A 230,410-nucleotide genomic window follows, 5' to 3' on the forward strand; every position below is an offset into this window, starting at 1 on the left:
GATCGAGGAACCGGTGCGGCGCTGGGACGTGGAGGGCCACGCGGCCACCGGTCGCGGCATCCGCGCCTCGGTCGCCACCGGCGAGAACCTCACCGGCCTCGAACAGCACCGCCCGCTCATCACGGCCGGAGCGGTCGACATCGTCCAGACGGCCGCGGTCTGGGGCGTCACCCACTTCCTCCGGGTCGCCACCCTCGCCCACGCCCACGACCTGCCCGTCAGCCCCGTCGGCAGCACCCCGGTCGGCCTGCTGCACGCCGCCACGTCGGTGCCCAACCACCTGGTCAGCGAACTCCAGGACATCGAGCCCGCGCTGGGCGTCTCGCTCGACCACCACGTCGAGGACGGGGCGTTCGTCCTCGGCGACCGTCCCGGCCTCGGCATCCGCGTCGACGAGGGGACGATCGCCGCGGCGGCCCACCTGCTCCCCCACCCGACGTCCGGCGGGGCGCACATCCGGCCCGAACGCGCGGGGCACCGCCTGCACGCGGCCGACGTCGACCGGGAAGCCGCGGGCGCCGTCCTCGGCGCGTGACCCGGCCGGTCCAGGAGGACGAAGCAGGTCCTCGTCGTCCGGTGGCCGTGCGGGCGAGGACGGTCAGCCCCTCCCCACCCCGTCGACGCACGGATCGCCCGCCGCGCCGCTGAGGAGGTCGGCGACGGTGTGGGCGCGGACCCCGGTGAGCGGGTCGGTGGTGAACCGGCCGACGATGGCCCGGACGTGGTCCTGGGCGGGTGCGGCGAGGCCGTCGTAGACGGCGGCGAACAGGTCGCGGGCGGCGTGGCGCGGCCAGTCCGGCGGGAGCAGCTCCAGGGGCAGCCGCGGGTCGAGGATGGGCAGGCGGCGGTAGGTGTCCATGACCTCGGTGCGGGCGCGGACCGCCTCCACCCCGCTGATCGAGGTCCGGACGTCGGGCAGCAGCGTGCTCCACCGCTGGATGAACGCCTCGTACTGCCGGGCGATGGCCGTGGTGTCCCAGGCGTCCAGCGGATCGCGGCCGGTGGAGGCGCCGAGGTCGACGTGCCGGGCGCGGAAGACGGTCACCGCGCCGAAGGTGAGGTCGGCCAGTTGCGCCTCGGCCTTCGCGGTGAGGTCCTGGGGCGAGACCCACAGGCCGTCGTAGAGCGGCGCGCAGCCGAGCCAGCGCAACCGGCTGCGGAGTTCCCGCCGCCGCGCGACCTCGTCCTGGGGCAGGGAGAACGCGACCAGGGTCCACGTCCGGTCCCACGCGCCGGTGTCGGTGGCGGCGGAGACGATGGCGCGCCCGCCGACGGCCAGGTTGAGGGCCGCGGCCGAGGTGAGCCGGTAGGAGCTGTTGCGCCCGTGCTTGCTGCCCTCCAGCACACCGCGGCGGGACAGGCGGCTGATGGTGGTGCGGGCTCCGGCGTGGCTGACGCCCGCCTCGGCGAGCAGGGCGACGATGGCCGCGGACGGGATCCAGGCGCGGGTGTACAGCGTGAAGTCGGCCAGCAGGGTCACGGCCAGGCCCTGCGGCGAGTTGCCCGACTGCCGCCGCGGGAGCCGAACCGGTCCGGAGTCGTCCGGGAAGATCTCGTCGATGTCGTACGGGCTCGTCACGGCGGCTCCGGCACGGGTCGCGGGCGGGTGCCACGACTGTAATCGGCTCCGAGTGGAGCACGCGCCCGTCGAAATGGTTGATTGACAGTCTTTCGGCCGGCAGGCAGGCTAAGTGTCACACGATGGTCTTCGACTCGACCAGCCGGAGTTCGTGCCTGCCGGGGCACCCCACCCGTGGACCTCCCGTTCGGCCGCACTGGGTTCCCAGGCGGACGTGCGCGGAACGAAGGACAAGCACATGAAGATCAAACTCAGTCTGCTGCTCCTCGCGGTGACCTCGCTGGCCGTCGGCGGTCTCGCCGTCACCGCACCCGCTCCCGCGTCCGCGGCGTCGTTGACCGAGGTCACCAGCTTCGGCGACAACCCCGGCGGGATGCGGATGCACGTCTACGCACCGGATTCCCGACCGGCCAACCCGGCGATCGTGGTGGCCATGCACGGCTGCGGCGGCTCCGGCCCCGGTTTCTACTCCGGCAGCGAGTTCGCCTCGCTGGCCGATCGGCACGGGTTCGTCGTCATCTACCCGAGCGCCCAGCAGGAAGCCGGGTTCGGCAAGTGCTTCGACACCTGGTCCGCCGCCTCGAAGCGCCGCGGCGGCGGCAGCGACCCGGTCTCGATCATCTCGATGGTGACCTACGTCCAGCAGCGCTACGGCGGCGACCCGAACCGGGTCTTCGCCACCGGGTCGTCCTCCGGCGGCATGATGACCAACCACATGCTCGCCGTGTACCCGGACGTCTTCAAGGCCGGGGCGGCGTTCATGGGCGTGCCCTTCGACTGCTTCGCCAACGCCGCCGACTACCCGCCCGGCAGCAGCCGGTGCACCGGTGGCGGGGGCGCGAACCGCACACCCCAGCAGTGGGGCAACTCGGTGCGGCAGGCCAACCCCGGCTACACCGGACCACGCCCGCGCGTGCAGCTGTGGCACGGCACCAACGACACCCTCGTGCCGTACTCGCTGCTCCAGGAAGCGATCGAGCAGTGGACCGACGTGTTCGGCCTGAGCCAGACGCCGACGTCCACCGACACCCCGCAGCCCGGCTGGAACCGGCGCCGCTACGCCAACACCTCCGGCACCACGCAGGTCGAGGCGTACAGCGTCCAGGGCGCCGGGCACAGCCTCCCGTCCACCGGCATGGCGGCGCAGGCCGTCGCCTTCTTCGGTCTCACCGGCTCCGGCGAGCCCACCACCACGACCACCACCACGACGACAACGACCACGACGACCACCACGCAGCCGGGCACCGGTTCGTGCAAGGTCACCAGCAAGGTCAACGCCTGGAACTCCGGCCTGACCGAGAGCATCACCATCGCCAACACCGGCGGCACCGCGATCAACGGCTGGTCGCTGGCGTTCGCCCTGCCCAGCGGGCAGTCCATCACCTCCGGCTGGAACGCGACCTTCTCGCCGACCACCGGGCAGATCACCGCGCGCAACGCCTCCTACAACGCCACGATCCCGGCGGGGGGCTCGGTCGACATCGGCTTCCAGGCGACCCACAACGGAACCACCGCCACGCCCTCCTCCTTCACGCTCAACGGCTCGGCCTGCTCCACGGCCTGATCGGGCGCGGGCCGGGTCTCACCCGAGACCCGGCCCGCGACGACTACCTGATCTGGTCGGCGGTGTAGTAGCCGGAGTCGATCAGGACCTCCTGGTAGTTGGCCTTGTCGACGGTGACCACGGGGAGGGTGAACGTGGGCACGACCTTCTGGCCGTTGTCGTAGTCGGTCGGGTTGTTGATCTCGGGCTTCTCGCCCTTGAGCACGGCGTCGGCCATCTTCGCCGCGACGTCGGCGAGCTGGCGCGTGTCCTTGTAGATGGTGGAGTACTGCTCACCGGACACGATCGACTTCACCGAGGCGACCTCGGCGTCCTGACCGGTCACGATCGGGTAGGGCCGATCACCGCTGCCGTAGCCGTTGCTCCTGAGCGCCGACAGGATGCCGATGGACAGGCCGTCGAACGGCGAGAGCACGCCCTGGACCAGCGCGCCGCCGCCGTAGCTGGAGGTGATGACGTCCTCCATGCGCCGCTGCGCCGTGGCCGGGTCCCAGCGCAGGATCGCGATCGTGGTGAAGTCCTTCTGGCCGCTCTTGACCACCAGCGTGCCGTTGTCGAGGTACGGCTGGAGCACGGACATGGCGCCGTTGAAGAAGAACGTCGCGTTGTTGTCGTCCGGCGACCCCGCGAACAGCTCGACGTTGAACGGCCCCCTGGCGTCGCCGTCCGAGCCGTCGGCCTTCTTCAGCCCCAAGCCGGTCAGCAGGGAAAGGGCTTGCTGGACACCGACCTTGAAGTTGTCGAAGGTGGCGTAGTAGTCGACGTCGGGGCTGTTGAGGATCAGCCGGTCGTAGGAGATCACCGGGATCCCCTTGTCCGCCGCCTGCTGGATCTGCGTGGTGAGCGCCTTGCCGTCGATCGAGGCCACGATGAGCACCTTGGCGCCCTTGGTGATCTGGTTCTCGATCTGGTTGGCCTGCGTCGGGATGTCGTCCTGGGCGTACTGGAGGTCGACCTGGTAGCCCTGCTCCTCCAGCGCCGCCTTGATGTTGTCGCCGTCGTGGATCCACCGCTCGGACGACTTGGTCGGCATGGTCACGCCGACCAGAGACCCGGAACCGGGCCCGGCCTCGACCGTCTGGTCGACCGTCTTGGTCGACGAGCCGCAGGCGCACAGCGCCGCGGTGAGCGCCAGAGCGCCACCCATCGCGGCGGCACGGGTGAACTCCATCGTTCCCTCCAGGGGTTCGGAACGTCCTGTCGTCGGCCTCCAGCACGTGCGCACCGCCGCGGAGCTTTCGAGGAGTCGACCGACGACGTCGCCGACTCGAACCGCGTGCGTGCCAGGGAATCGGTCGTCTTGACGTGACACCGTGGTCCGCACGGGTCGCCACCGCCGATGTTATCGCTAACATCCAGGTCGTCGGAAGGAGTCCGTCTCAACGGCGACCGAACCGGATCGCGCCTCGGGCGACGAGTCGCGCGCGGACCCCCGTGCCCGGTGGTCCGGGGTGGACGCTCCCCCGGAGACGGACCGGCGCTCGCCGGGTGTCCCGGCACCAGGTCGCCCGACAGCGGTTTGCGCCTCCCGTGAGCGGGGAATCCGGGCCTGTCCCGGTCGCGACGAGAGGTGTGGGCCGTGCCGCTGCCCGAGAACGGCGAGTTGCTCGCCGACCGGTACGAACTGGCCGAGGTGATCGGGGCGGGCGGCATGGCCGTGGTGCACCGGGCCTGGGACACCCGGCTGCGGCGACCCGTGGCCGTCAAGCTGTTCACGGCGACCGCCGACCTCGACAACGTCCGCCGGTTCGACAACGAGGTCCGCACCCTGGCGGGCCTGTCCCACCCCGGTCTGGTGTCCGTCTACGACGCAGGCGTGTGGGCGGGGACGTCGTTCGTCGTGCTGCGCCTGGTCGACGGACCCACGCTGCGCAACCGCATGGCCAACGGTCCGCTGCCCGTGGACGAGGTCAGGTCGACGGGGGCCGCCGTGGCCGACGCCCTCGCCCACGTGCACGCCCGCGGTGTGGTCCACCGCGACGTCAAGCCCTCCAACATCCTGCTCGACGACGACGGCACGCCGTACCTCGCCGACTTCGGGCTGGCCCACTCGGTCGGCAGCACGCGGCTCACCCGCACCGGCCTGATCGTCGGCACCGCCGCCTACCTGGCCCCGGAGCAGGTGCGCGGCGCCGAGGTCGACTCCGCCGCCGACGTCTACGCCCTCGGGCTGGTGCTGCTGGAGTGCCTGACCGGCCGGTGCGAGTACACCGGCAGCGACGTCGAGACCATCGTGTCCCGCCTGCACCGGTCCCCGGTGGTCCCGGAGCACCTGCCCGCCGACCTCGTGCGGCTGCTGACGCTGATGACGTCGCGGTCCCCCGACGACCGCCCCACCGCCCGGCACTGCGCGGAAGCCCTCCGCGCCGAACGGCCCACCGCCGTGTCGGCCGTCCCGCCGCTGCCGCGCGGGAGGGCGCTGATCGCGTCCGCCGCGGGTCTGCTGGGAGCCATCGGCGTCGGCTGCGCCCTCGCCTCCGGTCCGACCGCACCAGCGTCCGACTCCCCCGGTGCCGCCGTCGTCCAGCAGGTCCCGTCCACCGTGTCGACGCCTGCGGTGACGGACACCCCGGCACAACTCGTCGCGATCCCCAGCACGCCCCAGCCGACCCACGACGTGGTCGAACCCGCGCAGGCGCCCGCCCAGGCCCCCGCTCAGGCGCCCGTGCGGCAGCAGAGGCCCGAGCAGGCCGCGGGTCCGGGCCCCGGTCAGGGGAACGGACCGGGCAAGGGCGAGAAGCCCGCTCCTCCCGGCGCCGCGCACAAGGGCAAACCCTGACCGGGTCCTCGCCCGCCTACTGGTCGGACACGGCGCGAAGGGCGGGGCCGACACCCTCGCCGACGATCTTCCGCACGTCGGTGCCGGGCAGGTTCGGCCAGTAGGCCCAGTGCGTCACCACCTCGTCGGTCCCCCCGCCGGGCGGGCGGCGGAGCACCCGGTCGGAGTCGACGAAGCAGTTCAGGACGACCTCCCCCGTCTCCTCCACGGGATGGACGTCGCGGAAGTACATCGGGAGCACGATCCAGAACTCCGGACCCGTCACCGGGTCCGCGCCGGGTTCGGCGGGGTAGCGACCGGTGACGGCCGCGACGACGCCCGCGCCGTCGAAGGGCAGTCGCTCGTCCGCCGGGATCCAGTCGATCATCATCTCCACGTGAACCGCGCTCTCTCGTCGGGGGCGTTCGTCAGCGCCAACCGAACCCGATCCGACGGCCCTCCGCATCAGGGATCCCCCTCGGTTCACCCCCGTCTCGTCCGAACGGCGCGCCACGACTGCTCCCTTCGCCGCGGCGGTGACCACAAAACGTTGTTCAGCGCACCGGCGACGAACCTGAACACCCGCTCCGCCGCTTGACTCGGGAACCCCGTGTCGCGTCCACCGTCCTCGGCACGGGTTCCCCGACGACGAGGAGATCCCCGTGGCACGAAGAGCGGTCGCGCTGGTGCTGGCCTCCGCACTGGCGGGGGCGGCGGCCCCCGCGCACGCGGCTCCGGACAGGACCGCACCGGGCACGACGAGCACCGTGCGGGCGAGTGCTCCCAAGACCGTCACGCTCGTCACCGGCGACGAGGTCGTCCTCGACGGCGACCGGCTCGTCTCGGCCACCCCAGGCGCCCACCGGGACGGCATCTCGTTCCAGGTCACCCGGCACGCGGGCCGCGTGCGCGTCGTCCCCTCCGACGTGGCGGGGAAGCTGGCCGGGGGACGGGTGGACCAGCGGCTGTTCGACGTCACCGGGCTGGTCGAGGCCGGGTACGACGACGCGCGGCGCGACACGGTTCCGGTGATCGTCACCGGCGGCGGTCCGCCGTCGGGCGCGGTGGCGGCCGAGGCGCTGCCGACCGTGGACGCGGTGGCGGCCGAGGTGCCGAAGGCGACCGGGTGGCGGGAGCTGCCCGAGGGCACCGGCAAGGTGTGGCTGGACGGGGTCGCCCGCCCGCTGCTGGACCGCAGCACCGCCCAGGTCGGCGCTCCGGCGGCGTGGGCGGCGGGGCTGACGGGCGCGGGCGCGACGGTCGGGGTGGTCGACACCGGCGTGCAGGGAGATCACCCCGACCTGGTCGGGCGCGAGGTCGCCGAGCGCGACTTCACCCACGAGCAGGACGGGGTCGACCACTACGGCCACGGCACGCACGTCGCGGCCACGATCGCGAGCCACCGCGCGCCCTACCGGGGCGTCGCTCCGGACGCCCGGCTGCTCGACGCCAAGGTCTGCGACGCCGAGGGGTCGTGCCCGGAGTCGGTCATCATCGAGGGGATGCGGTGGGCCGCGGAGCAGGGCGCGGACGTGGTCAACGTCAGCCTCGGCCTGACCCCCACCGACGACGTCGACCCGGTCGAGGCGGCCGTGGACGCCCTGTCGGCGAGCCACGGCACGCTGTTCGTCGTCTCGGCGGGCAACTCGGGGCGAGGGGGCGCGGGCACCGTGATGTCCCCCGGCACCGCAGGCTCGGCGCTCACGGTCGGCGCGGTGGACCGCGACGACTCGCTCGCCGAGTTCTCCAGCCGTGGCCCGAGGGTGCCGGACGGCGCGGTCAAACCCGACATCACCGCGCCGGGTGTGGACGTCGTCGCGGCCAGGGCGAGCACCGGCTGGATACCCGGCCTGCCCGCCGACCAGGAGCACACCAGCCTGTCCGGCACGTCGATGTCCTCCCCGCACGTCGCGGGCGCCGCGGCGCTGCTGGCGCAGCGGCACCCGGACTGGAACGGCGCGCGGCTCAAGTCGGCGCTGACCGCCTCCGCGCGGCCGAACCGGGGCCTGGGCGTCTTCGAGCAGGGCTCCGGCAGGCTGGACGTCGCCGCCGCCCTGTCCACGACGATCACCAGCGAACCGGCGTCGGTCGCCCTCGGCCTCCAGGAGTGGCCTCACGACGACGACGTGCCCGTGGTGGCACCCCTGCTCTACCGCAACGACAGCGCCCAACCGGCCGCGCTGGACCTGTCGGTTCGGACGCGTGGTCCGGACGGCGCGGAACACCCGGTGTTCTCGGTGTCCCCGGCCAGGATCACCGTCCCTGCGGGCGGCACGGCCGAGGTCGCCGTGACCGGTGACGCGCGGCGGGGACCCGTGGACGGCGTGTACTCGGGGTCGGTGGTGGCCACCACGGGCGGCGCGGAGGTGCTGCGGACACCGGTCGGGATGAACCGCGAGGTGGAGAGCTACCCCGTCACCTTCGACTTCCCCGGCGCGCCCGGCGGTGGAACGTCCACGGTCGTGACGAACGTGGCCACCGGCGCGTCCACCTACCTGCGGGCCGGCTCCGCGCGGCTGCCGGGGGGCGACTACCTGGCGCAGGTGCTGCTGGGCCCGCAGGAGGGCCCGCACACCATCATCACCAGACCGGACCTGCGGGTGGCCGGACCGACGCACGTGGTCCTGGACGCGCGCTCGGCGGGGCCGCTGGAGGTGGTCGCGCCCGATCCGGCCGCGGTGGCCGGTCCGCACCGCCTGGTGGTCGCGCGCAGGCTCGGCGGGAGCAGCACGGACCTGACCGTCGTGTACCCCGGCCGCTTCCCTGGGGGAACGCGGGTCGGCCACGCCGGACCACCGCTGCCCGCAGGCGAACTGGACGTGTTCGTGACCGCGGAGCTCACCGGTCCGTCCGCGTCCTACGTCCTGGGGTGGACCGAGCAGGGCCGGGTGCCCGACGGGTTCGTGCGCAGGCCGCGCGGATCGGACCTGGCGGAGGTGCGCACCACGATCGCCCTGGAACCGCGGGGGCAGCAGCAGACCGTCATGGACGTCCTGGTGTCCCGGTCCGGGGCGCTCGGTCCCGTCCTCCTGACGGACGTGCCCCCCACCCGCACCGTGACGAGGTACGCGACACCGGGCACCGCCTGGCTCCCGTTGTTCTCCGGAGGAGGGACGTTCATGGTCGGGAAGCAGGAGCGGTACCGCGCGGGCCGGACCCACGAACGCTCCTTCGGCGCGCCCGTCGTCGGACCGGTGATGTACAACGACGGCTCCCCCAGCCTGACCCGCACCGGCGACGAGGTCGAGGTGTCGCTGTCGCCGTTCGGCGACCGCGAGGGCAACCAGGGCTACTCCCCCGTCACCTCCGCGCGGACGGCCCTGTACCGCGACGGGGTGCTGGTGGGTGAGAACGACAGCGCCGGGTTCGGGGTGTTCACCGTTCCACCGGGACCGGGTGTGCTCCGGGCACGCGCCGAGGCGACGCGGTCGACGGAGGTCTCGGACCTCAGCACGCACGTCGCGGTGGACTGGACGTTCCGCTCGACCACGACACCCGGTGAACGGCGGCTGCCGATGTCGGTGGTGCGGTTCACGCCGGTGCTGGACCGCACGGGCGGCGCACCGGCGAACCGTCCGCTGAGCGTGCCGCTCGTGGTGGACCAGCAGCCGGGCGTGGACAACCCGCCGTTGCACGACTTCCGCGTCGAGGTCTCCCACGACGACGGGGCGAGCTGGACGAGCGTCCCGGTCCTGGGGCGCACGGCGCTGGTGGGCAACCGGGCGGGCGCGGGGACGTTCGTCTCGCTGCGGGTGCGCGCGTCCGACGACCGGGGCGGCGAACTGGACCAGACCGTGATCCGGGCGTACCGGCTCGGCTGACGGCCCGCGAAGGGCGCCGGGCGGGGCGAAGGGGCTCCGCCCGGCGCCATGACGGGGACAGCGGTCGCCACGGCCACAACGGTCGCCACGGCCACAACGGTCATCACGGGCACAGCGGTCGTCGCGGCACGCCGGGGAAGTGCGCCTCCCAGTCGACGGCGGCCGGGTCGGCGCACACCTCGCGGATCACCGGGTCGACCTCCACCGCGAGCCGCCACAGCGCCCCGCCGCGCGTGGCCACCAGCAGCAGCTCACCGCTGCCGGGCTCGTGCCGCGCGTAGGCGAACTCCGCTCCCGGCACCCGCAGCGACAGCGGTTCCCGGCCGCCGTCGAGGTCCCACAGCCGCACCGAGTCGCGGTGCACGGCGGTGACGGTCCCGCCGTCGCGGGAGAACTCGACCACCGCCTGCTCCGGAACCCCGTCCGCCTCCACGAGGGTCCTGGGCCCGTCCGCGAGGTCGAGAACGGTGACGTGCCCGCTGTCGCGGTCGGACACGGCGAGCCTGCCCCCTGGCCCGGCTACCACGGCGAGCCGGGCCTCGCGGCTGAGGACCGGGGTCGTCCGCCCGTCCAGGGAACGCACCTCCACCTCGCGGCGGTCGCCGTCGCGGCGCACGACGACCACGCCGGTGCCGTCCTCCAACGGCACGGCGCTCTCCACGCCGCCACCCGGCAGGCGGACCCTGGTGGTGTCGCCGGGCCGCCAGCGCACCGCCGCGCCGTCCTCGACGGCGGCCATGAGGGTGCCCGCCCCGTCGACGCCCAGGGGCAGCGGCCAGCCCGTCATGGTGGCGGTCCGGCGCGGCGCGTCGGGGTCGCCGAGGTCCCAGACCTCGAACTCGTCGGCGCCGATCATCGTGAGCGCGGTGCGCCCGTCGGAGCTGAGCAGGTACAGGTACCCGTCGCGCGGCACCTCGATCCGGCCCGCCCGCCGCCGGTCCGCCCCCTCCCCGACCCAGAGGCGGTAGAAGGCCACCCTCGTGTACTCGGCGTCGGTCTCGTTGGTCACGGCGACCCTGTCGGGCACCCGCGTGTAGCCGTCGCCCAGGGTGGTCGCGGTCCCCGCCGCGCGGGCGAGCAGGAGCGCGTCGCGGGCGCGGGTGGTGGGTGCCACGCGGTACGCGGCCAGCGCGAGCGCGGCGGCCTCACGCGGGCGGGTCAGCTGTCCCAGCGCGGTGTCGGCGGCGCGCGACGACAACGCCTGGTTGCGCTCACGGGTGGCGGCGCGCTGGGCGGTGACCGCGTAGGTGGCGGTGACCGCGAGCAGCAGGACGAGCACGGCGAGGCAGGCGACGAGTCGCCGCAACCCGCGCACGCCCCGCCTGCGCAGCGCCTCCCGGTCGCGCTCGGCGGCCACGCCCGCGTCGACGAACTCGCGCTCGGCCGCGTTGAGCCGGGGTGCCAGGCGGCGCGCCTGGTCGAGGTGGACGCCCCGGTACAGGACGTCGGGATCGCGGTCGTGGGCCCGCCAGGCGTCGGCGGCGCCGGTCAGCACGCGGTGGGCGCGCAGGGCTTCGCGGTCCTCGTCGAGCCAGCCCGCCAGCCTGGGCCACGCCCGCAGCAGCGCCTCGTGGGTCAACTCGACGGTGTCGCGGTCGAGGGTCACCAACCGGGCCGCCGCGAGGCGGTCCAGGAGGGCGTCGTCCGCGTCGAGTTCGGCGCGGACGACGCGGCGACGGGTGTCCTCGGTGCCGTCACCGGGGGCGACCAGCCGCTGGAACACCTGCCGTGCCGCCTGCCTCTCCTGCTCGGACAACGCGTGGTAGACGTCGTCGGCGGTGCGCGCCAGGGCGTGCTCGACACCGCCCGCGTCCTCGTAGGCCGCGAGCGTCAGCACCGCGCCGCGCCGCCGCCGCCACGTCTCCACCAGCACGTGCGAGGCCAGCGGCAGCGCGCCCGGCCCGCCCGCGACGTCGGCGACCAGGCGTGCCACCAACGAGTTCTCCAGGGAGACCCCCCGCAGGGCGGCGGGTTCGACGACCGCGCGGCGGACCTGTTCGGCGCTCATCGGACCGACGAGCACCTGCGAGCGGTGCAGCGCCTCGACCAGCTCGGGGTGGCGCGCGCAGTGGCCGCAGAAGTCGGCGCGCACCCCGATGACGACGCGGGCGGCCCCGGCGCCGTGGGTCAGCGCCCGCACCAGCCACCGCCGGTCGGCCTCCCCGCAGAGCGTGAACACCTCCTCGAACTGGTCGACCACCAGCAGCGGACCGTCCCCGCTCTGCCGCAGCAGCACACGCAGGTGCTCGGGATCGGCGGCGAGTTCGGCGCGCACGTCGACCGCCGACCGACGACCCGCGAGCGCCACCGCCAGCTCGGTGATCGGGTCCGGACCGGGCGTGATCACCACGTGCTCGCCCCACCGCGCGGCCAGGCCCGCCCTCAGCAGGGACGACTTGCCCGCACCGGACGCGCCGAACAGCCCGACGAACGGTCGTTCGCGCACCAGCGCGAGCACCCTGCCCACGTCCGCCTCACGACCGAAGAAGCGTTCGGCGTCACCGACCTGGTAGGCAGCCAACCCCACGTAGGGGGCGTCCCCGTGGTCCGGCTCCTCGACCGCCAGTTCCCGCCACCGGGCCGTCCACCGCTCGACGTCTCCCCCGCACGCGCGGACGAACGCCCGCGTCACCGCCAGACTGGGAAGCCTGCGTCCGGCCACGGCCTCCGACAGCGCGGCGGGCGAGTAGTTGGCCAGACGCCCCAACTCCCGGTAGGACGGCAGCCCCGCGCCCCGCCGCAGCCGCCGCAGGTCCTCGGCGAACCGCAGGACCGGCGTGTCCTCCCCGACCAGCGGACGTTCCAGACGTGGCACCGCTCCTCCCTCCTCCACCTCGATCCTCCCGGAGGGGGATCACGCACGACGGCCGCCGTGCGGACCAGTCGAGCGCGGCACACGGCTCCACCGGCGCGCGGTGGAACGGCCCCTGGCGCACGACCCGCCGCGGCCCGCTACCGCGGCCCCAGCCGGACGGGGAGCGACGTGACGAGGGTGCCGATGTCGCGCTCGGCGAAGACGATCTCGTCCGGTCGCACGGTGAGCCGCAGTCCCGGCGCCCGGTCCAGCAGGGCGTCGAGGGCGACCGCCAGCAGGGCTCGGGCGAGACCGACGCCGGGGCAGTAGTGCCGTCCACCCCCGAACCCGATGTTCTTGCGGGCGGGCCGGTCCACCAGGAACAGGTCGGGATCGTCGTAGGCGGCCGGGTCGTGCAGTGCGGCGATCCACGCCAGCAGCACCGCCTGCCCCCTGGCGACCGTGCCCGAGGGCAGGCGGACCTCGGCGGTCGCCACCCGGAGGGCGGCCACGTTGCCCATGTGCACGTGGCGCAGCAGTTCGTCCACGGCCGCGGGCACGGCCTCCCTGTTCCCGACCAGCGCCGTCCAGTGCGCCGCGTCGTCGCTGAGCAGGGCGAGCACGGACCGGCCCAGCACACCGCTCGGCGCCTCGACCCCGGCGGACACCAGGAGCCGCACGATGCTGACCAGTTCGTCCCGGTCGAGCCGGGCGTCGGTGTCCGGCGGCGTCACGAGGTCGAGCAGCAGCGGAGCGTCGGGGCGCGGTGCGGCGACGACCTCGCGCAGGTACGCGGTGAACTCCGCCACCAGGTCGGCCCGCTGCTCGGGCGGCACCGGGGTGGCCAGGGTGTAGGCGCCCGACCAGCGCCGGACGCGATCCGCGTCGGCCTCGGGGATGCCCAGCAGCGAGCACATCGTGAGCAGCGGGAGCGTGGCGCAGTACTCCTCGACCAGGTCCGCGGTCGGCCCCATCGCGTCGAGCAGCGTGCGGGCCACCCGCTCGGCCACCGGGACGTACCTCGCGACGCGGGTGTTGTTCAGCGCCTGCGTCGCGATCCGGTGCACGCGGTCGTGCGCCTCGTCCGCCTGGTTGATCAGCAGCTCGGGGTCGTAGAGGAAGTTCGGCTCGGCGCTGTTCCTCGGCGCGTCGGGCAGGACGTGGTTGCGCGACAGCCTCGGCTCGGCCGCCGCAGCGGCGACGTCCTCGTGCCGGACCAGCAGGATCGCCTCGTCCCCGCTGGGCAGGGTGACCGTGCCGAACGGGCAGGTCTCCCGGCGCTCGGCGAACTCCGGGGCCGGGGCCAGCCGGTTGCCCGAGGGGAACGGGAAAGCGGGGGCGTTCACCGGGAACTCCTCTCTCGCACGGCGGCCAGGTGCGGCAGCGCGTGCAGGGTGGTGGTCGTGTCGACACCGAAGTCGATCAGGCAGGCGACCTCGTCGACACCGATCCCGGTGAGCCGGTCGAGGAAGGCCGCGCAGGTCGCGGGCCCGCCGAAGAGGCCAGCCCTGGTGAGGTAGCGCTCGAACGCCCGGTCGACCAGGAAGTCGACGTCGTCCTCGGAGAGGTCCCCGCCCACCACCCTGGCCGACAGGTCGAGCGAGCGCCGCAGGTACCGCCGCATCGGCTCGCGCACGACGTCGCGCACGGTGGCGTCGTCCGGGCCTGCGAACGCGTGCAGCATGAGGGTCACCCTGCCCCCGGCGCCGCGAACCGTCCGGTAGCGCTGGATCTTGGCCGCGAGGTCGTCCACCTCCTGGTTGAGCAGGTGCGTCAGCACGTTGGCCCCGAGCCCGCCCGCCAGCTCGAACGTGGCCGGGTCGCCCGCGCTGGTGATCCAGACGGGCGGGTCCGGTCGCACCGGGCGGGGGTAGGCGGCCAGGTCGACCTCGGCTCCGCGCCCGTCGACCCGGCGCACCGTCCCGCCCCGCCACAGCGTGCGCACCTCGTCGAGCAGCCGGACGAAGTCCCGCCGCCGGTGCTCGAACGCCCGCGGCGCCAGGGCGAAGTCGACCGCGTGCCAGCCCGAGGCGAACGCCAGCCCAACCCTGCCGCCGGAGAGCTGGTCCACCACGGCCCACTCCTCGGCCACGCGCAGCGGGTCGTGCAGGGGCAGCACGACGCTCCCCGCGCGAATCCCGATCCGCGTGGTCACCGCGGCGATGGCGGCACTCGTGACGGACGGGTTGGGGTACGGGCCGCCGAACGGGTGGAAGTGCCGCTCCGGTGTCCACACCGCGTCGAACCCGTTGTCGTCGGCGAACTTCGCGCCGTCGAGCAGCAGCCGGTAGGCGTCCGCCGTGGACCGTTCGCCCGCGTCGGCGGTGAAGTAGAACAGGCTCAGGTCCACGGGGGCTCCGCGGGGCTCAGGCCGATCGCGTCGCGCAGCACCTCGGTGAACTCCTCCACGGGTGCGCGGGTCCCGCGGGGGTGCAGCATCGTCACCACCGTCGTGGGACCGTCGACGACGGTCAGGTGCAGGAGGTTGCGGGCCACCCCGGCCGACGTCGTCCAGTCCACGCGCGAGTCCGCGAACGACGGGGGTTCGACCCGGCGCCGGTAGCTCATCGAGATCGCCGTGGGAGACAGCGAGGGCCGCGCACCCGCCGCGCTCAACGGCGTGCCGCGGAACGGGTAGAGCGCGCGCAGGTCCCGGCGCACCGCGCGGACCTGGTCGGTCACGGGCACGTCGTGCGGCACCGTGCACGGCAACGGGAGTTCGTTCACGAACAGTCCTACGTGGTCGGATTCGCCCGGTGTCCTGGTGGACAGGGCGATGGTGAGGTCACCGAGACCGCCCGCGACGAACCGGAACACCGAGAGCAGGAGTTCGAACCGCGTCACCCCCAGGTCCTCCGCCACCGCGTCCAGCCTCGCCGAGGCCTCGCGGGTCAGCACACCCGCCCACCCCTGCCCCGGCGCGGCGGAGAACCGCGCGGCGCGGTGCGGACGCGACCGCCAGAACTCCCGTGCGGCCGCGAGCGGCGGCCGTCGGGGCTCCGGGGCAGGCAGCGGGGCGGGCGGCGCCTTCCGGTAGAACGCGGCCAGGTCCCGCACGAGCACGTCCTTGGAGTGCCCGTCGAACACCGAGTGGTGGGCGGTGAACACGAGCAGCCGTTCAGCGGAGGCGACCGTGAACCGGCACAGCGGTCCGGTGTGGACGGTGAACCCCGCGGCCATCTCCTCCGCCACCGAGACGCGCTCGACGTGCCGCACCTCGGGCTGCTCCCGCGCGGGCACGAGCCACGGCAGTCCGTCGCGGTCCTCGATGGCGCCGCGCAGCACCGGGTGGCGGTCGAGCACCGCTCGACAGGCCGACAGGAGCGCGTCGACGTCGAGGGTGGGCCCGAACGAGACCGTGAGGCCCAGGGTGTAGGCGAGGCCCGCGACACCCGCCTGCTCCACGAACCAGACGCCCGCCTCCGCGGTGGTGGCGGGTCGCCCGATCACCTCCACCGCGCGTCCAGCGGGGAGAGGCGGTCGAGGATCAACCGGGCCTGCGCGGCCAGCACCGGCGTGGCGAAGAGGGCCGCGGCGGAGAGGTCGACGTCGAACTCCGCCGAGCAGAGCCTGGCCAGCCGCAGGGTGAGCAGCGAATCTCCACCCAGGGCGAGGAAGTCGTCGTCGGCGCGCACCTCGCGCAGGCCGAGGAGCGTGCTCCACACCAGTCCCAGGGCGCGTTCCACCGGCGATTCCAGCGGCAGCACCGCCTCCACGGCGAACAGGCCCACCAGGTCGCGCTTGACCACCTTGCCCGCGGTGTTGCGCGGCAGCAGGTCCACCCGCAGCAGCCGCGAAGGCACCTCCGCCGGGGACAGCCGCTCGGCCAGGAACACCCGCAGCCCCTCGACCACGTCCGCCGACGCGGTCACGACCGCGGCGGCGAGCACCGTGCCGGACCTCGGGTGGGGCAGTCCGAGCACCGCGGCGTCCAGCACACCGGGGTGCTCGTGCAGCGCCGCCTCGACCGCGAGCGTGGACACCCGGTGCCCGCCGACCTTCACCACGTCGGACTCGCGGTCGATCAGGTGCAGGTACCCGTCGTCGTCGATCCGCCCCAGGTCCCCGGTGCGGATCCAGCCGTCGACCGGGACGGGGGAACCGTCGTCGTGCAGCGGGGTTCGCGGCGCCACCGGGGCGCGCAACCACACCTCCTCCCCGACCACCCGCACGTCACCCGTGCCCAGCGCGGTCGGCCTGGTCGGGTCGAACGCCATCGCGACGTGGCCGGGAGCCGCCTCGGTGGAGCTGTAGTAGTTCACCAGCGCGGCGTCGGGCAGCGCACGAGCCAGTTCCAGCGCGACCGAGGGCGGCAACGCGGCCCCGGTGGACCCCACCAGCGCCAACGACGTGAGGTCGTACCGCGACCACGCCGCGGAGTTGACCAGCTCGACGGCGGTCGCGGGCACCAGGAACAGCGAGTCCGCGCGGTACCGCTCGACGGCGGCGCACAGCTCCTCCACGTCCGGGTGCCGCGCCACCAGCGCCGTCGCTTCGGCGGTCAGGGCGTTGAGCAGCATCGTCTGGCCCGCGTTCGTGCCGATCGGGAAGGCGTGGGCGAAGTACCGCGGGCGCCCCCGCAGCCGCCGCGGCGCGTAGCCGTGGGTGAGGTTGGCGTGGGTGGCCACCACGCCCTTGGGGCTCCCGTCGGTGCCGGAGGTGAACAGGACCTGGGCGGGCGCCTCGGGCGAGACGACGTCCAACCCCGCGACGGGCCCGTCGGTCGCCTCCGTCGTCGTGCCGCCCGCGAACGCCACCGCCGTCCTGCCGTGGACCAGCGTCCGCGCCTCGCAGCGGGCCAGCAGGTCGTTCCTCAGGGTGTCCGGGAGGCGCGTGGAGAGGGGGACCGCCGTCGCGCCCGCGATCAGCACGGCGCAGAACGCCACCGCGTGGTCGGTCCACTCGTCCTCGCCGAACAGCAGGCCCACCCGGTCCCCCGTGCCGACTCCCGAGGCCCGCAGCCTGCGGGCGAACCCGGTCGCCCTGGCGTGCCACGCGCCGAACGTCAGCGACGTGCCGTCGGTCTGCCGGATCGCCGGGCGTTCCGGCTCGCGGGCGCGCTCCTCCAGCACCTCGGGGACGGTCGCGCCGCTCACGTGGCCCGCGCCCGGTCGATCGCGTCGGCGATGGCGGCGACGGTGCCCCGTCCCAGCACGAGCTTCAGGTCCACCACCCCGCCGAACGCCGCGCGCGAGCGCGCCACGAGCTGGGTGGCGATCAGCGAGTGCCCGCCCAGGTCGAGGATGTGCTCGTGCACGCCGACGCCGTCCACGCCGAGTAGCCCTTCCAGGATCCGGGACACGGCCTGCTCGGTCGTGGTGCGGGCGACGTCGTCGGTCGCGGGAACGGGCAGGCGCGAGCGGTCGACCTTGCCGTTGGCCGTCAGGGGCAGCCGCGGCACGACGTGCACCTCGTCCGGCACCAGGTGGCGCGGGACCTCGCCGACCAGCGCGACCCGGATCGCGGTTCCGGTCACCGGCGGGCCGTCGTCGAGCACGACGTGCGCGACCAGCCGGGTCGTGCCCTCGTCCGTGGCGCGCCCGGACACCACCGCCTCGCGGACCGGGGGCAGCGCGGTCAGCGCGTGCTCCACGGCACCCGGTTCGACCCGGACACCCCGCACCTTGAGCTGGTCGTCACCGCGGCCGAGGAAGGTCAGCACGCCGTCGGGCGAGCGCCTGCCCAGATCCCCGGTCAGGTACAGCCTCCCCGCGCCGAACGGGTTGTCGACGAACCGCCGACCGGTCAGGTCCGGGTCACCGAGGTAGCCGCGGCCCACGTGCGGCCCTCCCAGCACGATCTCCCCCACCTCGCCGTCGACCACGGGTCGCAGGTGCTCGTCGACCACCAGCGCCGTGGTCCCGGCCACGGCACGACCGATGGGCACCTCGGGCGCGGCCGGGTCGGCGGCGGTCACGGTGTGCAGGGTCGCGCACACCGCGGTCTCGGTGGGCCCGTAGCCGTTGACGAAGGTCACCCGGTCCCGCCACCTCGCCGCCGTGGACGGCGAGCACACCTCCCCCACGCTGACGAGGGCCCGCAGGTCCGGGTAGTCCTGCTCGGGCAGCGTCCGGACCACCGCGGCGGGCAGCACGGCGTGGCTCACCCCGCGGTCGAGCAGCGTGGTCGCGAGGTCGTCCCCCGCCACGACCTCCCGCGGCGGCACGTCGAGCCGGGCGCCGTGCCCGAGCGCCATGACCAGGTCGAACACCGCGCCGTCGAACGCCGGGGAGGCGAACTGGAGCACGCGGGCGCCGGGCCCGAGGTCCGGGAAGTGCGCGCGCTGGACGTCGACCAGGTTCCGCACGCCCGCGTGCTCGACCAGGACGAGCTTCGGCTCGGCGGTCGTGCCCGAGGTCGGCATCACGTAGGCGAGGTCCTCCGGCGCGGATCGGGGCAGGTCCCCGGTGCCCGGCGTCGTGCCGAGGCGGGCGAGGTCCAGGTGGGGCGGTCCGGGCAGCCGCCTGACCGCGGTCCCCCCGAGCACCGCCGTGACGCCCGCCCGTTCGACGAGCGCCAACGACCAGGTCTCCGGGTACGAGGTGGAGAGCGGCAGGAACGCCGCTCCCGCCTTCCACACCGCCAGCACGGCTTCGACGTACTCCAGCCCCCGGTCGACCACGAGCGCGACGACGTGACCGGGCAGCACGCCTTCCGCCCGCAGCGCCGCCGCGAGGCCGTCGGTCCTGCGGTCCAACTCGCGGTAGGTCACCGTCGAGGCGGCGTCGGCCACCGCGACGTCATCCGGCGCGCGCCGAGCCAGGCCCGCCACGACGTCGCAGAGCGAACCGCGGGCGGGAAGTGCGTCCAGATCCACCGGTGCTCCTCTCCCCTCGGTTCGATCACCACACCCGGCAGGGACCTTCACCCACGGCCGTGCGAGCGAGCAAGTCCCCGTCTCAGCGGGTCGGCCACCGCCCACCCCGGATCCGCCATCGCGGCCCACCCCAGCCCCGGTGGGGGCGGTGGCGACCGGAGCACGTTCCGGTGCTGCCAGGGCGCGGGTGTCGAGACCAACACCGAGATCGCCGACTCCTCACCGGCACGACGCCTGGTCACCGGTTCGGGAGTTCCCCGGCGGGTCTACCGGCCTGGTCGCGCGAGACGGACGCGGATCGGACCCCGCCACGCCCCGTCCACGTCGAGCACCTCACCGCGCTGCGTGACCTCGACGGCGCCGCGGCGCGCGAGGTCCCTCGCGATCTCCCTGGTCCGCTCCATCAGGCCCCTCCAGTCCGCGCCACCGACCGCGCGCGCCGCGTCGGACGGGCACGTGGTGCGCGGAGCCCGGTGCTCGGCCAGGGCCAGCAAGGCGGCTTCGAGCCGCTCCCCGACGGGCGCGTCGGACAGCGCGACCTCCGCCGACGTCGATCCGATCGAGGTCAACTCGGCGCGCAACCGCCCGTCCGTCATCGTCCGAGCGTAGGTCCGTTCCGGACACCCCACAGCCGAACGCGGGAGCCGTCGGGAGCGGCACCGCGTGCACGGCTCGACGGGTCCCGGCCCCGACCCGGACCTGATCAAGGACCGTTCAACGGCGGCCGGGGACGCGGGCGGCGACCGCGGCGACGGTCGCCAGGTCCGCGCTGGAGAATCCGGTGCGGCTCAGCACCGCCAGGGACTTGTTCGTCGCCAGCGCGGACAACGCCAGTTCTGCCGCCTCCTGCTCCTCGGCCCCCGCCGCCCGCAACGCCCGCTCCAGCACCGCCCGCACGCGGTCGATCATGGCGCGGACCATCGCCTGGCCCTCCGCGTCGATGGCCGGGAACTGCGCTGCCGACATCGTGAGCAGGCAGCCGTCCGGGACCGCCGGGTCGGCGATGCGGTTCAGGGTGACCTCCAGGTAGGCGGCCACCACGGCGCTCGGGCTCGGGTGGGGGCCGGACAAGGCCTGCTCGTACAGCGGGTGGTAGGTCTGCGCGTACCGTTCGAGGCTCTTCCGGAAGAGGGCGCTCTTGTCGCCGAAGGTGCCGTAGAGCGAGCCCCGACCCAGGCCCGTGCCCTCGGTCAGGCGGTCGATCGAGGCCTCCGAATAGCCCCAGCGCCAGAAGACGTGCATCGCACGTCGCAGCGCCTCGTCCACGTCGAACTGCTTGCGACCCGCCATGGTTCGTCAGCCTACACATCTTGTACTGATCGTTCCAAGATGGGTAGGGTCGCCGCCATGACAACCTTGGGATCGCTGCCGCTGCCCGACGGGTTCACCGACGTCTTCACCAGCAGGCTCGTGGAACTGGACGGGCTGCGGCTGCACGCGGTCACCGGCGGGGACGGCCCGCCGCTGCTGCTGGTCGGCGGCTGGCCGCAGACCTGGTACGCCTGGCGGGAGGTGATGCCCGCGCTCGCCCGCGAGCACACCGTCGTCGCCGTCGACCCGCGCGGAGCCGGACTCTCGGACAAGCCCGACGACGGTTACGACGTGGGCACGCTGGCCGCCGACCTGGTCGCGCTGATGACCGCGCTCGGGCACGACCGGTTCGACGTGGTCGGCCACGACATCGGCATGTGGACCGGGTACGCCCTGGCCTCCGACCACCCCGAGCGGGTGGGCAGGCTCGCCGTCGTGGACGCGATCATCCCCGGCCTCACCCCGGCCCCGTCGGTCTTCAGTTCCGCCGCGGTCAACCAGCGGCTCTGGCACTTCGGCTTCAACCGGCTCACCGGCCTCAACGAGGAACTGGTCCGGGGGCGGGAGCGCCTCTACTTCGGCCACCAGTTCGCCACCAAGGGCGCCACGCCGACCGCGATCCCCGCGCACGCCGTCGACGTCTACGTCGACGCGATCGTCGCGGATCCCCGCGGACTGCGGGCGAGCTTCGCGTACTACCGGGCGCTGGACGAGACGATCGCGCAGAACGAGCAGCGCCGGAAGACCCGGCTGACCCTGCCGGTGCTCGCCGTCGGCGGCGCGCGGTACGGCGGCGCGCTCGTCGCCGAGACGATGCGGCTGGCCGCCGACGACGTCACCGAGGTGGTCGTCGAGGACTGCGGCCACTACGTGGCCGAGGAACAGCCCGCGCGGTTCACCGAATTCCTGGAGGACTTCCTCACCGATCCTCGGAACGGTTCTCCGATTCGACGGTGAGACCGACGTCGGCCGCGCCCCGGCGGTGCCCGCGACCACGTGTGGTGGTCCTGCGGTATTACGGCGGTGATACCGGAGGACCACCACCAGGGGCCACCGCGGGTGGATGGTAGGGCCATTCCGTCCCGATAGCGTCGAAACCATGGCCGACACCACCTCCACCTCCGCCACGGCGGATGGCGTCCGACCCGGCGGATTCCGCATCGCCTCCGCGTGGCTCGTGGCGGTCGCAGCGGTGTTCACCTCCGTCCTGCTCTACTTCGCCGTCCTGCTCGTGACCGCGCAGACGACCGAGAACGCGGTGCTGTCCTACGCCGTCGCCACGCTCGTCGCGCTCGCGTGCGCAACCGGCTTGGCGCGGTGGTCGGTTCGACTCCGAGAGGGCCGCGGACGGCTGACCGAGGGCGTCTGCCTCACGATGTCGCTCGTGCTGGCGGCCGGGCTGTCCTGGACCTGGTTCGGAGCGCCCGCAACCTACACACCGCTGCCCGACTCGTCCGCCGTTCAGCACTGGGACCTGCCGACCGGCTCCCGGATCGGCTACGTCCGCACCGCAGGGAAGGTCACGCACGCCGAACCGGTGCTGCTCGTCCACGGCGGCCCAGGAGCCCCGACCCACCCGAACGACGAGTTCGCCGGGCGCCTCGCGGCCGCCGGATTCGCCGTGTACACCTACCAGCAGGTCGGTGCGGGCCAGTCGAGCCGGCTCGATCCGAAGGACTACACGATCGACCGGCACGTCGCCGACCTCGACGCCATCCGACAGGAGTTGGCGGCTCCGAGGATGGTGCTGATCGGTTCGTCCTGGGGCGGGCAGCTCACCGCTCACTACATGGCCGCGCACCCGGACAAGGTCGCACAAGCTGTCGTGGCGAGCCCTGGAGCCATGTCCAGCGACTCCTTCGAGGACGGCAGCCTCACGCCGAACGCAGCCAACGACCAGACCGAGCAGTTCGCGAAGCACACCCGCTTCGCGGCCACGTACTTCCTGGCCCAGGTGGGCGGATTGCGCGCGGCCCGGACACTGATGTCCGCCGACACGGCGGACGGGCTCTACCAGCAATTCGTGCGAAGTCTCACCATGGGTTCCGGCTGCCCCGGTGCCGCCGGGGCCGAACGGCCCGTCGACGCCACCGCCGGGTACAGCCTCTGGGTCAACGTCGCCACCCTCGCCTCGGCGTCGAAGGCCGCCGACCCTCGCCCGGCGCTGCGCCAGAACCACACCCCCGTCCTGGTTCTGCGGGCGCGGTGCGACTACCTCCGCTGGGAGGTGACCCGCGAGTACCGCGACACGTTCCCCCGAGCGACGATGCTGACCATCGACGGCGCGGGCCATTCCGTCCTCGCCGACGAGCCTGCCGACACCGGCAGCGCCGTCACCGCCTTCCTCACCGGAGGGGCCCTGCCCGCCGAGCCGTACACCGCGACGGAAGCACCCTGGTGACGCCGAGCCGCCGGGCTGTCCGTGAACCCGGTCAACGCCCGGCCCGCTCCCCGCATCGCGACGCCACCGCGGGCGAGCCGTCCGCCAACGACCGCAGGACATCGCGCGTCCGAACGATCACGTCCCGGCGCTCCCGCGTCCGCTCGGTCGGCTCCCCCGGTCTGCGGCCCACCCACACGTGCGCCACGCCGCCGGCGAGCCGTCCGCCGTCCGCCGTGGCAGGTCCTCGCGCTCGACATCGGCTCGCACGCTGTTCTGCCGGTCTCCGGTGTGGCCGTCGAGCGGTTGGACGTTGATGCAGGTGCCGTTCTCGCCGGTGGCGCCACCGGCGCCGCACTGCTCGTCCGGACGACGCTCGACCACGCGACACCCTCACCGCCGGTGGGGCTCGGGGAACCGGCGGCGCGCCCGGTCGAGGACCCGGCTGATCGGCGCCTCGTCACGGCGGTCCCGACGCCAGGTCAGGTAGGTCACGATCGAGGGCTGGGGGTCCAGCAGGGGGAGCAGCAGGATCCGTTCGCCGTGGGGTGACGCGAAGTGGCTGTGGTCCTGCCAGCCCGCGGGCACGAAGGAGCAGTGCACCCCGTCGGACAGCAGCATCAGCAGACCGTCCTCGACGGCGGCGTTGATCCGGTCCACCAGCGGGACCATCTCCAGGTAGGGGTGGAGGACCTCGGGGAACGTCCAGGGGTCGATGTTGGTGGCCAGGCGCAGTCCGACGATGTCGGCCGGGCCGATCCGGTCGAGGCGGTGGAACCGCGGCGTGTCCGGAACCGCGATCACGAAGCGCTCCTCCAGCAGGGGGAGCTGGTCGAGTTCCCCGTCGTCGCGGAGTTCGCTCCACAGCAGGCCCAGCTCCAGGTCGCGGGAGCGCAGCAGGTCGAGCTGCTGGTGCGAGTCCAGCGGTCGCAGCGACAGCGACGACCTCCCGACGGCGGGCCGGACGATCCCCTCCACCAACGATGCGCGGAACTCCGCGGGCAGCGAGCGCACGCCCACGCGGACGGGGGGTGATGGCGGGGTGCGGAACATCGTCTCGACGAGGTCGAACTCGGCGACGATGGACCGCGCGCGCGGCAGCAGCGCCTCACCCGCCGCGGTCAGGGTCGCCGGGCGCGTGGTGCGGTCGAAGAGGCCGACACCCAGCTCGGACTCCAGTTCCCGAACGCGTTCGCTGATCCGGGACGGCGCGAGGCGCAGGTCGTGGGCCGCCGCGGTCACGCTGCCCGTCCGCGCCAGGGCGAGGAAGACCTGCATGTGGGCCAGTTGGGGCTTCACGCCGGGCTCCCCGACCGATCGGGGTGGTGCGCTGTCGACACAACTTTCGACAATACCGAAACTGTTGGCCCTGTACCGGCTCTACGGTCGATCTACCGGAAACGAGTCCGAACGAGCCGAGAGGGAACCACGGATGCTGACGAGACGTCCGCGCCGCATTCGCGCGGCGTGGGAAGCGGGAGCGGTCGCCTACGGGGTCGCGGTGCAGCTGCCCAGCCCCGACGTGGTGGAGGTCGCCGGGCAGGCCGGGGTGGACTACGCCTGGATCGACGCCGAGCACGGCTCGTTGTCGCTGGCGGAGGTCCGCGACCTGGTCCGCGGCGCGGACGCCGTCGGGATCGACGCGATCGTGCGCGTGCCCGACCACCACCCGTCGTTCATCCAGCGCGTCCTGGACCTGGGCGCGGCCGGGATCATGGCCGCGCACGTGCGCACGGTGGAGGAGGCGACCGCGCTCGTGGCAGCGGCCCGCTACGCCCCGGCGGGACGGCGCGGCGCGTGCCCGGCGGTGCGCTCGGTCGGGCACGTCACGACCGACTGGGCCGGTGACCGGCGGCGGGCCGACGAGGACGTCCTGGTCTTCGGGCTGATCGAGGACCCCGGAGGGGTGGAGGACGTGGAGGCCATCGCGTCGCGATCGGGCGTTCACGGGCTCGCCTTCGGCCCCTTCGACCTGAGCGTGGCCAGGGGTCTCGACGGCGACCTCGCCCACGCCGACGTCCGCGAGGCGCACGACCGCGTGGTCCGGGCCTGTCACGACGCCGGGATCGAGTACGTGGTCGCGAACGCGGCCTGGGAGCCGCCGGACGTGGTGTCGCGGACGGTCACGCTCGCCGGTGACCGGGGCGTGCTGTTCGACGGGCTGCACCGGTTGCTGGAGGCGCGGCGATGAGCGGGCGGGGCACGGACCTGACCGAGGACGAGGTGCTCGACCTGTTCACCTCGCTGTCCAACTGGGGCCGCTGGGGCGACGACGACCGCCTGGGCACGCTGAACACCATCACCGACGAGGTCCGCGCCGCGGCCGCCGCGTCGATCCGCACCGGGCGCGCCGTCTCGCTGTCCCGCGACGTCGACCCGCGCGACCCGGACCCGTTGGCGTCGGGCAACTCCGCGGTGCAGCGGTTCACCGGCACCCACGAGGTCGAGGAGCACTTCGGGCGGCCGTTGAGGTTCGACGCGGTGACCGAGTTCGTCGGCATCGCCGCGCACGGCTCGAACACCCACGTCGACGGGTTGGCCCACTACTCGTGGGACGGCCTCAACTACAACGGCTTCCCCGCCTCCGAGACCACGTCGCTCGGCGGCGCGCGCCGGCTGTCGGTGCACCACGCCGTCCACGGCTTCCTCACCAGGGGCGTGCTGCTGGACGTCGCGGCGCTGCACGGCGTCGACTGGCTGGAGCGCGGCCACCCGGTGACGCCCGACGAGCTCACCGCGGCGGAGCAGCGCCAGGGCGTGGTGGTGCGCCCCGGTGACGCGCTGCTGGTGCGCACCGGCAACGTGGCCAGGATCCTGCGCGAGGGCCCCGACGCCGTCGGACCGGCCGCCCGGCAGGCCGGGCTGCACGCGAGCTGCCTGCCGTTCCTGCGCGAGCGCGACGTCGCCGTGCTGGGCAACGACGGCGTCCAGGACGTGCAGCCCTCCGGCTACGGCCCGGACCTGACCAGACCCGTGCACGCCGTCGGTCTCGTGGCGCTCGGCCTCTGGCTGATCGACAACGTCGAGCTCACCGAACTCGCCGCCGTGTGCCGGGAGGAGGGCCGGTGGGAGTTCTTCTTCGCCGCGCTGCCGTGGCGGGTGGTCGGCGTGACCTCCAGCGCGAGCAACCCCGTTGCGATCTTCTGACCACCCAGCGGAAAGGACCTCACCCCGTGCCCAGCACAGCGGTTCTGATCGTCGACATGCAGAACGGGTTCCTGCACCCGGACGGATCACTCGCCCGAGCCGGGATGGGGCTCCCGGACGCCGAACCCGCCACCGGCGCGGCCGAGGCGCTGATCGCCTCCGCACGGGCGTCCGGGCTGCCGGTGGTCTACACCCGGCACGTCATCAGCGAGGGCGGGCCGGAGATGTCCCCGGCGTGGCGCGAGGCGGCGGCACCGGTCTTCGCCGTCGAGCCGCGGATGCTCTGCCACGGCAGTTGGGACGCCCAGGTCCTGGACCGGTTGGCGCCCGCGGCGGGCGACGTGGTCGTGGACAAGGACCGCTACGACGCGTTCCTGCACACCGCCCTGGAGGAAACCCTGCGCGGACTGGGGGTCGAGCGCCTGGTGGTCGCCGGGGTGCTGACGAACGTGTGCGTCGAGTCGACGGTGCGGTCGGCGCTGGAGCGCCGCTTCGACGTCGCGGTGGCCTCCGACGCCACCGCCGCCCACGAGCGGTACCAGGAGCCCTCGCTGGCCGCGATGAGCGCGGTGTTCGCGACCGTGGCTCCCTGGGCCGAACTCGTGCCCAGCCCTGGCGAGGAGCGGGTCGCGACCCGCTGGACACGGGTGTGGCACCGGCGGCTTCCTCCCGCCGAGCACACCGTCATCGATACCGGAAGGACAGTGTGATCGAGGACGAGGTCGTGGTCATCACCGGAGCCGGCGGCGGGATCGGGCGGGCGACCGCGGCCAGCCTCGCCGCGCGAGGGGCGGAGGTCGTGCTCGGCGGGCGCACCGCCGCGGCGCTCGACGAGGTGGTCGAGGAGATCCGGTCCGCCGGGGGGCGGGCCGTGGCCGTCGCGACGGACGTGAGCGGACGTGCCTGCCCTCGTCTCGGCGGCGGAAGCCGAGTTCGGGCGGGTGGACGAGGTCGTGAACAACGCGGGCGTCGGGCCGATCTCCGCCCTCGACGAGGTGAAGGTCGAGGAGTGGGACCGGGTGGTCGACGTGAACCGCAAGGGGGTCCTGCACGGCATCGGTGCCGCGCCGCCGGTGTTCCGGCGCCGAGGTGGGGGCCAGTTCGTGGCGGTGGGGTCGGTGGCGGCATGGTTCCGACGCCCACGATGGCCGTCCACGGTGCCACCAGGACCGCGGTCCGCGTGCTGTGCGACGGCCTCCGCGTGGAGTCGGGTCCGGACGTCCGGGTGACGTTGGCCAGTCCTGGTTTCGTGGCCACCGACCTCGTGACCGGCACTTCCGATCCGGACGTCCGTGCCGCGCTGGAGGCCCAGCGCGACGCGGTGGCCATCACGCCCGACGCCATCGCCAGGGCGATCGTGTTCGGCGTCGACCAGCCCGCCGACGTCGACGAGATCGCCGTGCGCCCCACCGCACAGGCCTGACACCGTGGATTCGCCCAGGCGCTCAGGCCACCTTGATGACCACCTTGCCCGAGGTGTGACCGTTCTCGACGGTCGCGAGGGCGGCCGGGGCGTCGGAGAGCGGGTGGACCGCGGTGATCACGGGTGCGAGGACCCCGTCCAGCGCCAGGCGGGCGGCCCGTTCCAGGTTCTCGCGGTCGAGGCGACGTTCGACGAAACGCCCACCGAGATCGGGCACCGACACGTCCCCCGCGGAGATGACGGTGCGGGGGTCGCGGGCCAGCGGTGCGACCGTCCGCAGCGAGGTCCCCCCGGCCAGGTCGACGATCCCGTCGACGCCGTCCGGAACCAGCTCCCGCACCGCGGCGACGACGTCCTCGGCGGTGTAGTCGACGAACCGCACCCCGACGGCTTCGGCGTGCTCGCGCTTGGCGGTGCTCCCGGTGCCGATCACCCGCAGCCCACGGCTGGCGGCCAGCCGGGCGACGGCCGCACCGACCCCGCCGCCGACCCCGTTGACCAGGATCGTGGCACCGGCCGGGAGGCCGAGCTGGTCGAGCGCGTCCACCGCGGTCGTCCCGGCCACCGGCAGCGTCGCCGCCGCGGTCGCCGACAGACCCGCCGGGATGCGCGCGGTGTTCGGCGCCGACAGCACGGTCGTCTCGGCGTAGGTGCCGCCACCGGTCAGCGCGAACCCGAAGACCGCGTCGCCCACCTCAAGCCCGTCGACGTCCTCACCCAGCGCGAGAACGGTTCCCGCCGCCTCCATGCCCAGCACGAGGGGAAACGGACGCCCGCCGTCAAGACCGGGAACCAGCCCCGAGCGCAGGAGGTGGTCGAGGGGGTTCACCCCGGCGACGTCGACCCGGATCAGCACCTCACCGCGACCGGGAACGAGGTCGGGACGATCGAAGAACTCCACCACCCCGGGCCCGCCGTACCTGCTGAATCCCCATGCCTGTCCCATTTCCGCCGCCTCCTGGCTGACCGACCCGGTGGCTCCGGGCGCTGTCGCCATCCTCACCCCTGACATCGATGTAAAGGGCAAGCGGCTGAGGCGCGGGTCACAGCATCAGGCCGACCGGGTCACCGGTTCCGCGGACAGCGCCGCCCGGTGCCTGCTGTTGGCCTTGATCAGCATGTCGAGCGCGTTCCTCGTGTCGACCAGGTGCGCGATGTCGGCGTCGATCCGGTCGCGCTCGCGCGTCATGGCCGCGAACGTCTCCTCGGCGACGTCCAGGTCATCGGGGATGTCCACGCACGGCAGCACGGTCGCGATCACCCGACTGGACATGCCCGCGTCGAACATCTGCCGGATGAGCGACACCCGCTGGACCTGGGCGTCGGAGTAGTGGCGCTGCCCCGCCTCGGAGCGCGAACTGGTCAGCAGACCCTGATCTTCGTAGTAACGCAGGGAACGCGCACTCACGCCCGTGCGCTTGGACAGCTCGCCGATCCGCATCCCTCAAGCGTACGTCCGCGTGCTCCGGGTCCACACCGTTGGACGTCCGAGCGGTTGTCGACACCGGTTGAACCAGCCGTCCTGTGGGCAACCCCAGACGAACTGGCCGTGACGGCGAACGACGGGACGTCGTCGCGAATCCGGAACCTGTTCACCGACATCAGGGAAGGCAATCATGTCCACCGATGCGATCGTTCTGCTCAAAGAGGACCACAAGACGGTCGAGAAGTTGTTCAAGCGGTTCGAACAGGCCGACGACGACGCTCTCCAGGAGAAGAGGGAGCTGGTCGACTCCATCATCGAGGAGCTGACCGTGCACGCCTACATCGAGGAGGAGATCTTCTACCCCACCGCCCGCGAGGCCGTGCCGGAGACCGAGGACCACGTCCTGGAAAGCGTCGAGGAGCACCACGTCGTGGCGTGGATGCTGTCCGAACTGCACGGCATGGATCCGAAGGCGGAGAACTTCGACGCGAAGGTCGCCGTGCTCACGGAGAACGTCCGCCACCACGTCGAGGAAGAGGAGCAGGAGTGGTTTCCCGAGGTCCGCAAGGCCTTGGGGCGCAAACGCCTGCAAGAACTGGGTGCGCGCATGATCACGGCGAAGGCCGACGCCCCGCGCGACCCGCTCGCGCTGCGCAGCGCCGCCTCGAAGTAGTGGAAGGCCCCCGCTCCGTCTCGTCCGGTCCGGACGAGACGGAGCGGGGGCCCGACGTCAACTCCTGGTCATCGCCGACGACGCGTGCTCGGGACCGCGGATGACCGCCGCCCCGAGCACCTGCCTGCCCCGACCGCCACCCGCGCGGATCGGCCTCCGGCCGACGACCGCACGCGACGGGTCCGAGCCGCCGCACCGGTCCTGACCGGCTGTCAGGCGATCGACGCGGGGAAGCGTTCCCACACGCGGTGAGCGCCGAGGAGCGCCGTCACCTCCGTGAGCACCGTCGACGGCTGGTCCCCCACCACGATCCCCGGCCCCGCGGCACAGCCCGCGGTCTCCAGTGCGACGCGCCCGTTGTTCCACGCGCCGATGGCCTTCGCGTGGCGGAAGCACTCCTGGATCATGAGGATCACCCGCGGGTCGACGGTGCCACCCGGCGCCCCCGCCTTGTCGTCCCTGGCGGGCAGGGCGTCGACACCGGGCGGCGGGCTGCCCGCGAGCAGCAGCGCGTCGAACTCGATCGACCGGGCGGTGAGGAACGTGCGCTGGGCGACCAGACCGCTGTCGGCGTCCAGGGGTCCGCCGGTCGGCGCGATCAGCAGCGGCACCATGTCCGCGGCCAGGATCGACTCCCGGACCGCGCGCACGCCGTCGAGGTCGGCGGGGTCGACCACGATGCCGATGATGCGCCCGTCGGTCGGCCAGGTCTGGCCGATCTGGGACAGCGCGGGGCTGGGGGTGACGTCCTTCGGTCGTTCCGCGGCCTTCGGCGCGGGCAGTCCCAACCCTGTGGCCACCTCCTGGCACAGCACGGGGTCCACGTTGGCCAGCACGGCGAGCTGGCGCTCCTTGATCGCTTGTTCGTAGCACTTGCCCAGTTCGAAGGTGAACGCCCGCACGACGTGCTCCTTCTCGACCGGCGAGAGGCTCTGCCAGAACAGCCTCGACTGCGTGTAGTGGTCGGCGAAGGAGGCCGGGGACTGCCGGACCTTCGAGGACTTCGGCAGTGGTTGTGCCACTTCGAGGAACGGCCGGTCTTCGACGCCCGCCTCGAACGGGTTGCCGCCGTCGAGGGTGTTCGGCTTGTACGGTGCGACGCCCGCGTGCACGGCGTGCTGGTGGAAGCCGTCCCGGAGCATGTCGTTGACCGGCACGTGCGGGCGGTTGATGGGGATCTGGTTGAAGTTGGGTCCGGCGAGCCTGGTGAGCTGGGTGTCGAGGTAGGAGAACAGCCGTGCCTGGAGCAGCGGGTCGTCGGTGACGTCGATGCCCGGCACGAGGTTGCCCAGGTGGAAGGCGACCTGTTCGGTTTCGGCGAAGTAGTTCATCGGGTTGCGGTTGAGCGTCAGCATCCCCACCGGCTGCACCGGCGCGAGCTCCTCCGGCACGATCTTCGTCGGGTCGAGCAGGTCGATGCCCTCGAACGTCTGCTCGGGATTGTCCGGGAAGACCTGCAAACCGAGTTCCCACTGCGGGTACGCGCCGGACTCGATGGCGTCGGCGAGGTCGCGGCGGTGGAAGTCCGGGTCGACACCGCTGATCATCTGCGCCTCCTCCCACACCAGGGAGTGCACGCCCAGTTTCGGCTTCCAGTGGAACTTCGCGAGCGCGGTGCCCCCCTCGGCGTTGACGAGGCGGAACGTGTGGACCCCGAAGCCCTCCATGGTCCGGTAGGACCGGGGGATGCCGCGGTCGGACATCTGCCACATCACGTGGTGGGTGGCCTCGGTGTGCAGGGACACGAAGTCCCAGAACGTGTCGTGCGCGCTCTGCGCCTGCGGGATCTCCCGATCCGGGTGCGGCTTCGCCGCGTGGATGATGTCGGGGAACTTGATGCCGTCCTGGATGAAGAACACCGGGATGTTGTTGCCGACCAGGTCGAAGTTGCCTTCCTGGGTGTAGAACTTCGTCGAGAAGCCCCTGGTGTCGCGCACGGTGTCCGCCGACCCGCGCGACCCGACGACCGTCGAGAACCGCACGAACACCGGCGTCTCGACGCCGTCACCCAGGAAGCCCGCCCGGCAGATGTTCTCGGCCGTGCCGTACCCGACGAACACGCCGTGCGCGCCGTAGCCACGGGCGTGGACGACCCGCTCCGGGATCCGCTCGTGGTCGAAGTGCGTGATCTTCTCTCGCAGGTGGTGGTCCTGCAACAGCGTCGGGCCCCGCTCCCCCGCCTTGAGCGAGTGGTCGGTGTCGCGGAGGCGCGCCCCGCCCGAGGTGGTGAGGTACTCGCCCTGCTGGCCCTTCGACAGCTTCGGAGCGCCGGTGGGAGCGCCGGTCGGCGTGACCGTCTCCGGCCCGGTCTGGTCGGGCTTGGGTTTGAGCGGGCCGCGCGGCTCGGTCGGTTCGACGAGGGCGGGCGGTTCGCTGTTGGGGGCGCCGGGAATGGGGGGGTTCACCAGCTCGGCGACCTTTTCAACGGCCTTGGAAAGGGCGGTCTTGACGAGCTTGCCCGGCTTGCTGGGGGCCACTTCGTCCTCCTCGTGGTGGTGGGCACGTCCCGGACGAGTACCCACGTTTTCGTGCCCCACTCCAGATGACCCGGATCAGATGACGAGCCGCGGTGAGCGGGTCCGGGGCACGACCGAACCCGCCTGCGAGCGGGCGTGGGGGCCACGTCGCCGCCACCGGGACCCGCAGGCACCGGCGTCGTCGGTTCTCCCGCGGGAAGGAGCGCACCGGCCGAGGCTCAGCGCCCGCACTCCCCCGGAGGGCGTGCGGCGATCGGGCGTCACGGTGAGGCGACCGAGAACCCGCCGTCCGCGCGCGTCGACTCCGGGACCTGGTTCCTCGTGGTTCCCCCTGGGCCATCAGGCCTCTGCAGCACGAGGGGCCCCGGCGCCGTAGCGCCGGGGCCCCGAGGGTTGTTGGATTCCACTTCCACCTAGTCGACCGTGAGATCGACATCCTCTGTCCGCAAAGCCCGCCCTAGAAGCGGACGCTGCGTGGATCGCGTGTGCGTAACCGAAGACCACCTTCCAATCCGATGGAACCGCGGTACCCGCCAGGCGGAGTTCACCCTGGAACGGGCGATCCGATGGTGTGCAACCCTTCCCTTCTCCTCTGACAACCAACTCGTGCACTCACGCGACGATCGGCCTCCGGACCTGATGCACGTGCCGGAATCACTTCGCCGATCATCCTTGGCCCACTGCCGAGGAGCCCCTTCACCGTCTGGCTCCAGCACGTCCGGCCGTCTCGCACCTAGCTCACGGGTAGTTCGTCATCTCCCGTGCCACTGACTTTCTCTCTTCCAACGAGGAGAAGACTACACACATCCACCAGCGAATGTCTACCCCCGCCACCACAGGTTTACTCGTTCGAGTGATTGAGGGATCCTCGCAGGGGGTCGACGCGAGCGGTGGGACCGGCCTCAACCGGCCCGTTCCTCGATCTCCACGACCGAGCGCGGTCCCCCGTCCCCTGCTCGGCCGGTCGTGCTCAACCAGTCGAGCAGGGTCTGGTGGACGGTCTCGTGGCGCACCAGGTCGAAGTGGGTGAGCCCGCCCAGCCACCGCCGGTCGGCGTTCCGCTCTGGATCGGCGGCGCTGGAGGTGCTCACCACCAGGTCACCGACGACACGGCTCAGCACGCTGTCCTCGGAGCGGGACACCGTCGCGACCACGTACAGCTGCCGCACGCCATCCGGCAGCACCGCGTCCGACGGCCCGCTGTCCTGGCCGCCCGCCCACTGGTGCTCGTGCAGCAGCCCCCCGGCCAGGTCCTTGATGCCGTCGCTGCGCAGCGCGAGCAGCCAGGACAGCGGCGCGGCAGGTCGGACGCGGGCGAGCAGCGCCGCGACGCGGGCGGCTGACCGTTCCAGAGGCGCTCCGGCGTGAGGAGTCCCCAGGCACACCAGCCTGCTCACCGACGAGACCCACCCAGCCGCTCGCGCGTTGCCCTGGTGCACGGCGCTGCGCGCCACCAACCCACCCATCGAATGCCCCACCAGCACGACGTCGGTGACCTCCACCGGCCACCCGTCGACCAACTCGTCGAGCAGGTGGTCCAGCTCACGGCCGTTGTCGGAGACGTGGCGGCCGGAGTTGTAACGCAGGTAGACCGGGGTGCACGCCAGAGCGGTGGCGAGCTTGCTGCCGAAGTCCGTGCCGGGACGTTCCCGTCCGAGTGGATCGGTGTGGAACCAGGAGCGCTCGGTGTCGACCAGGCCGTGCAGGAAGACCACCAGGCGTCCCGTCGCCGAGGGGAACGCCGCCGCGAGCGAGTCCCGGTCCAGGCGGAGCCCGCGGTGGTCGAGTCGAACGGACATCGCCGCGGGCGGGGCGTCACCGCGCGAGGCGGCGTGCTCGCCGAACGCGCCGTTGGCGAACCCGACCACTCGTTGCCCGGTCGTGGACTTGACCAGCGCTCCGGGGATCCGCGCCTTCGAGACGGCCAGGTCCGGCAGCGATCGGACCGTGTCCACCACGGTGTCGACCACCCGGGTCACCAGGTCGGTGCCGAGGCGGCGCCCGTCCGTCGGGACGGGTGTCGCTGGGCCGAGCGCCATGCGGGTGCACCTCGTCCTTCGGTGGGTCTCACCGCGGAGTCAGCGGCCCACGACGGATACCCCCGATCGACGTCGAACACCCGTGTCCCGGCGTGGCACCGGTCATAGGTCGTTCCGGGTCGGTGCGAGCGCTTGCGAACGGGTCCGACAGACGTTCAACCGCTTGTCCAGGCCGCCGAGCTCCAGCACGCGGAGCACCGCTCGTCCGCTCGCCACCACCCTCAGGCGGGTGCGACCCCCGGCCCTGCGGTGGGCGGCGACCAGTTCCGCCAGCCCCGCGCACGCGAGGAAGTTCACGGCGGACAGGTCCACGACCATCAGCGCGGGGCTGGGCACCGCGGCGGATTCGAGTGCGCGGCGCAGGATCGGCGCGGTGTTCAGGTCGATCTCGCCCTCCACCACGAGCACGATCGCCTGGTTGTCGGCCAGTGCCGTCACCGCCAGCGCGGGCGAACCGCCTCGGCCGACCACGACGGGCGGCGGTGGGCCGAGCGACGACCGGGGTGTCGGGACCGCGTTCAGCGGGGTCGAGTTCGCGGTTGGCGTCGCACGGTCGGCCCGAGCCGGAGAAGGACCGGTGTCGGAATTGGTGTTGGACTCAGCGAATGTCATGGCCGGCTCCCGGACGGCCCCCGATCGCCCGACACGCCGAAGCGCGATGCGCGAAAAGCCGCCTGCTCACGTGAGATCTCGTCGTGAGGGCGGGATCAAGGCACTCTCGGCGGAGGACGACGTCATCGTACCGCGCCCACGGCTGGCCGGCTGATCTTGACATAACCGCTGCCGATTTCCGGCCCGTACGAGGACGGGGCCCGCGCGAGTGGCCGGATCGACATCGCCGCCGACGTCCGGGTGACGACTGGTGGGACGACCTCGGCCCGCGGCTGGGCGGGGGTGCGTCCCCGCAGCCTCGTCGACGCCGTCCCGTGTGCGCCCGCACCACGCCCGTGGCGTGCGCGGCCACGTCCCCGCGTCGGTGGCCTCACCGCGCGGCAGCGGGCCGGGCACGTCGCGGTGGAGGTCCGGGCGGCCCCGGTCGTGCCACCCCGACCCGGAGCGGGCCCGAGAAGACCGCCGCGGCGCCGAGCGCGGGCGGAAACCGTTGCGGAGCAGGCCGGTCCGGCGATCATCGCGGGTCTCGGGGCCTCGCGGTCAGCACGAGTGCGGCCTGGTCGTCCTCCCCCTCGTGGCCGTCGGTGAACGCGGTCACCGCCGTGATGAGCGCTTCGAGCACGTCCTGGGCGCGGGGACGAGCAGCACGCCCCAGTGCGACGTCCATTCCCGAGTCGTCGAACTGGGAGCCGTCGGAGGCTCGTGCTTCGGTGATGCCGTCGGTGACCACCACCAGGCTCTCACCGGGGTTCAGGTCGACGCGGTGGGTGCGGAGGTGCGGGTCCGCGACGACGCCGAGGAGCATGCCAGGGGGCTCGACCGCCGTGACGGTGCCGTCGGCGAGCACGAGCCGGGGGGCGACGTGCCCGGCGCGGACGAGGTCGACCGTCAGGTGTCCGCCGTGGTCGTGCAGGTGGCCGTAGACGAGCGTGACGAATCCGGAGCCGTGGCTGCCTGCTCGGTCCAGCAGGGCGGTGTTGACGGCCTTGACGACGGCCTGCGGTTCGGGCAGCACGCGGGCGATGGCGCGGGCGGTGTGGCGGACCAGTGCGGTCGTGGTGGCGGCCCTGGCTCCGCGACCGCAGACGTCCCCGATCATGAAGGCCCACCGCCCGTCGGACAGCGGGAACACGTCGTAGAAGTCGCCGCCGATCTCCAACCCCTCGCCCGCGGGGTGGTGGTAGGTGGCCAACTCGGCACCGGGCAACCGCGGGAGGTCGGGCAGCAGGAGGCCCGCTTGCAGGTCGTGCGACAGCCGTGCCCGCTCGGTGTGCTGGCGGGCGTTGCGCGCCGACAGCGACGCCCGCGAGGCGAGTTCCTCGACGAGGTGGACGACGCGCCCGTCCAGCGGAGGCCCGTCCTCGGTGCTGAACAGGGTCAGGGTGCCGAACACGTCTCCCCGGTCGGTGAGCGGGACGCACAGGTGACCGGTGATGGCGAGGGCGTCCCACGGACCGGAGCCGGTGGGGGGCCTGCGAGCGATCGCGGTGGTCGCCGTGGCCAGCACCCTGGTCACGGCACCGGGTTCGGGGGTGTGCGCGGTCAGCAGGTCCGTCTGCGCGGCGGTGGGCGTCGCCGTGGCGATCCGCCTCACCCGACCCGCGTCGACGACGTCGATCGCGCACAGCGGGGCCAGCGCCGGGACGCACACGTCGGCCAGGCACTGCAAGGTCTGCGCGTACTCCGGGCAGCGGGCCAGCGCGGTTCCCGCCGCGAGCAGGAAGGCCAGGTCGTCGCGAGCAGCCTTCTCCTTGGCCTCGGCGGCGGCGTGCGCCCGTTCGGTGTGGTGGCGCTCGATGGCCAGCGCCGCGGTGTCGGTGAACACCCTGGCGAGGGCCAGGTCCGTTTCCTCGGGGTGCCGCGGGCTGCGGTGGTACATCGCGAAGGTGCCCAGCAGGCGGCCGTCGCGGGCCAGGATCGGAGTGGACCAGCACGCCGCCAGCGAGGCGGCGGCCGCCAGTTCCCCGAAGTCCGCCCAGAACGGGTCGTCCGCGATGTCGCTGACGACGACCGGGCTGCGGCGGTGGGCCGCCGTGCCGCAGGAGCCGATCCCCTCGCCGGTGGCGATCCCGTCGATGGCGTCGTTGTAGAAGTCCGGCAGGCTCGGTGCGGCGCCGTGCCTCAGGTGCTTGCCGTCCTCGTCGGCCAGCAGCACCGAGACCAGGGTGCCGGGGGTGAAGTGCTCGATCACCCGCACCATGCCGTCGAGCACCTCGCGCAGCGGCGCCTGCCGGGCGATCTGCTCCAGCAGCGCCCGGTGCTCGGCGATCAACCGCTGCGCGTGCCTGGTCCGCGTCGTCTCCACCGCCAGCACCACCACACCGATGACGTTGCCGCCCGCGTCGCGCCTCGGTTCGTGGGTGAAGTCGAAGTACGCCTCCCGCGCCGCTCCTGCCTCACCGAGCACGATCCTCGCGTCCCGCGCCGAACAGGGGGTGCCGGTGCGGTAGACGCCGTCGAGCAACGCGATGACGCCCTGTTCGGCCAACTCGGGAACCAGGTGGCCGATCGGCGTTCCGGTGCGCACGCGATCCCCGCCACCGATCGCCTCGACGAACGCGCGGTTGGCCGACTCCACCACGTGCGCGGGTCCCGACAAGGTGGCGAACGCCGCGCTGGACTGCCCGAAGAGGGACCGGATGTCCGCATCGTCCACCGAACGCGCGTCTGGTGACGGATCCGTTCCGCTGGTCGAGTCGTCGTCGTTCCGCATCGTCGTCCCCAACCCGGTAGCGCAGACCGTCCGGGTGGTCCCGCAACGTCCTCTGACCATCACCCTCTTTGCGCCCACGTCACCCGTGGTGCTCGGCGGGCGACCCCAGGGGCCTCCCGTCGCGACAGCGGCGTGAACACCTGCCGCGCCAACGCGAGGGAGCCCCGGCCGCCGTGCGGCGACCGGGGCTCCCTCGTGCAAGTGCGTCGTCAGGCGTGCGCGCGTCGACCGGTGACGAGGCGGTAGATGCCCAGCAGCACCAGCGAGCCGAGGATGGCCAGCAGCCACGTGCTCAGGTCGAAGAAGTTGTTGATGTCGCTGTTGAACAGCGCGCGGCCGATGAAGCCACCGAGGATCGCTCCGACGATGCCGATCAGCATCGTGACGATGATGCCGCCGGGGTCCTTGCCGGGCATGATCGCCTTCGCGATGGCACCCGCGATGAGGCCGAGAACGATCCAACCCAAGATACCCACTGCGCTTCTCCCTCGTCCGACACCCGCGGCTGACTCGACGCCGCTCTCGTCCTGCTCGATGGAGGAATTCCCCGTGAGCGCGAACCTCAAACACGCGCCGGGTCGAACCGTGAGCGGTGCCGCCGCCGGGGGCGCACCGCCGGGACCCGCGGTGGTCGTGGACGGCCTGGTGAGCGGATCCCGGAGCAGCGACGCCCGGTCGTGTCGACGCTGGTGCTCCGCTTCGGCGCTCCACCGTGGACACCGGGCGCGAGGATCGCGCGACCGGCCACGCGGGTACTCGCGACCACGTCGAACAGTCGGCGTCGGCACATCCGGGCGAGTTGCGGGGCGGTCACGACATGGACGCGGACTTCGACCACGAGGTGACGCGGAAGCTGCGCCTCCAGGCGCGGCAGATCAGTGAGGCGCTCGGCCAGCAGGGCGAGAGCTGGTGCGTGGAGGCGGTGCGGCCCGACGCGCTCTACCTCGCGGTGGAGGGTCGTCTCCCGAGCTTCCCCGACGACGACCTGGCGTTGACCTGGCGGGAGAAGCGCGGGTGGTTCGCGGTCGTGGAGCACCGTGGCGACAACCGCCTTCACGAGATCGCTCACTTCGGCGTGCGGGGGAAGCCGTCTCCCCGTGAGGTGGCCGAGTGGGTCGCGGGCCTGCTGCGGGACGATCCGCCGCGCCTGGCCGACACCGCTTGAGCGGGTCCCCCTCCGCCGCCGTCCTACTGGCGGTCGCGGAGGGTCACCTTCGCCGAGCAGGGGACCTCCGCCCACACGGTCTTGCCCTCCGCTCTCGAATCCACGCCCCAGGCTTCGGACACGTGCTCGACGATGACCAGTCCTCGACCGCGACCGTCACCCAGCCGCGACCGGCCGAGAACGGGTCCACCAGGTGACGCGTCATCGACCTCGACCCGGACGACGTGCGGTTCCGACGACCTGCGCAGCCGGATGCGGCGGGGGTCCTGGGCGTGGTCGAACGCGTTGCTCACCAACTCGTTCGCCACCAGCACGCAGTCGTCCCGGACGTCGTCGCCCAGATCGGTCAAGACCTCGTCGACCCAGCGACGCACCACCCTCAAGTTCTGGACCCGCGTGTCGAGGTCGAGGGTGAAGGCCGTCTGCTCCGGTTGCGCAGCATCTCCGCCGGTCATGTGCTCCGCACTCCTTCTGCTGGTGCCTGCTCGTGCGGTGCGTTCACCACTGCTCGTGGGACGAGGTCGATCACGGACCCGGAACCGGCGAAGCGGGGTGCCCCAGGAGCGCGCCCGCGTCGTGGAGGTGCCGCAGGACCTCGCCGCAGGAGGCTCGCACACCCGCCTCCGGCAAGCCCGCTTCCTCGAACTCACCGGTCAGGCACGCGAAATCGCCGCCCCGCGGAGGGACAGGAGCGCGAGCGGTGGAGCCGGGCGACGAGGTCATGGCGTGCCTTCCAGGCGATCGAGCCGTTCTCGGAGTGTTTCCGCCGGTACCCGCTTGAAACCCCGGAACGGACCTCGCACTCGGCACGGCCGCGGTCGGCGTCCCCGCACCACCACCGCCACCCGTCGGCGCGATGGGGCTGCGCATCGAACTGGCGGGCGCGGTGCGGCGGGACGAAGTACGGTTCACGCCAGTGGACGAGTGCCCCGTCCACCCCACCTGGCGAACGAGAACGGAAGACCATGCACCAGGACACGAGCTCGCCGACCGGGCTCGTGCGCGTGCGGGTGGCCGATGACCTCGCGGTCCTGACGCGGGACGGTCGATGGGCCGCGGGCGAGGCCCACTACCTCTACCACGAGATCTTCACCCACGACGACTACCTCAAGGACCTGCCGCGGCTGCCGCCGAACGCCGTCGTCGTGGACGCGGGCGCCAACATCGGCCTGTTCGCGCTGCGAATCGCCAGGGAGTGCCCGGAAGCGCTGGTCGTCGCGGTGGAACCCGTTCCCCCCACGTGCGCGCTGCTGCGCCTCAACCTCGCCGACGTCGCCGTTGACGAGGTGCGCGTCCTGGAGGTCGCGCTCGGGGAGTCGTCCGGGCGAACGGTGCTCACGGCCTACACGCACCTCTCGGCGAACTCGACGGGGCGTCCGCAGGAGAAGCCCGCCTCGTGGGTGGCGGCCATGCGCGGTGCCCAACCCGATCCGGCCGCGGCCGACGAGATGCTGAGCACCAGTTCGGTCGAGGTCGACGTCGTGCGCCTGTCGCAGGTGCTGCCGAGGGACCGGTCGCGGATCGATCTGGTCAAGGTGGACGTCGAGGGCGCGGAACTGGAGGTGCTGCGCGGCATCGACGACCACGACTGGCCGCGCATCGCCGCGGTCGTGATCGAGGTGCACGATGTCGACGGCCGTCTGGCGGAGGTCGAGCGCCTGCTCGCGCGCCGCGGGTTCTCCTGCACCGTGCGGGTGCCCGCCATGATGTCACCGGACCTGCGGCACCACATCGTGACCGCGAGGGCGAACGACACCGCCGATCACCTCGCCGCCGGGTGAGGACGAGGGACGACCGTCACCGCCACGAGGAGAAGAACCCCTCCAGCGTTCGGCCGCGCTCCTCCCTCGCGCCGAGGTCGATCCGGTGGACGCCGAAAGCCCGCCGCAGGACCTCGTGCCGCTCGAAGCGGTGCGCCCACCGACGTGCGCGGCCGACCGCGCGGGTGGACCACGCCACGGCCAGCAACTCCCCCTCCTGGACCAGGTCCACTCGACCGACGTCGGATCCGGTGATCGACTCCACCGCGCGGTGGACTGCGGACACGGGCAGCGGCCCGTGCACGGTGAGGTGGACCCGTGCTCGACGCGCCTGGTCCTCCGTCCACGGTGCCACTCGCACCACCCCCTCGTAGGTCTCCAGCAGGCGCTCGTCGTCGACCGGGAGCCGGATACCGAGGTCCCGGTGGTCTTGGCGCAGGAGCGAGTGCACCGTGCGCACCACGTGGTTGAAAGGCCCGTCGGCGCGCACGGTGGCCAGCACGTCGAACACCACCCCGGCCAACGGGGCACCGCGGGTCGCGGGCTCGGGTATCACGGCGGCCAGCCGTGCGCTCTGCGCGTCCAGGACGTCGGTGCTGTCCCCGCGCCCGCTCCAGTCCGGTCCGTCGTGCCACGCGACGGCCGTGCGCTCGTGCACGAGCACGGCACCCGCGTTCCACGCGCGGTAGGCGAAGTCCCAATCCTCCCCGCCGTAGCCCACGAACCGCTCGTCGAAACCGTCGAGGTCGAGGAACAGCTCCTTCCTGCACGCCATCACCGCTCCGATCACGAAGCGGAAGCTGCGGCCGTCGGCGTTCAGCAGGTTCTCCGTGGCGGCGTAGGCATCTCGCAGCCATGGTGGTTCGTCGAGGGCATCGGCGTCCCCCGGCTGCTCGTCATCGGCGAGCCGGGAGAACGACGTGTGCCTGCGGCGGCCCACGGCCAGCACGTCGGGGCAGAGACCGATGTGGTGCACCACGCGTTCCACGTACTCCGCTTCGGGCACGGTGTCGGCGTCCAGGAAGACCAGGACGTCACCCGTGCTGTGCCGGACCGCCAGGTTTCGGACGGCCGCGGCGCGGAACCCCTCGTCGGGCTGGCTCACCACGAGGGTCTCGACGCCCCGCACGGCGAAGGCGGGGGTGACGGCCGACCCGTCGTCGGCCAGCACCACCTGGGACGGCCGCAAGGTCTGGCGTTGCAGGGCGGACGCCATCCGGCCCAGCAGGTGGTGCTGTTCGAAGTGGGTCACGACGACGGTCACGGCGGGTTCCTGCCGCGGGTACCCCGTCACCGAGTCCCACCGGTTGTGGGGTACCAGGACGTCGGTCAGCACGGTGGCCCACCCGGTCGTGCTCGAAAACCGGCCAGTTCGGAGCGGTAGAGGGCGACGTGCTCGGCGCCGGTGTCCTGCCATCGCGGGCGGCGTGGCAGCCGTGTCGTCCCCGTGTCCTCCAGCGCGCGGGAGATGTGCTCGACCAGGTCGCGTTCGTCGTTCCCCAGCAGCAGGGTGCCCGGATGGCGGCGTTCGATCTCGGTGCTGTACGGACCGGCCCAGGTGATCGGTCGCCGCAGGCAGGACAGCCAGGACAGCAGGGAACCGCTGGCGCTGACGTCGCGGTTGAGCATCAAGGGGACCCCTGCCGTCGCGGCCACCGAGGAGAACCGCGCGTCGGTCAGGTGTCCGGTGATGACCAGCGGCACGCGTCTGCGCTCGGCGTGCCGTCGCAGACGGTCCTCCAGGTCGTGGTGCCCGGTGCTGGTGGCCCCCGCGGCGATCACCGCGGGGGCACCGCCCGCGCGGTCGCGGCCCACCTCCGCGGCCAGGTCGATCGCGTCGTCGTGCCCCTTGCCGGGGTAGAGGTAGCCGAGCAGGACCAAGGACGAGGACGTGCCCGCGGGGCTCTCGGCCCGAGCCGGTGCCGGTTCCGGCGGGAGCGGCAGATCGATGTGGTGCGGGGTCTCGCCGGTCAGCTCGGCGATCTTGCGCGCTTCGTGCTCCGCGGAGACGACGACGGCGTCGCTGGCCTCGACGACGGCCGCGTAGCCCGCGCAGCGCGCTCGGTCACGACGGCCCTGGCCGCGGGGATCGGGAACGTCGTGCACGGTGACCACCAGCGGACGGCGGGCTCCCTCGGCCCACCCGCGGTAGGTCCGAGCCGCTTCCCCGATCGTGGGGCCGAACAGGGCGTCGGTGAAGTGGGCGTGCGTGAGGTCCGGCGCCTGTTCGGTGTCGAGCACCCCGTGCCGCGCGCAGAGGCGGGCGACCGCTCGCGCGTGCCGGACGACTCCGTGTCCCGCGGGCCCGGGGGCGTAGGTGTGGACCCTCATCGAAGGACCGCGGTCGACGGGCGAACAGCGGACACCACCGCGCGGTAGACCTCGTTGTGAGCGCTGGTGATGGCGGACCGGGCGACCCCCCGCTCGTCGGGGTCGGCTCGCCATCGGGGCCGCTGGGAATGCGCGCGGCGCAGTGCGGCGTCCAGGCCGTCGAGGTCCAGTGCGGTCTCCGTGCGGTGGTAGAGCAGGCAGGGAGCCTGCTCCTGGTAGAACCCGCAGTCCGGGGCCAGCACCGTCGTCCCCAGGTCGTAGCAGGCTTCCAGCCAGCCCGAGTGGGTGCCGAACCGGTGCGGGAGGACGGACACGTCGAGGCCCTCCAGGTAGTCGTACAGCTCGGAGTCGGAGAACGGCGGCCCCACCGTGACGGCGACACCGCGCTGTTCCAGTTCGTCCGCGGCGCGGCGACCGTCCTCGTCGTCGTGGGCGTGGACCACCAGCCGCGAACCGGGCAGCGTGGACGTGGTGCGCGCGAGCTGCTCGGCCACGGCGACGGCGTCGCAGTTGGCGCGCATGCTCTTCGCGTGCACCCCGACCACGAACCGGTCGCGCTCACCACGCGCGGACGTCCGACGCGCTCGCTCCGGGTCGACCACGTGCGGGTGCGGGACGACCGTCGCGACGCGCCCCCAGGTGGAGGCGATCTGGTCGGCGGCCCCCCTGGTCAGGGTGATGACGGCGTCGGCTGAGGGGATGAGCACGTCGAGCGCCTCGCGGTGCGGGCCGGGGTCGACCTGGTGGGGGTTGCGCAGGTCGTGCACGGTGAGGACCAGGGGTTTGCCGAGGGCGCGCAGGGTTTCCACCACCGAGCGCAGGTCCCGCGCGGAGAGGTGCTCGTAGCCGAAGTGCAGGTGCAGCAGGTCGAACCGCGCGTGGTGGGTGCGCAGCCACCCGGGTTCCAGCGACTGGTGCGGCCACCAGCGACCGGGGGGCGCTCCCGGCACCGGCGGGTCGGGGAGGACGAGGAAGCCAGGGGTGGCGCTCACGTCCGAGATGTTGCGGATGTAGGGGTGCCCCGCCGGCACGGAGGCGACTCTCAGCTGCCGTTGCACAGGTCCCGGTTAGCCCTCGTCCCTCGTGACCAAACACGACGGCGACACACCTGTTCGGGTGAAGTGGAACGAGGTGTGCCGTGGCCGCGTTCAAACCTCGGAGCCGGTTTTTCACCGGATCACGTCCGGTCGCGGGGCGCACCGGCGCGAAACGGTCCACGATGGACCCGTGAACCACGACCACCGCTCGCCCCGCTCAGCCCCGTGCACGCGTTGACGTGCGTCCACGGTCACCGTCCGCTCGTTGTTTCCCCCGTTCCAGCGCGGGTATCTCCGTCACGGGGGACGACACCCGCTGAACCAGCGGGTCTGAACCGGTGGAGGCACATGGAAGCCGCACCCGCCGGGTCTCTTCGCTCCACGTGGGACGTTCACGCGCTCGGGTCGTGCCCACGGGCGAAGGTTCTCGCACCCACCGCCTGAACCGTGCTGGAACGAGGGACGGCCCTTCACCACCGGGTGGTGAGGACCGTCCCCCCTCGGTTCGCGGTCGGTGAACCGATCGACGAGCGCGCCCGGTAGAAGGAGCACATGCGGTGGCACGAACACCATCCGCCGTCGAACCAGGTGGTTCTCGGACGGCACTGCGCGGGGGTGGCCGCGCGGGGCCCGTCACGGGTCCACCTCGGCCGTCAGGTGACACCCTGACCGGCGCTCCGCTCTCCATCGGTCTGATCGCCTCGGCGCGCTACCCCATCCGCGAGCCCTTCGCCGGGGGGTTGGAGGCGCACACGTGGCAACTCGCCACCGGCCTGAGGGCGCGAGGACACGAGGTGACGATCTTCGGCGGCACGGGCTCGGACCCGGCGCTGCGGGTCAGGGCCATGCCGGTCCTCCCGCCCCTGTCGGCGCAAGCCCGACGCGACGTCAGCATGCCGCCCGACTACTTCATCGCGGAGCACCACGCCTACCTCGGCTTGATGATGGACCTCAGCTCCTCCGCGGGGTGCGACGTGGTGCACAACAACTCGCTGCACTACCTGCCCGTCGCCATGGCCTCGGCGCTCCGCGCGCCGGTGCTGACCACGTTGCACACACCACCCACCCCGTGGCTGGAGTCCGCGATCAGGCTGTGCTCCCCCGAGCACGCCTCCTTCGCCGCCGTCAGCGCTCACACCGCCCGGCAGTGGTCGTCCCTGGTGTCCGCGATCACCGTGGTGCGCAACGGGGTCGCACTCGACCGGTGGGTGCCCGGCGGCGGCGGAGGACCACCGGTCTGGTTCGGCAGGCTGGTACCCGAGAAGGGCGCCGAACTGGCCATCCGGGCCGCGCGCTCGGCTGGGACGGGGCTGCGGCTGGCCGGTCCCCGACCGGACGCCGAGTACTTCCGGCGGGAGATCGAGCCGCTCCTGGGTGGTGACGTCGTGTACGAGGGGCACCTGACCCACCACGACCTGGTGCGACTGGTCGGGTCCGCCACCGTCGCCGTGGTGTCACCGCGCTGGGAGGAACCGTACGGACTGGTGGTGGCCGAAGCGCTCGCCTGCGGCACCCCGGTCGCCGGTTTCGCCCGAGGGGCCCTGCCCGAGGTGCTCGACGAGCACAGCGGCGTCCTGGCCGCGCCCGACGACGTGGCCGGGCTCGCCGCGGCCATCACCCGCGCCGCCTCGTTGGACCGGGACGCGGCACGGCACCGCGCCGAGACCATGTGCTCGGTGGACCGCATGGTGGACGGGTACGTGCGGATGTACCGGGAGCTGCGGTCGTGATCGCCTACTACGTGCACCACCACGGGTCCGGCCACCTCCACCGCGCCACCTCCGTCGCCCGCCACCTGGGCGGGGACGTGCTCGGGATCTCCAGCCTCCCCGCGCCCGCCCGCTGGCCGGGCCGGTGGACGACGCTGCCCGGCGACGCCAGGGGTGTCGACGCGACGCACGACGACGTCACCGCGGGGGCCACGCTGCACTGGGCACCCCGGCACCACGAGGGCCTGCGTGAACGGATGGCCATGGTGAGCGCGGACCTGCGCGGCGGTTCGGTCCGCCTGCTGGTCGCGGACGTATCGGTCGAGATCGCCCTGCTGGCCCGGCTGCACGGCGTGCCGGTGGTGGTCGTCGCGCAGCCCGGACGTCGGACCGACCGGGCGCACCGCACGGCCTACGACCTGGCCGACGCGATCATCGCGCCGTGGCCGCGGCAACCCGCTCCGGACTGGCCGGAGGCGTGGCTGGCCAAGACCTCGCACGTCGGGGCGTTCTCGCGCTTCGACGACCGTCCCGCCTCACCGGCCACCGCGCGGCGGAACGTCCTGGTCCTGTGGGGGGCGGGCGGTCTGGCGGTGTCCGAGACCCAGCTCCACGCCGCGGCGGCGGCCACCCCGGAGTGGCACTGGCACATCGCGGGCCCACCCGCGTCCGGGAAGGCACTCGGCCCCCGCCCGCCCAACCTGCACCACCACGGCTGGGTCGACGACCCGTGGCCACTGCTGGACGCGGCGGGCGTCGTGATCACCCACGCCGGGCAGAACGCGCTCGCCGAGGTGGCGGCGGCCCGCAGGCCCGCGGTCGTCATCCCCCAGCCCCGGCCCTTCGACGAGCAGCACGCCACCGCCGCGGCCCTGGTCCGCTCCGACCTGGGCGTGGTGGTCCCGAGCTGGCCCGAACCACACCGGTGGTCGGCGGTGCTGACCAGCGCGCGGTCGCGCGGTGGCGACTGGTCACCGTGGTCGCGCGGTGACGGCGCCGCTCGGGCCGCGGCGGTGCTGCGCGACCTGGCGCGGCACCGGTGACGGGTCGAGCGCACCGGCCCCGGACGGCTGTCATCACCATCGCCGCCGGGCGTGAGGACCATCTCCACCGGCAACGCGAAGCCCTCAGCGCCGACGAGGTCGACCTGCACGTCGTCGTCGGCATGACGGGCGTCCCGCGGCTGCGACCCGTGCCCTCCGCCCCCGAGGTGACGCCGATCTCCGTGACCGCGGGACACCGGGGGCTTCCCCTGGCCGCGGCCCGCAACGCCGGGGCGCGAGCCGCGATCCGGTGCGGTGCCGAACTCCTGGTCTTCCTGGACGTCGACTGCATACCCGGCCCCCTGGCGCTGTCCCGCTACACCACCGCCGCCCTCGACGTCCCCCCGGCGACCCTGCTGTGCGGCCCCGTGGCGTACCTACCGCCTCCGGCGCACCGGGGATACCCGCCGCACGGCGAACTGGCGCGCCTGGCCGAGCCGCACCCCGGCAGGCCCGCTCCGGAGGCGGGACGGATCCTGCTGGACGACGAGCGGTTCGAGCTGTTCTGGTCGCTGTCCTTCGCGACCTCGCGCGACGACTGGGACCGCTTCGGCGGCTTCTGCGAGCAGTTCGCGGGGTACGGGGCCGAGGACACCGACTTCGCGCTCCGCGCGGCGGAACGCGGGGCTCGCCTGGCCTGGGTCGGCGGGGCCGTCGCCTACCACCAGCACCACCCTCCCAGCAGGTACGAGGAGCGCCACGTACGGGAGCTGGTGGTCAACGCCCGGCTCTTCCACCGGCGTCACGGCTTCTGGCCGATGGAGGACTGGCTGACCGACCTGGACCGCGCCGAGGTCGTCCGGTTCGACCGCGCGCACGACGTGCTCCGGCTGCTGCCGGGGTTCGGCGCGAAGCTCCGGGCGCACGGGCCGCGGTGACACCGGGCTGCCACGACGGGTCCGCGGTTCCCCCACCGGTGTCGCCGGGGTCGTCTCGCGGTGGGGCGATCACGGGGAAGGTGCTCGCCCGGTGCGGTGAGCGACCACGGTGGAGGTCACCGGTTCCACGACCTCTCGTAGACCTGCACACCGTTCGCGTCGCGCGCCACGGCGTGGACGACGAGGGGGCGGGGACGGGCATCGGGACCCGACGGGGCGAACGGCGGGACGAGGAACGCGAAGGTGCGGTCGGCCACCGTGACCGGCCGCGGTGGACCGTCACCGAGGCTGATCTCCATGGTCGAGACCTCCGGGCGGAGCTCACCCCCGAAGATCGTGCGGTCGCCCTCGACGACGGTCAGGACGTTCATCACGGCGGGCGCGCCGCTGTTGACGAGGAGCGTGCGGACGGCCTCGGTCCTCTCCTCGTCCGACCGGCACGTCACCAGGCTGTTCGCGCTGCGGCCGAGCACGAGCCTGCCACCGGGGTAGGTCACCAGCGCGCCCGGCCGGTAGGAGTCCGGATCCGGCAGGGGCCGCGACGACCGGGCCAGGCAGTCCCCCAGCGCGCTACCCGCGTCGGACGCGCGGTCCGGCGCAGGTCCGTCCGACCGGTCGCGGACCAGGACGGCGGGCGGCGCGGGCGCGGCGAGTTCCCGCACGGCCGTGGGGTCCTCCGAGTCGATCTCGTTGACGCTGATCCTCGTTCCGGCGAGGTTCACCCCCGTCCGTCCGACGAACAGGTGGTCGCCCGACTCGGCTTTGAGCAGGACGCTGCCGTGGGGGCCGGTGCCCTTGAGCGCGATCCGGCTCCACCCCACGTCGGTGACGCCCGCGACGACGCCCTCACGGCTGAACAGGACGGCGGCGGTCCCGGAGTCCGGCGCCGCGTTCGGGTCGGTCACCGTGACCGTGGTGGGTGTGGTCTGGCAGAACAGCGGCTTGCCGTCGGCACGGGCGGCGACCACGCCGATCTGGGAGTCGCCAGCGGTGAACGACGGTGTCCACAGGGAACGGTCGGGGAAGCGATCGGCCAGCCCCCGCTGCCGCACGGCCGCCCAGCAGCGGTCCAGCGCGACAGCGGCGGCCTCCCGGTCCAACGACCCGCCGACCGCCGCGACCGGGTGAGGCGCGTCGGGCACCTGCCTCAGCACGAGGACCGTCCCGGCGAGCAGCAGCACGACGGCGGCCACCGCGAGGAGCCTGCCGGGGACCGCACGCCGGGCCACCCCCCGCTCGACCTCGGCGCGCAACCGGCCCCGCACCGCGGGTGGGAGCGCGAGCGGCTCGTCGGCCGGAACGTCCTCCGCCAGACGGGCCAGGGCCAGGGCTAGGCGGGAGCGCGCGGTCTCCTCGGAGACCCGCAGGTGCACGGCGGCGTCGGCGACCGGGAGACCGCCGAGCAGGCACAGTTCGGCGACCTCGCGCTGCGCCCGCGGGAGTCGGCGCACCACGTCGATCACCTCGCGCAGCCGGGAGTCGTCGTCGACGCGGTGCACGACCGCGTCGGCGTGCTCGTCGACCGGCTGCGGGGTGGCCGACCCGCGGGACCGCCGGTGCCCGGCGCGCACGACGTCACCCGCCGTCGCGCACAGCAGCGGCAGGGCACTCGGCCCGACCGGCGTCACGTCGGCCCGCGACCGCCACGCGGTCACGAAGGTCGCCGACGTGACGTCGTACGCCCGCTCCCGCGACGCGGTCAGCCGGTAGGCGTGGTTCCACACCGCCTCGACGTGCCGCTCGAAGACCACGTCGAACGACTCCCGGTCGCCACCGCTCCACAGCACGGCGTCGTCCGGCGGCTCACCGCCGCCGGATGACGTGTCCGCGTTGTCCGGGGTGCTGTCACTCATCACGCCGACAGGATGGTCCACTCGGGCGCCTCGTGCCCAGCCTTCCCGCTCATCGCGACCCCACACGTCACCCCGGCGGAGATCCGCCGGGGTGACGTGTGGGTTGCGGGTTCACTGGACGAAGAAGGCCAACGCCTCTATCCGCCGATTCTGCCCCGTGGTTCCCGCGGCGTTGTAGTCGCCGTCGACCCCGCAGTACCAGCCCTGCCAGCCGACGTCCTGCACGTAGGCGTTCCCGCAGATCACCCCCGTCTGCACGCCGTAGGCCACCGCTTCCATCCGCAGGCTCTGCCCGGTGGTGCCGACCGTCGCGGTGGCCCCGGCGGCCTGGCAGTTCCAGTCCTGCCAACCGATCACCTCCACGTGTCCCATGACGCAGAAGTTGACCCCGAAGACCGTCAACGACAAGGCCTCCACCCGGAGTCCCTGTCCGGCCAGGCCGACCGTCACGACCTCGCCTGCCTGGACGCACCGTCCCTGCTGCCAACCGTGGTCCTGCATGTGCACCTGGGCGCAGACGCTCGTCGGCGCGGCGGGCAGGTCCTCACGGGGATCCGCGGCCACGCTTCCGGCCACGGGCCGGTCTTCCGGCACCGCAAGAGGAGATCCGGTGACCGTCGTGGTCGGGGGCGCGGGACTGGTCAGCCCCGGATCGGCGGACGCCGGAGTGATCAGGGTCGAGACCAACGCGACAGCCGCCGTGACGACGACCAGCGATCGGCTGAGTGCTGCGGTTCTGTGCACCATGAAGTGGCCACCTCGTCCGTGCTCGATGTTGGGAACAAACGGAGTTCGTCCACCCGCGAGAGGAACGCGATCGTGGAACGCTGGATTCGGGACACCACCAGACCACCGGCGACGGCTGTCATGCCTCCAGCAAACCGGCTATCGCCGCCGCGGAGAAGGCGGAACCGGGGAAAATGTTGTCTCATAAAGGTTTTTGCAGGTTGAACGGCAGCCGACCGTCTTGATAGGCCCGACCGGCCCGCTGCGCGTTTCCTCCGCGGCCCCTGGCCACGACCGCGCCGGTGGGTCCTGCCCGCCTTCGAGGCACGAGACCAGTTCCGGGGCCGACCCCCGCACCTCGCACGGGATTCCACCGGCGCGGGGGGACTCTGCGGCCCGCACCCCGGCCGCGACGGCCATGCGCGCGGCGTCGGGTGAGGTGCGCCTTCCCGCACGAACCCCGGGCACTCGTGGGCACCGCGGAGCACGGGTCCCCCTGGCCGCCCGGCTTCAGCTCACGGTGGTCCGCCGCCGGAGCACCCGCCGCACGCGCTGGTGACGGTGCCTCCCGCCGGGGTGGTGCCGAGGGCTTCGGCCTCGTGGCTCGGCGAGCCGATCGGCCCACCCACCCGAAGATCGCTGTCCACGACCGTGGCCAGGTGGACGGGTTTGGGCCTACCTTGCTGAAGCATGAAACTGGTGCCGTTGCAGTGGGCCTCCCTCGTGGTGATCTTCATCGATGCCGTCGTCGTCGTGTCCGGGTTCGTGACCGGCGGTCCGTTGCTGCCGCGGTCGGCGAACGTCGTGCTGACGGTGATCTCCCTGGCCCTGCTGGCGACAACGGTGGTGTTGACCAGGGGTGGGTACAACTTCGAGAAGCCGACGCTGCCGGTGTGGGCGGTCGTGGTGGCGGTGATCGCGTTCTTCGGCGGGGCGTTCCTCTTCGCGTTCCCGCTGCTGACCGACACCACCGCGGGGAGTTTCGAGCACAGCGACGGGAAGTACCGCGAATCGAAGGACGGCGTCGTCGTCCGCGAACTCGACGCCGAGCAGTACGAGGCCGCGATGGCCGCGAACCAGCGCGGGTGGGCGGGCCTCGCCGTCGCCTTCGCCGGGGGCACGCTCCTCTACGCCGGGATCCGCCACCGCAGGTGAGGAGTCGTCCGGCGACCGCGCTCACGCGCTCGGGAACTCGGCGTCATCGGGGTGGTGGGTCTCAGGACCCGGTGACGCGCCTGCGGGCCCGGTAGGCGGCCGCGTGGGTGCGGTTGCCGCACGCGGTCGAACTGCAGTAGCGGCGTGATCCGTTGCGGGAGAGGTCCACGAACACGGACGAGCAGCCTTCCGCGGAGCACTCGCGCATCCGGTCGTGTCCCCCGTTGGCGACGAGGGACAGCAGGGCCGCGGAGGTGGTGGCGGCGACCCGGTCGGCGATGCCGGCCCCCGGCGGCGCGTAGTGCCAGTGCCAGTGGCCGTCGTGGTCGGTGAGCTGGGGAAGTGCCCGCAGTTCGGCGAGCGTGCGGTTGAGGAGTTGGACCACCTCGGGCGCGGTGGCGCCGCCGAAGGCTCGGCGCAGGGTGTCGCGGTGGCCCAGCAGCCGCGTGAGGTCGGCCTCCGAGGGTGCCGTGGGCACGACCCAGCCCCGGTGCCTGAGCAGCTCCGCCGCCCGGTCGGCATCGCGCAGGTCATCGTGGCCGGAGTCGGCCCCGCCAGTGTTGACGAGGTCGACCGCCGTGAGGACGGCACGACCATCATAAGCACCTATGTTCACTTGACTCCTGACGCCGTGAACTCCTACCGTCATGACCATCGGTCATTTTACTACTGACGTGGAGGCGCGGATGAACTCCAACGCCACGGTGCCCCCGGCCCGGCTACCGGTGCGCTGCGACTGCGAGGTCCTGCCACCGCCTTCACTGGTCCAGGAGCTCGTGGCGGTCCGCGAGGTGGCGCTCGGCGAGCGGACCGGGTTGCGCGGCGGCACGCTGACCGTCGCGGACGACGTCACCGCCGGCATCGCCGTCCCGCTGGTGACCTCGGTGACGGTCGACGTCGTCGCGCCGGGCGAGCGCGACGTGCGCACGGACACGGTCCTCGACGCGGTGCCGCTGGCGGTGAAGGTCGACGGCGGTATCGGCGACGGCGTGACGCGGCTGGCCACCGGCGTGGTGCTCGTGGTGACCGGGGTGGACGCGGACGGAACGCAACTCGGCGAGGCGGGCAACTCCGCCGGGGTGCTGTCCGAGCGGATGTCGGACGCCGCCCCCGGAACCCCCGATCCCGGCGACTGGATCATCCGGATCGCGGTCACGATCGAGGCAGGGCGGCGGATGGAGCGGCCGGGACCCGCGGCGGCCCACCGGGCGGCGGACGTCGTCGCGGACCGCCTGCGACGCGCCCTGCTCGACGCCCCGCCCGCCGCCGTCACCGACCGCCGCACCCTGGAGGAGCCCTCGGGCGCGGGCCCGCGCGTCGCGCTGGTGAAGCTGGTCATGGGGCAGGGCGCCATGCACGAGAACCTGGTGTTCCCCGCGGAGCCGGGCGGTGTGCGCGGCTCCACCTCCCTGATCGACCTCGGAAACCTGCCGCAACAGCTCCGGGTGAACGAGGTGCGGGACGGCGCGCTGCACTCCCTGTGCTGCGTCGGACCGTCCAGCAAGGAAACCACGCTGCACTACTACCGCGACCCGCTCGTCACGGCTCTCGCCGAGGACACCGAGCTGCGGCTGACCGGCGTGATCGTGGTCGGCAGCCCGGCGCAGGAAGCGGACAAGCGCTTCGTCGCGCGGCGGGTCGGCGCGATGGTCGCCGCGGCGGGAGTGGACGGCGTGGTCGTGGCCACCGAGGGGTTCGGCAACAACCACATCGACTTCGCCGCCGAGATCGAGGAGATCGCGAAGTACGGGACGCCGACCGTCGGCGTGTGCTGGTCCGCCGCCCGCGGCCTGGTGTCCGGCAACGAGTACATGTACGCGCTGGTCGAGGTGAACAAGGCCGTCACCGGTCAGGAGTCCGACGTCCTCGGCGAGAACACCGCCGACGCCCTGGACGCGGGCCGGGGGGTCGCCATGCTGAAGACGCTGCTGTTCGGCGCGGACACCCTGCCCGCACCCCGCTCGTGGGACCCGGAGGTGCCGCGCGACAACCAGAAGCTCGTCGAGACCGCGGCGGCCGGCAACGGCGGTCGACCGACGCTGACCGGGGGCATCCGCAGCGAGGTCCCCGTCTCCGCCACCGCCCCGACACCACTGGTCCCCTTGGGACAGCCGCTGTCCGGGACCGTGGTCGCGCTGGTGTCGTCCGCGGGCGCGCACACCACCGGTGACGCGCCGTTCCGCCCCTACGCCGACTACAGCCTCCGCGAGATCCCCGCGACGGCGACCGACGACGAACTCACCTTCGCCTCCGGCAGCTACGACAACAGCGACGTCAACACCGACCCCAACTGCCTGTTCCCCCTGGCCCGGCTCCGCGAACTGGCCGAGGACGGCGTGCTGGGCGGCGTGAGCCCGACCCACTTCGCCATGCAGGGCGGCGGCACGGAGATCGAGCTGGTGAGGACCCGCACGGGCCCGGACCTCGTACGGCGGCTGAAGGAGTCCGGCGCCGACGCCGTCGTGCTGGTCGGCGCGTGCGGCAGCTGCCACCGCTCCGCCGTCGTCCTGCAACGGCTGGTCGAGCAGGCGGGCATCCCGACGGTCATCATCGCGTCACTGCCCGCCGTGGCCGCACAGCTCGGCGCACCCAGGATCGCCGCGACCGACACCCCGATGGGCGCGGCGCTCGGCGCACCCCACGACACCGCACAGCAGCGACGAATCCTCACAGCGGCACTGGACCTGCTGGTGCACGCGGACGAAGCCGGGGCGATCGCGCGGATCCCGGAGCGCTACCGCAGCTGAGCCCGTCGGGGATCGCACCGGGAACTCGACCCGACCACTCCAGGACACCTGACCCGTAGCCCGGAGTGGTCGTGACGCGTCCAGCACGTGGCGCTCCCCTGAGTTTTGACAATTCATGTCACCGTGGGAAACCTGGGAGTCGAAAACTCTTGCGTCATGAGGTCACGCCATCTCACGGCCCGGTCGATCACCGAGAAGAACTACCAGGAGATCACCCCGGGCTCACGAATCCAGGTCGGCCACGTCCATGGTGATCGTGACCGGCGCGGCCGTGACGGCCACCGGTCCCTTGCCCGTGGCGGTGTTCTCCCGCGCGTACTGGCCGTCCACCAGGCGATGAGCGGTCAAGGCCGGCAGGTCGTCGGGCTGGTCGACCGTCCACAGGAACGGCACACCCGCCGCGGCGTGGCCGGCCATCTTGGTTTCCCGCTCGGCACGGGGGTTGCCCGGTGACCAGATCTGCACCGCCAGTGCGACGGTCTCCGCGGCGAAGCTGACTCCGACCGGTTCGCAGGTCGGCACGACCACGTCCGGGATGAGGGCCGTGCGCCACGCGGTGGAGATCCGCACGTTCACCGCGGGGACCACGTGCGGGTCGGCGCGGCCTGCGGCCCGCAGCGCGTCGTCGACCAGGCGGGTCAGGCGGTAGGCCGCGTACTGGTGTTCGCCCGAGGGCGCTGGGGACACGTGGAGGTGTCCGAAGATGAGTTCGAGACGCGAGCCGTCCACCGGGGGAGGCAACGCAAGCCAGTCGTCGACGGTGCACGGCCCGATCATCGGGTGCTGCACGGCTGCGTGCACCGGACCACAACTCCTATGACCAGTGCCGCGAATGGGCCCTACCAGTATCGCACCGATCGATCCGCGCCCGCGAGAGAACACCCTTGTCGAGTGGTTGCCGACGCGGCTCTCGTTCAGGTGGTGACGAACCCGGAGGAGAGCGCACCCAGCACGGCCGCGACGACCTTGCCGACCTCGGTCGAGCCCGTGAACGAGATCCGGGGAACGTCGGGGTGCCGGTTCACAGGGGCCATCGGAACTCCCGACGCACCCAGGTCGACCAGCCCACCGCGCGAGACCGCCTGCGAGAGCGTGCCACTCCTCGCACGATCATCGCCGCGATCGCGGGACCCCCATCGCGCGGTGGGCCTGGTCACCGAGTGGGACGGCGGTCAAGACCTCACGGTATGGCGGCGAGGGCGCAGGCCGCGGCCGCGATGCGGAACCACACACCGGTGGCGACCAGTGCCCCGGTGCACGCCACGATCGCCGTGGGCGATTGGACGGACCCGAGCACGCAGGCGGTCAGGCGAGCCCCGCCCACCGAGTACCCGGTGGAGGTGAGGTAGCCGACGCACTGGCTGGCGGTGAGGGGTTCCACGTGCGCGTCGACCTGCTGGACGTGCGCCGCGGCCACGTCCCGACGTGCCTCCGCCTGCGCGGGCGAGGCCGCGAGGGCGGTGATCATCGTGGCCACGAGGCCGACGAGAACGACGCTGACGAGTTTCCAGAAGCGCTGCACTTTACCTCCACGTGTTGTCATCCACCGGTGTTCGACCGGTCGCCGGAGATTCAGCGGTGATCAACCAGAACCCCGTCGTTCCGCGGACGCAGGCCGATCTCGACCGTCCACACCCGGAAACAACCGGACCGGGTCACACCGCTTCGCGCTTCGCAGTGTTCCCGGTGCCGTCGGGACCGTTCCCCGCACGACCGACCAGCGGCTTCATCCGCGATCACCTGGGGCATCCGCCCACGGGTCAGGACTCGGCGCCGTTCGGTCGCACGATGCCGCGCTCGATCGCGCCCGTGGCGAACGCGATCAGGTGGGCGGGCGTGATGCGGCTGGTCCGCGAACCCTGGAGCAGCAGGTCGTCGGCGAGGCCGATCAGCGAGTCCCACACCCAGTGCGGCAGGGCCGGGTCGTCGACCAGGGTCTGACCGGAGGCCCGTGCCGTCTCCGCCAGCGTCCGGGCCAGGGCGTCGATCGTCTTGCGGTAGACCTTCACCGAGCCGGTGGCCTCCTTGCCGCGCCTGCCCCCGGCGAGCACCTTGGCCTCCCACTGCGCGGCGGAGCGGCCGAAACGCCGCCACAGCTCGGTGACCTGCGGTTCGACCTCCCGGAGCACGCCTGCGATGCCCAGCCCGCGGTCCACCCCCGCGAGGGTTGCCCGGAGGTCGTCCAGCCGTCGGGCCATGAGCGCGGCGAACACGGCCTCCTTGCCGTCGAAGTACTGGTAGACGGTTCCGGAGCTGACCCCTGCACCGACGGCGATCGCGCGCATCGTCAAACCCGCGTACCCGTGCTGGTCGAGGATCTCCTCGGCGGAGGACAGGATGTCGCGTCGCCTGCCCGCCGCGTCGCCCCACGCGGTGGCCTGCTGCTCGGTCTCGGCACTCACCGGTGCAGCCTATGTTGAACAACGTTCGGATTCATATTGAACGTTGTCCAGTTTCGTGGGACCGTGCTTGGCATGACGCTCGACCACCTCGCCCGGCTGGAGGCCGACAGCATCGACATCGTCCGCGAGGCCGTCGCGGAGAGCGCGCGACCCGTGCTGCTGTACTCGATCGGCAAGGACAGCTCGGTGCTGCTCCACTTGGCGCGCAAGGCTTTCCACCCGTCACGGCCGCCGTTCCCGCTGCTGCACGTCGACACCACGTGGAAGTTCCGGGAGATGATCGAGTTCCGGGACAAGACGGTCGCGACGCTCGGACTGGACCTGATCGTGCACCGCAACCCGGAGTGCGTGGCGCTGGGCGTCAACCCGTTCGACCACGGCTCCGCGCGGCACACCGACCTCTGGAAGACCAGGGGCCTGCGCCAAGCGCTCGACGAGCACCGGTTCGACCTGGCCTTCGGCGGCGCGCGCCGCGACGAGGAGGCGTCCCGCGCCAAGGAGAGGGTGTTCTCCTTCCGCTCCGCGCAGCACCGCTGGGACCCGAAGAACCAGCGCCCGGAGCTGTGGCGGCTCTACAACGCCCGCGTCGCGCCCGGCGAGAGCATCCGGGTGTTCCCGCTGTCCAACTGGACCGAGCTGGACGTCTGGCGCTACGTCGACCGCGAGCGGATCCCCGTGGTGCCGCTGTACTTCGCGGCGCGCCGCCCCGTGGTGGACCGCGACGGGATGCTGATCGTGGTGGACGACGACCGGATGCCGCTGCGCGACGGCGAGGAGCCGACCCCGGAACTGGTGCGGTTCCGCACCCTGGGGTGCTACCCGCTGACCGGCGCGGTGCGGAGCACCGCCGCCGACGTCCCGGAGATCATCGAGGAGATGAGGACCGCCACCACCTCCGAACGGCAGGGCCGGGCGATCGACCACGACCAGCACGGGTCGATGGAGCGCAAGAAGCAGGAGGGGTACTTCTGATGGACGACCTGCTCCGCTTCATCACCTGCGGCAGCGTGGACGACGGCAAGAGCACGCTGATCGGCAGGCTGCTGTACGAGTCGAAGCTGCTCTACGCGGACCACCTCGCCGCCTTGGCCGCCGACTCGAAGCGCGTCGGCACCCGTGGTGGCGAACTGGACTTCGCGCTGCTCGTGGACGGCTTGGCGGCGGAACGGGAGCAGGGCATCACCATCGACGTCGCCTACCGGTTCTTCGCGACGCGGGCACGGCGGTTCATCGCGGCGGACACGCCGGGGCACGAGCGGTACACGCGCAACATGGTCACCGGGGCGTCCACCGCGGACGCCGCGGTGATCCTGCTCGACGCGCGCAAGGGCGTGCTCAGGCAGACCCGCAGGCACGCGCACCTGGCTTCACTGCTGGGGATCCGGCACATCGCGCTCGCCGTGAACAAGCTCGACCTGGTGGGCTACTCGCGGGAGGTGTTCGACTCGATCAGCGCCGAGTTCGCCGAGTTCGCCACCGAGCTGGACCTCGACGAGGTGACGTGCGTGCCGGTGTCGGCCGCGGACGGGGTCAACGTGGTGGGCCGCGGCGAGCAGACCCCGTGGTACGCGGGGACGACGCTGTTGCGGTGGCTGGAGTCGGTGGACGTCGGGGGCACCGCCGCGGACGACCCGGTCCGGTTCCTGGTGCAGTGGGTCAACCGGCCGGACGCGGACTTCCGCGGCTACTCCGGACGGGTGCTGCGCGGCACCCTGCGCACGGGCGACCGCGTCCGCGTGCTCCCCGGCGACCAGCTGTCCACAGTGGTCCGCATCGTCACCATGGGAGGCGACCTCGCCGAGGCGCCGACCGGGTCGTCGGTGACCGCGGTGCTCGCCGACGAGGTGGACGCGAGCCGCGGTGACGTCCTGGCCGCGGCCGACGACCCGCCGGGGGTGGCCGACGCGTTCCAGGCGCACCTGGTCTGGCTCCACGAGGCCGACCTGCTGCCCGGCAGGCACTACCTGGCCAAGGTCGGCGCTCGCACCACCGGCTTCACCGCCGACCTCCCGAAGTACCGCGTCGACGTCGACTCGCGCGGGCGCGCACCGGCGAAGGTGCTGCGGTGCAACGAGATCGGCGTCGCGAACGTCCACTTCGAAGCACCCGTGCCGTACGAGAGCTACCGCGTCAACCGGGACCTCGGCTCGTTCGTGGTGATCGACCGGCTGACCAACGCCACCGTCGGCGCGGGCATGATCGACTTCGAGCTGCGCCGCTCGGCGAACGTGCGCAGGCAGCACCTGACCGTGGACAAGCGGGCGCGGGCCGAGCGCAACGGGCACCGGCCCTGCGTCGTCTGGTTCACCGGCCTGTCCGGTGCGGGCAAGTCCACCATCGCGGACCTGGTCGAGCAGACCTTGCACGCGGAAGGCAGGAACACGTTCCTGTTGGACGGCGACAACGTGCGCCACGGCCTGAACAGGGACCTGGGGTTCACCGACGCGGACCGCGTGGAGAACATCCGCCGCGTCGCCGAGGTGGCGGCGTTGATGGTGGACGCCGGGCTGATCGTGCTGGTCTCGTTCATCTCGCCGTTCCGCGGCGAACGGGCGCTCGCGAGGGACCTGGTCGCCGAGGGCGAGTTCTGCGAGGTGTTCGTCGACACCCCGCTCGCGGTGGCCGAGCAGCGCGACCCGAAAGGCCTGTACGCCAAGGCGCGGCGGGGTGAGCTGGCCAACTTCACCGGTATCGATTCACCCTACGAGCCGCCGGAGCACCCCGACATCCGGGTGGACACCACGGCGCTGACCCCCGAGGACGCGGCGCACGCGGTGGTGGCCGGACTCCGCGGGCTCGGCCTCTGTTGAACGCCGTCCGAGATCCGGTAGCTTAACTAGAACACGTTCTCATTGGAGGTCTGCGTGCCGGATCAGACGTGGTCGGAGTTCTGCCGGGCGCTGGAGCGGGCGGGCCAGGTGATCCTGTCCGAGACTGCCCCGGACACCCCGCTGGACCGCGCCGAGGGCTTCCGCTACCTCACCAGGCTGACCCGCGAGATGCTCTACTCGTGCGTGGACAACGCCGACCCGGACTTCCCCCGGTTCCACGAGCTGGACCTGGTCAAGATCGGCGCGGACAACCCGGACAACGTGTACCTCTCGGCCAACGTCCGCGGCGACCGGACCTACCGGATCACCGGCACCCGCGGCACCATCGCGTACTTCAGCATCGGCTCCAAGGCCAACCGCTACGCCAAGGACGGCACGATGGCCTCCACCGGCGAACTGTCCGACGCCGACCTCGTCGTCGAACCCGACGGCCGCGTCGAGATCGTGGCGAGCGCGGAGAAACCCGGCTCCGGGGACCGGGTCCGGAACTGGCTGCCGCTCGCCCCTGACTCGACCGGCCTGGTGGTGCGCCAGACCTACCTGGACCGGTCCACCGAAACCCCCGGCACGTGGCACGTCGAGCAGGTCGACGGCCCCGCCGAACCGGCACCGCTCACCCCGGAGTTCCTCACCAAGGCCCTGCGGCGGGCGGCGCTGTCCGTGCACGGCACCGCGGCCACCTTCGCCCGCTGGACCGAGACGTTCGCGACCAGGCCCAACGAGCTGGCCGACTTCGGGCAGGAGGTGTTCCAGCGCGCGGGCGGCGATCCGGAGATCTTCTACCTGCACGGGTACTGGTCGCTGAGGCCCGGCGAGGCGTGGGTGATCGAGACCGACGTGCCGGACTGCCCGTACTGGAACTTCCAGCTGAACAACTGGTGGATGGAATCCCTCGACCACCACCGCGAGATCACCCTGAACAAGCACACCGCGACCCTCGACGCGAACGGTCGGCTGACCATCGTGGTGGCCGAGCGGGATCCCGGTGTCGGCAACTGGATCGACACCTGCGAGCACGGCTCCGGCACGGCGCTGCTGCGCTGGCTCGGCGCGGCGCACCACCCGACGCCGACGTGCCGGGTGGTCCCGCTGGACTCGGTGACGGCACGGGAGGGGTGACGACGGTGACCACCGCCCTGAACGTCGACGAACTGATCGAGAAGGCCTCCGCCAAGACCGGTCTGACCGACTTCGGCGACGACTGGTTCCGCGAACCGCTGGACGTGCTCGTCACGAGCCTCAACACCGAGGCGGCCCTGTCACCCCTCGGCCTGGAGCTGACCAGGCGCAGGCTGACCGCGCTGCTGAACGACCGGCTGCGGCTGCGCGCACTGCACCGCGAGCACCCGGAGGTCCTCGACGTGGAGGTGCGGGTCGCGGCCGAGATCTGCGGTCTCCCCCGCACCGGTTCGACGCTGCTGCACAGGCTGCTGGCCGCCTCGCCCAAGCTCACCGCCGCGCGGTCCTGGGAGGTGGCCTACCCGATCCCGTTCCCCGGCGAAGGTCCGGACGCCCCCGAGCGCAAACGCCGTGCGCGGGAGCGGACGCGGGTGTTCGCCGAGTTCTCCCCCGACTTCGCCCCCGTCCACCAGGTGGTGTGGGACGGCCCGGAGGAGGAGGTGATCCTGCTGGACCGGACGTTCGTGTCGATGAGCTTCGACACCTTCTACTGGGTGCCCGGTTACGGCGACTGGCTGCGGGCGGCCGACCAGGGCAGGGCCTACGCCGAACTGCGCGAGTGGCTCCAGGTGTTGCAGTGGCAGGACCCGGCGCGCGCGAACCGCCCCTGGGTGCTCAAGTCGCCGCACCACCTGACCGCGGTGGACACCGTGCTGAACACCTTCGACGACTGCAAGGTCGTCATGACGCACCGCTCCCCCGTGAACGCCGTTCCCTCGTTCGCCTCGATGGTGAGCATGATCGCCAAGCAGCACAGCGACGAGGTCGACCCGATCCGCGTCGGGCGGTACTGGTCCGACCGGTTGGCCGCGGCGCTGCGGGACTTCGCGGCGGCACGGGCCGCGCGGCCGGAGCGGTTCGTGGACGTGAGGTTCACCGACACGGTCCGCGATCCCGCCGCGGTCGCCCGCCGGGTGCTCCACGAAATCGGAGCGACCCCGGACGCGGCCGACGACGCGGCGTTCGAGGCCTTCCTGGCCCGCGACCGCGCGGAACGGCACGGGTCGCACTCCTACACCCCGCACGACTTCGGCTTGACCGAGGCGGAACTGGCCGAGGAGTTCGCGTTCTACACGGAGGTGTACCTGTGATGCTCGACGGCGAGGTCGTGGTGATCACCGGGGTGGGTCCGGGCCTCGGTTCGAAGCTGGCCGTCCGAGCGGCCGCCGAGGGCGCGAAGGTGGTCATGGCCGCACGGTCGGAGGACGTGATGGCCCGCACGGAGAAGGACATCGTGGCGGCGGGCGGCGAGGCCATCGGCGTGCCGTGCGACGTGCGCAGGCCCGAGGACGTCGCACGGCTCGCGCGGTCCGCCGTAGACCGGTTCGGCACCATCACCGGCCTGGTCAACTCGGCGTTCGGGCACCCCGGCTTCCACGACCTCCTGGACACACCGGAGAAGGCGATCCGCGGGTCGATGGACATCATCCTGCACGGCGCGCTGGGCGTCACCCGCGAAGTGGTGCCGCACATGAAGGCGGCGGGCCGCGGCTCGATCGTCACCATCGGCACGATGGCCACCCGCAAGCCGTCGCGCGGCGAAGGGGGCTACGCGCTGGCCAAAGCGGCCATGTCCACCGCGACGCGGTACCTCGCGCTCGAACTCGGCGAGCACGGCATCCGCGCGAACCAGGCGGTCCTGGGCTGGCTGGACGGACCGGGCGTGCGGTTCTACCTCAGGATGACCGCCGACTCGCGCGGCGTCACCGAGCAGGACGTCTACGACGAGATCGCCTCGCGCAACCCGCTCGGCCGGATCCCGACCGACGACGCGTGCACGGGTGCGGTGCTGTTCCTGCTGTCCCGCGGCGCGTCGGAGATCACCGGCGCGACGCTGGACGTCAACGGCGGGGAGCACATGCCGGTATGAACTTCGTCGTCGAGTCCGTCGCGGTCGAGATCGACGCTCCGGCCGCGTTCGTCTGGGAGGTGCTGACCGACTACGCCAGCTACCCCCTGTGGAACCCGTACACGATCAAGGTGGACACCACGCTGGTCGTGGACTCCCCCATCGACCTCACCCTGCCGAACCCGGACGGCGGCGGCGGAACGTTCGTCAGCCGCGAGTACATCCGCGTGGTCGACCCGCCCCGACTGCTGCGCTACGACACCGGCGACACCTTTCCTGGCCTGTCCGGGGTGCGCGACCAGTGGATCACCGCGCTGGGCCCGGACCGGTGCGGCTACACCACACGCGAAACCTTCACCGGCGAACTCGCCCGTCCGGTCCTGGCCGCCCAGGGGCCCTGGGTGAAGGCCGGTTTCGACGCCGTCGCCCACGCCCTGCGCGACCGCGCCACCGCGCTGTTCACCTCACGACGGGTAGACGGCTGATCCCCCGCTGTCCCCGATGTTCGGAGGCGACGCCGGGGTGACGCCGCGCGGCGCGGAGACGGTCGGTGTGCGGGCGCTCCCCGCGGAGCGCCCGCACACCCGTGGACCTAGCAGAACCAGCCGTTCTGCACCCAACCGTCCTGGTGGACGTTGCCGTACGCGTGGCCGAAGACCCACTCGCGGCTGGGTGAGTAGCGGGAGACGTCGAAGTTCTCGTGGAAGTACAGGGTGCCGATCACGACGCCCGCCGCCGTGGCGCGGACGTACAGGTCTTGGGCGCAGACCTGGCGCACGGCCTGCGTGGACGGATCAGCGGAGGCGGACGGAGCGAGCACGGCGGTCAGCATCAGGGCCGTGCTCAGTGCGGCCAGCTTCACGGGGACTCCTCTGTTTTCAGTCGAAGGCGAAACAGCTCCGGAGCATGAAGCCCCACTGGCTGTGGTTGTGCCACAGGACGTCCGCGGACCGGCCGTCGCCGGTGATGTACCGGACGCCGATCCACGTGCCGCGCGGCAGCACGACGATCGGATCGCGGTGGACGCCACCGGAGTAGTTGCCGAACAGCGTGGTCGACTCGCACGTCGTGTGGGCTTCCCGCATCGGGACCCACGGGTCGCTGACCGTCCCGCTGCCGGCTTGAACGGTGACCGGTGAGCCGGGTGCGGCGGACGCGGGCGCGACGCTCGTCGACAGGGCCGCGGCGAGCAGGACGATCGCGAGTTTCCCTCGTGCTACCAAGGACATGAGAGATCCTCTCAGCAGAGAACGAGCAGGACTCGTGAATTACTACCAGGATCTTCGGCCAGTCTGCGCCCAATTCACTCGATCGCCCGCATACCGCTCACCGCTCGGCGCTGACCCGGTGGAGTTATGCCGAAGCCGTCATCGACGTCCCCGAAGTGGTCGAGTCCTGAGATGTTTGCCCGGTCGCCACAGCGGATGACATCCCACGATCGGCGAACCGCGCGCCTTCTCCACCGGAGGTCCGATCCCGAACCGGTGATCGCAATCCGGCGGAACAACTCGCCGCGCATCCCGAATCGGCCGCGCGGCAGCAGCCCGACCTCGTGGTCGCCGAACGAGCGCTGGCCGGAACCGTGCCCCCGCGGCGGGGTGGGGCGACACCGGGTGCGCCCGCGGCACCGACCGGTCGGCCCGCCGGTCGTGCCCGCCTCCGCGCGGCAGGTTCCACGCCGGCCAGGGCGGCGGGCACCGAAGTGATCAAGTTCCTCCACCGCCACGACCCCGGAGGAGCACGTGGTCCCGCGAAGCCGTGCAGGCCGCGGTACGCCGCGCACCGCACCGGGTGGCCGCGCAGACCACTCCCCCGAGGACCTACACCTGAGCCATCCCGCCGTCGACGCACAGTTCCGCGCCTGTCATGAAACCGCTCTCGTCGGAGGCCAGGAACAGCGCCGCGGCGGCCAGTTCCTCGGGGCGCCCGAGCCGCCCCAGCGGGACGTGCGTGGCCATCTGTGCGCGCAGCGCTGCCGGGTCCTGCCCGAAGTACTCGGCCTGCCCGTCGATGATGGCCGTGTCGAACGGACCAGGGGTCAACACGTTGACCCGCAAGCCCCGGTCGCCGAACTCGGCCGCCCACACCCGCGCGTAGGAGCGCACGGCCGCCTTCGCCGCGCTGTAGGTGGTCGATCCGGGCAGTCCCTTGAACCCCTGGATCGAACCCACCAGGATGATCGAGCCACCGGTCGACATGAGCGGCAGCGCGGCCTGAACGGTGAACATCGTGCCCCGCGCGTTGATGTCGAACGTGCGGTCGAAATGATCCTCGGTGACCTCGCCGAAGTCCGCCCGCTCGATCATGCCCGCATTGGCGACGAGCACGTCGAGGCGCGCACTCCCCCGCCTGATGGTCTCGACCAGATCGTGGAGACCGCTCGCCGACGTGGAGTCCGCGACAACCGCCGTGACCCGTCCTTCGATGGAAGCCGCCGCGTCGTCGAGCACTTCCTTCCGGCGGCCCGTGATGTAGACGTGGGCACCTTCGGCCGCGAACCTCTCGGCGATCGCGAGGCCGAGGCCCGCTCCTCCACCCGTGACCAGAGCGACCTTGTCGGCGAGACGCATCCGCTTTCCCCTTCCTCGGACGAGCTGTGCGGTCCAGAACGTACGCAGCAGCGAGACATAGGCGCAAAGAGTCGCCCGCTATGATTTGCATAGGTGGCTTCTATGTGGCGAGGCGGTTCCGGATGAACTTGCGGCAGTACGAGTACGCGCTGACCGTGGCCGAGGAAGGCAGCATCACAGCGGCGGCCGAGCGGCTGGGGATGGCGCAGCCGTCGCTGTCCCAGCAGATCGGCACCTTGGAGAAGCAGGTCGGGGTGCGCCTGTTCACGCGGACCCCCCAAGGAGTGCTGCCGACGGCGGCGGGTCGGGCCTTCCTGGCCGAGGCGGAGGTCGCCACCACCGCGTCCCGGCGCGCGCTCACCGCCGCCCGCTCCGCCGACGCGGACCTGACGGGCGAGCTGATCATCGCCGTCTACCTGGGACTCGGGACCCGCCTGCTGCCGCGCGCGCTCGGAGAGCTGCGCCGCCGTCATCCCCACCTGGAGGTGACGATCCACGAGGAGCCCGACCCCACGGACATGGAACGGCTCGCGCGCCAGGGCACGCTCGACATGGTCCTGGTGCACGAGGTCCCGCCCGGATGCTTCTTCGACGTCCACACGCTGGGCAGGGAGTCGTACGTCGCCGTGCTACCGGAGGGCCACCCACTCCTCCACCGGGACGAGCCGCTCCTCCTCGACGACCTCGCTCACGAGGGGTGGGTGCGCTTCCGCCGCACCAGCAAGCTCGACGAGCACCTGGCGCGCCTGCTCGCCGACCGAGGCCTCGCCCCGCGGACGGTCGGCCGGGCCTCCCAGATCTCCACCGCGGTGCGGCTCGCCGCGGAAGGCCTCGGCGTCACCATCGCGCCGTCCTCCGCGATCCCCGACGGCTTCGAACACCTGACCCGCCCGCTCCACCCCGCTCTCTCGGAGCCGGTGGTCGCGGGCGTTCGCCGCTCGCCAGGGCGGGCCGAAATCGCCTTGCTGGACCAGTTGAGCCGGCAGGACTGGTCGAGCACGGGAGTCAGCACGTCCGAGCGCTGAGCGCCGCCCCTCGACTCCGGCGGGACGGCACGTCGCACGCAGGCGCAGCCACGTGCCCAGCGGTCCTCTCGCCACCAGGACACCGTCGCGATCGGTCACCGCGTGGCGCGGTGAGGTCAACCCCTGCGCCGCCGAGGCGCCGCCGAGCGCGGCGGCGTGGACCGCATGTGGTCGCGCACCGGCGCCAGCAGGCCGGCCAGGGCGATCACGTCGCTCCGGGAGAGCGGCTCGAAGAGCAGGCCGCTGACGACCTCGACGTGGCCGGGAAGCACTGCCGCGAGCAGCGCGCGCCCGGCGTCGGTGATGGTGACCGTGACGCTGCGCTCGTCGCCCGCGGACGGCGAGCGCTCGACCAGGCCCGCCCTCTCCAGCAGCCCGACCTGGTAGGTCAGGCCGCTGCGGCTGTAGACGACGCCGTCGGCGAGGTCGGTCATGCGGTGGCTGCCCGTCGGCGAGTCGCCGAGCCGCGCCAGCAGCTGGAACTGCACGTAGCTGAGGTCGCCCGCCTCCTTCAGCTGCTTTTCGACGGCGTGGCGCAGAAGGCTGGTCACCTCGATGAGGGAGAAGTAGGCACCGAGTTGGACGGGGTCGAGCAACTTCGGCGAGTCAGCCATGACACCAGCCTACTGCTTCGAATTCGAAGGAGCGAGGTGAGGTGAGCCGCCCGACCGGATGACGGGAGCGGCTTCGGCGTCCGCTCGACCCCAGGTCGACAAGCGGCCCACCGACCACCGGCCACCGACCGGCAACGACGACCGACGACCGGCGACCACCGACCGGCAACGGCGACCAGCGATCGGCAACCAGCAACCGGCAACGGCGACCGGCGACCAGCAACCGGCAACCGGCAACCGGCGACCAGCAATCAGCCACCGGCGGCCAGCGACCAGCGACCAGCGACCGGCGACCAGCGACCAGCAATCAGCAATCAGCCACCGGCGACCAGCCACCGGCGACCAGCGACCGGCGACCAGCGACCGACGACCGACCCGACGCCACCCCTGCCCACCACCGAGTGCCGCACGTCACTTTGCTTCGAATTCGAAGCAGGTCTACGGTCGGTTCCAGTTGCTTCGACTTCGAAGCAACTGGAACCGAGGGAGAGCGGTCATGAAGGCAGTGCGTTTCCACGAGTTCGGCGGCCCCGAGGTCCTGCGGTACGAGGACGTCGAGCAGCCCGTCCCCGCGGCCGGCGAGGTCCTGGTCCGCGTCGCGGCCACGACGTTCAACCCGGTCGAGGGCAACATCCGCCTGGGCGTCATGCAGGGCGCCATCCCGGTCGACCTGCCGCACACCCCCGGCTACGACGTCGCGGGCACGGTCGACGCGCTGGGCGAGGGGGTCCGGGGCGTCGACGTGGGCGACGAGGTCGTCGGCTTCCTGCCGATGACCAAGGCCGGTGCCGCGGCCGAGCACGTCATCGCACCAGCGGCCGCCCTGACCCCGGCCCCCAAGAGCATTCCGCTGGCTGACGCCGCCGCGTTGCCGTCGGTGGCCCTCACCGCCTACCAGGCGCTCTTCGACCACGGCAGGCTCAAGTCCGGGCAGCGCGTGCTGGTCAACGGCGCGGGCGGACCAGTCGGCGGCTACGCCGTCCAGCTCGCCAAGCAGGCGGGCTCCCACGTCATCGCCACGGCAGGCCCGCGCAGCACCGAAGCCGTCCGGAGCGCCGGTGCCGACGAGATCGTCGACCACACCACCACCAGCGTGCTCGCCGCCGTGACCGAGCAGGTCGACCTCGTGCTGAACCTCGCGCCGGTCGACCCCGCGGTCCTGGCCCGGCTGGTCACCCTGGTCCGCCCCGGCGGAGTCGTCGTCAACACGACGATCTGGATGCCCGCGCCGACCGACGAGGACCGCGACGTGCGCGGCATCAACCTCTACGTCCGCAGCGACGCCGACCAGCTCGCGAAGCTGGTGGGCCTGGTCGACTCCGGTGACCTGCGGGTCGACGTCGCCCAGCGCGTGCCGCTGGCCGACCTGCCCGAGATCCACGCCCGAGCCGCGGCGGGCGGGCTCCACGGCAAGGTCGTCCTCCTCGCCCCCGGCGCCTGACGCACCCCTCCGGGGGAAGCAGCGGACCACGCCACCCGGACCGAACCCCGAGATCGCCGCCGCGATGGCCCCGATGGCCGCCGGAACGGCCCAGCCGATCCCCGCCGAGGTGACCACACCACCGCGTTCGAATCCGACGTCGCCCGGCGCGTGACCGCCGACAGGATCCGGGTCCTCACGTGCACCTGAGCCGACGCGGACGCCGCGTCAGCAGCGGTGTTCCGGATCGCGCGGGACCCGTGCCGGGTGACGGCCGCCCCGACCGCGTCCCGCGCGGGCACGGTCGTCGGGTTCCGGGTCGCCCCGGTCGACGGCGTGGCCGCGGCGGGCCCGCAGGATCTCGTCGGAGAGTTCGGGCTCGACGCGGCGCACGGCCCTGGCGAGCACCAGCGCGCCGACCATCTCGCTGAGCAGGCGCACGGCCTTGCGCCGGGCCTCGGCCGGGTCGAGTTCGCGGCCCTGCCGCTCGGCTTCGCGCAGGAACTCGGCGGCGAAGCCCGCGAGATAGCCCTCGACCCCTTCGGCGTACGCGCCCTGCACGGCCTCACCGTGCCGTCCGGCGTCGGTGACCAGGGAGGCGGAGGGGCAGCCGCCGTCCGGGGCGTCGCGGTGCGCGGTGGACAGGTACCCGCCCACGACCCGCTCCAGCGGAGGGCCGTCCTGGTCCGGACCGTCCTCGACCGTCCGGGCCAGGCTCGCGAGCGAGGCGGCGAACGAGGCCCCGCACACCTCCACGACCAGGTCGTCCTTGGAGGCGAAGTGGTTGTAGAAGCCGCCGTGGGTGAGGCCGGCCCCCTTCATCAGTTCGGCGATGCCGACCGCGTCGATGCCCCGCGCGCGGAACAGGCGGCCCGCCGCGTCGAGGATGTTCCGCCGGTTGCGGGCCTTGTCCCCCTTGGTGATCCGCGGCATCGCCGTCCTCCCGCGTCGCTCCCGACTTGACCTTTTCGATGATGCATCTCATCATAACAGGGCATCCAATGATGACCATCATCAATAACTCGGGGAACGGGAGCGTCATGCGGGCCATCGCCCACGACCGGCACGGAGAAGCCAGGCGGGTACTGCGCCTGAGCGAGCAGCCACCCCCCGCCGCGCCCGCGGCCGGGCAGGTGCGGGTCCGGGTGCTGTCCCGGCCCGTCCACCCCGGCGACCTGGCGGGGGTCCAGGGCTTTCCGGGTGCGCCGCGGCGGCGGTTCGCCGCGCCGCGGATCCCCGGCCTGGAGGGAACGGGCCTCGTCGAGACCGTCGGCGAGGGCGTGCGGCACCTGCGGCCCGGTCAGCGGGTCGCGTTCTTCCCGGTGCCGGGCGCGTGGAGCGAGGTCATCACGGCACCGACCGATCTGGTGGTGCCGGTACCCGACGGCGTCAGCGACGAGACCGCGGCCCTGATGCTGGTCAACCCGCTCACCCTGCTCACCCTGCTGCGGGCGGTCGAGGACGCCCGGCACGGCCGGGCGGGTCCGGTGGTGCAGACGGCCGCGGGCTCGTCGGTGGGAAAGCTGGTCGGCGCCGCGGCGGTCGAGCACGACATCCCGCTGGTCAACCTGGTGCGCAGCGCCGAGGGGGCGCAGACCCTGCGGCAGCGCTTCCCAGGGCTGCCGACCATCTCGACGGCCGACGCGGACTGGCGCACCCAGGTCCGGGACGCGACCGGCGGCCGGGGAGCCCAGGTCGTGCTGGACGCGGTGGGCGGCTCCCTGACCGGTGAGCTGGCCGGGCTGCTCGACGACGGCGGCACCCTGATCACCTACGGACAGCTCGGTTCCGGCAGCACACCGCTGGAGTCGCTCGCGCTGACACCGCGGGCCCTGACCGTGCGGGGCGTGACCGTCGGCCGGTGGACGGCCCGCACACCCGACGAACGGGCCGAGGATGTCGCCTTCGCGGCGCGTCTGGCCGTGACCGCCCCGGACCTCTTCGAGGTCGCGGCCCGCTACGACCTCGCCGACTTCGCGAAGGCCGTCGACCACGTCCACCGCCCCGGCAAGAGCGGAACCGTCCTGCTCACCAGCCCCGAACCCTGAACCCCACGAAGGGCACCGCCATGAAGATCGGAACCCTCGGCGCCGGAACCGTCGCGAAGGCCATCGCCCGTCACGCCGTGGCGCACGGCCACCAGGTCGTGCTGAGCAACAGCCGCGGCCCCGCCTCCCTGACGGGGCTCGCCGACGAACTCGGACCGCTCGCCAGGGCAGGCACCACGGAGGAGGCCGCCTCGGCGGAGCTCGTGCTCCTCGCGGTCGGCTGGCCCCGGATCCCGGAGGCGACAGCGGGCCTGCCGCACTTCGACGGACGCATCGTCATCGACGCCACCAACCAGTTCGCCTCCCCGCCCCCGCACCCGGAGATCGCCGACCTGGGCGAGCTGACCGGCAGCGAGCACGTCGCCTCGCTGCTGCCCGGAGCCCGCGTCGTCAAGGCGTTCAACACCCTCTACGGCCAGTACATCGCCGCCGACCCGCGCCACCCGGCCGGACGCCAGGTGCTGTTCCTCGCCGGTGACGACGCCGACGCCAAGGCGACCGTCGCGGACCTCACCGCCGCATTCGGGTTCGCCCCCGTCGACGTCGGCTCCTTGCGCGAGGGCGGACGCCTCATGCAGCTCGGCGGTCCGCTCTCCGCCCTCCACGCCCTCAAACAGGACTGAGACGGGCCCTCGCCCGCTCCTCATCCGCTCCTCGACACAAGGACATCACCCATGACCACCCAGCCCCTGCTCCAGCCTGTCCGCCTCGGCGCGCTGGAGCTCCCCAACCGCGTCGTCATGGCCCCCATGACCCGCGCCCGCGCCCACAACGCCGAACTGGCGCCCACCGACCTGCACGCGACCTACTACGCGCAGCGCGCCACCGCCGGGCTGATCGTCACCGAGGGAACGTGGGTCAGCACCGACGCGATCGGCTTCGCCGACGTCCCCGGCATCTACACCGACACGCAGACCGCGGGCTGGGCGAAGGTCACCGACGCCGTCCACGAGGCGGGCGGGCGGATCGTCTGCCAGCTCGGACACGTCGGAGCGGTCTCCCACCCCGACCACCTCGGTGGCCGCCTGCCCGCGGGCCCCTCGGCCGTCAACCCCGGCGAGAAGTCCTTCACCCCCTCCGGCCCGAAGGACACCCTCACCCCGCGCGCCTACACCGCCGCCGAGATCGCCGCCACCATCGCCGACTACCGCCACGCGGCCGAGAACGCCCGCCGCGCCGGTTTCGACGGCGTGGAACTCCACGCCCAGGTGTCCCACCTGATCCCGCAGTTCCTCAACCCCCGGCTCAACCACCGCACCGACGCCTACGGGGGCAGCAGCGAGAAGCGGGCCCGGTTCCTCCTCGACGTCCTCGACGCCGTCGGCGACGTGTGGGGCAGCGACCGCGTCAGCGTGAAGATGTCGCCCGGCTGGACCAGCGGAACCGCGTTCACCGCGGACGAGGAGACGCTCGCCGACTACGACCAGCTCCTCAAGAAGCTCAACGACGACAACCTGGCCTACCTGCACCTGGTGGGCGCCCCCGGCACCATCGAGGAGCGCATCGCCCTCTTCTCCCGCTACCGCGCCCACTACCAGGGCGGCATCGTCGCCAACCTCGGCTTCACCCAGGCCCTCGGCAACGAGATCCTCGACCGCGGCACCGTCGACGCGGTCTCCTTCGGCGCCCTCTTCATCGCCAACCCCGACCTGGTCGAGCGCTTCGCGCAGGGCCACCCGCTGGCCGACGACGACCGGGAAACCCACTACGGCGGTCACGCCGAGGGCTACACCGACTACCCCGCCCACACCGCGGGCTGAGCGGGGCGTGGGCGACGACGCCCGCGACACGCCGGGCGCGCGGAGCCCTGGCACGTCCCGGACGCCTCGGCGTCCGCCAGGGGTGGCACGGCCCCGCGCGCACCTCGCGTCGCGCGTCGTTGACCGCGATGTCCCGCACGCCCGGCGCGGACGACACCTCCGACCGCCACGGGGACCTTCACCGCCTGCCACCCCGTCCATCCTCCGTTCGGAGGATGGACGGGGTCCACCGCGCTCGCGGTCATCCGCGCCCGCGTGGTCGATCCGGCGCGCCCCCGCGGGCGGCAGGCTCCTGCACATGACGATCATCGAGGTCGACGGCCTCGTCAAGCGCTGCGGCGACCACACCCCGAGACCTGGCCCCACCGGCGAGCGGGGCCAGGTCTCGGGGTGTGGCGTGGAAGCCCCTCCCACAACCCCGAGGCTCCTGCCCGCCCACGCCGAGCCGACGGGACGTGCGGCCCTGTGACACCACGACCCGACGTCGTCCGCGCTTCGCGTCCGACGCGCATCCTCCACATCGACAACCTCCGCGTCTTCCTGACCGTCCTGGTGGTCGCGCACCACTCCGCCGCCGCGCACGGCAATCTCCAGCTCTGGCCCAACTGGCAGCAGCCTGCTTCGCCGTCGGCGGCGTTGCCGCTGGACCTGCTGCTCCTGGTCAACCAGACGTTCTTCATGGGGTTCTTCTTCTTGCTGTCCGGGTACTTCGTCCCCGGCGCGGCCGACCGGAGGGGACCGGGCACGTTCGCGGTCGAGCGCCTCAAGCGGCTCGGGATCCCCTTCCTCGGGTTCGTCGTGCTGCTGCGGCCGCTCTTCGCCCTGCCGATCTACCTCGACCAGCCGCCCGCGACCCGGCCGTCCTTCGCGGTCTACTACGTCACCTCCTGGCAGATCGGTCCCGCCTGGTTCCTCGAGGTGCTGCTGATCTTCTCCCTCGCGTTCGCGTTGTCACGGCACCTGCGCGGGCCCGCGGAACCCGCGCGGTCACGACCGCTGCGGCGGCGGGACGTGCTCGCCCTCGCCCTCGTCCTCGCCGTGGCCACCTACGCGTGGCGGATCCTCGTCCCCCTCGGCACCTACGAACCGGTGCTCGGACTGCCCAGTCCCGCCTACCTGCCCCAGTACCTGCTGCTCTTCGCCACCGGCGTCGCGGCCTACCGCCGGAGCTGGTTCACGACGCTCCCGCGAAGGACGGGCCGGTTCGGCGCACTTCTCGTGGCGGGGTCGTTCGTGCCGATGGCGCTGGGCGGCTACCGCGGTCTCGTGGACTCCGACGACCTGACCAGTGGGAGCCCCGTCCACCTGGCTCTCGCGCTGTGGGAGTCGCTGTTCGCGGTCGGCGTCATCCTGGTTCTGCTCCGCGTGTTCGAGCGCTTCGCCGCCGGTTCGTCGCGGTTCAGCCGCTACCTCGCCGACAACGCCTTCGCCGTCTACCTCGTGCACGCGCCGGTCATCGTCGGAGTCGTGGCGGTGCTGCACCCGCTCGACGCGGCGCCCGTGCCGAAGTTCCTGCTGACCCTGGTGCTCGCCTCGGTCGCGAGCTGGGCGGTCTCGGGCGCTCTGCGCCGCGTGCGCGCCGTGCGGGCGGTGGTGTAGCGCGACTCCGGGTCGCGGCAGGCACCACGTGCGATCATGGCGGGGCAGCGCACGTGGTGCTGGTGTGGACGATCGCGGCCGGGAGTCCGGCCGCCCGGTACTTCCGCTGGGAGCGGGTCGTGGGCGTCGAGGCCGAGTTGCGCGGGGAGTTCGAACGCTGGGAGCACAAGCGGACCGCGGTCCTGGGAGTGCTCCCGTACGCGCTGCTGGCGGTCAGCCTGGTGCTGTCCCTGCTCCAGCCGCTCTGGAACGCGCCGGTGCACCTCCCGGCGGTGCTCGGGCTCTCCACCCTGCTCACCGCGTGGGTGCTGTGGTTCCACACGCTCCACCCGGAGTCGCACGGCAACGGCCCGGTGATGGGCCTGTACTACACGGGGCTCGTGGCGGTGACCGCCTGCCTCGTGCTGCTCACGCCCTGGTTCGGCTTCTTCGCCTTCATGGGCTACGTGCACGCCTTCCAGTACCTGAAGGGCCGGTGGCGCTACGTCGGCGTGGCCGTCACGTCCACGGTCTCGGCGATCTCCTACGTGGGCGGGGCCGCCAGCATCACGGCCGACGAGTGGTGGCAGTGGCCCGCCGTCAGCGCGCTCACCACGGTGCTGGCCACGGCGGCCTTCCACGCCGACGTGATGTCCGACCGGCGCGACCACCGGCAGAAGCGGGCGCTGGTCGAGTTGCACCAGGCCAACACCGAGCTCGAGGCCGCGCTGGCGGAGAACGCGGGCCTGCACGTCCAACTGCTCGCGCAGGCCCGCGAGGCGGGCGTGCTCGACGAGCGGCAGCGGATGGCACGGGAGATCCACGACACCCTCGCTCAGGGGCTGGCGGGCATCCTCACCCAGCTCCAGGCCGCCGAGCAGGCGTCGGCCGAACCAGCGGTGTCGCGCAGGCACGTGACGAACGCGATGGACCTGGCCCGCGAGAGCCTCACCGAGGCCCGTCGGACGGTGCACGCGGTGGGACCGTCCGCGCTGGCGGAGGCCCGCCTCCCGGACGCGATCCGCGACGTGGCCGCGCGCTGGTCGGAGGTGAACCGCGTCGAGGCGGTGCTGACCACGACCGGCGACGCCCGGCCGGTGCACACCGACGTCGAGGTGGCACTGCTGCGGACCGCGCAGGAGGCTCTCGCCAACGTCGCCAAGCACGCACGAGCCGGTCGGGTCTCCCTGACCCTGTCGTACATGGAGGACCTGGTGACGCTCGACGTGCTGGACGACGGCGTGGGTTTCCTGCCCGGCACCACACCCGCGGGCAGCTCCGCGGACGGGGGCTTCGGGCTCGCGGGCATGCGGCAGCGGGTGCGGCTGCTCGCGGGACGGCTGGACGTCGAGTCCGAGCCGGGCGGGGGCACCGCGATCACGGTGACGGTGCCTGCGATCCCCGTCGGGAGCGTGGGTTGATCTCACTGCTGATCGTCGACGACCACCCGGTGGTGCGGGACGGGCTGCGGGGCATGTTCGGCGGCGATCCCCGCTTCGAGGTGGTCGGCGAAGCCGGTGACGGCGCGGAAGCGATCGCGGCCGGGGAGCGCCTGCGCCCCGACGTGATCCTCATGGACCTGCGGATGCCCGGAACCGACGGCGTCGCCGCCATCAGGGAGTTGGCGAAGCGCGGGGTGCCGTCACGGGTGCTGGTGCTCACCACGTACGACACGGACAGCCACGTGCTGTCCGCCATCGAAGCCGGCGCCACCGGCTACCTCCTGAAGGAGACGTCGAGGGCGGAACTCGTCCGCGCGGTGGAGGCCGCGGCACGCGGGCAGGCGGTGCTCTCCCCCGCCGTCGCGACCCGGCTCGTGGAACAGGTGCGCAGACCAGCCCCGGCACCGCTGTCCCGGCGCGAGCTGGAGGTGCTGGAGCTGATCTCCCGCGGCTCGACGAACCGCGAGGCGGCGAAGCGGCTCTTCATCAGCGAGACGACGGTCAAGACGCACCTGCTGCACGTGTACGCGAAGCTGGGCGTCAACGACCGAGCGGCCGCCGTCGCCGCCGCGTTCTCCTGCGGCTACCTGACACCGCAGGACTGAGACGCGCCTACCGGGCGACGAGACCCACCGGGACACCACCTGGCGCCCCTGCACGGCCGCTAGGCCGGAGGGACTCGGCCGAGTGTCGGAAGACTCGGCCCATCGACCGAGTCGCCGGGGCCGCCCACCCTGCCAGGGTTCCTCCCATGAAGATCAAGGACCTGTTCTGCGCGGCCCTGGCCGGGCTGGTGCTCATCCCCCTGGCGCCGGGGATCGCCGCCGCGGAAGGCCTGGAGTGGCGGCCCTGCAAGGACATCGCCAACCGCTGGCCCACCACCGACGAGCGTTCCGAGTGCGCGGTGGTGACCGTGCCCGTCGACTACGCGAAACCGGAAGGGCGCACCGTCGACATCGCGATCAGCCGGGTGAGGGCCTCCGGCAGCCGCGTCGGTGTCGTCCTGCTCAACCCCGGTGGGCCGGGCGGCTCCGGGATGGAGATGCCCAAGGAGCTCCTGCGGTCGCAGGCGGCCGGGATCGGGGTGCACCACGACCTCATCGGGTTCGCTCCCCGCGGCGTCGGCTACAGCGCGGCCGTGGCCTGCGAGGACGACTGGACCCAGCCGGATCCCTCCCTGCCGGAGAAGGAGAAGGCCCGCTTCGAGGCCGAACGCGACGGCCGCAACCACCGGCGCTGCGTCGAGGAGGACCCGGAGTTCGTCCGCAACCTCACCACGGCGAACATCGCTCGCGACATGGACCGCATCCGAATCGCCCTCGGCGAGGACAAGATCGGCTACTACGGCATCTCCTGGGGCACCGTCCTCGGCGCGCACTACCGCACCCTGTTCGACGCCCACGTCGACAGGATGCTGCTCGACTCGGTGATGCCGCCCGACCTGGACATGGTCGAGATGGACCGCGCACAGCTGACCGCGCAGGAGAACACCTTCGCCGAGTTCGCCGCCTGGATCGCCCGCAACGACGACGTCTACCGCTTCGGGACGACCCAGGCCGCCGTGACCGGCGCCCTGCTCGAACTGCGGGCGCGGCAGACCAGCAGGCCCGACGCGTTCGACGGCCTGCTCACCTCGACGCGGCGCTACTGGGCGGCCACGGCGCGGCAACTCGCCGCGATCCGCGATCGGGCCACGCCCGCGGCACTGCCCGACGGGGAGGTGCGCGCGTTCGGCTGGGACGCCGACCAGACCGGCTTCAGCCCGTTCCAGCAGACCTCGGTCATGTGCAACGAATCCGTCAGCACCCGCGACTTCGACCAGGTGTGGGACGTCCGGCTCCGGTTGGTCGGGGAACTGCCCGTCGCCGGGCAGTACGGCTCCGAGGCCGTCCGCTGCGTCGGCTGGCCGATCCCCGCCCAGCCGTGGCGGCTCACCGCCGGTAGCAGCCCCCTGCAACTCGTCGGGCACGTCTACGAGCAGGTCACCCCGGTGGGCTGGGCGCGGGAGATGCGGCAGCGGATCGGTGGCGCGCTGCTGACCGTCGAGGACGACGTCCACGGCTCGCTGTTGGACCTGCCGTGCGCGGCCAAGGCCGTGGAGTTCTTCGACACCGGCGCGGTCTCGAACGACTCCTGCCCCGGCGCGCCCGTGCCTCCGGCCTAGGGTCCGTCCTCGGTCCTCTCACCGACCGGACGAGCGGGCCCTCCGTGCTGGTCGACCCGACCGGGTGACGTTCGCGAGGGGGTGTGGTCGGGCGGACACACCCCCTCGGCTCGATCCGCACCTGGTGAGCGCTACCGACCGACCGGCGGGGTCGCCGCACCGCCGTCGCCCACGCGGGCGCCTGCCTCGGCCATGACCGACCGCATCCACACGTGCTCGGGATCGCGTTCGTGCATCGGGTGCCACCACAACGCCTCCACCAGCGGGACGACGTCGTACGGGCAGGGCAGGGCTCGAACGTCACCGGTGCGGGTCAGCCGCCCGGCGAGGTGGCCCTGCACCAGACCGATCCGGTCCGTTCCGGCGATGAAGTAGGGCAGCGCGACGAAGCTCTCGACCACGACCTGGACCTTCGGCTGCACACCGAGGATCTGCAACTGGCGGTCGGCGGGGGTGAACGCCGTCGAGGAGTTGTAGGTGAGCACCCACGGGAGCGTGGCCAGGTCGTCCATGGTGAGCGAGTCCCCGACGTGCGGGTTGTCGGTGGCCACCAGGCAGACCCAGGTGTCGCGGTACAGGTCCAGGTGCGGCACGTCGGACAGGAAGCCGTGCGGGAACACGAGCCCGTCGACCTCGCGCAGGGCCTCCCCCGCCGATTCGATGATCGACGGCATCTGGTGCTGGAAGCGCAGCCGGACGCCGGGGGCGCGTTCGCCCATGATCCGCGCGACCGAGGAGCCGAGCACCACCATCGGGTAGTCCGAGCCGAGCAGCGTGAAGTCGCGCGTCGAGGTCGCCGGGTCGAAGCCGGGTTCGCTCGCGAAGACCCGCTCGGCCCCGCTCAGCGCGACGCCGACCCTGCGGCGCAGGGCCACGGCCAGCGGCGTGAGCTCGTAGGTGTTGCCGACGCGGGTCAGCAGCTCGTCCCCGAAGTGCCTGCGCAGCCGCGCCAGCGAGGCGCTGAGCGCGGGTTGGCTCAACCCGAGCGCCACGGCGGCCCGTGTCACGCTGCGTTCCCGCAGCAGCGCGTCCAGCGGCACCAACAGGTTGAGGTCGAGGTTGGCCAACTGCACCGCTCCCCCTCTCATCGATGTCGCTTATACCGATCATCAGCGGAGTCATCTTCCTGGATGACCGAGGTCGGAGAAGAGTATGCACCGGCATCTCCGACGAAAGGGGCCGCTCACGTGCCCGATCCCGCAGCGTCGACCAGGTTCGGCATCGGAACCTTCCGCACGACCGCGACCAGCCGGGAGTTCGCCGGGCTCGTCGTCGAGGAGCGGGTGCTCGACCTCTCCGCCCGCTTCCCCGGCGCATCGGTGAGGGACCTGCTGGACGAGTGGGACGCAGTCCTCCCGGTCCTGGCGGAACTGGCGGACGCCACCGGCGCGTGGCAGCCGCTCGCGCCCCTCGACGTGCGGGCCCCCGTCGCCCCCCGCCAGGTGGTGCAGGCCGGGGCGAACTACCGCACCCACGTGATCGAACTGGCCGTCCAGCACAGCGAGATCACCGCCGAGCGGACCGTCGAGCAGGTCCGGGCGGAGACCGCGGCGATGATGGACCGCCGCGCTGCCGAGGGCACCCCGTACCTCTTCCTCGGGCTCCCCACCGTGATCGGCGGCCCGTACGACGACGTCGTCCTGCCCGACTACTCGCACGAGCACGACTGGGAACTGGAACTGGCCGCGGTGATCGGACGCCGCGCGTTCCGGGTCGACCGCGACGAGGCGCTGGACCACGTCGCCGGCTACACCATCGTCAACGACCTCACGACCCGCGACCTGGTGTTCCGCAGGGACATGCCGGAGATCGGCACCGACTGGTTCCGGGCCAAGAACGCACCGGGTTTCCTGCCCACCGGACCGTTCCTCGTGCCGAGCCGGTTCGTCGGCGATCCGGCGGACCTGCGGGTGACCCTGACGCTCAACGGGGACACCATGCAAGATGAGTCCACGAAGGACATGATTTTCGACGTCGCCGCCCTGGTGGCCGCGGCGTCGCACACGGTTCCGCTGCTGCCCGGCGACCTCGTCCTGACCGGGAGCCCGGCGGGCAACGGGATCCACCACGGACGGCTGCTGCGCGACGGCGACGTCGTGGAGGGCACGATCACCGGCGGCGAATCGCTGTCGCTGGGCACCCAGCGGGTCAGGGCGGTGGCCCCGTGACCGCCGTCGGCTCCGTGCTCGTGGTCGGTGGCGGGCCGGCCGGGACCGCCGCCGCGATCCTGCTCGCCGACGCCGGGATCGCCGTCGACCTCGTGGAGATCAGCCCCGACGTCACGGCCACCGGCTCGGGCATCACCGTCCAGGAGAACGCCCTGCGCGTGCTGCGCGACCTCGGCGTGTGGCCACTGGTCGAGCGAGCCGGGTACGCGTTCAACGACATCGGGATGCGCGCCCCCGACGCGCACGGCACGCTCCTGTTCGAGGCGCGGGAGATCCCCAGCGCCTCGGGGCTGCCCGCCACCGTCGGCATGTACCGACCGGACCTCGCCCGCATCCTCGTCGACCGGGCGGCCTCGCTCGGAGCGAAGATCCGCTTCGGCACCACGGTCGTCGGACTGGAGCAGGACGACGAGGGCGTCGACGCCACCTTCTCCGACTCCTCCCGACGCCGGTACGACCTCGTCGTCGGCGCCGACGGGGTGCGCTCCGCGGTGCGCGGCCTGCTCGGGATCGAACTCCGGACCCGCGCGACGGGCATGGGCATCTGGCGCGCGTTCACCTCGCGCCCGGAGTCGGTGACCCGCACCGACCTCTACTACGGGGGGCGCGCCTACATCGCGGGTTACTGCCCCACCGGTGACGACTCGCTCTACGCCTACCTCGTCGAGGACGCGCAGGACCGCGGCGCTCTCTCCCCGGACGACCGGCTGGCCGTGGTGCGCGCGCTCGCCGAGCACTACCACGGGCCGTGGGACGACATCCGCGCCCTGCTCGTCGACCCGGCCCGGATCAACTACACCTGGTTCGAGACCCACCTGCTCGACGGACCGTGGAACCGCGGCAGGGTGGTGCTCATCGGCGACGCCGTGCACACCTGTCCCCCGACCGTCGCCCAGGGTGCGGCGCTCGCGCTGGAGGACGCGGCGGTGCTCGTCGAACTCCTCCTCGCCGCCGACACCGTCGACGGCGACCTGTGGGCCGCGTTCACCGAACGCCGCCTGGAACGGGTCCGCACGGTCGTGGACGCGTCGGTGCGGCTCGGGCAGTGGCTGCTGGACGGCGAGCGGGGCGACGTGCCGGGGCTCATGCGCACCGTCGCCGAGACCGTGGGCAGGCCGGCGTGAGCGCCGCCGCCGGTCGGGCCCCGGTGGTCGACGTGCACGCCCACGTGATCGTCCCCGAGGTGGAGGCGGTCGTCGCCGGACAGCCGGGCCTCGACGAGCACCGCGCGCTGGACCTGCGCCGCAACGGCCCGGAGTCGACCGCGATCTCCGGCCGCATGGTCGGTGACCGGATCGCGCGGCTCACCGCGGTCGAGCCGCGCCTGGCCGACATGGACGCCGCGGGAGTCGACGTCCAGGTGCTCTCGCCGTCGCCGTCGCACTACCACTACTGGACCGACCGGGACCTCGCGATGACGGTCGCCCGGTCGGCCAACCGCGGTGTCGCCGCCGTCGTCGCGGAGGAGCCGTCCCGGTTCACCGGCCTGGGGCTGGTGCCGCTGCACCACCCGGACCTGTGCGTCGCGGCCCTGGACGACGCCCTCGAACTCGGCCTGCGCGGGGTGGAGATCTCCTCCTTCGCCCCCGGCGTCGAACTCTCCGACGCGGCACTGGAACCGTTCTGGACGCACGCCGCCGCCACCGGCGCCGTCGTGTTCCTGCACCCCTTCGGCTGCTCCCTCGACGAGCGGCTCGACCGGTTCTACCTGTCCAACACCGTCGGGCAACCCGTCGAGAACGCCGTGGCCCTGTCGCACCTGATCTTCTCCGGGGTGCTCGACCGGCACCCGCGGCTGCGGCTGCTCGCCGCGCACGGCGGCGGTTACCTGCCCACGTTCCTCGGGCGCTCGGACCACGCCTGGCAGGTGCGGCCCGAAGCCCGCGGCTGCGCCGAACCGCCGAGCGGCTACCTGCGGCGGCTGTGGTTCGACTCGCTCGTCCACACGCCCGACGCGCTGCGCGCCCTCGTGGCCGCGGTCGGGGCCGACCGGGTGCTGCTGGGCTCCGACCACCCCTTCGACATGGGCGTCGCGGATCCCGTCGCGCGGCTCGCCGCCACCGGTCTCGGCGACGCCGACCAGCACGCCATCCGCTCCGGGAACGCCGACCTGCTCGGCCTGCTCCCGGTCCTCACCGAGGAGGTCGCATGACCGCGCCGCCCCGCCGCCTCATCACCCACCTTCGGCACGTCGACCTCGGCGTCGAGGACCTCGCCGTCCAACGCGGGTTCTACACCGGCCTGTGGGGCTTGACCGAGGTGGAACACGACTCCGGGATCTCGTTCCTCGCCGCCGAGGGATCACCCGAGCAGTACGTCGTGCGACTCCGGCAGGCGACCGACAAGCGGATCGACCTGATCGCCTTCGGCGCGGCCACCCCCGCCGACGTCGACACCCTCGCGCTGCGCCTGGGCCGTGACGGCGTGCGGCTGGTGACCGAACCCGGCGCGGTGACGACCCCCGGTGGCGGGTACGGATTCCGGTTCTTCGACAACGAGGGCCGCACGGTGGAGGTCTCGGCCGACGTCGCGCCCCGCGCGCACCGCAGGATCGAGGAGCGGGAGTCCATCCCGGTCCGGCTCTCCCACGTCGTCGTCAACTCCGCCGACCCGGAGGGCACCGTCGCCTTCTACGAGCGGCACCTCGCGTTCGCGCTCTCCGACGTGCTCACCCACCCGCGCATGGGCGACATGATGTGGTTCCTGCGCTGCAACGACTGGCACCACAGCTTCGCCGTGGCCCGCGGGCCGCACCCGTCGCTGCACCACGCGAGCTTCGAGATGCGCGGCATCGACGAGTACATGCGCGGTTCCGGACGGCTGCTGCGCGCGGGCGTCGAGAAGATCTGGGGGCCGGGGCGGCACAAGGCGGGCGACAACACCTTCACCTACTTCCTCGACCCGCTGGGCAACACCGTCGAGTACACGACGGAACTCGAACGCCTCGACGAGGACACCTGGCACCCCAGCCTGCACGACTTCTCCGACCCCGAGGTCTCCGACCAGTGGGGCACCGCGAACAGGATGGACGAGTTCGTCGCCAGGAAGTCGTTCAACGACCCGGACAGGGGCCTGTTCGTGGCCCCGCCGGTCTGATGCGCGTCGCGACCGTCGAGGACGCCACCGGCGTCCGCTGCGGTGTCGTCGTCGACGACCACCTGCTCCGGTTCCCCGACGGGACCACCGTCCTCGACCTGATCCGGTCCGGGAGCCTGCGCGGAGCCGGAGCGGCGGCGGTGTCGGCGGGCGACGCCGTGCCGCTGGCCGGGCTGCGGCTGCTGCCTCCGCTCGACGCCCCGACGGTGCGCGACTTCGTCGCGTTCGAGGAGCACGTCGAGGGCATGGTGGCCGCGGTGCCGGGAAACCCCGGCGTGGCACCGGAGTGGTACGAGGCCCCGACGTTCTACTTCACCAACCCCTACGCCCTGATCGGATCGGGCGAGGACGTCCCCGTCCCGGCGGGCTGCGACCTGCTCGACTTCGAACTGGAGGTCGCCGCCGTGATCGGGTCCGGCGGACGCGACCTCCGCCCGGAGCGGGCCCGCGACCACATCGTGGGCTACACGATCTTCAACGACTGGTCGGCCAGGGATCTCCAGTTCCGCGAGATGAAGGTCAACCTGGGCCCCTGCAAGGGAAAGGACTTCGCCTCGACGCTGGGCCCGGTCCTCGTGACGGCGGACGAACTGGAGCCCTACCGCGACGCCGAGGGCTTCCTGCGGCTGGCGATGACGGTGGAGGTCAACGGACGAGAGGTCGGCCGGGACCTGCTGTCCAACATGGGGTGGCCGTTCGAGGAACTGGTCGCCTACGCGTCCCGGAGCGCGGAGATCCGTCCGGGGGACGTCCTCGGCTCCGGGACGTGCGGCAACGGAGGCTGCCTCGCCGAGCTGTGGGGCCGGCGCGGGGTCCAGGACCCACCACCGCTCAAGCCGGGGGACGTCGTGACCATGACGGTGGAGGGCATCGGGGGCATCACGAACACCGTCGTGGCCAGCCCGGACTCCCCACCGGTCACACCGGCGCGGCGACGCCCGCGAAACCGGCCCTGACCGCCGCACCACCGAGGAGGTACCACGATGACCACCGTGATCGGAGCGCCGCGGGTCGAGGACCTCGGCGGCGGGCTCTACGCCTACATCCAGCCCGACGGGAGCTGGATGATCAACAACACCGGTTTCCTGGTCGGGTCGAACGGCGTGGTCGCGATCGACACCTGTTCCACCGAACGCCGCACCCGCGCCTTCGCCGACACCGTCGCGAACCTCACCCGCGCGCCGGTCCGCACGCTGCTCAACACCCACAGCCACCCCGACCACACCGCGGGCAACGGCTGGTTCCCCGGCGCCACGATCGTCGCCCACGAGCGCACCAGGGCCGAGTTGATCGCGGCGGAGGACCTGCCGTCGCTGGACGGCGTCTTCGAACCCCTCGACCAGGGCGACGTACCGCCCGCACCGCCGTTCCTGACCTACACCCGTGGCGTCACGCTGTGGGTGGACGACCTCCGGTGCGAAGTCCGCCACGTGGGAACACCCGCCCACACCACCAACGACTCCGTCCTCTGGGTGCCCGAGCGGTCCGTGCTCTACGCGGGCGACCTGCTCTTCTCGGGCGGCACCCCGTTCCTGCTGTCCGGCTCGATCTCCGGCGCGATCGCCGCGCTCACCGACGTCATCGCGCCGCTGGGCGCGAAGACGATCGTGCCGGGGCACGGACCCGTGTGCGGGGCGGAGACGATCGACGCGACCCTGGACTACCTGCGGTTCGTGCAGGACGTGGCCCGACGCGGTGTCGAGGCCGGCCTGTCCCCGCTCGACGCGGCCCGCGAAACCGACCTGGGCGACCACGCCGGGTGGAGCGAACCCGAGAGGATCGTCGGCAACCTCCACCGGGCCTACGCCGAGGTCCGCGGGGCCGAACCCGGAGCCCCGATCGACATCCCCGCCGCGTTCCGGGAGATGGTCGCCTACAACGGAGGGCGCCCGCTCACGTGTCGAGCCTGACGAGGTCTTGCGCACCGCGAGCACGGCGACGGGCGGCGTTCTCGGCGGGCGCCTCGGTGTCGTCGACGGCGCCGCCCTCCTCGTGACGGGCGAACCGGCGGGCGGCCAGACGCCGGCGTCCCGCGGACCACGGACGTCGAGCCGGTGCCGAGGGTCATCCACCACGGGGGGTCAGCGCAAGGTCCACCTCTGGTTCGACTGGCCGCTGCACGACCAGAGGATCAGCTTGGTGCCGTTGGCCGTCCCGTGGCCGGAGGCGTCCACGCACAGGTTCGACGCGACGCCGGTGATCGAACCGTCCGGGTTCACGTTCCACTGCTGGCCCGCCTGGCCGTCGCAGTCCCAGACGACCACCCGCGTGCCGTCGGCCGTGCCGTTCCCGGAGGCGTGGAGGCACTTGCCGCCGGACGTCAACCGCTTGCCGGAGGTGTAGGTCCACGACTGGTTCGACTGGCTACCGCAGTCCCACAGCTGGACCTGCGTGCCGTTCGTGGTGCTCCCGTTGGGCACGTCCGCGCAGCGGCCCGACTCGACGCCGACGATCTGCCTGCCGGACGGAGCGGTGGGGTCGCCGATCGATCCCGCGACGGACCGCAGCGCCGAGTACCACGTGGCGGCCATCTTGTCGTAGCCGGTGGCCGTGGGGTGGATGCCGTCGATGAGGTCGGCGGTGGTGAGCGCGGAGTGCATGTCGACCAGGTGGACCCGCTTGCCCGCGTTCACCTTGCCCTGCACGATGCCGGGGATCGCGGCGTTGAACGTCCGGACGGCGGACTCCTGCCCGGAGTTGGCGAGCGGAGTGATCGTCGCGACGAACACGTCCGCGTTCGGGGCGGTCGCGGTGATGGTGTCGACCAGGGCGGACAGCCTGCCCGGAGCGCCGCCGAGGTTCGAGTTCTGGAGCACGTCGTTGGTGCCGATGTGCAGCAGCACGGTGCGCGGGTCGGTGTTGCGCAGCCAGCCCGCGACGTTGGCGTTGACCTGGTCGATGCGCCAACCGGGGTGCCCCTCGTGGTCGTGGTCGCCCAGCGACGCCGGGCCGTTGAACTGCGACCCCACGAAGTCGACGCGGTAACCGGCGCTCGCGGTCCGCTGCCACAGCCCGATCCGGTAGCCGCCGGGGACCTGGGTCCCCTCGGTGATCGAGTCGCCCAACGGCATCACGCGCACGCCGCCGTTCGACTCGGCGACCGCGGATCCGGTCCCCGACACCACCCCGGCGACCAGGGCGGCGACAGCGATCATCGACCTGACGAGCGTCCGCATCGTTTCTCCTCCGCGTTCGACGGCCGTCGTGTTAACGCTAACTACGAGGCCTGCTCAGGCACAGTGCCGCAGGCGCAGGAGCTAAATCAACTGCCTCTCGTTTTAGCTAGTCGAGAGTTGTTAACGTTCGCTTCAGCGCTGCCACAGGCACCCGGCGCTGTGCAGGCGGTGTCCGGGCGGTCGAGGGACCCGACGTCGGTCACGCACCTCGACGAGGTGGCGGACGTGGAGCCGAAAGGAGCGGGCATGGCTCGTGTGCTGGTCCTGGTGGCGGACGCCGCCGAGGAACTCGACTCGATGTACCCGGTGTTCCGGCTGCGCGAAGGCGGCCACGAGGCGATCGTGGCCGCTCCCACCACACGCGCGGTCAAGCTCGTGGTCCACGACTTCGAGCCCGGTTGGGACGCCTACACCGAGAAGCCCGGCCACCTGCTGCCCGTGGACCTGGCGTTCGGCGACGTCGACCCCGAGGAGTACGACGGGCTGGTGATCCCCGGCGGACGGGCACCGGAGTACATCCGGACGGACCCCGACGTGGCCCGCGTCGTCCGCCACCTCTTCGACCGCGGGCTTCCCGTCGGCACGATCTGCCACGGCCCCCAGGTGCCCGCCGCCCTCGGTCTCCTGCGGGGCCGCGCCACCGCGGCCTTCCCACCGCTGCGAGCGGACGTGGAGCAGGCCGGAGCGAGGTTCGTGGACGGGCCCGACGTCGTCGACGGCGCGATGGTGTCCTGCCGGGGCTGGCCCGACCTCCCCCTGTGGTCACGTGCGTTCACGTCCGTGCTGGAGAAATCGCGCGTTCACGCCTGACTGTCCCCACGACGAGCCGGTCCGCCCCTGGAACCGGGTGAGAGGAACACCATGCGGCAACGGCGTGCCACCTGGAGGACCACCGCTTCCCGCCCGCCGCTCACGGCCTTGTGCGCCGTGGTGCTGTCGGGTCTCGGCGTCGTCCTCCCGCCGTCCACCGCGTCCGCGGCCGCGGTGGGCACCAGCGCGTCCTACGTGCTCGTCGACCGCAACGGCGGCGAGATCCCCGACCTGCGCGGGCGCGCCACGACCGACGGCGCCCGGCAGCCGTGGCGGTCGGTCGGCCCCGGTGCCGACACCACACCGCCGACCGCACCGGGCAACCCCCGCGCCTCGAACCTGACGTGCAGGGGCGTCAGGTTCTCGTGGTCCGCGTCGACCGACGACGTCGCCGTCGCCTTCTACGACGTCTACCACGACGGACAGCTCATGACCTCGGTACCCGGCACCAACCTGTCGGCCTACCTGGCCGTCGTGCCGGGTGCCACCTGGGGCCTGTACGTCAACGCCCGCGACGCCGCGGGCAACGTCTCCCAGGCCAGCTCCACGGTCACCATCACCGTGCCGCGGTGCCAGTCCGACACCGAACCGCCCACCACGCCCACGGGCGTGACGGCGACCGCGTCGGGCACCGCGGTCACCGTGCGCTGGACGGCGTCCACCGACAACATCGGCGTCACGGGCTACGAGGTCCTGCGCGACGGCACCCAGGTCGGGTCGACCACCGCGACCTCGTTCACCGACAGCGGCCTGACCGCCGACACCAGCTACCGCTACCAGGTGCGGGCGCGCGACGCGCAGGCCAACCGATCCGCCTCCAGCACGGCGGTCACGGTCACCACGGGGAGTTCCTGCTCCACCGCGCTGTGCTCGGTCACCAGGGTCACCACCGAGACCGATCTGCCCTGGGGTCTGACCACCTTCCCCGACGGGCAGGTGCTCTACGGCCGCCGCGACACCTTCGAACTCGTCCGCCTCGATCCCGCCACCGGCACGAAGACCGTCCTCGGGCGCGTGCCCGGTGCGACGGGCACCGATGGTGAGGGCGGGGTCCTGGGCATCGCCCTGGCGGCCGACTTCACCACCGACCCGTGGGTGTACGTCATGCACACCACCTCGACCGACAACCGGGTCGTGCGGATCCGCTACACCGACGGCGCGATCACGGGCACCCCGCAGGTGCTGCTCACCGGCATCCCGCGCAACAAGTACCACAACGGCGGCCGTCTGCGGTTCGGACCGGACGGCACGCTCTACATCGCCACCGGCGACGGCCAGAACGGCGCCTGGGCCCAGGAGCTCGACAACCTCGCGGGCAAGGTCCTGCGCATCAACCGCGACGGCACCATCCCCCCGGACAACCCCTTCGGCACACCGGTGTGGAGCTACGGCCACCGCAACCCGCAGGGATTGGCCTTCGACTCCCGAGGCCGGTTGTGGGAGCAGGAGTTCGGCAACTCCGTCATGGACGAGACGAACCTGATCGTCCGCGGCGGCAACTACGGCTGGCCCACCTGCGAGGGCACCACCGGCAGTTGCGGTGACCCCGACTTCGTCGCGCCCAAGCACACCTACCCCGTCGCCGACGGGTCGTGCAGCGGCATCGCCATCGTCCGCGACGCCCTCTACCTCGCCTGCCTGCGCGGAGAACGGCTGTACCGGGCCGAGATCTCCGGTGACACCCTGACCGACGTCCAGCAGTACCTCAACGGCACCTACGGGCGGCTGCGCACCGTGGAACCGTCCACCGACGGAGGCCTGTGGCTGACCACCAGCACCAGGGGTGACAAGGACAGCATCGCCAACAACAGCAACGAGAGCATCCTCGAGGTCGAACTCGGACGGTGACCCGTGCTCCGGGGGCGACCACCTCCCGCAGCACGGTGCACCGATCGCGAACAGGAGTCGCCATGACCCACCGCGGGACACCGCGTCACCACCGCGCCCGGACGCTGGCGGCGGTGACGATCGCCGTCGCGGGAGCCGTGTCGCCCAGCACGTTCGCCGCTGCCGCACCGGCCTCGCCGTGCGTCCCCGGTGCGACCTACGGTCCTCCGCTGCCGACGCCGGCGGTGGCGTCACAACTGGTCCGGGGAGGGTTCAACTTCCTCGAAGGCCCCACCTGGGACCGGCGAACGGGCACCCTGCTGTTGTCCCACATGCGGAACCCCACGGGCCCGCAGGGCGTGCAGCCCTCGGCGGTGCTCCGGTACACGCCACCGGCCACCTTCGAGACGTTCATCGCCGACTCGGGCAGCAACGGCCTGGCGATCACCCCCGACGGCTCGCGGCTGCTCGCCGCCACCCACGACAACCGATCCCTGTCCTCCTACAGCCTGCCCGACCTCACCCGAACGACCGTCGCGGCCAACCACCTCGGTCGGGCCTTCAACTCACCGAACGACCTGACCACCGGCCGCGACGGCACCACCTACTTCACCGATCCCGACTACCAGCGCGGCAACCGCGCCGACGAGCAAGGCGGCCGAACCGGGGTCTTCCGCGTGCGCGACGGCGTGGTCAGCCTCGTCGACAACACGCTGCCGCAGCCCAACGGCGTCGTCCTGTCCCCCGACGGCACGACGCTCTACGTGGGGGCCACCAACGCCAACGCGATCATGAGGTACACCGTCTTCCCGGACGGCACCACCGGTGACCGCACGACGTTCGCCGGCATCCGCACGCCCGACGGCGCGACCGTCGACTGCGCGGGCAACCTGTACTGGGCGTCGTACGACGACGGCCTCGTCCACGTCTTCTCCCCGTCCGGCACGCGGCTCGGCACCGTCTCCGCAGGCCGCAACACCACCAACGCGGCGTTCGGCGGACCGGACGGACGAACCCTGTACCTCACCTCAGGCGTTGCCGGGGGCGGGTTCGGCCTCTACCAGGTTCGCCTCGACGTGCCCGGCAACCCCTACTGAGGGCCTCGACCGGTGTGCGGACGGCGGGCGGTGCCTTCGGGACGGGCCCTGTCCCCCTGGACCACGTGGCGGCCGCGGTGATGCCGGTAGGGCACGACGGCTCATCAGCTCACGCCCAGCTGGGCGCGGATCGCGTCCAGGTCGACCAGGGACCGGACGCGAGCGATCCTGCCCTCCCGAAAGCGGTAGAAGACGTGCTCGGCGAACGAGATCCTCCCCTCCGCCCGCGGCATTCCCCGAAAGGACTTCGGAGTGCACTCGAAGTCGATCCGGCACGCCACCTCGTCGCCCGCGATCACCAGGAGGCCGATCTCGTAGCGCAGATCCGGTATCTCGGCCGCGTCGCGGCGCAGCAGGTCCTGGAACTCCGCCAGACCCAGCCGCCGATCGTTGTGGACGACGGGATCGTGCACGAACCGCCCGAGGTCGTCGAACCGCCGTTCGTTCAGGCAGTCGAGGTAGCCCCGGTACCGCGCTTCGACGGCGTTCTCACCCATGCCGATCGAGCCTGCGCCGGGCGCGGACCACCGGCGGGGCACGCATCGCCCACCCTCGACCAGCTCCCCGGCGCGCTCGTCGTGGCAGCGCGGCTCGATCCGTTGTGGACGGTCAGCGGAGGAAGCCCGCCTTCAGCTTCTTCTCCTTGGCGAACCGGTCGCGCATGGCGGGCCGGGTGACGCACCAGAGCAGCGCGGCCAGGACGGCTCCCTGGGCGAGCTGCTCGACGCGCATCCACCACGGGTAGCTGTCGGACAGCAGCAACGACAGCAGGCCGAGCAGGCCGCCGATCGAGATCCAGACGACCCTGCGGTAGGCGGCGCGGTGGCCGCGGCGCAGCCGGTAGCCGACGCGCAGGTACACGGCCGACACCAGGAGCACCCCGGCGACGCGGAACCACACCTGCTGGTGCAGCGCGGTGCGGAACCGCTCGACGTCGGTGCCGGGCTGGAGGACCGTGTGCGCCAACTGGTGGTCGACCAGGCTGTCCCGGAAGACGAAAACCAGGACGGTCAGCACCACGCTCAGGCCGAGGTTGGTGAACAGCAGGACGAAGACCGTCCGCAACTCGGGTGGCACGGGCCCGTCGGCGGGGTCCGCGGCAGCGGTGACGCGAGGGGCCTTCGGCAGGCCGGTGTCCATGGTTTCCTTCTTCCTCCGGGTCCGAGCGCCGTTCGCCGGACTGCGACCAATCGTGTCGTCCACCCGCTGACCGGCGCATCGGCCCGCGAGCGGTCGCCACCCCCTCCCGAAGTCGGTGGTCCGGGCAGCGCGATCTACGACTTCCGGACCGCGCGAGCAGCCGGTCGGCCAACTGCGGCCCCGACACGACCGGCTTAGGCTGTCTGCCGTGGACAGCACGCGGGAAGGACCTGGTCTCGGCTGGTGGAGGACTCGGCGCGGTGCGGCGTTCGACATCGCGCTGGCGCTCGTCGTCACGGCGGTGCCGGTACTCGCGTGGCTGCTGGCCGCGTGGACGGCGCCGTTCCTGCCGACCATCGCCGCCACCGGCCAACCCGCCGCCACACCCCAGGTCGTCTCGGTCGCCGGGCTGTTCAGCCACCTCGCGGGGTCGGCGTTCACCCTCGCCCTGGTCGCACGCCGCCGCTTCCCCGCGGCCGTCTTGTCGGTGATCATCGTCGCGGAGGCGTTCGGCCACGCGACGCTGCTGGGTCTCACGATCGCCCTGTACACCCTCGCCGCGAGCGGGACGTCCCGCGTCGTGCTCGCCGGAGGGGGTCTGCTGGCCGCCGTCGCGGGTCTCAAGCCGTGGGCCTGGACCGACGTGCCCGGCACCGCAGCGCTGTACCTGGTCCTCGGCTTCAGCGGGGTCGTGGTCCTGGTGGCCGTGGTGCTGCCGATCGTCCTGGGCCTGTACGTGAACGCCCGGCGCGGTCTGCTGGCGTCCCTGCGGGAACGGGCACAGCGGTTGGAACGGGAACGACTGCTGCTGGCGCGGCAGGTCCGCACCGAGGAGCGCACCCGGATCGCCAGGGAGATGCACGACGTCGTGGCGCACCGGGTGAGCCTGATGGTCGTGCACGCGGGGGCGCTGGAGATGAAACCCGGCCGGGAACCCGTCGCGGTCGCGGAGGCGGCGACCCGGATCGCCGACATCGGCAGGCAGGCCCTGGGCGAGTTGCGGCAGGCCGTCGGCGTGCTCAAGGTCGACGACGTCGAGGACAGCGCGCCGCTGGCCCCGCAGCCGACCCTGGACGACCTGGCAGAATTGGTCGAGCAGTCGCGCAGCGCCGGGGTTCCGGTCGACTACCGCGTCGAGGGCAGGCGGCGGCTCGCGAACGTGGCGGAGCGGACCGCCTACCGCATCGTCCAGGAGGGTTTGACCAACGTGCACAAACACGCGTTCGGGGCGCGCACCGAGATCTCGCTGCGCTTCCTGCCCGACCGTCTCGAAGTGAGCGTGCGCAACGACGCGCCGCGCCGGTCGACCGGCATCGACCTGCCCAGCGGCGGACACGGGCTGGCCGGCCTGAAGGAGCGCTTGACGCTGGTCGGCGGCGAGTTCGAGTCCGGCCCGTCGGACAGCGGCGGCTTCCGGATCGCGGCCAGGATCCCGATCGCGGTCCCCGCCGGATGATCCGGGTCCTGATCGCCGACGACGAGGAGTTGATGCGCGTCGGCCTGCGCACGATGCTGGAGGCCGACGACGACATCACCGTGGTCGGGGAGGCGCGCAACGGCGACGAGGCCGTCGCCGAGTCGAGGGCGCACCGGCCGACCGTGGTGCTGATGGACATCCGGATGCCGCAGTCGGACGGGCTCACCGCGACGAAGGCGCTGGCCCTGCTGCCGGAGCCGCCGAAGGTCATCGTGCTCACGACGTTCGACCTCGACGAGTACGTGCACGCGGCGCTGCGGGCGGGCGCGGTGGGTTTCCTGCTCAAGGACACCCCGCCCCGCGACCTGATCAAGGCCGTGCACGTGGTGGCCGAGGGCCAGGCGATGCTGTCGCCGTCGGTGACCCGGAACCTGATCTCGGCGTTCGTCGAACGCGACTCCCCCGTCGGTGACGACGCCCGCAACCGGCTCAAGGTGCTGACCGACCGGGAACGCGAGGTGCTCGCGCTCGTGGGCCGGGGTTTGTCCAACACGGAGATCGGCGAGCGGCTGCACAACAGCCAGGCCACCGTGAAGGCGCACATGAGCCGTCTGCTGACCAAGCTCGACCTGTCGAACCGGGTCCAGGCGGCGATCCTGGCCCACGACGCGAACCTCGTCGAAGGCGGCTGACCGGACCGCCCGGCGGTGGTGCCGAGCGGTGACCGACCAGGGCTCGTGTCGGCCTCGCCGGTGTCCTGACCCGGTGGTGTTCCTCCGCGACGGGAGGTGGGGACACCAGTCCGGGGGTGGTGGCCGCGCGTCGTCCGGCTGAGCCGGGCCGGGCCGCAAGATCGCGCCGGGGTTGACGGGTGCGGAGTTCGCCCGCACCGGGGGTGAACACGGTTTCGAGTTCGCCGACGATCGTCGAGCGTTCCTCGCGGCCGTCCCGGAGCGGGTGCCGTTGCGTGAGTCGCCGGTTCCGCGGCCGGGTCGTGCTTTCAGCCCGCCTCGGTTTCGGCCGCCTGGAGCCGCCGCCACTTGGCCATCGACTGGTTGATCTCCTCGCGCAGGAACACGAAGAACCGGTGGGTCTCGTCCAGCCGCCGCCCGGCCGGGGAGTCCGGACCCGCGAGCGCGGCTCCCTCGTCGGCGCCGGCCTGCACCTGGGCCAGCACGGGGTCTGACTGGCTGATGAAGTGGCTCCAGGTGTGCTCGTGGATCCGGTAGAAGTCGTGCCTGCTGCCCGGTTCGCGACCGCGTTCGACCAGTCGCACCCGCACCAGGTACTTGACCGCCCCCGAGATCGCCGAGGCGCCGACGTCCAGCCGCTCGGCGAGTTCGGCGGCCGACAGCCTGCCGGAGTCGGTGACCATCAGCGCGGCGAACACGCGCGAGGCCATCCGGGGCATGCCGGACTCGACCATGATCTGCGCGAACCGTTCCCGGAAGCCGGCGATGGCGTCGTCGTCCGCTCGCGTCACCGAAGCTCCTCTCCTCGTCGTGACCCCACGGTGCCGGCCACTTTTTTGATTTCACGAATTTCGTGAAACACGAGTATTGTAGTCGGCGTGAACGACACCGGACTCGTCGGGGCGCAGAAGACCCTCAGCCCCGTCCTCAGGGCCAAGGCACTGGACAACCTGCTGCCGGACCCGATCCTCGGCGACGAGCACGCCGAGCGGACGATGCGCCGCCTCGACCCCGACTACGACCGGGGCAGGTTCGGCACCAGCCAGATGGGCCTCGCCGCCGTGGTGCGCGCCAAGGCCCACGACGACTGGGCCCTGGCCTTCCTCGCCGACCACCCCGACGCGGTGGTGCTGCACCTGGGCTGCGGCCTGGACGCGCGGGTGCACCGGATCGACCCGCCCGCCACCGTCGACTGGTACGACCTCGACCACCCTGCCGTCATCGACCTGCGACGGCGGTTCCTGCCGCCGCACGAGCACTGCACCCTGATCGGCTCCAGCGTCACCGACCTCGCGTGGCTGGACGGAATCCCGCGCGGCAGGCCCGTGTTGGTGATCGCCGAGGGCCTGGTGCCCTACCTGACCGAGGCCGACCTCCGACGGCTGCTGACCACCGTCGTCGACGCCTTCCCCACCGGTCAGCTCCAGTTCGACACGGTGTCGGTGTGGGGGTGGCGGATGTCGAAGTGGGACCCCTCCCTGCGCGGGTACGGCACCCGGTTCCACTGCGGCTTCGACGACCCGGCGTCGCTGGCCCGGTGGCACCCGCGGCTGTCCTACGTGGACGAGGCACCGATGAACGACTCGCCGCTGATCACGGCCAAGGCACCCGCGGGCGTGCGCCGCGCGTACCGGCTCATGAACCTGCTGCCGGGCCTGAGGCGGTCCACCCGCATCGTGCGGTTCCGGTTCTGACGCGCCGCCCGGTTCGAGGTTCACCCCGGGTTCGCTCCCGGTCCTCGGAGCAGGTCGCCCCCACGACCGCAGAGCGATGAGGTGGCCAGGCGCCCGACGCACGACCGCACACCGTCGCAGGGCGGGCTCGGGCAGAACTGGGACGAAGCTCGCTTCCGCGGCTCAGCAGTCGAAGCGGCCTCGGCGACCGCCCACCCGGACAGCTCCACCGGCCCGGTGCCGAGTGGTCGCCGGACGTCTCCGTCCCGATAGGATCGAGGTGTGCCCGACCTGATCGCGCCCACCGCGCGGCTGCACGACGCGTGGCTCGCCGCGCACGCCGAGTGGGGGCCCGGCCTCCACGAGGACGGCTTCGGGCTGGCACCGACCGATGACGTCGATTCGCAGGCCGGGTTCGCGGCGTGGATCGCCCGGCCGGCCGAGGAGTCGGAGCGGGCCATGTGCCGGTGGATCGTCGAGGACGACCAGGTGCTCGGCGGGATCGCGCTGCGCCACGGGTTCACCGACCACGTGCGGTGGGCGGGCCACCTCGGCTTCGGCATCCGGCCGTCCGCGCGGCGGCGCGGGCTGGCCTCCTGGGCGCTGGGCCGGATGCTCGACGAAGCGCGGGTGCTCGGCATGGACCGCGTGCTGCTCGTCTGCGCGACCGACAACGTCGGCTCGGCGAAGACGATCGAGCGTCTCGGCGGCGCCTTCGAGGACGTCCGGGACACCGGACACGGACCCGTCCGCCGTTACTGGATCACGATTGCCGAACCGACGGCGTGACGTCACGGTGCCGTCGGTACCCACGTGGACGCTCGATCGACGTCAGCGGCACCCCCGGCACGAACGTCCTCAAGGCCGCGCCGAGCCCGCGGGAGGAGTCCGTGGTGCACGGCTCGGACCCGCCACCGGATCCCGTCGACCGGTCGCCGCGTGGTCCACGACGGCCGGCTCGACCGGGACTGCTGGGGCGGCAGCGGTTCCAGCGTCGCCCTTCCGGTCCGGGTGATCGAGTGCACGGTCCCGGACCGGCCAGGACGCACTAGGGTCGGGGAGTGCCCGAGCACCGCCCCCTCCCGCTGTGGGCGGGGCGCGCCGCCGCGTTGCTGGGCATCGTGCTCGTCGCGCTCACCCTGCGCCAAGCGGTTGCGGCGATGTCGCCGATCCTCGGCGACATCCGGGTGGACATCCCGATGTCGAACACCGGTGTCGGGCTGCTCGGCACGGTGCCGCCGGTCCTGCTCGCGGTGTCCGGGTTCACCGCGCCGCGCGTCGCCAGCCGCCTCGGCCTCGACGGCGGCATCGTGCTCGCGCTGTCGCTCATGACCCTCGGTCATCTCGTGCGCGCGTTCGCCCCCGGCTTCGCGGTGCTGCTCGCCGGCAGCGTCGTCGCGCTCGCCGGCACGGGCATCGGCAACGTGCTGCTGCCGCCGATCGTGCGGCGCTACTTCCCCGACCGGGTAGCACTGCTGACCGCCGTCTACGTCTGCGTCGTGGGCGTGAGCACGGCCGCGCCCGCCGCGCTCGCCGCTCCGGTCGCCGAGCAGGTCGGCTGGCGGTTCTCGCTCGGCATCTGGTCGGTGACCTCGGTGGTCGCGCTCGTCCCGTGGATCGTCATCATCGCGCGGGAGCGCCGCGGGCGACTCCCGGAGGCCGTCGCTGTCGAGTCACCGCCTCCCGCGCTCGTCACGCGGCTGTGGCGGTCACGCGTGGCCCTGTCGATCACCGTGGCGTTCTCGACCAGCACGATCTGCACCTACGCGGCTTTCGCGTGGCTGCCCGAGATCCTCGGCGACATCGCAGGCTCGACACCGACCGAGGCCGGTGTGCTGCTCGCCGTCACCGGCCTCGTGAGCGTGCCCGGCGCACTCGTCGCACCCCTGCTCGTCGCGCGGCTGCGCACTGTCGGCCGGCTGATCGCCGTCGGCATCGCGAGCTTCGTGCTCGGCTACCTCGGCCTGCTGCTCGCGCCCACGACGCTCACACTGCTCTGGGTGCTGCTCATCGGCTCGGGCTCGATCCTGTTCCCGATCAACCTCGTGCTCATCAACGATCGCACCCGGACCCACGGCGGCACGGTCGCGCTGAGCGGCTTCGCCCAGGGAGTGGCGTACGCGCTCGGCGCGCTCGGTCCGCTGCTCGTCGGGCTGCTGCACGACGTGAGCGGCGGGTGGACCGTGCCGCTGCTGTTCCTGCTCGCCGTCATCCTCGTGACGATCATCCCGGCGATCGCGCTCGCACGGCCCGGCTTCGTCGAGGACGACCTGCGCTAGCGCCGACGATCCGGGAGCCCGAGTCCCACGCGTTCGGGATCACGCCCGGATCGTCCGCGCACCGCCTGTTCGCAGACCCGGCGTGAGACGATCGAGAGGTGAGCTGGAGAGCGATGGCGCCCGTCGAGGTCTGCGACCTCGTGGAGACGACGTCCGCGGACTGGCTCACCTCGTCCGGTGGACGGATCTCGTTCGGCCTCAACGCGGTGTTCGACACCCCTCAGGGCGTCGAACTCGACCGCGGGGCCGGACACCGGTGAGCACCAACAGCGACCGGCTTCCGGTGCCCGGACGATTCGTCCGCTACCGCGACGTCGACCACCGCTTGCAGCACACGGTCGACAGGTGGTGGATCACGTCGGACCACGCGGTCGACGAGTCGTTCACCAGGGTGGGGCGTCGCACCTTCGTGAAGCACCTCGCGCACGACGACGTGCTGGAGTGCTACGACCTCGCCCGCCCCGGCACCTACCACGGCATGCCCGTCGAGGTCGTCACCGACAGGCCGGGCGGCTACGCGGTGACCACGCGTGATCCGCGGGCGGGTGCGGAGGGTTTCGAGCGGGCCGATCACCGCGGCCCGTTGGAGAAGCTGATCGCGGTCGACGACGCGGAGCTGGAGTTCACCACCACGCTCACACCGGTCCCGATGCCGTGGAAGGTCGCGCACGACTGGGAGCGGTTCACCCAACGCCTCGCGGACGCGCTCCGCGACGTGACCGATCGCGTGTTCCTCATCGTCCACGCGACGGCGGACCCCAGGCGGTACGTGCAGTTCGCCGGTGCCCCTGACCGGCTCGACGCGGAAGCGCCGGGGAGGGACGTCGTGGAGGACGCCGACGAGTTCCAGCTCCGCAGGTTCGACTGGGTCGCGCCCGACGTCGCACAACCCAACTGGACGTCCACGCTTCGACGCCCCGCGCTCACGAAGGAACTCCTGCTGCTGGCGAGGTGCTGCGCCGCGGCACTCCACGAGGCGTACGGGATCACCAGCCCGGACGAACTCCGCTACCGCGCGTGGCGCGAACCGGCAGGCGCGGAGGCCACCCCGGTGGGGTTCCCCGCACTCGGGCTCGGCTGATCCACGTGACCTCGCGCCTGCCGAGAACCCCACCGGCCCCACGACGACACGCGTCGCCGACGACCTCGGCCACCCTGCGGTCGCGAGCGCCTGCGGTGGCCGGCACCGACCACGAGATCACCACGGCATCGGCCTCGACCGCAGCCCGCGGGTTCTTCAGCGCGGTGACCGTGCGGGGCCCGCACCTAGCCGACGAGCGACCCCGTCAACGAAGACCGGTCGCGCTTCCACAGCACGCACAGCACTTCCTGGCGGCCGGGCGCGGCGGCGTCGTCGTAGGCCTCCCATTCTTTCTGGGTGGGCACGAGCCCGGTGTAGCCGAGGGCGTCCTTCGACTTGGGCTCGACGACCTTGAACTGCTCGGTGCAGTAGTTCTTCGTGAAGTCGGCGAGCCACTGCGTGCCGGGGTAAGCGGTGTCCTTCGGCTTGTCCCACAACGGGGTCGCCGCGGAGAAGAGCTGGATGCCGTGCGGGCCGTCGCACGGCGCGCTCGTTCGCACCGGCGAACCCTGCATGAGGAAGTCCTTGGCGCACTGGGTGCCTGAGAGGTTCCACTCCGGCACGTCGCCGCCGCGACCGAACACGGCGATCCGCTGCGACGGCAGGGGCGCACCGACCGGCAGGGACGCGGGATCGGACCACTCGGTGGAGTCCTCCCGGTTCTGGCTCGCGGCCGGGTCCCCGTTGCCGGACGTGGTGGCCTCGGGCTTGAGGACCTGGTAACCGGCGAACGCGACACCCGCGAGCATCGCGGCGCCCAGCACGACCGCCGAGGCCACGAGGCCTGTGTTCTTCTTCTTGCCGTTGCGCGGCAACGGAACGGGCGCGGCGCCGTGGGCGATGGCGGTGAGCATGTGACGTGCCTGGGGAGCCGTCAGGCGGCGTGCCGGGTCAGCGGTCAGCAGGCCGCGGATCACGTCGGCGAGCGCGGGCGAGGCCCGGCGCAGCACCGGCGGCTCGTTCATGACCGCGTGCAGGGTCGACGCGGTGGAGGTGCGTTCGAACGGGCTGATGCCCTCGACCGCGTGCGCCATCGTGACGCCGAGCGCCCACAGGTCCGAGGCGGGCGAGGCTTCCCAGCCGCTGAGGCGGTCCGGTGACATGTACGCGGGCGACCCGACGATGCCGCCGTTGTGGGTGAGCCGCGGGTCGTCCATCGCCTGTGCGATGCCGAAGTCGGTGAGCTTCACGGCGCCGTCCGGGCGCACCATGATGTTGCTGGGCTTGACGTCCCGGTGCACGATGCCCGCCTGGTGCGCGGTCTCCAGCGCCCCCAGCACCTGCAACGCGACGTGCGCCATCCACTCCGAGTCGCGCGGTCCGCGCCGCTGCACGATGGTGGCGAGGTCGAGCGCGTCGACCAGTTCCATCGCCAGGTAGATGCGCCCGTTCTCCCGGACGACGTCGTAGACGGTCACCACCGCGGGGTGGTTCAGCCTGCCCGCCGTCCGCGCCTCCCGGAGCATGCGCTCCTCCAGCACGGCGAACTCCTCGGCGGCGATGCCCTGCGGCGGGTGCAGCTCCTTGAGCGCGACCGCCCGGCCGAGCAGCTGGTCCTGAGCACGCCACACGATGCCCATCGCACCGCGGCCGAGCTCGACGAGCAGTGCGTAGCGGTTGGCGATGACTTGCTGTTGCTGCACTGATCACCCTTCCTGGACGCCCACAGAGCCTGCGAGCACAACGACCTCGTCCCGCACGATGCTCCCCCGCTCCGCTCCCCCGCCTCCTGCGACGGGATGCGCTCGGTCACGTGGCGTGGCACCGTGGAACACCACAGCCGTGCGAGACGCGTGGTGGTTCGACTCGGTGCCGGTTGGCGTTCGGCGCTCTGCGCGAGCCGTGGAGCTGGCGGACACTGTGACGGGCCTTATCCCAGGGCGTTGGACACGGGGTCGTGGGGCGTGGGTCAGCGTAGCCGGTGTCGACGTCGGACTGTTCTCGCAGTCCATCGGGGACGTCCGTCCCAGGCGTGACGCGACCCCCTCGCCAGCGCGGGAGGTGACGGCTCGTACACCCGCGATGCGGAGGTGGGGGCCGCGCGACGTGGTCGACCACGCGCTGTCGGCGCGGCTCCCCGGCTGACCGCGGACCGGTGTGGCGGGCGTCAGCTCGCCCGCCACACCGGTTCCGGGCTGCGGTGGTCGCTCGGCCGGGTGCCGCGCAGCCGCTTGAACGCCACGCTGAGCGCGAAAGCGTTGGCGTAGCCCACTTTGCGCGCGATCGTGCCCACCGTGTGGTCGGTCTCCCGCAGCAGGTCCGCGGCCAGGGCGATCCGCCAGTTCGCGAGGTAGGCCATCGGCGGTTCGCCGACCTCGGCGGTGAACCGCCGGGCGGGCGCCGCGCGCGACACCCCCACCCCGGCCGCCAGGTCCGCCACCGTCCAGGGGTGGGCGGGCGCGTCGTGCATCAGCCGCAGCGCGTCGCCCACCACCGGCAGCTCCAGGGCCCGGCACCAGGCCGGTGCGTCGGCGGTCGGGTTGTCGAACCAGCTGCGCAGCGCGGGGACGAGCACCAGGTCCAGCATGCGGTCGAGCACCGGCTGCTGGCCATCAACCGGTGACGGCTCCGCGGGTGGGGCCCGGCGAACCGACCCCACCCGCGGCGGCACCACCGCGGCGCGGCAGCGCCCCGAGCGCGACCGCGGCTCCGGCGGCCTTGCGCTCGGCCCCGTCCGCACGGCGGTGGCACCACCGGGCCTGGCGCGAACCGCGGCCGAGGAGTCGATGGCGATCAGCCGCCGGGTCGACGCGGTCGTGCTCTGCTCGTTCCGACGGCCCGACAGCCGAGATCCAGTCAGGACAGGCGTTGTCGCCGTGCGGCGGACGACAGCCCTGGCACGTCGTACGTCCCCGGTGGTGCCCGAACTCGGCAGCGCGACGAGCCAGGTGTCGTGATTCGCCGAACCGACCGCTGTCCCGGCACCACCGATCTGCCCCGCGCAACAACCGCGTCGGGTTGTCGGGGAACCCCGTCGCCGACCTCGGGCACCGGATGGAGTTCCCGCCTTTCCCGCGCCGCGACCGTGACGGCCACTACGGCCAGGTATTCGACAACTCCTGCGAGAAGCGGCGCTCAAGACCCGTGAAGGCCTCCTCACCAAGCCCGCGGCCAACGACCAACCGGTGTTCGGCAGCACCCCACCGCGGTCGCCGATCCCGGCACCCGCAGGCTGCCGCGCACCCGCATCCCGTGCGGTCTCGTCCACGGGTACGGACACGTCGCCTGACCAGCAGCGGTGACTTTTCGAGCGGTACAGGCTCGTGGTTCAGACCACTGACCCCACCCGCCGCGAGCAGGACCAACCGGCCCGAGGCCCTGCCGCGACGGATGCGCTCACGGCCGCCGACCACCGCGCAGGCCGCCGATTTCGGGTATTCCGGTGAATCGCACAATCCCTCATCCGCGAAGTCGCTCACCGATTCCACGGTGCCGGGAATCCCAAGGGCCTTTCGACAAAACCACTGTGAAGTCTGCTCGAAGACTATCCAAAGAGGAAGCATCACTCGTTTGGCCGACGGAAAGAGCAATTGAGACGGCAGATTGTGGGCATTCTTCTGGGAACGCTCCCGTGATAACGTGCCAAAGAGGTGAATGCCGCATACCAATCGGCACAAATACGCCATTGCCAAGAGCCGCCACCCGGTCCCTGTTCCGCACGGAGGGTGTCCCGATGCCGATGAGCACGACCTCTTCGCTGGTGATCAGGCTGCTCGGCCCGGTGCGCGCGTGGCGCAACGGCGTGGAGGTCGACCTCGGCACCGCGCGCACGCGCGCCGTGTTCACCGTCCTCGCTATGCGGGCGAACGACGCGGTCTCCAAGGACGAGCTGATCGACGGGGTGTGGGGCGACGCGCCGCCCGCGACCGCCGGAGCGAGCCTCCACACCTACATCTCCGCGCTGCGCCGGGCGCTGGAGCCGGAGCGGTCCAAGCGGTCGGCCGGGGTGGTGCTCACCTCGTCGGGAGCCGGGTACGCACTCCGACTGGACCGCGAGGCGCTGGACGTCCACCGCTTCGACCGGCACCGCGAACGGGCGGAGGTCCTGGCGCGGCACGACCCCGAGCGGGCGGTGGCCGAACTGGACGCCGCGCTGGCGCTGTGGGAGGGCGAGGCGCTGTTCTCCGTGACGGGCCGGTTCGCCGAGTCCCAGCGGTCGCGGTTGCACGAACTGCGACTGGCCGCCGTGGAGCGGCGCGCCGAACTGGCGCTGCTGCTGGGCTGGCACGCCGACGTGGCGGCCGATCTGGCGGGACTGGTGGTCGAGCACCCGCTGCGGGAAGGTCTGCGGGCGCTGCTGATGTCCGCGCTGCACCGAGGGGGTAGGCAGGCCGAGGCGCTGGAGGTGTTCCGCGACGCCCGGCACGTGCTGGCCGACGAGCTCGGCATCGAGCCCGGCCCCGCTCTGCGCGAGGCCCACCGCAGGGTGTTGGAGGGCGATGCGCCCCCACGCCCACCCGCGGCCGGACCGTCCCCGATTCCCCCGACCTCGTCCTCCGCCACTCCCCCGACGAGCGGGCCCCGACAGGCGTTGGAACCCCTGGTCGGTCGACGCCGGGAACTCGGGCTGCTGCGGCGCGCGGTGTCCGACGTGGCCGGTGGCCGCGGCGGGGTCCTGTGGCTGGAGGGTGAACCGGGCATCGGCAAGTCCTCGCTGCTGGCGGCCTGCCTGGCGGGCGCGGACGTCCGCGTGGCCAGGGCGGCGGCCGACGAGCTGGGCAGCCGCTTTCCCCTCCGCGTGGTGCTCGACGCCCTCGACGTGTCGGTCACGTCCCCCGACGCGCGCCGCGTCGAGCTGGCCCAGGACCTGCTGGCCGCGGCGGGCGACCGCGACGCCGCGGGCGACCCGGTGCTCACCGCCATCGATCGCCTGGTGGACCTGGTCCGCGAGCTGTGCGCGGAAGCCCCGCTGGTGCTGGCGCTCGACGACTTCCAGTGGGCCGACGAGGCCAGCGTGCTGCTGTGGCGCCGGCTGTCGCGCCTGGCGCACCGGCTCTCCCTGCTCCTGATCGCGGTGACGCGGCCGGTGCCGCACCGCGAGGACGTGGCGCGGGTGCGGCGCCTGGTCGTGGAGGCGGGCGGACTGGTCGTCCTCGGGCCGCTGGCGGACGACGAGGTCACCGCCCTGGTGACCGGTCTGGTGGGCGCCACACCCGGCCGGGGCCTGGACCGGCTCGCGGAATGCGCGGGGGGCAACCCGCTCTACGTCAAGGAAGTGGTCCACGCGTTGCTGCGTGAGAACGCCGTCACGTTCCACGCCGGGGTCGCCGAGGCGGGGGTGGTGGACCAGCACATGCCGACCTCGCTGGTGACGGCGCTGACCAGGCGGCTGGCGTTCCTCTCGGCGGAGGCACTGGACCTGCTGCGCCGGGCCGCGCTGCTGGGCACCGCGTTCGCGCCCGGTGACGCGGCGGTCGTGGCGGGGCAGTCGGTCCGCGAGCTGGTCGCCTCCGTGGAGGAGGCCATGGCGGCCGGCGTCCTGGTCGAGGTGGGCGCCACGTTCGCCTTCCGGCACCACCTGGTCCACCGCGCCCTCTACCTGGGCACCCCGGCCGCCGTGCGGGGCGCGCTGCACCGCCAGGCCGCCCAAGCCCTCGCGGCGGCCGGGTCGCCGGTCGACCTGGTCGCGCGGCAGCTGGCCACCGCGTCGACCGCGGTCGACCCCTGGGTGGTGGACTGGCTGGTCGCCAACGCCGACGCGGTCGCGACGCGAGACCCGGACCTGGCGGTCGCGCTGCTGCGGTCGGCCATCGCGCAGTCGGACGTGCCCGCGGGCGATCGGGAACGGCTCGCCGCCCGGCTGGCCCGCCTGCTGTTCGGACTCGGCCGCCGCGCCGACGCCGACGCCCGCTACGCGCTGGCCCGCGTCAGGGACCACGACCTGGTCGCCGAGTTGCGCTGGATCCTGGCCGCCTCGCACCACCGCGAGGGCCGCACCGCGGACGCCGCCGAGGTGCTGCGGGCAGCGGTCGCCGACCGTGCCACGCCGCCCGTCTGGCGGGCCCGCCTGGAGGCGCTGACCGCGGGCGTGCTGACCGGCGACGTGGGCGAGACCGCCGGACACCGGGCGCTGGAGCTGGCGCGGGAGGTGCGCGACGACTTCGCCGTGGCGCAGGCCAGGCACGGGCTGTGGCGGGCGGCGACAGCCCGCGGCGACCACGCCGAGGCGTTGCGGCAGGTCGACCAGGCCCTCGCGGTCCCCGTGGCCACGGAGGTCCACGCGGACCTGGTGGGCGACAAGGTGTTCACCCTCCAGCACCTCGACCGCCTGGACGAGGCCGATGAGCTGCTGCGCACGACGCGGCCCCACCTCGCCGCCGTGGCGCAGTGCTACTGGCGGGGTCGCTGGGCGGACGCGCTCGACCTGGTCGACGGCCACCGGGAGCCGACGCCGAGCCCCTGGCCCCGTGACCGCGGGCCGACGCCCCCCGCGCACGGCGTCGCCGCGCTCGTCGCGGTCCGCCAGGACCGGGTGGACGTGGCGCTGCGGCACCTGCGCGCCGGGGCAGACCACCGGGAGGACTTCGTGGACGACTTCCGAGCCGCCGCCGAAGCCGTCCTCGCCGAACGCGCCGAACGGGTGGACGACGCGCTCACCGCGCTGACCGGGGTGCTCGCGCCCGGCCGCGTGGCGCCCGACCTCCGGTGGCTGCCACTGCTGACGCGGTTGGCGCTGCTGGCGGACGACCGCGACGTGGCGGCACGTGCGGTCGATCGCGCCGAAGCGGTCGACGGGGCTGGTGCGGTGGCGCTGCGCTGCCGCGGGCTGGTGGACCACGACCCGGTCCTCGTGCTCGACGCGGTGGCCCGGTACCGGGAGGTGGGTCGGCCGGTGGAGCTGGCCGAGGCGCTGGAGGACGCCGCCGCGGTGCTGGCGGGGCACGGCAGCTGCGACGCGGCCGAGGCGGCGGTGCGGGAGGCCGTGGCGGTCTACCGCGGTTTCGGCGCGGAGTGGGACGCGCGGCGGGCCGGGGCCCGGTTGCGGCGCGTGGCCTGAAGAACCGCGGGGCGGGAGCTGGGAAGCGGGAGGGGTGTGCGCGTCGATCACGGCGGCACCAGCGGACGGGCGGGTGGGTGCGCGTCGGTGCGGTGAGCACGTTCGGCATCGGACGTGACCGCGACCCGGAAGACCTCCGGGAAGCAGGCGTGAGGACGTGCTCCGCGACCTGAGGAGCCTTGGGAGGGCGGGCGGGATGTCGGAGTTGCGGTTGGTCGTGCTGGGGCCGGTGCGCGCGTGGATCGGGAACCGGGAGGTGCCGCTGGGCTCGGCACACCCCAGAGCGGTGTTCGCGATGCTCGCGCTGCGCACGGGCGCGGCCGTGCGGCGGGACGACCTGGTGGCCGGGGTGTGGGGCCGAGACGCGCCCGCCACGGCGGAAGGCAGCGTCCACACCTACATCTCGTTGCTGCGCAGGGCCCTGGAGCCGGACCGGGCGCGCGGGGCGGCCTCGCGGGTGCTGGAGTCGGTCGGGTCGGGCTACCGCCTGCGGTGGGCGCAGGCCGCCTCGGACCTGGCGGAGTTCCGGGCGCTGCGGGCGCGGGGTCGGCAGCAGCTGGCCGACGGCGACGCGGACGCGGCACTGGGCTCGCTCGACGCGGCTCTGGGGCTGTGGCGGGGTGAGGCGCTGGCGGGCTTGAGCGGACCGTTCGCCGAGACCCGGCGGCGGGAGCTGGCCACGGAGCGGACCACCGCGCGGGAGCTGCGCGCCGAGGCGGCCCTGGCGACCGGCGGGCACACCGACGTGATCGCGGACCTCGGCGCGCTGGTCGCCGAGGAACCGCTGCGGGAACGGGCGCGCGAGCTGCTGGTGCTGGCCCTGCACCGCGACGGGCGCGGCGCGGAGGCGCTGGAGGTGTTCCGCGACGCCCGCCGGGTGCTGGTGACCGAACTGGGCGTGGAACCGGGGCCGGGGCTGCGCGCCGCGCAGCAGCTCGTGCTCAGCGGCACGCCCACCACTCCGGTTCCCCCGCGCCCCGCACCGCCGCGGGCTCCCACCGCCACCCACGCGTCCCCCGACCGCTCGGCACCTCATCGCCCAGCACCGCCGGATCTCCCAGCACCGCCGGACGCGGCACCGGTGGTCCGCACCTCCGACGAGCCGGTCCTGGTGGGCCGCCGCGCCGAGCTGGCCGCGATCTCGCGGGCGGTCGACGACCTGTCCGCCGGACGCGGCGGGACGCTGTGGGTCGAGGGTGAGATGGGCATCGGCAAGTCGGCGCTGCTGGCCGTCGCACTGGCACGGGCCGGGCTGGCGGGGCACCCGACGGCCCACGCCGTGGCCGACGAGATGGACGGCCGCTTCCCCCTCCGGCTCGCTCTGGACGCCCTGGACGTGGATCCCGCCGCCGCCGACCCGCGGCGCGCGGCCGTGGCTCGGGTGCTGCGCGAGCGGCAGTCCGTCGGATCGATCTTCGCGAGCGGCGACCCGGTCGCGGTCGGCGTCGACCGGCTGGTGGCCCTGGTGGAGGCGCTGTGCGCCGACGCACCCCTGGTGCTGGTGCTGGACGACCTCCAGTGGGCCGACGAGGCCAGCACCGAGGTGTGGCGCAGGCTCGGCGCGCTGACCCGGCACCTACCGCTGCTGCTGCTGGGCGCGGCGCGCCCGGTGCCGCACCGGCCGGAGGTGGCCCGCCTGCGCCGCGTCACGGAGTCCGGTGGTGGCGTGGTGCTGGACCTGGCGCCGTTGGCGGACGCGGACGTGGCGGACATCGTCCGGCGGCGGGTGGGCGCACCGCCCGGTCCGGCGCTGCGCGAGATCGCCGCGCGGACGGGCGGCAACCCGCTGTGCGTGCGGGAGGTCGCGGACGCCCTGCTGCGCGAGCGGCTGGTGGTCGTCGGCACCGACGTGGCCGAGGTGGACGAGCACGCCTTCGACCGGGTCCCCGGTTCGCTGGTGTCCGCGGTCGACGGGCGCCTGGACCTGGTCTCCGCCCCCACGCGCGAGGTGCTGCGGTGGGCGGCGCTGCTGGGCTGCGAGTTCTCGGTCGACGATCTGGCCGTCGTGCTGGGCCGCCCGGTGGCGGACCTGGTGACGCCGTTCGAGGAGGCCGCCGCGGCGGGGGTGCTGCGCGATGCCGGGACGCGCATCGCGTTCCGGCACCCGGTGCTGCGGCAGGCGCTGCACGAGAGGACACCCGCGGCGCTGCGCGACGTCCTGCACCAGCAGGCCGCGCAGGCGCTCGCGCAGGCCGGGGCACCGGTCGACCACGTGGCCGAGCAGTTGCTGGCCGCGTCCGGGGACGTCGGAGCGTGGGTGGTGGACTGGCTGCTGGTGCGGGCGCCCGCGCTGGTCTGCGAGGCGCCGCTGGTCGCGGTCGAGCTGCTGCGGCGGGCGCTGCGGTCCACGGCCGTGCCCGACGAGCGCGCCGCGACGCTGCGGGCGCACCTGAGCAGCGCGCTGTTCCGGATCGGCCGGGACGCCGAGGCCGAGGACCACGCCCGGCGGGCCCTGCCGCGGCTGCGCGACCCGGACCGGATCGCGGAGGTCCAGTGGACGACGGCCTACGTCCCCTTCCGCGCGTCACGGCCGGAGCAGGCGCTGACGTCGCTGCGGGACACGCTGGCCGACCCGGCGCTGCCCGACGCGTGGCGGGCCCGGCTGCTGTCGCTGCTGGCGCTGGTGCAGCGCGCCGGGCTCGACGACCTCGACGCGGCGGCGACGAGCGCGCGCGAGTCCATCGAGGTCGGGGAACGCGCGGCCGACCCGTTCGCCATCGGCCAGTCCCTGGAGGTGCTCTGGCAGGTCGACGCGGCGCGGCGCGACTACGTGAGCGCGCTCGCCTACCTGGACCGGGCGCTGGACGTGGTGGGCACCGACGTCAGCCTCACCGACCTGAAGCTGGTGCTGCTGGACAACCGCGTGTTCACGCTCCAGTGCCTGGACCGGCTCGACGAGGCGACCGACGCGGTGCGGCTGGCGTTCGACGCGGCCAAGCAGGGCGCGCCCGTGGCGGCCCTCCAGGTCGGCGCGGCCGTTCACCAGTTCTGGCTCGGCGGGTGGAACGAGGCGGTGGACCGCCTCGGCGCGGCGCTCGGGGACCACTCGGGCATCACCGGGTTCGGCCTGCGCGAGGGCGGGTTGATGCTGCTGCACGGCGTCGCCGCGCTGATCGCCGCGCACCGGGACGACGACCTGGCGCTCAGGCGGCACCTGCACGCGGGTCTCACGCTGCCCCTGGCGACCGCGGCGAACCGGGAGAACTGCGACTTCCTGGTGGCGGCACGGGCCGCCGCGGCGTACCGGAACGGCGACCACGCCGACGCGATCGGGTTGCTGGGCGGGATCCTCGACACCCGCTACGCCCAGATGATGCTGCGGCACCAGTGGCTGCCCGATCTGGTCCGGGTGGCGCTCGACTGCGACGACCGGGCGACGGCCCGCGCCGCCGTCGAGGCCTGCGAGGCCGAGGCGGCCAGGGAACCGATCGCGGCCAGGGCCGCCGCGGCGGCGCGGCGATGCCGCTGCGTGCTGGCGGAGGACCCGGACGGGCTCACGGAGGTCGCCGCGCACTACCGCTCGGTGGGCCGGGTGTTCGAGTCGGCGCAGACGCTGGAGGACCGCGCGGTCCTGCTCGCCCGACGGGGGCGGGATCCTGAGGCCGGCGCGGCGCTGCGCGAGGCGGTCGGTCTCTACCGCGGCCTGGGCGCGGCGTGGGACGTCCGCCGGGCCACCACCCGCGTCGGCTGAGCACCGACGCGCTGTCCCGCCATCACCGGCCCCGGTCGTCGACCAGGCGACCGGTGGTGCGCAACCGATCCGTCCGCTCGGCGCGGTACGTCGGCGCACCCCCGGTCCGTCCACACTGAGCGGCACGTCAGCACATCCCCGATCCGTCCACACTGAGCGGCACGTCAGCACATCCCCGATCCGTCCACTCCACGCGGCACGTCAGCACATCCCCGGTCCCTCCTCCTGCGGCGCGGCGCCGTGCCCGCGGCGAGTCCGCCCCGCCCCTCCGCGGGTGGAGTGCTACTCATCCCCCTCCGCCGGGGCGCCGATCACCCCATCGGCCGACATCACCCAGTCCCTGCCCGGCCGGGCGACCCGCGCCCCGGTCGTCTCCCGCGCTCCTCGCCGCACCAGGTACACCACCCGTCTCGGCCGGGCACGTTCCCGTTTGGCAGCCAGGGCCTCGTCCACCTCAGATCATCCCCTTCCGCAGTGCGTAGGCGACCGCGTGCGGCCGGTTGCGCAGGTTGAGCCTGGTGGTCAACCCGTAGAAGACGTTCTTGATCGTGCGCTCGGCGTAGCACAACCTGTCCGCGATCTCGGCGGTGCCCAGACCGTCGGCCATCAACCGCAGCACGTCGGCCTCGCGCGGCGTCAGCTTGGGCACGCTCGTGTCCGGCGACACCAGGGCCCGCTGGAGCCGCTCCACGTGCTTGAGCAGCTCCGCCACCAGGCTGGGCGGCATGACCCCGCCGCCCGAGGCCGCCGCCAGAACACTGCGCAGGACTCCCGCGCCGGTCGCGGCGGTGCGGGGCAGGATCGCCACCACCCGGTGCTCCACCGCGGCGAGCACGTCCCTCTCGCCGACCTCGTCGAGCACCAGCACCACCGGCGCCCCGATGTCGGTGGCCACCCGCCGCAGTCCGGTCAGCACCTCCGGGCTGATCCGGTCGACGGCGACCACGACCACGTTCGCCGTCGCCCGCTGGTCCCAGTCCAGGACCTCGATCTCGGCCCGCCCGCCGAGGTAGCTGGTCAACCCCGCCATGCTCAGGTGATCCGCCGTCTGGACGACGACCCGAACTCGTTCCACCGCTGCCTCCACAGGTCCGGTTCCCGATCCCGAGTCTGCGAGGCGCGGCTTCACGCGCTCTCCAACGCGTCTACAAGAGTTCTTCACGGCCCTCGCGCCGACTCCGCCGCCAATCCCCCGCACCGCACCGCACCGGTCCCGGTCACGGGCGGCGGAAGAACTCGACCTCGCCGAGCGCCACGCACCTGCCCGCGCCCAGTCCCGCGGCGGACTTCACGACCAGGCGCACCGCGATGACGTCGCTGATGCCGGTGTCGGTGCGCTGCGGGCCCGGCTGGTCGTTCAGCGCCACCGCGATCGTGCGGGAAACGCCCCCGGAGCCGGTCACGACCAGGTCCACGGCCGTGGGCCGGGCCTGTTCGCGGAACTGCTCGGGCTGCGCCGAGGCGCCCGTGTGCACGACCACCGACAGCAGCCGGAACGGCTGGTCGAAGGTGAACTCGATCGCGTCGCCCACGGCGGGCGCTCCCCAGTACCGGTTCGACAACCCGTCGACGGCGGCCGACGCCGGGTGGTCGGGCACCTCGGCGGTGGCCGAGGTGCGCGCGGGCGCGACCGGCACGGGGTCGGCCAGCCGGTCGCGCAGGTCCTCGAACAGATCCGCCGCCTTCGGGTAGAACACGATTCCGGCGACCACCACCGCGGCGACCACGAGCAGCGCGGCCAGCCTGCGCAGCCACCGGGAGGTGTCGCCGCGGCGCGCGCGTCGGCGGCGACCCGCGACGGCGACCGCGGTCCCGCCATCCAGCGGTGTGGCACACCGGCGGCAGAACCGGCGGCCCGGCGGGTTGGTGGTGCCGCACACCGGGCAGGGCGGGCCGTCCACCTCGATCTCGCCGCCGGAGGTGGGCAGCGGGCGCTTGGCCTCCGGTCTCCCCGGCAGAACAGGGCCCAGCACCACGGTCGACGGACCTTCGCCCACCGCCACCTCCGATCCGGCGGCCGTCCGGACCCGAGCGGCTTCGGGCCTGCTCCCGGCAGCGGTGGCGCGGGCGTCGAGTTCGTCGGTGGTCGACGTCCCGCCGTCCTTCCCGAAGCGCGACCGGACCCACGCGCGCCAGCGGGCCCACAGGCCTGGCCGAGCGGTGGCCGGGTCCTCGGGCTCACGTTGCAGACCGACCGCCGAGCCCAGCTCCGCCTGGTCGGAGGGTCCTTCCCCGATGGCCGTCCCGATCCGGGACGCCAGGTGGTCCTCCTCCGACCGCCCCGCCGCCGGTCGCTCCCCGGCCGCCGGGTCCCGGTCGTCGTCCGGATCGCCGCCCGCGTCCGCTTCCCCGTCGGCCGCCCGTCCGTCCGTGCCCGCCGACTGCCCGCCCGCCGACTCCCCCACCACGGCCTGCTGCCCGGTCGGGACCTCCCGCACGACCGGAGCCTGGTGCGCGGCCTGCTCCGCTCCCGTCCCCACCGCCGAGGCCGTCCCGGTCACCCCGCCCGCACCGGCTCGCTCCGACCGAGCGGCCTCGGCGGTCCACCCCAGGTAGGTGCCGCAGTTGCCGCAGAAGTCGTCGCCGTCCCGCACGGACGCGCCGCACTGCGGGCACGAGCGCACCACGGCCATCACCCCCCACCCGCGGGCGGCCCGGCCAGCACCTCGACCGCGCACCGGACGTGCACCGGGCACACCGCGCCGACCAGCGCCTCGACCCGGTCCCGATCCACCGGACCGGACGACCCCGGCCACACCCGCACCACGACCACGTCGACCGCCGGACCGGGCAGCGGCGCGTCGGGCGTGCCCGACCAGCGCACCCCCGGACCGTCCGCCACGTCCGCGCGCACCCCCAACGACATCTCCAACCGCTCGACGAGCCCGGACACCGTGCCGCGCTTGCGGTGCAGCTCCACGGCCCGCCGCACCAGGGCGCGCCGCAGGGGCTCCGGCCACGCCGGGTCCAGCCCTGCCGCCACCCACGACGACAGCCACGCCAGGAAGTCCTCCGGTGCCAGTCCGGGGTCCAGGTAGGCCGGCAGGTTGTCCAGGGTGGACAGCACCGCCGACAGCACGGCGTCCAGACCGGAGGTGAACCGCTGCGCGAAGTCGTCCGCCGCGAACAGCGCGGGCAGCATGTCCCCCAGCGGGTGCCTGCTCGGCAGCTCCGGCAGCGCGGCCCTGGTCACGACGCGCCTACCTCGACCTGGTGCTGGTGGGAGAAGACCAGCGCGTTGGGCGCGACGTCCAGCCGGTCCACCGGCGCACCCCGCACCCCGGTGATCGGGTTCGCCGGGAACATCCGGATCTCGTCCACCAGCAGCACCCCCGGCACCGCTTGGAGCACCGAGAACACCTCACCGAACTGCACCGGCCTGCCGAAGTCCCACCCGACGCCGTCCGGTCCACCGCGCAGCGGGTTGAGGTAGCGGTGCAGCGCGGCCAGCGCGGCCTCGCGGACCCGGTTGACGTCGGTCGCGGTGAGCCGGGCCACCACCGTGATGCCCTGGTAGCGGGGCGGTTCCACGACCAGCCGGGTACCGAGCAGGCGCCGCTCGTCCAACCGGCGGGAGACCGCGGCCAGCACCTCGTCGGAGGGCACAAGCTGCTCGAACCGCAACCGGTCGCCCTCGTCGGCCACCGCGTCGGGCACCACCAGCACCCGCGCCGCCCCCACCTCGCCCTCCACCGGCAGGCAGCGCACGCGCGCCAGCGACGGCGCGGCCTGCCGCGCGATCAGCTCGTGGTCCTCCGCGGTGACCGCGCGGTCCTGCACCCGCAACTGGTTGGGCGCCCGCACCTTCGCCTCGGCCACCGTCTCGGCGTCCACCCCGCCGATCGCGGCCTCCCGGTTCTCCACCGCCGAGACGTAGGGCACCGAGCTGCGCAGCACCGAGATCGTGCCGCGCGCCACGTTGCCCGACCGGCCACCGCCGGTGCGGTAGCGCGGCACCCTCAGCACCGCGCCCTTGGGCGGCACCGCGCCGTAGCGGCGCAGCGTCCCGTCCGCCTCGCGCACCGCGGGCGGGAACAGGAACTCGCCGCTCGACGCGTCGAGCACCACGTGGCGGTCGTCGGGGCCGGACAGGCCGAAGTCCTCCACCACCGCCCAGTCCTCCCACCCCTCGCCCGCCGAGACCCGCACGACCACCGGGTCGCCGTCCAGCAGCACCGGGGCCCTGGGCGCGGTGAACCGCTGGCCGGGCACGCCCGCGGACTCGCCGAGCGGCACGTCCGCCTCGGTCTCGGCGTGCTCGGCGGCGGTGGTGCCGCCGATGGTGTAGGCCTCGGCCTCGCGGACCGTCGGGGACTCCGAGTAGAACGGCTGGCCGGGCACCGGTTCGGTGACCCGGCAGCGCAGCCAGCCCGCACGCCGGCCGGCGACCACCGACATGGTGTGGCCGCCCGGCACGTGCAGCAGGACCTCACCCGGCCGGTTGAGACCGCCGGTGCCGTCCTCGTCCACCTCGCAGGCGACCCAGTCCCCGCCGTCCCACGCCTCCCACACCAGCGGCGGCTGCCGCGGGTCGACACCGACGCCCTCGACCCGGCTCTCCAGCCTCAGCACCACCGCGCAGTTCGGCACGGCGGCGGTGAGCCCGAACAGGGTGGCGTCACCGGGCACGGGCGAGGCCTGGAAGCACGCCACGTCCTTGCCCGACTCCAGGTCTCGGGTGCGGTCGGTGTGCTCGCCCGACGCGGACCGCGTGACCAGGCGCGCCAGTTCGCAGGGCACGATCGGCAGCTCCCCGGTGGTGGCGAACACGATCGCCTCGGCGAACTCGGTGCTCACCGTCGCCACCTCGGTGCCCGCGGGCAGCGACACGGTCTCCACCTGCGGCGCGGACAGCCAGAACGTCACCAGGGCGCGGGCCGCCGTGGGCGGGAACAGCCGCACGCCCAGCAGGTCCAGGAACGCCAGGTAGTTCTTCTCCGGCACCCGGTTGAGCCGGTAGACCAGCTGGTCGACCATGTGCGCGAAGGTCTCGATGAGGGTGATGCCGGGGTCGGACACGTTGTGGTCCGTCCACTCCGGACAGCTCTGCTGGACGTAGCGCTTGGCCTCGTCCACGAACTGCTGGAAGCGCCGGTCGTCCAGGTTGGGCGCTGGCAACGCCATCAGCCCGCCTCCCCTTCCTCGGAGGGGATCGTGTAGAACGGGAAGACCAGGTTGCGCTGGTCGTTCGTGGACTTCACGGTGTAGTGGATCTCGATGTAGAGCGTGCCGACGTCGACCGAGTCGAACGCCACGACCACGTCGGCCACGTCGATGCGCGGCTCCCACCGGTCCAGGGCGGCGCGCACCTCGCGCGAGATGCGCCCGGCGGTCGCACCGTCGGCCGTGGCGAACACCAGGTCGTGGATGCCGCAGCCGAACTCCGGGCGCATCGGGCGTTCGCCGGGCGCGGTGCCCAGGACCAGCCGGATGGCCTCCTGGATCTCCTGGTCGCGGTCGACCATGCCGATGCCGCCGGTGGCGCCCGCCCGCAGCGGGAAGCCCCAGCCGCGTCCGATGAAGTCGGCGCTCACAGGGGACCCCCGATCTGCACCGTGCCGGGGCGCGGCGCCAGCTTGGCCTTGCAGGTGGTCTCGTCCATGGCCGCGGCGGCGGCCAGGCCCCCGATGAGGACGCCGCGGCGTGCGATGGTCGGCGAGATCAGGATGATGTTGGGGGCCGCGTTGTGCGGCACCACGGCGCACACGTGCACGCAGTTGATCGTCGCGGCGGGCTTGCCCTCGATCAGCACCGTCATCAGCCGGGCCGCCGACAGCGGGTTCAGCGGCGGGCCGATGGTGCCTGCGTGCAGCGTCTTGTCGCCCTGTCTGGCAGCGGTGGGCATGTCGCGATCTCCTCACGTGGTCAGTTGAGCTTGATGAGGGCGCCCTTGAGCGTGAGCACGCCCTGCCCGGCGTCGATGGTGATGCCGGTGCTGGTCAGCGACACCGAGCTGAGCACGCGCGCGCCGCCCGGTCCGCGCACGAACAGGTCGATCTTGTTGCGCTTCTCGTCGAGCACGACCTCCAACCGCTTGTCGCCGGAGGCCAGCCGGACACCCGACCGCACCGTGCCGTCCAGCAGTTCCACCCGGTTGCCGGTGCGCGAGACCAGTGAGCGGCGGTTGACCTTGCCGCGTCTGCCGTCCACCAGCGGCAGGTCGTGCGCCGAGGGCTTGTCCACGCCGTTGTAGAGCCCGCCGATCACGTAGGGCCGGTCCAGGCTGCCCTGCTCGAACCCGACCAGCACCTCGTCGTTGACCTCGGGGCTGAACACCCCGCCGCCGCCCGCCCCGCCCCACTGCACGGTGCGCACCCAGTCGGTGACGTACTTGTCGTCCAGCCACGGGAACGTCAGCCGCACCCAGCCGCGCTGGCCGCCCGCCTCCTTGATGTCGGTGACGATGCCGGTGGCCAGGCCGGGCATGCGCGGGCTGCGGGCAGGCGCGTTGCCGCCGGTGACCAGGCCCGCGAGCGAGCGGTCGTAGGAGGAGCTGACCGTCAGCGTGGTGTAGTAGCCGGTCTCGGGCTCCAGCACGTGCCGCGCCGCGGTCACGGTGTAGGCGCCGTCGAAGTCCTTGCCGGAGTTGGTCAGCGCCACCGGGTCGCCCGCGCGGAGCTTGGGGTTGCCGGTGACGACGGCCTCCAGTTCCCCGTAGCCCGCGCTGGTGGACGCCTCCAGCGAGCGCGCCGCTCGGGTCGCCTCGGCCTGCGTGGCGTACGGCGTGTCGGTGACGAGCAGGGGCGCCTGGGTGCGGAAGGCCGCGTTGGCCTCGCTCGCCTTCAAACCAGGCCTGACGGTCTTGCTCAAGGTGTTGGGGCACACCGCGACCAGCGCCTTCTTGGTGGCCACGTCCCAGCCGCGCACCTCGACGCCGTTGGCCTGGTCCGCGGTGGTCAGCACGGCGCGCAGCGCGACGGTGTTCTCGCCGAGCTCCAGCACGTGCGGGTCGTTCGTCGTCTTCGGCTTGGGCGCCTTGCTCGCCGACGTGAGCTTGACGAACTCCAGCCGCCCCGTCTCGTCGACCCGGACCACGGCGTCGTGCTCCCGCGCGAGCATCTGGAGGAAGTCCCAGTCCGACACGCCCGCCTGGCTCAGGTGCTGGTAGGTGACGCCCGCGACGTCGAGCCTGCCCGCGGTCAACCCGGCGTCCTTGACGACCTTCCGCACGACGGCCGCCGCCGACATGTTGCGGAACGCCTGGACCTTGCGACCCCGCATCAGGCGGTGCGCCCGGCTCATCGCCCGGATCACGGTGTACTGGCCGGTGCGGTCGCGGTCCAGCTCCAGCGCGGTGACCTCGCCGGAGAACACCTGCTCGGTGGTGGTGACGCTCGAGGCCGCCAGCGACACCACGAGCTCGGTGCCGATCGTGATGCGCGTCTCCTTGAGCAGATCGTTCTTCTCGTCGGAGTACGTCAGCACGGCGCAGTCGGGCAGGCCGACGTTCTCGTCCACCACGCAGCGGACCAGTTGGTCGGCCTCGGCGATCAGCGGGATGCCGTTCGCGCGCACCAGCGCGCTCGCGGCGATGTTGTCGCCCTCCACGTCCGGCCCGGTCATCGGTCCTCCCCTGTCTCTCCCGCCACACCCGGTACCAGCAGTTCCGTGCCGGGGACCAGGACCATGGGGTCGTCGATGTCGTTGGCTTCCGCGATCACCCGCCAGGCCGTCGCGTCGCCGTACTCGCGCCACGCCAGCTGCGGCAGGCTGTCCCCGGCGACCACCCGGTGCGTCCGCCGGGCCTCGCGCGAGCCGGACGTCGGGTTCTGGCCGGGCGTGCCCGCCCCCGCCTCCTCGATGGCCAGCGAGCAGGTGGCGCGCAGCGGCTTGCCGTCCACGTCGAACAGCGAGTAGTCCACCGACAGGCTGGACAGCACGCCGTCGAAGGACACCGACGTGGCGGTGCCCCACTCGAAGCGGACCCACGGGCTCGCGGGCTTCTTCTTGCGCAGGCTGGCCTTCGTGGGCACGCAGGCGATCATCAGCTTCTCCACCCGCTCCTCCACCGAGTTGTCGTGCTCGGCGGTCGCGTCCAGGAACACGTCCACGCTCAACGACCGCGGCCCGCTGCCGACGAACTCCGGCAGCGACGCCTGGCCCGCCATCCGCGCCGGTTTCCGCCGCCACTCGACGCTCTTGCTCAGCGCCAACTTGTTCGGGTTGAACTGGAACTTGACCGTGGCCAACCGCGCCCCCGGCTTGGCACCGCTCCTGGCGGGCGGTTCCATGATCACCAGCTGCGCCTTGACGAGGCCCGAACCGAAGTACGCCTTCGCCGCCTTGCCCGCCTTGCCCGCGATCACCCCGACCTTCGATGCCACGGTCCGCCTCCTCCCGTCGCCGCGCTCAGTCGTCGCTGGACGCCTGGAGGCCCTCGTGGGCGAACTCCAGCGTCTCCACGGCGGCCTGCGACCGGCTCGGGTCGAAGGTCGGCCCCTGCCAGCGGATCGGGATGATGCCCATCACCTGCCAGCTGACGATCGGGGTCAGGTCCGGGGCCAGCGCGACGATCTCGCCGTCCTCGCGGTCGGCCTCCTTGATGACCTCGTTGAACCACTTGAGGACCTTGGCCGAGTCACCGGTCACCGGGCGGGTCATGGTGATGTTGGACCAGGTGATGCGCGAGGGCAGGCTCCAGCTGAACCCGTTGTTGCCGCCCTCGGCGTACTGCTCGACCTCCACCGTCGCGCCGAGGCCGTCGCAGGTGTGGAACATGCCGAGGTCGTCGTCGGCGATGGTCAACCGGAAGAAGACGCTGCTGGCGAAGACGTCGTCGCTCATGGAAGTGCTCCTCGTTCGGGCCGGTCAACGGCGGCGGTCGTGCAGTCGGCCGGTGCGTTCGCGGCCCTGGCGCAGCTCGGCGCGCAGCAGCCTGCCGAGCGGGTCGAGCAGCCTGCGGGCCAGTTCGTCGAGATCCGGGTCGACCCGCTTCGGGCGGGTGGAGCGCGCGGGCTCGGTCACCGGGGCCTCGGGCCAGGCCCCTGGCATCCTCGGTTCGGGGTCCGACGACGCGCCTGCCGGTGCCCGCTGCACCTGCGCGCCCGCCGACCACCTCACCGGGACGGGGGCCGAGGTCGGTCGCGGAGCCGCCGGGTCGCTCGATGCGCGGTCCCGGCCGATCGGGGTCGGCACGCCGGTCGGGTGCGGGCGGGCGACCGCCGGGAGCTTCGGGCCGCCGTCGAGCGGTCGGGGCGGCGTCGGCCGCACCACGGCGGGCGCGCCGCTCCCCGCGGGTCGGGGCGAACGGCCGACGTGCCGCTGGACGTGGGGGTGAGAGGCGGGACCGGTCGCCCGCTGGACGGCCACCGACGACGCCATCGAGGTCGGTGCCGAGATCGGCGTGGGGGTCGAGATCGGGGTCGAGTTCGGGGTCGGCGCGAAGGTCGGCGTCGGCATCGGTGTTGGTGTCGGCGCGAAGGTCGGTGACGGGCTCGGCGCGAAGGTCGCTGCCGGGGTCGGGGTCGCCGCGGAGGTTGATGCCGGTGCCGCGCTCGGGGCCGTGCCGCCCGGCCGCGCCCGGCCCGAACCGGTCGGCCCGTGCGCGCCCGCCCGCCCCTTCACCACCGGCGTCGGCGCGTTCGGGCGGCTGAACCACCGCGTCCGCGGGGACGTCTCGCCGGAGCTGGTAGGCCTCGGCGCGGCCGTGCGTCGACCGACCGACCCGCGACCACCGTCCGCCGGGACTCCCCGGTCCGCGGACCGCAGGCGCGCCGTCGGCGCGGGATCCGAACCGGTCGCCTCCCGCCCGGCGCCCGCCCACCGCGGGCGGACCACGGGCCGCCCCGCCGCGCGCCGCACCGGCTGGGGCAGCCCTGCGGCGGTGCTGGTGGTGAGGGGCCGTTGAGCGATCAGGGGCAGCACCCGCGGACCGTGCGTTCCGCCCCGTGGTGTGGACCGGTGAGGCTCATCCGCCGCGGGCCCCGTGGAGCCCACGTGCGCCGCGGAGGGCACGGGACCACCGGGTGCCGCGTGCGCCGCGGAGCCCCCGTGCGCCCCGGAGGGCACGGGACCACCGGGTGCCGCGTGCGCCGCGGAACCCCCGTGCGTCCCGGCCCCCGCCCGCGCGGCAGGCGTCGGCGACCGCTGGACGGTCGCCTCCCCGGCCGGGAGCCGGGTCACCGGCACCACCGGCAGCCGGGTCGCACCCGGTCCGGCCGGTGCCCGGTCGGTCGTGAACGCGTCGCCGGACCGCCGCGCCGTCGGCATCGTGCCGTCGAGCGCACGCCGCACCGGGCGGTCCACCCCCAGCGGTGGCAGCACCTCCGCTCCCGGGAGCGGGCCGCGCCCGTCACCGGCGCGCCGCACCGGTCCGCCCGCCGTGGTCGCCCGCCGGGAAGACGACCCACCGCTCGGGGACGACTCCGGCTCGTCAGCCGCCGAACCCCGCACGGCCGGTGCGTTCGCCCCACCGGCCGCGGGCTTCGGCGAACGTGCCCCCGCCGGGGTCGCGGTGGCCGGCAGTCCCGCGAGGGGTGCGCCGATCCCGGTGCCCCGCTCGGGTCGCGGCGCCGCGTCGGGCTTCGGTCCCGCGCCGCGCTGCACCGCGGGCGGACCGCCGGCCTGAGCCGCCACCGACCGGACCACCGGTGTCGGCCCACCGACGCCGGGTGGGTTCGACCGCGGCACCGACGACGAGCCCGCCGCTCCGAACGGCACCTGTGCCGTCGGCGGCATCGCGGTCAACGGTTCCCCGAGCACCGGCACGGATCTCGGCCTCGGCGCGGCCTCCGCGGGCCCGGGCCGCCCGCCCGCCGGGGCCACCGGCACGCTCGGGTCCTTCCCCGCCGCACCACCGACCACGGGCAGCGAGCGGACCGGCATCACCGGCCGCCCGGCGACGGTCAACGGCGGCCGGACCGGTCGCAACCGGACCACCTCGGCGATGCCACCCGTCGACCTCGCCCCATCCGTCCGCCCGGCGCCGGACCCTGCCGAACCCATCACCACCCCACCGGCGCGCAACGCCACGGCAGCGGCCACGGCCTCGCCTCCACCCGACGACGTCGGGCCGACCACCGCGCCACCGGTGCTCGAAGACTCCACCGCGGCACCAGCACCGGAAGACCCGGCCGCACCACCGGAACACCCGGTCGCGCCACCACCGGACGACCCGGTCGAACGCCCTCCACCGGAGGGCTTCGACCCGCCGACCGCACTCCGCCGCACCAGCGGCGCGGCACCGGCACGAGGAGCCTTCGGCACGGCCGCCTCGACCACGTCACCGGACACCCCCGTCCGCGCAGGACCGACCGCCTCCTCGCTCTCCCGGCGCCAGGCCACCAGCAGCGGTCCGCCACCGGAGTACCGGGACCGCTCGGCCACCTCCGGACCGGTCATCCCGCCGACCAACCCGGCTGGGGCGTCGGCGTGCACCGAGTGCCCCAGCTCGCCGCCGAACCGGTGGTCCCGCCAGGACGCCAACCCGTCCCGGAAGCCCAGCCCGTCGCCGACGGCGATGCCGCTGCGCTGGATCACCCCGCTCAGCGGCGCGACGGCACGCCACCCGCCGTCCCACGCGGGACGCTCCGGTGCCGCCGAAGCGGTGACCCGCGCGGCCACCGGCTCCCGCGCGGCGCGGGAACCGCGCCGCCACCGATCCCGGAAGAACCCCACCGGGTCACCTCCCTTCGTTCACCCTGGTGTTGATGCGCGCGATCTCGCGGACCCAGCTCTGGCGCTCGTGGTGCGCCAGGTCGAGGATCTCCTCGCGCGGCCAGTGGAAGTGGTAGGCCACGTACGCGACCTCTTCGAGCAGCCGGTCGGCCGCGTACGTCACGATTCCCCCAGGCGACCACCGGCGAGGTCGACCTCGAACGCGGTGCCGCACGACGGGCAGGACACACCCGCCCTGGTGTGGCCCTCGCTGTTGATCCGCCGGTAGAAGTCCTGGAGGAAGGCGATGTCGGTGGCGTACATCTGCTCCACCACCCCGGCGTGGACCTCGCGGACCGTGCCCAACCGGGTGATGACCTGGCTGAGCAGCACCACGCTGAGGTAGCCGGGGTTCTCCTTGACCCGCAGGTCGATCTGGGGCCGCAGCTCGTCGCGCGCCGTGGCCAGGCGCATCCGGCCGTGCCGGTGCACCACGCCGTCGGGGTCCACGTAGCCCCGCGGCAGTTCGAAGTCGAACTCCGTGCGCAGGCCGCCGTGCGCGCTCGGCGCGGCCGACCGCTCCGGCTCGTCGCTGGGCTCGACCAGCTCGTCGAGCTGGTCGAGCGCGATCGTCCGCCGCCTCATTCGACCGTGATCTCCTCGAACACGAGGGTCACCTTCTCGGTGGCGGCACTGGATTCGCCCGCCTTGAACGAGGGGCCCTCCCACTTGCTGGCCCACGCGCGGAAGAGCGTCATCCGGCGGACCGTGTTGCCCTCGGTGTCCTTGACCTCGATGGTGATGTCCTGTCGGGCCGCGGTGACCGCGCCCTTCTCCAGGGTTTCCTTGAGCCAGTTGGTGAACGTGACGCTCTGGTCCAAGCCCCTGGTGAGCGTCACCTCACCACCCTTCTGCGCACCGGGTTGCTTGCGCAGCACCGGTTTGCCGGTCGAGGTGACCTGGGAGACCTCGACGACGTCCTCCTCCACGGTCAGCCCGCTGACCTCCTGGAGGGACTCGACGGTGAACCCGCCGAGCTGGACGCCGAAGATGTGGGTGGAAAGAGCATCGCCCTCTGCCATGGGTGGTGCCGCCTTTCTGGTTCACGCGCCCGCGCGGGACGGCTCATTCGCTGACGAGGCTGGTGCTGTCGGAGAACTGCGACAGCTGGAAGACCACGAACTCGGCGGGTTTGACCGGCGCCACGCCGATCTCGCACACGACCTGGCCGAGGTCGATCGACTCCCGCGGGTTGTTCTCCCGGTCGCACTTGACGTAGAAGGCCTCCGCCGGGGTGCGGCCGAACAGCGCGCCCCGCCGCCACTGCTCGGTGAGGAAACCGGTGATGTTGCGCCGGATGCTGGCCCACAGGCGGTCGTCGTTGGGTTCGAACACCACCCACTGCGTGCCCAGCAGGATCGACTCCTCCAGGTAGTTGAACAGCCGGCGCACGTTGAGGTAGCGCCACGCCGGATCGGAGGACAGCGTGCGGGCGCCCCAGACCCGGATGCCGCGACCGGGGAACGAGCGCACGCAGTTGACGCCGATCGGGTTGAGCAGGTCCTGCTCGCCCTTGCTGACGTTGATCTCCAGGTCCACCGCGCCGCGGATGACCTCGTTGGCGGGCGCCTTGTGCACGCCGCGCTCGTCGTCGTTGCGGCTCCACACTCCCGCGATGTGCCCGGCGGGCGGCACGAGGGTGTTGCGCCCGCCGGCCGGGTCGAAGACCTTGATCCACGGGTAGTACAGGACGGCGTACTTGGAGTCGTAGTTCGCGTCGTCCATCCGCCAGGCCCGGACCTTCTGCGCGGTGAGCCCTGGCGGCGCGTCGAGCAGCGCGACCCGGTCGCCCATCTGCTCGCAGTGCGAGATCATCGCCAGTTGGACGGTCTTGACGCCCTCCAGGTCGATCAGGCCGCGCTGGTAGGCGCTCATCAGGTCCGGCGCCACCACCATGGTGACCTCGTCGACGCTCTCCAGGCCACCCATGCCGGTGCGCGCCTCCGGGTCGCCGAGGTACTCCCCGGTGTCCAGCTTGGCCACCGCCTTCGACGGGGCCGGCGTGTCGGGCAGCGTGACCTGCTGCTTGTCCGGACGCGCCAGTGCGCCGCCGGACCGCTCGGTCACCCGGATGAACTTGGAGCGTTCGGACACCTGCGTGGCGACGTAGTTCTTGACGTTCTTCCTGGTGGAGACGTCGTGGGTCTCCACCACCTTGCCGCCCTGCTTGACCAGCAGCTTGAAGCGGTCCTCCGGGGGGTTCTCGCCGTCGGCGTCGGCCACCTCGACCGAGATGTCCGAGCCCGTGCCGGGCAGCGCCGCGACGTGCAGGCCGCCCAGTTCGGCCGGGGCGGGCGCGGCGGGCTCGGGGTCGGCCCCCGCCTGGGCGCCGCCGACGCGCACCACGTACGCCGCGCCGCCGCCGTTGGCGAAGTAGCCGTACATCGCGTGCGGAAGGTAGGCGTCCTCGGTGAAGCCGCCGAAGAGCTGGGCGTACTGGTTCCAGTTCGACACGAGGGTCGGCCGGTGGAAGGGCCCGCGCTCGGCGAAGCCGACGAAGGCGGCCACCGCGGTGCCGACACCCTCGATCGGTCGCGCCCCGGACTGGACCTCCTCCACGTAGACGCCCGGTGAGAGGTACTGCGGCATGGTCGCTCCCCTGTCTTTCCGCTCCGCTCTGGCACTTCACAGCCTGCTGCGACCGCGCGGGCAAGGGCAGGGTCGGCGGACCACGACCGAGGGCAATGCCGTTGCCCGAAGGGACACGCGCGGTCCGGGCACACCGAAGCGCCCCGGCGCGGTGGGCGCCGGGGCGTGGGGGGCGGTCATGGGCGACGGATCGAACGGGTGCTCGCGAAGTGCGCGCGAATCACTCGTCCTGCTGCCGCGGCCCCACCGTGCGGCGGCCGCCGCTGACACTGGTCTGCAGATCCTCCGGGCGCAGGAACCGCCGCAACCAGCTGTCCACGGTGGCGATGAGCGAGTCGAAGTCGTCCGGCAGCTGGTTGTCGTACATGACCAGCACCTCCTGGGCGAGGCCGGTGGCCAGGACGTTGCGAACGGCGCCGACCTGGGCCTCCAGAGCGTTGTAGGTGCTGGAGGTCTGGCCCTCTCCGGTGATCGGGATGTCGACGTCGAACGAGTCGATGACGGACTGGATGAACTTCCGCGCGTCGCCGGCGTCCACGCTGTCCAGTGTGTCCCGCACCCGCGTCCACACCCGCCGGTCCTGGTTCTGCGTCGACGAACCCTGCTGGGCCCTGGCAACGACCCGGTCGATCAGCTCCTGGTCGTCGGTGTACTCGTTCATCATGGCCGAGAGTTGCTGCCTGACCCGGTTGATCGACTCGTTGGCGATGGCGTCACCGGCCCACAGGTTGTACGGGTTGTTCGACAGCATGGTCAGCACCCTGGCGACGGTCGAGCTCAGGCTGTCCCGCAGCTGCTCCGACGTCGTGCTGCTGGCATGGGAGGAACCGTGCTCGGACGCCACGTCGATGTCCATCCCACTGCCCGGCGGCGACTGCTGAGCGGCGGGCGGGGCGTCGGCCATGGTGACGTTGCTGGACTGGCTGTTGGCCGCGTCGCCGTTCTCGCTGCTGTGCGAGCTGGCCGCCTCGGCCTCGTCGAGCTCCGCCCAGGTGGCGACCGAGTCCAGGGTGTTCAGGAGCGTCCGCATCCGCTGTCTGATGTTCTCACCGGGGGTCAGCGCGGCGTTGAAGGCGTTGCGGAACGCACCGCGCATGGTGTGCCAGGCGATGATGTGCCGTCGGTCCTCGTCGTAGCCGGTCACGATCTGGTTGGCCCTGGTGTCCCAGCCGGGGCGGCCTCCGACGGTGACCTCCGCGCCCGTGCCCTCGTCCGTCGTGACCCGGTTGGTCACCACCTCGACGTCGCCGCTGGAGTTGCTGCGCCTGCGCACCAGCCACTCCATCAGGGCCGTGCTGAACTCCCGGAGGACCGCGTCGCCCTCGAAGAGGTTGGAGTCGATCATCCCCCTCAGGTCGTCCGTGGCGGCGGCGAGGGCGCCGCCGCCGTGAGGCATCACGAAGACGTCGTACTGGCCGTACGCCATGCGCACCACGTCGCCGCGGAGCAGCTGGTCCCAGGTGATCGTGGCGAACCCGGTCCCGTTCCCCTGGTCCGTCAGCCTCGGGTCGATGCCCCTGCTGATGTTCAGCGCCTGCCTCCGGGTGCTGGCGCCGCTGCCGCTGGGCAGCGCCACCGGCACGACCAGCAGCATGGACAGCAGCCTGTTCATGATCTGGGTGCCCGCGTCGGCGTCGAGGCCCGGCTGGACGTCCGCGATCCTGGCCCGCTGGACCGGTATGCCGCCGCCGTGGTGATGGTGTCCGGACGCGCCGCCGTGCCGGGGCGGCTCGCCGCGCAGCGCCCTGGTGGCGTTGGCCTCGGCCTCCTGCTCGTGCCGGTCGGACGGGTCGCTCATCCGCATCCCGTTGCCCTGATCGGTGCCCTCGACCCGCCCTTCGGCCTGCTGGCGCACGTGGTCGAACTCGTGCAGCAGCGTCTTCCAGTCATTCCCGCCGCGGCCGAGCACCACGTGCCTGCCCGTGGTGTAGGCGCGGGCGCCGATCTCCTCCGTCGAGCGCTCCGCGGCCTGTCCGGTGTGCAGGCGCACCCCGGACAGGTCCACGCCCAGTCGCGCCTCCGCCTCGAACCGCACGTCGTCGGGCACCGGCCGGCCGGAGCCGCTCACCGCGTCCCGCACGCTCGCCCGCCGCACCTCGGCCTGCTCTGCCCCGGCCTCGTCGAGCACCGACTGGACGAGGCCGGTGGTGGCCGTGTTGCCGACGAGGCGCTGCAGCCTCAGCACCTCCTCCGCACCGCGCTCGGCTCCGTCCGGGATCTGCGGAGACTGTGCCCGGTGGCAGGTCCCGCCCTCGTGCTCGTGCTCGTGCTTGTGCATCAACGCCTCCCGCGTCGGAAAGAGCAGGTCACCGCGTCACCCCGAACCACGGCCCGAACTCGCTCTCCAGCACGAGCCTGCCGAGCTTGCGGTACTCCTGGTGCACCGCCGCCACCACGTCGGCCATGGCCACCGGGCGGTCGGAGGCCGCCGCCTGGTAGGCCGCGGTCACCGCGCACGCGCGGATCGAGCCGCCCGCGAGTTCGAAGCGCTCCGCGCAGAACGCCAGGTCCACGTCCCCGGCCCGCGGCAGGGCCGGGCCGAGGCAGCGGTCCCACAGCGCCAAGCGGTGCTCCGCGTCGGGCAGCGGGAAGTCCGCGATCACGTCGATCCGGCGGGTGAAGGCCTCGTCCACATTGGACCGCAGGTTGGTGGTCAGCACCGCGATGCCGTCGAAGGACTCCATGCGCTGCAACAGGTAGGCCGACTCGACGTTGGCGTACCGGTCGTGCGCGCTCTGGACCTCCGACCGCTTGCCGAACACCGCGTCGGCCTCGTCGAACAGCAGCACCCCGTGCACGCCCGCGGCCTCGGTGAAGATCCGTTCCAGGTTCTTCTCCGTCTCGCCGACGTACTTGTCCACCACCGTGGACAGGTCCACCACGTACAGGTCCATGCCGATCTCGGCCGCGACGACCTCGGCGGACATCGTCTTGCCGGTGCCCGACTCGCCCGCGAACAACGCCACCACGCCCCGTCCGCGACCGCCGCCGGGGCGCATCCGCCACTCCCCCAGCACACGGTCGCGGTGCCGGGCCCGCACGACCAGCTCGGCGAGCTGCCGCCGGGTCCGCTCGGGCAGCACCACGTCGTCCCAGCCGACGGCGGGCACGATGCGCCTGGCCAGCCGGTCCAGGCCCGCGCCGTTCTGCGCCCGCACCCCGGCACGCACGTGGCGCAGCCCGACCGGCTCGCCCTCCACGGTGGCCAGGTGGCCTGCCACGGCCACCACCCGGTCGATCTCCTCGGAGCCGAGCCGGTAGCCGGCCAGGTTCGGCAGGAACGCGGGTTCGCCGCCGAGCGCGCGCGTCCACCACGAGGCCCGCTCCGCGGGCAGCGGCGACGCCACGGGCACCGACAGCACGGGCCGCGCGGTCCACCGGGGGTCCCAGTGCTGCCTGCTGTGCAGGACCACCGGCAGGTCACCCGCCAGCGCGACCAGCTCGCGCAGGGCCCGCGCCCCGTCGGGCGCCAGCGGCTCCAGCGGGCCGAGCACCACGCCCGCTCCGCGCAGCCGGGCCTCGCGGACCACCGCGGCCAGCTCGGGGCGCTTCCGGTCGGCCAGCGCCGCCACGTCGAGCACCACCGCGCCCCGTCCGGCCGCGGCCAGCGCGCCGACCGCCGCCGGGCCCGCGCCGCCGCCGGTGTCGCGCAGGTGCACCGGGGTGATCCCGGCGCGCAGCCCCGCGCCGAGGCGCTCGGGCAACTCCTCCACGGGGGCAGCGGCCGCGGGCGCGATGCGCGCGAACTCCGCCACCTCCGGGTCGGGCGCGTCGTCGCCGAGCAGGTGGGCCACCACCCGGTCGGGTACGCGCAGCGCCCTGGACAGCGCGGGCGCCGTCGGGTCCTGCACCTCGACCAGGCCACCCGCCACCAGGGGTGCGCTCGCCGCGAGGCGGAACCGCCCCGGTCCGGCGATCGGCTCGCCGCACAACCGGAGCGCCAGGCCCACGGTCGCCCGGCGGCGCGTGACGTCGTCGTTGAGGTAGCCGTAGAGCCGCTCGAAGCGCGGGTCCACGTCGGGCGCCACGGCCACGAGCAGCAACTCCAGGTCGACCGGTGCCAGACCGAAGCCGGCGGCCAGCCGGAGGAGCCGGGGCCCCGCGTCGGGCACGAGCGCGGCCAGGGCGTCCAGTTCGGGGTCGGGCTCGGGGACGTGGAGCGGCGGTTGCCGCGGCGCGGCCAGCACTCCCCGGACGGCCTCGGGGGTGAGGTACAGGCCGCGGTACGGATCGTCCGGCGCGGGGTCGACGGCGCGCAGCGCCGCGACCGCCTGCCGCACCCGCCGCTCGACCGCGCTCAGCCGTGCCCACAGGTAGACCAGGTCGGCGCTTTCCGGGGACGTGGCAGGCCCCGCGTCCTCCTGTGCCGGTCGGACGACCACGCCGGTCATCGGATCGCCCCTCCGCGTCGCCTCCTGGACCCCGGCGCGGGTTTGGGCCTGGTGGCCGCGAACCCGTCACCACCGGCGGTCGTCGGTCCCTCGTAGCGCAGGCGGCGCGCGCGCTCCCCGGACTGCGCCGCCGTCTCCAGCACCACTCCCTCGGTGACCGGCGGGCCGGCCTTGGTCCACTCGCCCGCCAGCGGCGCGATGACCTTCAGGTCGATGGACGGCTTCAGCTCACCGCCCAGCGCCGACCACATCTCCGAGGTCGCCCGCCCGTCCGGCGGCTGGGCCGAGTTCAGCAGGACGCCCAGCCCCAGCTCCGCCAGCGACCCGGTCAGCCACTCGTTCGCCATCCGCTCGACGCGCACGAGGTTCGCCAGCACCTCCGACAGCAGCCGGTGCTCGTCCTGCGGGCGGTTGGTCCACGCCGTCACCAGGTAGGCCAGCTCGAACCACCGCGCCGGGCCGTACCACCCGGTCAGCACGCCCTCGTCGTCGTGGACCTCCACGCCGCCCGCGTGGCGGCGCATCACGTCCTCGCGGATGTCGTGCAGGAACACGTTGACCGTGGGGGCGTTGCGCCGAGCGGCCCAGTCCTTGGTCGGCGCGTCGAACGACAGCTCGCCCCCGCCGCCGGGCACACCCGCCGCGACCAGCATCCGCCGGATCGCCTCGTCCACCTCGTGGATCACGGGCACCTCCTCCTCGTCGTCGGGTTCACCTGCGCGCCACCATGTCCGGCGGCCCGATGGACCCCGGCACGACCAGGAACGGCGTGGTGACGGGGCGGAAGCCGGGGCCGGTCGCGGTGATCGTGCGCGGCCCGGTCTGGTCCTTGGACAGGATCAGCAGCTGCGCGGTGAACCGGCCGTCCGCGCGCGGCGACGTCGGTGCGGCGGAGGCGGTGATGCCGGGCGTCCAGGTCAGCCGGACCGGAGCGCCGGGCGGGAAGTCCACGCCTCGCACCGAGGTGACGAACCCCGGCTCGCCGATCGGTGGCACGGCCACGATCCTCGGCTGGAGCACGGTCATCGGTGCGGCGGCGGTGTTGTCGTTCGGGTTGGCGTCGGTGCCGGTGGTCCGCAGCACGCCGCGCACCTCGGTCCGCACCGCCGCGGTGGGCGCGAGCACCACCTGCACGACCTGGGTGGTGCCCGCCACGAGGTCGGGCAGCACGCAGCTGGTCGGCGCGCACCCAGGGGGCACGGCCGCCACCGGCACCCGCGCGGGCAGCAGGAAGTCCAGTCGCAGCCCGGTCGCCAGGGAATCGCCACCGTTGCGCACGGTGTAGGTGACCACCGCCCGGCCGCCGACGTAGGACGGGGCGGGTTGCACCGAGACGGCCAGGGCGGGACCGGCGGGCGGGACGGGCGGGGGCGGCGGCAGCGTGGTCGTGGTCCGTGTGGTGGTCGGCGTGGTCGTGGTGGTCGGCGGCTCGCCGACGGTCACCACGGTGTTGTCCGCGTTGTCCGACGGCAGCGCGTCCAGCACCGCACCGGCCACCGACGAGTCCAGCCGGTGCGTCCCCGGCACCACGCCCACCACGTCGGCCACCACCTCCACCGACGTGCCGGGGGCCACCACGCCGAGGTCGCACCGCGACTCCTCGACCGCGCACGTTCCGCCCGACGCGCGCAGTCCGACCAGCCGCAGCCCGGTGGGCACGGCCACGGTCAGCACGGTGCCCGGAGAGGCCGCCGGACCGCGGTTGAGCACGGTCACCGGGATCGAGGCGGTCCGGCCCGCGTCGACCGACGCCGCAGGCGGCGCGTCCACCGAGAGGTCGACCGACTGCTGCCAGGTGGGTTCCTTCTGCCTGCCCGGCAGGTGGGTGGCGATCCGGTTCAGGGCCCCGGTGCCGGGGTCGAGCACGGCCAGCTCCTCCGGCGACCGGGCGTCGCCCGCCCGCCGGGTGGTCAGCGCGATCCGGCCGTCCGCGGCGTACGCGGCATCGCGCGGTTGGAACGGCCCAGCAGGGTTGATCACCGGCGCGGCGCACGAGCCGCCGCCGAGCAGCACCTCGCAGTTCAAGTCCGCCAGTCCCACCCGCAGCAAGCCGTCGAACTCGCGGTTGAACACCAGCTCGCGCCCGTCCGGGCTGAACGCCGAGCTGTCGTCGGTGACCGGGCAGTCGCCGCCGCACACCAGCGCGCTCAGATCGCGCTGCTGGTCCAGCGTCCCGGCGCGCGCCGTCCAGATGTGGTTGTCGCGGACCTCGCCGGTGGGTCCGTCGGTGATGATGCCGCGGGTGAACGCGAGCGCGGTCCCGTCCGGCGACCACGCGGGCTGGGTGTCCTCCTGGTCCGAGACCTCCGGCGGCGGCCTCAGCACACCGGCCACGGCGCCCGTGGCGGCCTCGACGACCACGACCCGGCTCTGGCCGCCCGCAGGCCGCAGCCCGCCGGGAGAGCGTCGCGCGAAGGCGATGAACCGGCCGTCGGGCGAGAAGCCCGCGTCGAACTCCCAGTCGGCGGGCTGCCGGTCTGCGACGGGCACCCGGCGCGGGTTGCCCCCGTCCGCGTCGACCAGCCACAGGCGCTGCACCCGTTGGCCACCCTCGTCCTCGAACCGGCTCAGCAGGATCTGCCGCCCGTCCGGCGAGTACGACTGGCGGGTCGTCCACGGGTCGAACCCGGCCCGCGGCCGGAACAGCAGGTTCGGGTCGTCGACCGCCTCGGGGTCCTCGCGCAGCACGGTCACACCGAGGTCGCGCGGGTCGGAGCCGTCGGGGCGGATGTCCTGGAGGGTCGCGGTGAACCAGGTGGGAGCGCTGGTGCGGGAGACCAGCAGCCGCGGCACGGAGCCCTCGACCTGCCAGCTCGGGGAACTCAGGTGCCGGTCCTCACCCAGCAGCAGGTCGGGCGGCGCGGTGAGCGGCAGGCCCGGCGTCGTGTCGGCGCGGTAGACCTTCACCGCGTTCGGGTCGGCGGGGCAGCTGCAAACCTGGTCCAGGCTCAGGAACAGCAGGCGCGAGCCGTCGGGCAGCCACGCGGGCCAGTGGCCGCGCCACGCGGCCTGGTCGCCGCCCAGCAACGGGGTGCCGACGCCCGTGCCGGTCAGCACGCGCACCCGCGGCACGTCGCCCACCCGCAGCGTGTAGGCGATGCGGCCGTCGACCGGGTTCCACGCGGGCTCGCCCGCGTCGCCGTTCGGCTCGTCGGTCACCCTGGTGACCGCTCCACCCGCCACCGGCATCCGGTAGACCTCCCGGTCGCCGTCGCGGTCGCCGGAGAACGCGACCTGCGTGCCGTCAGGGGAGAACGTGGGCCACGACTCGTCGGAGTCGGTGTCGGTCAGCCGCCGCGGCTCGCCGCCGTCCACGCCGACCAGCCACAGGTCGCCACGGGAGCCGAACACCACCGTCCGCAGGTCGGGCGACAACTGCGGGTGCGCCGCGTCGTGGCCCTCGGTCAGCGCTCGCACGCCGCCGCCCGCGTCGCGCAGGTACACCTGCGGCCGGGGTTCGTCGCGCAGGCTGGTGAACACCACCAGGTCGCCGCGGGCGGACACGTGGTCGTCGAAGTGGGCGGGCCCCTCGCCCAGCAGGGGCGTGGTCGGGCCGAGGTCGTCCGGCTGCGGGTCGACCACGTGGCCGAGGCTGCGGTGCTCGGTGCCCGCGAAGGCGATGCGGCCGGTCACCGGCTCCCCCGGCTGGGCGGACACCTCCGGCGGGCCGACGACGTCACGCACCACCGCGATCACCCCGCACACCACCACGACCGCCGCGAGCACGGCGAGGGTGCGGGTACGCGCCCTTCTGGACAAGGTTCCACCTCCGGTCACGGACCTGTCGCAAGCGATCGTCGCCGCGCGCGGCGAGCGCCGGGGAGGTCCGGTCGGGCAGGGTCAGGGAAGACCCGTGGGCCGTTCGGGCAAAGGGGAGTCCGGGGCGGCGCTCAGATGAGGCCGTGGCGCATCACGTAGCCCACGGCGTGGGCCCGGTTGCGCAACTGGAGGCGAGTGGTCACCTCGTGCAGCACGTTCTTCACGGTCCGCTCGGAGAACGACATCCGCGCCGCGATCTCGGCGGTGTCGCACCCCTCCGAGATCAGGCGCAGCATGTCCGCCTCCCGAGTGGTCAAAGTGGACAGTGTCGGCCCGTTCGGGTCGAGCACGCTGCGCTGCAACCGGCTCACGTGGTCCAGCAGCAGGCCCAGCAGGTCACCCGGCAGCACCGCCTCGCCCTTGTCCAGCGCGACCGCCGTGGCCACCAAGCGGTCCTGGTCGGCCTCGGCGCGGCGGACCACCGCCGCCACCCCGCAGTCGATGGTGGTCTGGAGCGCGTCCTGGTCGAAGCGGCCCACCACGACACCGGTGCGCGTGCCCGACGAGCGCCGCAACCGCCGCAACAGCGCCGCCGCCGCCTCGTCCACCTCGTCCACCACGACCAGCGCCACCGCCGCACGCTCGCGGTCGTGCGGGTCGAGCACCTCCACCTCCGGACGCGGGCGCAACTGGTACGCGACACCCGTGCGCAGGACCGGGTCCTCGGCGTACACCGCGACCGGGATCCTCGTCATGACAGCCTCCCCTGGCGAGAACCGGATCGACGTGGCGGTCCTCTCACCACCATCCTGCGCACCCGGACCGGGCGCGGGTCGGCGCAGCGACCGCCCGTGCACTTGTTTGCCCCCGGTGTGCCCTTTTCTCCCTGTCTCAACGGGTTCCGCCCTGCCTACCGTTCGACCGGTGACCACAACGACCGAATTCGGTCTCCCGACCGTGGTAGTCACCCCCGGTTCGGAGGCGAGCACAACGTTGACGGTGCGCAACGACAGCGACATTGTCGAGGCGTACGAGTTCGAGGTGGTGGGCGAGTGCGCACCGTGGACCTCCGTCGAGCCCGCGCGGCTCTCGCTGTACCCCGGCACGTCCGACCAGGTGGCCGTCCTGCTGCGTCCGCCGAGGTCGTCGGAGGTGCGCGCGGGTGAGGTACCGCTGGGCGTGCGCGTCCTCCCGGCGGAGCGCCCGGAGTCGGTGGTGGTCTCCGAGACCACGGTCGTGGTCGAGCCGTTCCTCCAGCAACACGCCGAGCTGGTGCCCGAACGCCGCCGAGCCTGGCGCAGCGCGCGTTTCCACGTCGAGGTGCACAACGACGGCAACACCCCGATCACGGCGGCCCTGGTCGCGGCCGAGTCCGACGACCAGCTGCACGTCACCGTGCCCGCGGAGCCCACGACCGTGGACCCTGGGGTGCGGGTGGAGCTGCCGGTGCGGGCGCGCGTCGGCAAGGTGCTGTGGTTCGGTTCGCCGCTGGCCTGGCCGGTGCGGCTGACCACGACCTCCACCGCCGCCTCCGCGGTGCTGCCCGCCTCCGGCGAGGCCGCGCAGTCCGAGGAGCTGGAGGGCGAACTGCTCCAGCTCCCGGTGTTCCCCAAGTGGCTGCTGGCGCTGCTGGCACTGCTGCTGGCGCTGCTGCTGGCGTGGCTGCTGCTGGTGCGTCCCGCGGTGCGGAGCGCCGCGCGCGAGGCCACCGACGACCGGGCCGGGGAACTGGTGGAGGCGGGCAGGCAGGAGGCCGCCGCTGCCCAGAACGAGCAGCCGCAGCAACGACAACAGGGTGGCGAACAGCCCCCGAGCGGTCAGCAGCAGGAACAGCAGGGGCAGCCGGGACAGCCGGGGCAGCGCGATGCCGTTGGCGGCGAGCAGAGCTCCAACACCATCGAGGTTCGCACCAACACCGGCGACCAGGGCACCGGCAGCTACGTCGTGCCCGCCGGGAAGGTCTTCCGCATCACCGACCTCGTGCTGGCCAACCACCAGGGCGACGAGGGCGTGCTGACCATCGCCTTCGGCGAGCGCACGGTGACCACCATCGCGCTGGAGACCTTCCGCAACCAGGACTACCACTGGGTGACGCCGATCGACGTGCCGGAGAACAGCACGGTGAGCGCGACCGTCAACTGCGCCCGGCCGGGCACTCCGGCCAGCGGCCAGCAGGCGCCGAACTGCCTGCAACTGCTCAACGTCAGCGGCGCGCTCGCGGACGTGCCGCAGGGCTGACCGGTCGCGAACCCGCGGTGGTCCGGACCCGCGGCGGGTCGGGTGCCGCGGGTCCGGCGTTCGCGGCCCGGCAGACCCTCGACGTGCTCACCGGTCACGTCGGGATCGGCCGGACCGCGTCGACGACCCGGCCGACCACGTCGATCCCCGGTGCCACCGCTCGTGGTCCGCAACCACGACCCGCGGCCGAACTTCTCGACGACCGCCACGGTGATCCGCGGCTTCCGCCGTCCCGCCGCCATCGCCGCACGCCGTCGCCACCACGGGCAGCGCCCGTCCCACCGCGCGCCCCCGCGCCGTCACCAGGTGATCACCCGTCAGGTCGGCGCGTGGCGCGGTGACAGGCCGGTGCGGACTCCCGTTCCCACCGCCGGACACCGCCCGGAGGGCCGGTCAGTCGCGGCGGCGGTTCCACTCGTCCAGCAGCGCGTCGATCCAGGCGCCGAGCAGCTCGGCCGTCTCGCGGTCGCCGCAGAGCAGGTGGTGGTGCAGTTCGGCGCCCGCGGCCGCCAGTTCGACGCACAGGTCGAGCGCGCCGAGGTCGAGTCGGCCGAGGTCGGACTCGCTGACAGGCGGTTCGGGCATCGCGGGCTCCGACGCGTCCGGTCCGGGGCAGGTCATCGCGGGCGCCCGGAGTTGCGTCCCGCGATGCGCAGGGCCTCGATGTACTTGGGCAGCTCGACCAGAGCCCGTTCCCAGCTCTCGGAGTTGAGCTGCCCGGCGAACACCGAGTCGACCACGAGCCGGTCCACGTCGGGCGCGACGTCGTCCCCGGACACGTCGCGCAGCTTGCGCGACAACTCCAGCCTGCGCAGCCGCGACCGCACCTCGTCCAGGGTCCGCTCCAGCTCGCCGATCACACCCCGCGCCTGGTCGGGGTCCAGGACCAGCCACCCGCGTCGGGCGAGCTGGAGGAACAGGTCGCCCGCGAACCGCTCCGGGGGGAGGGCGCGACCCACGTCACCAGTCTCCCCATCGGACCACACGTCCATCACGCCCTCCGCGCGGGAACCGGTCATCCCAAGGATCCCGATCCCCAGGTTCGCCCCGTACCAGGGATGTGCCCCGACCCCATCACACCGCGCGCGGTAAAGAGAAGCCCAGGCCGCACGGTGTGCCTGTCCTTACCCATGTTCTGCCCGCGGGGCAGCGCGATCCGCCGCACCGGTGCACTGCTCCTCACCGCGGGCTTCGATGCCGAGGCCCGGCTGTGGACTGCGTCGACCCCGTCGTCGTCCGCCGCGTCGAGCGTCGTCTCCGGGCACACCAACACGGTGTGGGCTGGCGCTTTCCGCCCGCACGGGCACGTCCTCGCAACAGCCTTCGAACCCGTGGGCACCACCCGGTCGACCGCCACGTCCGGCTGGTGCCCCGGTGTTCCGCTGGTCGAGCAGGTGGCTTCTTCACCATTGATTCCTCACGGCTCGTCCGTCGATCGTGAACAACCCCGCGTCGGTAGACCTTTGGTGCCGCGGACGGCTGAACCGGGCCGCTGCTCGGACCAGCTGACGAGGAACACCTGACGAAGGGGGACAGATGAGGGCACCTTGGTGCGAGCACTTCTCGCATCGAGCGCTCGTCCTGCTGGTGTCCGGAACCGCGCACCACGGCCCCGTCCGGCACGAGATCTCGTCCGACGAGACCGTGGCCCCCGTCAACTGCTCCTGCGCGGCCCAGGCGGTCGCGAACGGCGAGGTCGCCGGATCACGTCGCACACCGGGGCGCGATTCCGGATCGCCCGCGCAATGGCTCGGGTTCGCGGCACACCGGAGATCCCGAGGGGGGATCCGAGCCGCCGCACAGGCGGCAACCACGAGTTGTACGAACAAGGGGAGATTTCGGCATGTCGAGCACCAGACGAACATCGATGATCTTGCTGGCCCTCGTGGGCGTGCTGAGCGGGATGCTCAGCGGCACGGCGAGCGCGAGCGAGGACGGGCCCGCGGAGGCGTACGCGCGCATGGTCCAGTCCGGCCGGTTGTCCGCGGCGGATCGCGAGATCCTGCTGCGCAGCCCCGAGATCGCGCGGACCGTGGTCGATCCGGGCAGGACGACGGTCGAGCAGCACGTGCGACCGGCCGACGGGAACGAGCCCGGCGTCCAGTCGGGGTGCTGGATCGGGGAGGCGTCGGTCGACGGGTACTACGTCCTGGGCGAGTGGGCGTTCACCTTCACCTACCGGGTCGACTGGTGCGAGGACGCCAACGTCGTCCTCGGGGTCCACTACCGACAGGGCAGTACCCGGCTGAACACCTTCATGAGGGACAGGGGCGTCTCCGAGAACTGGGTCACCCCCACACCGTCCCGCACCGTGACGACCAAGTGGAAGCAGCACGTGGAGAACTGCCCGTTGTTGTTGCCGTGCACGTGGAGCAACTACCCGTACGTGGTCTGGCACCTGACCGCCGACCCGTTCGGGACCGACTGGAGCGAGCGGGGGATCGAGGGCTGATCTCGGTGCCTGCCGCCCGTCTCGGCTGGCGGCAGGCACCGGCCGCGCACCGGTGGTGCGGGAAGGACCGGTCGGCGGGTCCCGCGTTCGAGCGCGGCTCACCTCTCACCGCGAGATGGAGATGTTGAACGTCGCGGTTCCCAGGGCCCTGACGGTCGCGAAGAACAACGGGGCGGCGTGCTCGGTGGCCAAGGCGGTGTCGACGCCGCCCAGGTCCAGGACGCTGCTCCCTGGCCATCCCAGGTCACCGAGCAAGCCCGTGACGACGGTCTTGGCCGCGCTGTCGTCGCCGCTGACGAAAACGGTCGCCCTGGGAAGCGACGCCAGCGGGTCGACCATGATGGTGAAGTTCATCGTGTTGAGCGTCTTCACGACACGGGCACGGGGGAACCGTGCCTGCACCTGCTGGGCCACGCTGTCGCCGGGGTAGGCCATCGCCATCCCGGGGGTGAAGGCGGCCGAGGGGTCGAGCACGATCCTGTCGGCCAGCACGTCATCCCCGATCTCCTCCAGGGCACCGAGCACGGCCGTGCCCGGGATGGCGGTGACGACCACGTCGCTGGACGCGACGGCCTCGCGCGGGCTGAGCGTTCCCGCTCCACCCGCGCGCGTCCGTGATCCGTGGACGACGTGGTGACCGGTGGACGCCAGTCGTGTCCCCAGTGCCGTACCGACCTTGCCCGTGCCGAGGATCGCGATTCTCATGGGTTCTTCCTGTGGTGGTTCGGACGGTCGAGCGACGAGGAGCCGGACGTCCCGGCTACTTGGTTTCGACCTTCGCCAGGGGCGTCTTCCGGGTTTCCAGGGCTTTCACGGCGATGTCCCAGGACGTGTCGCCGGGGAACAACCGGGACCGCAGGTAGGCCCACACCAGCGCCCGCAGCGCGGCGACCCGTTCGGGGTTCTCGTCGGAGGTCTCCGCGGCGTCGTAGCCGGAGATCCCGCCGAACAGGTGCTGTGCGCCCAGGAAGGTCAGCAGCGTCTTGTTGCCGCCGGGGCTGTGGGTGTAGGCGTCCCAGCGGTAGCTGAGCCGGGAGGAGAAGTGGGGGTTCAGGTCCTCGTCGCCTGCGATGACGAGCGCGGCGCCGGTCATCTGCCCGAAGTCGATGAAGTTCATCATCGGGTAGTGCTCGGCGGCCCACGGCGAGAAGTGCTCGTCGGCGATGCCCGGTCCCCCGATCACGACGCCTGCCTTGACCCTGGGATCGGAGAGGTCCTTCTCCCGAGGGTCGTTCGGGTCGAGCACCCGCGAGCCCAGCAGCAGCGAGACCGTGTGCCCACCGGCCGAGTGCCCGACCGCGGCCACCTTCTCGGTGTCGACACGGCCCGGCAGCCCCGGAACCGCGGCGAGGACCTCCTCCAGGTGGTCGAGGACGACGTGCATGTCGGTGGCGCGGTCACGCCAGAACAGCGACGCGTCGGGCAGGTCCTGGTCGCGCAGCCCGAGCACCGTGGAGTCCAGGTGCGTCGGCTGGACGACGACGAACCCGTGAGCGGCCCAGAAATCCGCGACGGGGCCGTAGCCGCGCAGCGAGGAGAGGAAGTTGGCCATGCCGTGCCCGTGCGAGAGCAGGATCACCGGCAGGTCGGTCCCGGTCACGGGCGCCGAGACCTTGATCTCCAGCGGCACGGGCCTGCCCGGTACCTCCAGCGAGACGGGGCTGTAGCTGACGAGGGGGGTGGGGTCGCTGACCGGGAAGCCTGCGGCGTCCGCGTAGGACACGCTCATGGTTGTTCCTCTCGGGCCGTTCGTCCGTGAAGCCGTTGCTCGACGGACTCGGTGGGTGATCGACTTCGACCACCCGGCAAAGATTGCCATGGACGGCAAGTTTGCACAAGGAGGCATTTTAGCTATGGAGTGCATGTATGCTGGGGCCTGCGCGGGCGGTGACCAACGGAGTGCGGGGAGTGCGACGGTGACCAGTGGCGGTCCAGGACTTCGGGAACGGTCGAAAGCACGACGCCGGCGGCTGATCCTGCACACGGCCCTGCGCCTGTTCACCGAACACGGGTACGAACGGACGACGATCGCCGACATCGCCGAGGCGGCCGAGGTCGCGCCGCGGACCGTGACGGGCTACTTCCCGTCGAAGCTCGACTTCATCACCGAGTGGCCCGCGTCCATCGAGCGGCGGGTCATCGCGCTGCACCAGGAAGATCCCACCGTGGAGTTCATCGATCTGGTGGACAGGTGGTGGCACGACCTGCGCGACAACGTCGACCAGGAGGAAGCCGCACTCACCCGCGCCATGGCCCTGGCCAACCCCGGCGTGGTCGCCATGGCGGAGGCCGAGGTCTCACGACGAACCCCCGGAACAGGCTTCCCCTTCGACGGGAACGATCGCGACGACCTGTTCGGAGCCGCGGGTCGAACCGCGATCAGGGGCGTCAACCACGTGTTCCTCCGCGGCGTCGCCGAGGGCCGCATGACCGACGAACTCCACGACGACCTGCTGCGCCTGATCCGCGCCATCGCCGACAGCACCAACGTCGGCCACGGCTCGCTCAAGCTGGACCCCTAGCCGGAGCGTCGCGCCCCCAGTTCCCGGTCGCGGCCGAGTTCGCGCGACAGGGGTTCCCCCCGCTCCGAGACCAGGCCGGCGGACCGGGACCCGCCGCACCGCGAGGGCCGCCGCGGTCGATCTTCGCAGCCGGCCCTCGCGGTGAGGTCTCAACGGGGTTCGGCGGGCGGTCGGCCGGAACGGGCCGGCACGGTCTCGCACCAGCAGGCCGTCCTCGGTCCGCGCACCGCCACCGCTCACTACGGCGGCTCCATCACGGCCTCACCCCCACCGTGCTGGACGACCCACGACCCCGAGGTGGTCCGCGGCGCCCTCAAGCGCCAGGGCGAGACCCGGACCCGGTGATCCGCTCGACCAACTCGTCGCGGTAGGCCTGGGCGTCCCGCAATTCCGGTTCGGAGCCGTCGGTCCGCGCGAGCGCGCCTTCGAGGATCCTCAACGCCTGCCGCTCGTCGCCCTTCGCGTCCGCCAGCCGTGCCGCGTTCTCCACGGCTTTCGCGAGCTTGGTGCGCGCCTCGGGTTCCTGGGCGGCCTTGTGGATCCGGATCCAGTTGCCGCCCGGATCGACGACGGTGAACCCGGTGTACCGGTCGTTGCGCAGCCGGGGCCTGGTCATGCGCGGGATGCCGGAGATGAGCAGTTTTCCGTGCACGGACCGCATCCCCGCCGCGAAGGCCTCGAACAGCTCGCCGGTGTCCTCCACGATGACCAGGCACGTGCTGTACGACTGCGCCGGGTCGTAGTCGTCCATCCCGAAGAAGTGCAGGTTGATGTCCTCCCGTCGCACGGCGACGTGCGGGTTCGGCCGCGTCTGCCGATAGGTGACCTCGAAGCCGAGCATCTCGTAGAAGGACGTGATCTCGTCGATGGACGGACAGGGCAGGAGCGGGATCGTCAGTTCGTTCGCCACCGCTCGAAACTAAGTCCGGCCCCGCCGAAACGACACGGAGGTATTTGCTCAAGCGAACAGCAGGACGACTCCCCGGCGACGACACCCCAGGGCCGCGTCCGCTTTTTCGCAGCGGACTCGACCAGCCCCAGCCCGTCGGGCCGCGCCGCTACACGGCTTGGGCGGTGGAGAGCGGTGCGCCACCGAGGATCCTGTCGCGCAGCTCCGCGGGCGTCAGGGCGGCGTCGGCGAGCGGCCCCGAGAACGCGGTGGCCGCCGCTACCGCGAAGAAGGTGGCTCGACGGCGGCGAGCACCACCTCGCGCACGAGGAAGTGGATTGCCGAAGGGTGAGCTGGTCGGGACTTTCGGCGCACCGCATCGTCCGATGCTCGCCGCGGGGGAACCGGTAGCCGCGGGCCAACGACCCATCTCCGTGGCGAGAAGCGCCAGAACCGGGTGGAGTCGCGACCTCGTCGCACCCCGTCACAGCGGACGGCGCAACCCGTCCAGCACGAGGGTGATCACACCGTCGGCCTCGACCCGCCACCCAGGGCGGTCGTGGGCCGCACTGATGCCGTGCAGCGCCATCATCACGGCACCGGCGTCCACGTCGTCGCGCACGGTGCCCTCCCGCACGGCGGCGGCCACCAGGTCGGTGACGGCCCGCTCCAGCTCCCGACTGCCTTCGGCGAGGGCGTCCGAGCGGGTGGCCATGAGCGTGGACAGCGTCCGGGCCAGGCCTACGTGGGCGGCTATGTGGTCGACCATGCCGCGCAGGAAGGCCGCCAAGGCCTCCGCCGCGGGCAGCACGGCCCGCAACTGGCGGAGACGGTCGCACAGCGCGGCGATCTCGCCGTGGTAGACCGCCTCGGCCAGCGCCTCCCGCGTGGGGAAGTGGCGGTACAGCGTGCCCGTGCCCACGCCGGCCAGACGGGCGAAGTCGTCGAAGCGCAGGTCGAAGAAGCCACCGGCGTCGAAGACCTCACGGGCCGTGGCGAGCAGGGCGTCGCGCTTGCGCTGGGCATCGGCCCGGAGCGGCTTGTCGACGGTCATGCGCTACCTCGCGTTGACAAGTGGAGATGGCCTCCATGTTCTCGGTAGAAGTGGAGATGTTCTCCACTTAGATGGTACCCCACGAGCGCACGAGGAACGGTGGGCGTCCATGGGCCATCCAGGGCTACATGGCCGACCTCATCGCGGAGAAGGAGGAGAACCCGCCGGACGACCTGCTCGGGCGGCAGATCGTCGAGCTGCGCGCGAACGGCACCTACCGGAGGTCGGCACTGGTCAACACGGGCTTGCTGCTGCTCGTCGCAGGCCACGAGACGACGGCGAACATGATCTCGCTGTCGACCGTGGCGTTCCTGCGCAACCCGGAGCAGCTCGCGATGATCAAGGCCGACCCGGCCAAGACGCTCAACGCGGTCGAGGAGATGCTGCGGTACTTCACGATCATCGACGTGGGGACGGCCCGGCTGTGCGTCGAGGACGTCGAGGTCGGCGGGCAGCTGATCCGCGCGGGCGAAGGCGTGCTGGCGCTGGGTCATTCGGCCAACCGGGACCCGCGGGCGTTCGAGGACCCGGACGACCTCGACATCGAGCGCGTCGCCCGCCACCACGTCGCGTTCGGTTTCGGGCCGCACCAGTGCCTGGGCCAGAACCTGGCCCGGATGGAGCTCCAGATCGTGTTCGGCACGCTGTTCCGACGCGTCCCCGGCCTGGAGCTGGCGGTGGACGTCGACGAGCTGCCGTTCAAGGACGACGCGAACGTCTACGGCCTCTACCAGCTCCCGGTGACCTGGTAGAGGACGAACCGCCGTCCCACCTCAGCAGGAGCGGCCCATGAAGATCACCGTGAACGGCGGCGAGTGCGTCGGTGCCGGACAGTGCGTGCTCACCGGGCCCGCGACGACTCACCCTGGCGCGTGACACCAAGCAGGAACTCACCACCGCCAGCGACGCGGTCACGCCACGTCCGACCGGACCGCCTCCTCCACCGCACCCACCACGGTGAAAACGCGGTCCAGGTCGGTGAGCTTGATGGGCCTCAGCACGCGCCGGTCGGAGGCGACGACCACCAAGGACACCCGGTGCTCCTGGCAGCGTTGACGGGCGGTCAACAGCGAGGAGATGCCCATCGAGTCGAAGAACGTCACGTCGGTCAGATCGGCCACCACGATCTCCGGCGCGGTCACGGTCGCCGCGGCCTCGGCGAGGGCTGTGTCCATCAGGTCGACGGTGTCCAGGTCGACTTCACCCACGATGTGCACGACCAGCGCGTTGTCGAGTTTTTCACTGCTCACCGTCAGTGCCTCGTCGTCCATCCCGCGGTCCTCCGATGCCTGGGTTTGGTCGCACCCGCGCAGGTCGCGGGTGCGAGCAAATCAGGTGGCTGGCTGTGGTAGCCGCCCGATCCGGAAGTGCACACAACGTCGCTCCGACCGTACTCGGTGACCCTCGACCACGCAGCCCCGGTCGGGTCGTTCGTTCATTCGCCCTCGGATTCACCTCCCCCACGCCGAAGGAGAAACACGGTGAGTGACCGCCAGCGCCGCGAGACGATCCGTCAGGCCCCGACAAGGCCCGATCGTGGCGTGATGTGACGCGGTACCCGGCGCAGGGGCGCGCCGGCACCCACCGAAGGTCTGTAACAGGTCCCCCACCGCGGCCGACAACGATCATGCCGCACTCCCCCTCCTGACATGAGGTTCCTCCATGACCACACCTGGCCGGCAGGCGCCGAAGCGGCCCGCACCCGTCAACGGCGACGAGCCGACCGCGAAGCGGGCCAAGCTCGATCCCACCGCAACGCAGGCCGACGTGGTCATGATCCCGGAAGAGATGCCTGACGGCGGCTTCCCGGTTCTCGACGGCCTCCCGGAGCCGGTGCGCACCAGGGTCGAGGGATATGCGAAGCGCCTCCTCGGCCACCTGCACACCCGGCCGGAACTGGTCGACGAGCTCCACCACCGCTACGCCGCCGCAGCCGCGGAAGAAGCGGGCGACAAAGAGCTCGGCGAGCAGGTCGACACGTCCGGTTCCCTGACCACGACCAAGGCCGTCGAGAAGAAGGTCGCCGACAAGGTCGAGCAGGAGGCCGGGGCGAAAGCGCTGTCGCACACCGCCAAGGGGAAGTGGCTGGACAACGGCGTCGCCTCCGGTGCGGTCCCGAAGAACAACATCCGGGACCGCCAGCTGGCGAACCAGATCTCGGCCGTCGTGCTCCAGACCGACGGCAAGGGTTCGTCGGAGATCGAGGTGATGCTCATCAACGGACGGATGCTGATCAGCGCCAACGAGAAGGCGGTGGTGGCGAACCTGCACGGCAAGCGGCTCGGCGACATGATCGACGGGCTCAACCACGCCCAGCTCAAGCCCCACGTCAAGTCCAAGGCGCGCAAACTCGCGGACCTCTACGACGTGCTGCACGGCCGGAACTGCCCGAACGGCGAGAAACGCCTGGCCCAGATCGCGGTGGACTGCCTGATCTGGCCGAAGCAGCAAGAACCGGTCAAAGCCGCGTTGGCGACGTTGCTCGCGGACGCGCCCATCGTCAACGGCGGCCCCCCGGCGAACGCGGCGGCCGCCCTGGTGGCCACGCGCCACGCAGGGCACGTGATCGCGGTCGACGGTGAGGACGCCGCAACGAAGAAGCAGGTCTCCCAGAAGGGCCCGGACGGCAAGGTCGCCAAGGACTCGATGGGCAAGACGGTCATGGTCACCGTCGCCGCACGGACCCCGAAGTCGCACGCGGAACAGAACTTGGTGCTGACCCAGGTGCTCGCCGAGCACACCGGCCCGTCGGCGGTGGCGGGCGGGAAACGGCCCTGCACGGTCTGCTACCTGTCGTTGAGCCTCGTGCGCAACCAGGGTTTCGCCGACCTGCGGTTCAGCAACCGCTCCGGTGGCTTCTGGAAGACCACGACGGTCGGCGCCCTGACCACGATCGCCAAGGCGCTCCGCATGGACAAGGACGCGATGGTCATGGCGTTGGACCAGATCCCGTTCAGCACCCACTACGTGACCGACCTCGACCGCCTCGCGGCCAGGAGCACGCCGGTGGCCCGGCTGCGGGACGCCCTCTCCCTCTACAACACGAAGACGGTGTCGCCGTCGCAGAGCCAGGTGGACGAGGACTTCATCGTCGACGAGTCCGAGCACTCCGAGTCCGAGCACGCCGAGTCCGCGAGCGAGGACGAGGACTGGTTCGGCGAACACAGCGAATCGGACGAGGCCGTGGAGGCAACCGACGGAGCCGAAGGAGAGCCCGAGGACGAACTCGACGACGAGGAACTCGACGACGTGATCGACCTCGAAAAGGTGGAGTAGGGCTCCGGACCCGGTGCGCGTCCGCGGTCGCCTGGCTTCAGGATGGTCTGGTCCACGATCCGCACGGCGAACTCGCGGGGCACGTCGTGTTCCTCGGAGGCGGCCCTCGGGGCCACGAGCTCGATGTTGTTTCTCCCTGAAGGTCGGAAGCCGACCGCGCTGGAGAGGGCGCTCGGTCGGCGAGGTGTCCACGTCATCGAACCACCTGACCTACGAGCCGACCGACGTCGAAACGGGCCCACCGCGGGAATTCCGCGGTGGGCCCGTCGTTCACGGTGTTCAACAAACGTGGTCGTACCACGCGTTGTGAACGTCACCGGCCCCGCCGATGTCGTACGTCCCGTACGTCGGGATCTTCTTCCACCCGTCCGGCCCACCACTACCGGCCGGGTAGTGGTCGACCCAGATGAAGATGCAGGTGGTGTCGCAGTGCGAGTACCACGCCGTCCAGACATCCTTGTAGAAACCGCACACCAGGACATCCTGGTCGTCGGTCGCGGCCTGGACGGGCTGTTGGACCGAGATCTCCTGCGACACCTGCTGGACGGGGACCTCCTGATCAGCCGCCTGACCAGGGGCCACGGTGTAGAAGACCGCCAGCAACATTCCCGCGATCACGACACCGACACGTTGGAGTTGGCGCATCTGGGGACACCCACCTTCCTGAAATCGAGTCCCGATCAGGAACTCGTCGATTGACCGCCCCAGTTCTACGCGACCGGCATTCTTTACGGTCGACCCGCGGACATGAACAACCAATCCGCGAGATCACTGCCTGGTGACCTGCCTGGATGAATGCCCACTGCTACCACCGATGCAGACCCACCAAGTCGGCGACCAGCTACCACCCTCGAACCAGCAACACCTCGCCCTCAGTGCACGACCCCGACATTCGCAGCGCTTCTAGAGGTTCCCGTGCGACGGCTGTTGGTGAATCCTGAATTCGGGAACACCGGCGAGTTGAACTCGGAACATGATGTGGCTCCGGCGGAGATCACCTCCATCTGCTCCAGACCACTTCCACCACCCGGTCGCCGCCGTTCTCGAACTCCTCAGGAAATCCCACGCAGAGACGGTTCTCGACAACCACGCCACCACGACAAAACAAACACCGCCCCACGTGCCGAACCCCCCTCCGCGGCCAAGGAAAAACCGCACCACAGCAACTGAGGACCGTGCGACCCACCTGGCCATCCGTCGATGCGGGGGAACACGGTCGCTAGGGTTCCGCGGGTGCCGTTCACCCTTGCCCACCCCGCGGCGATCCTCCCCTTCTCCCGTGGTCCGCTGGTTCCGTCCGCACTGGTGATGGGATCGATGGCGCCGGACCTGACGTACTACGTCCCCCTGCCGTGGCTCGATCCCACCGGCACGCTGCTCACCCGCACCCACCACGCGTCGTCGGTGTTCTGGCTCGACCCGTTGCTCGCCCTGGTCCTGCTCGTGGTGTTCCACGTGCTGCTCAAACGGCCCGTGGTGGCGCTCCTGCCCCCGGCCGCCGCGGGGCGCGTGTGGCGGTCCGCGGAGCGGTTCACCTGGCGGCGGGCAACCGCGGCGTGGTGGATCGCCGTTTCACTGGTGATCGGGGCAGCGACTCATGTGGCGTGGGACCGCCTGGGCGGCGCGTTCGGTGAGGATCACTCGCCAAAACTGGACCTGGCCGGCGGTGTACTGGGTTTCGCCGCGCTCCTCGTCTGGACGTGGCGCTGGTGGCGGGCGACGTCGACGCAACCGATCCCGACCGGTCTGCGGCTCCCGGCTCGGCTCCGCACGGTGGTCTGGAGCGCAGTGGTGGCAGCGCCTCTGGTGCTGGGCACTATCGGCGCGGTGAGCGGGGTCCGGCAACTCATCGCGGCCGATGAGATGGACCACTCCGACCTCCCGCCCGACATCATTCCGCCGACGTGGACCGGGAAGGACATGGCGGAGCTCGCGGTGAGGCAGTTCGCCGTGAACGGTGTCGCCGCCCTCTGCGTCGTGCTGGCGATCTACGCCGTTGGCTGGCACCTGAGCCGTCTTGCCACCCGTGGGCGTGGCTCGACCGGACCAGGTCCGGGAGGTGGGGCGCCGCCGCCACGCGACGTCCCGCGATCCTGCTGACGATGACCTCGCAACCCGGTCAGGCAGGGAGCCGCCTCATCCTGCGCAGCCGTTGGCTTCGCCGTTCAGGCCACGTCCGACCGAACCGCGTCCCGCACCGCACCCACCACGGGACCGGCACCGAGGCTCCGCGCCAACGGGAATGGCGACGAGCGTGTTGTGGTCCGGTGGCGGACACGACGGGTCCCCGAACGGCGGCCAGCCATGCGGGTGACCGAAATACAGTTCACACCGATGTTTGTCGCTGGGCCGATCGGATCTGTCACGGAGAGTCCCAACGGCCCAGCAGAAGAGGCTTTCAGCCTAGTCAAAAAGGTCTTTTGGCCACTGCCTGAAACTCTTCCCCGCGCAGAGCATGTATGCCCGATCACCATCCAATTTCCACAAGGAAGCGATCGGAAAGCAAATGCCTTCGCGCAACGATCCGGCCCTGCTCAACGATCGAGAAGAGGCATACATCCGCGATAGAGGCGGCACTGCCCAGAGTTAGCCGCCGAAATGGAGTTGCTCATGCGCAGGAAGTTTTATCGACGATTACTCAGATCGGTGGGTGCCGTCGCGGCGGCCCTGACCTTCATGGTCGCGGGCGCGACACCGGGATGGGCGGTGGCCCCGGCCAACGACAACTTCGCCAACGCCCAAGCCGAGACCGGCTCGTTCACCGACAGCCTCAACACCGCCGACGCGACCACCGAGTCCGGCGAGCCGCTGAACCCCTCCTGTACGGCCTTCACCCTTGAGCACACGGTGTGGTACGGGTTGACGGTCAGCGCGGGCTCCGGAGTTGTCGCCAGCACGGCGGGATCGGACTTCGACACCGTCCTGGCCGTCTACACCGGCGCGAGCCTAGGATCGCTCTCCGAGGTCGCCTGCGACGATGATGTCAACTTCCCGGACCTCACATCCCGGGTGGAGTTCACCGCGAGCACGTCCACGACCCACTGGATCCAGGTAGGTGGTCTCGACACCACTGCCTCCAGCGGCAACCTGGCCCTCGACGTGATCGTGACCCCGCCGGCGGGTGCGGACATGTCGGTATCGATAGCCGAGTCGGCCGACCCGGTCGCGCTGGGCGGCGACAACCTCACCTACACCCTCAACGTGGCCAACTCCGGCCCCTCCGGAGCGACCGGGGTCACCGCCAACACCGCCTTCTCCGGCGCGTCGGCGGGCATCGTGTCCGCCACGTCCAGCCAGGGCTCGTGCGGCATCAGCGCCCCCAACGTCAACTGCTCGCTCGGCGCGGTCGCCGCGTCCGGCTCGTCCACCGTGACCATCACCGTCACCCCCGCCGCGACCGGCACCATCACCGCCACCGCGACCGTGGACGCCACCGAGAGCGACCCGACGCCGGGCAACGACACCGACGCCGAGTCCACCGCGGTGAACAACGCGCTGGGCTGCACCATCGTGGGCACCAACGCGGGCGAGACGATCACCGGCACCAACGGCGCGGACGTGATCTGCGCGCTGGGCGGCAACGACACCATCAACGGCCGCAACGCCAACGACACCATCTACGGCGGTCCCGGCAACGACTCCAGCTACGGCGAGGACATCCTCGGACTGCTGGACAACGGCGCCGACACCCTCTACGGCGGACCGGGCAACGACACCCTCGACGGCCAGAACGGCAACGACACCCTCATCGACCACGACGGCGCCGACACCCTGTCCGGCAGCCTGGGCAACGACACCGTCGACACCCAGGACGGTGTCGGCGGCGACACCGCCAACGGCGGCCTGGGCACCGACACCTGCACCACCGATCCCGGCGACGCCACCTCCGGCTGCTGAACCACCCCCACACCCCGCCGCCCTGGCCACCCGCCAGGGCGGCGGGCCCCCACCCGAACGCCCCCGGAACGCCACCCGGAGATCACCCCGCAACCTCGGATCGCGTACGAGCGGCTCCACCTGACCGACGCTGCCCACCACACCCAGCTCACCGCGTCGACCGCGGCCGTGACGGCGTTGATCCCCGCGGCCGTCACCAGCGTCAGCGGCGAGCACTGGAACACCACGTCCGCTTCTCTCCACAAAGGACCCCAGTCTGGGTTGAGGTGCGCCGGAGTGACGTCGTCGTGGTCGGCGGCCAAGGTAGGCGGCAGGGTGGTGGTGTCGTCGTCCCGGATGGACATTCCGAGCCCGGAACCGTTGTCCCGGCCACTGTGCGCGGTTCCCAGATCGTCGACGACCGTGATGGCGCCCTGATCGCCGGGCTCGAGTCGGGTGTGCGCGTCGGTGGTGCTCACCAGTTCGACGCGGTCTTGCGGTGTGCACTCGCCCGCCTCCGCCCCGCCGCGCCTGACCCGCCGGCGGGGGCCGGCCTTCCGGCTTGACCTGGAGCGCGCTCCAGGTCCTAGCGTCGGAGGCGTTCGCCAGCCCGCCAAGCACCGTCCGGTTCGCCGGGCAGGAGGAGTACCCGCGCATGATCACCCGAACCACGCTCGGCTCGCCCGGTCTCACCGTCAGCACGATGGGCCTGGGGTGCATGGGGATGAGCGAGAGCTACGGCGCCGCCGACTGGGACGGCGGCCTGGCCACCATCGACCGGGCCCTGGAGCTGGGCATCACGTTCCTGGACACCGCCGACGCCTACGGCACCGGGCACAACGAGGTGCTGGTGGGCCGGGCCGTCCACGGCCGCCGGGACCAGGTGCGGCTGGCCACCAAGTTCGGCATCGACCGCAGCGCCGGCGACCGGGCACGCCGCATCCGCGGTGCCCGCGACTACGTGCTGCGCGCCTGCGACGCCTCGCTGCTGCGGCTGGGCGTCGAGGTGATCGACCTGTACTACGCCCACCGCCCGCCCCAGGACGTGGAGATCGAGGAGACCGTCGGGGCGATGGCCGAGCTGGTCGAGGCGGGCAAGGTCCGCCACCTGGGCCTGTCCGAGGTCAACGGCGAGTTGCTGCGCCGGGCGCACGCGGTGCACCCGATCACCGCGGTGCAGAGCGAGTACTCGCTGTGGACCCGCGACGTCGAGGCGGTCACCCCGGTGATGGCCGAGCTGGGGGTCGGGCTGGTGCCGTACTCGCCGCTGGGGCGGGGGTTCCTGACCGGCACCCTGGACCGCTCCACGCTGGGCGAGAAGGACCTCCGGCGCACCAACCCCCGCTTCGCAGGCGAGGCGGGCGAGGCCAACGAGAAGATCGCGCACACCGTGCGCGAGGTGGCCGACCGGCTGGGTGCCACCCCGGCCCAGGTGGCGCTGGCCTGGGTGCACGCCCAGGCCGAGCGGCTCGGGGTGGCGGTGGTGACCATCCCGGGCACCCGCAGCCCGGCCCGGCTGGAGCAGAACGCGGCCGCGCTGGAGCTCACCCTGGACGCCGAGGCGCTGGCCGCGCTGGACCCGCTGAGCGACCAGGTGGTGGGCGAGCGCTACACCCCCGCGCGCACCGCTGAGATCGCTCGGGATTAGCCGGTGGGCTCGACGCGCCCGCGAAGTGGTCGATCGTCGGGCGGCGAGCCGGTGTCCTCATCATCGCTGTCGTCCTCGGGGTCGCAGACGAAGGTGCACAGCGCGGTCCCACCGGGACGGGTCTCTTGGCAGAGCAGCGAAACGGCCGGCATGACCGCGATCAGCGCGCTGACCGGGTCGACCGGTCGGCGGTGTGACTCCGGGACTGCTGCCAGGTGTCCGCCGGCCCGGCTGGGAACCGTCCTCCGAGGAGGGTGTCGGCCGGGGAAGCCGGGTAACTCCGGCTGCCGCTTCATCCGCGCGACGAAGCCGGTCGTTCTTCAGCGTTGAGCGCTGGACGTGGGCCGCGGTGAACACAACTGGTTCCGGAGATCACGGTTGGCGCGGCGGAGTTTCGCGTTCCGGGCGGCAACTGGTCGTAGCGGCTCGACGTGCGCGGACCTGGAGCTGGTGGGGTGGTCCGGGCTGCGCCGATCTCGCCGGCGACGTCGGGGAAGTTGCGCCGGAACGTGGTACTGCTCAGTCCGAACCGGCGGGCGAGCGCGAGGACGCTGGGGCGGTTCCGTTCTCGTCGCAACGGCCGGTGAACTCGGCGAGGGCCTTGTGAACCTGTGCCTTGGTGGGCAGGACTGCGTGCCGGCACGGGCGTAGGCGAACTCGGTTCGCAGGGTTTTACCTGCCGAAAACTCATCCGTCCAGGTGACAGCGAGTCCACAAGGACCGGTGCACGGATGCAGTCGTGATCATGCCGCGGCGGATGAGCACGGCATGATGACCAGCCGTGCTGCTTCGGCCTGCCTACCTCAGCGCGACCAACGCGTTCGCCCCACCACACCTGCTGCCCATGAGCGGCCGGGACGAGGACGTGAAACCCTGGTGCCACGACACCAGGATTTCACGCTGAAACGCCAACCGGGCAACACCCGGCCGCGGTTCTCCCCCACCATCGCCTGGTCGGCGAACCGAGCCGAACCACACCCGGAGCCGCTGATGACCGTCGTTCCCACCACCCTCTCCCCCGCCGCGGTGACGCATGGCTGACGCCGGGCGGCGCGTTCGACTGCTGGACCGGGGGTCGTGGCCCGAGACCCAGCGCGTCGCGGAGATCCTCCGCAAGGAGACCGTGGGCGGTGTCCTGCTCCTCATCGGCGCCGTGCTCGCACTCGTGTGGGCGAATTCGCCCTGGTCCTCCGCCTACGAGGCGTTGCGTGACGTGCGGGTCGGCCCTGCCGCGCTGCACCTGGACCTCACCCTGGCGACGTGGGCCGGGGACGGCCTGCTCGCGATCTTCTTCTTCGTCGCCGGCCTGGAGCTCAAACGCGAGTTCGTCGCGGGCGACCTGCGCGACCCGCGCAGGGCCGCGGTGCCGGTCGCCGCCGCCGTCGGCGGTGTCGTCGCGCCCGCCCTGATCTACACCGCGGTCAACCTCGGCAACCCGGCGGCGTTGAGCGGCTGGGCGATCCCGACCGCCACGGACATCGCCTTCGCGCTGGCCGTGCTGGCCGTGATCGGCCACCACCTGCCGTCCGCGCTGCGCACGTTCCTGCTCACCCTGGCGGTCGTGGACGACCTGCTCGCCATCGTGATCATCGCCGTCTTCTACACCCGCGAACTCTCCATCATCCCGCTGGCACTGGCTCTGCTCCCGCTCGCGGTGTTCACCTTCCTGGTGCAGCGCCGGGTGCGGTCGTGGTGGCTGCTGCTCCCCCTGGCCGCGACGACCTGGGCGCTGGTGCACGCCTCCGGCATCCACGCCACCGTCGCCGGGGTGCTGCTCGGCTTCGCCGTCCCGGTCATCCGCAAGCACGGCACCGGGCCAGGCCTCGCCGAGCACTTCGAGCACCGGTTCCGGCCGATCTCGGCCGCCGTGGTGGTCCCGGTGTTCGCGTTCTTCGCCGCCGGCGTCACCGTCGGCGGCTTCGGCGGCCTGCTCACCTCGCTCGCCGACCCGGTCGCGCTGGGCATCGTGCTGGCGCTCGTGCTCGGCAAGACGATCGGCATCACCGGCGCGACCTACCTCGTGGCCCGGTTCACCCGCGCGGAACTGCACGACGACCTCGCCTGGACCGACGTCATCGGCCTGGCCGTGCTGGGCGGGATCGGGTTCACCGTCTCCCTGCTGATCGGCGACCTCGCCTTCGGCGCCGGCAGCGAGAGCGACGAGCACGCCAAGATCGCGATCCTCGTCGGCTCCCTGCTCGCGGGGCTGATCGCCACGGTCGTCCTGCGCGCCCGCAACCGGGTTCACCGGCGGATCTGCGCCGAGGAATCGGTCGACGCGGATCAGGACGGGATTCCCGACGTGCACCAACGCGAGGACTGACGGCCTCCGGCTCAGTGGCCGCGCACCGGTTCGCGCGTCCAGTCGGTGTCACGGAGCGGGAGTCCCCGCTCGGTGCACGCCCTCACGAGCGTCGACCGCGGCGGTGACGCCGTTCTCACGGCGTCGCGGCTGCTGGTCGCCGCGGGCATGGTCGACCGGCGGCAGAACCCGGCCACGCGCCGTGAGGTGGTGCTGGGGCTGACCGCCGCGGGACACGAGGTCGTGCGCGGTGCCACCGAGCGGCGGCGGTCCGAGATCGCCGAGATCGTGGCCCGGATGCCCCAGTCCACGCGGCACGGCTTGGTCGAGGCGCTGCTCGCCTTCACCGAGGCGGGGGACGAACCGTCCGCGGGCGCCGTACCGGGCGATGTGGGGTGGTTCTGACGGTTCAACCGCCGGGGGCGCTTCCCCGCAACTCCACGAGGTGGTCGTCGGGCAGCAGGTGCGCTGCTTCGGGTTCCTCGCACCAGAGCCGTTGGCCGTTGCGCAGCACGGCCAACACCCGTGGACCGAACTGGAGCGGGTCACGGCCGATCTCGGTCGAGCTGACCGGCCGCAGCGCGACGACCAGGTCGTCGGCGTGAGCCGAGGCGTCGATGAACGGGCCCAGCAGATCGGGCCAGAAGACCGGTCGTCTGATCGTTCCACCCGCCAGTTCGTCGGAGACGATCCCGCGGGTGGCGCCGAGGTGGGTGGCCAGTGCGCTCGCACGCGCCTCGCGCACGACGGTGATGATCGCCGACCTGGTCGCTCGCCGGACTGCCGAGGTGACCAGCACGCCCGCCTCGTCGCTGTTCACCGCGATCACGACGCAGAGCGCCACGTCGACGTCGGCGCGGCGCAGGACTTCGCCGTCTCCCCCGTCGCCCTCCACCACGACAGCTCCGTCGTGGGCCGCGATCCGAGCACGGGACCAGTCGGGTTCCACGACCACGAGGCTCGTCGCGGACGCCAGTTCCACGAGGGTCAGCGCCGCCCGGCGCCCGGTCTCGCCGTAGCCGATGACGACGACACGACCGAACATCCGTTCTCCTCCACGACGGCGGGTGAGCCCGCGGCACGGTGGGGCTCGTCACCACCGTCGCACCGCACCCGCACCGGCGCACCTGAAGATCTGCTTGCGCTCGCGGACCGCCAACCGCATCGTCAGCCACTCGTCAGGTCAAATCCGGCGTCGTCAACCGACGATGGGATCAACAACGTCGACGAACGGAGGGCACCATGACGGCACTGGTGCAGCGGTCGGACCACCACACGCGGGTCGTCTCGGGAGAACTGCTCACCGAGTTCCGAGGTGTGCTCACGACCTCGACGATCGCCGAGGTCGTGGCCGTCGCTCGTCACGACCTGGAGGGGCAGATCGTTCCCGAGGCTCTGCAGGAGATGCTGCACCGGCTCGCCCACCACAGGTTGAGCGCCCTGTGCGACTCGAACCGGTGACCACGCGGTTCGGCGTTCACACCTCGGGTCCGGTGCTTCGGTTCCACAGGAACGATCCCGTGCTGACGGCGACCCGTGGAGAGAGCAGGTCCTCGACGCCCGTCAGGACGTCGACACCGCCGTGATCGCTCGCACGAGACGCGCGGTCATCGCACCCTCACCTCCATCCGGCGGAAGACCCTGACTCCGACGTACCGGACCACGGTTTCACCGGGAACCCAGATCAGTGACCTAGGCGAACGTTACGCTCCCGTTACGTCCGCGACGTGGTGGTGACCGCCGCATTGTGCGTCACCCTCGACGCCCCGAACCTTGCGATCGTCTTGCGATCCAGCACTCGGCCCCGCTCGACCGGTCGACACCTCCTCGGTCGGGCAAGCTGTCGAAGCAGACGATCCGGGACAGGAGGGCCATGAACCACCGCGTGCTGCTCGTCGAGGACGACGAACGGATCCGGCAGGTCCTCGTGCTGGCGCTGGGCGACGAGGGCTTCGACATCACCGACGTCGTGTCCGGTGAGGACGCGCTGCGCGAGCTGGAGTCCTCGTCGTTCGACGTCGTGCTGCTCGACCTGATGCTGCCCGGCGTGGACGGGCTGGACGTCTGCCGCACGCTGCGCTCCCGCGGCGACCTGCCGATCATCATCGTCACCGCTCGCACCGACACCACCGACGTCATCGCCGGACTCGAAGCGGGCGCCGACGACTACGTGACCAAACCGCTCGTGGCCAGTGAGCTCGCGGCCCGCATCCGCGCCCTGCTGCGCCGCCGAGGCGGAGGCAGGGTGGACAACCTGCTCCGCGTGGGCGATCTGGAGATCCGCGTGGACGAGGGAGTGGTGCACCGGGACGGGGTGCCGGTGCACCTGACCAGGACCGAGTTCCAGGTGCTGGTCGAACTGGTGTCGGCGGCGGGCCGGATCGTCACGCGAGAGCAGCTGCTGGAGCGGGTCTGGGGCTACGACTACTTCGGCGACACCCGGTTGCTCGACGTGCACATCCGCAGGCTGCGCCGCAAGATCGAGAAGGATCCCGACGAACCCAGGCTGCTGCTGACCGTGCGCGGCTCCGGCTACAAGGTCGATCCGGCCCGATGACGACCGAGCGGGTGGGGTGAGCCGTGCGCGTGTCGTTGCGGTGGCGGGTCGCGACCGTGCTCGGACTCGGCTCCCTGCTGGTGACCAGCGTGCTCGCGACCGCGACCTGGAACCTCGCCTCCGGGTACATGTTGCGCCAGCGCGAGCAGAGCGCCGTGCGGCAGGCCGAGGTCAACGTGCTTCTGGTCGACGACTCCCTGCGACGCGGGTCCGACGGCCTGGACGACCTGCTGACCGGCCTCACCACCGGTCCCGACTCCACGATCCTGCTGTTCCGCGACGGCCAGATCCTCAGCAGCGGACGGCCGGTCGACCCGACGGCACTGCCCGCCAGGCTCGTCGAACTGGCTCGCGAGGGCACACCGGCCCGGCAACGGCTCGTGATCGACGGGATCCCCGCCATCGCCGTCACCCTGCCGGTGGCATCCGGTGAAGCCGTGTACCTCGAACTCTTCCCGACCCTCCAGCTGGACCGCACCTTCCGCTACCTGAGCAGCCTGCTCGTGGCGGGCACCCTGCTCAGCGCCCTGCTGGGTTTCCTGCTCGGGTCGTGGGCGAGCCGCAGAGCGCTGCGCCCCCTGACGGAGTTGACGAAAGCCGCGTCGCGGATCGCGGGCGGCGACCTGCGGGCCCGGCTGCCGGAACGAGCGGAGCCGGACCTCGCACCACTGGCCACGACGTTCAACGCGACCGCGGACGCCCTGGAACAGCGGGTGCTGCGCGACGCGCGGTTCGCCAGCGACGTGAGCCACGAGCTGAGGTCGCCGCTGACGACGATGGTGAACGCCGCTGAAGTGCTGCGGCGTCGGGCAGAGCTGCGAGGCCCACCGGCGAAGGCGCTGGACCTGCTGTCGTCCGAAGTGGACAGGTTCGCGCGGATGGTGGTGGACCTGCTGGAGATCTCCCGCGCCGACCAGGTCACCGACGACCGGGCACTGGAACCCGTCGACGTCGGCGACCTCGTGCGCAACATCATCGCGACCCGCTCCGAACCCGCGATCGACGTCACCGTCGACCAGGACGCTCCCCTGGTCCTCGTCGACCGCCGACGGCTGGACCGCGTCGTCGCCAACCTCCTGGACAACGCCGAACGGCACGCGGGAGGAGCCATCCGCGTCGCCGTGACGCACCACGACTCCGTGGTGCGGCTGGAAGTCGACGACGCCGGCCCCGGCGTCCCCCACGACCTCCGCGACCGGATCTTCGACCGCTTCGCCCGCGGCACGCGCTCCGGCAGCCGCGGCACCGACTCCGGCAGCGGTCTCGGCCTCGCCCTGGTCGCCCAGCACGTGCAGCGCCACGGCGGCGCGACCTGGGTCGAGGACCGACCGGGTGGCGGCGCTCGCTTCGTCGTCGAGATCCCGGAGGCAGAACGATGACACGCTCCGCAGTAGCGGCGCTGATCGTGACGGGCGTGCTGGCGGCCGGGTGCGGGGTGAGCGCCCAGGACGAACCGGAACCGCTCGAAACGTCGTCGGTGTTCCCCGAACCCATGCCCACCCTGACGCAGCAGCCTGATCGACCACCGACCTCACCGTCGTCACCGGTGTCCACCGGCTCGTCGCCCCGAACGACGTCACCAGCGGCGGACGGGTGAGCACCGACGCCCTGGCAGGTCAGCGAGGTGTGAACGCGATGGCGGGCAACGACCTCGCCGCGTCGTCCCCGCCGCCGTCGGCGGGAACGCCCAGCACCCGCGCCAGGCGACGCCACGCGCGCGGGTGGTCACGCCGGTAGCTCCGCAGCACCTCCGCGACCTCCTCGACCGGCAGGTAGCGGTGGTCCGGTCCGATCCACGTCCGCTCGCCCACCCGGAGTTCCAGCGCCGGAGCCGCGCGGAGGTTGCGGTACCAGTCCGAACGGTCACCCCAGCCTGCCACGACCACCACCTCCGGCACGTCGGGCGAGTAGCGCGCGACCTCGACCACGACGTCGCGCCGCAGGCCGGACCGCCTGCCCGTGTGCGCCAGGTAGGCGAAGCGGTGTCCGAGCACACGCCCCAGCCCCAGCCGGTAGAGCAGGACCGGCGCGCGGAACAGGTGCTTGACCAGACCGGACGGCCTGCGATCGACCAGACCCACGACACCACCTCGACGCTGCGCCACCTGACGACGACGGGACGACAAGAGGCCGCCGCGCGGCTCTACACCCCGCAGCGGAAGCAGTGGTGCGGTCCGACAGCCCGATCGCGACCACCCCAGCCCGCCCCGCTCGCACGCTCCCACAGATCCTCCCACACCGACGGGGGTGGGTCTCCGCTGTCGCAGGTGCGACCGCAGTGATCGCAGATCAGGATCAGGGTGGATTCGTCGTGGTCGCCGGGAATCGCGGTCACAGTGCGGTTTTCATCTCTTTCACGCAGGGAACGTGCTCCGGACGGGGGTCTGCCGCGCCCCGTGCGGCAGACCCCTGGTCTCGCACCGGGGATTGTCGTGGTGGCCCGCCCTACTGTCGCCCACATCGCGCCCCGTGAACCTTGCGATCATCTTGCGATCCCCGCGGTGATCGCGACGAGACCGTGGAACGGCGGTCGACCGTCGACCGGGAGAACGTGCCGATCCAGTGGCACAGCGAGACCAGCACCAGCTGCACCGGCGTTCTTCGGGCCCTGCGCGTCAGCGGTGAGCGGGAGGACCGCGGTCGCGTGTTCACGGTGGCGGCCGATCCCGCGGGCGCTGGTGGCGCGACCGCCGCCAGGTCGGCGGTGCTCGTGTCCTCGGTTTCACCGGACCTGTGAGACGCCACGGCCGTGCACCCCTCGCGACCGCGAGCGTCTCGGACGGGGTGCCGATCTGGCTGTCCCGATCAGGGCGGAGTTCGCGGGACGCTTCTCGCCCATGAGCCTCACACGACGCGTGACGCGGCGTGCGCGGGCGCCGGGGGGCAGGCCGAACCCGGAGAAAGTCTGAACCAAGAACTTCTTGCCTGGGAATTTCTTAGATGATAGTTTTCGGCGGTCGCTCCACCGGCGCGTCGATCCACCAGCGGCGTTCGGTGCAGCGCGTCGTCGCGGCGCATCGCGATGCCGCCTCGGCAGGGGCACCCTTGGCGAGCCGCCACCACCGCGGGTTCCGAGGCCGACAGCGGTTCGAGCAGATTAGGAGATCGCCATGACGGCACGTGACGCGGATGTGCCGGGTCCTCGCCCTTCACCGGATTCCGAGCTCACCTGGCTGCTGCACCGAGCAGCACAGCACATGCACAACGCCACCGGCGACCAGGCCGAGAAACACGGACTCGCCCTGCGCGAGTACATCGTCCTGAGCGCCCTCCACAAGACCCCCGGCCTCACCCAGGGAGAACTCGGCAGAACCCTGAGCCTGGACAAGACCACCCTGATGAGCCAACTCGACCGGCTCGAACGCAGAGGCCTGGTGGTGCGTCACAGCTCGCCGCACGACCGCCGCCTGCGCATCCCGGTGATCACCGACAGCGGTGAAGCCCTGCGCGCCACGGTGGCCGAGGCCAGCGCCGCCGTCGAGGCCTCGGCGCTCGATGGTTACGAGCAGGAACACATCGCGCACTTCCGCCAGATGCTGTTCGCCATCATCGGTGACAGCGAAGACCCTGGTTCCTGCCTGTGACGGCCCCCGGAAGTCGTGCGTCGCGGCACGTCGCCCCGCGGATCCACGATCGAAAGCCCCCGCCGCGACCATGACCACCGCACCCGGCCCCGCCACGTCGGTGTGACACCTGGACCCCGCGCCGATCCGGCCTGCGCCCTCCGCGCCCTCATCGACATCGTCGTAGCAGCGCGGCGATGTTCCGGCCCCGGCGGGATCCGACGCGGGCGTTCCGCGACCTGCCCCTGAGCTTCGTCGCCGACGCCCTGCCCCCAGGACCGCCGGTCGCTCACGCGATCGGACGACTCGGGAACCGCCACGCCCCGCAGCCCGGAAAGCTCCTGCCCGGGTCTCATCACCCCACCTTCGCGCACGAGGGCGATCCGGACCGAGCACCCCGATCGGCACGGGTCGATTTCTCAGGAACCTCGCTCGATATCGGCGCGCGCCGCGGAACACCGAGGATTCGAATCCGCACAGCGACGCCTCGCCGATGTCGGTGGCGAAGGCCCTCATGTCCAGGACAAGGCAGCGCTCGTCGATATCGTCGATCGGCCGGATCCGATTTCCGGACATGCCAGGCTCACATTCCTCCACTCCATTCAACTGCCACGAAGATGGAAGAAGTTCATCACATGCGATCGTTCGCACCACGCGTGCCAACCCGCCACATCGGGCCGGCGACAATCATGGGCCTCGTTGTCGCACAGGGCTCGATCTGGCTCATCCGGCGTCCGCCCGACGAGAATTTCGGGAGTTACCTCGGGCAGTTCTTCGGAGCCGAAGCCGTACTGCTGCTGTCGGTGGCGCTCGTGCTGATCAGCACGTTGCCGTGGGTGGAGGCGTGGTTCGACGGCATCGACCGGGCCGCGATCTGGCACCGCAGGCTGGCGATCACCGGACTGGTCCTGCTGGCGCCGCACATCATGCTGTCGTCGAATCCGGACGTCAGTGAACTCGGTGGCGCCCTCGCCGTGATCGGCATCGCCGGCTTGGTGGGGCTCGCCTTGTGGGCCATCCTGCCGAGGTGGCAATCCGTGGTTCCCCGACCCTTGCGCCCTGCGGTGATAGCGGCTCGTGACGCGCGCGGCCTCGCGGCTTTCCGTCGAATTTTCGGCGGTTACGATCGCTGGCGCGCACTACACCGGACGACCGGCTTGTTCGTCGCGGCCGGGTTCGTTCACGGCGTCCTCGACGGAACGGCGTTCGACACCTCACCAATCCGGTACTGGAGCTACCTGGCGATCGGCGCCGTCGGCCTCGGTTTCTACGTCTATCGCGAACTGCCGGCCCGGCTCTTCCAGTCGTTGCACGACTACCAGGTCGCCACGGTCGAGGAGATCGAGCCGGGCCTGGTGGAGATCGCCCTGCAACCGATCGGGCGCGGGGTCGATTTCATGCCGGGGCAGTTCGCCATGGTTTACCTCGAGGCCAAGGACGGTTGGCACCGGCATCCGTTCACGATCGCCAGCGCCCCGCACGACAGGGACCTGCGCTTCACGATCAAGGCTCTGGGCGATTACACGTCGCGCCTTCACGAACTCGTCGAGCCGGGCATGCCCGCGGTCATCGGCGGCCCGCACGGACGTTTCGACCATCGGCGTGGCACCGACCGGCAGGTCTGGATCGCCGGTGGCGTCGGGGTCGCACCCTTCCTCAGCTGGCTGCGCTCACTCGACGGCCCCCTGCCGTACCGGGTGGACTTCTTCTACTCCGCCGTCGGCGCACCGGCATTCGCCGATGAGATCCGGACGATCGCCGACAGGCACGACGACCTGCACGCTCACATCATCGATTCGAGCCTCGAAGGGCGCTTGACGGCGGAACGGGTGCTCGTCGACGTCGGCGGACACCCGGAAGGGCTGTCCGTGTTCATGTGCGGTCCCGCCGCGATGCTGTCCGCCTTCGAGACGCGGTTGCGGCGGGCGGGCGTCGCCTCCCGACACATCCACCGGGAGTACTTCGACTGGCGTTGACGTCGCACGGACGACCCGATCTTCCCCGAACCCACCACCGCTGGCCGCCACGTGTCGCTGACGCGGGAGCGGACACCTGAGCCCCGCACGGCAAGTCTTCTCAGTTAAGAACATCTTGACTGAGACATTCTTGCCTCGTACGATCATTCCATGCCACCTCTCGTCGCTCCCCTCCCGTGGTCGCAGCCACTGCCCGAGGCGTCTCCGCCGGCAGAGTTCGCCCTCTACCACCTGCCGACCGGCACGTACACGACACGCGCGGCCTTCGCCTTCAAGGGAGGGTCGTTCGGCGACAAACGGGAGTTCGCCTCATCGGCGGTGTTGGTGCAGCACCCGAAGGGCGATCTGCTGATCGACGCGGGCTTCGGCGCCGACGTCGCCACGCACATCGCGATGCTGCCCCGGTTCGTGCGCGCTCCTCATCGAGCGGGTCCGACGGTCAGCAGCCAGCTCGACGCCATCGGCTACGACCGCCGCCGGTTGCTCGGCGTGCTGCCGACCCATTCGCACTGGGACCACGTCAGCGGTCTCGACGGACTGCGCGGCACTCCCCTCTGGATGAACGCCCGCGAACGTGACTACGCGGCCCGGGACGCGGACGGCAAGGTCTACCGCAGCGTCTCGAAGGGTCACGAGATCCACGAGTACCGCTTCGACGACCGGCCGTACCTGGGCTTCGCATCGAGCTACGACGTGCACGGCGACGGCTCGGTGGTCGTGGCCCTCGCCGGTGGCCACACCACCGGCTCGGTCATCGTCTTCGTCACCCTGCCGACCGGGAAGCGGTACGCCTTCATCGGCGATCTCACCTGGCAGATCGACGGCATCCGCCGTCGCGTCGAACGACCGTGGGTCCTGAGCAAACTCGCCGACAGCGATCCCGAACTGCTTCGGCAAGGCCTGCTGCGCATGGTTTCCCTCGACGAGTTGATGCAGATCGTCCCCGCCCACGACCTCGGCTCCTACCAGGGGATCCCTCTGCTGTCAGCACAAGCAGCCGGACGGCCCGGCTGAACCAGATCGCGCCGGGGGGGATCCGGCCGCCGACCCCTTCCTCGCCCCACCTCGACAACCGGGGCCGGATTTCACCCATCACCTCCACAGGAGGAAGAGGACATGACACCACCGTTCCCGTGTGCCGGATGAGCGCCCGCGCGGCCTCCGGGCGTGAGGTCTACGCCCGCAATTTCGGAGTGGCCCCCGCCGAAGCAGAACGCATCATGAACGAGCGCGCAGGCGCTGTGTACGCCAGGGAAGCGTTCGAAGCCGCCGGAGGCCCCGGCTGGCAAGGACACAAGCTGACCGACCGCGACCGCGGCATCGCCGTCATCACCGCACTCGTCGCGCAGAACGTCACCGACGGGCGCCTGTCCACCTACCTCTCACTGGCCCGCCGCACCGGCCTGGACGAGGAGGCGCTCACCGAGCTGATGGTTCTGCTCACCGCCTACCTCGGACAGCCGTGCACCTCGCTGGCGATGGAAGCGATCCGCCACGCGGCCAGCGACGAAACGGTCCATCACCAGGCGTAGGCCCGCACGTCTCTTGTCCACTCGATCTCCGATAGGAAGCTCATGCGAACTCTGACAACGATTGGCGCTGCGTGGGCGGCGATGGTGATCGCGGGAGGTGTCGCTGTCGTCGGCGGCGTGCCCGCCGCGGCGACTCCCCCGTCGTCGACACCCGGCCCGACACAGGAGCGGGTCACCTGGAGCGCCCAGCCGTCGCTGCCGCAGTCGCGGTCCGAGGTCGGAGTCGCCGCTCTCAACGGCCGGGTCTACGTCGTCGGCGGCAGTGTGGAGAGCGCAAACACCGAGCCGAAGTACGCGTCCAACCTCGTGAACAGCTACGACCCCCGCACCCGGCAGTGGGCGAGCCACGCGCCGCTGCCGCGCGAACTCTCGCACGTCGGTGTCGCAGGCCTGAACGGCAAGCTGTACGCCTTCGGCGGGTTCACCAACGTCGTGCACATCGATCCCCAGTCCGTTTCCTTCGAGTACGACGCACGACGTGATCGGTGGACCCGCCTGCCCGACATGCCTGCCCGGCTCGGCTCCGTCGGCGTCGCGGCGGTCGACGGCAAGCTGCACCTGATCGGCGGCCGCGACTCCCGCCGCGTCGAGACCATCCCTGGTGTGCCGTTCGAGCTGGGTTTCGGCACCGTCCGAACGCACTTCGTCTACGACCCTGCGCGCCGCACGTGGTCGACCGCACCGCAACTGCCCGCTGAGGCGCGCGACCACGCGGGCGTCGCCGTGCTCGGCGATCGCATCCACGTCATCGGCGGCCGTGTGGAGGACGTCGACCAGAACCTCGCCCGCCACGACGTCTACGACGCCCGCACCCGTCGCTGGACCGAAGCCGCACCCCTGCCTGCACCGCGGTCGGCTGGAGCCGCGGTCGTGCTCGACGGCCGCATCGTCTACGCGGGCGGTGAATGCAGGCCCGGCAGCGAGACCGAGACCTTCGACGACGTGACCATCTACAACCCGCGGACCAACCGCTGGTCGACGGTCGCGTCGATGCCGCTCGGCGGCCGCCACGGGATCGGCGCGGGGCAGGTTGACGGCCGAGCGTACTTCGTCGCCGGAGCACCGACCTGCGGCGGCGGTTCGAGTGCGGACACCCTGGAGCTGAAGCTGCGATAGCCGCGCGCACCGTGATCTCCAAGCTGGGGCCCCAGCTTGGAGATCACCTCCAGCCGGACGGTGGTTTTCGCGGTCGGGCCCGAACTCCACGACGGCCGGTTGACCCCAGGCCGTACTCCGAAGATTTTCATGATCTACCCGGTGGCGAGCCGCTCGTGCTCCTCTCGCCGTCATTCCTCCTCTCGGGCGTCCGGGCCCGTCCCGCCCGCTCGTCGTGCTGACGGTGTTGTCGCTCAGTCCGAACTCGTGGAGCGCTCCGGGCGGTGGGCGCGCCTCTGCGTGCAGGCGGTTCGCCCGCCTGCCCGAGGGTGAACTGTTCCTCAGCGGCGGTACGCGCGGAGGAAGACGTCGACGCCTTCGGTGATGATCTCGCGGAACTCCGCCTCCGCGTTCGGCGATCCTTCTCGCAGCGGTTCCAGTGCGAGGAGGAACGTCAGGGCGGTGAAGTGCTTCACGGCGCGGCGCGGAGGAGCCGTTCGGAGTTCGCCGGTTGCCATGAGCGCCGTGAAGCGCTCTTCCACCAAGCGCTCGGGGTGTTCGCGTGCCGGCTCCTCCAGCCGTGGCGCGGACGGCTCCTGGGAGCTCAGCCGGCGGTAGGTGGCGTAGCTCGACGACGGGAACGCCTCGGTCGCCACTCGCAGCGCGAAGGCGGTCAGGCCCTCGGACAGTTCGCGTCCTTCGACGAGCTCCTCGTCGACCGCTGTCCGCACGGTCGCGGTCACGGCCTCGCTGACCCGTTCCAGGACGCCGCGGAACACGGTTTGCTTGTCGCCGAAGTGGTCGTAGACGGTGCGCTTGGACACGCCCGCCCGTGCGGCGACGGCGTCGACGCTGGTGCGCTCGTAGCCGTCCGCGATGAACAGCGCCTCGGCCGCGTCGAGGATCGCAGACCTCTTGCCCTCGGACCGCTGGCGTCGCCCCGGTGTCTGCTCAGCCGCTTTGATCGTCGCCACGTCCTCATCCTATTCTCCGGAAAACCACACTGCACCGTGTAGTGTGGTTTCCGAAGGGGTGATCATCATGTCCACGAGATCCACGGCCGCACCGGCGGGCGCCGCCGGTATCCAGGTGCGGAACCTGACCAAGCGCTACAACGGCAAGGCGGCGGTGGACGACCTGTCCTTCACCGCCCTGCCCGGTGCCGTCACCGGCTTCCTCGGACCGAACGGGGCAGGGAAGAGCACGACGCTGCGCATGCTGCTCGGCCTGGTCAGGCCGACGAACGGCAGCATTTCGATCGACGGGCGTTCCATCGTCGACCTCGACGAACCGGCGCGGACGGTGGGCGCTCTGCTCGACGCCCGTGCGGTGCATCCCCGCCGAACCGCGTTCGACCACCTCCTCGCCGTGGCGCAAGCCGCCGGGCTCGGCTCCGAGCGGGTCGCGCAGGTGCTGGACGTCGTCGGGCTGACCGACGCGGCGGGCCGTCGGGCGGGAGAGTTCTCGCTGGGGATGAACCAGCGCCTCGGCATCGCGATGGCGCTGCTCGGCGATCCACGGGTACTGGTGTTCGACGAGCCGCTCAACGGCCTGGACCCGGAAGGCATCCGCTGGGCGCGAACCCTGATGCGCGACCTGGCGGCCGACGGCCGGACAGTGCTGTTCTCCAGCCACCTGATGTCCGAGATGGAACTGACGGCGGACCACCTGGTCGTCATCGGACGAGGGCGGCTCATCGCCGACTCGACGTTGGCCGAGTTCGTCCGGGCGAACACCACCCTGGCCGTCGTGGTCGGTTCGGCCGCCATCGACGACCTCGCCCGCGCACTGGACGGCGCGGGCGTCGCGTTCGAGGTGACGGCGGGCCGGACCCTGCTCGTCACCGGGGTCGACCCGGCGATGGTCGGCAAGATCGCCGCCGCCGAGGGCATCGCCCTCGACGAGCTCACCGGGGTGCGCGACTCCCTGGAGGACGTCTTCCTCCGGCTCACGCACGACGCCACCGAGTACGAGAGCCGTGCGTCATGAGCCTGCTGCGTTCGGAGTGGACGAAGCTGCGCAGCGTGCGCTCGACCTGGACCGCCGCGGCGAGCACCGTCGCCTCCGGTGTCGCGCTCAGCGTGCTCGGCATCTCGGACCTGCTGGGCGCGGCGTCGTCGTCGGTCCCGCCGGACTGGGACCCGACCGCGGGCAGCCTGAAGGGGTTCCTCTTCGCCCAGCTCGTCATCGGCATGCTCGGCGCGTTCGCCATCACCCCCGAGTACGGCAGCGGGACGATCGGCGGCAGCGTCGCGGTCGTCCCGGCACGGTCTCGCCTGCTCGCGGCCAAAACCGCTGTCGTCGCGGCGATCGCCCTCGTCACCGGCCTGCTCACGACCCTGATCAGCTTCACGGTGGTGCAACTGGTGCTGCACGGTGCGGGGCTCCCCGCGGCCGGGCTGGGTGACCGGGGAGTCCTCGGCGCCCTCGTCGGAGCCACGCTGTACCTGACGCTCGTCGCCCTCATCGGGGTCGCCGTCGGCGTGCTCACCCGATCGAGCACGAGCAGCCTCGCGGTGCTCGTCGGCGCACTGCTGCTCGTGCCCGCCCTCGGACCGGGACTGCCCGGCGGCCTCGGCGACGCCTTCGCGCGGTTCTGGCCGATCACCGCGGGGCAGGCCTCGTACGTCGTGGTCCCCGTCGACGGCGTGGTGTCGCCCGCGCTCGGACTCTTCGTCCTGGCGGTGGCCACGGCGGCCGTCACCGTCGCGGGCCACATCGCGTTCCGCGCCCGCGACATCTGAGCGGGCGCCCGTCACATCCGCACTTCTCCGCCGGCCCTCTGGTGCCGGCGCCCACGGGGAGGACATGTCCACGACCGATGTCGCGATCGTCGGCGGGGGGCCGAGCGGACGCCGACCACTTGCGGATCCCGTTGTCGGTCAACGAGATCCGCAGGAACAACACCGCCCGTCAGACGGCGATCCTGCCGAACAGGTGCGAGGCAGGGGCGTGCGGGTCGTCGCCGTAGAAGAACTCCACGAGCGCCCGGTGGAACTCGGCGCGGTCCAAGCCGCCCGATCCGTCCAGGTCCAACGCGTCGAAGACCGCGGCGCAGTCCTGTGAGGACACGTTGCCCGCGTGGCGGAAGATCTCCCCGAACTCCGCCCGGTCGACCCTGTTGTCGCCGTCGAGGTCGACCAGGTCGAAGTAGCAGTCGGCCACCGGCCCGACCTGCTGCGGGTAGAGGGCGGGATCGGCCAGCGCTCGCCGGAACCCCGCGGTCATCTCCCGCAGGTCGACCTTTCCGTCACCGTCCTGGTCCATCGGCGCGATCACGTTGGCCCAGAACGCGTCCAACCCCTCGGTGAGCTGCCGGGCGGTCGCGGACTCCGGCATGACACCACGGGCCGCGATGTAGCGCTCGCCCATGAGCCGGACGTCCTGACGGGTGATCACCCCGTCGCCGTCCACGTCCGCACCCTTGAACCACTGGCGGTACTTGAGATCGCAAACTCCAGTCATGACCGCGCAACGTAGTGAGGCGATCACCGTGCTTTCAAGCCGCACCACCACGGTGGAAATCAAATCATTCGTTCGAGTGGTGCCGCCGTCACCCACGTGGATGACGGCGGCCGGCTTCACCCGATGCGAGACCTCGCCGACCCGGACCGGGCCCGTCAGCCGGGTGCGCGTCAGCCGGGCGGCACGAGGTTCGGTGGCGCGAAGGCGAGCACATCGGGGAGAGGGCCGTCGTAGGGCTCGACGTCGACCAGCGCGCTGAGAGCACTCGGTCCTTGGGAGAGGCGCGAGCACGGTCGATCCGCCGTGAGGACGTTCGGGTTGCCGTGGCGGTCCAGGGTGCCGTTCAGGCCCGGCCGCACCGGATCCCACCACGCTCCCGTGGACAGTTGCAGGACGCCCGGCATGAGGTCGTCCGACAGGACCGCGCCCGCGAGGCAAGCGCCCCGGTCGTTGTGGACGCGCACGACCATGCCGCTCTCGATGCCGCGCGCCGCGGCGTCCGACGAGTTGATCGTCACGGGTTCACGGCCGCGGATCTTCGAGCCGAGGCTGTGGCCACCGTTGTCGTACTGGCTGTGCAGGCGTGAGGCGGGCTGGTTCGAGATCAGGTGCAGCGGGAAGCGGTTCGCCAGATCGGCGCGAAGCCACTCGGTCGGTTCGTACCACTTCGGATGCCCGGCGCAGTCGTCGTAGCCGAACGAGTCGATCTTCTCCGAGAAGATCTCGATCCGGCCCGAGGGCGTCGCCAGGGGGAAGAGCCGCGGATCCGAGCGGAGGTCCTCGAAACTGCCGGGATAGGGCCCGGTCGACGCCGGCAGCCCAGCGGTGGAGCTTCGCCAGAAGTCGTCGAAGTCCGGCAGGGCGGCGGCATCGCCGAGTGTGGCCCTGGTCTGTTCGTAGAGGTGCCGGACCCATTCGCTCTCCGAGCGCGACTCCGTGAACTCGTGCTCGAACCCGAGCCGTGCGGCCAAGGCGGCGAAGATGTGGTGATCGGTGCGCGATTCGCCCTCCGGTTCGCGGACTTTCGGCATCGCGGCGATGTGGGGGTCGGAGAACCCGGCGGCGAAGTCGTCGCGCTCCAGGCTGGTGGCGACGGGCAGGACGATGTCCGCGAACTTCGCCGTCGTGTTCCACCAGGCTTCGTGGACCACCACCGTGTCCGGGACCTGCCAGGCGCTGGTCAACCGGTGGAGGTCCTGGTGGTGGTGGAACGGGTTCCCCCCGCACCAGTAGATCAAGCGCAGCTCGGGCAGGGTGAGGCGTTGGCCGTCGTAGTCGATGACCTCGCCCGGACGCAGGAGGGTGTCGGCGATCCGTGCGACGGGGATGAAATCGGGAACCGGGTTGGGAACCTCCGGGATCGTCGCCACGAAAGCGCGGTCCTGTGCGACGCCCGTCGCGTCCATCGTCGCGTAACCCGCGCCCCAGCCGCACCCCGGCCGACCCATCGAACCCGCCATGGCGGCCAGCACGACGGACATCCAGATCGGTTGTTCGCCGTGGTCCGCGCGCTGCACCGCGTAGTTGACCATGATGACGGAACGCCGGCTGGTGAGGCGGCGGGCGAGGTCGGTGATCGAGTCACGGCTGATGCCCGTGATCCTCGCCGCCCACTCGGCGTCCTTCCGGACGCCGTCGACCTCGCCGAGCAGGTAGGCGGCGAAGCGGTCGAACCCGACGCAGCACCGGCGGAGGAAGTCCTCGTCGTGCCACCCGTTGACCAGCATCGTGTGGGCGATGCCCAGCATCGCGGCGGTGTCGGTGTTGGGGACGACGGGCAGCCACTCGGCGTCGAGGAAGTCGGCGGTGTCGCTGCGGATGGGGCTGATGTTCACGAACCGCACCCCGGCCTCGCGGCACCGCCGTTGCAGGTCCCGCGTCCGGTGCCTGGCCAGTCCGCCGGGGTTGATCTGGCTGTTCTTCAGGGCCAGCCCTCCGAACGCGACCACGAGTTCGCAGTTGTCGGCTATCTCGTCCCACATCGGCATCCGGCTCTGGTAGCTCCACGGATGACCGCCGATCACGTGGGGGAGGATGACCTCCAACGCCGCGGTGCTGTAGGTGTTGCGGGAGTCGGTGTAGCCCCCGCCCAGCGCCAGGAACCGGTGGAGTTGTCCCTGCGCGTGGTGGAACCTGCCCGCGCTCGCCCAACCGTAGGACCCGCCGAACACCGCGCTGTCGCCGTGCTGTGAGCGGACTCGACGGAGTTCATCGCTCACGAGCGTGATCGCGTGGTCCCAGCTCACCTCCACGAAGGCATCGGTGCCCCTGGCCGTGCCGTGGGCGCGCGGCTCGCCGTTCAGCCAGCCCTTGCGCACCGCGGGCCGCAGGACGCGAGCTTGGTCGTCGGCGGCCGTCACCATTCCGGGGCCGATGGGCGACGGGGCGGGGTCGTCGTGCCTCGGCTCGATGCGCACCAGTCGACCGGAATCGACCACCGCGTCGAAACTGCCCCAGTGCGTCGCAACCGACATGCGTCGTTCCACCATGCGTCAACTCCGCCTCTGACGTTTCCTCGGTCCTGGACAACGGTCGTCCACGTCGCAGTGGGTGACGTGGTGCACCGGGAGCCTGCCGCCCGCACCGTCCGCCTCGCGGGAACGGGTCGGCGACCGGCTGCGCGGGCGGGGAGGCCCCCGTGCGGGAATCGCTCATCAGCGGAACCTCCGTCCCGCCTCTGGCGGGCCGCGCGGTGCGGCTCGTGGTCGGCGACGTGACCTCCACGGTATCCCTGGGCAGGGCGGGGTAGAAGACGATGTCAAGCAACGGCGAAGGTTCTTCTGTGTCGACGAACCGTTCACCGGAGACCTCGCTCATCGTTGAGCACCAGCACGCCGAACAGCGCCAACTCGGATCGACGCCATCCCAGCCAACGTCACCCCAGGCATTAGAACCTTCGAACCACGCCCGTGAACCCCACCACGAACAACGTCGCGAACGCCCAACCCAGGATTTGCAGGAGGAGCCCGGCGATCGTCGCCGCCATCGCCCATCCACCGTCGGCTTTGAAGTCGCAGCGCGACCTGCCGCCGGTGCTGATCAGTGGCACCGAGAGGTCCGCTGCCAGGCGGATCGTGTCGGCGAAGCGGCACGGGAAGTCCGTGTCGGGCAGGTCCTCCACCACGACGGCCGAGCTGACGTTCTGCACGCGCGGCACAGACCGGTGGACCACGTCGGCGCTCGACGCGGCCCACGTGAGGGCGAGCGCGACCACGAAGACACCGGCCAGGCCGACCAGCGCCCGGCCTGGCCGGTAGCCGTGCCCGATGAACCGCTTCTTGACCCAGTGCCATATCCGCGAGCCGCGCGTCGCGGACTCGTTCGTCTGATGTCGTTCGTCCTCCAGCGCGATCAGGACCTCCCTGGCCTCGGTCGCCCGTCCGGTGTTCCGCAGAACGGCCGCGAGGTGCTGGTAGGGCTGGGCCTCGAACGGACGAGCGTGCACGCTGAACCAGTGGGGCCAGTACGGGTGCGCCGATTCGCGCGACAGCCTGCCGTACTCCAGCTCGGCGAGCACCACCGTGCTCGTCGAGGTGCACCGCCCGTTCACCGGACGGCACACGGTCTCCGGGGGGATGCGGAGCTCGTTGACCGTCGCGCACCGGAGGTCGAGCGTCACCGCGCTCGGGTCGGTGTTCACGATCTTCGCGGGCCGTCGGGCGCGCTTCTCGGGATCTTCGGGATCCTCGGGTTCCGAGCCGAAGGACTTGCCGGTGAAGCGCCTCCCGACGCCCAGGTCGAGACGGGAGCCGACACGCGCGGACATGAGGTGGATCGTCGCGAGTTCCTTCGACTTCGCCACCGCCTCGAACCCCGAGCACAGCAGGAGTGAGCCTCCCACGTGCAGCCCTTCGGCGTTGAGCACCGGACCGTGTCCGTTGGTCAGCGTCGTGCCGTCGAGCCACAGGTCTCCGCGCACCCGTGCGTTGACGAGCTGGACCGCTCCCGTGTCGCAGGAGACGGTCGCGCGAGCGTGACGGAACCTGAGCGCGCGGCCCACGTGGATGCCCTCCGCGTGCAGGGCCGGTCCCTCCGGGTTGTCCAGACACGCCCCGTCCAGTTCGAGGTTGCGGCCGATGCGGGCACCGACCAGCCGCACGGCGCTGTCGGCGGTGTTGCTCGTCGTGCCCAGGCCTCGGAGGTAGAGGGTGCCGTCCACCCTGATCCGGTCGGCGTGGAAGAACGGAATCCGGCAGTCGAACAACTCGAGCCACGGCACCCACGCGTTGTGGGCGAAGATCGGCCCCTGGAGCACGCACCGGTTCAGGTGCAGCCCGACCTGGGTCCTCACCGAGTCGAGTCGGAGCTCCGGGCCATCGATCCACGCGTTCGCGAGCGTCACCCCCCGCGGGTGGAGGTGGTTTCCGCACCTGCCCTCCAGCAGGCCGCTGATCACCCGTGCCCGCACGTGGTACCAGTTGTCGGAGGTTCCCGGACGGCGAAGCGCAGCGCAGTCGAGTTCCCTCCCCGCCTTCGCGCAGGCGACCAGCCGTCGTTCGACCGGTGTCAGTCCCCGCCACCTCATGACGAGCCCTCGTCCGCGTAGGTCGGTGGCAGGAGGGGTGTGGGACCTCGGGGCTGGTCGTCCCGAGCGGGCTCCTCGTCGGCCACGTCGGCGACCACCTCGTCGAACACCGGGTCGTCGTAGTAGCCGCTGTGCCCGCGCAGTCGGGACCGCGGCCGGTCCGCGAGCGACTCGATGAACTCGGGGTCCCGCAACCTGATGTCGTGGCCCAACTCCCGGCCCCGCAGGAAGCTGCCTTCGCCGCCCGCGCGCACTTCGCCGAGCCCAGGCGGGTTCTCCGAGCCCATTGCGTGCCACGTCGGCGGGGAGGTCTCGGAGGTCTGCGTGGATCCGTCCTGCCAGGTGAGCACGGGGCCGCCGAGCGGATCGGTCCACCGGTGCACGTTCCTCCACCGCCCGCCCAGGACCTCGTGGACGCTCGCCAGCTCGGCGTAGCCGAGGTAGCGCGGGAAGAGCCTGGCGAACGCCCACCGCAACTGCGACCCGTAGGTGACCAGGCCCAGCCGCCGAACGGTGTTCTCGGCCTCGGCCCGCTTGATGTAGCAGTGGCCGGAGTCGTCCGTCTCGCGTTCCTTCGCCAGCACGAGCACGGCGGCGACGCACACCACGCTGCCCTGGCTGTGCCCGGACAGGACGACCTTGTGCTCCCCTGGCTGGTTCGCCAGGTGGTTCGCGCGACTGGCCAGCTCGAGCGTGGCCCGACCGCCGTAGGGCGGAGGGCAGATCGGATGGGCGTAGCGCGGCCAGAACGCGATCAGGTCCCACAGGACACCGACCACGGTCCGCATCTTCTGCCCCTGCCACGAGCGGATGCCGAGCAGGACCAGGCCCGCGGCCAGGCCCGACAACACCCAGCCGCCGACGCTGGGGAGCGGACCGTCGAGCAGCCACGCGGGTGGGTCGGTGGCCTCCCGGTCGACGACCAAGCGGACGGTCCCGACCACGCCCGCTGCCACCACCAGCGCACCACCCAGCACGCTGATCGTGCCGAGCGCCCAGTGGTAGCGGTACTTCGCCCGCGCCAGCCGCCACGCCGTGGCGACCTTGCCGATGCCCCGCGGTTGAGGCTCGTCCGCGACCCTCCTGGTGACTTCCACGCCGTCGTCGTGTTCGCCCTCGTAGTCCCCCGCGGCGCGGTCGTCGAGCCCGTCCGACCGCCACCGGCCGAACCCCAGCCACAGTCCGACGGCCAGCAGGACCACCGAGACTCCCAGCAGCCACCAGAGCGGCCGGTCCCGCCCGACGAAGGCCGACGGGCCGCTGATCGTCGCCGCCAGCAGGACCGCCGCGGCCACCGGTTGTTGCGCCATCACGGCCAGCAAAGGCAGCAGCAGCACCAGGAACACGACGGCGAGCACTCCCCACAGCACGACCCCCGTCCAGTAGGCCTCGCTCAGTTCGATCCGCCACTGGACCACGTCGCCCGCGGTCTCGGCGACGTCCGCCCGCGTGACGTGATCGCCGACCGGTTCGCCCAGCAGATCCGCTACGCGGTAGGCGAATCCGCTGCTGAACCCGGCCGCGAGCGTCGTCGCGAACGCCGCGGTGATCCACGCCGCGAAACCGCCCCACATCGGCCCGAACGCCGTGCGGGCGTGCTCCGGGATGGGGTCGAGGGCGCCTCGCTGCTTGCGGCACACGCCCAGGAGGACCAGCAGGAGGACCGCGGCCAGACCGCTCTGGACCATGGTCACGACCTCGAAGCCCGCCAGCGGCCGGGCCAGCGCGTCGGCGTCGCCGACGTCCCACAGGACCACGGCGGCCAGCACCACCGACCCCGCGAGGTACACCAGCGAGCCCCACTTGAGCAGGGTGAACCGGAGGGGGACGCGGCAGGAGTCGTTGAACCGCGGGTCGGGACGCGACTCGGTGGCCGGGACCTTCGCGACCCCGAGCGCGGCGAGGAGGACCAGGAGGACACCGACCCCGACCGCGATCGCCCACAGCCAGGTCGGCGCGGTGGCCGTCAGGACGTCGGTGTTCAGTGCGCCGCTGTACAGGATGCCCGTCACGGCGCAGGCGACCGCGACGTGCGCCGCCCGCAGCGCCGGGGCCCTGGGTGACGTGTGCCAGAAGGCGTGGTCGCGCAGTGACCCGTCCTCGGGGACCCACTCGTGCCGCTCGCCCTTGGGCTCGTACAGGAACGTTTGCCTGCCGAACCACCACAGCAGGCCGATCACGGCCGCCGTGGGGACGACGCCCAGCAGCAGGCGCGCACCGAACGGCCAGGTCGCGGTGAAGTCCAGCCACCCGTTGTCCTGCAAGCACACCGCACTGCTGGAGCACTGCCGGACGACGAGTTCCAGGCAGAGGTGGACGGTGTTCGCCACGAGCACGGAGGTCAGCACGACGCCGAGCAGCCGGAGCACGCCGTCGGCGAACTTTCCCCTGCCCAGCAGCATGTAGCGGGACAGGTTCAGCAGGGCGAACGGCGCCAGGAGGAGCCAGAGCGCCCGGCTCGCGCCGCCGGAGGTGAACCGTCCCCAGTGGAACGCCTCGACGATCCGGGACCGCGGCGGCTGCGTCCCGCCGGGCAGCGTGGTCACCGGCTCGGCGGCCCGGAAGAAGCGGGCGGTGTCGTCGCCCGCGACCTGCCGGGGAAAGGGCTCGCCGAGCATCGATTCCGGTGGTGTGCCGGAGACGCCGTGGACGCGCAGCTCGTGAACTACCCTGTTCGGCCGATCAGTCATACGTCCACCCGCCTCAACGTGCAGGGCTACCAGTAGGCTAATCGGGTGCTCAGAGGGCTCGTTACCGTTCGAAGCCGATCCGTGACCTCGGCCGTGAACCGTCCTCACCCCGCCGGTCCACCGCGGAAGCTCGCGAGTGGTCATCACCGAGGCGTTCGGCGGTTCCGAGCGGCGGCGTGACGAACCAGAGACTGACTATGCGCGCCAAGCAGGACGTCCCAGCGGCGCCCCCTGGCACCTGCAACGGGTGACCATCGTCATCGCTCATCGCCGATAGCGCTGGCTCCGCCAGTGGATGCCGTGCACGGGTCAAGGCCTGCCGCAGGGATGCCTGAACTTCGTTAAGGTGTCAACCGTGGGAAAGGGCATAAACAAGGACCGGATCGTCGCGGCAGCGCTCGACCTGCTCAACGACAAGGGCATGGACGCACTGACCGTCCGTGCGCTCGCCGCGAGGCTGGACGTGCAGGCGCCGGCGCTGTACTGGCACGTCCGCAACAAACAGGAACTGCTCGACGAGATGAGCACGTTCGTCATGCGCCGCGTCACGGATGCGCTGTCGGCCGTCTCACCAGACGCCGGCTGGCGGGCCAACCTCGCCGACTACGGCCAGGTCCTGCGCACGGAATACCTGGGCTACCGGGACGGAGCCCGCATCTTCAGCGGCACGCGCCTCTCCGATCCGGACGTGGTGAAAGCCAAGGAGACCTGGCTCGCGCGGTTCGTCGAGGCCGGCTTCACCCTTGCCGACGCCGACGACGCCCTGGACGTGGTCACCGCGTTCGTCGTCGGCTTCGTCATCGAGGAACAGGAGCGGGTGCGGTCGGAGGAGACCACCCCGGGTCGTTACTCGCTGGCCGAACGCGATGCCTGGCTGGGCGAGGGGGCCGATCTGGTCAAGGCCGCGGGTCGCCTGCGCGATGATCACCACACGCGGTTCACGCGGCACCTCGATGTCGTCCTCGACGGGCTCGCGGCCCGGCAGCAGCGCTGACCCACGTCCGGGGCGAGACGTTCGACGCCCCCGTCATCGACGTGATGACGCCGAACCTGGACGGGGCCCGGGTTCTCCGGGCCCCCAGGGCGGACGGCCGCCGCGTACCGGCGCAGGTCGTTCACCCTCCGCGCGGCGCAGGACGCTAGCGGACGTCGACGGCGAGGTTTCAGGGGATTCCGACGGGCGCAGGTCGGCTCCCGCACGCCGCCGTCGACCCCACGACGCGGTATTCCACGAGCTCCAGCGCACGACCCGGCGATTCGCGGACCGCGCGGTCGGCGTCCGCGACGAGCACGTGCAGGTCACCGAACCCGCTCCTCTCTCTCCATGCCGGCCCGGCGTCGCTCGGGTGTTCGGCGTCCTCGCCCCGAGCGTCCTTCACCACGCTTGACACCTTAACAAAGTTCAGGCACGGTTGTGCCAGACGAGTTGAACATAGTTAAGGAGTCTCTGGTGCGCGCAGCAGCAGTCAGCCACCCGGACGCCACACCCGTCTGCGCGGACTTCCCCGATCCACAGCAGCAGCCGGGGAACGAACAGCCGCGGCTGGTGGGCGCGGGTCTGCACCACGTCGTCCGCGCTGGTCACCGACGGGCACTGAGCGCCGGGGTTCCCGAGGTCATCGCCCGGTTCGGCGACGGGACCTTCGACGCGCCGCACGCCGTCATCCGCTCAGTCGCGTCGGCGAGGCACGGGCGCAGCAGGGGCGGACCCGCGCCGTCGTCCCGGACTGACCGGGACCGGATCGACGAGTGCGGAGGGCAGCATCGTGCAAGGCACGCATCGGTTGACGGCTGACGTCGAAGGCGGACCCCGGACCTCGGGGGAGCTCGATTCCCGCAACCTCGTCGTGATCGCGGTACTGCTGGTCTCCACGTTCGTCGTCTTCCTCAACGAGACGATCATGGGCGTGGCGCTGCCGGTGCTCATGACCGACCTGCGGATCGAGGCGAGCGCGGGGCAGTGGCTCACCGCGGGCTTCCTGCTCACGATGTCCGTGGTCATCCCGGTCACCGGGTTCCTGATCCGGAGGGTGCCCACGCGCTCCCTGTTCGCCACGGCCATGGTGCTGTTCAGCGCGGGCACGCTGGTCGCGGCGGTCGCACCGGGCTTCGGCGTGCTGCTCGCCGGCCGCGTCGTGCAGGCCGGTGGCACCGCGATCATGATGCCGCTGCTGACGACCACGGTGTTGACGCTCGTGCCGGCGGCTCGCCGGGGTGCCCTGATGGGCAACATCGCGATCGTCATCTCCGTCGCACCCGCGATCGGGCCGACGGTGGCGGGCGTCGTGCTGGACCTGTTCGGCTGGCGCCAGATGTTCTGGCTGGTGCTGCCGATCGCGCTCGCCGTGCTGGTGGTGGGGCTGCGGCGGATCACGAACGTCGGGGAGACCACCGCGGCGCCGATCGACGTGGTGTCCGTGGCGCTCTCCGCGCTCGGCTTCGGTGGCCTCGTCTACGGGTTGAGCAGCCTGGGCCACTCCGGTGGCACGTCGCAGGTCGTGGCGTGGGCCGCGTTCGCCGTCGGTGTCGGGAGCGTGGTCGCGTTCGTCGCCCGGCAACTGGTGCTGCAGCGGACCGACCGCGCCCTGCTGGATCTGCGCGCGTTCCGGTCGCGGACGTTCACGGTCGCGAGCGTGATGATGATGCTGACGATGGCCACGCTGCTGGGCACGTCCGTCCTGCTGCCGATCTACCTGCAGAGCGTGCTGGTGCTGGAGCCGCTCACCACGGGCCTGCTGCTCCTGCCGGGGGGTCTGCTCATGGGTGCGCTGGGGCCGGTGGCCGGGCGGCTGCACGACCGGTTCGGCGCGCGGGCGCTGCTCGTGCCCGGCACGGTCGCCACCAGCGCGGCGCTGTGGTCCACCACCCTCTTCACCGCCGGCACCTCGCTGCCGCAGGTGACCGGGTTCCACCTGCTGCTGTCGGCCGGACTGGCGTTCGTGTTCACGCCGCTGTTCGCCGCGGGCCTGGGGGCGGTGCCGCCGAAGTTGTACTCCTACGGCAGCGCGATCTTCAGCACCGCCCAGCAGCTGGCCGGGGCTGCCGGGGTGGCGCTGCTGGTCAACGTGCTGTCGGTCCGCTCGGCGGCGCTCACCGCCGAAGGCGTGCCGCTCGTGGAGCAGACGGCGGGCGGCGTGCACGCGGCGTTCCTGGTAGCGGCCACGCTGTCGTCGTTCACGATCGTCGGGGCGTTCCTGATCCGGGTCCCGGCGTCCGGCGGAACACCCACGGCGCACTGACCGCAGCGCCACTGACCGGATTCCGAACCGCATCGTGATCGCGATTCACCCAGGATCGAGGTCGTGGTGGGGTGCCTCTCCCACCATCCAGGAGTGTCCGTGCTCGCGGGAACGACCGTGACCCGTCCGCTGCGCGTCCTGATCGGCGCCGACACCTACCCACCCGGCATCAACGGCACCGCCCGGTTCACCGCACGACCGGCCGCGGGCGTCGCCGGGGCACAGCGGATGCCGCGCCCGGACGTCGTGCACGTGCGGTCGTGCACCCCCACGCCCGTGACGGGGCGTCGCCCGCGCGCGCGTCCGCCTCCCCGTCGCGGGCGTGGGGGTGGTGGCGCCGCAGACCGAGCGCCCCCCGGAACCGGAGAAGGAAACCCTCGAGGTGGTCGGGTGTTCCCGGCTGCCGCTACCTGGAGAGAACTCATGGTGCAAGGCATGTCGGTAGCGCGCCCGTCGGGTGTCGCGGAAGACAGGTGGAGCGGTCGGCTGGTCGGCTGGTTGATGATCCTCGTCGGGGCGAACCTGTTGTCCGACGTGGTCATCGTCGCCCCGCTGCTGGCGTTGTCGGACATGATGCGGCACTTCCAGACCGACCAGGCCGCGTGGCTCAACTCGAGCGCGATGCTGGCGGGCGCGATGTGGGCGCCGTTGCTCGGGCGCACCGCCGACATCCACGGCAAGCGCCGGATCCTCATCGTCACCATGCTCGTCACGCTTGCGGGATCGCTGGTCTGCCTGATCGCGCCGAACGTCGTCGTCTTCGTGCTCGGCCGGTTCCTTCAGGGCGCGGTCATGGGGACGGTGCTGCTCACGGTGGCGATCACCCGCCAGCTCTGCGACCCACGGGTCGGGATGACCGCCGTCGGGGTCGTGACCACGGGCGCGTCGATACTGGGGATTCCCTCGATGCTCCTGCTGAACCCGGCGATCGACGCGTTCGGCTACCGGAGCGTCTTCGTCGCCGCCATCGCTCTCGCGGTGGTCTGCGCGGTCGCCGTGCGGCTGTTCATCCCGGAACCGCCGATCCGCTCCGGCGGGTCGGTCGACGTCGCCGGGGCGCTGCTGCTCGGTTCCGGTCTGGTCGCGGTGCTCGGTAGCGTCAGCATGGCCCCTGGCCTGGGCTGGGCGAACCCGGGTCTGCTGGCCGCGCTGGCCTGCGGCGTCATCGCGCTGGCCGCCGGGGTGCGGCACGTGCTGAGGGTTCCCGAACCGATCGTCGACCTGCGTGGGCACAGCGGGTCGCTGGTGTCGACGCTGGGAGCGGTGGCGCTCACGGCGGGCTCGGTGCAGAGCATGTTGCAGCTGATGAGCCTCGTCGCGGAAGTGTCGCCCGAGCTCGGCCTTGGCTACGGCCTCGGCGGTGGCGACGTGGTGCTCGCGTTGTTCGTGCTGTCCGCGGTCGGGATCATGATCGGTGGTCCGGTGTCCGGTGTCCTCGCGTCCCGGATCGGTCCGGCGCGCACGCTGCTCGCCGGGATCGCGGTGGGCACGCTGGCCACGTTCGGGATGCTCGCGGGCATCTCGGCGCTCCCGGTCGGGCTCGTCTGCGCCACCCTGCTCGGCGTGGCCGCCGGCGCGGGAATCGCCTCCAGTTTCAACCTCGCGACCGTCATGACACCGCCCGAGCACCACGGTGCGATCGGCAGCCTGGTGGCGGTCGTGCTCTGCGTCGGGTCGGTCGTGCTCAACTTCGTCGGCGTGATGGTGCTCAACGCGACGGCCACCGACACGCTCGTCGCGGAGGTCGCCGCGAACTCCCTGGCCGGGGTGCGGCTGTACATCCTGATGGGTGGCGCGGCGCTCGTCGCGGCCGCGGTGCTCGCGACGGTGCTGGTGCGCAGGCGCGGGTGAGTCACGCGTCCGGTCGGGCGGCGATCCCGTCGAGGACCATGCCGAGGTGCCGTTCGAACCGCTGGTCGCCGTCGTCGTGGAGGTGCCCGGCCTCCTTGACCAGTGACGCGCCTCCGCCCAGCCAGGCGTCGCGCCGCGTGGTGGAGTAGCGCGTCGGATCGGTCTCGGCGGATTGGCGTCGTTCCTGTTCCTCGATGACGAAGCCGACGACGAAGGCGGTGACCAGGTCGACGGCGTCGTCGGCGTCGTCGGGCTTCCAGCCGGCCGCGGTCCAGCGCTCGAACAAAGGTTCTTTCATGCGGACCACGTCCGGGTCGGTGATCCGGGTGCCGCTGAAGATGCGGGCCCCGTCGCGGTGGAGCAGGTACTCCGAGCGCAGGCCGCGGGCGTAGGCGGTGAGGTCGTCGCGCCAGCCGGCGCCGGACGGGACCGCGGCGAAGGCTCCGGTCACGCGGCGCATGACCTCGGTGGCCATCTCGTCGAGCAGCTCCTGCTTGTTGCGCACGTGCCAGTAGAGGGCGGGGGCGCGGACGTCCAGCCGGGAGGCGAGCGCGCGGACGGTGAGGCCGTCCATGCCCTTGTCGTCGAGGAGTTCGAGCGCCGCCGTGACGATCCGCTCCCTGGTGATGCCCTTGGCCATGGTTGACACCTTAACGGTGTTCAGGAACACTGACCATATCGTTGAACTTAGTTAAGGAGAACCTGATGCGCGCTGCGGTCATCACCGCCCCCGATGTGTCACCCGCCTGCTCCGACTTCCCCGAGCCGTCGGTCCCGCCCGGTCACGAGCCACTGCACCTCGTCGGAGCCGGCCTGCACAACATCGTCCGCGGACTGGCCTCCGGCCAGCACTACGGCCGCGGCCGGATGACGTATCCGCTGGTGCCGGGCATCGACGCGGTCGCACGCACCGGTGACGGGCGCCTGGTCTACACCGGATACGCGCGTCCGCCCTTCGGGACGATGGCCGAGCGGCTGGTCGCTCCGTTCCAGGCGGAGGTTCCGGCGGGGGCGGATCCGCTCGCGATCGCCGCGGGCATGAACCCCGGCCTGTCGGGCTGGATGGTGCTCGCCGCGCGGCGCAAGGAGATGGGGACCTTGGGCACCGTGCTGGTGCTGGGCGCGACCGGGATGTCGGGCAGCCTGGCGGTGCAGGGCGCGCTGGCCCTCGGAGCGGAGCGGGTCATCGCCGCCGGGCGTGATCCGGAGGCGCTGGAGCGGCTGCGTGGTGCCGGGGCGACGACGGTGTCGCTGGCCCAGGACGGGCCCGACGGCCTGGAGGAGGCTCTGGCCGGTGCTGTTGCCGAGGCGCAGCCCGGTCTCGTGCTGGACTACCTCTGGGGGCCTGTCGCCGAGGCCGCATTCGCCGTGCTGGGGCGGAGCGGCGAGGACAGCGAAGCGGACACGGCCTACGCGCAGATCGGTTCGCTCGCGGGTCTGGAGGCGTCGCTGCCCGCGGACTTGCTGCGCAGTCGGCGGATCCGGATCACCGGGAGCGGCATCGGATCGGTGTCCCCGGAGGAGATGCTCGCCGAGGCGCCCGAGGTCATGGCCCGCTTCGCCGACGGGTCGCTGCGGGTGCCCTACACCGCGTTCCCGCTGAGCCGGGTCGGTGAGGCGTGGGCGCACACCGGGCGCGGCCGGGCCGTCGTCGTGCCGGACTGAGTTGTCCACCACCCGATCGTTGTCGCAGAGAGGAGGAGCCGTGCAGAAGAGGGCACTGGTGGTAGGGCTCGGGATCGCGGGGATGTCCGCGGCCATCGGGCTGCGCCGAGCCGGTTGGACACCGGTGATCGTCGAACGGGCGCCCGAGCGGCGTACCGGAGGCTATTTCATCTTCATGTTCCCGGAGGGTGTGCAGGCCGTGGCCGACCTGGGGATCGCCGACCACCTGCACACCCGCAACCCGGACTGGCGACCGGGCGGGAACTCGTGGTCGGTGGATCGCCAGGGCAAGCGGAAGCCGGTTCTGGGCTTGCTGGACGCGCCCAGCGGGCTGGCCGCGGTGCTGCGCGGCGACATCGAGGCCGCGTTGTGGCAGGGCATCATCGGCGACGGGTCCGAGGACGCGGTCGAGGTGCGGTTCGCGACCACTCCGGTCGAGATCACCGAAGGCGCCGGCGGGGTGCGGGTCCTGCTCGAGGACGCCGGCACCGGGAAGCAGTACCGCGAGGACTTCGACCTCGTGGTCGGCGCGGACGGGATGCGGTCGAGCGTGCGCCGGATGGTGTTCGGTCCGGACGAGGACTACCTGGCGAACTGGAAGGCGATGATCTGCGCGTTCCAGATGAAGGAGCAGGTGCCCACCTACGAGGCGAGCGACAGCATCATCGTCTCGCGCCCGAAGCGTGCGATGTGGGTGTTCGGACTGGCCGACCACGCGCCCTGCGCATGGCTGACCTACCGCACCAAGGACATCCCGGACCGGTTCGCCGGGCCGTCGATCGAACAGGTGCGCGCGGCCTTCTCCGGGATGGAGGACGACCCCGTGGTGCGCCACGTCCTGGACTCCCTGGAGCAGGCTCCTGAGCACGTGTTCGACTCGATCCACCAGGTGAGGATGCCCCGGTGGAGCAAGGGCCGGGTCGTGCTGGTGGGGGACGCGGCCTGGTGCATGAACACCTACTCGGCCATGGGCTCCTCGTCCTCGCTGCGCGGCGGCGCCGCACTGGGCGCGGCCCTGCGGGAGCACCCCGGCGACCTCGCCGCCGCCCTGGACGCCTGGGAGACCGGCCTGCGTCCCTACATCACCCGCCAGCGGCGCTCCGCACGGGTCAAGCAACAGCGGTTCGTCCCGTCCAGCCGCCCGGCCGAGGTGCTGGTTTCGAGCGTTCTCGATCTGATCCGCAGGGTCGTCCACCGCCGCCTGGCAGCGGAGCACACCGCGGCGAAGACCGCTGCCCCGTCCGAGGCGGCGCGGTGACGGCCATGCGGAAGAGGGCGTTGGTGGTCGGGCTCGGGATCGCGGGGATGTCCGCGGCGATCGGGCTGCGCCGGGCCGGTTGGACGCCGGTGATCGTCGAACGGGCGCCCGAGCGGCGTACCGGGGGCTACTTCGTCGGACTGTTCCCGGAGGGCAGGCGGGCCGCGGTCGACCTGGGCATCGCAGGCCACCTGCACACCCGCAACCCGGAACGGACGGCCGACCCGAATTCGTGGTCGGTGAATCGCCGGGGCAGGCGCAGGCCGGCCCTGGGATTCCTGGATCAGCCGGGGGAGCCGGCAGCGGTGCTGCGCGGCGACATCGAGGCCGCGCTGTGGCAGAGCATCACCGGCGTCGAGGTGCGGTTCGGGACCACTCCGGTCGGGATCACCGAAGGTCGTGCCGACGTGCAGGTCCTGCTCGAGGAGGCCGGCACCGGTGCGCAGTACCGCGAGAGCTTCGACCTCGTGGTCGGCGCGGACGGGATGCGGTCGAGCGTGCGCCGGATGGTGTTCGGTCCGGACGAGGACTACCTGACCAGGTGGAACGCGATGATCTGCGCGTTCCAGATGAAGGAGCAGGTGCCCTCCTACGAGGCGAGCGACAGCATCATCATCGCGCGCGCGAAGCGGGCGGTGTGGGTGTTCGGGCTCGCCGACCACGCGCCCACCGCGCTGCTGACGTACCGGACGGCAGACATCCAGGAGCAGTTCAGCGGGTCGCGGGTCCAGCGGCTGCGGTCGGTCTTCTCCGGAATGGACGATCCCGTGGTGCGGCACGTCCTGGACTCCCTGGAAGAGGCCCCTGACCACCTGTTCGACTCGGTGCACCAGGTGCGGATGCCGCGGTGGGGCAAGGGGCGGGTCGTGCTGGTGGGGGATGCCGCGTGGTGCATGAACCTCTACTCGGGCATGGGTGCCACGTCGTCGCTTCGCGGCGGCGCCGCGCTGAGCGCGGCCCTGCTGGAGCACCCCGGCGACCTGGCCGCCGCTCTGGACGCCTGGGAGGCCGGGCTGCGTCCGTTCATCACCAAGAACCAGCGCACCGCGCGGCTCAAGCAGCAGATGTTCGTCCCGTCCAGCCGTCGGGCCGAGGCGCTGCGGTCGGCCCTCCTCGGGCTGGCCCGCAGGGTCCGCGGCCGTCGGCAGGCGACGGAGGCGGGCGGTCAGCAAGCCCAGGTGCTGTCCGGCACGTCGCGGTGAGGACGATGTCCGCGTCGAGCACTCCAGGAGAGGCGATGCCACGGCTTCGCCTCTCCTGGAGTGGACCGATCACAGGTCGGGCACGAGCCGGTGAGTGGGAGACCACGACGCACGGGAGGATCCGGGCGCAGACCAGTGCCCGCACCGACCGGCCCGCGGTCTGCCGCAGGGCGCGCACCAGCCGCCGGTCGACCCGATCGACGTTCGGAATTGCGACTGTTTTTCGACCATACCTCTGGAGCGGGGAGCACGGTTCCGACCTGTCGTGGACGCTGACGACAGGAGTCGAACAGGTCCCGTGTCCACTCTCGACCGCGTGGGTGTCGAGCACGAGGAACCGCACGTGGTCGCGGGACCCGCAGCGACATCCCGACCGTCGTGGCGGTGCACTCCACCGCCCTCGATCGTCTCTGACGGCTTCGTCGTGCCTCAGGTGCGCGACTCCGGCCGGCCGAGCGCGGCGTAGGTGAGGTCGGTCAGGTAGTCGTTCAGGGCGAGCGCCGCGGCGACCGCGGCCGGTTCGTCGCCGTGGCTGATCGCTCGCAGCAGATCGCCGTGCAGCCGGGCCGCGGTTCGCAGATCCTCGGCGACGTCGGGCAGGTGAGCGAACCAGAAGCGTCGTGACAGCGACTGCAGGGGCGCCATCGCCAACTCCAGGTACTCGTTCTGCGTGGCTTCGACGATCAAGGAGTGCGAGCGTTTGAGCAACGTGGCGAACCGCCTGACGTCGCTGCCTTCGAACGCGTCCAGTTCGGCGACGAGCGCGAGCATCCGCTCCTTCTGCCGGGTGTGCGCGCGGTAGGTCGCGAACCGCGCCGCCATCTCTTCCAGGCCGCGGCGCAGTTCGAGGAGCCGGAAGTGCGCTTCGACGGAGACCGCCGCGACGAACACCCCGCGATGCGGGTGGATCTCGACCATGCGCTCCCGTGCGAGCCGTTGCAGCGCTTCTCGCACGGGAGTGCGGCCGAAGCCGGTGCGCGCCATCAACCCGGCCTCGGAGACGGCTTCACCCGGTGCGAGTTCCTGGAAGGTGATCATGTCCTCCAGCAGGGTGTAGGCCTGCTCGGCCTTGTTGACCTGTTCTGCCACTCCCCCATCATCGCTCATCCGGCAGCGGGGCTGGACAACGCCCTCCGTGCCCATGTACAACCAATATATGAGCGATATGTCAGGCGAGTTCCCGCACTGGCGGCTGGACGCCGCGGCATCGGGAGCGGCCGACCTCCCTGTGCTCGCCGAGGTCGACGTGGTGGTCGTGGGTGGTGGGGCCGCGGGAGTCGCCGCCGCGACCGTGTGCGCCGAAGGCGGGCTGTCCGTGGTGATCGTCGAGCGCTACGGCTTCTTCGGCGGCGCCGCGGTGGCCGGGATGTCGGGCACGATCTGCGGTCTCTACCTGGCCACGGAATCGGGCGGGCCGCGGCAGGTGGTGCACGGGTTCACCGAGCGCTTCCGCGAAGCGCTCGCCGCGCGCGGCGGCGTCACCGGCCCCCAGCGGTACGGGAAGACCTGGACGGTCGCGCACGATCCGCTGGTCTGGCGGGAGGTCGCCGACGACTTCCTCGAACGCGCGGGGGTCCGGATCCTCCTTCACACCGCGGTCACCGGGGTCCTCGTCGAGCACGGGCGGCACGCGGGCGTCGTGGTCGAGTCGAACGCCGGCCGATCGGTGATCCGCGCCGCGCGCACCATCGACGCGTCGGGGGACGCCGCGGTCGTCGCGCGTGCCGGGCACGCGACGCGGTTCGGGGACGGTGGCCGCGTCCAGAACCCGACCATGTTCTTCCGGCTCGGCAACGTCGACCTGCCGGCGTTCCGAGAGGCGTACGGGGAGGACACGATCTGCCCGCCGTGGGTCAGCTCCGCCATCGAGACCGCCCGTGCGGACGGGCTCGACCTCCCCCGGTCCCACGTGTGGCTGTTCCGGACGACCCGGCCCGGTGAGCTGCTCGTGAACGCGACCCGGCTGGTCGGGCGCGACGGGCGGGTGCTGAACGTGATCGACCCCGAGGACTTCACCGAGGCCGAGATCGACGGCCGCCGCCAGGTCCGGGACTACGCCCGTTTCCTGCGGCAGCGGGTGCCGGGCTGCGCCGGCTCCTTCGTCGTCGACACCGGTGTCGAAGCGGGCGTTCGCCAGACCCGCAGCATCGAAGCGGTCGAGGAGCTCACCAACGCCGACGTCCTCGCCTGCCGCAAGAGGGCCGACGGGGTCGTCCGGTCACCGTGGCCCATCGAACTGCACTCCGGCGATCGGCCGGAGCTGCGCTGGCTGATCGACGACTTCTACGAGGTCCCCTACCTCTCCCTGGTGCCGCGGACCGGGGAGAACATCATCGTGGCCGGGCGCTGCCTCGGGGCGGAGCACGAGGCCCTCGCGTCGGCCAGGGTCACCGCCCAGTGCTTCGAGTACGGCCACGCCGCCGCCACGGCGACCGTGCTGTCGCTGCGCGACGACCTGCCGTACCGGTCGGTGGCCGGCGCCGACGTCCGCGCGGCGATGCGCGCCGCCGGCAGCGGTCTCTGACCCGATCTCCGCGAAGGGACCACCTCCGTGACCGACTTGCCCGACTACGACCCCGTGCGTCCGGGCGCACTGCGCAGCGAGTTCACCCCCGGCAGCACCCGCTGGGCCGTCCGCCGCGCCCAGTGGACGGCGCTGGGCCTCGCCCCGGAAGACCAGGGACGACCCAAGATCGCGATCGTCAACACCTCCTCGAAACTCGGCATCTGCTTCTCCCACCTCGATGGGATCGCCGAAATCGTCGCCGAAGCGGTGTGGGAAGCGGGCGGGCTGCCGTTCGAGATCCGCACCACCGCGCCACTGGACTTCGTGACCAGTGCCGGCCGGAAGGCCCGCTACCTGATGCCCACCCGCGACCTCATCGTCAACGACGTCGAGGCCGCGGTGGAGGGTGCCGTCCTGGACGGCATGGTGTGCCTCTCGTCGTGCGACAAGACCACGCCCGCGCACCTGATGGCCTCGGCCCGGCTGGACCTGCCCTCGATCATCGTGCCCGGCGGCTTCCAGGGGGGTGGCCGCTACGGTGGCTGCTCGGTCGACATCGACACCGTCTACGAATCGGTCGGCGCCGTGCAAGCCGGCACCATGACGGTCGACGAACTCGGCGAGCTGGCCGACTCGGCGATCCAGGGCCCCGGTGTCTGCGCCGGGCTCGCGACCGCCAACACCATGCACGTCCTGGCCGAGGCGATGGGCATGACCCTGCCCGGAGCGGCGCCGATCCGCGCGGACTCCGACCGGATGCGCGCACTGGCGGCCGACGCCGGCCGCCGGATCGTCGACATGGTCGCCACGGGGCTGACCGCGCGGAAGATCATCACTGGAAAGGCCGTCGAGAACGGCGTCCGGGTGGCGATGGCGCTCGGCGGCTCGGTCAACTGCGTGCGCCACCTGGCGGCCGTGGCCGGCGAAGCGGACCTCGACCTCGACGTCGTGGCCCTGTTCGAGCGGCTCGGCGAGGACACGGCGCAGCTGGCCGCCATCCGCCCGAACGGAACCCACCAGGTGTGGGATCTCGAACGCGTCGGCGGGGTCAAGGCGGTGCTGCGGACCCTGCTGCCCAGGCTGCACGGTGACGCGCTGACGGTCAGCGGGCGAACCGTGGCCGAACTGTCCCGCGACGCCCCGGAAGCGGACGGAACCGTACTGCGCCGGCTCGACGACCCGGTGCGCCCGGAACCGGGACTGCTGATCCTGCGCGGCTCGCTGGCGCCCGACGGGTCGGTGGTCAAGGTCGCGGGCGCCGGCAACGCCCGGCGCCGGTTCACCGGCCCCGCCGAGGTGTTCGCGGGCGAGGACGACGCGATCGCCGCGCTGGGCACCGGGAACATCGCCGGGGGAAGCGTGATCGCGCTGCGCGGCATGGGACCGCGCGGCGGCCCCGGCACGGTCTTCGCGGCGAGCTTCGTCGCCGCCCTCAACGGCGCCGGCCTGGGCGGCAAGGTCGCGGTGGTGACCGACGGCGAGCTCTCCGGCCTGAACCACGGACTGGTCCTCGGCCAGGTCATGCCGGAAGCCGCCGACGGCGGCCCGCTCGCGGGCGTGCGATCCGGCGACACGATCACCATCGACCTGGACGACCGGACCGTCGACACCGTCCCGCTCCGGCACGGGGAACCGGTCACCTCCGGCCGCCCCGCCGAAGAACGGGGCTGGCTCGGGCAGTACGCCGCACTCGTCGGCCCGGTCCAGCAGGGAGCCGTCCTCCGCCGTCCCAAACCCGCCACACCTCCGTCCGGCCGCTGACGCGCCCTCCCCCGGACCGGAGCAGAACACCGTGTCCACGGCACCCGCCGGCACCGCGCCGGGACAGTCACGGAAGGCGTCGCTCGCCCTGGCGGCGTTCGCCACCTACGCCGTCGGCTTCCTCGGCCGGACCGCCCGGTCGCGAACGGTACGGAGGTAGCCCGATGACGGACGGCACGACGAGGATCCTGGCCGCCGGCGGCGGACCGCCGTGACGGGGCACCGGGCGGCGCCCATCGCCGGCCGTGCCACGAGGTGGTTACCGGGCGGCGGTGGAGCGGTCGGGCCGGGCCGGTCCACCGCCGCGGCCGGACCGCTCCGCCGCACTCGCCTGCCGCAACAGGGCCATGGCCGCCTCCGACGGTGACCCGGCGGGCGTCGTGCACACCACGACGGACTGCCCCGGCGACCGCGCGAGGACGAGGGTCTGCTGGGTGACGGTCACCGTGCCGACGACCGGATGCCGCAGCTCGTAGGTGGCGGCGTCGCACGGCGTCACCCGGTGGTCACCCCACAACGCCACGAACTCCGGGCTCCTCATCGTCAGCTCGCCGATCAGCTCGGCGAGCAGCCGGTCCTCCGGGTGACGGCCGACGGCGATCCTCAGATTGCCCACGACCGCGCGCACCTTGCGCCGCCAGTCCCCGTAGAGCTCCCGGCAGTGCGGGTCCAGGAACAGCATCCGGCTCATGTTCGGCCGGCGCGCGGGGTCCTCCGGGCTCAGCGGGTCGACGTGCCCGGCGAGCAGGGCGTGGCCGAGCGGGTTCCACGCCAGCACGTCCGTGCGCCTGCCGAGGACGAGCGCCGGGACGCCGTCGAAGGAGCGCAGCAGGTCCCGCGTCTCGTCGGCGAGCTTCTCGGGGCGGGGCCTGCGCGCCTGCGGTACCCGGCGGGAGGCCCCGGCGAGGCGTTCCAGGTGGTCCCGCTCGTGGTCGTCGAGCAGCAGGGCGCGGGCGATCGCGTCGAGCACCTCCGCCGACGCGCCACGGGACATGCCCTGTTCGAGCCGGGTGTAGTAGGACACGCTGACCCCTGCCAGCTGCGCCAGCTCCTCCCGGCGCAGCCCCGCCACCCGCCGGCGCGGCCCGAGGTCGCGGAGCCCCACGTCTTCCGGGCGCAGCCTGGCCCGCCGTGCCTGCAGGAAGTCGCCGAGCGGGCCTGGTCCGTCCATCACCCCACTATCCACGCCTGCGGCACCGCCCAGCCACACCCCGCCAGGGGTAGGACAAGGCGGGGCTGGTTGGCGCGCGCGGACGCGATCAGGCTCGACCTGGTCAGGGCAGCCGCCCGCGACTTACGAGGGAGTGACCATGGATCAGATCGAGCTGGGCGACGTGACCGTCACCCGCGTCAAGGAGTACTACGGCTCCGTCGAGATGGGCCCCGCGGACTTCTTCCCCGACAGCCCCGACGGCGCCTGGGACGAGCACCGGCACTGGCTCGCCCCGGACTTCCTGGACTCCGGCACCGGCGAATGCCGCTCGGCCATCCAGACCTGGCTGCTGCGCAGCGAAGGCCGCACCATCCTCGTCGACACCGGGGTCGGCAACCACAAGGACCGCCCCTACGCGCCCGTCTGGAACCGGCTGAACACGGACTACCTGGACAACCTCGCCGCCGCCGGAGTCCGGCCCGAGGACGTCGACGTCGTCATCAACACCCACCTGCACATCGACCACGTGGGCTGGAACACCTACCTCGACGGCCGGACCTGGGTGCCGACCTTCCCGAACGCCGAGTACCTGATGACGCGGCAGGACTTCGACTTCTGGAACCCGGCCAACAACCACGAACCGGTGCTGGGTCGCGGCAACCAGAACGTCTTCGAGGACAGCGTCGCCCCGGTGCACGAGGCCGGGCTGACCCACCTGTGGGACGGCTCGTACCGGATCGACCGGAACCTCCGGCTGGATCTCGCGCCCGGCCACACCCCTGGGTCGTCCGTGCTGACCCTGGAGTCGGGCGGCGACCGCGCGCTGTTCGTCGGCGATCTGGTGCACACGCCGCTGCAACTCGTGGAGCCGGAGACCAACTCCTGCTTCTGCGAGGACCCGGCCGAGGCCAGGGCGACCCGCCACAAGCTCCTCGGCCGCGCGGCCGAGGACAACGCGCTGGTCTTCCCCGCTCACCTCGCCGGCCAGGGCGGCGCCGAGGTCGAGCGCCACGGGTCGAAGTTCGCCATCAAGGAGTGGGCGGGCTTCTCCCGCATCGCCTGAGCCCGGTGGGGCAGGCCCCTGCCCCGCGGCAACCCGAGAGAGGAAGCGTTTCCCGTGCCCCAGCAGGCGAATCCGATCGTCGAGACCCCGGCGGGCGCCGTGCGCGGTGTTCGTGACCGCTTCGGCGAGCTCTACCGCGCCGTCCCGTACGCGGCGGCCCCCGCGGGTGCCGGCCGGTTCGCGCCACCGGCGTCCCACCCCGGCTGGTCCGGTGTCCGGGACGCCACCGCGCCGTCGCCGACCGCGCCGCAGCCGGCCCGGGACTTCGGGCGGCTCGACATGATCCCCTACTTCGGCCCCGGCTGGGTGCGCGGCGAGGAGTACCTGACCGTCGACGTCCGCACGCCCGGCACCGACGGCGGGAAGCGGCCGGTCATGGTCTTCGTGCACGGCGGCGGGTTCGTCACCGGCTCCACCCGCGCCGCGCTCTACGACGGCCGGGCGTTCGCCCGCGACGGCGTGGTGCTGGTGACGGTGAACTACCGCGTCGGCGTCCCCGGCTTCCTCGACCTGGAGGGCGCCCCCGCCAACCGCGGGCTGCTCGACGTCCTCGCCGCGCTCGGCTGGGTGCGGGACACGATCGCCGCGTTCGGTGGCGATCCCGGCAACGTCACGCTGTTCGGCCAGTCCGCGGGTGCCACCATCACCGGAGCCCTGCTGGCGACGCCGGAGGCCAAGGGGCTGTTCCGGCGCGCGATCGTCCAGAGCGGCAGCGGCACCGGCGCCTTCACCCCCGAGCAGGCGCACCGGGTCACCGCGGCGGCTGCACGGGCACTGGGCGTGCCGCCCACGGCGGAGGCGTTCGCCGGGATCCCGGACGAGAGGTTCCTCGAGATCCTGCCGGATCTCGCGGGGATCGACCTGCGGACCGAGACGGCCACGGACCCACTCGTCGAGCTGAGCCCGTTCTCCCTGGTCCTGCCCGTGCAGCCTGCCGACGCCCTGGCGGAGGGGCCTGCGGGAGAGGTCGACCTGCTCATCGGCACCAACACCGAGGAGGGCCACCTCTACCTGGTACCGCAGGGCAAGCTGGAACCGTCGACGGACGACGACGTGCTCGCCGTCGCGGCGAAGGTCAGCGCGGACCCCACCGCCGTCGTCGCGGCCCATCGGGCGGCCCGGCCGGGGGCGACCCCTGGCGAGTTGCGCTCCGCGGTGCTGGGCGAAGGCCTCTTCGGGGCCGGCACCGCGCGGCTGGCCGATGCCCACGCCCGGCTGTCCGGTGGCCGCACCCACGCCTACTCGTTCGGCTACCGCTCGACGGCACTGGACGGGCGGCTGGGCGCCACCCACACGGTCGAACTGCCCTTCGTGTTCGACATCGCCGATGAACCGTGGCTGCACGGCGACGCCGGCCTGCTCGGGCCCGACCCGGCGCCCGCCGGGCTCGCGGCCCGCGTGCACGGCGCCTGGGTCGCCTTCGCGACCCACGGCGACCCCGGCTGGGCCGCGTACGACCCGCGGCGGCCCCGGGCGGAGGCCCTGGGCGGCTGAAAGATCCACGGGTCCGGCGCAATCCGTTGCCGAGCGCGAGGGCAATCGATTGCGCCGGTAGACTCACCGACATGCCCACGCTCCAGGACGTCGCCGACGCGGCCGGGGTCTCCCGCTCCGTGGCGTCGCGGGTGCTCACCGGCGACTCGCGGGCCAGGGTCAGCGAGGCCACACGCACACGGGTCCGCGAAGCCGCCGAAGCTCTGCGGTACGTACCGAGCCACCGGGCCAGGGCCCTGCGCTTCCGGCGCTCCGGTGCCGTCGGCCTGATCGTCCCGGACGTCACCAACGCCGTCTTCGCGGACATGCTCGGGGGTGTGCAGGACAAGGCCGGGGAAGCCGGCATGTCGGTGCTGCTCGGTCAGGTCGACCCGCCGCCGTCCGGGCACGGGCGCCTGCGCGAGCTGGTCGCCGAGGGCCGGGTCGACGGCGTGCTGCTGCAACGTCGCGAGGACCTCGACGACTCCGCCCTCGCCAGGGTGCTCGGCGACGACGTCCCCGTCGTGCTGATCAACTCCCGGCTGCCGGGCCGGTCCGGCTCGGTGGTCCTCGACGACGTCGCAGGCGCCCGGCTGGCGACCCGTCACCTGGTCGAGCTCGGCCACGAGCGCATCGGCCACCTCGCAGGCGTACCGCACCACGACACCGCGGTCCGCCGACACCAGGGCTACGTCGAGACGATGGCCGAGGCCGGGCTGACGATCGCGCCGGAGTGGGTGGTGCGGGCGGGCTGGGAGGCGGCCGCCGGGGCGGAGGCCGCCCACCGGATCCTGGAGGCGCCGCGGCGGCCGACCGCCCTCGTCGTGTCCAGTGTGAACGCGGCGGTCGGCGCGGTTTCCGCGCTGGGCCGGGCCGGCGTCCGGGTGCCCGAGGACATGTCCGTCGTGACCGTGCTGGACACCTGGGTCGCGCAGGCCTGGAACCCGGCGCTGACCACGGTGCGGCTGCCGCTGCGGGAACTCGGTCGCGCGGCGTGCGGCGTGCTGATCGAGCACCTCGGCGGCACACCGCTGCGCGATCTCGTCGTGGCCGACCCGGCGCCGCGGCTGGTGCTGCGGGAGTCGACCCGCGCGCTCTGACCCCGCGGGAACGGCCGGTGATCTTGTGCGGCCGTGGCCGCGAACTCGTTGTGGTGCAGGCGGGATCGGTCGTGCCGATCCCGCCTGCTTCCGCACCTCGATCAGCGTCCGGTGAACCTCGGCGTGCGCTTCTCGACGAAGGCCGTGATGCCCTCGCGGCCGTCGGCGGACGCGAACAGCTCCCCCAGCGCCTCGCGTTCGCGGCGGAAGCCAGGGCCTGCGGATCCTTCGGGTCCACCGTGGACGGCCGCGACGACCGCGTCCCGGATCGCGGCCACGGCCAGCGGCGCCCGCCCGGCGAGTGACTCCGCGACCTCCAGCGCCCGCGGGACCAGCTCGTCCCCTGCGCACAGGTGGGTCACGATGCCCACCGCCTCGGCGGTCACGGCGCTCAGGCGGTCGCCGGACATCATGAGCCAGCGGGCCCGAGTGGGGCCGACGTGCCAGGTCAGCCGCTGGGTGCCGCCCCAGCCCGGCAGCAGCCCGAGGGTGACCTCGGGCAGGCCGAACGCGGCGCCACGCTCGGCGACGACCACGTCGCACGCCAGCACGAGCTCGAACCCCCCGCCGAGGGCCAGGCCGCGCACCGCCGCCACCACGGGTACGCGGCACCGCGCGATCCGGTCGCACAGGGCGTTGCAGCGCTCGGTGAAGGCAGCGAACTCCCCGTGGTCCGCGTCCGCGTAGAAGGCGATGTCCGCGCCCGCGGCGAACGCCTTGCCCGCACCGGTGAGCACCGCCGCCCGCACGTTCCGGTCGGCCTCGATCTCGTCGAGCGCGCCGGTCAGCGCGTCGACGGTGGCGTGGTCGATCGCGTTGTACTTCGCCTGCCGGTTCAGGGTGAGGACGGCGACGGCGCCGCGGCGCTCGACGAGCACCGGCACGGCGGTCCCGTCGACACCGCTCTCAGGACCGGGCACCGAACGCACCCCCCGCGACCAAGGCGTCGACCGCGGCCGGGCTGTAGCCGAGCTCCCCGAGCACCTCGCGGGTGTGCTCACCCAGTGCCGGTGGCACCCGGCGCAGCCCTGGGCGCTCCCCGCCGTAGCGGATCGGGTGGGCAGGCACCCGGACGTCGCCTGCCTGCGGGTGCGGGATGGTCAGGATCGTCTCGTTGTGCCGGACCTGCGGATCGGTTGCCACGTCGTCGAAGTCGTGGACCGGCGCGTGCCAGACCCGGAACTCGGTGAACCGCTCGATCCAGTACGCCGTCGGGCGCTCGGCGAGCAGTGCGGCGACCCGCTCGTTGACCTCCTCGCGGCGCGCGTACTCGTCGGCGGGGGCGACACCGGTGAACCACGGCTCGTCGAGCACCTTCGCCAGCACGTCGGTGCCCGTGAGGGAGATCGTCAGGTGCCCGTCAGCAGTGGCGAAGACGCCGTACGGCGCCCTGTAGAACCGCGACGAGACGCCGGAGGGGCTTCGCTCGCCGCGAAACCCGTTGAGGTGGTAGGAAAAGGGCTCGACCTGCAGGTCCAAGGCCGCGCTCAGCAGGTTGCTCTCCACCCTGGTGCCCTCGCCGGTCCTCTCCCGCCCGTGCAGCGCGGCCAGGATCCCGAGCGCCCCGAGCGCCGCACCGTGCGCGTCGACCACGGAGGCGCCGACCGGGGTGGGCGGTCCGCCCTCGGCCCCGGTCGCCGCGGCGAGGCCGGACAGCGATTGGACCAGGACGTCCTGCCCCGGCCGGTCCCTGTAGGGGCCGTCGGACCCGTAGCCGGAGAGCGAGCAGTAGACCAGCCGCGGGTTGGTGGTCCGCAGCTCCTCGTAGCCGAGCCCGAGCCGGTCCATCACGCCCGGCCGGAAGCTTTCGATCAGGACGTCGGCGCCGTCCAGGAGCCGGCGCAGCACTCGGCGGCCCTCGTCGGCCTTGAGGTCGACGACCATGCTGCGCGCGTTGCGGTTCGCGAGCAGGAAGAACACCGAGACGCCGCCGACGAACGCGTCGGGGCCCGACCAGCCACGCTCGAAGGCGCCTTGCGGCGGCTCGATCTTGATCACGTCCGCGCCCAGGTCCCCGAGGACCTGGGTGGCGGAGGGGCCCTGCAGGAAGTGCGTGAAGCTCACGACTCTGGTTCCGGAAAGCATGTGTCGTCCCTGTCCGTACGTGCGGTGATCCACCGCGGCGGAGGGCGCCTGCGAGCGCCGGGTCCGGTCCGTTCCTGGTCTCGGGAACGAGTGGGTGCTCCGGGCACGCTACGTCCGCGGCGGTTCACCGGTCAAGATGCGCAATCGATTGTTCTTTGCTGAACAATCGGTTGCGCATCACGGCTCCGGCGTGCTTCGATCCTCCGCGAACGAGCGTCCCCGCAGCCGCGGGACGCGACGGCGGGCACCGCGAAGCACCAGTGCTCACCGCCGTGCCCCGGCGGGCGGAGTGCGCGACGGATCGTCCCGGTAGGACATCGACAGAGGAGTCGTCCACGATGCAGAGCACCGAATCCGCGGCCACACCCCCGTTGACCGGGCCCCGCAAGGTCGTGGCCGCGTCCATGGCGGGCACCGTCGCCGAGTGGTACGAGTTCCTGCTGTACTCCGCGTCGTCGGCCCTGGTCTTCGGCACCGTCTTCTTCCCGGACAACGGGAATCCGCTCGACGGTGTCATCAACGCCCTGCTGGTCTACGCGGTCGGCTTCGTCGCCCGCCCGGTCGGCGGGATCGTCTTCGGGCACTTCGGCGACCGGGTCGGCCGGAAGAAGCTCCTCCAGCTCAGCCTGCTGATGGTCGGCGCCGCCACCTTCCTGATCGGCTGCGTGCCCGGCTACTCCAGCATCGGCTTCTGGGCGCCGACGATCCTGGTGCTGCTGCGCTTCGTGCAGGGCTTCGCGGTCGGCGGCGAATGGGGCGGCGCGGTCCTGCTCGTCGGCGAGCACAGCCCGGACGCCCGGCGCGCCTACTGGTCGAGCTGGCCCCAGGCCGGCCTGCCGCTCGGCAACCTGCTCGCCACGATCGTCCTGCTGTCCCTGTCGTTCTTCCTCACCGAGAGCGCGTTCGCCGCATGGGGGTGGCGAACGGCGTTCTGGGCATCGGCGATCGTCGTGCTGGTCGGCTACTACATCCGGACCCAGGTGGAGGAAGCGCCGATCTTCCTCGACTCGCTGAAGCGGGCGAAGGAGCGCGAGCCAGAGCGCTCGTCCGTCATCGAGGTCCTGAAGCGCTACCCGCGCGGCGTGCTCGTCTCGATGGGGGCGCGGGTAGCCGAGAACATCCTCTACCAGGTCGTGGTGACCTTCTCGATCACCTACCTGGCGCTGCGCGTGGGCAGCAGCACCACCGACATCCTGCTGCTCCTGGTGGTCGCCCACGTCGTGCACCTGGCGATCGTGCCGTGGTTCGGTCACCTCGCGGACCGGTTCGGCCGCCGCCCGGTCTACCTCACCGGCTCGGTCCTGATGATCGGCTGGGGCTTCGTGGGATTCCCGTTGATGGACACCGGAAACCCGGGACTGATCGTGCTGGCGCTCGTCCTCGGCGTGGTCGTGCACGGCCTGATGTACGCGCCCCAACCGGCGATGATGGCCGAACTGTTCCCGACGCGGATGCGCTACGCCGGCGTCTCCCTCGCCTACCAGACGACGTCGATCTTCGCCGGGTCCCTCGCCCCGTTCATCACCGCCAGCCTGCTCAAGGCATACGGTTCCTCGGTCCCGATCGCGGTCTACCTGGCCGGTGCCGCGGTGATCTCGACGGTCGCGGTGCTGGCCGCCAAGGAGACCAGGGGTATCTCCCTGTCCGCGCTGGACGAGCTGGACGAGCGGTCACTCGGCCGCGTCTGATCGCGCGGCACGAGGCCATCGGTCGCCGGACGCACCCCGCCGTGCTCGTCAGCGTGAAGTCGGGCCAGCCGCACGGCCCCCGGCTTCCGCTTCCGTGAGGGCACCCGCCTCGGCGACCTGCGCCTGCGCGGTACGGCCACGGCGTGAGGGCGTGCGCTACGCGGCCGGGCCGGTGAGCAAGGCCCTCGGATTCAGCACTCGCATCCTGATCGCACTTCTGCGGGACATCTCGCTCGAACGCGAGGCGGCACTCGCACGAGAGACCACCACACGGAGCTGATCGACCAGCCAGCCCGCCATGGGAGGAGGTTCGAAGGCGGCCCGGTTGTTCGAGCGGAAGCCGGGCGAGTACGTGCCCCGGCTCCGGCTCCGGGACAGCGCGATCAACCTCCGCACGCCGAAACGCGTGGCCCGGCTGCTGGACGACGCCGGCCGAGCGACCGGAACGGTGATCCCGCCGACTGCGCTCGCGGCGTACCGAGCCGGCCTCGACCAGCCGTCGTCGATCAGCCGGCGGGCTCCAGGGGCATGAAATCGGGCAGGGCGAGGGCCGAATGGGCCGGTCGCGGCTCGGCGGGGGGCGTGGTGCCGAGCTTGCGCAGCCTGTCGTTGCGCTGTTCCAGGGCCTGGGCGGTGGTCGGGAAGAGCGTGGCACCGCTCTCGCCGACCAGCCCCTGGTTCGCGTCCACGAACCCACGCGTGCCGTCTTCATAGGCGGCGAGGCCGGTGGTGTGGTCCCGGTCGGCCACGGAACCGGCGAGCATGTACGCGCCGACGAGCGCGAGGCTGGAGCCCTGTCCGGTGAGGAACGAAGGCGCGTACGCTGCGTCGCCCGCGAGCGCGACCCTGCCGCGGTGCCAGCGGGGCATGCGGATCTGGCTGACACCGTCGAAGAACACGTCGTCCGCCTCGTGCATGGCGGCCAGCATTCCGGGGACCTCCCAACCCGCGTCGGCGAAGGCCGCGGCGACGAGATCCCGTTGTGCTTCCGGGTTCGCGAACACCTCGGACGGCGGTTCCGGGCGGGCGAAGTTCAGGAAGGCGTGCACCTCGTCGTCCTCCTCCACGGCGTAGAGCGCCGCGGCCCGGCCAGGGGTGTTCCACATGACGGTCTCGTGGGAAAGCCCGAAGGTGTTGCGCAGGGGGAACACGGCGAAGCAGTAGCCGAGGTACCGGTGGAACTGCTCTTCTGGGCCGAACACGAGCTCCCGGGTCCGGGAATGCGCACCGTCCGCACCGAACACCAGGTCGAACGTGCGTTGGCCGCCGCCGCGGAAAGTGACGGCGACCCCGTCGCCGGACTGGACGAGGGTGTCGACGGAGTCGTTGAACAGGAACTCCACGTCGTCGCGGACCGCCAGGTAGAGCGCGTCGGTCAGGTCCCCGCGCCGCACCTCCAGGTCCCTTCCACCGGCACCGCCGGTGACCGCGTGCGGGTGGACCGAGGCCACCTCACCGCCGTTCCCGTCGAGGAAGGTCAGCCGGCGCAGGTCGATGTGCGTGTCGCGCAGTCGTGGGAGGATCCCCATCCTCCGGACGACCTCCAGCGCGGTGCCGCGGATGTCGATGGGATAACCACCGCTGCGGACCGAGGCCGCCCGCTCCACCACCGTGACCGCGTATCCGTGGCGGGTCAGCCAGTACGCGAGCGTGGGACCGGCGATGCCGGCCCCGGAGACCAGCACCCTGCCCCTCGGGGTGCGGCGAACGTCCTTCAGGTGAGCTGTGCGGGTCATGCCTTGACTCCCTTGTGCGTGGTGCGGGTGACGAGCAGGGCCAGCGCCGTGACGACGCCGGCGATGACGAATCCGGTGGTGTACGACGATTCGGCCGCGACGTCCGACCCCGACGGGGTCCCGGCGGCGAGGAGCACACCGGCGAACATCCCGCCCGAGGCCATCCCGAGCACGCGGGACACCAGGATCAGGCTGGTGGCGACGCCGGTCTCGTTCGGCGCGGCGGAGGTCGCGATGCCGGTCGTCATCGCGGTGACGACCAGGCCGCTGGCCAGTGCGACCAGTGCCTTGCCGACGACGAGATGCCACGCCTCGGTGTGCACGACCGCCATGGCGACCAGGGCCAGGGTCATGACGACGACCCCGGCGGTGGCCACGGAACGTGAGCCGGAACGCCGCTCCCAGTTCCCGCCCACCGGTCCGGCCAGCGTCGCGACCACGGTGCCGGGCAACAGGAACAAGCCGATCTCGGTGGCGCTGGCCCCGAAACCATAACCGTCACCGGACGCGCTCCACAGCTGCGTGACGAGGAACATCCCCATCGAGGTGCCGACGCAGATCATGAACGTCAGCACACCCGACTTCCACATCACGGGCCGGGCCAGCAAGCGCAGGTCGATCAGCGGCGAGGCCGCGTGACGTTCGACGGCGATCCAGCCGGCCACCAGTGCGGCCAGGAGCACGACGAGGCCGCAGAGCACGAGCGGCCGCGAAGCGAGGTCGAGCGCGAAGTTGATCGTGAGCATGAACGTGACCAACACCCCGCTCAGCAGGACCAGCCCAGGCCAGTCGACCCCGGCGTCGTCCGACCGGTCCGCCGAATCCGCCGGCACCAACCGGGTCACGAGAAGGGTGGCCACGATGACGGCGATCGTCGGCAGCGCGAACATCCAGTGCCGGGACAGCTGTTCCGCCACGGGACCGGCCAGCAGCATGCCCGCCATCCCGCCTCCCACGAACAGTCCGCTGACCACCCCGATGGCCACCTTCGACTCCCCCGCGGACAGGTGCTTGCGCACGACGATGAACGACAGGGGCAGCGCGCCGACCATCGCGCCCTGCAGGACCTGGCCGACCAGCAGCACGGGCAGGCCCGGCGCGAGTGCGGACACCATGCCGCCGACGCACACCACGACCATCAGCCGGATCAGGACCCGTTTTCCGCCGTAGCGGTCGCCGAGCCTGCCCGCCAGCGGTGTGACGAGTGCGCCGGTGATCGGGAGCAGGATGCTGAGCAGTGCCCCTCCGGTGGGCCCCATGTCCAGTTCGCGTTGCAGGAGCGGGACCGTCGGCTGCACCACCGACTCCAGGGCACCGCTGGCGAGGGCCAGCAGGCCGAGAGCCCCGACCGCGGCCTTCCCTGCCCGCACCGGAGGTGTCAGGGTGATGGTCATGGAGTTCCTTTCTGTGACGGGAAAGTGAGTGAGGAATCTGCCGGGCTGCTCGACGGCGAGCGCTGCCCCGGCCGGTCGACCGCGCGTCGCCCGCCAGGCGGGCAGGAGCGTGGCTCCGAGCGTCAGCAGGACGGTCAGCGCGGCCGTCGACGCGGAGATCCACGGGGACCCGGCGGGCAGCACCTGCCCGAGGCGCTTGAGGCTGACCGGTACCAGGATCCCGAGCACGGCGACGGTGCCCAGCGCGATGCCGCCGGAGCCGGGATCGCTGCCTCCGAGCCGGCCATCCGCAGCACCTGGCCACGTGTCGAGCCCGCGAGCCGCTGCAGCCCGAACTCCCGCCGCCTCGCCGTCATGCTCGACACCAGCGTGTTGATCACCGTGATCGCCGCGTACCCCGCGATCACGACCACCATGAGGTAGACCGCGAAGTTGGCGGTCGTCTTCTGCTCGTCGAACTCCCGGAGCAGGGCGTCGCGGCCGGTTGCCGTCAGGCCGCCCTCGGCGGAGGTCACCTCGGTCAGGTCCGCCACCAACCGTCCGGGGTCGGTGCCCTCGTCGGCTTTGACCAGGATCCGCGTCGCGTGTGCCTCGGTGGTGTGAGCGGCTGGGCGAGGCCGACCCGGTCGAGGATCCGCGCGACCCGGTCCCGGTCGGGTGTGCGGCCGGCGAGCCGCAGCGGCGACGTCACGTTCTGCCGCACGGTCGAGACCGGAAGCAGGTTGAACGCCGGGAAGACGAACCCGATCCGGTCCCGCCGCAGTTCGGTCGACTCGGTCTCGGTCATCTCGCCGAGCTCGTGCTCCTCGATCAGCACCGAACCGGACGTCGGCTGATCGAGCCCGGCCGCGCACTGCAACAGGGTGCTCTTGGCGGAACCCGACGGCCTCGTGATCGCCGTGAACGTTCCCCGGTCGAACCGCGTCGTCACCTCCTCCAGCGCCACCACCTGGTTGTCGCGCCTCCCGTAGAGCTTGCGAACGGCCGTCAGCCGAATCGCGCCGGTGCCGTGTGCGGGGTTCATCGAACTTCTTCCTGCCGCTTCGCCGTCCGAGCCGGTGCCGGACGGTTCCGCCACCAACCCTGTCGCGCGCCGCGGTGCCGCACATCGTTTGCCGAGACCGTCCTCGCCTGGTGCGCGCGAACCGGTCCGGCCCGTTTCTGGTGCGAACGCACTACACGCGTGCGGGCGGCCGTCCCTGGACGTGGGTGTCGCCTGCTTCACCACCGATGGCGGACACACACCGCCGAACGCCGCCTGCCTTGAGCTGCGTCGGGCGAACCAGATCCCGGGGTCGGCGGCGTCCAACTCCAACTTCGCGGAATCAACCATTTAGGCTGAACACGTGCTGCGGTTGACGGACATCGATGACGAACCGGCGTAGTGCACCTCCGACGCAGGCCGGGTCGTGGTGGCGGGAGGGAGCGGTCGTCGCGGTGGCGTTCGCGCTCTGCCTGCTCGGTGGTGCGCTGCGGGTGGACGACACGGTGACGTCGCCGCCGGCGACGGCCTACGTCCTCGCCGCGGTGTCGTCCGGGTTGCTCGCCGTGCGACTGCGCGCACCGGTCGCCATCGTGATCGCCACCACCCTGTGCGGTGTCCTGGTCGCGCCGACGGGCCTGCTGTTGACCCCGCTCATGGTGGCCCCCACCGCCATCAGCGCCTACTCTCTCGCCGTCCGCACCGAGGGGCCGGTGACGCCCGCGGTCTTGCTCCCGGCGGCCGCGCTGCTGGTCGCCGGCCCCCCGTTCTTCGAAGCGGACTTCTCGTGGGCGGACACCGGCAGGCTGGCGACCGTGGCCGCGACACCGCTCGTGGCCGCCGTGCTCGGTCGCTCGACGCGGCACCGGAGGGCCTACCTGACGATCATGGAGGATCGAGCGCGCCGGGCCGAGGAAACCCTGGACGACGAGGCACGCCGGAGGGTGGCCGGGGAACGGCTTCGCATCGCCCGCGAGCTGCACGACCTGGTGGCCCACCAGATCACCCTGGCCAACGCGCAGGCCACCGTCGCCGCTCACCTGTTCGCGACCCGCCCGGAACAAGCCCGCACGAGCCTGGACGAACTGGTCAGGACCACCCGCCACGCCCTCGACGAACTGCGGGCCGCGGTCGGTCTGCTGCGCCAACCCGAAGACACCTCCGCACTCACCGAGCCCGCGCCGGGGCTGTCGCAGGTTCCCGAGCTGCTGAGCACCTTCCACCGTGCGGGCCTGGCGGTGTCGATGCACGAGGACGGCACGGCCAGACCGCTACCGCCTGCGGTGGACCTCACCGCCTACCGCGTCATCCAGGAGGCCCTGACCAACGTGACCAAGCACGCCGCCACCGGGAGCGCCGAGGTGCGCCTGGTCTGGAACCGCGACCACGTGATCATCACGGTCACCGACGACGGCGAGGGCTCCCGCAAGCCTCGGGGGCACCCGCCCGGCTACGGCCTGATCGGAATGCGTGAACGGGCCACCGCGGTCGGCGGAAGCCTCAGCGCCGACGTGCGCCCCCAAGGGGGTTTCCTGGTCTCCGCCCACCTGCCTCTTCCCGCCGCGGGCACCCCGGCGCGGAGGACCGACGGAGCGACCGATGGCGAGGGCCGATGACTCACGACGCACCAGGCGACGGACCGGACGCAGGCGAAGGGGCCGGGGATGTCGCTGTGCCGCTCCGGGTTCTCCTCGCCGACGATCAGGCGTTGCTGCGCGGCGCCTTCCGCACCCTCCTCGACAGCGCCGACGACATCACCGTGGTCGGCGAGGCGGGCGACGGCAGGGAGGCGGTGACCCTCACCCGCAAGTTGCGCCCGGACGTGGTGATCACGGACATCCGGATGCCCGGCACCGATGGCCTCGTCGCCACCGCGGAGATCTGCGCCGATCCGGATCTGCGTGCCACCCGCGTCCTGATCCTCACCACCTACGAGACCGACGAGTACATCGCACGAGCCCTGCGCGCCGGGGCCAGCGGCTTCATCGGCAAGGGGATCGAGGCGCAGGGCCTGCTCGACGCCGTGCGCACGATCGCCAACGGCGACACCCTCCTGTCCCCGGCGGCGACCCGCTCCCTGGTGGCCCGTTTCCTCGCCACGCCGGCCGACCCCTCGCCACGCCACCCCGAACGACTCACCGCACTCACGCCGCGCGAACGCGAGATGGTCATTCTCGTCGCGACCGGTCTGTCCAATGTGGAGATCGCCGATCGGATGCACCTCAGCCCCTTCACCGTTCGCGCCCACGTGCAGCGCGCCATGTCCAAACTGGACGCACGAGACCGGGCGCAACTCGTTGTCATCGCCTACCAGACCGGTCTGGTGACCGGAACGGAGAGTCCCGCCTAGACAGACGTCCCCCGAACGGGTCGGCACCGGCGGATCACGGCCGCGCCGCCGTCGTACCCCGGTGCTATTCGAGCTCGCGCAGGCAGCCGACGCGCCCATCAAGGTGCTGTTGCGGACGGCCTCTCGCCACAGCGCGGGAAAGTCCTGTGGGGTGTCAAACACCGTAACCCGCGTGGATGAGGTTCTCGGCAGGCACGGTCGTGTCACGGCGCGGCGACCGGCACCTGGTCCAGCCGCTCACGGATCGACGCGCTGTCGTCGTGCCCCAGGCGTTTGAGGATGGCGAGGGCCCGTGTCCACGCTGCCCGCGCCGATGGCTCCTCGCCTGCGGCTCGGTGGGCGTCGCCGACGAGGACCAGGCCTCCTGCTTCGCGGTACTGGTCGCCCAACGTGCGGAACAGCGTGATCGCCTTCCCGTGGTGGGTCACGGATTCGGCGTGGTCGCCCAGCTGGTGGTAGGCGCAGCCCATGATCTGGAAGCTGTGGGCCAGGCCGTCGCGGTCGTCCATGCACCTCGCCGCTTCATGGCAGTAGGCCAGGGCTTGGGTGTGGTCGCCGAGGCACGTCGAGTACCAGCCCAACGCGGTCAGGGCGAAACCCTGCCACGCCCGGTTTCCGGTGCGGATGTGGAGCCCGAGCGCCCACCGGGCGTGGGTCATCGCCCGGTGCAGGTCGTGGCGCTGTTCGTACTCCGAGGCCAGCGAGAAGCGGACTACCGCTTGGCCGACCTCGTCGCCGCGCGCCCGGTGCAGCTCCAGTGCGCGGTTGAGGTGGTCGAGTGCGTCAGCGCGCTCACCCAACGCGGTCGCCGTGCGGCCGAGCAGGTGATGGGTCACGGCCAGGGCGTCCTGGTCACCCAACCGCTCGGCCGCCTCCAGCGCGGTGCGCAGGGCGGCGGACTTCTCCCGCCACCGGCCCTGCCGGTGGAGGTAGGAGGTGAGGACCCAGGGGAGCTGCCAGGCGTGCGCGTCCCAGCCGTGGCGCACCGCGTCCTCGAGGACGGCGAGCACCGCGGTGTGCTCGACGGTGAACCACCCCATTGCCTCGTCGTAGCTGGTGATCTCCCGTGCCACCACACCGTCGCCCGGCGCCGGGAGGGTGAGAGGGGGCCAGTGCGGGGACAGCTGCCGCTCGGCGTGGTAGCCGGCGTGCAAGTAGTGGTCGACCAGCCGGAACCGGGCCGCGGTCAGCACTTCCCCGGTGTCGCACGCACGCGCCAGTTCCACGGCGTAGGCGCGCAGCAGGTCGTGCGTGCCGTACCGGTGCGGCGCACGCTCCTCGACGAGGTGCTGGCGCGTCAACTCGGCCAGCAGCACGCGCACCCGCGCCACTGGGAGACCCGCGGTGGAAGCCGCCGCGTGGACGTCCACATCGACACCGGGGTGACGGCCCAGCAGGCGGAACAACCGCCCGGCGTCCGGGCTCAGCACCCGGTAGGAGCAGGAGAACACCGCCCGCACGTCCAGCACGGCGTCCAGCACGTCGAGGCGCTCGTGCTCGTCGCGCAGCTCGTCGGCCAGTGCTCGCAGGGAGAAGCTCCGGTTCACCGCGGCGCGGGCGGCCACCACCGACAGCGCCAGCGGCAGCCGGGCTGAGCGCGCCACGAGTTCGGTGACCGCGTCGGGCTCGGCGTCGACCCGTCCGCGCCCCAGCCGCTCCCCCAGCAGCGCAACGGATTCAGGCTCGGTCAGCACGCCGACGCCGAGGTGGTCGGCGCCCTGCTTGGCGACCAGGGAACACATCCGATCCCGGCTGGTCACCAAGGTCAGGCAGTGCGCGCCACCGGGCAGCAGCGGCAGCACCTGCGCGGCGTCGGCGGCGTTGTCGAGCACGACCAGAGCGCGGCGGTCGGCGAGCACGCTGCGGAAGAGCGCGCCCGCCTCCTCCACACCGGACGGCACGCTGTGCACGGGTACGCCCAGCGCTTCCAAGAACCCGCGCACCACGATCTCCGGCGGTACGGGCTCGCTGGTGTGGTCGAACCCGCGCAGGTCGGCGTACAGCTGGCCGTCGGGGAAGCGATCGGCGTTGTCGTGCGCCCAGCGCAGCGCCAGCGCCGTCTTGCCCGCGCCGCCGGTACCGACGATCACCACCAGCGGGGTGTCGTGCCGGTCGAGCTCGGCGAGTTCGGCGGCACGGCCCACGAAGTGCGGCGCCACGGCGGGCAGCTGCCGCGGTACCGGCCGGTCGGACACGAGCAGCGGGTCCCCGGCGAGGATTCGCCGGTGCAGTTCGCGCAGCGGTGGACCGGGCTCGGTGCCCAGTTCCTCGGCGAGCCGGGCGCGGATGACCCGGTAGTGGGCCAGTGCGTCGGCTTGCCGACCGCGGCGGTACCACGCGAGCAGCACCTGGCCCGCCGCGCGCTCGTCGAGCGGGTACGCGGTGGCGGTGGCGTCGAGGTCGGTGAACCGGTCGGCGTGCAGCCCCAGGCGCAGCAGCAGGTCGTTGCGGTGCAGTTCCGCAGCGACGCGCTCCTGGTCCAGCCGCCGCGCCACCTCGGAGAACCACGGCGTGTCCAGTCCTTCGAACGCCCGACCACGCCACAGCGCCAGTGCTTGGTCGACCGCGTCGAGCTGGTGGCCGCCCGCGCGGGAGCGTGCGCACAGTTCACGGAACAGGTGCAGGTCCACCGAGGCCGGGTCGGCGGTCAGCAGGTAGCCCCCGGCCTGACGGGTGAGCGCCGCTCCCACTGGCGTGACGACGTGGCGCAGGCGGGAGAGATGGCTGTACAGGGCGTGCTTGGCGCGGGTGGGTGGCTGCTCGCCCCACACCCGGTCCACCAGTTCGTCGATCGGCACCACCTGGTTCACGTCGACGAGCAGCGCTGCCAGCACACTGCGCTGGCGGGGTTGTCCGACGTCGATCGCCTCGCCCGCGACCCGTGCCTGAACCACCCCCAGCACGCCGAAGGCAGGCGCGGGCTCTCCCCGTGTGATCCCCACCTGGTGTGTATCGGTCCCCGCGGGAGCTGCCCAGAGGGCTCGACAGGGTGACGCTGTGCCAGTGACCAGCTACGCAGGGTTCTCGCAGGGGTCGGACGGCACGGTGGTGACACCCGGCCACCCCGGCCGGGACACCGAGGAGGACAAGATGCGCAAGACGATCACCACCGGCGCGCTGGTGCTCGCCGCCATGGCTCCCGCCACGACCGCGAACGCGGCTGAGGACGCTGTCATCGACCGGTACCACAACGTCGCTACCGGGCGGGTTCTCGACGACAGCGAGTTCGGGCTTCGCGTCATGCCCGACTACCACAACGACCACCAGGCGTGGTTCGTGCGGTCGTGGGGTGACGGCTCGGTCCAGATCAGGAACAAGGCGACCGGCAACTGCCTGGACGACAGCTTCGAGGCCGGCCTGCGCAGCTTCCCGTGCAACGAGATGGCGTACCAGGACTGGTACGGGACAGTCTGGGGTGACAGCACCGTGACCCTGGTGAACAAGGCCACCGGCAGGGCCGTGGACGACAGCGTTGAATTCGGCCTGCGCGCCTTCGACCGCAACGACGGTCCCGCACAGCGCTGGTGACCCCGTGCCCGTCGTGCCCGTCGAGGGGTCGGGCACGACGGGGCGTCCTCCTCTCCTGCCGCGGCGTGCGCTTCTCGGCAGTTCAGCCGGTGGGTCTGCGCGCCGAATCAGTTCGGCGAATCCGATTCGAATGACGCCTGGTCGAGTGGTTGGAAGCTCAACGCCATGTCGATGATCGACCCACGCGCCGTGACCGGAAATCGTTTCGTCCCATGAACCATGATCAACGCACGGGTGCGGCGATGCTCCGCGTGCTCGGCGGAATCTTCCTGGCCGTTTGCCTCGGGATGTGCGTGTGGGCGCAGTTCGTCACGTTCGAGGGACCGCCCACCTGCGGCGGTGAGCCGATGCGGCCGGGGCACGTGTGCTTGGACTTGGGCGGCGACAGCCCGACCGTCACCTACGACCAGGCCTACGCGGCGCAAGAGGCCACCGTGGGCCTCAAGGTGCTGAACGGAGCGGCGGGTCCGGGCGCTGTTGGCGCGATCGCACTCATCCACGCGTGCCGGCGCATGATCAGCGCGCACCGGTTCACCGTTCGCGAGGCGATGCTGCACACCCTGCTGTTCGCCACAGCGCCGTTGCTCACGATCGTGGTGATCGTGCAGGTCCTGGCCTCGAACCTCGGCTTCGGATGGAGGTCGCCGATCGGCGTGCCGGGCCTCACCCACGGCGTGCTCCTCGCGATCGTCGCGGTCGCGGGCGCCGCGGTCACGGCCTACTCGCGGCACGAGCAGATCAGAGCGGCCGAGGTGCGGGCCGCGGCACGGCAGCGACTCGCGAACCCGGCACCGGCGGGCCGGAAGGCCGACGACCGGTGTTGAACCGATCCACCGTCTTCCCGGAGCGTCGAACTCGGTTGCGGGCACCGCCGGCGGCGGTCAGCGACAGCATCCTTGGTGGAGCTGTACGGGATCACCACCGCGCCGCCCGACGCCCTGGCCGGCGTGCGCACCCGCTCGCGGGTCGACGCGCCACCGATGCCCGACCGGGCGCCGCTCCCGGCGCACCCTGCCCGATGGGACGGCGGACACCGCGCGATCGCTTTCCCCGCCGCTCCCAAGAGGACGCACGACCGGCTGCGAGACCGGGTCAGTGTCGCAAGTGGACGGTCGGCGACTCCGACCGCGGCCATCCTTGACCCGCAGAGTGCGAAGACTTCCCGCAACGTCAACGAATCCGACCAGGAGATCGGTGCGAACAAGAAGATCAAGGGGCGCGAGCCGAGCACATCGCCACCGATGTGCTCGGCTCGCTGCTCGCGGTGATCGTGACCGCGCGCCGGTCTGATCGGTCTGCCAGGCACGCCCGGTCTCCGCAGGCACGGAGCCGCGCTCCCGTTCAGCTGATGACGAGCGTGAGCTTCCCGCCGGGGTGACCGTCCTCGCTGTCGATGTGCGCGGCGGCCGCGTCCTGGAGCGGGTAGCTCTTGCCCTGCGCGATCCGGACCCCGCGGTCGGTCACCCAGCAGGCGACCCTGGTCAGCACCTCTCGCGACTGCTCCGGACCCGAGTACGGGATCCCCAGTTCGAAGGCGGCCCCGTCGGCGATGGTGACGATCCGCTCCTTCGTACCCCGCAACTCGACCGACCCCGGCAGCACCCCGTGCCCGGCGGCGTCGAGCACGGCGTCCACCGGTCCCGGCGTGGCCCCGCGAACCCGCTCCTCCCAGCCGTCGCCGTAGAGGACGGGCACGACCCCCAGCGACTTCAGGTCGTCGAGGTTCCGGCCGCCGGCGGTGCCGATGACGGTAGCGCCCCGCGCGACGGCCACCTGCGCGGCGAAGCGCCCGACCGCGCCGCTGGCGCCGTGCACCAGCAGCGTCTCGCCTTCGCGGACCGCGAGCTGTCCGAGGACGCGAAGCGCGGTCTCGCCTGCGACCGGCAGCGCCGCCGCGTCTGCCCACGAGATGCCTGCCGGCTTGAGTGCGAGCGTCCTCGCCAGCGCGTACTCGGCGTAGCCGCCGGTGTCGGGCCAGCCGAACACCTCGTCGCCGACAGCGAACTCCGCGCCCTCGCCGGCGGCGTCGACGACGCCGGCCACTTCGAAACCGGGGGTGTGCGGGAAGGAGATCTGGAAGTTCTGCTGCTTGGAACCGTAGCGGACCTTCCAGTCGAGAGGGTTGATCCCGGCGGCCCGGACGGCCAGCCGCACCTGCCCCGTGCCGGGTTCCGGCACGGGGATGTCGGACAGCCGCAGGACTTCCGGCCCGCCGTAGGCGGAGAAGGTGATCGCTCGCATGGTTCTCTGCGTTCCTCGGGTCATGACGTCGAACGTCGACGGATGCGCTGACGTGCCCGGAGCGCCGAGACCGCGGGCACGATCGCGGGGCGTTCACCGCGGCCGGAGGCTCAGGAAACAGCCGCGTTCGTGGGCACGGTCCAGCCGGTGGATCGGATCCACTCGGCCAGGTCCAGGGTGGCCGGCTCGATCGCCCGCACCACCGCGAGGTCCGACGGGTGTTCCGCCGCCTTCGCGAACTGGCGGAACATCGCCCTGTCGAGGTCGCTGGGAAGCACGCTCAACGGGAGGGCCTCGTAACGTGCCGGGAGCCCGGCGCGCGCGCCGAACGCTGCGGCGATCCGAGGGCCTGTCAGCTCGTCGGCGACGAGATCGACGGCTCCGCCGGGTGCCTCCGCGGTGTCGAGCAGGATCGCGGAGGCGATCCTGCCGATGTCCCTGACCGAGATCATCTTCAGGGCGACGTCCTCCGGCAGCGGCAGCCTCAGCACGATCTTTCCGTGCTCCAGGCTCGGCGCCATCTCCTCCATGAAGGGGGCAGGGCGAACCATCGTGGCCCTGAGGCCGGACTTCCTCAGGTGCTCCTCGATCCAGTGCTTCGAGTCGTGGTGCGGCACACCCGCCTCCCGGTCCGCGCCGATGACCGAGTTGAACACGACGTGCGGGACGCGTGCCGCGACCGCCGCGTCGACGAGTGCGGTGCCGATGCGGATCTCCGTCTCGACCCCTTCGAGGCTGTTCGCCTCCGGGGTCATGAAGGAGAACGCCTCGACCGCCGTCAGCGCGGCGGCCAACGACGCCGGGTCGTCGGTCCGGATGGCCGCCAGCTCGACGCCGCGGGCGGCCAGCGCCCGAGCCCGCCCGGACTCGGGGTCGCGGACCAGAGCCCGCACCCGCGCCCCGCGGTGCAGTAGCGCGTCGACCACCGCTCCACCCTGTCGCCCCGTCGCACCGAAGACCGCGATCGTGCCGGTCGTCCGTGTGCTCATCGCTGCCACCCTTCACCAGCGGCCTCGACCTTGATCTGTTGTGACATGTCTCCAGGGTGCGGTCTGCGGCGCCAGGCGCGCCACTGGTATCACGCCAGGTTCTTCCGAAAACCCGCCAGTGGTGGGTAGCCTCGACGGCGTGTCCGACCCCAGCGGCGAGCCGAGCTTCTGCACCGACGATGCGCCGCTGTCGGCGTCGCTGCCCCACGGCGCCGACGTGGCCGCGCACTTCCACGACTACGGCCAGCTCCGCTACGCCGCGCGTGGGGCCCTGGTCACAGCGACCCGGGTGGGCACCTGGGTGGCGCCTGCCAGCCGGATCATGTGGGTGCCGCCCTTCGCGGTGCACAGCAGCAAGGCGTACGGCGAGACGGACATCCGGGTGCTGTCGCTGCCCGTGACGCTGACCGGACAGCTTCCGGCCGAGCCGTCGGTCTTCGTGGCGAGCGCGTTGCTGCGCGAGGCCTACCTGGCGCTGATGACCGAGGGCGAGCCGCTGGAGAGCCCCCGTGCGCGGCTGCTGATCGACGTCGTACTCGCCGAGCTCGCCCGCGCCGCACAGGAGCCGCTGCGCCTCCCGGAGCCGAGCGACCGGCGTCTCAAGGCGGTCACCGACCTGCTCCACGCGGACCCGGCAAGCTCGGCGACCCTGGCCGAGCTTGGCCGCCGCGCCGGCGCCGGCGAACGCACCCTGAGCCGACTGTTCGGCAGCGAGCTGTCGATGAGCTTCCACCAGTGGCGCACCCTGCTGCGCATCCAACGGGCGCTGATCGAGCTCAGCGACGGTGCCTCGGTCACCGCCACGGCGATCCGGCTGGGCTGGTCGAACCCCAGCAGCTTCATCGACGCCTTCACCGGGCTGGTCGGTCAGACACCGGGGAGCTATCGCTCGTCGGCTCGGTCCTACCGCAGCTCCCCTGGGTGAGAGGTCGGCGGAGCGACCGTGGTTCCTGGCGGAACACCGGTGGCAGCCCAATGGTGCGGGAGCTCACGCTGGGAGGGTGACTCCCTCCTCCACCACCCAGAGCGCCTCGCCAGCATCGACGGCCTCGGCCGGTGCGACGCTGAGCGACCTCATCGTCCAGTCGCTGACGCGGCACAGCTCGTCGGAGGCGTTCGTTCTGCCGCACCGCACACGACCACAGTCCAGCGATGAGGCGTGCCCCTGGTGCCGGTCGACGGCGGTGCCCACGCGGTCCTGAAGCAGGAGTCCGAGTTCGCGTTCCATGATCCGTCCAGTGGTGAGCAGCGTCCGCCGCTGACCGAGTCACGACCTGACGGTCAGCCGACGGTGGGACGCCCGCGCCCGCGACTGGGGCCGTCCGACCACTCAATGGGTCGCAGCGGAAAACGGGAGGCCAGGTGCTCCTGGAGGATGAGGTGCCGGAACTGGAGGACCGCGCCAGACTGGCGGAACACGCCGCGTCGGTGCGCGTCCTCCAGGAACGGCACCAGCCGCCACGGTAGGCGGTCCTGCGCCGCCAGCACGAGCCGTGCTGCGGCGTAGTACGGCCATACCGAGAACTGCACGGCCACCAGCAGGCCCAGCACGCACCCGGCCGCCAGCGCGAACTCGATTTCGCGCAGCGCCGTCACCGCCGGAGTCGCGACCGTCGACGCTACGGCCCACGTGCCCAGGAACTCCACCCTGGCCCGCCGCACGGCCGCTCTGGGGTCGGGTTCGCGCAAGAAGTCCGAGTCGCGCTCGCCGTCGATGCCGTTGTAGGAGCGGAACGAGTCCTGATCGTCATCGAAGAAGGAGCGGGTGTTGACCGGGGCGTGCGTCAGCCACAGCTTGAACACCGTCAACGCCGCGAACGACGCGACCAGCCCGACACCGATCGCGATATCGGCGCTGAACCACGCCTCGGGCAGGACGAACTTCGCGAACATCGCGACCGTCCCGCCGTACATCAGCACGAACGCCGCCATGAACGGGGCAATGGTCAATGACCCGACGACGTTGCGCAGCACCTTGGGCACGACGGCCACGCTCGCCGCGGCGAGCATCGTTCCCGCCGCGGCGCCGGTACCACGACCACCCCACCACGACAGTGCGGCCATCAAACCGATCACGAGCCCGATGCGCGACGGGCGGACGGTCGCGTGCAGATCCAGACAACGCAAGTGCGGACCCGCCCTGAGCACCCGCAGGTGTCCCGCGAGATGTCCGAGCCACGTCGCGGCCCGTGCCGGGTCGTAACGGCGGTCGCCCATCGCGTGCTCGCCGTAGACAGCGGGCAGGTAGCCGTCCAGCAACTGCTGCCGCAACGCAGCCTCGTCGGGCTGTGCGGCCAGCGTCGCCGGGTCGGAACGCGTGGTGCTGTACTGAGTACGGGCCAGCCACGCCATCAACGGCGAGGACAAGACCGCCGCCAGCGGGCCGTCCGCTCGCAGGCCGTCCACGACAGGGTCCCAACGCCTGTCGCCGGGAGGGCGTCCGGCGGTGAGGTAGCGGACCAGGGCGTCGACCGTGACCGGCTGGATCTCCACGACCGGCGTGTCGGCCACGATGACCCCAGCGTCCGCGACGGCCCGCTCGTACACGTCCGAACGGCACGACACCACGAACCCAGGCAACTCCACGACAGCCTTGTTCAACTCCCGCACGACATCCGGCCCCATGCCGTCCGGCATCTCGTCCAAGCCGTCGAGCACCGGCAGCACCCGCCCGCTCTCCACCAACCGCGCACACAGTGCCTCGTGCTCGTCCTGGTGGCCGGGTAGAGGTGGATAGAGAGTGGCCATGCGCCGCGCGCACCACTCGGCCAGCGACAAGTTCGGGTCGGGCACCCATCGCGACACGTCCAGCGGCACGGGCACCGGTCCCTCGCCGTCGAGCAGGCGCACGACCATCAGGAGCATCGCCACGCTCTTGCCCGCCCCTGCTTCTCCCAGCACGACGAGCCGCGGCGCGGCCCGCAACACGTCCGGCAGCTCCCACACCTCACCTTCCAGGGCGCCGGGCTCGGCGACGTCGCGCCGCGTACTCGCCCAGCGGACTTCCAGCGCGTGCGGCCCCAACTCCCGGACACCGACTTCGCGCCGAACTCGGCGCCCCACCTCGGCCGCCAGGTGCTCGACGACCATGTCTGGCGACACACCGCCCGATCGGCGAGCGAGGAACACCCCGTGCACGGTGACCAGCAGGCCGATCAGCCCGACCAACAGCCCGCCCACGCTCGCCGCCTTGTCCAGGCGGTCCGCGAGTTCGCCCGACTGCGCGTACACCCAGGCGGCGCAGCCAACCGCTAGCGCGACCGACCCGCCGCCGACCGCAACCGATGCCCGCATCCTCTTCACCGCACGATCATCCCCGGTTCCGCGGCGATGGTTTGCCGTTGATCTTCGTTGTTCTGCACCAACCGTTCAAGTGCGCAGAGCCCGCCAGCAACCACAGGCGATTCGTTCACGCCTCACCACCGTGTCCATACCGTCGAACGCAGCCCATCACCCAATCGGCGTACACCACCGAATCCGCGAAGCAGGCCCGGACAACCGGGCTGCGATTCGTCCGGACCGACGTCGCGGACCTGACCGTTCCGCGCAGAGGTGGCGGAGTCCGGGTGTACCTGGCGGGGCGATGGCGGAGTCCAGGACCAGTGGGCGAGGGTTGGTGCGAGCGGGCCGTGCTCTACCGGGAAGGTGCCTCGGTGCGGAACCTGGACCTCGTGCCCGGCGGCGCCGGGCCGGCGACCCACGAGCTGTTCGACATCGCGTTCACCGACGAGGAGGACGAGCAGCGCCTGCCGTTGACCAAGGCGTGGCGGATCCCGTTCGAGTCCTGCCTGCCCGTGCGCGAGTTCCCCTCCTACAAGGGCCAACGGCGCTGCTCCGGCCACTGGTGGACCACCACGACGGGCACCCTGGTCGCGTACGAGTCCCGGGTCGAGCGTGACACGCTGATCCTGCTCGACTTCGACGCCGACGTCATGGACATCGCCTCCCAGCCGTTCTGGCTGTTCTGGACCACGGCCGAAGACAAGCCCCGTAGGTCAGTACGGCAGTACGTAGGCGTGGCTCATGTCGGAGTCGTGCGTGGTCGTCGAGCCCTGGGAGTCGGTGAGGTCAGCAGTGCCGTGGATTCCGGCGGTCTGGCCGCTCAGCCACTCGGCCTTGACGTAGGCGTTGAACCGGGGGATGCAGCCCGGCGCCGTGCTCACGGTGAAGTCCGATTTGTTGAGCGGCACGTACTTGTGGTGCATCCAGTACGGCACGTCGTGCGTGACCTGGATGCTGCTGTCGGCCTTGCAGAGTGCGCCGTCCGACTTCCACTGGTTGACGAAGAGCGTGAACTTCACCTGCGCAGACCCGTACGTGTCACACGGGGCGTCCGGATGGCAGACCTTCAGGTTGACGTCGCCGACGACGTTGAGGCCCTGCACTGCCGAGGGGAGGTCGAAGTGGTCGAGGGCGGGCAGCCGCAGTGTGCCGCCGTTGAGGGCGTGCGTCCCCGCGCTCACGCTGGACTGCGCCGGTTGCCCGTCGGCGGCGTTGACGACCGAGGTGTCGGCGAACGTGAGGTACCCGCTGACCAGCCGGTAGGTGGCGGCGCTGTCCCGGCTGAGCGAGTTGCCCCGCACGTTCGCGGTGCAGGTGACCCTGCCTGCGACGCCGGGGTGGACGAGGAACCGGGTGTAGAGCGTCACGTCCCGCAACGGGGAGCCCGAATCGATGTCGTAGACGTTCTGCCCGATCACCATGTTCTTGCTCCAGCCGCCCGGTCCCTGGCAGACGACCTCGTTGTCGAAGAGGCTGCGGATGGTGGCGTCGTTGACCCGCATCTTCGACACCACGTATGCGGTCTGCGTGGCGGTCATGTCCAGCGAGATGGTGCCTACGGGAGTGACGCTGTGCACGACAGGCCGGACCTGCTTGGGCACCGAGATCGTTTGCGGGGTGAAGGTAGCGAACGTCTCCGCCTGCGCGGGCGTGGCGGCAAGCATGCCCGCGGTCAGAGCGAGTACCGCCGTCGCGGCCAGGGAGCGGACGTTCAAGTCGGACCTCCTCATCGGCGCTGGCCACTGTGATTACGGTCTGGACCGTAATCACGGTAGCCGCGGTACTCCCGTCGTCGAATCCGCCAACCAGGTCCGAACAACTCGATCGATCGCAGTCAGGACCTACGGGGCGGACTGCTGGTCACCGGACTGGGCATCCGCCGTCTTCGAGCGGAACGGACAGGACCACAGGTCAATCGCGTTTCGGCCCGCAAGGTTCGCGTGTGCGCCGTTCCAGGGGCCCGAAAGGAAGGTGATGGCGATGCCGTTCTGGTTCTCGCCGCCCCGCAACCCCGACGATGCTGGTGTTCCCTCCGGGGGGGTGGCGCGCTCCCGCGCAGGTCGCGCTGGAGATGGGCAAGGTGCTGCTCGGTCAGCTGATCGCCTCGGCGTCGCGGTGTTGGCGGGAGTGACCTGTCTGCGCCGTTGGCGGAACAGGGCCCGCCCGCGACGTGGGCGGGCCCCTCGTCGAGGTGGCGCGCGCAGCGGCGGTGACGATGTGGGAGCCACCTGGCGAGTGACGGGACCCCGATAGTTGGGCCGGGTGATGCGGCCCCCTGTTGCTGAGCCGCCGTCATGGGAGTTGGGGGCTGCACTGGACCTCGTGCCAGAGCGCCTCATACTCGCTGGGGCTGATCTGGCCCAGGTAGCTGTGGCGCCGGTGGAGGTTGTAGAAGTTGTCGATGTAGTCGGCCATGGCCACGGTCAACTCCAGGGTCAAGGTGCACACGATCGTGTGACTCGCAATCTCCAGGCCTGGCCAGCGACGCCGCAGCCCCGCCGCGTCCGCAGAGCCGCTCAACGGCCCCAGGGCAACCAACACGAGCGGGAAGACGTTGCGCGGGAACCGCAGCCCGGAGTCCTTGGCGCGCGTGAACTCGTCGGTGCTGATCCCGATGGCCTGCTCGGCGCAGACCCCGCGCGGTACCCGTCGCGGATGCGGACATCCCAGTAGCTCCCGCGCGGCCTTCTTGAGCGGGGTGATCTTGTAGTCATCAGTGCTTATCCGCACCTCGACTGGCCGGGCGCGTTGGGGTGCTGCACCGTTGTCGCGGCTGCACGCCTCGGCCGAGTGCGCCGAGCGCAGCGACTCGGCCACGTGGCGCGCTGTTGACGTTGGCACACTGATCACATGACAGGTTTGACCGCTGAACTCGTGGTCGAGGGTCGCGTCCCGCAGACACCGGCTCTCGCTCCGAACGGGCATCTGCTCTGCTACGTTCTCGCCCCCATCAGCCGAATCGGTGACCACCTCGACACCGCGCTCTGGCTGGCCGACATCGACGGCGACGGTGTGTGGAGTCGGGTGACCGCCGACACCGCGACGGAGTCCCTGCCCCGCTGGTCCGCGGACTCGGGCACGTTGTACTTCCTGTCCGACCGCGCCGAGCGTGGCGCTCCGCAGCTGCACCGGCTCACCCCCGCCGACGACGTGGTGACCGCGGTGACCCACTGGCGCGCCGGCATCATCGACCACCGGCCGCTCGCCGATCCCAACCTGATCGCGCTGCTCGCCGAGGACGAGCCCACCGAGCAGGACGTGCGCCGCGCCCAGGACCGTGACGACGCCATTGTCGTCGGTGAGCGCGAACCGCGTGCTCGGCTGCGCCTGCTTGACCTGCGCACCGGCCAGGTCACCACCCCGGATGTGTTCGGCGACAGGCACGTCGTGGAACTGCGGCAACGACCCGACGGTGGCCCGCTCGCCGTGCTCACCCAGGCCAGCGCCGACAAGGACTACGGCCCCCGCACCGGCCGGCTGCACCTGTTCGACCCCGCCACGGGGACCGCGGAAGACCTCGGACCGGTCGAGGTCGACGCACAATCCCTGGCTTGGTGGCCGGCTGAAGACGGTTGGCACCTCGGTTACCTCGCCCTCACCCCACCGGTCCTCCACGCAGGCACCGCCGTGTTCGACCTGGCTATGAGCAGCCGCGTCCGCCGCAACCGCACCGCCGACCTGCCGATGTGCCCCACCGAACTGCGCCAGACCGACGCCGCCCCGCTGGTGGTCTTCGCCAACGGCCTGAACACGACCCTGGCCCGGCTCGACCCCGACGGTCCCACGCCGCTGTCGCAGCACCCCGGCCACCTCGACGCCCTCACCACCACCCCAGCGGGCAAGACGATCGCGGCACTGACCGGCACCCGTCACGAACCCACGAACGTTTGTGTCGGGCCACCGACCGGGCCGCTGCGGAAGATCACGGACACCCGCCCCGAACTGGACGGCATCGCACTCGGTACCCAGCGACCGCTGGCCTATCGAGCCGCCGACGGCCTCGATCTGGACGGTCTGCTCGTACTGCCGGCCGGGAAGTCCGCCTCGGACGGCCCGTTCCCACTCGTCACGATCGTGCACGGGGGCCCCGACGACCGGTACGCCGATCGCCTCCAGTTGTTCTCGTTCCACGGCGCACAGGCACAGTGGCTGGCCACCGCCGGGTACGCGGTGTTCCTGCCCAACCCGCGCGGCGGCCAGGGCCACGGCCACGCGTTCGCGGCCAGCGTCGCGGGCAGGGTCGGCCGGGAGGAGTGGTCCGACATCCTGACCGGCATCGACCTGCTCATCGCCGAGGGCATCGCCGACCCCGACCGACTGGGCATCGCCGGCGGCAGCCACGGCGGCTTCATGGCCGCCTGGGCGATCGGGCAGACGAACCGGTTTCGCGCCGCGCTGGTCAACGCGGGTATCACCGACTGGGGAATGCTCGCCGCGACCGGGGAGCACGGCCAGCTCGAGGGCGCACTCAGCGGCAGCATCGGGTGGGAGGGGATCGGCCCACACCCGCACGACGCGGTCAGCCCGATCTCCTTCGCCAGCCGCGTCCGCACGCCGGTGCTCATCCTGCACGGCGCCGAGGACACCAACGTCCCCCTCGGCCAAGCCGTGTACTTCCACCGGGCCCTGCGCCATTTCGGCGCCGAGCACGAATTCGTCATCTACCCCAGGGAGGGCCACTCGATCCGGGAACGCAACCACCAACTCGACGTCCTGCGTCGCACCCGCGCCTGGTTCGACCGCTGGCTCCAGCCCTGACCGGACGTGCCTGGTCCTGGCACCGTTGTTCCCACACTGACGACCGCAAGAAGCAAAGGCGATCTCGGCCAGACCGTGCTGCAAGTACCCGTTTCCGAGCTTGAGCGGGTGGAGGGCCTGTGGTGCGCGGACGAGGGAACTCCTGGTAGATCGGACGGTGTCTATGCGCCGTTCCACCAGGAGTTCCGTTGTCGTGCCCGATGCCCGCGGGCTGTTCCACCGAGGGTGCCCCGTGCTGCCGCCTGGCCGCCTCCCACCAGCCCACCCCACGGACGGCTCGGTAGCCCACCGACCTCACCGACGCCCAGTGGGGTGAACTGGATCCGCTGCTGCCCGATCCGGCGTGCCTGGCAGGCCGGGGCGGTCGGTGGGAGAAGCACTGCCGTCGGGTGATCGTGAACGCGATCCTCGACGTGGTCGACAACGGCATCAAGTGGCGCGCACTGCCCGCGGACTTCCCGCCCTGGCCCACGGTCTACGAGCGCTTCGCCCTGTGGGAGAAGGCCGGTGACAGCGTCTGCTCGACGCGTTGCGCGACCGCGTCCGCCTGGCGGAGGGCCGGGTGGCGGCTCCGTCGGCGGCGGCCATGGACTCGCAGTCGGTGCGCGCCGCCGAGACAGTCGGCCATGCCACCCGCGGCTACGACGCGGGCAAGAAGGTCCCCGGCCGCAAACGTCACATCGTCGTGGACACCATGGGGCTGCTGTTGGCCGTGGTGGTCACCCCGGCCTCGACGCAGGAACGAGTCGCCGCGCAGCCTGCTGCGGCGGATGCGCGACACCGCCGGCAAGCGAACCTCGTTGGTGTGGGCCGACGGCGGCCACACCGGCCCCCTGATCCACCGGGCCCACAAGACACTTCGTCTGGTGGTGGAGATCGTCCACCGTCCCGATCCGCCGTACTTCACCGTGCTGCCCAGAAGATCGGTGGTGGAACGAACCCTGGCCTGGATCACCGGCCACCGCCGCTGCGTCCGCGACTACGAACGACTACGACACAACCACGAGGCCATGATCCGCATCACCGTCCGCCGACTCAATCAACGGACGTAGCTCGGAAACGGACACCTACACCCTGCCGCAACTCGAAGTGTTAAGCGTGGCCGTGAGTAGGCGCCAGCAAGGTGGAAGAACTACTCAACTTGCGTAGTTCTTCCACTTCTTTCCGGGACGGTCTCATTCGCTTGCGAGGTCGACGTCAGCGGGCTCGGACCAGCCCTTGTTGGTAGGCGATGACAACGAGTTGCGCGCGATCGCGTGCCCCGACCTTCGACATCGCCCGGTGGATGTGCGTGCGCACGGTCAAAGGGCTCACGAACAACCGCTCACCGATCTCCTGGTTCGACAGGCCGTGCGCGGCCAAAGCGGTCATCTCGCGCTCGCGGTCGGTCAGGGCCGCGAGCAACCCCTGGGGCACATCGCTGATGTCGCCGTTACCGGACAGGAAGCGGTCGATCAGCGCGCGGGTGGCGGCGGGCGAGAGCAGCGCTTCCCCGGCCACGACGGTTCGAACCCCGTCCAGCAGACCCTCTGGCGTGACGTCCTTGCCGAGGAATCCGCTCGCCCCGGCCTTGAGCGCACGGGCCACGTGTTCGTCGGTTTCGAAGGTGGTCAGAATCAGCACGCGGGTACCCACGAGGTCATTGGCGGAGCAAATCTGCTGTGTCGCGGCCAAGCCGTCGCGGAGCGGCATCCGGATGTCCATCAGGACCACGTCAGGACGGTGGCGCCGGGCGAGATCGATCGCCTCCTCGCCGTTCGAAGCCTCGGCGACGACCGTCATGTCGTCGCAGGAGTCGATCAGCATGCGGAACGTCGAGCGGAGCAGCGCCTGGTCGTCGGCGAGGAGGATGCGGATCATCGGAGCACCTGGTGTTCCCGCGTCGCAGTTCACGGCGCGCGCTCGTCGGGCGAAGTCGTCCCCTGCCCCGGTTTCCCGATGAGGAGCTTGCTGCTGCGCCGGAACGCCCACACGACGACCACGGCCACCGCCAGCGACATCGGTGTGCCCATGGCGATGCGGGCGAAGCCCAGGCCGTTGGTGCTGTCGACGAGGTAGAGCCACTGCTGGACGCCGAACCGCGCGCCGAGGACCACGGCCGCCGCCAGCGTGGCGAAGAAATGCGCTCGCAGGACGCCGCGGTCCTCCCTCCAGGGGTTGTTCCGGCCGTGGGTGAAGTTCCAGATCACCCCGGTGACAGGACGGCGGATCAGGAGTGAGAGCGCGGCGATCAGGAAACCGACGAAATAGGCCCAGATCCCGACGACGAAGTAGTTCTTCGCCGAGCCGGTCACGGCGACGAGTGCCGCGGCGAACGCAATGCCGACCAGGCTTCCCAGCGCCGTCAGGGGACGCTCGCCTTTCAGCAGCCGGAACGCCACGAGCCCGAGCCCGACCACGACGGAGATGACGATCGTCGCGGTCAGCGGGAGGAGCGCGTTGGCCGTGACGAAGACGACGACCGGGATCGTCGCGTAGAGGAACCCCTTTCCCTTTGGTTTGCCGAACCGGTCGGTCGCCTTCTCGGGCACGACCGGATCGCCGTTCGGCGGAGAAGCACCGGGTATGGCTTCCCCTCGCTCGAACTGGTCGTTGATGGGCTCGGTCACGATCATTTCCTCCTACGATCAAGGCGGTGCCACAAGAGCACTGCTCATGTCACGACCTCGTAGTTGGATGGCGGTTGGCCATCGTTTGGGCGAGTGCGAGCGCTTCGTCGAAGTTCGCTCCTCGGGCGATCAGCCGCCGGCACCTCATGATGTGGCGCTGTCCGTCGAGGGTGAGTGCCCCGCTCAGCTCGTCACCGCGGCGGTAGAGGGCCACGAATCGCTCGCCCGCCGACTCCCCCGACACCACGACGTGTTCGTCGCCGTCCGCGACACCGGCGAACTGGATGCGCGAGCCGTACCAGTCGGACCAGAAGCAGGGTCCGGTACGGCTCGGCCACGGCTGGAAACAGGGCGTTCCGCGCCGCCCGTGCTCCCTGCTCGGCGGCGTTCGACCAGTGCTCCACCCGCATCGACGTGCCGAACCGGGGGCGTGCCACCGGGCGACGTCGCCCGCCGCGTAGACGTCGGCGCCGCCGGCTCGCAGGTGCTGGTCGCAGACGACCCCGTCATCGATGGGCAATCCGCTGCCGGCAAGCCACTCGGTGGCTGGGGCCGCCCCGATCCCCGCTACGACGAGGTCGGCCTCGATCGAGGTGCCGTCCGCCAGGTGGAAGCGTTCGACGCGCCCGCTCCCTTCGATCGCGGTGACCTCCTGCCCGCAGGCCATCGTGGTGCCGTTCCTCTCGTGCGGGGAGGCCAGCGCCTGCCCGATGGACCTGGCCATGGGCGCGGGCAGCGCTTCGCCGATCGTGGTCGGCAGACCACGCCCGCGAGCTGCCGACGTGACCTCCGAGCCGATGAAGCCCGCTCCGACGACGACCGCCTGAGCACCTTCGTCCAGGGCGCGGCGCACCGAACGGGCGTTGTCGAGGGGCGCAGGACGTGCACGCCCACCAGACCGCTCGCGCCCCGCGGCCCACGAGTGCGCGCACCCGTCGCGATGATCAGTGCGCTGCAGGGGATCTGTCCTTCCCGCATGCGCACGACACGGGCATCGGGATCGAGACCTGTCGCGTGCTCGCCGTGCAGCACGTCGACGCCGTGGTCGTCGGCGAGCTCGGGGTGACCGCGGAGCGGGACGTGGTCGATCGGCGCCCCCGCGGACAGGAACTCCTTGCTCGGCGGAGACCGGTCGCGGAGAAGGCGGGCCTCCGCTCCGACCAGGGTGATCCGGTCGTCGAACCCGGCCTCGCGGGCGGACTCGACCGCCCGGAGGCCCGCGAGCGAGGCACCGGCCACGACGAGCGCGCCGCGGTCGGGTCTGTCCATTTGCGACGCCACCCCGGTCACGCCTCGAACTTCAGTGCCTGGGTCGGGCAGCCCTCGACAGCCGCGGCCACGTCGGCCTCGGCGGAGGAAGGCACCTCGACGCGCAGGACGGCCAGGTCGCCGTTGGCGTCCACTTCGAAAACCTCGGGCGCGAGGGACTCGCAGATCCCGATTCCGGTGCACTTGGCCCGGTCGAGCACGATCCTCACCACAGCGCCGCCTCCTGCGCCGCGGGGCTCAGGCGGACGTGCATCCGCTTGACGCCGGGCACCATGTTCGACCGCATGCGGACCACCTCGCCGTCGAGTTCCATGCCGGAGAACCGGGAGATCAACTCCTCGAAGAACACCCGCGCCTCCAACCTGGCCAGCGACAGACCCAGGCAGGCGTGCTCGCCCGTGCCGAACGCGAGGTGAGGGTTGGGTTTGCGGGTGACGATGAACTCCTCGGCATCGGCTCCGAAGACGTCCTCGTCGCGGTTCGCGGCGCCGTAGAGCAGGATGACCGTCTGTCCCTTCTTGATGACCTCGTCCCGGAGGGTGACGTCCTCGGTCGCGGTGCGGGTCATGTGGGTGACCGGGGTGGTCCAGCGCAACATCTCCTCCACCGCGCTGGGGATCAGGGCGGGGTCGTCCACGAGCTTCTGCCGTTGATCGGGGTGGTTGATCAGCGCCAACGTGCCCAGGGCGATCAGGTTGCGGGTGGTCTCGTTCCCGGCGAGCAGCAGCAGGCGGAGGAAGTTGACGATCTCGTCGTCGGCGAGCTTCTCACCGTCCACTTCGGCGTCCAGCAGGGTCGAGACGAGGTCGTTGGCGCGGCTCGACTTCCGAAGTTCGATCAGGTGCTGGAAGTAGTGGCTGACCGCGCCGAACGCCTCTTGGGGCGTCATGGCGATGTCCGGGTCAGCCGCACCGATCACCGCGTCGGACCAAGCGCGGAAGTCCTCCCAGTCCTGGTGCGGCGCGCCGATCATCTCGGCGATGATCCTGGTCGGTACCGGCGCGACGATCCCCTCGGCGAATTCGAGGCTGACGCCTGCCTCGACCCGATCGAGCGCACCGCGGACGATGTCGCGGATGCCGGGCTCCAGCAGGGCGATCTGGCGCGGCGTGAACCCCTTGGACACCAGCCTGCGCAGGGCGCCGTGCCGCGGCGGGTCAGTGGTGATCAGCATCTTGCTCACACCGCCGGACGGGCGGTTCGGGTCTTGCACGTTCACCCCCTGGGCCGAGGAGAACAGGTGTGGCCGCGCACCGATCCACTTGATGTCCTCGTAGCGCGTGATCGCCCAGGAACCGCCGTTGGCGTCGTTCCAGTGCACTGGTGACTGTTGGCGCAACGCCCGGTAGGCAGGCGCCGGATCCCCCAGGTAGAACTCGGGTGATCCCAGCTCGTAGTCCATGTCCGCTCCCTCCGAGAGGCACTCCCCCGACGCCTCGACATGTAGCACCGTACACGTAATTTATGCGACCCTCTACACCTAATCCGCGACGCTGGGTCGCGGTCGTCACACGGGAGTGCCGCTGTGGGCCAGACCTCTTCGCCGAAGTTTCTGGTGTCCGTACTCGCGCTCACCGGGATCACCGTGTCGTTGCAGCAGACCGTCGTCATCCCTCTCCTGCCGGCACTGCCGCGGCTCCTCGACGTCTCTGCGGCCGACGCCTCGTGGGCGGTCACGGTCACGCTCCTGGCGGGCGCGGTGGCGGCGCCGGTCAGCGGGCGACTCGCCGACATGTGGGGCAAGCGGCGCCTGCTCCTCATCTGCCTGGCATCGCTCGTCGCCGGTTCGGCGGTCGCGGCGCTGAGCGGTTCCCTGGCACCTCTGCTGGTCGGTCGCGCACTGCAAGGACTGGCCACCGGCGTCGTGCCGCTGGGTATCAGCCTCATGCGCGACCACCTGCCCCAGCCGCGCCTCGCGCCGGCCACCGCCATGATGAGCGCGTCACTGGGCGTTGGAGCGTCCCTGGGGTTGCCGCTGTCGGCGCTGCTCGTGCAGTACGCGAACTGGCGCTTGCTGTTCTGGGTGTCCGCGGGCTTGGCGGCACTGGCCGCGCTGCTCGTGTCGACTCTCGTCGCGGAGTCGCGACAGCGGACCGGCGGGCGTTTCGACGCCCTGGGGGCCGCGCTGCTCACGGCGGCTCTGGTCTGCCTGCTCCTGACGATCTCGAAGGGTGGCCTCTGGGGTTGGACGAGCTTCACCATCGGCCTGCCCGCCGGGTCGGCGGTCGTCCTGCTGGCGGCGTTCGGCGCCTGGGAGCTGCGCGCCCGTCAGCCCCTGATCGACCTGCGCGCCAGCCGGGTCCGGCAGGTGGCGCTCACCAACGCGTCCTCGGCGGTCTTCGCCGGCGCGATGCTCATGAGCCCTCTGGCCTTCACCCAGCTGTTGCAGATGCCGGTGGCCACCGGTTACGGACTCGGGCAGACGATCTTCATCGCGGGGCTCCTCCAGGCGCCAGGCGGATTGTGCATGATGGCGATGTCCCCGTTGTCGGCGCTCATCACCCGGACCGCGGGCCCCCGGCGCACACTGATGATCGGCACCCTCGTCGTCGCAGCCGGTTACGGCTTCGCGGCGCTGGCCCACTCACACCTCTGGCAGGTGCTGCTCTGCACGATGGTGGTCGGCGCCGGGATCGGCCTGGGGTACGGCGCCGTCCCCTCGCTGATCATGGCGGCCGTCCCGGTCACGCAGACCGCGGCCGCCAACAGCCTCAACAACCTCTGCCGCGCGCTGGGCACCTCCAGCGCGAGCGCGGTCACCGGTCTGCTGCTGGTCGCCTCGACCACGTCCGTGGGCACCCTGACCGTCCCGTCGGAGACCGCGATCGTCGCCATCCTCCTGCTCGGCGCGGGCGCGGCCCTGATCGCACTGCTGATCTCCGCCTTCATCCCGAGGCGCGCCGTCGAACGGAGTCCCGCGGTGGCCGCGACGACGCCGACCTGATGGACGGGCTAGTCGCGGAACTCCTCGGCGCCACGGCGGGCGAACCTGATCAGCATCTCCCCGAACATCTCCCGCTCCTGCGGGGTCCAGTCGGCGAAGACCCGCCGGATCCGTTGCCGGTTTTTGGTGCGCATGGCGTTGAGGTGATCCGCGGCCATCGGTGTGAGGCTCACCACGAGCGCGCGACGGTCGCGCTCATCCGGCTGACGGTCGATGAGACCGCGCTGCGCCAGCTCGTCGAGGTGGCGCGTCACGGTCGTGCGGTCCAGGCCCAAGGAGGCCGCGAGAGCCGAAACCCGCTGCGGCCCGTCGCGGTGCAACACCATCAGCGGCTGGATCGTACCCCGGCCCAGGTGCTCGGAGAAGCTGGCGGCCAGGTCCTCGAAGTAGGTGTTCGAGGCGCGCGTCAGCAAGGTGATCGCCTCGATGACCCGGTCTTCCAGCCGTTGTCGTTGCGCCATCGCTCCATCCTGGACTTGCCGCGCCCGCATCGGGCTCGGCGTGAGTCTACTGCCGTTCCCTACTGCGATCCCCGTACGCGGTGCCCGCATCCGAACGACGACGGGGGCGGGGTCCGGACGGGAAGCTTCGAGCCACGTTCGAAGGAAGTGGAGTGTCTTGTCATGGCTGGATTGCTGAGTCGTCTTGGCCGGTTCTCGTTTCGCCATCGGTGGCTGGTCGTCGTCGTGTGGTTGGTGGCGCTGAGTGGTTCCGTGCTGCTGGCCGTCAAGTCGGAGGGGCCCGTCACCACCAGGCCGACCATGCCGGGAATCGAGTCCCAGCAGGCGTTCGACCTCATCAAGGAGCGGTTCCCCGGTGTGGCCGCGGACGGTGCGTCGGCCACCATCGTGTTCGTCGCCCCGCCGTGGAGGTCGGTGACGGACGCGGAGAGCCAGCGGACCATCGAGGCGGCGCTGGCGTCGGTCTCCGGCGGTCCTCAGGTGTCACGGGTCACGCCGCCGTCGGCGGGCGGGAGCATCAGCGCGGACGGTTCCACCGGCTTCGCGTCGGTGACCTACGCGGTGCCGTCGCCCGACGTGACCGACGAGTCGCGTGCCGCGCTGGGCAAGGCGGTGGAACTGGCCCGAGCCGGGGGGCTGACCGCGGAGGTGTCCGGCTCGGCGCTCAAGACCGGCACCAAGATGAGCGCCGTGGAACTCATCGGGGTCGCGATCGCGGCGCTGGTGCTGCTGATGACGTTCGGTTCGCTGGTGGCGGCAGGCCTGTCGCTGATGACGGCGATCATCGGGGTGGCCATCTCGTTCCTGTGCGTCTGGGCGGCAGCCGGACCGATGGGGATGATGATCACCAGCGGGATGCTCGCGCTGATGCTGGGGCTGGCGGTCGGCATCGACTACGCGATGTTCGTCGTCTCGCGCTACCGGGAGGAACGCCACGGCCCGGACGACGCCGAACGGGCGGCCGGTCGCGCGGTCGGAACGGCGGGCTCGGCGGTGGTGTTCGCCGGGATGACCGTGGTGATCGCACTGGCCGGCCTGTCGGTCGTGGGCATCCCGATGCTGGCGAAGATGGGCGTGGCCGCCGCGGGCGCTGTACTGGTGGCCGTCCTGGTGGCGCTCACCCTCGTGCCCGCCCTGCTGGGTTTCGCCCCGAACCGGGTCCTGGGACGGGCGCGGCACCACATCGGCGTGCCCACTCCCGAGCGCTGGTCGCCCGCCCAGGCGTGGATGGGCTTGGTCCTGCGCAGGCCGCTCCTCATCACCCTGGCCGGTGTCGGCGTGCTGGCCGTGATCGCGGTTCCCGCACTGTCCCTGCAACTCGGCACGCCGGGGGACGCGGCGCTGCCCGCCACGGCCACCCAACGCCAAGCGCACGACCTGCGGGCCTCAGCGTTCGGGGCCGGGTTCAACGGCCCGTTGACGGTCGTGGTCGACGCACGCGACGCCGATGACCCGAAAGCCGCGGTGACGCTCGTCGCGGAAAGCGTCAAGGCGACCAGCGGCGTGGTGTCGGTCTCGAAGGTGACCTTCAACCAGGCGGGTGACACGGCCATCTTCAGCGCCGTGCCGTCGACCGGCCCGACCGACGAGCGCACCGAGGACCTGGTGGAGTCGCTGCGCGCCGATCGCCCCCTCGTGGAGGCGGCCAACCTGGTGACCTACGAGATCACCGGCACCACCGCGCTGGACATCGACATGGCGCAGAAGACGCAGGCGGCCCTGCTGCCGTACATCGCGATCGTGGTGGGCCTGGCCCTGTTGCTCCTGCTCGTCGTGTTCCGGTCGGTTTGGGTGCCGGTCAAGGCCGCGCTCGGCTTCCTGCTGTCGCTGTTCGCCTCGCTCGGGGTGATCGTCGCGGTGTTCCAGTGGGGTTGGGCGGCGGATCTGCTCGGCGTCGAGCAGGTCGGACCGGTCATGAGCCTGATGCCGATCCTGCTGGTGGGCATCGTGTTCGGGCTGGCCATGGACTACGAGGTCTTCCTGGTCTCGCGGATGCGCGAGGCGCACACGCACGGCAAGCCCGCTCACGAGGCGATCGTCACCGGCTTCCGGCAGAGCTCCAAGGTCGTGGTCGCCGCCGCGGTGATCATGGTCGCGGTCTTCGGCGGGTTCGCGGCCGCCCACGAACCGCTGATCAAGATGGTCGGCCTCGGGCTCGCGACCGCGGTCTTCTTCGACGCCTTCGTGGTCCGGCTCACGCTAGTCCCAGCCGTGCTGCGACTGTTGGGCGAGCGGGCCTGGTGGCTGCCCCGGTGGCTCGACCGGGTGCTGCCCCACGTCGACGTCGAGGGCGAGGCGCTGAACGACGAACAGCCCGGACCCGAGCCCGACCGAACGCCCGTCCACGCGCTGAGCGGGCGTTGACCGTCCGGGTGGAGTCGAACCGATGAACGTGGTGACCGCGCTGGTCGCGTTCCTGTTCGCCGCCCTCGGTGCCAGCCTCGGCACCGAGGGCATCTTCCGGCCGGCAGAGGTCCTGCCCGGCGCCATGCTCAGCCTGGCCGCGAGCGTCGCCCTGTTCGCCGCCGCCCGACATCCGCGCGTGGCGACCGTGATCGCCGTCGGCTGCGAGGCCGCCGCCTGTGCGGCGGACTACCTGCCGACGCCGTTGCTGCTGGCCCCGCTGATCGGGTGCCTGTACCGGCTGACGGTGTCGGCCGGCCCAAGGGCGACCGCCTGGTGGACCGGGTTCGCCGTCGGCGCGGTGATCCTGGGCGGAATGGCGGGCGACACCACACCCACGGGCGGGTCGTTGATCCTGCGGACCGCCGGTGTCGCCCTGTGGCTGCTGCCCGCGGTGTTCGCCGGACGCATGACCCATGCCCAACGGGCGTACCTGCGGATGGTCCAAGCCCGCGCCGAGGACGCCGAGCGGGGCCGCGACGACGAGATCCGCCACCGGATCAGCGAGGAACGCCTGCGCATCGCCCGTGAGCTGCACGACGTCGTCGCGCACCACCTCACCGTTGCCAACGCGCAGGTCGGGACCGCGTCCCATCTGATGGCCGAGCGTCCCGAGCAGGCCCGCCAGCTGCTCACCGGGCTGAACCGCTCCACGTCGGCGGCGCTGCGGGAACTGAAGGCGACCGTCGGGCTGCTTCGCGACTCCGACGACGATCCTCCCGCGTGCACCACGCCCGCGCCGGGCCTCGACCAGCTCCCCGAGTTGGTCGAAGCCTGTCGGTCAGCCGGGATCGACGTCACCGTGCGCGTCGACGGCCCACCCCGGCCGCTGCCTCCGCTGGTCGAGCTGACCGCGTTCCGCATCGTCCAGGAAGCCCTGACCAACGTCACCAAGCACGCGTTCGGCCCGGTCGTCACGATCACCCTGACCTACGCCGAGGACACCTTCTTCGCCCGCGTGGTGAACACCGGCGCCCGTCCCGGCCCGGCGGGATCGGCGGGATACGGGTTGATCGGCATGCGGGAACGCGCGCACGCGGTCGGCGGATGGGTGTCCGCAGGCCCGGCCGACCACGATCTGTACGCTGTCTTCCTCACCATCCCACTGGCCACGTGGCAGGAGCACCAGGTGCCCTGGTGATCCACTGCTACTCCTGGACCGACGCCGTGCCCACCCGGCGGCAGATGGTGGAGGAGGCCGCGTGCGCAGGCGACGTGGACGGCGGCGGTGTGGTTGTGATCGTCGAATGGACTCGCACTGGGTGCATGGGCATGCCGGTTACCGGTGTCGTCATGGTCATTCGAGCAGCCGGACCCGCACAGCGGACACTCCCCTGCCGTTGTACTTTCGCGAGGAATTACTGATCACCAGGATCGGCACCCGCCTCGCCGGAAACGATCACGAGGATCGACCGAGTCCTGCGGAGGTTGCTACGTTCCTGCACGTCAACGCGATGACGGTCACCTGCTACACCGACCGTATCGCCATCGGGAGCCAGCCCTGAAAATACGAAAATCCGGACCGCAAAAGTGCGATCCGGATCCGTGGGGTAAAACGTGACCGAGGGGGGACTTGCGCCCCCACAGCTGCGCAATTTCGCAATATCTGCGAAATTCACCATGCAAGAGAAATTAGCAGGACGTTCCGTAGATCATCAACGGAGCCCGCGGACAGTCTGCGCCAAGGGATGCGGTTCCTTGGTCAGCGCCGACACCGCAGTGGCGACCTCCTCGACAGACGCCCGGACGTACGTGGTGGTAGTTCCCGCGTCCCGCGCACTGGAGTGCCCCGCGAACGCACGTGCCACCGCGTAGCCGAAGTTGCGTTCCACCCACGTCAACGTGGTGTACCGCAACCAGTGCGCACTCACCTGCTGCGCCCGCACCCACGCCAGATGCTTGCCCAGCCGCTGCCACAGGTAGCCGTATCGGCTCTTCGTGATGGGCTTTCCGTTGGCGTACCGGAGAATCGGCCCACTGTGATCACCTCCACGATGGGCGGCATGGGCGAGGAGATGGGCGATGAGTGTCGGCGACACCGGTTGCCACCGTTGGGTCTCTCCTTTCTCCCGCAACAACACCAGGCACTGCTGCTCGTCGACATCGACCAGGCGCAAGCCGAGCGCGCCTCCGCGCCTGCAAGCGGTCTCGATGTGCAGGCGCAGCAGCAGCGCGTCCAGTGCGGGATCGTTCCCGGTGGTGGAGGCGATGTGCATCAGTTCCTCGACTCGCGTGTCGGGCAGGCCTCGCCGAGTGGACGGTTGTCGTCGGGGTTTGGCCACTTTGGCGGCGGGATTGGTTGTGTCGCTGATGATGCCGTCGGCGAGGGCATGCTGGTAGAGGCAGCGCAGTGCGCCGATCAGGTGTTCGGCGGCGGAGTTTCCACCGCGGGCGTTGCGGCGCGGCACCGCCGTGCGCTTGACGTGTTCGGCGAGCGCGGCGATGTCGGAGGGTGTGATGTCGTCGAGTCTCCGTTCGCCCCAGTGGGCCAACACTCTGTTCCAGTAAGGGGTGTAGACCTTGCGTGATCCGGCCGGTACCGCGTCGATCACGGTCGGCAGGTAGTCGCTGAACGTTGGCGCGTGAGGCTTCGGTGTCGGGTCTTCCAGCAGGTCGGCTACCGAGACGCCGAGTCGTGCCAGCACCATCCGTGCTGTTTCGAGATCGACCGGACCGTCCGCCGCGAGGTTCACGACTGCGCGTTTTCTGCGAGTTCGGTGTTGTGCCGGACCACCATGCGGTCCAGAGCGGCCATCGTGTGGATGAGCAGCACTCCCTGCTCGGGCGCGGCCGCCAGCAGCACGCGGTCGCCGGGTGACAGCCCGCACCAATGCCTCATGGCGGCGGGTATAGTGACCAACGTGTTGCCAGGGACGCGGAAGGCACCAGAGGGATGGCGTCGGGCCACGATGACATCCGCTACTCGCGCGAAGTCCAGGCTCTGACCCGGCTGCCATCCCAGTAGCCGCGTGATCAAGCGTTCACTCGCGCGTCCTCCTCCATCCAGTGTGGCGATGCCGTAGACCATGGATCCATCTCGAGACAGCGCACCAAGATCGAGCAGCGGCAGCGCGGCGATGTTCCGCGCTTCGTCTGCCGAGAAGGTCGGGACGACGGCATTGATCACCAGTTCGGCGATCGTACGATCGTACGAACTGTCATCCATCAGGGCGCGTCCGCTAGTGTGATGCACCTCGACGGGCAGAGCAACGCGACATCATTCGCTTCGCCACCGACCCAACTCACTCTTCCCGCATAGGACGACACAGCCACTCCTCCGCCCTCCCCCAACCCATGCCGTACAGACTGCACCCCACCGAGGACATCACCTTTTCCACTTACCGGAAACTGATCCAACTGACACCTCGGGCGTACATCACTTCATATCACATCAAACTGACGTATGCGTGTAACAGTGAAACACATGGAATTCAGGAGACTGTAGAGGAGGATGAGGATCCTGGAGAACATTTCAGTAGAATGAGTCGCAGTGATATCCGTATTTGGTTGCGCCACGGGATATGGCATTACCCATCCGACTTGAGTCGGCTGTACTCACCGTCTTGCTCACCACCCCTCGTCCATCACCGAAGGCGGCTCGGGTGACCCCTGCATCGTAAGCGCGGCACGAGGCGTACTCATAGGCTTGGTATTGACCTTGCTGCGCCGTCGGTGCACCGTCGGGCATCACCCGGCTGGACAACGCCTGACGCGACCATCGTCATGCTCGTCAACGTCCTGAGCCGTCGGTCAAACAGTTCTAATGCGACCCGCGGACAAACTCAGCGCGAAGGCCTCACTGCTGCGTGCCCCTGGGTGCCAAAGCCGACCGCCGACCCCAGGTCCCGGAACTCGGCGCCGTGGTCAGGAGCGGCTCGATGCTGGCGCCTGTAACGGCAGCCGGGTCTACTACTCGAAGTGCCCTGCGCGGCGAGTGCCGAGTCGGACATGTTCACGATGTTGCGATTCCTCGCCAGTCCCGAAGGGCTGGCGCTGCATGGGCGGGATCACGTCATCGACGTCCGCCTTCTGGTTGCGATCCTCGCCAGTCCCGAAGGGCTGACGCTGCCCCCGACCGCGTCGAGATCGTCCTCATGGCACTAATGTTGCGATCCTCGCCAGTCCCGAAGGGCTGGCGGTGCCTTGATAATCCCGCCCGAGTCCGCTCCGTTGAGGAAGTTGCGATCCTCGTCAGTCACGACGGAATGACGCTGCTGTTCCTGCTCACCGCGCAGACCACGGGCAGCAGTAACTGGCAGGCGTGGAACGCCGCGTACAACGCGATGTTGCGATCCTCGCCAGCCCAAAAGGGCTGACGCTGTTCGTGACCGCGGGGCAGTCCCACCACAGGCGTCCGTTGCGATCCTCGCCAGTCCCGAAGGGCTGACGCTGCCAGCAGCGAACTCACCCAGCAGCGCGACATCTACGAGTTGTGATCCTCGCCAGTCCCGAAGGGCTGGCGCTGCACGTGCGGGTTCAGCAATACAGATGGATGGATCCGTTGCGATCCTCGTCAGTCCCAAGGAACTGGCGCTTCATCAAGCAAGGGGTTCGCAATCCCCGGCGATCTTCCGGTTCCGTGCGAGTTCCGCTTCGCTGAGCGCGGAGCCCCATCCGCTCCTCATCTCTTGGATGGAACCCACCTGATGTCTGCGGCGGCACGCAGTCCGCACCGCGACCGGCTCTTGGCCGCCATCGAGCAGATCTGCGGCACGCTGCGCGCCGGTGCCGATGACAGCGAGGACCAGCGGCGATCGATCCCACGATCCTGGCCCCATTGCGCGACGCGGGGTTGCTGGCGGCGCTGGTTCCCGCTGAGACCGGGGCTTGCAGGTGGATTCGCTCACCGAGTTGGAGCTGATCGAGGCGGCGAGTTTCCTTGACGGCTCCACCGGGTGGACCTACTGGGCGTTAGCGAGCAGTACTGCGCAAGCGACGTCGATGCTGCCACCGAAGGCTGGCGCTGCGATGGCCAGGTAAGAAGACCGGCCGCCCATCTCGATGTTGCGATCCTCGCCAGTCCCGAAGGGCCGACGCTGCCCACCTTCCGGAGGCCCTGCCCAACTATGCGCTGGTTGCGATCCTCGCCAGGCCCCAGGGGCTGACGCTGCTCGCTCAGCACGCCACCGATGGCGGCCTCGAACACCATGTTGCGATCCTCGCCAGTCCCAGGGGCTGACGCTGCACGCCTCCTGCGCCTCGTTGGCGATCGAGCGGTTGTTGCGATCCTCGCCAGTCCCGAAGGGCTGAGGCTGCTGGATGGTGTCGGCGGTGTGGGGACCGTCGCTGGGGTTGCGATCCCCGCCAGTCCCGAAGGGCTGGCGCTACGCCCACCGCAGTCTGCACGTAGATCAGACCCGGCACGGTGTTGCGATCCTCGCCAGACCCGAGGGCTGACGCTG

General features: G+C 71.8%; 195 protein-coding genes and 7 pseudogenes (1 of these 202 only partly in view). 99 read left to right on the forward strand and 103 right to left on the reverse strand.

Annotation, left to right across the window (positions count from 1 at the left end):
* Positions 1 to 535, forward strand: partial view of a mandelate racemase/muconate lactonizing enzyme family protein gene (locus VFZ92_RS14090; protein ID WP_330876348.1) — the 3' end only. 647 nt of this gene lie to the left of the window's left edge; 535 of the gene's 1,182 nt are visible here — the last part of the coding sequence; the start codon falls outside the window, past its left edge; it ends in the stop codon at positions 533 to 535.
* A gap of 63 nt (positions 536 to 598) precedes the next feature.
* On the opposite strand, the gene VFZ92_RS14095 is transcribed toward VFZ92_RS14090, so the two are convergent.
* The gene (locus tag VFZ92_RS14095) at positions 599 to 1,579 is read right to left on the reverse strand and encodes a PaaX family transcriptional regulator C-terminal domain-containing protein (RefSeq protein ID WP_330876349.1); all 981 of its coding nucleotides are present in this window, start codon (positions 1,577 to 1,579) and stop codon (positions 599 to 601) included.
* Positions 1,580 to 1,817: 238 nt separating this feature from the next.
* Between VFZ92_RS14095 and VFZ92_RS14100 the strand changes: the two genes are divergently transcribed.
* On the forward strand, positions 1,818 to 3,143 hold the full coding sequence (locus tag VFZ92_RS14100) for a PHB depolymerase family esterase (RefSeq protein WP_330876350.1): 1,326 nt from the start codon (positions 1,818 to 1,820) through the stop codon (positions 3,141 to 3,143).
* Positions 3,144 to 3,186: 43 nt separating this feature from the next.
* Here VFZ92_RS14100 and chvE read toward each other — a convergent pair whose 3' ends face one another.
* The gene (chvE, locus tag VFZ92_RS14105) at positions 3,187 to 4,314 is read right to left on the reverse strand and encodes a multiple monosaccharide ABC transporter substrate-binding protein (RefSeq protein ID WP_330876351.1); all 1,128 of its coding nucleotides are present in this window, start codon (positions 4,312 to 4,314) and stop codon (positions 3,187 to 3,189) included.
* 408 nt (positions 4,315 to 4,722) lie between these two features.
* Here chvE and VFZ92_RS14110 point away from each other — a divergent pair, with 408 nt between their 5' ends.
* Entirely contained in the window at positions 4,723 to 5,922 is a 1,200-nt protein-coding gene (locus VFZ92_RS14110) for a serine/threonine-protein kinase (protein ID WP_330876352.1), read from the forward strand.
* Between the two features lie 16 nt (positions 5,923 to 5,938).
* Here the strand turns inward: VFZ92_RS14110 and VFZ92_RS14115 are convergent, their stop codons facing one another.
* Positions 5,939 to 6,289, reverse strand: a complete 351-nt coding sequence (locus VFZ92_RS14115) for an AQJ64_40280 family protein (RefSeq protein ID WP_330876353.1) — start codon at positions 6,287 to 6,289, stop codon at positions 5,939 to 5,941.
* 274 nt (positions 6,290 to 6,563) lie between these two features.
* On the opposite strand from VFZ92_RS14115, the gene VFZ92_RS14120 reads away from it, so the two are divergent.
* The gene (locus VFZ92_RS14120) at positions 6,564 to 9,722 is read left to right on the forward strand and encodes a S8 family peptidase (protein WP_330876354.1); all 3,159 of its coding nucleotides are present in this window, start codon (positions 6,564 to 6,566) and stop codon (positions 9,720 to 9,722) included.
* Positions 9,723 to 9,825: 103 nt separating this feature from the next.
* On the opposite strand, the gene VFZ92_RS14125 is transcribed toward VFZ92_RS14120, so the two are convergent.
* The 8 genes from VFZ92_RS14125 to VFZ92_RS14160 all read right to left on the reverse strand — a co-directional run bounded on the left by VFZ92_RS14125 (position 9,826) and on the right by VFZ92_RS14160 (position 20,623).
* Entirely contained in the window at positions 9,826 to 12,537 is a 2,712-nt protein-coding gene (locus tag VFZ92_RS14125) for an XRE family transcriptional regulator (protein WP_330876355.1), read from the reverse strand.
* Positions 12,538 to 12,674: 137 nt separating this feature from the next.
* A complete protein-coding gene (locus VFZ92_RS14130) occupies positions 12,675 to 13,862 on the reverse strand; it encodes a cytochrome P450 (RefSeq protein WP_330876356.1) in 1,188 nt (395 codons plus the stop codon).
* Entirely contained in the window at positions 13,859 to 14,866 is a 1,008-nt protein-coding gene (locus VFZ92_RS14135; protein WP_330876357.1) for a MupA/Atu3671 family FMN-dependent luciferase-like monooxygenase, read from the reverse strand. Before VFZ92_RS14135 ends, VFZ92_RS14130 begins: the two co-directional genes overlap by 4 nt.
* A complete protein-coding gene (locus tag VFZ92_RS14140) occupies positions 14,857 to 15,966 on the reverse strand; it encodes a condensation domain-containing protein (protein ID WP_330876358.1) in 1,110 nt (369 codons plus the stop codon). The genes VFZ92_RS14135 and VFZ92_RS14140 overlap by 10 nt, the downstream gene beginning before the upstream one ends.
* Positions 15,963 to 17,612: an AMP-binding protein gene (locus tag VFZ92_RS14145; RefSeq protein WP_330876359.1), complete on the reverse strand. Its 1,650-nt coding sequence runs from the start codon at positions 17,610 to 17,612 to the stop codon at positions 15,963 to 15,965. Before VFZ92_RS14145 ends, VFZ92_RS14140 begins: the two co-directional genes overlap by 4 nt.
* Positions 17,609 to 19,333: a non-ribosomal peptide synthetase gene (locus VFZ92_RS14150; protein WP_330876360.1), complete on the reverse strand. Its 1,725-nt coding sequence runs from the start codon at positions 19,331 to 19,333 to the stop codon at positions 17,609 to 17,611. The genes VFZ92_RS14145 and VFZ92_RS14150 overlap by 4 nt, the downstream gene beginning before the upstream one ends.
* Before the next feature lie 266 nt (positions 19,334 to 19,599).
* Positions 19,600 to 19,929 (reverse strand): DUF3253 domain-containing protein, encoded by a 330-nt coding sequence (locus VFZ92_RS14155; protein ID WP_330876361.1) that lies wholly within the window; start codon positions 19,927 to 19,929, stop codon positions 19,600 to 19,602.
* 118 nt (positions 19,930 to 20,047) lie between these two features.
* The gene (locus VFZ92_RS14160) at positions 20,048 to 20,623 is read right to left on the reverse strand and encodes a TetR/AcrR family transcriptional regulator (RefSeq protein WP_330876362.1); all 576 of its coding nucleotides are present in this window, start codon (positions 20,621 to 20,623) and stop codon (positions 20,048 to 20,050) included.
* 57 nt (positions 20,624 to 20,680) lie between these two features.
* Here VFZ92_RS14160 and VFZ92_RS14165 point away from each other — a divergent pair, with 57 nt between their 5' ends.
* Both VFZ92_RS14165 and VFZ92_RS14170 read left to right on the forward strand, forming a co-directional pair.
* Positions 20,681 to 21,601 (forward strand): alpha/beta hydrolase, encoded by a 921-nt coding sequence (locus VFZ92_RS14165; protein WP_330876363.1) that lies wholly within the window; start codon positions 20,681 to 20,683, stop codon positions 21,599 to 21,601.
* A gap of 142 nt (positions 21,602 to 21,743) precedes the next feature.
* Positions 21,744 to 23,045, forward strand: a complete 1,302-nt coding sequence (locus tag VFZ92_RS14170) for an alpha/beta hydrolase (protein WP_330876364.1) — start codon at positions 21,744 to 21,746, stop codon at positions 23,043 to 23,045.
* Positions 23,046 to 23,417: 372 nt separating this feature from the next.
* On the opposite strand, the gene VFZ92_RS14175 is transcribed toward VFZ92_RS14170, so the two are convergent.
* A complete protein-coding gene (locus VFZ92_RS14175; RefSeq protein ID WP_330876365.1) occupies positions 23,418 to 24,323 on the reverse strand; it encodes a LysR family transcriptional regulator in 906 nt (301 codons plus the stop codon).
* A 133-nt stretch (positions 24,324 to 24,456) separates the two neighbouring features.
* Here VFZ92_RS14175 and VFZ92_RS14180 point away from each other — a divergent pair, with 133 nt between their 5' ends.
* From VFZ92_RS14180 to VFZ92_RS14200, 5 genes and pseudogenes are all read left to right on the forward strand, one after another.
* Positions 24,457 to 25,215 carry an HpcH/HpaI aldolase family protein gene (locus VFZ92_RS14180; RefSeq protein WP_330876366.1) on the forward strand — a complete coding sequence of 253 codons (759 nt, stop codon included), beginning with the start codon at positions 24,457 to 24,459 and terminating at the stop codon, positions 25,213 to 25,215.
* Positions 25,212 to 26,171 (forward strand): cyclase family protein, encoded by a 960-nt coding sequence (locus VFZ92_RS14185; RefSeq protein WP_330876367.1) that lies wholly within the window; start codon positions 25,212 to 25,214, stop codon positions 26,169 to 26,171. The genes VFZ92_RS14180 and VFZ92_RS14185 overlap by 4 nt, the downstream gene beginning before the upstream one ends.
* A 26-nt stretch (positions 26,172 to 26,197) precedes the next feature.
* Entirely contained in the window at positions 26,198 to 26,881 is a 684-nt protein-coding gene (locus VFZ92_RS14190) for a cysteine hydrolase (RefSeq protein ID WP_330876368.1), read from the forward strand.
* Positions 26,882 to 26,895: 14 nt separating this feature from the next.
* Positions 26,896 to 27,400: pseudogene (locus VFZ92_RS14195) on the forward strand (SDR family oxidoreductase).
* Positions 27,298 to 27,594, forward strand: a complete 297-nt coding sequence (locus VFZ92_RS14200) for a hypothetical protein (RefSeq protein ID WP_330876543.1) — start codon at positions 27,298 to 27,300, stop codon at positions 27,592 to 27,594. Before VFZ92_RS14195 ends, VFZ92_RS14200 begins: the two are co-directional and overlap by 103 nt.
* 22 nt (positions 27,595 to 27,616) lie before the next feature.
* Here the strand turns inward: VFZ92_RS14200 and VFZ92_RS14205 are convergent, their stop codons facing one another.
* Together VFZ92_RS14205 and VFZ92_RS14210 are read right to left on the reverse strand one after the other, a co-directional pair.
* On the reverse strand, positions 27,617 to 28,540 hold the full coding sequence (locus tag VFZ92_RS14205; protein ID WP_330876369.1) for an NADP-dependent oxidoreductase: 924 nt from the start codon (positions 28,538 to 28,540) through the stop codon (positions 27,617 to 27,619).
* Positions 28,541 to 28,645: 105 nt separating this feature from the next.
* Positions 28,646 to 29,035 carry a MerR family transcriptional regulator gene (locus tag VFZ92_RS14210; protein ID WP_330876370.1) on the reverse strand — a complete coding sequence of 130 codons (390 nt, stop codon included), beginning with the start codon at positions 29,033 to 29,035 and terminating at the stop codon, positions 28,646 to 28,648.
* A 175-nt stretch (positions 29,036 to 29,210) separates the two neighbouring features.
* On the opposite strand from VFZ92_RS14210, the gene VFZ92_RS14215 reads away from it, so the two are divergent.
* Positions 29,211 to 29,693, forward strand: coding sequence for a hemerythrin domain-containing protein (locus VFZ92_RS14215; protein WP_330876371.1), 483 nt, complete (start codon positions 29,211 to 29,213; stop codon positions 29,691 to 29,693).
* Positions 29,694 to 29,905: 212 nt separating this feature from the next.
* Here the strand turns inward: VFZ92_RS14215 and VFZ92_RS14220 are convergent, their stop codons facing one another.
* The 5 genes from VFZ92_RS14220 to VFZ92_RS14240 form a co-directional block, all read right to left on the reverse strand.
* Entirely contained in the window at positions 29,906 to 32,170 is a 2,265-nt protein-coding gene (locus VFZ92_RS14220) for a catalase (protein ID WP_330876372.1), read from the reverse strand.
* Between the two features lie 902 nt (positions 32,171 to 33,072).
* Complete coding sequence (locus VFZ92_RS14225) at positions 33,073 to 34,209, reverse strand: esterase/lipase family protein (RefSeq protein WP_330876373.1); 1,137 nt, start codon at positions 34,207 to 34,209, stop codon at positions 33,073 to 33,075.
* A 102-nt stretch (positions 34,210 to 34,311) separates the two neighbouring features.
* A complete protein-coding gene (locus tag VFZ92_RS14230; RefSeq protein WP_330876374.1) occupies positions 34,312 to 34,821 on the reverse strand; it encodes an STAS domain-containing protein in 510 nt (169 codons plus the stop codon).
* A 514-nt stretch (positions 34,822 to 35,335) separates the two neighbouring features.
* Positions 35,336 to 37,477, reverse strand: coding sequence for a GAF domain-containing SpoIIE family protein phosphatase (locus VFZ92_RS14235; RefSeq protein ID WP_330876375.1), 2,142 nt, complete (start codon positions 37,475 to 37,477; stop codon positions 35,336 to 35,338).
* Between the two features lie 266 nt (positions 37,478 to 37,743).
* Positions 37,744 to 38,010 carry a GlsB/YeaQ/YmgE family stress response membrane protein gene (locus VFZ92_RS14240; RefSeq protein ID WP_259628091.1) on the reverse strand — a complete coding sequence of 89 codons (267 nt, stop codon included), beginning with the start codon at positions 38,008 to 38,010 and terminating at the stop codon, positions 37,744 to 37,746.
* Between the two features lie 341 nt (positions 38,011 to 38,351).
* Between VFZ92_RS14240 and VFZ92_RS14245 the strand changes: the two genes are divergently transcribed.
* Entirely contained in the window at positions 38,352 to 38,699 is a 348-nt protein-coding gene (locus VFZ92_RS14245; RefSeq protein WP_330876376.1) for a DUF6292 family protein, read from the forward strand.
* Between the two features lie 23 nt (positions 38,700 to 38,722).
* Here the strand turns inward: VFZ92_RS14245 and VFZ92_RS14250 are convergent, their stop codons facing one another.
* Positions 38,723 to 39,154, reverse strand: coding sequence for an ATP-binding protein (locus tag VFZ92_RS14250; protein WP_330876377.1), 432 nt, complete (start codon positions 39,152 to 39,154; stop codon positions 38,723 to 38,725).
* A 510-nt stretch (positions 39,155 to 39,664) separates the two neighbouring features.
* Here VFZ92_RS14250 and VFZ92_RS14255 point away from each other — a divergent pair.
* Positions 39,665 to 40,480 carry an FkbM family methyltransferase gene (locus VFZ92_RS14255; RefSeq protein ID WP_330876378.1) on the forward strand — a complete coding sequence of 272 codons (816 nt, stop codon included), beginning with the start codon at positions 39,665 to 39,667 and terminating at the stop codon, positions 40,478 to 40,480.
* 16 nt (positions 40,481 to 40,496) lie between these two features.
* Here VFZ92_RS14255 and VFZ92_RS14260 read toward each other — a convergent pair whose 3' ends face one another.
* From VFZ92_RS14260 to VFZ92_RS14270, 3 genes are read right to left on the reverse strand one after another with little or no spacing between them, the layout of a single operon-like run.
* Positions 40,497 to 41,795: a glycosyltransferase gene (locus VFZ92_RS14260; protein WP_330876379.1), complete on the reverse strand. Its 1,299-nt coding sequence runs from the start codon at positions 41,793 to 41,795 to the stop codon at positions 40,497 to 40,499.
* Positions 41,789 to 42,790, reverse strand: coding sequence for a hypothetical protein (locus VFZ92_RS14265; RefSeq protein WP_330876380.1), 1,002 nt, complete (start codon positions 42,788 to 42,790; stop codon positions 41,789 to 41,791). Before VFZ92_RS14265 ends, VFZ92_RS14260 begins: the two co-directional genes overlap by 7 nt.
* Complete coding sequence (locus VFZ92_RS14270; protein ID WP_330876381.1) at positions 42,787 to 43,782, reverse strand: glycosyltransferase; 996 nt, start codon at positions 43,780 to 43,782, stop codon at positions 42,787 to 42,789. Before VFZ92_RS14270 ends, VFZ92_RS14265 begins: the two co-directional genes overlap by 4 nt.
* A 761-nt stretch (positions 43,783 to 44,543) precedes the next feature.
* On the opposite strand from VFZ92_RS14270, the gene VFZ92_RS14275 reads away from it, so the two are divergent.
* The 3 genes from VFZ92_RS14275 to VFZ92_RS14285 are packed head-to-tail and all read left to right on the forward strand — an operon-like array spanning position 44,544 to position 47,457.
* On the forward strand, positions 44,544 to 45,557 hold the full coding sequence (locus VFZ92_RS14275) for a glycosyltransferase (RefSeq protein WP_330876540.1): 1,014 nt from the start codon (positions 44,544 to 44,546) through the stop codon (positions 45,555 to 45,557).
* Positions 45,554 to 46,579, forward strand: coding sequence for a glycosyltransferase (locus VFZ92_RS14280; protein ID WP_330876382.1), 1,026 nt, complete (start codon positions 45,554 to 45,556; stop codon positions 46,577 to 46,579). The genes VFZ92_RS14275 and VFZ92_RS14280 overlap by 4 nt, the downstream gene beginning before the upstream one ends.
* On the forward strand, positions 46,576 to 47,457 hold the full coding sequence (locus VFZ92_RS14285) for a glycosyltransferase family 2 protein (protein WP_330876383.1): 882 nt from the start codon (positions 46,576 to 46,578) through the stop codon (positions 47,455 to 47,457). Before VFZ92_RS14280 ends, VFZ92_RS14285 begins: the two co-directional genes overlap by 4 nt.
* A gap of 116 nt (positions 47,458 to 47,573) precedes the next feature.
* Here the strand turns inward: VFZ92_RS14285 and VFZ92_RS14290 are convergent, their stop codons facing one another.
* Together VFZ92_RS14290 and VFZ92_RS14295 are read right to left on the reverse strand one after the other, a co-directional pair.
* Positions 47,574 to 49,310, reverse strand: coding sequence for a sigma-70 family RNA polymerase sigma factor (locus VFZ92_RS14290; protein WP_330876384.1), 1,737 nt, complete (start codon positions 49,308 to 49,310; stop codon positions 47,574 to 47,576).
* 111 nt (positions 49,311 to 49,421) lie between these two features.
* Positions 49,422 to 50,057 (reverse strand): hypothetical protein, encoded by a 636-nt coding sequence (locus tag VFZ92_RS14295; RefSeq protein WP_330876385.1) that lies wholly within the window; start codon positions 50,055 to 50,057, stop codon positions 49,422 to 49,424.
* A gap of 669 nt (positions 50,058 to 50,726) precedes the next feature.
* On the opposite strand from VFZ92_RS14295, the gene VFZ92_RS14300 reads away from it, so the two are divergent.
* On the forward strand, positions 50,727 to 51,191 hold the full coding sequence (locus tag VFZ92_RS14300) for a hypothetical protein (RefSeq protein ID WP_330876386.1): 465 nt from the start codon (positions 50,727 to 50,729) through the stop codon (positions 51,189 to 51,191).
* Between the two features lie 61 nt (positions 51,192 to 51,252).
* On the opposite strand, the gene VFZ92_RS14305 is transcribed toward VFZ92_RS14300, so the two are convergent.
* On the reverse strand, positions 51,253 to 51,807 hold the full coding sequence (locus tag VFZ92_RS14305) for a CGNR zinc finger domain-containing protein (RefSeq protein WP_330876387.1): 555 nt from the start codon (positions 51,805 to 51,807) through the stop codon (positions 51,253 to 51,255).
* 31 nt (positions 51,808 to 51,838) lie between these two features.
* Between VFZ92_RS14305 and VFZ92_RS14310 the strand changes: the two genes are divergently transcribed.
* Entirely contained in the window at positions 51,839 to 53,938 is a 2,100-nt protein-coding gene (locus VFZ92_RS14310) for a glycine/sarcosine/betaine reductase component B subunit (protein WP_330876388.1), read from the forward strand.
* A gap of 222 nt (positions 53,939 to 54,160) precedes the next feature.
* Here the strand turns inward: VFZ92_RS14310 and VFZ92_RS14315 are convergent, their stop codons facing one another.
* From VFZ92_RS14315 to VFZ92_RS14325, 3 genes are all read right to left on the reverse strand, one after another.
* The gene (locus VFZ92_RS14315) at positions 54,161 to 54,739 is read right to left on the reverse strand and encodes a Uma2 family endonuclease (protein WP_330876389.1); all 579 of its coding nucleotides are present in this window, start codon (positions 54,737 to 54,739) and stop codon (positions 54,161 to 54,163) included.
* Between the two features lie 379 nt (positions 54,740 to 55,118).
* Entirely contained in the window at positions 55,119 to 55,460 is a 342-nt protein-coding gene (locus VFZ92_RS14320; RefSeq protein WP_330876390.1) for a hypothetical protein, read from the reverse strand.
* A 238-nt stretch (positions 55,461 to 55,698) separates the two neighbouring features.
* Complete coding sequence (locus tag VFZ92_RS14325; protein WP_330876391.1) at positions 55,699 to 56,340, reverse strand: TetR/AcrR family transcriptional regulator; 642 nt, start codon at positions 56,338 to 56,340, stop codon at positions 55,699 to 55,701.
* Positions 56,341 to 56,412: 72 nt separating this feature from the next.
* Here VFZ92_RS14325 and cysD point away from each other — a divergent pair, with 72 nt between their 5' ends.
* From cysD to VFZ92_RS14355, 6 genes are read left to right on the forward strand one after another with little or no spacing between them, the layout of a single operon-like run.
* A complete protein-coding gene (gene cysD, locus VFZ92_RS14330; RefSeq protein WP_330876392.1) occupies positions 56,413 to 57,312 on the forward strand; it encodes a sulfate adenylyltransferase subunit CysD in 900 nt (299 codons plus the stop codon).
* Positions 57,312 to 59,150, forward strand: coding sequence for an adenylyl-sulfate kinase (gene cysC / locus VFZ92_RS14335; protein WP_330876393.1), 1,839 nt, complete (start codon positions 57,312 to 57,314; stop codon positions 59,148 to 59,150). The genes cysD and cysC overlap by 1 nt, the downstream gene beginning before the upstream one ends.
* A gap of 54 nt (positions 59,151 to 59,204) precedes the next feature.
* A complete protein-coding gene (locus VFZ92_RS14340; protein WP_330876394.1) occupies positions 59,205 to 60,290 on the forward strand; it encodes a DUF1214 domain-containing protein in 1,086 nt (361 codons plus the stop codon).
* 5 nt (positions 60,291 to 60,295) lie between these two features.
* Positions 60,296 to 61,441 (forward strand): sulfotransferase, encoded by a 1,146-nt coding sequence (locus tag VFZ92_RS14345; RefSeq protein ID WP_330876395.1) that lies wholly within the window; start codon positions 60,296 to 60,298, stop codon positions 61,439 to 61,441.
* Positions 61,441 to 62,220: an SDR family oxidoreductase gene (locus VFZ92_RS14350; RefSeq protein WP_330876396.1), complete on the forward strand. Its 780-nt coding sequence runs from the start codon at positions 61,441 to 61,443 to the stop codon at positions 62,218 to 62,220. Before VFZ92_RS14345 ends, VFZ92_RS14350 begins: the two co-directional genes overlap by 1 nt.
* Positions 62,217 to 62,684 carry an SRPBCC domain-containing protein gene (locus VFZ92_RS14355; protein ID WP_330876397.1) on the forward strand — a complete coding sequence of 156 codons (468 nt, stop codon included), beginning with the start codon at positions 62,217 to 62,219 and terminating at the stop codon, positions 62,682 to 62,684. Before VFZ92_RS14350 ends, VFZ92_RS14355 begins: the two co-directional genes overlap by 4 nt.
* A gap of 107 nt (positions 62,685 to 62,791) precedes the next feature.
* On the opposite strand, the gene VFZ92_RS14360 is transcribed toward VFZ92_RS14355, so the two are convergent.
* The 3 genes from VFZ92_RS14360 to VFZ92_RS14370 form a co-directional block, all read right to left on the reverse strand.
* Positions 62,792 to 63,061: a hypothetical protein gene (locus VFZ92_RS14360; RefSeq protein WP_330876398.1), complete on the reverse strand. Its 270-nt coding sequence runs from the start codon at positions 63,059 to 63,061 to the stop codon at positions 62,792 to 62,794.
* Positions 63,062 to 63,077: 16 nt separating this feature from the next.
* On the reverse strand, positions 63,078 to 63,428 hold the full coding sequence (locus tag VFZ92_RS14365) for a hypothetical protein (protein WP_330876399.1): 351 nt from the start codon (positions 63,426 to 63,428) through the stop codon (positions 63,078 to 63,080).
* A gap of 591 nt (positions 63,429 to 64,019) precedes the next feature.
* Entirely contained in the window at positions 64,020 to 64,769 is a 750-nt protein-coding gene (locus tag VFZ92_RS14370) for a glucose 1-dehydrogenase (protein ID WP_330876400.1), read from the reverse strand.
* Between the two features lie 122 nt (positions 64,770 to 64,891).
* Here VFZ92_RS14370 and VFZ92_RS14375 point away from each other — a divergent pair, with 122 nt between their 5' ends.
* Entirely contained in the window at positions 64,892 to 65,794 is a 903-nt protein-coding gene (locus VFZ92_RS14375) for a LysR family transcriptional regulator (RefSeq protein ID WP_330876401.1), read from the forward strand.
* 116 nt (positions 65,795 to 65,910) lie between these two features.
* Here VFZ92_RS14375 and VFZ92_RS14380 read toward each other — a convergent pair whose 3' ends face one another.
* Positions 65,911 to 66,408 (reverse strand): MarR family winged helix-turn-helix transcriptional regulator, encoded by a 498-nt coding sequence (locus tag VFZ92_RS14380; RefSeq protein ID WP_330876402.1) that lies wholly within the window; start codon positions 66,406 to 66,408, stop codon positions 65,911 to 65,913.
* 496 nt (positions 66,409 to 66,904) lie between these two features.
* Between VFZ92_RS14380 and VFZ92_RS14385 the strand changes: the two genes are divergently transcribed.
* Positions 66,905 to 67,849: an NADP-dependent oxidoreductase gene (locus VFZ92_RS14385; protein ID WP_330876403.1), complete on the forward strand. Its 945-nt coding sequence runs from the start codon at positions 66,905 to 66,907 to the stop codon at positions 67,847 to 67,849.
* 207 nt (positions 67,850 to 68,056) lie between these two features.
* Here VFZ92_RS14385 and VFZ92_RS14390 read toward each other — a convergent pair whose 3' ends face one another.
* Positions 68,057 to 68,761: a TetR/AcrR family transcriptional regulator gene (locus VFZ92_RS14390; RefSeq protein ID WP_330876404.1), complete on the reverse strand. Its 705-nt coding sequence runs from the start codon at positions 68,759 to 68,761 to the stop codon at positions 68,057 to 68,059.
* A gap of 71 nt (positions 68,762 to 68,832) precedes the next feature.
* Here VFZ92_RS14390 and VFZ92_RS14395 point away from each other — a divergent pair, with 71 nt between their 5' ends.
* The 8 genes from VFZ92_RS14395 to VFZ92_RS14430 all read left to right on the forward strand — a co-directional run bounded on the left by VFZ92_RS14395 (position 68,833) and on the right by VFZ92_RS14430 (position 76,820).
* Complete coding sequence (locus VFZ92_RS14395; RefSeq protein ID WP_330876405.1) at positions 68,833 to 69,876, forward strand: zinc-binding dehydrogenase; 1,044 nt, start codon at positions 68,833 to 68,835, stop codon at positions 69,874 to 69,876.
* 20 nt (positions 69,877 to 69,896) lie between these two features.
* Entirely contained in the window at positions 69,897 to 70,499 is a 603-nt protein-coding gene (locus VFZ92_RS14400; protein WP_330876406.1) for an NADPH-dependent F420 reductase, read from the forward strand.
* A 51-nt stretch (positions 70,500 to 70,550) separates the two neighbouring features.
* The gene (locus VFZ92_RS14405; RefSeq protein ID WP_330876407.1) at positions 70,551 to 71,636 is read left to right on the forward strand and encodes an alkene reductase; all 1,086 of its coding nucleotides are present in this window, start codon (positions 70,551 to 70,553) and stop codon (positions 71,634 to 71,636) included.
* A 298-nt stretch (positions 71,637 to 71,934) separates the two neighbouring features.
* On the forward strand, positions 71,935 to 72,105 hold the full coding sequence (locus VFZ92_RS14410) for a hypothetical protein (RefSeq protein WP_330876408.1): 171 nt from the start codon (positions 71,935 to 71,937) through the stop codon (positions 72,103 to 72,105).
* On the forward strand, positions 72,102 to 73,235 hold the full coding sequence (locus VFZ92_RS14415; protein ID WP_330876409.1) for an acyltransferase family protein: 1,134 nt from the start codon (positions 72,102 to 72,104) through the stop codon (positions 73,233 to 73,235). The genes VFZ92_RS14410 and VFZ92_RS14415 overlap by 4 nt, the downstream gene beginning before the upstream one ends.
* A gap of 53 nt (positions 73,236 to 73,288) precedes the next feature.
* On the forward strand, positions 73,289 to 74,635 hold the full coding sequence (locus tag VFZ92_RS14420; RefSeq protein WP_330876410.1) for a sensor histidine kinase: 1,347 nt from the start codon (positions 73,289 to 73,291) through the stop codon (positions 74,633 to 74,635).
* On the forward strand, positions 74,632 to 75,261 hold the full coding sequence (locus tag VFZ92_RS14425; RefSeq protein WP_330876411.1) for a response regulator transcription factor: 630 nt from the start codon (positions 74,632 to 74,634) through the stop codon (positions 75,259 to 75,261). Before VFZ92_RS14420 ends, VFZ92_RS14425 begins: the two co-directional genes overlap by 4 nt.
* A 146-nt stretch (positions 75,262 to 75,407) precedes the next feature.
* Positions 75,408 to 76,820: an alpha/beta fold hydrolase gene (locus tag VFZ92_RS14430; RefSeq protein ID WP_330876412.1), complete on the forward strand. Its 1,413-nt coding sequence runs from the start codon at positions 75,408 to 75,410 to the stop codon at positions 76,818 to 76,820.
* 131 nt (positions 76,821 to 76,951) lie between these two features.
* On the opposite strand, the gene VFZ92_RS14435 is transcribed toward VFZ92_RS14430, so the two are convergent.
* The gene (locus tag VFZ92_RS14435; RefSeq protein WP_330876413.1) at positions 76,952 to 77,908 is read right to left on the reverse strand and encodes a LysR family transcriptional regulator; all 957 of its coding nucleotides are present in this window, start codon (positions 77,906 to 77,908) and stop codon (positions 76,952 to 76,954) included.
* 99 nt (positions 77,909 to 78,007) lie between these two features.
* Here VFZ92_RS14435 and VFZ92_RS14440 point away from each other — a divergent pair, with 99 nt between their 5' ends.
* The 6 genes from VFZ92_RS14440 to VFZ92_RS14465 are packed head-to-tail and all read left to right on the forward strand — an operon-like array spanning position 78,008 to position 83,994.
* On the forward strand, positions 78,008 to 78,988 hold the full coding sequence (locus VFZ92_RS14440; protein ID WP_330876414.1) for a fumarylacetoacetate hydrolase family protein: 981 nt from the start codon (positions 78,008 to 78,010) through the stop codon (positions 78,986 to 78,988).
* On the forward strand, positions 78,985 to 80,112 hold the full coding sequence (locus tag VFZ92_RS14445) for an FAD-dependent monooxygenase (protein ID WP_330876415.1): 1,128 nt from the start codon (positions 78,985 to 78,987) through the stop codon (positions 80,110 to 80,112). The genes VFZ92_RS14440 and VFZ92_RS14445 overlap by 4 nt, the downstream gene beginning before the upstream one ends.
* On the forward strand, positions 80,109 to 81,140 hold the full coding sequence (locus tag VFZ92_RS14450; RefSeq protein ID WP_330876416.1) for an amidohydrolase family protein: 1,032 nt from the start codon (positions 80,109 to 80,111) through the stop codon (positions 81,138 to 81,140). The genes VFZ92_RS14445 and VFZ92_RS14450 overlap by 4 nt, the downstream gene beginning before the upstream one ends.
* Positions 81,137 to 82,084, forward strand: a complete 948-nt coding sequence (locus VFZ92_RS14455) for a VOC family protein (protein WP_330876417.1) — start codon at positions 81,137 to 81,139, stop codon at positions 82,082 to 82,084. The genes VFZ92_RS14450 and VFZ92_RS14455 overlap by 4 nt, the downstream gene beginning before the upstream one ends.
* The gene (locus tag VFZ92_RS14460) at positions 82,084 to 83,040 is read left to right on the forward strand and encodes a fumarylacetoacetate hydrolase family protein (protein ID WP_330876418.1); all 957 of its coding nucleotides are present in this window, start codon (positions 82,084 to 82,086) and stop codon (positions 83,038 to 83,040) included. The genes VFZ92_RS14455 and VFZ92_RS14460 overlap by 1 nt, the downstream gene beginning before the upstream one ends.
* Positions 83,041 to 83,067: 27 nt before the next feature.
* Positions 83,068 to 83,994 carry an MBL fold metallo-hydrolase gene (locus tag VFZ92_RS14465; RefSeq protein ID WP_330876419.1) on the forward strand — a complete coding sequence of 309 codons (927 nt, stop codon included), beginning with the start codon at positions 83,068 to 83,070 and terminating at the stop codon, positions 83,992 to 83,994.
* Positions 83,995 to 84,165: 171 nt separating this feature from the next.
* Here VFZ92_RS14465 and VFZ92_RS14470 read toward each other — a convergent pair whose 3' ends face one another.
* Positions 84,166 to 85,260: a ricin-type beta-trefoil lectin domain protein gene (locus tag VFZ92_RS14470; protein ID WP_330876420.1), complete on the reverse strand. Its 1,095-nt coding sequence runs from the start codon at positions 85,258 to 85,260 to the stop codon at positions 84,166 to 84,168.
* A 246-nt stretch (positions 85,261 to 85,506) separates the two neighbouring features.
* Here VFZ92_RS14470 and VFZ92_RS14475 point away from each other — a divergent pair, with 246 nt between their 5' ends.
* From VFZ92_RS14475 to VFZ92_RS14485, 3 genes are all read left to right on the forward strand, one after another.
* Positions 85,507 to 86,070 carry a DJ-1/PfpI family protein gene (locus tag VFZ92_RS14475; protein WP_330876421.1) on the forward strand — a complete coding sequence of 188 codons (564 nt, stop codon included), beginning with the start codon at positions 85,507 to 85,509 and terminating at the stop codon, positions 86,068 to 86,070.
* Between the two features lie 108 nt (positions 86,071 to 86,178).
* Positions 86,179 to 87,918: a PQQ-dependent sugar dehydrogenase gene (locus VFZ92_RS14480; protein WP_330876541.1), complete on the forward strand. Its 1,740-nt coding sequence runs from the start codon at positions 86,179 to 86,181 to the stop codon at positions 87,916 to 87,918.
* A gap of 62 nt (positions 87,919 to 87,980) precedes the next feature.
* The gene (locus VFZ92_RS14485; RefSeq protein WP_330876422.1) at positions 87,981 to 88,994 is read left to right on the forward strand and encodes an SMP-30/gluconolactonase/LRE family protein; all 1,014 of its coding nucleotides are present in this window, start codon (positions 87,981 to 87,983) and stop codon (positions 88,992 to 88,994) included.
* 104 nt (positions 88,995 to 89,098) lie between these two features.
* Here the strand turns inward: VFZ92_RS14485 and VFZ92_RS14490 are convergent, their stop codons facing one another.
* Both VFZ92_RS14490 and VFZ92_RS14495 read right to left on the reverse strand, forming a co-directional pair.
* Positions 89,099 to 89,491 carry an ester cyclase gene (locus tag VFZ92_RS14490; RefSeq protein WP_330876423.1) on the reverse strand — a complete coding sequence of 131 codons (393 nt, stop codon included), beginning with the start codon at positions 89,489 to 89,491 and terminating at the stop codon, positions 89,099 to 89,101.
* Between the two features lie 112 nt (positions 89,492 to 89,603).
* Positions 89,604 to 90,134 carry a hypothetical protein gene (locus VFZ92_RS14495; protein ID WP_330876424.1) on the reverse strand — a complete coding sequence of 177 codons (531 nt, stop codon included), beginning with the start codon at positions 90,132 to 90,134 and terminating at the stop codon, positions 89,604 to 89,606.
* A gap of 208 nt (positions 90,135 to 90,342) precedes the next feature.
* On the opposite strand from VFZ92_RS14495, the gene VFZ92_RS14500 reads away from it, so the two are divergent.
* Together VFZ92_RS14500 and VFZ92_RS14505 are read left to right on the forward strand one after the other, a co-directional pair.
* Positions 90,343 to 91,590: a sensor histidine kinase gene (locus VFZ92_RS14500; RefSeq protein WP_330876425.1), complete on the forward strand. Its 1,248-nt coding sequence runs from the start codon at positions 90,343 to 90,345 to the stop codon at positions 91,588 to 91,590.
* On the forward strand, positions 91,587 to 92,243 hold the full coding sequence (locus VFZ92_RS14505; RefSeq protein ID WP_330876426.1) for a response regulator transcription factor: 657 nt from the start codon (positions 91,587 to 91,589) through the stop codon (positions 92,241 to 92,243). Before VFZ92_RS14500 ends, VFZ92_RS14505 begins: the two co-directional genes overlap by 4 nt.
* Before the next feature lie 308 nt (positions 92,244 to 92,551).
* Here the strand turns inward: VFZ92_RS14505 and VFZ92_RS14510 are convergent, their stop codons facing one another.
* Entirely contained in the window at positions 92,552 to 93,034 is a 483-nt protein-coding gene (locus VFZ92_RS14510; protein ID WP_330876427.1) for a GbsR/MarR family transcriptional regulator, read from the reverse strand.
* An 87-nt stretch (positions 93,035 to 93,121) separates the two neighbouring features.
* Between VFZ92_RS14510 and VFZ92_RS14515 the strand changes: the two genes are divergently transcribed.
* From VFZ92_RS14515 to VFZ92_RS14535, 5 genes are all read left to right on the forward strand, one after another.
* Positions 93,122 to 93,937, forward strand: coding sequence for a class I SAM-dependent methyltransferase (locus VFZ92_RS14515; RefSeq protein WP_330876428.1), 816 nt, complete (start codon positions 93,122 to 93,124; stop codon positions 93,935 to 93,937).
* Positions 93,938 to 94,198: 261 nt separating this feature from the next.
* Complete coding sequence (locus VFZ92_RS14520) at positions 94,199 to 94,705, forward strand: GNAT family N-acetyltransferase (protein ID WP_330876429.1); 507 nt, start codon at positions 94,199 to 94,201, stop codon at positions 94,703 to 94,705.
* A gap of 272 nt (positions 94,706 to 94,977) precedes the next feature.
* Entirely contained in the window at positions 94,978 to 96,195 is a 1,218-nt protein-coding gene (locus VFZ92_RS14525; protein WP_330876430.1) for a CynX/NimT family MFS transporter, read from the forward strand.
* 98 nt (positions 96,196 to 96,293) lie between these two features.
* Positions 96,294 to 96,455, forward strand: coding sequence for a hypothetical protein (locus tag VFZ92_RS14530; RefSeq protein ID WP_330876431.1), 162 nt, complete (start codon positions 96,294 to 96,296; stop codon positions 96,453 to 96,455).
* Positions 96,452 to 97,276: a TY-Chap domain-containing protein gene (locus VFZ92_RS14535; protein WP_330876432.1), complete on the forward strand. Its 825-nt coding sequence runs from the start codon at positions 96,452 to 96,454 to the stop codon at positions 97,274 to 97,276. Before VFZ92_RS14530 ends, VFZ92_RS14535 begins: the two co-directional genes overlap by 4 nt.
* A gap of 185 nt (positions 97,277 to 97,461) precedes the next feature.
* Here VFZ92_RS14535 and VFZ92_RS14540 read toward each other — a convergent pair whose 3' ends face one another.
* On the reverse strand, positions 97,462 to 98,919 hold the full coding sequence (locus VFZ92_RS14540) for a serine/threonine-protein kinase (RefSeq protein WP_330876433.1): 1,458 nt from the start codon (positions 98,917 to 98,919) through the stop codon (positions 97,462 to 97,464).
* A 464-nt stretch (positions 98,920 to 99,383) separates the two neighbouring features.
* Positions 99,384 to 99,827: pseudogene (locus VFZ92_RS14545) on the reverse strand (helix-turn-helix transcriptional regulator); the annotation flags it as partial.
* Here VFZ92_RS14545 and VFZ92_RS14550 point away from each other — a divergent pair.
* The 3 genes from VFZ92_RS14550 to VFZ92_RS14560 all read left to right on the forward strand — a co-directional run bounded on the left by VFZ92_RS14550 (position 99,802) and on the right by VFZ92_RS14560 (position 107,964).
* Positions 99,802 to 100,173 carry a hypothetical protein gene (locus VFZ92_RS14550; RefSeq protein WP_330876544.1) on the forward strand — a complete coding sequence of 124 codons (372 nt, stop codon included), beginning with the start codon at positions 99,802 to 99,804 and terminating at the stop codon, positions 100,171 to 100,173. The pseudogene VFZ92_RS14545 and the gene VFZ92_RS14550 overlap by 26 nt on opposite strands.
* 782 nt (positions 100,174 to 100,955) lie before the next feature.
* Positions 100,956 to 104,273, forward strand: coding sequence for a BTAD domain-containing putative transcriptional regulator (locus VFZ92_RS14555; RefSeq protein ID WP_330876434.1), 3,318 nt, complete (start codon positions 100,956 to 100,958; stop codon positions 104,271 to 104,273).
* A 196-nt stretch (positions 104,274 to 104,469) separates the two neighbouring features.
* The gene (locus VFZ92_RS14560; protein ID WP_330876435.1) at positions 104,470 to 107,964 is read left to right on the forward strand and encodes a BTAD domain-containing putative transcriptional regulator; all 3,495 of its coding nucleotides are present in this window, start codon (positions 104,470 to 104,472) and stop codon (positions 107,962 to 107,964) included.
* A gap of 454 nt (positions 107,965 to 108,418) precedes the next feature.
* On the opposite strand, the gene VFZ92_RS14565 is transcribed toward VFZ92_RS14560, so the two are convergent.
* The 19 genes from VFZ92_RS14565 to VFZ92_RS14655 form a co-directional block, all read right to left on the reverse strand.
* The gene (locus tag VFZ92_RS14565; RefSeq protein ID WP_330876436.1) at positions 108,419 to 109,039 is read right to left on the reverse strand and encodes a response regulator transcription factor; all 621 of its coding nucleotides are present in this window, start codon (positions 109,037 to 109,039) and stop codon (positions 108,419 to 108,421) included.
* 142 nt (positions 109,040 to 109,181) lie between these two features.
* Positions 109,182 to 110,597 (reverse strand): NADase-type glycan-binding domain-containing protein, encoded by a 1,416-nt coding sequence (locus VFZ92_RS14570; protein WP_330876437.1) that lies wholly within the window; start codon positions 110,595 to 110,597, stop codon positions 109,182 to 109,184.
* Positions 110,597 to 111,157 carry a phage tail protein gene (locus tag VFZ92_RS14575; RefSeq protein ID WP_330876438.1) on the reverse strand — a complete coding sequence of 187 codons (561 nt, stop codon included), beginning with the start codon at positions 111,155 to 111,157 and terminating at the stop codon, positions 110,597 to 110,599. Before VFZ92_RS14575 ends, VFZ92_RS14570 begins: the two co-directional genes overlap by 1 nt.
* On the reverse strand, positions 111,154 to 113,088 hold the full coding sequence (locus VFZ92_RS14580; protein ID WP_330876439.1) for a putative baseplate assembly protein: 1,935 nt from the start codon (positions 113,086 to 113,088) through the stop codon (positions 111,154 to 111,156). Before VFZ92_RS14580 ends, VFZ92_RS14575 begins: the two co-directional genes overlap by 4 nt.
* The gene (locus VFZ92_RS14585) at positions 113,088 to 113,498 is read right to left on the reverse strand and encodes a GPW/gp25 family protein (RefSeq protein ID WP_330876440.1); all 411 of its coding nucleotides are present in this window, start codon (positions 113,496 to 113,498) and stop codon (positions 113,088 to 113,090) included. The genes VFZ92_RS14580 and VFZ92_RS14585 overlap by 1 nt, the downstream gene beginning before the upstream one ends.
* Positions 113,495 to 113,809 (reverse strand): PAAR domain-containing protein, encoded by a 315-nt coding sequence (locus tag VFZ92_RS14590; protein ID WP_330876441.1) that lies wholly within the window; start codon positions 113,807 to 113,809, stop codon positions 113,495 to 113,497. The genes VFZ92_RS14585 and VFZ92_RS14590 overlap by 4 nt, the downstream gene beginning before the upstream one ends.
* A 20-nt stretch (positions 113,810 to 113,829) precedes the next feature.
* Positions 113,830 to 115,527: a VgrG-related protein gene (locus tag VFZ92_RS14595; protein ID WP_330876442.1), complete on the reverse strand. Its 1,698-nt coding sequence runs from the start codon at positions 115,525 to 115,527 to the stop codon at positions 113,830 to 113,832.
* The gene (locus VFZ92_RS14600; protein WP_330876443.1) at positions 115,524 to 116,288 is read right to left on the reverse strand and encodes a LysM peptidoglycan-binding domain-containing protein; all 765 of its coding nucleotides are present in this window, start codon (positions 116,286 to 116,288) and stop codon (positions 115,524 to 115,526) included. Before VFZ92_RS14600 ends, VFZ92_RS14595 begins: the two co-directional genes overlap by 4 nt.
* Before the next feature lie 25 nt (positions 116,289 to 116,313).
* Positions 116,314 to 116,748, reverse strand: coding sequence for a phage tail protein (locus tag VFZ92_RS14605; protein WP_330876444.1), 435 nt, complete (start codon positions 116,746 to 116,748; stop codon positions 116,314 to 116,316).
* A 24-nt stretch (positions 116,749 to 116,772) separates the two neighbouring features.
* Complete coding sequence (locus VFZ92_RS14610; protein ID WP_330876445.1) at positions 116,773 to 119,580, reverse strand: hypothetical protein; 2,808 nt, start codon at positions 119,578 to 119,580, stop codon at positions 116,773 to 116,775.
* A 4-nt stretch (positions 119,581 to 119,584) separates the two neighbouring features.
* Positions 119,585 to 119,743, reverse strand: coding sequence for a DUF6760 family protein (locus VFZ92_RS14615; RefSeq protein ID WP_176947121.1), 159 nt, complete (start codon positions 119,741 to 119,743; stop codon positions 119,585 to 119,587).
* Complete coding sequence (locus VFZ92_RS14620; RefSeq protein WP_330876446.1) at positions 119,740 to 120,204, reverse strand: hypothetical protein; 465 nt, start codon at positions 120,202 to 120,204, stop codon at positions 119,740 to 119,742. Before VFZ92_RS14620 ends, VFZ92_RS14615 begins: the two co-directional genes overlap by 4 nt.
* On the reverse strand, positions 120,201 to 120,641 hold the full coding sequence (locus VFZ92_RS14625; protein WP_330876447.1) for a phage tail protein: 441 nt from the start codon (positions 120,639 to 120,641) through the stop codon (positions 120,201 to 120,203). Before VFZ92_RS14625 ends, VFZ92_RS14620 begins: the two co-directional genes overlap by 4 nt.
* Before the next feature lie 43 nt (positions 120,642 to 120,684).
* Positions 120,685 to 122,208 (reverse strand): phage tail sheath family protein, encoded by a 1,524-nt coding sequence (locus tag VFZ92_RS14630; RefSeq protein ID WP_330876448.1) that lies wholly within the window; start codon positions 122,206 to 122,208, stop codon positions 120,685 to 120,687.
* A gap of 220 nt (positions 122,209 to 122,428) precedes the next feature.
* Complete coding sequence (locus tag VFZ92_RS14635; protein WP_330876449.1) at positions 122,429 to 124,486, reverse strand: DUF4157 domain-containing protein; 2,058 nt, start codon at positions 124,484 to 124,486, stop codon at positions 122,429 to 122,431.
* Positions 124,487 to 124,514: 28 nt separating this feature from the next.
* Positions 124,515 to 126,599 carry an ATP-binding protein gene (locus VFZ92_RS14640; RefSeq protein WP_330876450.1) on the reverse strand — a complete coding sequence of 695 codons (2,085 nt, stop codon included), beginning with the start codon at positions 126,597 to 126,599 and terminating at the stop codon, positions 124,515 to 124,517.
* Positions 126,596 to 127,285 (reverse strand): DUF4255 domain-containing protein, encoded by a 690-nt coding sequence (locus VFZ92_RS14645; protein ID WP_330876451.1) that lies wholly within the window; start codon positions 127,283 to 127,285, stop codon positions 126,596 to 126,598. The genes VFZ92_RS14640 and VFZ92_RS14645 overlap by 4 nt, the downstream gene beginning before the upstream one ends.
* Before the next feature lie 25 nt (positions 127,286 to 127,310).
* The gene (locus VFZ92_RS14650; protein WP_330876452.1) at positions 127,311 to 130,358 is read right to left on the reverse strand and encodes a hypothetical protein; all 3,048 of its coding nucleotides are present in this window, start codon (positions 130,356 to 130,358) and stop codon (positions 127,311 to 127,313) included.
* A gap of 131 nt (positions 130,359 to 130,489) precedes the next feature.
* Entirely contained in the window at positions 130,490 to 131,113 is a 624-nt protein-coding gene (locus tag VFZ92_RS14655; RefSeq protein WP_330876453.1) for a helix-turn-helix transcriptional regulator, read from the reverse strand.
* A 244-nt stretch (positions 131,114 to 131,357) separates the two neighbouring features.
* Between VFZ92_RS14655 and VFZ92_RS14660 the strand changes: the two genes are divergently transcribed.
* Entirely contained in the window at positions 131,358 to 132,596 is a 1,239-nt protein-coding gene (locus tag VFZ92_RS14660; protein ID WP_330876454.1) for a hydrolytic protein, read from the forward strand.
* Between the two features lie 393 nt (positions 132,597 to 132,989).
* Here VFZ92_RS14660 and VFZ92_RS14665 read toward each other — a convergent pair whose 3' ends face one another.
* A complete protein-coding gene (locus VFZ92_RS14665; RefSeq protein ID WP_330876455.1) occupies positions 132,990 to 133,181 on the reverse strand; it encodes a hypothetical protein in 192 nt (63 codons plus the stop codon).
* 32 nt (positions 133,182 to 133,213) lie between these two features.
* Positions 133,214 to 133,555 carry a hypothetical protein gene (locus VFZ92_RS14670; protein WP_330876456.1) on the reverse strand — a complete coding sequence of 114 codons (342 nt, stop codon included), beginning with the start codon at positions 133,553 to 133,555 and terminating at the stop codon, positions 133,214 to 133,216.
* 908 nt (positions 133,556 to 134,463) lie between these two features.
* Between VFZ92_RS14670 and VFZ92_RS14675 the strand changes: the two genes are divergently transcribed.
* A complete protein-coding gene (locus VFZ92_RS14675) occupies positions 134,464 to 135,048 on the forward strand; it encodes a hypothetical protein (RefSeq protein WP_330876457.1) in 585 nt (194 codons plus the stop codon).
* Between the two features lie 105 nt (positions 135,049 to 135,153).
* Here the strand turns inward: VFZ92_RS14675 and VFZ92_RS14680 are convergent, their stop codons facing one another.
* On the reverse strand, positions 135,154 to 135,753 hold the full coding sequence (locus tag VFZ92_RS14680) for an NADPH-dependent F420 reductase (protein WP_330876458.1): 600 nt from the start codon (positions 135,751 to 135,753) through the stop codon (positions 135,154 to 135,156).
* Between the two features lie 55 nt (positions 135,754 to 135,808).
* Positions 135,809 to 136,777, reverse strand: a complete 969-nt coding sequence (locus tag VFZ92_RS14685) for a chlorophyllase (protein ID WP_330876459.1) — start codon at positions 136,775 to 136,777, stop codon at positions 135,809 to 135,811.
* 55 nt (positions 136,778 to 136,832) lie between these two features.
* Here VFZ92_RS14685 and VFZ92_RS14690 point away from each other — a divergent pair, with 55 nt between their 5' ends.
* Positions 136,833 to 137,570, forward strand: a complete 738-nt coding sequence (locus VFZ92_RS14690; protein ID WP_330876460.1) for a helix-turn-helix domain-containing protein — start codon at positions 136,833 to 136,835, stop codon at positions 137,568 to 137,570.
* Between the two features lie 313 nt (positions 137,571 to 137,883).
* Here VFZ92_RS14690 and VFZ92_RS14695 read toward each other — a convergent pair whose 3' ends face one another.
* Together VFZ92_RS14695 and VFZ92_RS14700 are read right to left on the reverse strand one after the other, a co-directional pair.
* Complete coding sequence (locus VFZ92_RS14695; protein WP_330876461.1) at positions 137,884 to 138,480, reverse strand: hypothetical protein; 597 nt, start codon at positions 138,478 to 138,480, stop codon at positions 137,884 to 137,886.
* A gap of 463 nt (positions 138,481 to 138,943) precedes the next feature.
* Positions 138,944 to 139,513, reverse strand: coding sequence for a TetR/AcrR family transcriptional regulator (locus VFZ92_RS14700; protein WP_330876462.1), 570 nt, complete (start codon positions 139,511 to 139,513; stop codon positions 138,944 to 138,946).
* 116 nt (positions 139,514 to 139,629) lie between these two features.
* Between VFZ92_RS14700 and VFZ92_RS14705 the strand changes: the two are divergent.
* Positions 139,630 to 140,265 (forward strand): annotated as a pseudogene (locus VFZ92_RS14705) (cytochrome P450); the annotation flags it as partial.
* A 159-nt stretch (positions 140,266 to 140,424) separates the two neighbouring features.
* Here VFZ92_RS14705 and VFZ92_RS14710 read toward each other — a convergent pair.
* Positions 140,425 to 140,784, reverse strand: coding sequence for an STAS domain-containing protein (locus VFZ92_RS14710; protein WP_330876463.1), 360 nt, complete (start codon positions 140,782 to 140,784; stop codon positions 140,425 to 140,427).
* Between the two features lie 391 nt (positions 140,785 to 141,175).
* Between VFZ92_RS14710 and VFZ92_RS14715 the strand changes: the two genes are divergently transcribed.
* Positions 141,176 to 142,789: a hypothetical protein gene (locus VFZ92_RS14715; RefSeq protein WP_330876464.1), complete on the forward strand. Its 1,614-nt coding sequence runs from the start codon at positions 141,176 to 141,178 to the stop codon at positions 142,787 to 142,789.
* 279 nt (positions 142,790 to 143,068) lie between these two features.
* Here VFZ92_RS14715 and VFZ92_RS14720 read toward each other — a convergent pair whose 3' ends face one another.
* The gene (locus VFZ92_RS14720; protein WP_330876465.1) at positions 143,069 to 143,434 is read right to left on the reverse strand and encodes a DUF6355 family natural product biosynthesis protein; all 366 of its coding nucleotides are present in this window, start codon (positions 143,432 to 143,434) and stop codon (positions 143,069 to 143,071) included.
* A 555-nt stretch (positions 143,435 to 143,989) separates the two neighbouring features.
* Here VFZ92_RS14720 and VFZ92_RS14725 point away from each other — a divergent pair.
* Together VFZ92_RS14725 and VFZ92_RS14730 are read left to right on the forward strand one after the other, a co-directional pair.
* Positions 143,990 to 144,889 (forward strand): DUF4184 family protein, encoded by a 900-nt coding sequence (locus VFZ92_RS14725; protein WP_330876466.1) that lies wholly within the window; start codon positions 143,990 to 143,992, stop codon positions 144,887 to 144,889.
* Positions 144,890 to 145,399: 510 nt separating this feature from the next.
* Positions 145,400 to 146,686, forward strand: a complete 1,287-nt coding sequence (locus VFZ92_RS14730; protein ID WP_330876467.1) for a calcium-binding protein — start codon at positions 145,400 to 145,402, stop codon at positions 146,684 to 146,686.
* A 329-nt stretch (positions 146,687 to 147,015) separates the two neighbouring features.
* Here the strand turns inward: VFZ92_RS14730 and VFZ92_RS42475 are convergent.
* Positions 147,016 to 147,144, reverse strand: a pseudogene (locus VFZ92_RS42475) (DUF4314 domain-containing protein); the annotation flags it as partial.
* A gap of 176 nt (positions 147,145 to 147,320) precedes the next feature.
* Between VFZ92_RS42475 and VFZ92_RS14735 the strand changes: the two are divergent.
* The 4 genes from VFZ92_RS14735 to VFZ92_RS14750 all read left to right on the forward strand — a co-directional run bounded on the left by VFZ92_RS14735 (position 147,321) and on the right by VFZ92_RS14750 (position 151,020).
* The gene (locus VFZ92_RS14735; protein ID WP_330876468.1) at positions 147,321 to 148,313 is read left to right on the forward strand and encodes an aldo/keto reductase; all 993 of its coding nucleotides are present in this window, start codon (positions 147,321 to 147,323) and stop codon (positions 148,311 to 148,313) included.
* A gap of 781 nt (positions 148,314 to 149,094) precedes the next feature.
* Positions 149,095 to 149,217, forward strand: coding sequence for a hypothetical protein (locus VFZ92_RS14740; RefSeq protein ID WP_330876469.1), 123 nt, complete (start codon positions 149,095 to 149,097; stop codon positions 149,215 to 149,217).
* 129 nt (positions 149,218 to 149,346) lie between these two features.
* Positions 149,347 to 150,636 (forward strand): Na+/H+ antiporter NhaA, encoded by a 1,290-nt coding sequence (gene nhaA / locus VFZ92_RS14745; protein ID WP_330876470.1) that lies wholly within the window; start codon positions 149,347 to 149,349, stop codon positions 150,634 to 150,636.
* Between the two features lie 72 nt (positions 150,637 to 150,708).
* The gene (locus tag VFZ92_RS14750) at positions 150,709 to 151,020 is read left to right on the forward strand and encodes a hypothetical protein (protein ID WP_330876471.1); all 312 of its coding nucleotides are present in this window, start codon (positions 150,709 to 150,711) and stop codon (positions 151,018 to 151,020) included.
* A gap of 4 nt (positions 151,021 to 151,024) precedes the next feature.
* On the opposite strand, the gene VFZ92_RS14755 is transcribed toward VFZ92_RS14750, so the two are convergent.
* Positions 151,025 to 151,660: an NAD(P)-binding protein gene (locus VFZ92_RS14755; RefSeq protein WP_330876472.1), complete on the reverse strand. Its 636-nt coding sequence runs from the start codon at positions 151,658 to 151,660 to the stop codon at positions 151,025 to 151,027.
* 197 nt (positions 151,661 to 151,857) lie between these two features.
* Between VFZ92_RS14755 and VFZ92_RS14760 the strand changes: the two genes are divergently transcribed.
* From VFZ92_RS14760 to VFZ92_RS14770, 3 genes are all read left to right on the forward strand, one after another.
* A complete protein-coding gene (locus VFZ92_RS14760; protein ID WP_330876473.1) occupies positions 151,858 to 152,076 on the forward strand; it encodes a hypothetical protein in 219 nt (72 codons plus the stop codon).
* A gap of 412 nt (positions 152,077 to 152,488) precedes the next feature.
* A complete protein-coding gene (locus tag VFZ92_RS14765; protein WP_330876474.1) occupies positions 152,489 to 153,172 on the forward strand; it encodes a response regulator transcription factor in 684 nt (227 codons plus the stop codon).
* Positions 153,173 to 153,195: 23 nt separating this feature from the next.
* The gene (locus VFZ92_RS14770; protein WP_330876475.1) at positions 153,196 to 154,551 is read left to right on the forward strand and encodes a HAMP domain-containing sensor histidine kinase; all 1,356 of its coding nucleotides are present in this window, start codon (positions 153,196 to 153,198) and stop codon (positions 154,549 to 154,551) included.
* A gap of 237 nt (positions 154,552 to 154,788) precedes the next feature.
* Here the strand turns inward: VFZ92_RS14770 and VFZ92_RS14775 are convergent, their stop codons facing one another.
* Both VFZ92_RS14775 and VFZ92_RS42480 read right to left on the reverse strand, forming a co-directional pair.
* Entirely contained in the window at positions 154,789 to 155,253 is a 465-nt protein-coding gene (locus VFZ92_RS14775; RefSeq protein WP_330876476.1) for a nitroreductase family deazaflavin-dependent oxidoreductase, read from the reverse strand.
* Between the two features lie 364 nt (positions 155,254 to 155,617).
* Positions 155,618 to 155,917, reverse strand: a complete 300-nt coding sequence (locus tag VFZ92_RS42480; RefSeq protein ID WP_414719894.1) for a hypothetical protein — start codon at positions 155,915 to 155,917, stop codon at positions 155,618 to 155,620.
* 365 nt (positions 155,918 to 156,282) lie between these two features.
* Between VFZ92_RS42480 and VFZ92_RS14785 the strand changes: the two genes are divergently transcribed.
* The 5 genes from VFZ92_RS14785 (at position 156,283) to VFZ92_RS14805 (ending at position 161,359) form a co-directional block, all read left to right on the forward strand.
* Positions 156,283 to 156,756 carry a MarR family winged helix-turn-helix transcriptional regulator gene (locus VFZ92_RS14785; RefSeq protein WP_330876478.1) on the forward strand — a complete coding sequence of 158 codons (474 nt, stop codon included), beginning with the start codon at positions 156,283 to 156,285 and terminating at the stop codon, positions 156,754 to 156,756.
* A gap of 614 nt (positions 156,757 to 157,370) precedes the next feature.
* Entirely contained in the window at positions 157,371 to 158,711 is a 1,341-nt protein-coding gene (locus VFZ92_RS14790) for a hypothetical protein (protein WP_330876479.1), read from the forward strand.
* A 150-nt stretch (positions 158,712 to 158,861) separates the two neighbouring features.
* Entirely contained in the window at positions 158,862 to 159,725 is an 864-nt protein-coding gene (locus VFZ92_RS14795; RefSeq protein ID WP_330876480.1) for an MBL fold metallo-hydrolase, read from the forward strand.
* Positions 159,726 to 159,853: 128 nt separating this feature from the next.
* Positions 159,854 to 160,243, forward strand: coding sequence for a hypothetical protein (locus tag VFZ92_RS14800; protein ID WP_330876481.1), 390 nt, complete (start codon positions 159,854 to 159,856; stop codon positions 160,241 to 160,243).
* Positions 160,244 to 160,324: 81 nt separating this feature from the next.
* Positions 160,325 to 161,359, forward strand: a complete 1,035-nt coding sequence (locus VFZ92_RS14805; protein ID WP_330876482.1) for a Kelch repeat-containing protein — start codon at positions 160,325 to 160,327, stop codon at positions 161,357 to 161,359.
* A 320-nt stretch (positions 161,360 to 161,679) separates the two neighbouring features.
* Here the strand turns inward: VFZ92_RS14805 and VFZ92_RS14810 are convergent, their stop codons facing one another.
* The gene (locus tag VFZ92_RS14810; protein WP_330876483.1) at positions 161,680 to 162,312 is read right to left on the reverse strand and encodes a TetR/AcrR family transcriptional regulator; all 633 of its coding nucleotides are present in this window, start codon (positions 162,310 to 162,312) and stop codon (positions 161,680 to 161,682) included.
* A 67-nt stretch (positions 162,313 to 162,379) separates the two neighbouring features.
* On the opposite strand from VFZ92_RS14810, the gene VFZ92_RS14815 reads away from it, so the two are divergent.
* Positions 162,380 to 163,327, forward strand: a complete 948-nt coding sequence (locus tag VFZ92_RS14815) for an ATP-binding cassette domain-containing protein (RefSeq protein ID WP_330876484.1) — start codon at positions 162,380 to 162,382, stop codon at positions 163,325 to 163,327.
* Positions 163,324 to 164,082 (forward strand): ABC transporter permease, encoded by a 759-nt coding sequence (locus VFZ92_RS14820; RefSeq protein WP_330876485.1) that lies wholly within the window; start codon positions 163,324 to 163,326, stop codon positions 164,080 to 164,082. The genes VFZ92_RS14815 and VFZ92_RS14820 overlap by 4 nt, the downstream gene beginning before the upstream one ends.
* Positions 164,083 to 164,251: 169 nt before the next feature.
* Here VFZ92_RS14820 and VFZ92_RS14825 read toward each other — a convergent pair whose 3' ends face one another.
* From VFZ92_RS14825 to VFZ92_RS14840, 4 genes are all read right to left on the reverse strand, one after another.
* Positions 164,252 to 164,803 (reverse strand): EF-hand domain-containing protein, encoded by a 552-nt coding sequence (locus VFZ92_RS14825; RefSeq protein WP_330876486.1) that lies wholly within the window; start codon positions 164,801 to 164,803, stop codon positions 164,252 to 164,254.
* A gap of 170 nt (positions 164,804 to 164,973) precedes the next feature.
* Positions 164,974 to 167,277 (reverse strand): molybdopterin-dependent oxidoreductase, encoded by a 2,304-nt coding sequence (locus tag VFZ92_RS14830; RefSeq protein WP_330876487.1) that lies wholly within the window; start codon positions 167,275 to 167,277, stop codon positions 164,974 to 164,976.
* A gap of 413 nt (positions 167,278 to 167,690) precedes the next feature.
* Complete coding sequence (locus tag VFZ92_RS14835) at positions 167,691 to 169,094, reverse strand: hypothetical protein (protein WP_330876488.1); 1,404 nt, start codon at positions 169,092 to 169,094, stop codon at positions 167,691 to 167,693.
* Positions 169,095 to 169,324: 230 nt separating this feature from the next.
* Positions 169,325 to 172,018, reverse strand: a complete 2,694-nt coding sequence (locus tag VFZ92_RS14840; protein ID WP_330876489.1) for a hypothetical protein — start codon at positions 172,016 to 172,018, stop codon at positions 169,325 to 169,327.
* A 355-nt stretch (positions 172,019 to 172,373) separates the two neighbouring features.
* Here VFZ92_RS14840 and VFZ92_RS14845 point away from each other — a divergent pair, with 355 nt between their 5' ends.
* Entirely contained in the window at positions 172,374 to 173,012 is a 639-nt protein-coding gene (locus VFZ92_RS14845; RefSeq protein WP_330876490.1) for a TetR/AcrR family transcriptional regulator C-terminal domain-containing protein, read from the forward strand.
* Between the two features lie 169 nt (positions 173,013 to 173,181).
* On the opposite strand, the gene VFZ92_RS14850 is transcribed toward VFZ92_RS14845, so the two are convergent.
* Positions 173,182 to 173,400 carry a hypothetical protein gene (locus VFZ92_RS14850; protein ID WP_330876491.1) on the reverse strand — a complete coding sequence of 73 codons (219 nt, stop codon included), beginning with the start codon at positions 173,398 to 173,400 and terminating at the stop codon, positions 173,182 to 173,184.
* Positions 173,401 to 173,865: 465 nt separating this feature from the next.
* Here VFZ92_RS14850 and VFZ92_RS14855 point away from each other — a divergent pair, with 465 nt between their 5' ends.
* Together VFZ92_RS14855 and VFZ92_RS14860 are read left to right on the forward strand one after the other, a co-directional pair.
* Positions 173,866 to 175,257, forward strand: coding sequence for a DHA2 family efflux MFS transporter permease subunit (locus tag VFZ92_RS14855; protein WP_330876492.1), 1,392 nt, complete (start codon positions 173,866 to 173,868; stop codon positions 175,255 to 175,257).
* A 435-nt stretch (positions 175,258 to 175,692) separates the two neighbouring features.
* Complete coding sequence (locus VFZ92_RS14860; protein ID WP_330876493.1) at positions 175,693 to 177,108, forward strand: MFS transporter; 1,416 nt, start codon at positions 175,693 to 175,695, stop codon at positions 177,106 to 177,108.
* A 1-nt stretch (position 177,109) separates the two neighbouring features.
* On the opposite strand, the gene VFZ92_RS14865 is transcribed toward VFZ92_RS14860, so the two are convergent.
* On the reverse strand, positions 177,110 to 177,748 hold the full coding sequence (locus VFZ92_RS14865) for a TetR/AcrR family transcriptional regulator C-terminal domain-containing protein (protein WP_330876494.1): 639 nt from the start codon (positions 177,746 to 177,748) through the stop codon (positions 177,110 to 177,112).
* 65 nt (positions 177,749 to 177,813) lie between these two features.
* On the opposite strand from VFZ92_RS14865, the gene VFZ92_RS14870 reads away from it, so the two are divergent.
* Genes VFZ92_RS14870 through VFZ92_RS14880 form a run of 3 tightly spaced genes read left to right on the forward strand, consistent with a single transcriptional unit; the run spans position 177,814 to position 181,233 of the window.
* Positions 177,814 to 178,773 carry a zinc-binding alcohol dehydrogenase family protein gene (locus VFZ92_RS14870; protein ID WP_330876495.1) on the forward strand — a complete coding sequence of 320 codons (960 nt, stop codon included), beginning with the start codon at positions 177,814 to 177,816 and terminating at the stop codon, positions 178,771 to 178,773.
* A gap of 40 nt (positions 178,774 to 178,813) precedes the next feature.
* Positions 178,814 to 180,031, forward strand: a complete 1,218-nt coding sequence (locus VFZ92_RS14875) for an FAD-dependent monooxygenase (RefSeq protein ID WP_330876496.1) — start codon at positions 178,814 to 178,816, stop codon at positions 180,029 to 180,031.
* A 5-nt stretch (positions 180,032 to 180,036) separates the two neighbouring features.
* On the forward strand, positions 180,037 to 181,233 hold the full coding sequence (locus tag VFZ92_RS14880; RefSeq protein WP_330876497.1) for an FAD-dependent monooxygenase: 1,197 nt from the start codon (positions 180,037 to 180,039) through the stop codon (positions 181,231 to 181,233).
* Positions 181,234 to 181,662: 429 nt separating this feature from the next.
* On the opposite strand, the gene VFZ92_RS14885 is transcribed toward VFZ92_RS14880, so the two are convergent.
* The gene (locus VFZ92_RS14885) at positions 181,663 to 182,322 is read right to left on the reverse strand and encodes a GntR family transcriptional regulator (protein WP_330876498.1); all 660 of its coding nucleotides are present in this window, start codon (positions 182,320 to 182,322) and stop codon (positions 181,663 to 181,665) included.
* Positions 182,323 to 182,389: 67 nt separating this feature from the next.
* Between VFZ92_RS14885 and VFZ92_RS14890 the strand changes: the two genes are divergently transcribed.
* Both VFZ92_RS14890 and VFZ92_RS14895 read left to right on the forward strand, forming a co-directional pair.
* The gene (locus VFZ92_RS14890) at positions 182,390 to 183,757 is read left to right on the forward strand and encodes an FAD-dependent oxidoreductase (RefSeq protein ID WP_330876499.1); all 1,368 of its coding nucleotides are present in this window, start codon (positions 182,390 to 182,392) and stop codon (positions 183,755 to 183,757) included.
* Between the two features lie 27 nt (positions 183,758 to 183,784).
* Positions 183,785 to 185,500 carry a dihydroxy-acid dehydratase gene (locus VFZ92_RS14895; protein ID WP_330876500.1) on the forward strand — a complete coding sequence of 572 codons (1,716 nt, stop codon included), beginning with the start codon at positions 183,785 to 183,787 and terminating at the stop codon, positions 185,498 to 185,500.
* A gap of 259 nt (positions 185,501 to 185,759) precedes the next feature.
* Here the strand turns inward: VFZ92_RS14895 and VFZ92_RS14900 are convergent, their stop codons facing one another.
* Positions 185,760 to 186,671 (reverse strand): helix-turn-helix transcriptional regulator, encoded by a 912-nt coding sequence (locus VFZ92_RS14900; protein ID WP_330876501.1) that lies wholly within the window; start codon positions 186,669 to 186,671, stop codon positions 185,760 to 185,762.
* Between the two features lie 139 nt (positions 186,672 to 186,810).
* Between VFZ92_RS14900 and VFZ92_RS14905 the strand changes: the two genes are divergently transcribed.
* The 3 genes from VFZ92_RS14905 (at position 186,811) to VFZ92_RS14915 (ending at position 190,289) form a co-directional block, all read left to right on the forward strand.
* Positions 186,811 to 187,716 carry an MBL fold metallo-hydrolase gene (locus VFZ92_RS14905; protein WP_330876502.1) on the forward strand — a complete coding sequence of 302 codons (906 nt, stop codon included), beginning with the start codon at positions 186,811 to 186,813 and terminating at the stop codon, positions 187,714 to 187,716.
* A 54-nt stretch (positions 187,717 to 187,770) separates the two neighbouring features.
* Positions 187,771 to 189,210, forward strand: a complete 1,440-nt coding sequence (locus VFZ92_RS14910) for a carboxylesterase/lipase family protein (protein WP_330876503.1) — start codon at positions 187,771 to 187,773, stop codon at positions 189,208 to 189,210.
* A gap of 71 nt (positions 189,211 to 189,281) precedes the next feature.
* On the forward strand, positions 189,282 to 190,289 hold the full coding sequence (locus VFZ92_RS14915) for a LacI family DNA-binding transcriptional regulator (protein WP_330876504.1): 1,008 nt from the start codon (positions 189,282 to 189,284) through the stop codon (positions 190,287 to 190,289).
* A 101-nt stretch (positions 190,290 to 190,390) separates the two neighbouring features.
* On the opposite strand, the gene VFZ92_RS14920 is transcribed toward VFZ92_RS14915, so the two are convergent.
* Complete coding sequence (locus tag VFZ92_RS14920; RefSeq protein WP_330876505.1) at positions 190,391 to 191,209, reverse strand: enoyl-CoA hydratase/isomerase family protein; 819 nt, start codon at positions 191,207 to 191,209, stop codon at positions 190,391 to 190,393.
* Positions 191,196 to 192,374 (reverse strand): CaiB/BaiF CoA-transferase family protein, encoded by a 1,179-nt coding sequence (locus VFZ92_RS14925; protein ID WP_330876506.1) that lies wholly within the window; start codon positions 192,372 to 192,374, stop codon positions 191,196 to 191,198. Before VFZ92_RS14925 ends, VFZ92_RS14920 begins: the two co-directional genes overlap by 14 nt.
* A gap of 338 nt (positions 192,375 to 192,712) precedes the next feature.
* Between VFZ92_RS14925 and VFZ92_RS14930 the strand changes: the two genes are divergently transcribed.
* A complete protein-coding gene (locus VFZ92_RS14930; protein WP_330876507.1) occupies positions 192,713 to 194,062 on the forward strand; it encodes an MFS transporter in 1,350 nt (449 codons plus the stop codon).
* Positions 194,063 to 194,568: 506 nt separating this feature from the next.
* On the opposite strand, the gene VFZ92_RS14935 is transcribed toward VFZ92_RS14930, so the two are convergent.
* The 4 genes from VFZ92_RS14935 to VFZ92_RS14950 form a co-directional block, all read right to left on the reverse strand.
* Positions 194,569 to 195,798, reverse strand: coding sequence for an FAD-dependent monooxygenase (locus VFZ92_RS14935; protein ID WP_330876508.1), 1,230 nt, complete (start codon positions 195,796 to 195,798; stop codon positions 194,569 to 194,571).
* A complete protein-coding gene (locus tag VFZ92_RS14940) occupies positions 195,795 to 197,192 on the reverse strand; it encodes an MFS transporter (RefSeq protein WP_330876509.1) in 1,398 nt (465 codons plus the stop codon). Before VFZ92_RS14940 ends, VFZ92_RS14935 begins: the two co-directional genes overlap by 4 nt.
* A gap of 134 nt (positions 197,193 to 197,326) precedes the next feature.
* Entirely contained in the window at positions 197,327 to 197,725 is a 399-nt protein-coding gene (locus VFZ92_RS14945; RefSeq protein ID WP_330876510.1) for an ABC transporter permease, read from the reverse strand.
* Positions 197,713 to 198,501, reverse strand: a complete 789-nt coding sequence (locus VFZ92_RS14950; protein ID WP_330876511.1) for an ATP-binding cassette domain-containing protein — start codon at positions 198,499 to 198,501, stop codon at positions 197,713 to 197,715. Before VFZ92_RS14950 ends, VFZ92_RS14945 begins: the two co-directional genes overlap by 13 nt.
* Before the next feature lie 59 nt (positions 198,502 to 198,560).
* Between VFZ92_RS14950 and VFZ92_RS14955 the strand changes: the two genes are divergently transcribed.
* Together VFZ92_RS14955 and VFZ92_RS14960 are read left to right on the forward strand one after the other, a co-directional pair.
* On the forward strand, positions 198,561 to 199,790 hold the full coding sequence (locus tag VFZ92_RS14955; protein ID WP_330876512.1) for a sensor histidine kinase: 1,230 nt from the start codon (positions 198,561 to 198,563) through the stop codon (positions 199,788 to 199,790).
* Between the two features lie 56 nt (positions 199,791 to 199,846).
* On the forward strand, positions 199,847 to 200,524 hold the full coding sequence (locus VFZ92_RS14960; protein ID WP_330876513.1) for a response regulator transcription factor: 678 nt from the start codon (positions 199,847 to 199,849) through the stop codon (positions 200,522 to 200,524).
* A gap of 203 nt (positions 200,525 to 200,727) precedes the next feature.
* Here VFZ92_RS14960 and VFZ92_RS14965 read toward each other — a convergent pair whose 3' ends face one another.
* A complete protein-coding gene (locus VFZ92_RS14965; protein WP_330876514.1) occupies positions 200,728 to 203,427 on the reverse strand; it encodes an AfsR/SARP family transcriptional regulator in 2,700 nt (899 codons plus the stop codon).
* 100 nt (positions 203,428 to 203,527) lie between these two features.
* Here VFZ92_RS14965 and VFZ92_RS14970 point away from each other — a divergent pair, with 100 nt between their 5' ends.
* Together VFZ92_RS14970 and VFZ92_RS14975 are read left to right on the forward strand one after the other, a co-directional pair.
* A complete protein-coding gene (locus VFZ92_RS14970) occupies positions 203,528 to 204,052 on the forward strand; it encodes an RICIN domain-containing protein (protein WP_330876515.1) in 525 nt (174 codons plus the stop codon).
* 212 nt (positions 204,053 to 204,264) lie between these two features.
* On the forward strand, positions 204,265 to 204,876 hold the full coding sequence (locus VFZ92_RS14975) for a hypothetical protein (RefSeq protein WP_330876516.1): 612 nt from the start codon (positions 204,265 to 204,267) through the stop codon (positions 204,874 to 204,876).
* Positions 204,877 to 205,393: 517 nt separating this feature from the next.
* Here VFZ92_RS14975 and VFZ92_RS14980 read toward each other — a convergent pair.
* Positions 205,394 to 206,293 carry an NADP-dependent oxidoreductase gene (locus VFZ92_RS14980; RefSeq protein WP_330876517.1) on the reverse strand — a complete coding sequence of 300 codons (900 nt, stop codon included), beginning with the start codon at positions 206,291 to 206,293 and terminating at the stop codon, positions 205,394 to 205,396.
* Positions 206,294 to 206,403: 110 nt separating this feature from the next.
* Positions 206,404 to 207,282 (reverse strand): NmrA/HSCARG family protein, encoded by an 879-nt coding sequence (locus tag VFZ92_RS14985; RefSeq protein WP_330876518.1) that lies wholly within the window; start codon positions 207,280 to 207,282, stop codon positions 206,404 to 206,406.
* A gap of 139 nt (positions 207,283 to 207,421) precedes the next feature.
* Between VFZ92_RS14985 and VFZ92_RS14990 the strand changes: the two genes are divergently transcribed.
* A complete protein-coding gene (locus VFZ92_RS14990; protein ID WP_330876519.1) occupies positions 207,422 to 208,207 on the forward strand; it encodes a helix-turn-helix transcriptional regulator in 786 nt (261 codons plus the stop codon).
* Positions 208,208 to 208,270: 63 nt separating this feature from the next.
* Here VFZ92_RS14990 and VFZ92_RS14995 read toward each other — a convergent pair whose 3' ends face one another.
* The 4 genes from VFZ92_RS14995 to VFZ92_RS15010 all read right to left on the reverse strand — a co-directional run bounded on the left by VFZ92_RS14995 (position 208,271) and on the right by VFZ92_RS15010 (position 213,381).
* The gene (locus VFZ92_RS14995; protein ID WP_330876520.1) at positions 208,271 to 208,510 is read right to left on the reverse strand and encodes a hypothetical protein; all 240 of its coding nucleotides are present in this window, start codon (positions 208,508 to 208,510) and stop codon (positions 208,271 to 208,273) included.
* A 53-nt stretch (positions 208,511 to 208,563) separates the two neighbouring features.
* Complete coding sequence (locus VFZ92_RS15000; RefSeq protein WP_414719896.1) at positions 208,564 to 210,585, reverse strand: NACHT domain-containing protein; 2,022 nt, start codon at positions 210,583 to 210,585, stop codon at positions 208,564 to 208,566.
* 692 nt (positions 210,586 to 211,277) lie between these two features.
* Entirely contained in the window at positions 211,278 to 212,279 is a 1,002-nt protein-coding gene (locus tag VFZ92_RS15005) for a hypothetical protein (protein ID WP_330876521.1), read from the reverse strand.
* Between the two features lie 577 nt (positions 212,280 to 212,856).
* Positions 212,857 to 213,381 (reverse strand): IS3 family transposase, encoded by a 525-nt coding sequence (locus VFZ92_RS15010; protein WP_330876522.1) that lies wholly within the window; start codon positions 213,379 to 213,381, stop codon positions 212,857 to 212,859.
* Between the two features lie 33 nt (positions 213,382 to 213,414).
* Between VFZ92_RS15010 and VFZ92_RS15015 the strand changes: the two genes are divergently transcribed.
* From VFZ92_RS15015 to VFZ92_RS15020, 4 genes and pseudogenes are all read left to right on the forward strand, one after another.
* Entirely contained in the window at positions 213,415 to 215,322 is a 1,908-nt protein-coding gene (locus tag VFZ92_RS15015; protein ID WP_330876523.1) for a S9 family peptidase, read from the forward strand.
* Between the two features lie 305 nt (positions 215,323 to 215,627).
* Positions 215,628 to 215,819, forward strand: a pseudogene (locus tag VFZ92_RS42485) (transposase); the annotation flags it as partial.
* An 89-nt stretch (positions 215,820 to 215,908) separates the two neighbouring features.
* Positions 215,909 to 216,046, forward strand: a pseudogene (locus tag VFZ92_RS42490) (transposase); the annotation flags it as partial.
* A 46-nt stretch (positions 216,047 to 216,092) separates the two neighbouring features.
* Positions 216,093 to 216,374, forward strand: coding sequence for a hypothetical protein (locus VFZ92_RS15020; protein WP_330876524.1), 282 nt, complete (start codon positions 216,093 to 216,095; stop codon positions 216,372 to 216,374).
* Positions 216,375 to 216,519: 145 nt separating this feature from the next.
* On the opposite strand, the gene VFZ92_RS15025 is transcribed toward VFZ92_RS15020, so the two are convergent.
* From VFZ92_RS15025 to VFZ92_RS15050, 6 genes and pseudogenes are all read right to left on the reverse strand, one after another.
* Positions 216,520 to 217,182: a response regulator transcription factor gene (locus VFZ92_RS15025; protein WP_330876525.1), complete on the reverse strand. Its 663-nt coding sequence runs from the start codon at positions 217,180 to 217,182 to the stop codon at positions 216,520 to 216,522.
* 29 nt (positions 217,183 to 217,211) lie between these two features.
* Entirely contained in the window at positions 217,212 to 217,931 is a 720-nt protein-coding gene (locus VFZ92_RS15030) for a DUF3159 domain-containing protein (RefSeq protein WP_330876526.1), read from the reverse strand.
* Between the two features lie 49 nt (positions 217,932 to 217,980).
* Complete coding sequence (locus tag VFZ92_RS15035; RefSeq protein WP_330876527.1) at positions 217,981 to 218,784, reverse strand: NAD(P)/FAD-dependent oxidoreductase; 804 nt, start codon at positions 218,782 to 218,784, stop codon at positions 217,981 to 217,983.
* A 101-nt stretch (positions 218,785 to 218,885) separates the two neighbouring features.
* Positions 218,886 to 219,200, reverse strand: a pseudogene (locus VFZ92_RS15040) (FAD-dependent oxidoreductase); the annotation flags it as partial.
* 17 nt (positions 219,201 to 219,217) lie between these two features.
* The gene (locus VFZ92_RS15045) at positions 219,218 to 219,409 is read right to left on the reverse strand and encodes a ferredoxin (RefSeq protein ID WP_330876528.1); all 192 of its coding nucleotides are present in this window, start codon (positions 219,407 to 219,409) and stop codon (positions 219,218 to 219,220) included.
* Positions 219,406 to 220,602: a cytochrome P450 gene (locus VFZ92_RS15050; RefSeq protein ID WP_330876529.1), complete on the reverse strand. Its 1,197-nt coding sequence runs from the start codon at positions 220,600 to 220,602 to the stop codon at positions 219,406 to 219,408. The genes VFZ92_RS15045 and VFZ92_RS15050 overlap by 4 nt, the downstream gene beginning before the upstream one ends.
* Before the next feature lie 153 nt (positions 220,603 to 220,755).
* Here VFZ92_RS15050 and VFZ92_RS15055 point away from each other — a divergent pair, with 153 nt between their 5' ends.
* Entirely contained in the window at positions 220,756 to 222,144 is a 1,389-nt protein-coding gene (locus VFZ92_RS15055; protein WP_330876530.1) for an MFS transporter, read from the forward strand.
* Between the two features lie 8 nt (positions 222,145 to 222,152).
* Here VFZ92_RS15055 and VFZ92_RS15060 read toward each other — a convergent pair whose 3' ends face one another.
* On the reverse strand, positions 222,153 to 222,605 hold the full coding sequence (locus tag VFZ92_RS15060) for a MarR family transcriptional regulator (RefSeq protein ID WP_330876531.1): 453 nt from the start codon (positions 222,603 to 222,605) through the stop codon (positions 222,153 to 222,155).
* A 234-nt stretch (positions 222,606 to 222,839) separates the two neighbouring features.
* Here VFZ92_RS15060 and VFZ92_RS15065 point away from each other — a divergent pair, with 234 nt between their 5' ends.
* Both VFZ92_RS15065 and VFZ92_RS15070 read left to right on the forward strand, forming a co-directional pair.
* Positions 222,840 to 224,969: an MMPL family transporter gene (locus VFZ92_RS15065; protein ID WP_330876532.1), complete on the forward strand. Its 2,130-nt coding sequence runs from the start codon at positions 222,840 to 222,842 to the stop codon at positions 224,967 to 224,969.
* 22 nt (positions 224,970 to 224,991) lie between these two features.
* A complete protein-coding gene (locus tag VFZ92_RS15070; protein ID WP_330876533.1) occupies positions 224,992 to 226,149 on the forward strand; it encodes a sensor histidine kinase in 1,158 nt (385 codons plus the stop codon).
* Between the two features lie 514 nt (positions 226,150 to 226,663).
* Here VFZ92_RS15070 and VFZ92_RS15075 read toward each other — a convergent pair.
* Positions 226,664 to 227,701, reverse strand: coding sequence for a tyrosine-type recombinase/integrase (locus VFZ92_RS15075; RefSeq protein WP_330876534.1), 1,038 nt, complete (start codon positions 227,699 to 227,701; stop codon positions 226,664 to 226,666).
* Complete coding sequence (locus VFZ92_RS15080) at positions 227,698 to 228,174, reverse strand: hypothetical protein (RefSeq protein ID WP_330876535.1); 477 nt, start codon at positions 228,172 to 228,174, stop codon at positions 227,698 to 227,700. The genes VFZ92_RS15075 and VFZ92_RS15080 overlap by 4 nt, the downstream gene beginning before the upstream one ends.
* Between the last annotated feature and the right edge of the window lie 2,236 nt (positions 228,175 to 230,410).

The sequence above is a fragment of the Umezawaea sp. genome (genome assembly GCF_036375055.1).
Taxonomy (GTDB): Bacteria; Actinomycetota; Actinomycetes; order Mycobacteriales; family Pseudonocardiaceae; genus Umezawaea.

Bases quoted from the DNA above. Each gene is read 5' to 3' on its own strand.
- VFZ92_RS14250 (WP_330876377.1), bottom strand. From the start codon at position 39,154: ATGACCGGCGGAGATGCTGCGCAACCGGAGCAGACGGCCTTCACCCTC.
- VFZ92_RS14955 (WP_330876512.1), top strand. From the start codon at position 198,561: ATGACGAACCGGCGTAGTGCACCTCCGACGCAGGCCGGGTCGTGGTGG.
- VFZ92_RS14300 (WP_330876386.1), top strand. From the start codon at position 50,727: ATGAAACTGGTGCCGTTGCAGTGGGCCTCCCTCGTGGTGATCTTCATC.
- VFZ92_RS14940 (WP_330876509.1), bottom strand. From the start codon at position 197,192: ATGACCATCACCCTGACACCTCCGGTGCGGGCAGGGAAGGCCGCGGTC.
- VFZ92_RS14290 (WP_330876384.1), bottom strand. From the start codon at position 49,310: ATGAGTGACAGCACCCCGGACAACGCGGACACGTCATCCGGCGGCGGT.
- VFZ92_RS14720 (WP_330876465.1), bottom strand. From the start codon at position 143,434: ATGCGCCAACTCCAACGTGTCGGTGTCGTGATCGCGGGAATGTTGCTG.
- VFZ92_RS14505 (WP_330876426.1), top strand. From the start codon at position 91,587: ATGATCCGGGTCCTGATCGCCGACGACGAGGAGTTGATGCGCGTCGGC.
- VFZ92_RS14395 (WP_330876405.1), top strand. From the start codon at position 68,833: ATGACCATCATCAATAACTCGGGGAACGGGAGCGTCATGCGGGCCATC.
- VFZ92_RS14385 (WP_330876403.1), top strand. From the start codon at position 66,905: ATGAAGGCAGTGCGTTTCCACGAGTTCGGCGGCCCCGAGGTCCTGCGG.
- VFZ92_RS14405 (WP_330876407.1), top strand. From the start codon at position 70,551: ATGACCACCCAGCCCCTGCTCCAGCCTGTCCGCCTCGGCGCGCTGGAG.
- VFZ92_RS14995 (WP_330876520.1), bottom strand. From the start codon at position 208,510: ATGGAACGCGAACTCGGACTCCTGCTTCAGGACCGCGTGGGCACCGCC.
- VFZ92_RS14980 (WP_330876517.1), bottom strand. From the start codon at position 206,293: ATGCGAGCGATCACCTTCTCCGCCTACGGCGGGCCGGAAGTCCTGCGG.
- VFZ92_RS14675 (WP_330876457.1), top strand. From the start codon at position 134,464: ATGATCTTGCTGGCCCTCGTGGGCGTGCTGAGCGGGATGCTCAGCGGC.
- VFZ92_RS14865 (WP_330876494.1), bottom strand. From the start codon at position 177,748: ATGGCCAAGGGCATCACCAGGGAGCGGATCGTCACGGCGGCGCTCGAA.
- VFZ92_RS14595 (WP_330876442.1), bottom strand. From the start codon at position 115,527: ATGACCGGGCCGGACGTGGAGGGCGACAACATCGCCGCGAGCGCGCTG.
- VFZ92_RS14605 (WP_330876444.1), bottom strand. From the start codon at position 116,748: ATGAGCGACGACGTCTTCGCCAGCAGCGTCTTCTTCCGGTTGACCATC.
- VFZ92_RS14860 (WP_330876493.1), top strand. From the start codon at position 175,693: ATGTCGGTAGCGCGCCCGTCGGGTGTCGCGGAAGACAGGTGGAGCGGT.
- VFZ92_RS14890 (WP_330876499.1), top strand. From the start codon at position 182,390: ATGAGCGATATGTCAGGCGAGTTCCCGCACTGGCGGCTGGACGCCGCG.
- VFZ92_RS14630 (WP_330876448.1), bottom strand. From the start codon at position 122,208: ATGCCGCAGTACCTCTCACCGGGCGTCTACGTGGAGGAGGTCCAGTCC.
- VFZ92_RS14800 (WP_330876481.1), top strand. From the start codon at position 159,854: ATGAGCGCCCGCGCGGCCTCCGGGCGTGAGGTCTACGCCCGCAATTTC.
- VFZ92_RS14580 (WP_330876439.1), bottom strand. From the start codon at position 113,088: ATGGCGTTGCCAGCGCCCAACCTGGACGACCGGCGCTTCCAGCAGTTC.
- VFZ92_RS14460 (WP_330876418.1), top strand. From the start codon at position 82,084: ATGCGCGTCGCGACCGTCGAGGACGCCACCGGCGTCCGCTGCGGTGTC.
- VFZ92_RS14820 (WP_330876485.1), top strand. From the start codon at position 163,324: ATGAGCCTGCTGCGTTCGGAGTGGACGAAGCTGCGCAGCGTGCGCTCG.
- VFZ92_RS14925 (WP_330876506.1), bottom strand. From the start codon at position 192,374: ATGCTTTCCGGAACCAGAGTCGTGAGCTTCACGCACTTCCTGCAGGGC.
- VFZ92_RS14495 (WP_330876424.1), bottom strand. From the start codon at position 90,134: ATGGACACCGGCCTGCCGAAGGCCCCTCGCGTCACCGCTGCCGCGGAC.
- VFZ92_RS15060 (WP_330876531.1), bottom strand. From the start codon at position 222,605: ATGGCGCAACGACAACGGCTGGAAGACCGGGTCATCGAGGCGATCACC.
- VFZ92_RS15020 (WP_330876524.1), top strand. From the start codon at position 216,093: ATGCGCGACACCGCCGGCAAGCGAACCTCGTTGGTGTGGGCCGACGGC.
- VFZ92_RS14900 (WP_330876501.1), bottom strand. From the start codon at position 186,671: ATGGACGGACCAGGCCCGCTCGGCGACTTCCTGCAGGCACGGCGGGCC.
- VFZ92_RS14165 (WP_330876363.1), top strand. From the start codon at position 20,681: ATGACAACCTTGGGATCGCTGCCGCTGCCCGACGGGTTCACCGACGTC.
- VFZ92_RS14620 (WP_330876446.1), bottom strand. From the start codon at position 120,204: ATGAGGCGGCGGACGATCGCGCTCGACCAGCTCGACGAGCTGGTCGAG.
- VFZ92_RS14475 (WP_330876421.1), top strand. From the start codon at position 85,507: ATGGCTCGTGTGCTGGTCCTGGTGGCGGACGCCGCCGAGGAACTCGAC.
- VFZ92_RS14380 (WP_330876402.1), bottom strand. From the start codon at position 66,408: ATGGCTGACTCGCCGAAGTTGCTCGACCCCGTCCAACTCGGTGCCTAC.
- VFZ92_RS14350 (WP_330876396.1), top strand. From the start codon at position 61,441: ATGCTCGACGGCGAGGTCGTGGTGATCACCGGGGTGGGTCCGGGCCTC.
- VFZ92_RS14265 (WP_330876380.1), bottom strand. From the start codon at position 42,790: ATGAGGGTCCACACCTACGCCCCCGGGCCCGCGGGACACGGAGTCGTC.
- VFZ92_RS14785 (WP_330876478.1), top strand. From the start codon at position 156,283: ATGACGGCACGTGACGCGGATGTGCCGGGTCCTCGCCCTTCACCGGAT.
- VFZ92_RS15015 (WP_330876523.1), top strand. From the start codon at position 213,415: ATGACAGGTTTGACCGCTGAACTCGTGGTCGAGGGTCGCGTCCCGCAG.
- VFZ92_RS14635 (WP_330876449.1), bottom strand. From the start codon at position 124,486: ATGCACAAGCACGAGCACGAGCACGAGGGCGGGACCTGCCACCGGGCA.
- VFZ92_RS14245 (WP_330876376.1), top strand. From the start codon at position 38,352: ATGGACGCGGACTTCGACCACGAGGTGACGCGGAAGCTGCGCCTCCAG.
- VFZ92_RS14655 (WP_330876453.1), bottom strand. From the start codon at position 131,113: ATGACGAGGATCCCGGTCGCGGTGTACGCCGAGGACCCGGTCCTGCGC.
- VFZ92_RS14665 (WP_330876455.1), bottom strand. From the start codon at position 133,181: ATGCCCGAACCGCCTGTCAGCGAGTCCGACCTCGGCCGACTCGACCTC.
- VFZ92_RS14375 (WP_330876401.1), top strand. From the start codon at position 64,892: ATGAACTTGCGGCAGTACGAGTACGCGCTGACCGTGGCCGAGGAAGGC.
- VFZ92_RS14470 (WP_330876420.1), bottom strand. From the start codon at position 85,260: ATGCGGACGCTCGTCAGGTCGATGATCGCTGTCGCCGCCCTGGTCGCC.
- VFZ92_RS14435 (WP_330876413.1), bottom strand. From the start codon at position 77,908: ATGAGAGGGGGAGCGGTGCAGTTGGCCAACCTCGACCTCAACCTGTTG.
- VFZ92_RS14790 (WP_330876479.1), top strand. From the start codon at position 157,371: ATGCGATCGTTCGCACCACGCGTGCCAACCCGCCACATCGGGCCGGCG.
- VFZ92_RS14370 (WP_330876400.1), bottom strand. From the start codon at position 64,769: ATGCGTCTCGCCGACAAGGTCGCTCTGGTCACGGGTGGAGGAGCGGGC.
- VFZ92_RS14805 (WP_330876482.1), top strand. From the start codon at position 160,325: ATGGTGATCGCGGGAGGTGTCGCTGTCGTCGGCGGCGTGCCCGCCGCG.
- VFZ92_RS14935 (WP_330876508.1), bottom strand. From the start codon at position 195,798: ATGACCCGCACAGCTCACCTGAAGGACGTTCGCCGCACCCCGAGGGGC.
- VFZ92_RS14715 (WP_330876464.1), top strand. From the start codon at position 141,176: ATGACCACACCTGGCCGGCAGGCGCCGAAGCGGCCCGCACCCGTCAAC.
- VFZ92_RS14765 (WP_330876474.1), top strand. From the start codon at position 152,489: ATGAACCACCGCGTGCTGCTCGTCGAGGACGACGAACGGATCCGGCAG.
- VFZ92_RS14570 (WP_330876437.1), bottom strand. From the start codon at position 110,597: ATGGCCGTGGTGCGCTCGTGCCCGCAGTGCGGCGCGTCCGTGCGGGAC.
- VFZ92_RS14905 (WP_330876502.1), top strand. From the start codon at position 186,811: ATGGATCAGATCGAGCTGGGCGACGTGACCGTCACCCGCGTCAAGGAG.
- VFZ92_RS14430 (WP_330876412.1), top strand. From the start codon at position 75,408: ATGAAGATCAAGGACCTGTTCTGCGCGGCCCTGGCCGGGCTGGTGCTC.
- VFZ92_RS14870 (WP_330876495.1), top strand. From the start codon at position 177,814: ATGCGCGCTGCGGTCATCACCGCCCCCGATGTGTCACCCGCCTGCTCC.
- VFZ92_RS14725 (WP_330876466.1), top strand. From the start codon at position 143,990: ATGCGGGGGAACACGGTCGCTAGGGTTCCGCGGGTGCCGTTCACCCTT.
- VFZ92_RS14880 (WP_330876497.1), top strand. From the start codon at position 180,037: ATGCGGAAGAGGGCGTTGGTGGTCGGGCTCGGGATCGCGGGGATGTCC.
- VFZ92_RS14170 (WP_330876364.1), top strand. From the start codon at position 21,744: ATGGCCGACACCACCTCCACCTCCGCCACGGCGGATGGCGTCCGACCC.
- VFZ92_RS15050 (WP_330876529.1), bottom strand. From the start codon at position 220,602: ATGGACTACGAGCTGGGATCACCCGAGTTCTACCTGGGGGATCCGGCG.
- VFZ92_RS15080 (WP_330876535.1), bottom strand. From the start codon at position 228,174: ATGGATGACAGTTCGTACGATCGTACGATCGCCGAACTGGTGATCAAT.
- VFZ92_RS14930 (WP_330876507.1), top strand. From the start codon at position 192,713: ATGCAGAGCACCGAATCCGCGGCCACACCCCCGTTGACCGGGCCCCGC.
- VFZ92_RS14295 (WP_330876385.1), bottom strand. From the start codon at position 50,057: ATGGTGCACAGAACCGCAGCACTCAGCCGATCGCTGGTCGTCGTCACG.
- VFZ92_RS14400 (WP_330876406.1), top strand. From the start codon at position 69,897: ATGAAGATCGGAACCCTCGGCGCCGGAACCGTCGCGAAGGCCATCGCC.
- VFZ92_RS14700 (WP_330876462.1), bottom strand. From the start codon at position 139,513: ATGACCGTCGACAAGCCGCTCCGGGCCGATGCCCAGCGCAAGCGCGAC.
- VFZ92_RS14465 (WP_330876419.1), top strand. From the start codon at position 83,068: ATGACCACCGTGATCGGAGCGCCGCGGGTCGAGGACCTCGGCGGCGGG.
- VFZ92_RS14590 (WP_330876441.1), bottom strand. From the start codon at position 113,809: ATGCCCACCGCTGCCAGACAGGGCGACAAGACGCTGCACGCAGGCACC.
- VFZ92_RS14680 (WP_330876458.1), bottom strand. From the start codon at position 135,753: ATGAGAATCGCGATCCTCGGCACGGGCAAGGTCGGTACGGCACTGGGG.
- VFZ92_RS14735 (WP_330876468.1), top strand. From the start codon at position 147,321: ATGATCACCCGAACCACGCTCGGCTCGCCCGGTCTCACCGTCAGCACG.
- VFZ92_RS14755 (WP_330876472.1), bottom strand. From the start codon at position 151,660: ATGTTCGGTCGTGTCGTCGTCATCGGCTACGGCGAGACCGGGCGCCGG.
- cysC (WP_330876393.1), top strand. From the start codon at position 57,312: ATGGACGACCTGCTCCGCTTCATCACCTGCGGCAGCGTGGACGACGGC.
- VFZ92_RS14365 (WP_330876399.1), bottom strand. From the start codon at position 63,428: ATGTCCTTGGTAGCACGAGGGAAACTCGCGATCGTCCTGCTCGCCGCG.
- nhaA (WP_330876470.1), top strand. From the start codon at position 149,347: ATGGCTGACGCCGGGCGGCGCGTTCGACTGCTGGACCGGGGGTCGTGG.
- VFZ92_RS14355 (WP_330876397.1), top strand. From the start codon at position 62,217: ATGAACTTCGTCGTCGAGTCCGTCGCGGTCGAGATCGACGCTCCGGCC.
- VFZ92_RS14210 (WP_330876370.1), bottom strand. From the start codon at position 29,035: ATGCGGATCGGCGAGCTGTCCAAGCGCACGGGCGTGAGTGCGCGTTCC.
- VFZ92_RS14555 (WP_330876434.1), top strand. From the start codon at position 100,956: ATGAGCACGACCTCTTCGCTGGTGATCAGGCTGCTCGGCCCGGTGCGC.
- VFZ92_RS14485 (WP_330876422.1), top strand. From the start codon at position 87,981: ATGACCCACCGCGGGACACCGCGTCACCACCGCGCCCGGACGCTGGCG.
- VFZ92_RS14730 (WP_330876467.1), top strand. From the start codon at position 145,400: ATGCGCAGGAAGTTTTATCGACGATTACTCAGATCGGTGGGTGCCGTC.
- chvE (WP_330876351.1), bottom strand. From the start codon at position 4,314: ATGGAGTTCACCCGTGCCGCCGCGATGGGTGGCGCTCTGGCGCTCACC.
- VFZ92_RS14200 (WP_330876543.1), top strand. From the start codon at position 27,298: ATGGTTCCGACGCCCACGATGGCCGTCCACGGTGCCACCAGGACCGCG.
- VFZ92_RS14390 (WP_330876404.1), bottom strand. From the start codon at position 68,761: ATGCCGCGGATCACCAAGGGGGACAAGGCCCGCAACCGGCGGAACATC.
- VFZ92_RS14825 (WP_330876486.1), bottom strand. From the start codon at position 164,803: ATGACTGGAGTTTGCGATCTCAAGTACCGCCAGTGGTTCAAGGGTGCG.
- VFZ92_RS14795 (WP_330876480.1), top strand. From the start codon at position 158,862: ATGCCACCTCTCGTCGCTCCCCTCCCGTGGTCGCAGCCACTGCCCGAG.
- VFZ92_RS14830 (WP_330876487.1), bottom strand. From the start codon at position 167,277: ATGTCGGTTGCGACGCACTGGGGCAGTTTCGACGCGGTGGTCGATTCC.
- VFZ92_RS14710 (WP_330876463.1), bottom strand. From the start codon at position 140,784: ATGGACGACGAGGCACTGACGGTGAGCAGTGAAAAACTCGACAACGCG.
- VFZ92_RS14625 (WP_330876447.1), bottom strand. From the start codon at position 120,641: ATGGCAGAGGGCGATGCTCTTTCCACCCACATCTTCGGCGTCCAGCTC.
- VFZ92_RS14560 (WP_330876435.1), top strand. From the start codon at position 104,470: ATGTCGGAGTTGCGGTTGGTCGTGCTGGGGCCGGTGCGCGCGTGGATC.
- VFZ92_RS14255 (WP_330876378.1), top strand. From the start codon at position 39,665: ATGCACCAGGACACGAGCTCGCCGACCGGGCTCGTGCGCGTGCGGGTG.
- VFZ92_RS14815 (WP_330876484.1), top strand. From the start codon at position 162,380: ATGTCCACGAGATCCACGGCCGCACCGGCGGGCGCCGCCGGTATCCAG.
- VFZ92_RS14215 (WP_330876371.1), top strand. From the start codon at position 29,211: ATGTCCACCGATGCGATCGTTCTGCTCAAAGAGGACCACAAGACGGTC.
- VFZ92_RS14100 (WP_330876350.1), top strand. From the start codon at position 1,818: ATGAAGATCAAACTCAGTCTGCTGCTCCTCGCGGTGACCTCGCTGGCC.
- VFZ92_RS14915 (WP_330876504.1), top strand. From the start codon at position 189,282: ATGCCCACGCTCCAGGACGTCGCCGACGCGGCCGGGGTCTCCCGCTCC.
- VFZ92_RS14410 (WP_330876408.1), top strand. From the start codon at position 71,935: ATGACGATCATCGAGGTCGACGGCCTCGTCAAGCGCTGCGGCGACCAC.
- VFZ92_RS14975 (WP_330876516.1), top strand. From the start codon at position 204,265: ATGAACCATGATCAACGCACGGGTGCGGCGATGCTCCGCGTGCTCGGC.
- VFZ92_RS14840 (WP_330876489.1), bottom strand. From the start codon at position 172,018: ATGACTGATCGGCCGAACAGGGTAGTTCACGAGCTGCGCGTCCACGGC.
- VFZ92_RS14550 (WP_330876544.1), top strand. From the start codon at position 99,802: ATGCGGTCGAGCACCGGCTGCTGGCCATCAACCGGTGACGGCTCCGCG.
- VFZ92_RS14985 (WP_330876518.1), bottom strand. From the start codon at position 207,282: ATGAGCACACGGACGACCGGCACGATCGCGGTCTTCGGTGCGACGGGG.
- VFZ92_RS14115 (WP_330876353.1), bottom strand. From the start codon at position 6,289: ATGATCGACTGGATCCCGGCGGACGAGCGACTGCCCTTCGACGGCGCG.
- VFZ92_RS14155 (WP_330876361.1), bottom strand. From the start codon at position 19,929: ATGACGGACGGGCGGTTGCGCGCCGAGTTGACCTCGATCGGATCGACG.
- VFZ92_RS14180 (WP_330876366.1), top strand. From the start codon at position 24,457: ATGCTGACGAGACGTCCGCGCCGCATTCGCGCGGCGTGGGAAGCGGGA.
- VFZ92_RS14230 (WP_330876374.1), bottom strand. From the start codon at position 34,821: ATGACATTCGCTGAGTCCAACACCAATTCCGACACCGGTCCTTCTCCG.
- VFZ92_RS14760 (WP_330876473.1), top strand. From the start codon at position 151,858: ATGACGGCACTGGTGCAGCGGTCGGACCACCACACGCGGGTCGTCTCG.
- VFZ92_RS14490 (WP_330876423.1), bottom strand. From the start codon at position 89,491: ATGGGTGAGAACGCCGTCGAAGCGCGGTACCGGGGCTACCTCGACTGC.
- VFZ92_RS15070 (WP_330876533.1), top strand. From the start codon at position 224,992: ATGAACGTGGTGACCGCGCTGGTCGCGTTCCTGTTCGCCGCCCTCGGT.
- VFZ92_RS14225 (WP_330876373.1), bottom strand. From the start codon at position 34,209: ATGGCGCTCGGCCCAGCGACACCCGTCCCGACGGACGGGCGCCGCCTC.
- VFZ92_RS15025 (WP_330876525.1), bottom strand. From the start codon at position 217,182: ATGATCCGCATCCTCCTCGCCGACGACCAGGCGCTGCTCCGCTCGACG.
- VFZ92_RS14185 (WP_330876367.1), top strand. From the start codon at position 25,212: ATGAGCGGGCGGGGCACGGACCTGACCGAGGACGAGGTGCTCGACCTG.
- VFZ92_RS14310 (WP_330876388.1), top strand. From the start codon at position 51,839: ATGACCATCGGTCATTTTACTACTGACGTGGAGGCGCGGATGAACTCC.
- VFZ92_RS14205 (WP_330876369.1), bottom strand. From the start codon at position 28,540: ATGGGACAGGCATGGGGATTCAGCAGGTACGGCGGGCCCGGGGTGGTG.
- VFZ92_RS14160 (WP_330876362.1), bottom strand. From the start codon at position 20,623: ATGGCGGGTCGCAAGCAGTTCGACGTGGACGAGGCGCTGCGACGTGCG.
- cysD (WP_330876392.1), top strand. From the start codon at position 56,413: ATGACGCTCGACCACCTCGCCCGGCTGGAGGCCGACAGCATCGACATC.
- VFZ92_RS14640 (WP_330876450.1), bottom strand. From the start codon at position 126,599: ATGACCGGCGTGGTCGTCCGACCGGCACAGGAGGACGCGGGGCCTGCC.
- VFZ92_RS14685 (WP_330876459.1), bottom strand. From the start codon at position 136,777: ATGAGCGTGTCCTACGCGGACGCCGCAGGCTTCCCGGTCAGCGACCCC.
- VFZ92_RS14455 (WP_330876417.1), top strand. From the start codon at position 81,137: ATGACCGCGCCGCCCCGCCGCCTCATCACCCACCTTCGGCACGTCGAC.